Raw genomic sequence first — 228,641 nt, 5'->3', positions numbered from 1 at the left:
TGGTCTCGATGTCGAGCGGGGGAATTCTCGAAACCCGGGGGCGGCTTGATTGCGGCCATTCAGCGAAAATCACCGCGGGCGACACCCTCGGCCGCTGCAATCTTGAGAGCAAGCGTCGTGCCAAACGTCAAGGTCGTTGAATAAGTCGTTGACTCAACAGAATTTACTCCTCGCACACTAACGTGCGCGGAAAAACGTCACGAGGATGGCGTTTGTGCAGTTGATCAGAAAAATGAACGCAATATGTGCATGCAATCGACCGTCTTGGTCTCTTGTCAAGCTGATTGCCAAAGAGAAAGCAGAACTGGCACTTATAGCGGGGAAAATGTTCCCGTTGATACAATTATGCGACTTTCGAAGCACCGAACGAGAACGCCTCCATTGCGGGCAGCGCTCAAGGGCTTGTGGAGGTAGGCGACTCTCGGCCACTGGGTTTGCTCGCGCTGCGTCGTAGTGGACCCATTCGCGACGACTGGGAACGGCAAAGTTCGACCGATCGTCTGCTCGTTTCCAATCGAAAATCTTGCACTGCTAGCCCTGATATCATCGCCGGCGGCCTGTACTTTCGACACGACCCTTCACTGCAAAAGAGACCGGTCTGGAACGCTTCTTGACGCGGACGCCGTATAAGCTACAACTTGTCCTTGCGCAGTGACCATCGCTCCTCCTGAAGCGGGATAATCGTCATGTGTCACAAATCCTTTGGATCGCAGGAGCTGGCAAAAAGCAATGTTGTGGCGCATGCCGTGTCCTGCGCCGCATCGTTGTTCTATCTTGCGCGCCGAGTTTTCACGATGCTTCGCTCGGGCAGAGAAACGCTCGCCGTGGCTCTCCTGCTCGGACTTTGCGCCACCGCGAGGGCCGACGTGCTTTTCGAAAACGTCCGCATCTTCGACGGAAAAGGTGCTGCTCTTTCGGCTCCGTCGAATGTGCTGGTCAAGGGCAATGTGATCGCGGAGATTTCGACAAGCCCCATCGAGGCCGCAGGCGCTGAGCGCATTGCGGGCGGCGGGCGAACGCTGATGCCGGGGCTGATTGATGCTCACTGGCACGCAATGCTGATAGCGTCCACCCCGGTAGAGGCGATGGGCGACGTCGGCTTCGCCAATCTCGCGGACGGCGACGAGGCGACGGATACGCTGATGCGCGGCTTCACCACCGTTCGCGACGTGGGCGGGCCGGCATTCGGCCTCAAGCGCGCGATAGATCAGGGCATCATCGCGGGACCGCGCATCTATCCGTCTGGAGCCATGATCACCGTGACAAGCGGGCATGGGGATTTCCGCCAGCTCAGCGACTTGCCTCGGGCGATAGGCGGCTTGTTCACCCCCATGGAGAGGAACGGCGGCAGCATAGTCGTGGACAGCCCCGATGAGGTGCGTTTGCGTGCCCGCGAGCAGTTCATGCAGGGGGCCGCGCTGCTGAAGTTGACAGGGGGGGCGGCGGCGTGTCGTCGCCCCACAGCCCGCTCGACGTCACCACCTTCACCGAGCCCGAACTGCGGGCCGCCGTTGAAATTGCCGAGAATTGGGGCACCTACGTCGCCGCGCACGCCTTCACCTCGGCTGCGATCCGGAAGGCTATCGCGGCCGGTGTGAAGTGCATCGAACACGGCTTTCTCATGGACGAGGCAACAGCCAGGCTGATCGCCGAAAAGGACGTTTGGCTGAGCTTGCAGCCGCTTCCCGAATTGATGAGGACAGGCCTCCGGGAGGGTTCGGTCGAGCGCGCCAAGGCCGATGAGGTGTGGCCAGGCATCGGCAGGACATACGGACTGGCAAAGAAGTACAAGATCAAGACGGCCTGGGGTACGGACGTCCTGTTCTCCCGTGCGCTGGCGAAGCAGCAGGGGGCAATTCTGGCCTCGCTCGTGCGTTGGTACACGCCTGCCGAAGCACTGGTCATGGCCACCGGGACCAATGCCGAACTGCTGGCGCTGTCGGGCAAGCGCAACCCCTATCCGGGAAAGCTCGGCGTGGTCGAGGAGGGCGCACTCGCGGACCTCCTGCTCGTCGAAGGCAATCCGCTGGAGAACATCGACCTGGTAGCCGATCCTGCCAACAGCTTCAAAATTATCATGAAGGACGGCGTCATCTACAAAAACACGCTGACCCAGTGAGGAACGACTGAGCCGTCTGTCTTCATGGACGCCGCCGATCCCCTGCTGGCCTAGAGCGATGGCATTCCACAGGCGAGCGACAAGCGATGCCGCTTCCCATCTGTGGACGCCCCCTCAAGCGCAAGTGGTTTTTCTGGAAAGGATAAGCACGTAGTCGGATGCTGCCATCTGTCCGGCCTCTGGGTGCAGTGATAAAGCTGCGGGCCTGTATGGGAGTTCGCGGACCGGATCCAAATCACCCAAAGCGTGCTTGAGAGCACGGTGGAAAGCCCTGGTTCTTCCGGTCCCGTCTCGCCGACTGGGTGCCATACCCTCCTTCGATCCTCCTGCGCCTGCGACGACCTCACATCCGCAGCGGCATCACGCCGCCGCGGCCGGAGCCCGATAAATGCCGCCGCTGGCCAACAGCGCCCAGACGATCCTCGCCATCTTGTTGGCCAGCGCCACCGTCACCAGCATGCGCGGCTTGCGCGCCATCATCTGCCCCAGCCATGATCCGGTCGGCGCACCGCGTCTGCCGGCCTGCAGCACGACGGCGCTCGCGCCGATGATCAGCAGCCGTCGCAACGTTCGCTCGCCCATCTTTGAGATGGCACCGAGCTTCTGTTTGCCGCCGCTCGACTTCTGCAACGGGGCAAGGCCGAGCCAGGCTGCAAAGTCGCGGCCCTTGCGGAACATTCCCGCCGGCGGAGCCAGGGCCACGATCGCGGTCGCGGTGATCGGGCCGACGCCGGGGATGGTCATCAACCGCCGGGCAACCGCATCTTCGCGCGAGCGTCGCGCGATCTCGCCATCCAGGCTGGCAATCTGCTCGTCCAGTACCCGCAGGCTATCGATCAGCACCTTCAAGGCCGTACGGGCGCTCTCCGGCAGCGGGCAGGCCGGATCCTCGATCCCCTCGATGAGCACCGCTATGTGAGACGGGCCCTGCGGCACGATCCAGCCATATTCCATCAGATGGCCGCGCAAGGCATTGATGAGCTGCGTGCGCTGACGAACCAGCAGATCGCGGGCGCGGAAAACAATTGCGCTTGCCTGCTGCTCTTCCTCCTTCACGGCCACAAACCGCATACTCGGGCGTTGTGCCGCCTCGCATATCGCCTCGGCATCGGCGGCATCGTTCTTGTGCCGCTTCACGAACGGCTTCACATAGGCTGGCGGGATCAGCCGAACCGTGTGGCCGAGCCTGCCGATCTCGCGCGCCCAGTAATGCGCTCCGCCGCAAGCCTCTATCGCTACGACCCATCGGGGCTGTGAGGCGAAGAAGCCAAGCAGCTTTGCGCGCGCGATCTTCTTGCTGAAAACAGCCGCACCCGACGCATTCGCGCCGTGCGCCTGAAAAACCCGCTTCGCAATGTCCAACCCGATTGTGCTAACCTCAGTCACGGACGCCTCCTCCAAGTGCTGTTCAACACCTCCACTTTGGCACATCGATGCCGTCAGGGGGCGTCCACCCCATCACCCAACTGAGACGGTCGGGAGGCTGCGGGCGCCCGCCCGTGGTGTGGGGCTTGTTTTCCCATCGCCTTGAAGAGATTCGAACCGCAGACCCAGCAATTAAGGCGGCCGCTACCCTCGGGGAAAGCGAATGATATACACGGCGACCGTTTCGCCACAGATTCAGCGACGGGATGCATGAACCTTTTGAGCGACTCAGCTAGACAAAGGGCATGAGCTCCAGCGATTTCATTATCTATGTCGACGAAAGCGGCGACCATAGCCTTACATCTATTGACGAGAATTACCCCGTCTTCGTGCTCTCGTTCTGTATGTTCGAAAAAGCGCAGAATTCTGCCCAAGCGAGTCGGGATCTGCAGGACTTCAAGTTTAGGTGGTTCGGACACGATAGCTTCGTGCTGCATGAAAGCGATATCGTGAAGAGGAGATTCCCGTTCAGTTTCCTACAGTTCGATGACATCCGTGAACGCTTTCTGAACGATCTCTCGGCAGTACTGGAAGCGACACCGATGACCGTGATCGCGGCTGTCATTCGAAAATGACGCATTAAAGCGACGGTATGCAAACCCAGAAAGTCCACACCAGCTGGCACTCCTGTTCTGTTTGGAAAAGGCCAACGAATTTCTACGTTTTCACGACGATAGGGGTGCATGCCATATGGTTTGCGAATCTCGCAGCCCCGTGAAAAACCAGGCCAGGGCAAAGAAGATCTGGAGCTCGAACTAGAGTTCCGCAGAATTGTCGCGGGACATTGCGCCAATGGTCATCTGTTGTGCTGAGTCAATTTAAAATGCGCGGGCATCTTCGCCGCTTTCAAGATGCCGCAGTAGGCTTTGTGCGAGCGGCGTCAGTTCGGCATCGCTGCGGGTGCAGAGCGACAAGCGGCGCACCGCCCAGTCGTCCGACAGTCGTTTGACGGAGATCTGCATCGATTTCCGGCAGCGGCGTGCGGCAGTCTCGGGGATAATGCCTATGCCTACACCGGCGCTTGCCATCCGGCAGATATCGTCGAACCCGCGCAGACGAATGCGCGGCCTGATCCGCAGACCAATCCGCGCGGCCTGCGCGTCAAGGTGATCCTGCAAGGCGCCTTCGCTCAGCGCGATGAAAGGCTGACCGAAGAGATCGGCAAACCGGACTTGTCGCATGGCCGCAAGGGCATGGTCGCGTCCCGCCACCACGACAAGCCGGTCCGTCACGAAGGGGCGCAGCGTCAGCCCGGTCGTCTCGACCAAATCCGAGAGCACGCCGATTTCGGCGAAGCCGAGCGCGATACTGCGGGCGATGTCGGCGCTTTGGCGTTCCTTGACCACAATATCGGCCTGAGGATGGGTCGCGAGCCAGGGCGCGAGCCGCGCTGGCAGGAACTCGGCCATCGCCGCTGTATTGGCCAGGAGGCGGACAGTGCCGCGCACGGCTTTCGCGATCTGCCCTATCTCACCATGCATCCGAGCCATCTGGGACATGATCAGCCGCGCATGGTGCAGGAGCGCCTCGCCGGCTTCGGTCAGCGTCACCCCGCGCCGGTCACGGTCCAGCAGCCTCACCCTTCCCGACGCTTCCATCTCGCGCAAGCGCTCGCTGGCCGCTGGCAGGGACAGACCGGCCTCGGCCGCACCATGTGTGATGCTGCCGGCCTCGGCCACGGCAAGAAACAGGCGAAGGTCGGTCAGATCAAAACGCATGCCGGCAGGATAACCGGGCGCCAGGCTTCGGTCCAGCCGAAGGCTGACTGAGGCACTTCCGCATTGTCTGTGGGGCGCCAGAAGGTATGAAAGGGGCATGACCGATCTGTCCACGCCCATCCTGCTCGCGGCTGCCGCGACTTTCTTCGCCGCCGGCATCGTCAAGGGAGTGACCGGCATGGGGTTGCCGACGGTGGCGATGGGGGTGCTTGGCGCGCTGATCTCGCCCTTGGCGGCGGTCAGCCTGCTGATCGTCCCGTCCTTCGTGACCAATGTCTGGCAGCTTCTGGCCGGACCCACCTTCGGGACGCTTGTTCGCCGACCTTGCTGGTATGTAGCTAGCAGTGCCTCGATTGGGAGACTGGCCGCTAGACGTCTTTCTCACGTTTCGCGGTGCCGTTTTCGTCCGATTGTCTGCGCCAAGCGACAATCAGTTTGTGGACTGCTTATCGCTCCGGCGACGGCACGATCACGGAAACACCTGAACGATGCACATGACAGTCCGGATAGGTTCATGGATCAAGAAAATCGAGAAAACGCAAAGGCGGCTGTGCCGAGGCTCCACCAAGAGCAGGCATTGGACTGGCGCGATCGGCGTAATCATCGGATCCTCGATTGGGTATGAGGAACTCCACTCGGCACCGCGCGGCATTCGAACTGTTTCACCCGGTGGGGGTCCGAACGGTGTGGGATCGCTCTCAAGGTCGGGTCAACGCTTTTCAGAATGTCAATGACGGGCGGCAGACTGTCCTCGACAGTCGACGACAGCGAATAGTGCTGGGCGAAATCGGCATCTCCGGTCTGCATCGAAGCTCCAGACAGCCGCACACCCAAATAATCCGGCATAGGTCTGGAACGCAACCGTGCCGACGAGGAGACCGGCCGCCCTCATGACCTCGACGACGTCTGTGGTGAACCTGTCGGGAGCCGCCAATCCCGCCTCACGTGTTCACGTTGATACCATTTTGGACGACCCGGAATCGCCCCTTGATGCCTTGGAAATCGCTGACTGGTAGCTCGCGGACAGTCGGCCGTCAGCGATCGGATGTGTCTCTTTAATGCTACTCGTTGCTTCTATTCTCTATTTCTTAGCTTGCTTCAAGGAAGATTTCCCGTGAGCACTAATATGTGCCCGACTAGGATACCCAAAAGCTTGGGGGAACGAATGGTCGCATTTCAGATCAGGTCGCATTTCGGTCGCCTTTCGGCCCCGCTGGTCGTCGCGATCGCCATGGCCGGATGCCAATCGGCCGCTCTCGATGACGTGGCGGCATTTGGTGATAGCGCCAAGATCCTGGAGGACGACTCGGCGGTAGCCTTCAACAAGAACGATGAATTGATCACGACGGGGAAGCTGCAGTTTAAGGAAAAGAACTACGGAAAATCTTACGCGATCTACAAACGCGCGGTTGCCGTATTCCCGGAAGATCCGGCCGCCTGGCTGGGCTTTGCCGCCTCCGCCGACATGATCGGCCGGTTCGACAACTCAGATCGCGCCTACCAGCAGCTGGCCAGGATGATCGGCGATAACCCAGTCTACTACAACAATCTCGGTTATTCCCACCTCCTGCGTGGCGATCTGCCGAAGGCACGCCGCTATTTTCTGAAGGCCTACGAACTAGATCCTGCGAACGAGACGACCGCGCGAAATCTCGAGCTCATGAAAAACAGCGTAAAATACGCGCAGCGTTGACAGGTAGTGTGGGGACGCAGCGAGGAGACCCTCGGACGCCCCCGCCTAAACGGACGTGAAGAAGTGAGCCCGCGGAAAGCGGGCTTTGAAAGTTCACGAACGCTTCTGGAGGATGCCGTAGACGATGTTTCGGTTGGCGCCGAACTCCAATCGTGTATCGACCATGTTGCGGTCGACGCTTCCATTGATGATCCTCCACATATCCGCTTCCGAGCGCAGCAACAACGCCCAGTTCATGAACGTCTCCATGTAACCGTCGTCGCTGATATCATCCGCGAAATTGGCGAAGAGGAAGACCCCATTGGGCTTCAGCATCTGCAGGCATCTTTGAGTAAGCTTCACTGCTACCTTGTCGGTAAGATAGTCGTAAAGACCCGCAGCGTAGATAAAGTCGAATTGGCCGAGGTTGTGGGCTTTCGTCAGGAGGCCCCGAACAGAACCGTCGATTGCTTCCACGCAGGTTCCGTTGAAATCGCGCGCAATCGAGCCGACGCTGAGGGGATCTTGGTCTAACGCGACCCAGCGCCTTATCCGTCGCTCCTTAAGGGCGGTGGAGCGATCAGCCTCGCGCAGATGGCCCGCCGCGATCGTCAGGATTTCCGTCTCAGGGCCCCGTTCGGCCGCAATCTCGTCGACATACCGGGTCAGGAGGTCGCGCCGCTCCCGCACGGCGACCGACGACGGCGCATTCTTGGTGTAGTCATAAAGTGCCCGACCAAGCGGAGAGGCTTTTGCGATTTCCTCAGAGACGCTCGGATGACCATAGATGAAGTCGATCAACTGGGCGTCGCCGGAATAGCCGCGTGGTTTCTCGAAAGACCAACGCGTGAATGGATCATGATGAAAAAAGTCCGAAACAGAATGGTTCTGAACCATTGGGATCAGCGCTTGCCAGACGCTTGAATGAAACTTGGCGCGCATCGCATGAAGCGCCCCGATAAGCTGGTGTGTGACCGCAGCCGGATCTTGGCTTTGATCGATTTGTTGCTGCGCAATGGTCAGCACGATGGCGAGTTCGGCCCTGCCTGTCGCCAGTTGCTCATCATGACGATCCGCTTTGGGTGGAGAAAGTTCGGTTGTAATTGCCTGCGGGGTGATAAGGCTTTCGCCGTCGAAAACAAGCTGAATTTGGGTCACTCGAGACTCATCCGTTAATAGATTGTTAACAATATGCCCAGGAATGCTCGGTAGACCAGTGGGTCTTCAAGCTTTCGAAGAATATGGTTAACAAGCACTCTTATTGAGCTATTTCGCTACACTTCTACGCGGTCGTTGATCTTCTTAAATTCAACAAAACTTAATCGGACTGAACTACTGTGCCGGATATTTCTGCCGGTCGTCAGTAGGTATCTATGGGGATGGCGGGCGTGGGAGCCTAAGACAGCGTCAACAATTCGGACGAGAGACTTAAGCTCTCGGCAAGACAGCGCAAAGCAGTGGATCGGTGCATGAAGCACACGTTGGCCGATGTAGTTGAGATCGATCTCCGAAACGAACCGCCGAGACCGGCGCCGGCGGAGCTTCGCATGCTCTATCAGGAAGAAGGCGAGAGCGCGCGAAAGCAGGCAACCAGACACGGGTTTTGGACTGCGGTTGCAGTGTATCTTCTGTTCTCAATAACGGACATTTTGCTGATACCCGACGTCGCGCATTACACGATCGCTGCACGCTTCGCGATTTCCGCTATCGCACTCGTCGTGCTCGAAACGCAGGTCCGCCTGGATGCCAGCGCGAATTCCATCGATTTGACCGCTGCCGCTGCACTCGTAGTCGCGTATGCCGGTTGGCTTTACGCAGCTATGATGACGGCGGATGCTCAGAGCATCTCCCACTACATGGTTTTCGGCGCCATCTTCATGATGAGCGTAAACCTGTTCTTCAGTTTTCAATTTCGTCTTTCCCTGTTTGCCTCCGGCACTATTCTCCTGATTTTCTTTGCCGCTGTGCTTTCTTTTTCTCCCGCCGAAGCCTCCTATCGGCTCGCTTTCGGCACGTTCGACGTCTCGTGCTTCGCCTTTAGCTCCTATGTGAACTGGAAGCTCAACAGGGAACGCTACAATGTCTTTCTCAATGCCTTGGAGGCGAGAATTCAGCAGAAGCAGGCATCGGAACGCGGCAAGGCCCTGCTTAGGCTGTCACACACTGACTCGTTAACGGGTCTCGACAACCGCAGGGCAGTCGATCAGAAACTGCGAGACTACTGGAGTGACTGGCAGAGGCACGGCGTGACCTTCGCCGCGATCCTGATCGACGTGGACTTCTTCAAGAAGTACAACGACTATTACGGCCATCAGGAAGGCGACCGCTGTCTCGTGCTGGTCGCCAATGCGCTGAAGGAGGCTATAGAGGCCTACGACGGCTCGATCGGACGCTACGGTGGCGAAGAGTTCATCGTCGTGGCACGTATGGAAACCGGTGAGCAGGCGGCCGATCTCGCTGAGGCCATCCGCTGCAGCGTAGAAAATCTTGCCCTGAAACACCAGCAGCGACGGGACGGCATCTCTATCGTCACCGTCAGCGTCGGCGCCGGCTTCACCAGGAAGCAGACGGGAGCCAAGCTCGAGAGACTTATCCACGAGGCCGACCGCGCGCTCTACGGCGCGAAGGCGAGCGGCCGAAACTGTGCCCGCCTCTTTGATCCCAACGACCCCCAGAGCAGTGACGAGAGCGAGAACATTGCTGCCTTGCTGAAGATCGCCATCGACCAGCGTCTCGTTTCGCTCGTCTATCAGCCGATTAGAAACGTCGTGTCGGGCCGGCTCGATGCGGTCGAGGCGCTGATGCGGCTGAGGATGCTGGATGGCACTTCCGTTCCGCCGAGTCTCTTCATCCCGATTGCAGAACGCACCGGCGCAATCCTCGAGCTCGGGCGATGGGCAATAAGAACTGCATGCACTGAGCTGCTTATAGATGAGCACGTCCCGGTCGTCAGCGTCAACGTCTCTCCGATTCAATTGAGATCACCGGGCTTCGCCGCGTCCGTCGCCGCTATCTTGGGTGAGACGGGTGTTGCCGGCGGCAGGTTAGCGCTCGAAGTCACCGAAGGGCTTGAGCTGGAGATGCACTCGGATATCCTTCGCTGCATCAACGATCTGAAGACGCTCGGCGTTCGGATATGGCTTGACGACTTCGGAACCGGCTTTGCGGGTTTGTCGTGGCTGCGCCTCATCGATTTTGACACCGTGAAAATCGACCGCTCGTTCCTGCACGACTGCAACGGTCCGAAGGGTAAGGTGATGCTGCGGGACATCATTGGCCTCGTGCGCAACCGCGGACACAAGATCCTGATCGAAGGCGTGGAGACGGAGGAGCAGATGACGCTCATGCGGCAATGTCGCATAGACTACGTCCAGGGCTTCCATGTCGGCCGCCCGGCCCCAGCGCAGACCTTCCGGCTGGCCCCGATGGGAGACGCCCGACCGGCCGCTCTCGCAAAGCCGAACTAAGTGGCCTGCCGAAGATCGCAGCGTTTCAATGGAAGCTCCTCCGAGCGAACGTAGACCTACCGAACTTTGCGAAGGATCAGCTTGCCTTCAGGGGAAACTGATCTTTCGTAACGCGGCAAGTCAGCCAACGAAACACCTTCAGCACCGATCGTAGGTGGGCTGTCCTCCGGCACCTCCCCCGCACCCGAGGCACTGACCGAGGGCTGGAGGCGCTGTGTCACCCCTTTGCCTGGTGCGCTGAGAACCAGAGCACCGCCAGAGCCGAGCATACCGGTACGCAGCCGATCGTCCAAATTCGCGATATCTTTCTGCAGTACTTCCAGACGCTGACGAACGACTGCCATTTCCTCGGTCCTGGCGATATTTCGAGTCTGTTTTTCGATGTGCAGCTTGAGGCCATCGATCGACCGCTTGACGCCGGCGAGCACCTCTCGGCTTTCACGCACATCGGCAGCATTCTTGGCCGTATAAAGGAGAATGCCGGCGTTCAACGGCAGAAAGACAAACGCCAACGCAATGAGTGGTGCACTTCTTGAGCGATTCGGTGTGTTTACCATTCGCTCGCGTCTCACGCCGTCAGGCTCAACGTCGACATTCGCAATGCTAGTCATTGATTTTGCTCCGCCGAAAGTCGGGCCAAGGCCCCGATAATATGCATCCCGACAAAGCCGGGCCGTTGATGACGCGATGCGTCGCCTGCTCTCCGGCGGTCGCCTCTGCAGCAACGGCGGCCGCACTATTCTGGGCAAAATCGACGATCTGCCGGGCCTCTGCATTGTACCTGCGTCGGCTGCTTGTAAAAGCGTCCTATGAACCCGCTCGCCATCAGCCTCACTCCAACTATTTCACAACCACGGTCGCCCCGATCTTCACCCGTTTGTAGAGGTCAATGACGTCGGTATTGCTCATCCGGAAGCAGCCCGAGGATGCAAAGGCGCCGACCGTAGACTGTTCATTTGTCCCGTGGATGCGATAGAGCGTGTCGGCGTCTCCCTGATAAAGATAGATGCCGCGCGCGCCCATCGGGTTGAAGGGGCCAGCCGGCAGGAGCGCGGGCAGCTCCGGTGTCCGCCCCTTCATCTCGGCAGGCGGCCGCCAGTCGGGCCATTCCGCCTTGCGGCCGACGCTCACAACACCTCTCCAGCGGAATCCATCGCGGCCAACGCCGATTGTGTAGCGGATGGCGCGATTACGAGAGAGAACGAGCTCGAGCGTCCGTTGTTTGGTGAGAATGACGATCGTGCCTACTGGATAGGTCTGCGCGGTGGTGATCACCCTGCCGGTTGCCATTCCGAGATCCCGCGGCACCCGCTGGCTCGCCGCTTCGCTGCTCGAAAGGAATGCCAACCCAAGGGAAAGAACACCCGAAACGGTCTGGGCCAACCGACGCCCTATGCCCCGCCCCTCAAGTAGCGCCGACCTGCTGCTGTCGCACTCGCATGCCTTCATCGGACGAATGCTCCGAGTTGGAAAAGCGCGATGCCACGATAGTCGCCCCAGAAGCGGTTCATAGCACTACGCAACATTGGCATGCCCCTCGAATTGCGGCGGTTTCATCCGCCATGACGTGCTGCTATGCGTTCTTTGCGGCGCTCTTTGCCGTTCTTCAATTCACCCCGGCTTACTGAGGTGCGGCTGCATTCGTTCCATTCGGCGGCGTCGCGGTCGGCAAAAGCAGGGCAGTCGGCGGTGGTGGCGCACCGCTCTGGCCGCTGCCCTGGTAGCTACGGATGGCGCGGTCGATCACCTTGCCGTCGCTGGCAATGTGCGTGTTCTGCGCAGCTCTCGGGAAAGCATCCCGTATGTGAATGCCCTTATTAGCTTCGACGGCGTTGCCGAGCCCGAAGGTGATCGAGTCGCGATGATTCATGTAGTCGGCACAGCCCGAGAGCACGCTTGCGCCCACGAGGATCACGAAAGCGCGCTTACTTCTTTGAAACGTCAAGGTCGCCTCCCACATCGAGATCGAGACGGTGGCCATAGGGGCCCTTTACGCCTTCGCCGTCCCGGAACCGCCGAAGCATGTCCTTGTCCACCTCCAGAATGCCAAGCGCGAAAAGCTCGACGTCATTTGACGAGCGCGTCTGATCGAGCGGGCTGTAGAGGTCCTCACTGGGCGACGACGGCCGCACGATATGCGGCGTGACGACGATGACGAGGTCGGATTCCCGCTTCAGGAAGCTCGTCGAGCGGAACAGGGCGCCAATGACGGGAAGCTGGCCCAGCCCCGGCAATTGCTGCACGTCCTTCGCATTCACCGATTGCAGCAGGCCGGCCATGGCAAAGCTCTGGCCGTCGCGCAGCGCCACCGTCGTCCTTGCCGCGCGCGAGATGAAACCGGGATTGCCATTGACATTGATCGAGGTGTCGATCTCCGAGACCTCTGGCTCGATCTTCAGGTTGATCAGCCCGCCGTCGAGCACGACGGGCGTGAAGGTGAGCCTCACGCCGAAGGGTCTATAGTCGGTTTCGGTCGCGACCGTTGCGCCGTTCGCAACTGTTCTCTGGATCGGCACTTCGCCGCCTGCATGGAAGCTCGCCGTCTCGCCGCTCATGGCGATCAGGTTCGGCTGTGCCAAGCGCCGCACCAGGCCCTTTTGCTCGAGTGCGTTAATGACGATGTCGATCTGACCACCGGAAATCTCCAACACCTTGGCGATCAACTGACCGAAGGGCTGCATGCCCGTTGCAGCGCCTGCCGCATCTTCCAGCGTGCGCACGAGCGCGCCGTCATCTACGCCGATGCCCTGGCTAGTTGTCGCCTTGCCGATGCCGTTCCTGCCCCGGCCGGACCAACCGATCCCAAGGTCGCGGCCGGTCTGGCGCGAGGCCTCGATCACCCGAACCTCCAGCATAACCTGCTGGGAATCGCTGACACGCAACTGATTCAGCACCGGTTGTTCGGAGTAGGACTGTGCAATCTCCAGCACGCGCTGCAGTTCGACTGCGTCTCGCACTGTACCCATGAGGCGAATTCGGTCGTTTGAATTGAACACCCTGACCCGCGCGGAGGGCGCGGCGGCGCGGATGGCGCCTGCCACTTCGCTGAAATCGCTGGCGACGCGTACATCGATGACGCCGATCAGCGACCTGTCGTCGTCGTAGACTGAAATATTGGTAGCACCCGTCTGCTTGCCGCGAATGAAAAGGGATTTGTCGGAAAGTGGCACCACGTCGATCAGTTCGGCGCTTCCGATCACCAGATCGCCGAAGGGCCGGCCGGTCCTAATCGTCATCGTATCGTTCGGCGGCAATGTCACCTGCTGAACTGAACCTGTGAGGCTCACGAATTTTTCCTGGGCACCGGCGGGGCCGACAAAACCGAGGCCCCAACAACCATAGGCGATCACTGCCGCGGCTACCGCCGCGAGGGTTCTGGCTCTCGCCGCGCCCTTGTTCATTTCCTTAAACATTCCCGCTATAGCCTCCGCTCCTCGTTCGGCTACTGCGCCTGCGGCCAAGCCGCATCATGATACCACTGTACAACCCGACTCGGTGCTCCTCGCGCTTGTTCCAGACGCCGACGGTCGCCCATTTTGGCTCTACCGGCAATAGCGGTTCTGTTTTTCGTCCTACAATCTGTACCTGTTTTTCCCGCCGGGGCGCCTTCATCTTGTTTTCGACCAAGTCGGTGCGCTTTCCGAAATCGTGCCCGAACCTTGCGCACCAACTGCTCCATCGCTTCAAATCGCCCATCTTCTGTATCAGCGTCTTTGGCGAGTTCGGAGATCGGCCATAGTTAGCCGTCGCGTCTCCTCCACAGAAGCCGATGCAATGTTGTGTAGCGCGAGCGACAGCGCACAATGCCCGCAATGGCCTCAATCGAGCCGTTCACTGCGTATGCCGGTGCTGAGCGCGACGGGTGGGCGGGCGGCCGTTTGTTGAATTCGTCTGTTCCGATCCCATGTTGGTAAACGTGGGGTGGTGATCGCCTACCGGGCACCGCCCTGATAGTGTCCACCAAGTGCTAAGTGGACACTAAGGCGGTATCTGATGTCGGGAATGAGTGAGGCGACGAAGCGCGGCCGACAAATTTGGTCGGTGGAAGACAAAATGGCGAATTGTTGAAGAAGCGCAGTTTCCCGGCAATTCGGTTGCGGAGGTGGCGTGCAGGCGCGGCGTCAACAGCAACCTGCTTTTCCGCTGGATACGAGCAGCCGAGGCCGGGCAGCTCGGTCACCAGCCTGCTTCCCTGGTGCTTTTGCCGGAACCGGCGCTCGCCGAGGAGTTTGGGCATGACCGCAAGCTGCTCGCCGAAGAGTTCATTGCCGGGCGCGAAATCGAATGCAGCGTGCTGGAAGATACGAAAGGCGGCCTCTTCGTCTCCCATCCCAGCGAGGTCGTGCCGGCCGAAAGCCACGGCTTCTACAGCTATAACGCCAAGTATATCGATGAGAACGGAGCGCCGCTGAAAGCGCCGGCGGAGCTTTCCCCGGAGGTCGAAGGCAGGGTTCGCGAGACGGCGGCCCGCGCCTTTACCATCGACCGGCTGGTAGAGCACCCCTTGGCGAGAGCGGCGTCAGAGGGGTGACACAAACGCGGATCATTCCCGCCTGCCAACAAATGTAACGTCCGCAATGGGACGCACCGGAAATTCCGGTCCGTATCCCACGAGCAGCAGCAATGGGTCGATCTTTCCGGTTGCCGTCCGTCGCGTCGGGTGGAGAGGCGATTGCTACTCGAGGTCCTCTTGCGCAAATTTGTCTGTGACATGGAGATCTGTCGTCTCCAGGCGACCGGGACCTAGATTTATGAATTTGTGTGGCGTGTTGGCGGGCCCGAAGACGATTTGCCCCGCAGTGGCTTCTAGCTGCTGGTCTCCAACAGTAAATAAAGCCCGGCCTTGGCGAACGATAAAGACTTCATCATACGGATGCTTGTGGAGTTTAGGGCCGCGGCCGACTTCATCAGTGGTATAGAACATAACTGAGACGTTGGTGCCAAATACGTTTCCCTCAAACTGGCCCTGCCAAACTTCCTCTTTTTCAGCCCATTGCGCGCGGTCAAGGAGTGCCGATCTCCCTTGCATGACATGTTCCTCTTGATATCAGTTGCTGCCACTTCTAGCCCATGGTCTTCGACATCGGCAATGGCTCGAGCTTTCACCTTCCTCGGAGGTCGCAGAAGGATGGTGAGCGGAAGCGGTCATTGGGAGCGGGTGTGCGCGTCGGAACGACGTCAGAGCACACGATCCCGAAGGAGGAGGAAAGTCCTCTCCACGCAAACCGCGGAAATATGCTGAAAAACCTCCTCTTCCGTCAGGGGCGTATAGGACATGGGGGCCAACAGGAGACCATTCGCCCCCGCCTTCCTTGCGTCGCGGGCAAGCGCCTGAGCCTCGTCGGTTGTTAGCGCGCCGACGCCGACGATGACCGGCATCTTGCCGCCAACGCACTCCATGGCCGCCTCGACGGCGCGCTGTCGCTCGTGCCTCGACAGAAAGGCGTAACCGCCTGTGCTCCCGAGCAGTCCGATCGAGTCGGCACCGGCCGCAGATATCCGTTCGAGGAGCCGCGCGAGCGCTCCCGTATCGACATGCCCCGACGCATCCGCAGGCGTGATGGAAAAAGCCGAAAGGCCAGCGAACAATTTCATGGTGCTCCCCTTAGGTCTTATGCGCGCGATAACAGCAGCCGGAGACCGGCAAAGCCAAAACACACGGCCAGAAGCCCCTCGATCCAGCGCCTCACGCGACGGTACAGGCGCACCATGGGTGCGGTCGAGAAGATGATCGCATAACCGCAAAAGATGGTGACGCTCAGCACCGCGCAACCGCCGAGGATCGCAGCAAGCGTATGCCATGACGAGTCCGGCCCAAGTCCAAGCGTTACAAGGGCGATCCAAGCAAGGATCGATTTTGGATTGCTAAGATGCATGAGCAATCCGCGCCGATAGAGATCTGCTCCCGACAATGCGGCACCGTTCGGCCCCGTATGCGCAGCAGCCTGGGCGTCGGAAGCAAGCGCGGCTTTACCAGCCTTGAAGGCGAGATAGAGGAGATAAAGGCCGCCGAAGATTTTGAGAACGATCAGCGCCTCCGCATAACGGGTCAGAACCGCGGAGACACCTGTTGCAGCCATTGCACCCCAGAAAATCGAACCGCTGACGACGCCGGCAGCGAGCATGAGGGCCGCACGTCTTCCGCTATGCATCGCCACCCCCATGATCCGCATATTGCTGGGACCGGGGCTCCCGGCTGCGATCACATAAGCGGTATAGACGATGAGGAGATGGTGGAGTTCGGAGGACAATCTGAGGCCCACTCCTGCTGTTGGTGATTCATGAAGGTCGGTCGAACCATAGCGTACAAACCGGCTCCTGCATCTAGCTCAACAGCTTGAAGGCGATCATCCACATTGTAAGAGCGACAAGGGTCTCCAGAGCGCGCCATGCTGCCGGTTTCAAAAAGATCGGCCGCAACAAGGTCGCGCCGTAACCGAGCGAGAAGAAGAACAGGAACGAGCCCGTCGCGGCTCCGCCCGCAAACGAAACCTCGTGTCCGGTAAACCGCTTCGAGATGGTACCGAGCAGCACAACCGTATCGAGGTAGACGTGCGGATTGAGCCAGGTGAGCGCAAGGCAGGTGATGAGCGTTTTCCGAAGGCTCGATGAGCCCGCCTCCTGCACGGTCAGCGCTCCCGACGAACGGAAGGCGGAATAGAGGCTTTTCGCTCCGTACCAGATCAAGAACGCCGCTCCTCCATAGCGCATGACCGGGTCGAGCCATGGCAGCAATGCGGCAATCTGCCGGAAACCGGTCACGCCGAGCGTGATCAGCACGGCGTCGGACAATCCACATGCGAGGCAGATGGCGAACACATGCTCGTTGCGCAGGCCCTGGCGGAGCACGAACGCATTCTGCGCGCCGATCGCGACGATCAGGCTAAGCCCCATCATCAGGCCTGCGCCATAAATCGGAAAATTCATGCCTGAAAACCGCTCCCGAAATCCCGTGAGCCTTTCCGCTATCGCGTCTCCTGAATTCAGGATAGTTAATGCTGCTAACTCCGATTAAGCAAAGCTAAGCCATGCTCGACTATTCCGCTCTGCGCGCCGTTTCGGCGGTGGTTCAAACAGGCAGCTTCGAAAAGGCCGCATCCCTTCTCAACGTGACGCCCTCGGCCGTGTCGCAGCGCGTCAAACACCTTGAGGAACGCCTCGGCATCGTGCTGATCGCCAGGGGCAATCCCTGCACCGCGACGGAGAAGGGAGAATGGCTCTGCCGGCATATGGAGAATGTCGGCATTCTCGAGGCCGAGCTGTTCGAGCATCTGCCCGCCCTCGTCGATCCGGCGGAACCCGAACCGAGGGTGACGCTCCACATCGCGACGAATGCCGACAGTCTCGGCACCTGGTTCCTGGCGCCCGTATCCAACTTCGCCCGACGTTCCGGGTATCTCTTGAACATCGCGATCGATGACGAGGACCATACCGCCGAATGGTTGCAGCGGGGGCGGGTGATCGCGGCCGTCACCAGCCTGGAAAAGCCGGTTCAGGGCTGCCGGCGCATGTTTCTCGGCGCGCTCCGCTATCATGCGACGGCGAGCCACGATTTCATCGCCCGGCATTTCCCGCAGGGCGTCAGGGCAGAGGCGGTCGGCAATGCGCCCGCCTTGACCTTCAATCAGAAGGACAGGCTCCAGAGCCGGTGGATTCGTCAGGTGTTCGGCGAAGACCTCACCCCGCCGACCCATTGGCTGCCTTCGACGCAAGGTTTCATCGAGGCCAGCCTTTCCGGCATGGGATGGGGCATGAACCCGGCCCTGCTCGTGCGCGAGCACCTGGACTCCGGGCGGCTGGTCGAGCTGATCCCGGGAACGCCACTGGACGTTCCCCTGTATTGGCAGATCAATCGTCTCGCCGCTGACCGGCTGGTTGACCTGACGCGCGAGATCACGACCGCAGCCAGGCATCATCTGTGCTGAGACGAAGCCGAAGGTCAGGAACTTCACCGCCGCGACTGGGACGCGGCGGGAGCAAGTCAACGGCCTCCTTGGGCCTTCGCCGCAGAATTTCAGCCGTCACTGCGGCTCGCCTATCTCCACGATGTGCCGGTCCGGGTCGAAGAATCTGAAAACGCGCTGTCCCCAACTCTCTCGTCTTACCTCGTGGATGAGTTCGACTTTTTCGGCGATGCGCTCGAACGCTGAATCGATGTCTTCGATCTCAAAACAAAGTATAAGGTTTAGCCGTCCGTAGGGGCGGTCTACGTCCGATGCGTTGCCAAACACCGTCTGACGCAGTGACTTTCCATCATGCAGAGCGAAGCCAATATCAAAGCGGACGAAATCACCGTGATCCTCCAAAATCCGAAGGCCCATGACTTCGGAGTAGAATTGTTTTGAGCGAGCCATGTCGCTTACGAAAGGCAGTGGGTTCACGAACTTCATTGAATGGCCACGTGTGTCAGTTCGATCTATACAAACGGATTGTGGGCGAAAAGCAGCGGTCGGACCCGTCGCACTGACGGCAAAAACCCGATGTCGCTAAGGCTTTGCGGCAAACGCCAAATCATGAACCAGCAAGCCGCCTCCAAATCTGCCGAGAAGGCCTTAACCATGGATAACCCAAGCTCCTAGGACAAGCAGGATAAGTGGCGGACCCAGCAGCATGCCGCCGAAGAGCAAAGCAGCATTCTGTACTTCCTTGCCGTTTCGAATTCGCTTCGAAGTCTCGTCTGGCACGACAATGTTCATCCCCCCGGACGCAGCCGCCACTTCCCTCATGGCTGCCACCTCTCGTTCGGCTTTCCAACCGTCAGCGATCACTGCCCAACCCTTCACGAAGACGGAGCCGCCATCTGCCACGTCCCGCCGCCGTCCTTCGATTTCTACGTAGACAACAAGCGTCACCATCCAAAGCAAAGAGGCGATCAGCCACAGTCGAAAAAGGCCGCGTACGAAGTTCATCTTGTGCCCGCCCAATGGGCCTAGAATAGCACAGCGCGGGCAGTTATCGACTGGTCACATCAGTCATGCGTGTTCGCAAAGAGTCGCGCCGGACCGCAACTCCGTCGTCTTGCTTGACGGTGGCCGCTTTGGAAAGGTCCGCTCGCTGTTCTTCTCCTGATTCCGAACCACTGCGGCAAGAGTTACTTCGACTCGATCCGAGGGCCGCACGAAGTCTGCAACGCCGAAATAGCTTCCATGCCCAGGTCAGGCGCGCCTACAACGTCGCGCGCTCGCCCGGTTCGATCGCCTCCATGGCATATGCGTTGGCCGTGTAACGAGCCACTACTCTTCAAGGGCGAGGATTTTCTCGCGCACAGACGTTGATGCTGCGTGAAAGGCGCTCGCCGGCGCGGAGGAAATCGCTTCTCGAAGCCGGGTTCGTGACCAAAGTCTAGTACCAAGGGCGAATTGTCGCGATGAAGGACACATGTGCGAAGATCGGCAACGATGCGACGCTCGCCCGCGCCGAAGGGCTGAACACGCTCGACGCAACCCTGCCACGGTCGAAGACGTCGCAACACTCAAACATCTCGCGAGCGCCCGTAGCATCGACCAGGCAAGTCGCAGCCCCATCAGCGTACAGAAGTGCGTCAAATAAGTTTGAGTTTTGTCGCTGTCGCCGTCGCCTGCGGCAGAGTGCCGGCATCGAGCGCTTTGCGAGCGTTGTTGAGATGAAAGTTCACGTTGAAATAGCTCATGTTCTCGATAGTGGCGATCGCTCGCATGGCTTTGCCCTCGGCCGACCATTTGAGCAGCAAGGCCTGTTTCGCCGTCAAGTTGACGCTCGATTTCGCCGTGGCGTCGATCTCCGCGTGCTCAATTCCTGCGTGGAGCTGGGCGACGGCGGTTGCCGCCATAATCGGATCAATGTCTCTGTCTAACGAAAGGCTCGGCTTGTGCGAGGCAATCGTCAGCATGGACATGCGCCCGAATGCCGTTGCGACCGGAATCGTAATGCCCGATCGGATGCCGAACTCGGCAGCATCCAGATAGAACCGTCGGATACGTTTCGAAGTGTTTCTTCTTGAGTTGTCGGAAGACCAGGTAAAGGTCCTCTTCGTCGATTTGGCAATCGTGACGATGGGATCGAGCTCATCAAACTTCTTCGCAAAATACCTATCCTGCCATTCAGCCGGATAGTTCGACACGGCATATGTTCCTATCGGTTGAAGATTGAGGTAGGCGTAACAATCGAAACCGAGCTCTCCGGTGAGCTCGGCGAGCGCTTCCTCGAACATCTCCCTGGAGCGCGCCAAGGCCGAAATGTTGGTCAACTTCTGAAACCAGATATTCACCTTCTGAAATCCCATTTTGTACCACGTGCATACCGTCAGCGCGTTTCCCGCTCTATCAACGTCCTTGAAGCCGATGACGAACGCACGAAGATATAGTTGCGCTGGTTCCCCTCCACGGCACTTTCGATTCGTCACCCGCCATCCAGCGATTGATGGCGCTTGGGACCACTTTTGTCTGTATGTTTCCCGGCAGCTTTACGTGGTCGCGATGCGGACGCCAGCGAGCGAGCGATTTCAACTATCTCGTCGCGGTTCGCCGTAGGGTCTTCCTTGTTCCAAGCGAGCCCTAATCCGATCGTGAAGTCCATGCCCTCCACCTCACGAAGGAGAAACGATCGATTGGGCAAATCTTTCGTCCATTCCGGAACGAAGCCCACGCCAATTCCCGCAGAGACCAGAGAAACGAGCGATAAAGTGTCGTCGCAGCTGCAGGCGACATTATCGAGCAGCCCATGCTCCCTGAACTTCTCGAAGAAGTACTTTTCCGTGTAGGACAGGTTTGAGCGGGAGAAGGAGATGATCCGTTCCTGTTTCAGGTCTATCATCCTAACCCTTTCTGCTGCCGCCAGCGCGCTGCCCGGCGGCACAGCCAGGAAGTAGCGCTCGTTATCTTCTCGGCCGGGTCACGGCTCGGATACCAGACGAGGGTCAGGTAGAGGTCGTTGCGGAATAGATCCTCGCGCACCATGCGTTCGCGATATTTGGCGTCGAGTGACGCCGCGAACCGGCTTGTGAACGCGCCTTCGGGATATTCGTTGTCGCGGCGGCGGATGATATGTGCCCAGATCGCCAGGCGCTCGTCGGCGATGTTGCGGTAGAGTGTGTTGAGGTCGCGATGAAGACCGTTCAAGTCAAGAACGTCGGCGGTCTCAAACGACACTCCTTCCAAAGCCACCATCGCCATCAGGGCCCGGGAATCCAGCGCGATTATCGTCTCGTCCACATGGCGGACGTACGGGATGAACGTTTCCGGCTCGAGCTCACGAGATTTGATGGCGACAAGGTTAGGCAAGGCCGAGATCCCTTTCATCATAACGTCGGACTAGCTTCAGAGGTGTCAATGTGGCGCCGCCCCAGTGGACACCATTCCGCGAGCGGCCGCGGGTCTCGACCCAGGCAATCAGCACCCGGAACATGTTATGGTCGTGCTTCACGAGGGCACGGAAGAACAAATGAAAGGCAACGCCGACTATCGCGTAGGCCACCGATCCCGCGACTATGTAGAAGATCGTCGTCAGCATCACATTTAGACCCATCGCCTGCAAAGTCACACCTGCGACCATCGCAGGCCGCGTACAGGCGAGGAACAGAGTGTCTTCTTCGAGAGCAATCTCCCCGACCATGCACGTCAAGCCCCGGAAATCGTGCTGACGATCTGCGATGCGCCGAAGATGATGCCTATGCCAAGCACGACATAGGCCGCCTTTCGCAGATCGAGATATCCGAACATCCAGGCAATGCCGACGATAATGACGGCAATCGTCGCCAGGAGCTTGGCGATATTGCCGGTCAGCATGTCGACGATGTTCTGCAGGACGCTTTCAATACCGCCGGTAGCCTGCGCAAAGGCTGGCTCGATCATGCCGATCGAGAAAGCGGCTGCCATGAAAGTGGCGGTGACAAGCGGACACACTCTGACTCTCGACATCATTTGTACTGCTCCTGTTGATCATTTCGATAGACGAGAACGGAAGCTTTCCGTCCCGAAGTGAAGACATCCCAGGGCGACTCGTTTGCCTCATGCTTCTCGGAACGGACCGCGTCGCTTTCCGTGACAGCCGACGCTGCTTGATCACGCTCGGGCGCCTCCTGACGTACCGCCAACGAGGTCAGCTTCGCGGAAAGCCGTTTTGCTTCGCGCCGGACCTGTTCATCGTATTTGACCATCGCACCGACCGAAGCATCGCCTCGCCCATAGAAGGATTGCAGCATGACCCGCTCGACTTCAGCCGACGTCGCGCCGGCACGGAGCGCCAATCGGTAATGGCTATCGAGCAATGTCGCTGTCGCCTTTAGATTCCGGCACGCATCAAAGGCATCAGAGACCGTGAGATCGAGCTTGCTGAGTTCGCTCAATCCCAAACCGCCAAGGCCAAGTTGAATATCTTGATGATCGGCGATTAACACTGTTGCGGCCTCTATCGCTTCAGCCATGGTTTCGGGCTGATCAGCAAGCGGAGGGCCGCTGTTGATGCGGATCGCGAAGGGCTGGAAATTACTCTCCAGGCTGACAACGGCGGCGATGGTTTCGACCGCGAAGTCAGGAGCGCATGTTCGCGCGAGATCTACGAAAGCAACGGGCATGACTAGTACCACACCCTTTGTCTTCCGATTCCATCGATGATCACGTCGACGTAATGGGGTTGCGAGCGTATATGCGGCCGCCGGGTCACGTAACGGCGGCATTGCCGCTCGCTTCCGTTCCAGTACCAGCGGGAAGAAAGGATTCCGCCGGCGCGATCGGAATAGCATTCCCTGTTTGAGACGGTTTGCGATTTCCTTGAGATGCAGCTTGCCTCTCGTCCGCTGTCGCCATATCGCGTTGTGAGCCCGTAACCCTCATCGCAATAGTAAGGCTCATACGCCGGGCTGGATGCCCGGAACCCTACGCCGCTGCAGATCGGAAACGAGTGTCCTTGCGCAAGCTCGCGCCAAAGCTTCTGGATAGGCGGCCGGCATTCCGCGTATTGCAAGGGGCCGCCAGGGCTCGAAAGGCAGAGGATAACCTTGCATCCCCAATCATCAGCCCGCACATTACTCTCTGAAATGAGATAGGATGCTGCGGTACCAACAACAGCAAGCACAGCGCGGACCAAAAGGTTTTTCATGAACCCAAGCCTCCATGATCGCGGTATCAGGGATTTGTCTGCCATGATCGGCGCCGCGAATCTCTTATACAGACTTATATGATGCAGTTAAACAGATGACAAGAGCATTAAACGTTCAATGGCACAGCCTTGCCTTCTCGGGCTTCATCTTCCATGAAATCTTCGACAACCCCTTGGCGGATGAGACGCCTCAGTCGCGGCTCAAGCAGATCGGCATGATGAGCGTGCTCTACATCATGCATCAGGGCCATCAGCCGCTAACGCTTTCAAATATCGTTGAAAATACCGGCCTTACGCGCACCGGTGTGACCGAAACGATAGACCCGTTGGTAGAGCGGGGCCTGTTGACCGAAAGGTTCGTGAAGAACTCGATGGGTCGCGGAAAGGCACGGCAGTTCGAGATTGCGCCGGAACTTCTGGAAAAGATTCGTGCCTTACAGGGAGGAAAGTATCCCAAATGATACTGTCTTGTTCAGGAGGAAGACAAGCGGACAAACACGCACCATTCGGGCTGAGACAGCCTAGGGGAGATGGCGATGCTTCGGGTTGTAGAAGCGTTCGATTTAGTCGAATACATCCTCCTTCGCGTCGCCGTGGGTCCTATAGCGGCGTCGAAGAGCCGAATGATGTAAGAGGCAGGGTTTCTGACGCCAACCCTAGTGATGATCTACGGCCGCGTTTCTCAAAATGGTGCTGTCGAATTGCACTTCTCTCGCTAAAGATGCGTCAACAAAGAATAAGACGTTGTTATATTCTCTTTTGTCTGCAGAAGTGCGAAATCAAGGAAAATGCGAACAAGAGCCAGTGGTTGAGTACGTCATTCCGTTTTCCGACGAGCAGCGTCGTACTGATCGATCTCGAACAACCTTATGAGGTGTGGATAAGCAACGAGCGTCAACTCGCGGCGCTAATGGATCGAACGGTCGGGAAGAGAATATCTTTGTCAGATGATTGATCGCGCGGGGAATGCGTGGGAGACGCTTGAGGGTTGATCCGCTCGTTGGAAGAGGCATGGCGAGATCCGGCTGCGAGTCCACGGGTCCATTTCGCTAGCGGGGTGATCGACATGCATAGAGATCAACCAGCGGATAGGCTACGCGGGGGTCCTGAAACACGCTTAGGGCAGCGAAGCCATCGCCGCTAGTTTCATTAGGTATTGGCCGTAGGAACCTTTCCCCATTGCCCCAGCTAGTCTCTCCAGCTGCTGTGCCGAGATAAAATTCATGTTGAAGGCTATTTCCTCCGGGCATGAAATCTTGAAACCCTGCCGGCGCTCCAGTGTGGCGACAAAATCGCTCGCATCCAAAAGGCTGTCGGGCGTACCTGTATCAAGCCAGGCGTAACCTCTTCCCATCAGCTCTACACTGAGTTTACCCCGTTCCAGATACGCGCGATTGACGTCTGTTATCTCCAACTCGCCGCGTGCCGAGGGCTTCAGGTTGGCGGCAATTTCGATCACATCCGAGTCGTAAAAGTACAGGCCGGTTACAGCCCAGGAGGATTTGGGCCTAGCGGGTTTCTCTTCGATGGAAATCGCTCTCATTGTCGAATCGAACTCAACCACGCCGTACCGCTCGGGATCGGTGACGTGGTAGGCAAAGACTGTAGCCCCCTCCGACCGTTTTGTAGCGGCGCGAAAGAGATCGGTAATCCCGTGCCCATAAAAGATGTTGTCTCCTAGTATGAGGCAGGAACGGCTCGACCCGACAAAATCCGCCCCAATGACATAGGCTTGCGCCAGGCCCTCCGGTGAAGGTTGAACGGCATAGCTCAATTCAATGCCCCAGTTGGTGCCGTCGCCCAAGAGACGCTGGAAGTTTGGCATGTCCTGAGGTGTGGTGATAATCAATATATCTCGGATGCCTGCCAACATCAGAGTTGAGAGCGGATAATAAATCATCGGCTTGTCGTGGACTGGCAACAACTGTTTGGAGGTCACCAACGTCATAGGGTGAAGTCGCGTTCCGCTACCGCCGGCGAGGATGATCCCCTTCATTTCTCAAATACTCCATTTCGATGATATCTGTTCGCATCAGCGATCGACTAACAGTCTTCTCACAATCATTTCCGTGCACTGCTTCCAAAACGGCAACAAGACCCCGTGAGCGGCCTCTAGCTTTGCACAATCGAGCCTTGAGTTTGCGGGACGACGTGCGGGCGTCGGGTACGCCGACGTCGGAATTCTTTGTACCTCCGCGAACGGTCCGCCATAGCGCCTGGACGTCTCAAAGATGTAGGCGGCAAAATCTGCCCAGCTCGCACTTCCGCTGCCGGCAGCGTGAAACACACCACGGAGTTCGGGCGCATCACTCGATATCAAGTTTCTGGCAACTGTCAGTATGCCGTCGGCAAGAGCAAGTGCACATGTCGGATTTCCGATTTGATCGTCGACCACGTTTATCACGTCCCGACCTTCTGCAAGCCGCAGCATCGTCAGCAGAAAATTCTTGCCGAACGGGCTGTAGACCCATGCGGTGCGCAGTATCACATGGTTTGTAGTATGCTCGCGGACAGTTTGTTCGCCGAGCAGTTTTGAATGCCCGTAGACCCCCGCTGGCGCCGTGATGTCACCTTCCGTGTATGCTTCATTCTTTCCACCATCGAACACGTAATCCGTGGAAATGTGCACGAGTGGAATATTAAGATCGGCAGCCACCCTCGCGATCTCTCCAGGGGCGTGGCCATTCACTTTGAACGCCGCTTCGCTATCCTCTTCCGCCTTGTCGACGGATGTGTAGGCTGCAGCGGAAACGATGACATCAGGCTTTTCTGAGATCAGGGACTTAGCGATGCTAGAAAGGTCTGCCAAATCGAGCCGTGGTCGACCTAGCGCAACCAAATCGAGATCCTCTATCGAGCGGGCTCGCTCCAGAAGGCTTCTTGCCACCTGACCTTCGGTTCCGGTGACAACCATCTTCTTCTTTGTGCCGCTCATGCTGCTGAAGTCCGTTCTGCGAGTTCGTCCAGAAGACCGAGCCTGCCGCCCGAGTACCCCTCTCTCAGGGGATTCCACCACCACTCATTTTCGAGGTACCAGAGAACGGTTTTTTCTATGCCGCTGTCGAAGTTTTCGACAGCCTTCCAACCCAATTCTTTCTCCAGTCTCGTTGCGTCGATCGCGTAGCGCGTATCGTGGCCGGGGCGATCTGCGACAAATGAGATAAGTGATTCATGCGGCGAAGGTTGCGGCCGGTGCTTGTCCATCAGCTCGCAAATCCGCTTCACGACCTCGATGTTGCGCCGTTCGTTGCTACCGCCGACGTTGTACGTCTCCCCGATAAGTCCACGCTCCGCGATGAGATCCAGGGCCCGAGCGTGATCCTCAACGTAGAGCCAGTCACGAACGTTCGCACCGGTCCCATATACCGGAAGTGGCCTTCCTTCGAGGGCGTTGATGATGACGAGAGGAATCAGCTTCTCGGGGAAGTGATAGGGGCCATAATTGTTGGAGCAGTTCGAAACTACGACCGGCAGCCCATAAGTTCTTGCCCATGCCTTTGCCAAATGGTCCGAGGAAGCCTTCGAGGCGGAATAGGGCGAACTTGGATCATAAGCGGTCTGCTCGGTAAAGAGGCCCTGATCGCTAAGCGAACCATAGACTTCGTCAGTCGAAACATGGAGGAAGCGAAAGACTTGCCTTTGCTTCGGCTCCAGCGACATCCAGTAGCACCGCGCACATTCCAGCATGTTGAACGTGCCGAAGACATTGGTTTCGATGAACGCTCGTGCACCGGTAATGGAACGATCGACATGGCTTTCCGCAGCAAGGTGCATCACTCGGTCGGGACGGAATGTTTCAAATGCTTCGGTGATCAGCCGTTGGTCGCAGATATCCGCCTTCAGAAACCTGTGATTAGAGTGATCCGCTACGGCCGCGAGTGACGTTTGAGTGCCTGCATAGGTCAACTTGTCGACGGTGAGCACTTCATGGCCCTTTTTAAGGACCAGATGTCGGACCACAGCCGATCCGATAAATCCGGCGCCGCCGGTCACCAAAACACGCATGCCGATTCCTTTTTAGAAGGATCAGGGACTGACCTGAGAAAATAGTCCTTTCCTGCGCCGCCTCTTAGATCTCACCGTAGGTGAAAGCATCCTCCAGCTCAGAAAGACGGGGATGCATCTTGTCCTTTTCTGATAGGATTGCTGCACTTGCGGAGACTGGCCACGCAATGTTCAAGGCCGGATCGTTCCAGAGAAGGCCGCGATCATGAGCGGAACTGTAATAATTGGTCACCTTGTAAACCACTTCAGTATTTGGCTCCAAAGTGCAAAAGCCGTGAGCAAAGCCTGGTGGGACCCAAAGCTGCGAACCGTTTGCCGCTGACAGTTCGCGCGCGACCTGCGTGCCGAAGGTTGGGGATCCTCTGCGGATATCGACCGCCACGTCGAGGATTGCCCCTGCGATGCAGCGCACGAGCTTGCCTTGCGCTGCAGGTGCGAGCTGAAAATGCAGACCGCGGACCACGCCCACATCTTTGGAAAGGGAATGATTATCCTGTACGAAACTGTAATGTCCGATCGCCTCATCGAAGAGGGATTGCCGAAAAGACTCGATGAAGAACCCCCGAGCATCGCAAAACTTTCGCGTGTGAACCAAGAAAACGGTGGGGATCTCAGTCGGCTCAAATTGCATCGGTGTTCTCGCTGTCTGCCGCTCGCAATAGTGTCTCTCATAGCCGAATTGAGACAGGTTCGAAAGTGTGGGAACCTGGTCTTTAAGTGCGCCTTCGTCGCACTTTTCGGTTGACGTAGCACTCACGTCGAATTCGCGGCGCGATTGCCGGCAATCCTTACCTCTGAAATGCAACGGCGTACGAAGTAGGAGGAGGATCAGTTCCAGGCGGTGGCAATGATCCGGACCATGAGACGGAGCGTTCATTCCGGTGCCCCGCCGTCTCGCCGATTTAGGGTTGAGACTATGCCCCTCTATAGGCTCCAGCGTAGGGGAGCTGAGGGCGCCCTTGCGCTCAGCTATCCGTTCGTCTCAACCCGATCTCGTCCTGAGTTTTCTCACCCGGACCATTGTCATGACGCTGTCAGCCACAATCGGAATGGGGGTCCCAGTGATGGTATCCGAGCGCAACAATCCGGCGCTTCAACCTTTCGGTCAAATCTGGAAGAAGCTTCGAAGCTACTTGTATCCGCGCGCTTTTGGACTGGTGACAATGACTGAAGGCGCACTCAACTATTTCCCAGAGCACACGGGGGTGGGTCATCGCCAATGCCGTCAACCTGCCACCGGCCTGGCAAAGGAGGCGCGGAAACAACATTTTGACGGCGGTTGGCCGGCTGACGCATCAGAAAGGTTTCGATCTATTGATTCAGGCATTCTCGTCGATAGCGGCCAAACATCCCGACTGGAAGCTGGTGATTTGGGGCGATGGCGACGAGCGCGGGAAACTGGAGGCGCAGCGCGACGCCCTCGGCCTCGCTGCCCGGGTCGAGATGCCGGGATTGACCTCTCGCCCAGGAGAATGGATCGAGACGGCCGACGCCTTCGTGCTGTCTTCGCGCTTTGAAGGCTGGGGCATTGCCCTGCTTGAGGCAATGGCCGCCGGCCTTCCCGTCGTTGCCTTCGACTGTGAATGGGGACCAGGTGCGATGGTGACGAATGGCAGCGACGGAATTCTCGTGCCGAGAAACGATGTTGATGCACTCGGAGAAGCTTTGGATCTCGTGCTGAGCGACAGTAATCTGAGAGCGAAATTGGCAAGCAATGCACAGGCGACTGCACAAAAATATCGACCAGACCGTATCCTGCAGAATTGGGATGCTGTCGTTTCGGCTGCTGTGCTGCGGGGAAAGCAAGCGCTCTCCGGCCTGCGGGTCGCCCGTGAGCTGGATGGGATAATCGAGGAACGTGGCAAGCCCAGAATGATCGTCAGCGACAACGGCAGCGAATTCACCAGCGACGCCATTCTGCAATGAATTGATCGGGGAAAGTTGGATTGGCACTACATCGCGCCAGGCAAACCGATCCAGAACCCTTCTTCGGAAGCTTCAATAGGCGGCTGCGAGACGCAGCTCTTCTCGTCAAAAAAACCTTCCCTCTCGGCGGCACTGCTGCGGGAGATGTCCTATGTGGTTAGTCCGCAACGGCCGGAGCCTTGGCGCTGGCCATGCCCCTCATAGATAACAGGGGAGCACATCACTCCGCTGCGAGCATCGAATTGCAATTCGGAAAGAAGCGGCGAACTCGTCAACCGCACCGGCGATGCGCTTTTTCAATCGCCCGGAGAGAATGCGATAATCGGTGAAATCGCGTTCCGAAGCATAGACCCTCGTCGGCAAGGTATGAGTGATGAAGAACCCAAAGAGCGGCCGAAGCTGGTGCTCGACCATCAGCGCATGCCCCGCTCTCCACCTCCGGCAGCAGTAAAGAGAACCGGCTTCCCGCGTAAGTCGTTTGGGTCGGGCAGGTCAAATAGATGCTTGAATAAGCCCGGATAACCGCCATTGTAGGTCGGGCAACCGATAACTAAGCGGGTCGGGCGTTAAGAGATCCGTTCCGCTGATCGTCGGAATGGCTTTAGAGAGATCTACCAAGTTGCCCACATGAACTGATATCCGATCATCATCCGCGACGTGATCCGTGAACCGGACCTCTTCGGCCCGGTCTTCATCAGCGCGCGCTGGGCCTCATTCCGCGTTGGATCAAGGGGAAGCCGAACGCCCGCCTCTGGTCAGTGCGCGCTGCGAAGGCATCGGGACCAGCGGCATGTTCAAGGACGCCTGTCGCAGCCGCCGCTGCCTCATCCCGATCGATGGCTTTTTCGAATGGAAGGACATCTACGGCACGGGCAAGAACAAACAGCCCTACGCCATCGCCATGAAATCGGGCGAGCCGTTCGCGCTGGCCGGCATCTGGGAGACCTGGCGCAACCCGGAAACCCGCGAGGATATCCGCACCTTCTGCGTCATCACCTGCCCGCCGAATGAGATGATAGCGGCAATCCACGACCGTATGCAAGTGATCCTGCACCGCGAGGATTATCCGCGCTGGCTTTCGCCGGAGCCAGACCCTTACGACCTGATGAAATCATTCCCGTCCGAGCTGATGACGATGTGGCCGATTGACAGGAAGGTCGGATCACCTAAGAACGACACAGCTGATATCCTCGATCCTGTCGATTCCACCACGTGAACTAATACATTTGCTAGTCACCATGCTTTCTGCCCTTGCCTACCGTCGGGCGAAAAGGAGACCTGGCATGGACAATGGGGGCGAACACTGAAAACACGATCGGTGATCCTTAACTAATCCGACTCCAACAATTCTGCACCTAGCAGGTTGGCACACCTCGCTCCCCGCGACATCAGGTTCCCCAAAACCTGTAACGAGCAGTGTTCGCCCCTCCTCTCCCGCGGGCACTGCTTCCTACTTGACAGTCTGCAAAAACTGGCACTTTTTACTGAATGCGCGTAAAACGCGAGTAATTGCGAGCAATGCAAAGGCACTGTCGTGTACAAGCAAACCCTATTAGCTGGGATCATTGGAGCACTTTCTTGCGTCCCCGCTTTCGGCGACCGAACAATCGCGGGCCGCGCGTCGGTAATCGATGGGGACACAATAGAAATCGAAGGCGAGCGAATCCGCCTGCACGGCATCGACGCGCCGGAAAGCTCTCAGGTATGTTCCGACAGGGCGGGCCAGCCTTATCGTTGCGGGCAGGAAGCCGCCCTTGCTCTTGATACTTTCCTGAAGGCGTCACGCCCGACCCGGTGCGTGCTCCTCGGCCGCGATCATAGAAGATCAGTCGGTGTCTGTTTCCGCGCCGACGGTAAGGACGTCAATCGCTGGCTTGTCGAGTTCGGTCACGCGCTGGATTGGCCGAAATACAGCGGCGGCGGCTACTCGAAATTCCAGAAGTTTGCACAGGCGGCAGGCGTTGGTTTATGGGGCGGTGCGTTCGAGTTGCCATGTAAGATCCGAAACAGAAACAACCCGTCCTGTTGAGCGATGACACCAAGATCATGGATCGGGAAATGCCCGCCGAATGAGATGGTGGCGACAATCCAAGACCCCGGATGCCATTAATCCTGCAGCGCGAGGATTACGCGCGCTGGCTTTCGCCGGAGCCAGACCCCTTCGATCTGATGCAACCCTTCCCGGCCGAACCGATGACGATGTGGGCCATTGACAGGAAGGTCGGATCACCCAAGAACGACATGCCCGATACCTCGATCCGATTGAACCCACTCTATGAAGTTTCTCCGTTGCCTACCTGCTGTCGCGATCCTGCTTCTGGCGATCGTTCCCTCTCATCCTGCGCGTGCTGCCGATCCGATTACCGGCCGCGCGACAGGTCTAGTCCACTGGCTCTAATGGACTGCCCGCATGTCTGGCGTTAAGACCCGCGTTCGATGGCGACGTGTAGTGCAGCCAGAAAAGCCTTCCGCTCTCAGTGGCAGATAGACAGCAGATTGGACAACGTGAATCGCGTGCTACTGAGATCACTGAAACGGCACAATTCCCTCCAATCTTACTGAACCCGTTACGGCAATAGTAGGTACTGGGCCTATCGTCGCTAGCACGATTCGCGTTTTTGGAACCGAAGCAATGGCTTTGAGCTTCGCAATTGGGAATTTCGCATGAGCGGCACCGGTAAGACCCTCAAAACTGTAAACCCGACCGGCAACGACCTGATCGACGGCGCGCTGTCGGGTTCGGCGTGGAACAGCACCATCACCCATGCCTTTCCGACGTCAGGCAGCAGCTACAGCTACGGCGGCGAGCAAGGCAGCGGCTTCAACCCCATATCGGCGGCGCAGCAATACGCAGCGCTTTTCGGCGTGGAGCAGTCCTACGGTTCCGCCGCCAATGACGGTTTTTCCGTCGAGGGCTTCACCAATGCCAACTTCACTTCAGGAAGTGCTGCCACTCCCGAACATGAGTTCGAGGGCGACGGAAGAGTTTCCCGAGCCATTTAGGTCTCTTAATTGCTTGATGTGGATGCGAATGTGCGGGCTGGATTAAGCCCGAAAGGCGAATTGCCTTCAGCTCAGCGGCGTAGTTTGCTTTCTGTAGCCGCCTGTCCCGTCGAGCACGCGCTCAGAGGCCCTCTCGCCACCCGCACTTGGCGGCGGGCCTCGCCCTGCGACCAGTGAGAGAATGGTTTTCACTTCAGCGAAATGGAAAATACTCTTGGCCTATCAGCCACGGATGACGGACTGAGAACATGGACGACCGCGATACCGAAAGCGCCAGCCATACAAAACCGGCTTCTGACCTCTTAGGAATTGCGGCTCAACTCGCTGCCTTGGCCGAGGATATCAAGGTGTTGGCCACAGTGCCGGTTGAGCAGCCGATATCGATTGAGCCTGACGTCAAGCCCGAAGCAAGCTCCGAATAGCAACCGTCGGCCACCTCTCGTAGGCCTGGCTACGGCCTGACCCGTCCCCGCCAGGATCACGGGTCTTTGGTTATCTCGATGAAGGCAAGCAGGATCGCCGCGCCGCGGGTTCCATCTGATTTTCTTTTCTGAAGAAGAAGTGCTCAACCAAAAGCGGTTGAGAGTTCGGACCACATGATGGGCTACGACTGGACCGGCGAGCGACCTCGCCGAATGAAGATGTTGCGGGCCTGCGCCTTTACGTTCCTCGCTGGAGCCGTCACCCTTTTTTGCCGCGGCGATCGTCAGAGGTCGGCTTAATCCTTGCTGATCTGCGTGGTGTCCGTGAATATTACGAGAGCGTGTTGATCGCCAAAAACACTACTCGGCCGCAGTAGTCGTCGGCCACTTGAGTGACGACAGTTCCGCGGACGGCTTCATCAGCCAATGCCGGAAATGCGATAAGAAGAGCTGCGAAGCCCCCCGGAATTAATGATTTCATGACCCGATTTGCCCCTGTCGGCTGATCCGCCTTATCACTGAGGGCACCTTAGCCCAATGAACTAAACGCCAGTGGGGCACTTTCGCGTATAATGCTTTGCACAGGTCTCCGCCGCATAGGTGATGAGCTTCGGTTTGGGAACCTACCCGCTACGTTAGGGAGAGGGTCGCAATGTTCGACCCCCGCGAGAAAATCGCAATTTTCATCGACGGCGCCAATTTCTATGCCACATCAAAGAGTCTTGGCTTCGAGGTCGACTACCGAAAGCTGCTTGAGGCATTTCAGAAGCGCGCCTATCTGCTGAGGGCCTACTATTACACAGCACTGATCGAAGACCAGGAAAGTTCCTCGATCCGCCCACTGATCGACTGGCTCGACTATAATGGCTATCAGGTCGTCACTAAAGCGGCCAGGGAATTCACCGATTCACTCGGGCGACGCAAGATCAAGGCCAATATGGACGTGGAGCTGGCGATCGACGCCATGGAAATGCGCGAAGCCGTCAACCACTTCGTGATTTTCTCGGGCGACGGCAACTTCACGACGCTCGTCGCGGCACTGCAGCGCAAGGGATGCAAAGTTTCTGTGGTTTCGACCATGTCGACCAATCCGCCGATGATTGCAGACGAGCTGCGCCGCGAGGCCGATCACTTCATCGATCTCGTTACGCTTAAGGGCGAGATAAGCCGCGAGCATTCGGAAGGTGCGGCAAGCGACAACGAAAGCGAGCGGTCGACGCATGAAGCGACCTGAAAGCAAACGTAGTCATTGCGGCGATACGACGACAAAGCCAATCCGCTTGGCGCCAAGGGGCTAGGCGAACTCGGCGTCTGCGGCGCAGGCGCCCCATTGCCAACGCCATCTACAACGCGACCGGTGTCCGCGTGCGCGAATTCCCGATCACCTTGGACAAGCTGCTCCCCGGCTTGCCGGTGACTGCCATTTAAGTCTGCCGACCTTTACTCTATTCCTTGGCGTCCCACGAAGCCGCGCATTGGCCTTTGGACACGATAAGGCCAAAGCCCGCCGCCTATCTCTTTTCGGACTCTGGCTCTTTTTGCTTGGGCGTATGACTTCGCGGCACGTCGAGTCCATCGCGAGGATGGCATCCGAGGTGCCATTGTTTGAGGACGAGACCGAACTCTTCGACATCGTGATCTCGGATGGTGACGATCGGCCGCCCCGCCGATCTGCTGAACTTGGGCGCGCCGAATGCATCCGTCTCCTGCGCGCGGCGTGATAGAGCTCGTGCTCGACGAGCGCCACGAACTAGGCGTCTCCGCACTCTCGGCAGTATTCGGCGTCCAGCGTGATGATGAAATCAAGGATGAAGTCGAACCCCTGCTTGATCTGCATCTCTGCCCGGGCGCGGGCTTGGGAACAGTCGGGACGGGCGGGCCTCCCGAGAATTGCACCGTGTCGCCGTCCTGGCCACGCTCCTGTGCTATATCTCAATGAACCGCTAAATTAGAGAGGACGCCCCCTGTTTGGCTCAAATTGCACAACAACAATGGACCGATCTTCATCAACCATGGACCCTGTTACGCACTTCCAGCGGGTAGAGGGACAGCGGCGCACCACTCTCGTCACCCAAGACCGCAAACGATGATAGCGGCAAGTGGGCGATGACGCCGTTCTCTCACATCGTGCAGTTGACAATTTAACACCGCAGCGGATTTGCCGCCATTCTCGGCGCTGTCTCCGTAATCAAGGCGACCACCCTGCCGCATAGATGGCCTTCAACGAATGCTCGCCCGCGCCGTTGCTTTTACTGTTTACTAAGCCTGACAAGGCGAGACAAGTAGACAAGTCGTCACTCCGGTGAATCCAATTGCTCCCGCGAACATGCCCGCGACTGCGCCAAGCCACTCTGCAATCGCAGCCGCCAAAAGGAAGATAGGAACGCAGATCGCGATTATCTTGAATGTGAGCTTTGGATCACCTGTAGACAACATGGCCGCAACTTAACGATCCGCGATGCAGTTGCGCTACCTTCCCGATCTCGTGAGCAATGCCCCGAATTTCTCACATTGCAAAAGCAAATGGGGAATGGACAAAGCTGGCATCGCCTTTCTAGTGCTTGGGGGCGATTGAGGCCAAGTCCCGATGCGAAATCCCAATTGCTCGGGAAGACGGCTCGCCCGTTTGCGAGGCGCCTGCGCCTCCTCCGAACGAAGTGAGGAGGGTATATCTCTGGTCTGGTATCTGAAGAATGCCGTGGCAAACCTCTAGCATTTGCTAGACGTGCTTCTTTATCTTTTAACGCCTTAGCGCTACCACCCTTCGCCCCGGCGTCGGCTCTCGATTGAGATTTTCGCTCGCTTTTTTGCAACTCTTTCGTCAGACGATTATGGGAAATGTCCGAGCCCGTGACGTCGAAGAAGCCGAGAAGATCGCCCTCGATCGACTTCCATTTCTTGACGCTTATCCTGGCGACCCGCGCGAGCTTTGCGTCACCGTTCGGCAGCTTGCCGCCAGCATTCCACATGGCCATGAGCATCAGCATGTAAGCCCCGATCTGCTCGTGCTCAAATGCAAGGTGTCGCCTATGAAGTCGGAGACATAGAGCTGCATGAACGGGCGTTCGCTCATGGCGCCAGAGCCTCCTGTTTCGGTGGCTCAGCACCGGATTCACCACGCGGAACCAAGACCGCGGCCAGCCGTTTACTCGGCACCGGAACCGAACTGCGAGACGAAACGCCATGCATGAGATACCTTGGAGCACACCAGTCCGGCTGCGTTTCGAAGACGGCACCCGCATGTCGATCGATGGCCCGCGAGACGGCCTGAACTGCCTCTTGCAGATGTGGCCCACGGACCATGGCGAGTTCTATGAAAAAGCGAAACGCCAGTGCTACGCTGCGTTGGAGCACGTCAAAACGCCCGACGAAGCGCGCGAGACGTTCATCGCCGCCTCGAAAGAAGCATCGCTGATCGTCCAGTGAGAGATGCTGTGCAATCCCGACAGCGCGAGTGATGAGCTGGTTCACAGGGCCCTCCCTGCATGGAGCATCGGTGCGCGGCAGGCGTGGCGCCTCAATCCAGATGTACCAGGCGCGATCTTCCGTCCCGGTCTCGCCGTTGAAGCCAGCTGATCCAATCGACGAGAACGATCTTTGCGGCGAAGCGATAATTGTCGCGGAATAGATGAGCGCGGGTGCTCCCGGAATCGAACTTTGCGGTCAAAAGCAGCGCGACGAGACCATCGCAGCGCGCGAGCGCCTTCTCCACGAACTTGACGGCTGTCTGGTTCTGGACACCGTACGGCGGATTGAAACGATGCCGTCGGCGTCTGGACCGTCCTGATCATCGGACAAGAAGTCGTAAGGCGCGAAGGTGTGTTCTCGGCCGTAAGTGGCAATGTCCGATATGACGACCGCCGCGCCACGACGATCAGGTGGTTCCCGGCGGCCGGCTCCCAAATCAGCATCCCTTAACCGGGAAGTGACGCAGCAGCGCTTCCGTAGCCCAGGGTTCGGTCTGGTAAAGGTCGTTCTCGATGCGGGCGTATTTGGAGGCGACGACCGTCACGCGCGTTCCTCCGCTCTAGAAGCAGCGGGATAGGAACCAAGGCAAGCGTGTGTGGTTAGGGCAGCATCGAAAGCAGAGAAGATACCATGACCGACGTCTGGGGAGATTGCGTCATCATCCAACTGCCCAACCCAAACGGCGTTGAGATTGTATGGACGCCAGCTCACGCAGCTCGGTTGCTCAGCGAATGTTGGCCCGTCGAATACGGTGCCGCTTACTCCACGGCTCTCAATGTCTGCACCGATGCAATGATGGGCACCTCTCCGCGGGAGCAGGCCCGCGATGCGTTCATCGCTGCAGTCGACGAGGCTAAAATAAAGAAGCTGCGTTGACATCACGCCGCCACCTCGGAATCAGCTTCGGTGGCCAGCAGGTGCTGCTCGCCAATGGCGCATGCCTCATCGTCAGCCTGTGGGCGCTTGCCGGCCTGCTCGGTATCTGCCGCTTCGCATCCGGCGCCGGCATGGCTGGCGGTCCCGTTATTGCCGGTTTCTTGCATGACCTGACGGGCGGCTATGCGCTGGCCATCCTTGCTCGCGATCTTCGCCCTAACGCATTTCCTCAGCTTTCTCGCGGTCACGAACAAGCGGAGAAATTCCATGCTGCGTTTTGTAACAGATTGACCAGGCTTCGCGCCGACATAGGAGTGCTTCTGAGCGTTTCATCCGAAACCAACGCGAGTGCCAGGGCGCCCTGTTCGTCAGGATGGGCACACCTTCGGGAAAAAAGATCGCGAAGACCAGGTTCGCCTCGGATCCTGACGCTCACGCCGACGCCCAACGTTCTGAAAAAATTCCCGGCTGCCCTCGGCGATCGGGCGGTCAGGGCCATTTTCGTCCGGCTGAATCGGCGTGACGTAGCTCCGACTGCTCGTCTTCCCTCCTCCGGCGGCCCTTTCACCAAATTAGAGAGCATCGTCTCGCGGAATGGTTCTGTCTTTGGTCGTTCATGGCCTAAGCTGGATAGCGAGGATAACGTTAGACAAGATGGTCGGGCTTTGCTTGATCGCAAAGGACCGGCGTTGCGCGGGAACGTCGTCGATTTATGTTGTTAGATTTACGCCAGGACGGAGGAAGTTCGGGCGAGGCATCATAAGGGAGGCAGCGTGGTCAAATCGGAGAAAGAGAAGCAAAACGGCGCTCCTCTCACCCATGGTGCCGATGATCTGCCGTCAGTCACAGTCGACGACTACAATATGGAACTGCGCGACGGCGACGGTTTCTTAGGTGACAAGGCAAACAAGTTCGCCTTTCAAGAAAAGCTCGATGCCTGGCGCAAGCGCGTACGAAAGGGTGGCAGCGATCCGCTCGGGAAGACACCAACCAATAAATTGTCTAAAAAGCAGATCGATGCCCTTCTGCGCAGTGAGGACAAGGAGGCAGCCGCCCTGATTATAGGGGCGGTTGACGATTTTGCGGGCGAACTAGCCAATGTTCTCGGCCGGTTCTTGCGCCAGAAAAGCTGGAAGAATACTGAACGTGTCGTGGTTGGCGGCGGCTTTAGAGCGAGCGCTATCGGCGAACTCGCAATTGCCCGTGCGATGGTGCTGCTAAAAGCCGAGGGTTTCAAGATAGAACTCAACCCTATCGTCCACCATCCACATGATGCCGGACTTATCGGAGCCGTCCATCTTGTGCCATCTTGGATGCTGAAGGGTCACAAGGCGATTCTCGCCGTTGATATCGGCGGCACGAATGTTCGCGTCGGAATAGTCGAGCTGCATTTGAAGGAGGACCCGGACCTCTCAAAGGCCAAGGTCTGGAAGTCGGATATCTGGCGACATGCGGACGACGAACCTAATCGCAGCGCCACGATCGAACGTCTCGTCGCGATGATCGAAAAGCTTATTGCCAAAGCGGACAAGGCAGATCTCACGCCGGCACCCGTCATCGGCGTGGCCTGTCCCGGTATCATCAACGCGGATGGGTCGATTGCGCGTGGCGGGCAAAACCTGCCGGGCAGCAATTGGGAGAGCGAACACTTCAATCTGCCCGTCGCCCTCACGAGCGCCATTCCACAAATCGGTGAAGACGAAACCTTGGTGATCATGCACAACGACGCCGTCGTTCAAGGACTGTCGCAAATCCCCTTCATGCAGGACGTATCAGGCTGGGGAGTCCTGACGATCGGCACGGGGCTCGGCAACGCTCACTTCAGCAACAAATGCTAGAGATCAGCAACCGCCGCTTTGGCAGCCGCAACAAGCCTGAGCCGCTGGATTGCACATTGGCTTCCTGCACCACAGTCAGTTCAGCGTCAGCCCCGGCCGCTCGGCAAGCCGCCGCCATAACCGCGCTGCGGCCGCTGCCGCGGCTGACGGTCTTGACTGAGAAATGAGGTATCGCCACGGACACGGCCTCCAGTTGCAAACGAGGTCTTGGCTCTGCGGAGGCACAAACGTGCGCCGCGTCAGCGACGTGTTACTGCCTTGGATCCGCTCCCGCCCGAGCGGCGTGATGATTGTCTGGAGTTTCCGTGCCTTCAACTCGCATTTTTGCAAGTGGCTCTGGGCTGTGTTGAAGACACGATGCTTAAAAATGCTCTGGGGCATCGGTGTATGCGAGCCGAGCTATTTCAGCTCATATATCGTCGCGCCATCCGCCCGCTCCCTAATCCCCTTGAACGACGGATGCCGCAGCTTTCCATCTTCCGTCCAGGCGCGATATTCGACCTCGGCGACGAGCAGCGGTTCGGTGAAGACGGCATTCTTCCGCTTGAGGTTTACGGCCGGAGATTTCGTGACGATGCCTTCGAGCAGCTTGCGGAGCTCCTTCGACATCTCACTGGTCCAGCCGGTACCGCAGCCGCCGACGTAGGCAAGCCCCTCACCTTTCTTTGCCGCCAGCAGCAGGCGCCCAATTGCGCCTGGCACAGTCGACGGCTCGAAGCCGACAATCACGAAGCTATCGGTGCGCACGCATTTGATCTTCTGCCAGTCGCCATAGCGGCCGGATCGATAGGGCTTGTCTTGCCGCTTGCCGACGATGCCTTCAAGGCCATGTTCGCAGGCAACGCGATAGAACTCCTCTCCGTCCGCTTCCACCTCTTCCGACAGCCGGATGGCACCGTCACGACCGGCGACGATCGGATCGAGCAGCCACCTGCGTTCGCGCAGCGGCAGTCGCCGCAGGTCCCAACCGTCGAGATAGAGAAGGTCGAAGGCAAAGAAGATAATTTCGCGGGGATCATGCAGACTAGGTCGCTTGCCGAGGGCGCGCTGAAGCATGCCGAAATCCGACCGGCCCTGATCGTCAAGCACCACTGCCTCACCGTCGAGGATCAAGCTCTTGTGTCCGAGCTCGCGCGCCTCGGCGGCGATCGAGGCAAAGCGGGCCGTCCAGTCGTAGCCGCCGCGTGTGATTATCCGTACCCGGTCCGACTCGACGTGAACGGCCAGCCGGTAGCCGTCCAATTTCACCTCGAAGGCCCAGTCCGGCCCTTTTGGCGGCTTGTCGACGATCATCGCCAAGCATGGATCAACCCGATCCGGCATCGGGTCCGGCGATGAGGTGCCGCGCGGTGTTTTCGACGATGTTTTGGCCATTCGGCTATTAACGCGCAAAACCGCGAAAATGCCCCAACCTTTGATTCGATCCTGCTAATCGGTTTGGCCGCAGGAACGTCAAAGCGGAGGGTTTTATGGATCAAGGCGAGGCTATGCGCTTTTGCTTACGTCCGTGACTGACAGGATGCATCAATCCTTTTTGCCGCCCTTGACGACCCGCAAACCTGCCGCTTTAGGCCGCCCTTGAACGATACCCATGCGTCCGTCAATCCGGTTCATGCTGGCCGCTAAGGCGCGCGCCATGCTCTCACTTAGACCACTGTCGCGGCCACTATGCCAGACAACGGGGCGACCCGTTTCGGTGTCGACGAGGTTCCAGCTACCGTTCTCGTTCTGCTGGATCGTGTAGCGCGGCGTCTCGCTCACAACAGTTGGCCTCGCTCTGGTTTGCCCTTTGCACGCCGGCGTTCGTCTAGCAGGTTGAGCAAGTCGTTTAGATCGTCCGCAGCGTCTAGCTGCAAGCCAGTCTGCAGCACGCCCTCCCAACGTGCGGGCATTCTAGTAAAGCGGTCAATCACGCTCCACAGTCCGTTGCCGTCATCCTTCAATTCATATCGCTGGGCCATTCCGGCATATTACCGCGCCCTTAAATGCCGCGCTAGGGCGCCATGATCTATCGGGAGGGCTTATCGAGCGGGTAGGTATCTTCGATGACGTTTTGCCATGCGCCATTAACGCACGGACTTGCGAAAAGGCCGCAAGGCATCATAGCTCTTTATCAAGATGGCATCAGGTGGGCCGCCATTCTGCGAGAAACACTCAAAGCCGCAGCTTGAGGAGCCGGTATCGGGAAGAAGCAAGAGCCCGCGATATCAGGGAGGGGCCAGCGGGCTCATAGAGTTTAGGCCAATAATCTGGCTATCGTCATTGTGACAGATCCGGCCGATTTGTCGACTAACTCATTGAGACTAGATCGATTTCTCTTCCATCGTACCTAAGCCGCCCCTCGCCGCCTGTCCCCTCAGACGGCGGCATGAACACGACTGTCACCGCCCTCGAATCGCTCCGCGGACAGCCCAGCCTCGACGGGAATTGCGGAGTGAGAAGCTCTCGCGAGATCATCGACGCGTAGGTGGGTGCGGCGCACCAAAATGAGAGTCCTGACCGGTACCGGTCAGGGTTCATTTCATCCAACCCCAAGTCGCACAATATAAATCGCTGACATGGCAATACGATTTCAAGTCGTTCCATGCAAAAATCGCTCAATACTTAAAGGTTGCGCCCGCGCAGAACGGATATTACACCTAAAGCTGGATGAGGCAATGCATTTTTAGGGGTTTCTCGTTGGTATAGTGTAAAGCATTGTAGCGCAAATCGGATTATTAGCTCAGGTCAAAAGTTGTTACGAATATTCAACTTTCCTTCGCCTCGGTGGCTGGTTTTCTTGGACTGCTGCAGCCGCTCCGCGATTTTCCAGATTAATCAACAAAAAGGCCCCCTCCGGTAAGGGAGAGGGCCGAGACTGGAGTATCATGCGAGCTTATACTGGCGCCCTCTTGTTCGTTGTCTAGGTTGTGCGCGTCTTTCGTCTGGTGGCCGCAATGCGAAAAAGATAGAAAAAGGGGATGACGTGCTCGTGCGCGGCGAGGTCATTTGGGTAGACGACAATGGCATCATGCGCGTGCGCTTAAAGGGCTATGGCTACCCAATCACCAGTGATCCAGACGTGGTGGGAGCAGGTCATCAAGTCAACCGCCGGAGCCGAAGCCGAGACGGAAGCCGCTTCGCGATATTCCAGATTAGCAAACAAAAGAAAGGCCCTCTCCGGTTTAGGGGGGCCGAGTCTTATGTGTGCGGGATGCTAATTTAGCGTCTTGTTTGTTACGGCGGGATGACAGTGGCCTTGCGTAAACGCTGCCAGCGCTTCTTCCCCTCACGCAGCCCCTCTCCGCCTGTCGCTGTCCGACGGGGGCATGAAGACGACGGTCACCGACCTTGAACCGCACCGGGGACAGCGAAGACGACTGGCAACGATCGAAAGTGGGAAGTCTCTGCCCCGCGTGGCGACAAGCGTCAGCATATCGAGGTCATAAGTCCAGACGCATTGACGGACAGACTTCATTCCCTCACGATTGCCGTACGCGCATCGCGCCTTAAGTTTCCATCCTAGGCTGAAAGCTTCGCCAATTGTCTCGACCATGGCGGTGCGGTAACGTAAGAACAAACAGAGAACAATGGATCAATGCGCGAACCCCCAAAGATTTGAGAATGAGGGCTTTCCTCGAGGAGTTATCTGTTGAGTGACGAACAAGCGCGAAGCCGCATTTCGAGGCCGGGCCGTATCTTCACTACTGGGAGCACCCCGGATGCAAGAAGTGGGGCGCCTTTGGTTTTGCGACCGGGAAGGCCAAGCCGAACTGGTTCTGTTTCGAGCACCGGCCGGAATGGCGACAGCGGGTGGTCGTCCCAACTATGAGCACTTGCGCAACTGACGCCGGCGGCACCGACTTGTTTGGGTGAGAGAGGGAAAGCTATGTGCGGACGCATCTATATCAAGACCAATCTGGAAGGACTGCTGCGCGAGTTCTCTTTCGCACAGCGCCAAGGCGTCGAGGGTCTGGCAAACCAGTTCCCGCGCTATAACGGCGCACCGTCGCTCGATTATCCGATCATCATCCGCGGCGTGATCCGTGAACCCGACCTCTTCGGCCCGGTCTTCATCAGCGCACGCTGGGGTCTCATTCCGTACTGGATCAAGGAGCAAAAGCCCAGCCGGCCGCCTCCGGTCAATGCCCGCTGCGAAGGCATCGCGACCAGCGGCATGTTCAAGGACGCCTACCGCAGCCGGCGCTGCCTGATTCCGATCGATGGCTTCTTCGAATGGAAGGACATTTACGGCACGGGCAAGAACAAGCAGCCCTACGCCATCGCCATGAAATCGGGCGAGCCGTTTGCGTTGGCCGGCATATGGGACACCTGGCGCAACCCGGAGACGGATGAGGATATCCGCACCTTCTGCGTCATCACCTGCCCGCCGAACGAAATGATGGCGACAATCCACGACCGGATGCCAGTAATCCTGCAGCGCGAGGATTACGCGCGCTGGCTTTCGCCGGAGCCAGACCCCTTCGATCTGATGCAACCCTTCCCGGCCGAACCGATGACGATGTGGGCCATTGACAGGAAGGTCGGATCACCCAAGAACGACATGCCCGATACCTCGATCCGATTGAACCCACTCTATGAAGTTTCTCCGTTGCCTACCTGCTGTCGCGATCCTGCTTCTGGCGATCGTTCCCTCTCATCCTGCGCGTGCTGCCGATCCGATTACCGGCCGCGCGACAGGTCTAGTCCACTGGCTCTAATGGACTGCCCGCATGTCTGGCGTTAAGACCCGCGTTCGATGGCGACGTGTAGTGCAGCCAGAAAAGCCTTCCGCTCTCAGTGGCAGATAGACAGCAGATTGGACAACGTGAATCGCGTGCTACTGAGATCACTGAAACGGCACAATTCCCTCCAATCTTACTGAACCCGTTACGGCAATAGTAGGTACTGGGCCTATCGTCGCTAGCACGATTCGCGTTTTTGGAACCGAAGCAATGGCTTTGAGCTTCGCAATTGGGAATTTCGCATGAGCGGCACCGGTAAGACCCTCAAAACTGTAAACCCGACCGGCAACGACCTGATCGACGGCGCGCTGTCGGGTTCGGCGTGGAACAGCACCATCACCCATGCCTTTCCGACGTCAGGCAGCAGCTACAGCTACGGCGGCGAGCAAGGCAGCGGCTTCAACCCCATATCGGCGGCGCAGCAATACGCAGCGCTTTTCGGCATGGAGCAGTCCTACGGTTCCGTCGCCAATGACGGTTTTTCCATCGAGGGCTTCACCAATGCCAACTTCGCTGCCGGCAACGTCGCCAGTGCGACGGTCCGTTTCGCGCAATCGAATGTCCCGGAGACCGCCTATACCTATATGCCGGGTACCTACGGCCGGGCCACGCCTCGATCAGTGTGCCGTCGACCGAGAAGTGGTCGGTCGACAGACCCTGATGGGCCGTCGGAACGGCACAGCGCCGTTTGACACGTTTTCTTGCTCGGCACCATCGGCGGTAGCCTGGATGTATCCGAAGGTCGGTGCTACGTCCCTTCGCGAATGACTGCTGCTCACCTTACGTTTTACGATTCGCCCCCCTAAAGGCGTAAGAGGCGGAAGCTGCCTTGGCTGTTTCGTTTGATAGGATTTCAGCGGAGCTTGCGATGCTCGCCATCATTCAGGGGGCCGGGATATGAATTTCATTGCCGGAGTGCGAAGTGCATACATGAGAGAAGGGTTCAAGGGGGTTGCCGTTCGAGGATATGGAAGGGTGGCCACGGAACTTAGGACGAGGTTGATCTCGGCTCGTCTTGTCAGAATGCGCGTCGGGGACGAGCTAATGCACATTCATGTCGAAACCGAAACTGCAGAACTCGCGCGTTGGCGGCCTGACTGGAAGACAAAACTCATAAGCGACACGCTGGAGTTGCGAGGCGGAGCGTTCATCGACGTTGGCGCCAACGTCGGGCAAACCTTTCTTGACTATCGCGCGGCCACATCCCGTGTAAAATATATTGGCTTTGAACCAATAACCATTTGCGCGAAACAAGTTTGGCGTTTAATTAATGATAACAATTGTGGGAATTGTTTTATTATACCTGTTGCGTTGTCAAATTCAAATTCAATACTAAAGCTGTACAGAGACGCTAATATTGCTACTGATTCAGGAGCAACACTGATTGCTGATTTCCGTCCCAAAAAACAAAATAAGGTTGATTTCATTCCTGCATATAGATTTGATGATCTTTGGAAAGATGCTGGGTTTAGTGACAAAATAGGAGTAATAAAAATTGATGTAGAAGGGGGTGAATTGATGGTGCTGCAGGGGATGCGTGATTCCATAACTATAAATCGCCCATGGATTATATGTGAAGTTCTTGATAGAGATGTAGCTGCCGACCGAGAATTACATACAAATAGAAATAATGATTTGCTGGATTTTCTTGATAATCTCGCGTACGCCGTTCTACGACTCAAAAAGTCACATGACAAACTAGCGGTCTGTGATCTCATTCCAGTTGGAAGCTTTCCAAGCCGCGCCTATTGCGTAGAAAGTCGCGTTGAGTGTGACTATCTATTTATTCCCCGCGAGGATTTGGATGTACGGGCGCTTCTGGTCAGCCGTTAGGACGAGGAATTATAAAGCAGCTACAATGACATAGCGGTGCCCAGTTTCATTTCGTCCGGCGCGCCATTCTTCTCCCACGGATGCAATTACCACTCCGCGATCACGCGATTTCTCGCGTCGCGTAATGCCGCGGAAGCGTCAGTCCCACGCTGTCGGCAACTCGACCGGTTTGCCCGCTAATAGCTCGGATGGCTGAATCGAGCGACCTGCGCATCCTTCGTCAGGTTGCGGAAATTGGTGCCGCTCATATCCACCAGCGTCCTGTGGTCACCGCCTTCGAAATAGATGTCGCTGGCCTTGTCGAGGCTTTCGTCGAGGATGACCGGTATGCTATAGGCCGATCCGATGGGCGGAACCGCGCCGATGTCGCAATCGGAGAAGAGCGTGCTGACCTCTTCCTCCGAGGCAAGGCCAAGACGCCTGTGCATGACGTCCTGCAAGGTGGAGAGCTCGACCCGGTGCGTGGCCGGCACGACGGCCAGAAAACGTCATTTAAAATCCGGGAAATAAAGGTGGCACCCTTCCTTGCCTGAACGGGGACACCAAGGTAGCTTTTGCGGATTAATCGGTCACAATCGTGTCACACCAAGATAGGTCTTGGCACGATGGTGGAGCAGTGTTCAATCGAAGCGTGACAAGGAAATCAGCGTCTTAAATCGAAGCACCCGTAGCTCAGCTGGATAGAGCACCAGACTATGAGGCTGGCAGCCTTCCAATGCCGCGGCGCTGCGGGCGGACCTTGCCAATCTGGCAATGACGGACCGCGGCGTTGATACGGTTCTCGACCGCATGGCGCGCTCGTCCTCGTCAACGATCACGGTGTATAAAAATGTCCGGGTGGCAAAACTCCGGTGGCGGCCTGTAATCTTTGACGTGTCGAGAAAGCCTGCGTCGTAGCGAAGCTTGGAACTTACATTTCAGCCAGCATGCCGGCCTTCTTGACAAAACGTCGAAAATTCTCGCGCACGGCGCTCAGCGGAAACCGTCCGCCGGCAGAGTCACGGCACGCCTTCAGCAGCGTGTCATATGACAGATCTCGTCGTTCTTTCGGCCAACTTTCTAGATAGTCGAGCACCTCGTCGAGGTCTGTGATTTCGTCGATGAAATGCTTACGCTGAATGTAAACAGCGCGGTCAAAACGAACGTTTGCCATTTTTCCCCTCCCGGGACATTTGGGCCTGAACACTTAGGGAGGGTTCTTGACACCGTCATGACAGGTAGACGAATGAGGCATACCCCTCCAATCGCTACCTAGATTGGGCTACGTCGAAATTCAGAAAAATTTGAAATATCCTCGAACGAGGACGGACCGCCCGGAGTACGGAAAGCGCCCAAGGGGCTCTGTCTAAACCCAATTGGATGAGGAACATGCGTTCTGCTGTGACGGATTGGGAACAGTCAGGGACGGGCGGGCCTCCCGGGAACCCGCATCGTGCACCATAAGGGCTACAGCTAGGAGAATTGCACCGTGCAGCGTGTCGCCGTCCTGGCCGCGCACCTGTGCTATATCTCAATGAACCGCTAATTAGAGAGGACGCCCCTGTGTGGCTCAAATTGCACGACAACAATGGACCGATCTTCATCAACATGGACACTGTTACGCACTTCCAGCGGGTAGAGGGGCAGCGGCGCACCACTCTCGTCACCTTCGCGCCAAATAGCGGGGCCTGCGGGATGCTCAAGGTTCAGGAGCCACCTGACGAGATCATGGAAATGCTTTGGGAAGAGTAACCGCTTAGCCTCTAATATTTCACATTCACATCACCATGATGATCAATGGACAAAGCCGGCATCGCCTTCCTAGTGCTTATCTGCATACTCATCGCTCTCGTGTTGAGTATCCTAGCATTAAGCCCAGGCGATGAGGCGCCACCCATTCCACCGGCGGTGGTTCCTCAGCCCGAGCTAGGACACCGACCATCCGATCAGCCTCGCATGCTCCAACCAGAGGTGGAACTTATCTCCTCCCGCACCGTTTATTTCCGCCAACGAGGGAGGAACATATGCCAGACAACAAGAAATCCGTCGGCCGCGATCGTCAGCGCGTCGCATCTGAGCAGCCGCACGAGCTGAGCTATTTCAAGAGAAAGCACAAGCTCACCGATGACCAGGCACGCAAGATCATCAAGGAAGCGGGCAACTCGCGCGAGAAGGCGAATGCGCTGGCTGAGACGCTGAAGGCGACCTGAGCTTGACTGAAGAAAGGCAGCCGCAGGAGTTTAGTATAGCGCCGCTCGAAAGCGGCGGAATCCGGAACCGCCGCCGGCAAGCTGCTCCGTTTTAGTTCGTGGAGCTCCCCTCACCTGCCCGGTCTCACGAGCGACCGTGCAATGTCAATGATGTCGTCACGGGCTGCAGTCGGGTCCTCCTTGTTCCACGCAACCCCTAGCCCGACCCGGAAATCGACACCCCGCACCCTCCTGAGTTCGAAATTACGGTTCGGCAGGTCCTGCGTCCATTCCGGCGCAAAGCCGATGCCGAGACCGGCGGAGACCAGCGAGACGAGCGAGAAGGTGTCGTCGCAGCTATAGGCGATGTTTTTCGTCAGATCGTGCTCCTCGAACTTCTCGGCAAAGTAGCGCTCGGTGTAGGAGAGGTTGGCCCTGGAGAAGGAGATGATCTTCTGGTCTCTGAGATCGTCAATGCCGATCTCGCTTTGAGCGGCAAGCGCGCTTTGCTTTTCCACCGCCAACAGATAGCGCTCCTGCGCGATCGAGAAGAAGCGTAAGGCGCCGATGTTTTCGACCGGCCGGATGAAGCCGAGATTGATCTGGCCCGTCTCGATACTCCGGATGATGTCGTTGGTCGAGCCGCTCGAGATGTGCAACTGGATCTCCGGATATTTCCTCGCGATCCTTGCCAGAAAGGAAGGCAGCACGCCGATGGTCGCCGGGTAGATGGTGCCGATCTTGATCTTCTTGACGTTCTTGCCGGCGACCGAGCGGGTCGCCTCGGTGGAGAGATCGACATCTCTTAGGATCCTGATGCAGCGATCATGAAACACCTCCCCTGCCCTGGTCAGCGCCACCCGTCTCGTCGTCCGGGTGAGGAGCTGGACGCCGAGTTCCTTCTCCAGCGCCTGCACCTGATTGCTCAACGCCGGCTGGGCGATATGCAGCCGTGCCGCCGCCCGACCGAAATGCAGTTCCTCGGCAACCGCAACGAAATAGCTCAGCTGACGCAGTTCCATGATCGTGTGTCCTCATCGGGGTAATGGGACCAGCCAACCCACTTAAGCCAGCAGTTTTTCCCAGCACCTTAGCGCATATTAAGGGACTGACAGTCCGTCGATTGTCAAGCCGCCAATATCGCATGGTGTCTCATGGACATCAGGCAAACCATCGGCTGGAATCTGCGCAGGCTCCGCGTCAGCAGGGGCCTCTCTCAGGAGCGCCTTGCCTTGGAGGCGAACATCGATCGCTCGTATGTCGGCCGAATTGAGCGCGGCATGGAGAACGTCACCGTTTCCGCGCTCGAGGCACTCGCGCGTGTTATGGACGTAAATGTCTCTGAATTGTTCACCGAAGTGGACGACAAAGCCTCACGTCCTGCACCTCTGCGGTCCGGGAGGAAGCCGAGGAAACTGTAGACGCTCAGGGCTCGAATACGCCTCGCGACATTAGCGGCATCGCTGATATCACGCGAGGGCGAGCCTCAGAACCAGTGCAGTCGATGAGTAACGAGCGGGCAAGTCATTATCTAGCCTCATCTGCCGGTAAGCGATATTGTTCGCGAGATCTCAACAGCGTGATCTTTTACGACAATGCTGAGCGAAAGCGCACCGCGAGCGGAAGCCGAGCCTGACCGCTCCAGGTGTCCAACCAGGTAACGTCATTTTCGCCGTCCCGCATCATGTACTCGAAATGAAGACGTTCAGAGGCAGACGCCGCAGATCGCATCCGTTGAGATAAAGGACATCGAAGACGTAAAGGATGATTTCATCCGGTTCATGCGCGGCAGGCCGGCGACCTAGCATGCCGAAGTCGGAGCGGCCCTGGCTGCCGAGCATTACCGCTTCGCCGTTGAGAATGGCGGTCTTCAGTTTGCCTCGGCCGCGAGGGCGGGGAATTTCGTTGTCCAGTCATAGCCCCCACGAGTAAGTATCCGCACGCGCGATCAGGCTCGATGTGCACCGCGATCCGGTAGGCGTCCCATTTCCCCTCAAAGACCCAGTCCAGCCCTTTTGGCGGCCTGTCGACTAGCATCGCCAATCAAGGATCGACACGACTCGCCATGGGTCGGGCAAAGGCGTTCGGGTGGCTTTCTTCGAGGATGCTTTGGCCAAGCGCCAATAACGCACAAGGCCTGGGAATCGACGCGGACTCCCGCTGTCTTTAATCCGCGTGTCGCCCAGCGCTGCCGCCGGCCTTACGCAGCTTGGAAGACCGGCGGCGCGTCCAAGTTGTCACTGCTGGTGCACTACCCAAGAAACCGCCGTGACGAAGGAAGGTTACACCGGAAACTTGTACGTTTAGTACCGTTAAAAATGGCAGCATTTCGGATTCCGAAAATCGCTGGATTGACGCTCAAGAGCATGAGAACATAATAAGAACATCCATCGGCGATGCGGCGCGCCATTTCCGAAATTCAGGGGCAGGAATACCGCTCATGCGGTTCATAGGGGTGCGCCATGCGAACGCTCGAAGACGAGATCAAAATCCTCATCGCCGTCAGATTAGCTGCGTTGAAGCCAAGTGAACGGCGAGCCTTTGCGGGGCGGGATCAGTACGGACGCACGGTCGAAGTGCGGGGCCCGGAGGAACTTGCGGCAAAAATGGCGGAATCCTTTGCCCCATTCGCCATCTGGGATGGCGATCAGGTCCACCGCTTCCTTGCGATGACCACTTTCGTGCCGCGCGCTCTTTCGGCTGTGCCGATGGAACTGCGCATTGAGGCGTGCGACCGCAGCAGGCTGAAGGCGAAGCCGCACGCAGCCGAATTGCCGCGCAGATTTCGTCGGCATTGCTGTGTCGCTACCGCTTTGAGCGACTGAAACATGTCGGCTCGACGGCCCAACCCAACTGGGAGAGGCAGCCTTCGAAGCGCAATTCGGCAGTGGCGGCAAGAAAGCTGTCGGAGGTTGACGCGGATCCGTTACCACATAGCTTTCGCGATGGAGGACCGAACATGAGTGACGAGAATGGCGCGAGGCCGCATCACGAGGCCGCGCCGTATCTTCACTACGGCGAGCACCCCGGATGCAAGAAGTGGGCCTGTTCGGCTTTGCGGTTGGGACGTCCGAGCCGAACTGGTTCTGTTTCGAACACACGCCGGAATGGAAGTCGCGCCATGAGGCACAACTGCGGAATTCATCTTTTTCGGGAGAGGCGCGCGATCCCGCCGAGCAATATTGGCGACGGGAAAAGGCTCCGTGGAGCGTGAGCCCGCGAGAGCCGTTCCCAATGTCAGCAATCTCCAACTGCCAGTCAATCGGTGAGGACTCAGTCGGCGTCAAACAAACAAACGTCTACGAGTTCGACCGCAGGTTCGCCTATGGCATCGCGCGGGCGAGAATGTGGGTTGCGAAAGATATTGGGTTGCCCGTCAAGGCATATGTCTAGTCCACTGGGTCTAATGGACTGTCCGCATGTCTGGCGTTAAGACCCGCGTTCGATGGCGACGTGTAGTGCAGCCAGAAAAGCCTTCCGCTGCAGATAGACAGCAGATTGGACAACGTGAATCGCGCGCTGCTGAGATCACTGAAACGGCACAATTCCCTCCAATCTTACTGAACCGTTACGGCAATAGTAGGTACTGGGCCCTATCGTCGCTAGCACGATTCGCGTTTTTGGAACCGAAGCAATGGCCTTGAGCTTCGCAATTGGGAATTTCGCATGAGCGGCACCGGTAAGACCCTCAAAACTGTAAACCCGACCGGCAACGACCTGATCGACGGCGTGCTGTCGGGTTTGACCTGGAACAGCACCGTCACCTATGCTTTTCCGACATCGGGCAGCAGCTACAGCTACGGCGGCGAGAAAGACAGCGGTTTCGCCGCGATATCGCAAGCGCAGACAAACGCCGCGCTTTTCGGCGTGGAGCAGTCCTACGGTTCCGCCGCCAATGACGGTTTTTCCGTCGAGGGCTTCACCAATGCCAACTTCACTTCAGGAAGCGCTGCCACCGCGACCATCCGCTTTGCGCAATCGACTGTTCCGAAGACAGCCTACGCCTATATGCCCGGCGCCTATGACCAGGCCGGCGATATCTGGTTCGGCACCGCCTATGCCGGCACCGTCGCAGACTACCGCAAGCCGGCCGCGGGCAACTACGCCTGGCATGCGCTGCTGCACGAGCTCGGCCATGCGCTCGGGCTGAAGCACGGCCATGAGGTAGAGGGCGCCTTCAACGCACTGCCAGCCCAATACGACTCGATCGAATATTCGATCATGACCTATAGGGGCTATGTCGGCGCCAACGGCTATTACTACGAACAATACGGCGCGCCGCAGTCCTTCATGATGGCCGACATCGCCGCGCTCCAGGAAATGTACGGCGCCGACTTCACGACCAACAGCGGCAACTCGGTCTACAAATGGACGCCCAGCAGCGGCGCCACGCTCGTCAATGGCGCGGCCGCCATCTCTCCGGGCGGCAACCGGATCTTCGCCACGATATGGGACGGCGGCGGCAACGATACCTTCGATCTGACGGCTTACACGACCGGACTCAAGATCGATCTCAGGCCGGGTATGGCCTCGACCTTGAGCGTCGACCAGCTCGCCTGGCTCGGCGGCGGCGCCAACAACGGCTTTGCCGCCGGCAACATCTTCAACGCGCTGCTCTATCACGGCGACACGCGCTCGCTGATCGAGAACGTCAATGGAGGCTCGGCCGCAGACACGATCACCGGCAACCAGGCGGCCAACACGCTTTGGGGCAACGACGGCAGCGACGTGCTGAACGGCGATTCCGGCAATGATGCACTGTACGGCGGGCTCGGCAGGGACAAGGTCCGCGGCGGCGACGGAAATGATCGGATACTGGGAGGTGGCGGAGCAGACCACTTGAGCGGCGGAACGGGGGCCGACACGTTTGTGTTCAAGAGGCTGTCCGAGAGCACCGTCGCCTCGACCGGCCGTGACACGATCTACGACTTCCTGCCCTCGCAGTCCGACAAGATCAGTCTCTCCGCGATCGACGCCCAGCTAGGTCGGAGCAATCAGGCCTTTCTCTTCGTCGAAACAGCCGCCTTTAGCGGCAGCAAGGGAGAATTGCGCTATGACCAAGACACTTCCGGAACTTACATCTACGGCGATGTGAACGGCGACAAGAACGCGGATTTCGCCATTTATCTTGACGACGCGATCACGCTGGAAAAGGACCACTTCGTGCTGTAGACGGCTAACCGGCACGCTGGAATACGTCGTGCCGGACCCGCTGTCCGAGGACAAAACTACCCTATTCTCGTCGTGCGCTTCTGCACCTGATTCTCGATGAGGCGATCAACGCGCAGCGTCATACTGTCGACAGCGTCTTTCACGCCACCGATCGCCGCCAAAATCTGCTCGGTGGTTTCGCGAAGCCCCTGCTTAGAGACGTAAACCTTTGCGGTATGAAGTTTATTGGCGGCGAGATCCGTAGACGCCTTTTCGGCTTTATCCTCGGCTGCCTTTATTCGACTCTCTGTGGACTTCTCGCCTTCCTTGACTCGCAGAATGGTGGAGGAAGAAAATGCTATCTCGTTGATGTCCGCGACACGCCTGAGTTTCAGGCCAGCGGCAAAGTGTCCGGAGCTCTACATGTGCCGCGAGGCATGCTGGAGTTCCGAGCGGACGCAGAGACGCCGTACCACGACGAAGCATTTTCGAAAGACCGTCCTATCATCCTCTATTGCGCATCCGATGGCCGTTCCGCGTTGAGCGGAAAGACGCTGAAAGATCTTGGTTATGAGCGGGTCTATAACCCAGGCGCTCTCAAGGACTGGAGCGAGTCAGGGGCGAAGCCCAATCCATCTGATATATGATGGCGTTGGCTCACGCAGCAACTCTTCAATAACGAAGACGCACGGCGTGATGCCATAGTATTTGTTCGGGTCGCCGTTGATATAGCGCAATCGGTGCCATTCGCCGTGACGACGTCGCCGACCGTCGGCTCAATCGCTAGTTCTACCGACGAGATGTAGATCTGCATGTCGCCGGTTTTGATCGTGGTGCCGTCGACGTAGCCGCCTCGTAGGCCATCGGGACGAGAGTTGCCGGACCGGATAGGAGTCGCTACGGGCTCTCCGCCGTAGACCGGATCGGCGGCGTCTCCCGCTTCACTGCTCCGGTCTGACCGTACTTGCCTATGAGGCGCTGCGCTGCCGCCTGAAGGCGGGCATAGATCGGGTTCGCCATCAGACCACTATCGCACCCGCCAGCACGGAACGAGAAACGGCCAGAGCAGCCCCTCGATCGTGGTTACGACCGCCATTGCGAGCGCAACAAGATCATCGGTAGCCGTTGAAGTAGAGGTTGAATGCTCGACCTAAAGCTGTCCGATCTTCACGCGCTTCACCGTTGACGTGCCGGTCACCACTGGCGAAAGCCGCCGGGGTTCGTCCGCTCAAGGAAAGCAGCCTCGTATGAGGCGTGAATGATGACGACCGGGGTCCCATCAGAAGGAATCGCTTCGCCATAATAGGTCGTGGCACCGGTGCGCGGCCATGCACGCTCCTGTGCGAAGCCGCCGGTGCGCTTGCCGCTGAACCGCGGCTCATATCGATCGTTCACCAGAGAGCCGCGTTGAGTCGCGGCGGCAAACTGAGGATCGGTCGTGGCCTCGGGGATGGCATAGCCGGCCGCCGTCGCATGATCCCGGAAGCCCTGATCTGTGTCGTAACCGGCCATGTCTATCTCCGATGCACGTGAAAGCCGCCGGGCTGATTGCAGGGCTTGGTTCCTGATCCTCGGGACGATAGATCTTGACGACAGACATCTCCGGCTTTCCCACCTCGTGCCCAGCGTAAAGCTCTGCCGGTGCGCCCGGTGCGCACGTTCGCGACAAGGTAGCCGTAGACATTCCGCCAGCGGCCGTTTCGCCGGGGTTGGGGAGCATCGTCTTGCGGAATGGTTCCGTCTTTGGTCGTTCATGGCCTAAGCTGGATAGCGAGGATAACGTTAGACAAGATGGTCGGGCTTTGCTTGATCGCAAAGGACCGGCGTAGCGCGGGAACGTCGTCGATTTACGTCAGGACGGAGGAAGTCCGGGCGAGGCATCATAAGGGAGGCAGCGTGGGCAAATCGGAGAAAGAGAAGCAAAACGGCGCTCCTCTCACCCATGGTGCCGGTGATCTGCGGTCAGTCACAGTCGACGACTACAATACGGAACTGCGCGACGGCGACAGTTTCTTAGGCGACAAGGCAAACAAGTTCGCCTTTCAAGAAAAGCTCGATGCCTGGCGCAAGCGCGTACGCAAGGGCGGCAGCGATCCGCTCGGGAAGACACCAACCAATAATTTGTCGAAAAAGCAGATCGATGCCCTTCTACGCAGTGAGGACAAGGAGGCAGCCGCCCTGATTATAGGGGCGGTTGACGATTTCGCGGGCGAACTAGCCAATGTTCTCGGCCGTTTTTTGCGCCAGAAAAGCTGGAAGAATACTGAACGTGTCGTGGTTGGCGGCGGCTTTAGAGCGAGCGCTATCGGCGAACTCGCAATTGCCCGTGCGATGGTGCTGCTAAAAGCCGAGGGTTTCAAGATAGAACTCAACCCTATCGTCCACCATCCACATGATGCCGGACTTATCGGAGCCGTCCATCTTGTGCCATCTTGGATGCTGAAGGGTCACAAGGCGATTCTCGCCGTTGATATCGGCGGCACGAATGTTCGCGTCGGAATAGTCGAGCTGCATTTGAAGGAGGACCCGGACCTCTCAAAGGCCAAGGTCTGGAAGTCGGATATCTGGCGACATGCGGACGACGAACCTAATCGCAGCCACGATCGAACGTCTCGTCGCGATGATCGAAAAGCTTATTGCCAAAGCGGACAAGGCAGATCTCACGCCGGCACCCGTCATCGGCGTGGCCTGTCCCGGTATCATCAACGCGGATGGGTCGATTGCGCGTGGCGGGCAAAACCTGCCGGGCAGCAATTGGGAGAGCGAACACTTCAATCTGCCCGTCGCCCTCACGAGCGCCATTCCACAAATCGGTGAAGACGAAACCTTGGTGATCATGCACAACGACGCCGTCGTTCAAGGACTGTCGCAAATCCCCTTCATGCAGGACGTATCAGGCTGGGGAGTCCTGACGATCGGCACGGGGCTCGGCAACGCTCACTTCAGCAACAAATGCTAGAGATCAGCAACCGCCGCTTTGGCAGCCGCAACAAGCCTGAGCCGCTGATTATCGGCTGTGGCAGTGATTTAAGAAGGGGGCCCTGGTGCGGCTGCTAACGCAACACCTGTCATTGAGTTATTGAGATCGGCTGCTCGTGGCCTCACTTTGTCGATCGAGCGTAGACTGGTAATTTCGGTGGCAGGGCACCGCCCATCCCCTCATTTTCAGGCGGTCAGAAACTGCCGTTTCCGCAGTGGGCGGCGGACCTCACCTGCAACGCGCGACGGAGGCGGAAGTCTCTGTCCTGGGCAAAAAAACCCCGCCGAAGCGGGGCCTAATCTTTGCTGAAGAGTGATCGACTCAGAGTACGAAGTAGCCCTTGTCGAGCGTCATCATTGTGTCGAGAAAGATCGACATGTCGGCCACCGCGTCGCCATTGATGTCGGCATAGATCTCGGTGCCGGACGCCGTTTTCTCGTAACGAAGCTGACCTGGTCGGCCGGTAAATTCGGACTCACCGAGGAAGGTGAAGGTGTTGTTGGTTCTCGTGAGAGCGTTCGCATCCATGGCGGACAGATCGATCCTGTCCTCGCTCGTAAACCCATAGATGTTGTCACGTTCCGAGCTATTGGCACGAGATTCCTTGACCGAGTAGAACATGAAGGTATCGGCTCCAGATCCACCTGTCAGGAAGTCCTGGTCGCGCCCGCCGTGCAGGACGTCGTTGCCGCGTCCGCCAATAAGCGTGTCCCTGCCGTAGTTCCCACTCAGCTTATCGTTGCCGGCCTGGCCGTTAAATGTATCGGAGCCAGAGCCGCCGCTGAAAGTATCATGGCCGGTAAGAGCCCTTGCGATCAGTGCCGCATCATCGTCTATGCCACCCGTGTCGGCCACCGCAACGAACGAGGCTGCGGCAATCGATATTCCCTTGATGCTGATCTCGACATTTCCATTGTATATGAGCGAATAGCTTGTCACCGTGCCGGCAATCGGAACTCCATCGCTGTTGTAGCGAAAGCCGCTGCCCCGGAATTCCTCGGCCTCCCCCGTGTCGTAGGTCGCGCGAAAAACCGTCGAATTCCGGTAATACGACTCTGCATAGTAGATGGAGCTAAAATCAGGAAGATTGGAGTTGAAGTTATAGATCGAGTTGATTGTGATTGTCGCGCCCATAATACCCTCTCTTGTGGACACTCCACCGATAACTCATTCTAAGGTTGCAGGCAATCGCTATCCCTCGAACGCCGGCACTGCTACCGACGGAAACGATCTGCTAATCGCTCTTGGCAAAGCCGATAGCATAAACAAGCACCACATCATGACATTGGCAGGGGTCTGTTAGTCCCGAGCCAAACGTGTCACCAGCAATCAGCGCCAATTAGCTTGTATGCGGTGGTTATCTTCTCTATCTTCACGACCTTGGTATTGAAAGGAACGAAATCGAGTAACAACTATCGCGATAGAAACTTGGCAACGTAGACGCCGAAGGCACGTCCGCAGGCATAGTGGACCGTGGCCGGACGGCGTTATTGGGCGGTCACCGATCGACCGCCCCTGTGATATCGAATTTCAAATATCCGCATCCTTCCGCAAAATTTTCGACCAGAGCTGCGGAAAGCTGGCGCATTCTCGATCCTTTCGGATAACTGACACGTGAGCTATCTATCCACCCATTTTCGCGTCGTCGGCGCGCTTCTCGTGCGGGAGATGTCGACGCGGTTCGGATCCAAGCCCGGCGGCTATATCTGGGCGCTGCTCGATCCGGCTGCCCACATTTTCCTGATGACGTTAGTCTTCGGGGCGATCGCCCGCACGCCGGCGTTGGGCCCAAGCTTTGCACTGTTTTTCGCTACCGGTTACATCGCCTTCCAGTTCTATCAGGCGATGACCTCCTATCTGAACAGCGCCGTCAGGGCCAACAGGGCACTGCTCAGCTATCCCAACGTTGCGCCCATCGATACGATCGTCGCGCGCTTCATCCTGCAGGTCTGCACGACGTCGCTCGTCGCTGTCGTCGTGCTCGGAACCATCATCGCGACAATGCGCGTCGAGACCAGCCTCCATTGGCCGTCGATCCTGGAGGCCGTCTCAATGGCCTGCGTTTTCGGCCTCGGCGTGGCGATGATCAACAGTGTGCTATTCCTGAAATATCCGCTTTACGAGCAGGTCTTCAGCATCGTCAACCGTCCGCTCTTTATGATATCGGGTGTGTTCTTCCTGCCCGATGCGATTCCCGCTCCCTACAACCATCTCGTCCTGCTCAATCCGCTGGTTCACATCATCATGGGCTTTCGCCAGGGGTTTTATCCGGAATATCGGGCGATCGGCCTCGACATGAACTACCTTTACGGAATCGCATTTCTGACATTGTTTGCCGGAATGCTCGTGTTCACTTTTTCATCAAAGACGCTGAGAAACGAATGATCCGGTTCGAGCAGGCTACGAAATATGCCCGCACCAAGGGTATCAAGAAGCCGATCATCGAGGAGGCTTCGCTCACCCTCAACCGCGGCAAGAGCGTCGGGCTGCTCGGCCGCAACGGCGCGGGCAAATCCACGCTTCTGAGGCTCATCGCCGGCGCGATCAAGCTCGACAACGGCCGAATCATCCGCCGCGGCAAGATCTCCTGGCCGCTCGGCTTCGCCGGCAGTTTCCAGGGATCCATGACCGGCGAGCAGAACGTCCGCTTCGTCGCCCGCATCTATGGCGTCGATACCGAGCAGTTGATCGGTTACGTCGAGGATTTCGCCGAGCTCGGCCCCTTCTTCAAAGCCCCGGTCGGCACCTATTCCTCCGGCATGAAGGCGCGGCTAGCCTTTGGCTTGAGTATGGGCGTCAACTTCGACTATTATCTCGTCGACGAAATTACCGCCGTTGGTGACTCAAATTTTAAGAAAAAGTGCCAAGCTGTCTTCGAGACCAAGCTTCAGGATTCCGACGTAGTGATGGTCTCGCACAGCACCAAAACGATCCGCGACTATTGCGACTGCGGCGTCGTGCTGGAAACAGGCAAGCTGATTTATTATGACGATGTCGAGGACGCGATCCGCGCACACGACAAGAACATGAGGGAAAATTAAATGGGGGTCAGTAAAGAGGCGGCAGTGAACAAGCCCGGTTCCGCGCAGACCGCCGACAAAGCGGAAACGACCGCCAAGGCCGCCGCAAAGAACAAGGGCATCGCCGTTCTAGAAGGGCTGCTTGGAAAAGAGAGCGCACCAGTCATCCCGCTGCAGGAGCGGCGCAACAAGATCGAGCCCGCCAAAGAGGCGGACTGGAAGCCCGGATGGCTGAAGAAGCTGCGCTGGCGCCACGCGGTCATCGGCGCCTCGTTCCTCGGACTGGTCGCAGTGCCGGCGACGCTCGCCTCGCTCTACATGGCCTTCATCGCCGCCGACCAATATCACAGCTCGAGTTCCTTTGCCGTCCGGAGCATCGAGGGCGGTGTTTCTTCCGATATCCTCGGCATGTTCACGCAGGCCTCCGGCGGCAGCACCGTCTCGGACAGCTATATCCTCATGGACTATATCCTCAGCGAGAGGATGGTCGAGGCTGCCGATCGCAAGTTCAAGCTTGAGGACGTCTATGCCACCCGCGGCCTCGATTATTTCTACGGCATCGGCTCCGATCTGCCGATTGAGGACAAGCTCGCCTACTGGCGAGATATGGTGACTGTGAATTTCGACCACGCCTCCGGCATCATGCAGGTGACTGTCAAGGCCTTCGATCCGAAGCAGTCGCAGGAGATCGCGCAGTTCATCGTCGATCAGAGCGACAATCTCGTGAACAGCCTTTCGCTCTCGGCACGCAACGACGTGCTGCGCGCCGCGCAGGACGAGGTGCTGGCGGGCGAGGCACGGCTTTCAAAAGCGCGCGCGGCGCTGCGCGACTACCGCGATAAGTCGCAGGAAATCAGCCCGGAAGAAGGGGCGAAGCTGGCGATCCAGCTCATCGGATCGCTGGAGCAGCAGCTGACGCAGTTGAATGCGGACCTTGCGACAGCCAAGAGCCAGATGGGCGAGAATACGCCGCGCACCCGGGTCTTGAAGACACGCATCGAGAGCCTGGAACAGCAGCTGGACGTCGAACGCCAACGACTCGGCACCGGCGAAAGGAACTTTAACTCAAGCGCCGACGCCAACTCGCCAGACGTCGCAGGGCGCATCGCACAGTTCGAGGAACTGGAGACGGAGCGCGAATTCGCCGAGCGCGCCTATACGGCGGCGTTAGGATCTCTCGAGAAAGCGCGTATCGAAGCGAACAATCGCCAGCGCTATCTCGCGCTCTTCATCGAACCGACGCTGTCGCAGCTAGCGCAATATCCGAGCCGGTTGATCAATGCGCTTCTTGTGACACTTGGGCTGCTCTTCGCCTGGGGGATTGGCGTGATGAGCTATTACAATATTCGGGACCGAGCTTAACTCTTCCCAGTCGGAGTTCCGTATACTTGCCTGCCGAGGCATTTGCGCCGTCTTTGTGCGGTGATCTCCTATCCTATGAGTCCACGGTCTTAAAGGCTAAGCACAAAAGAATGCGCGTATGTGATGTCAGTGTAGTTATTCCAACCTATAACCGAGCGTCACTTCTGCGCAGGGCATTGAACTCGGTCGTCCAACAAACAGCGCGCCCCACCGAAGTAATAGTCGTCGACGACTGTTCGGAAGAAAGCATTCTCCAAGACGTGAAATGCATTGTCTCGGATTTTCCCACAGATCTCAACATTAAGCTCATTCTTAACGATAAAAACCTCGGGGCAAACCATGCAAGAAACAAGGGCATCTTCGCTGCGGGTGGTCGTTACATCGCGTTTCTGGACAGTGATGATCTATGGCTTCCAGAAAAACTAAAACAACAGCTCGATGCGATTGAAAAGGCCAAGGCTGCGAACGAAAAACCCGTGCTGTCTGCCACAGGCCGTTATCGCGTTGATGATCGTGGGGAAATCATTGCGAGACAATTCGGCGGGAATGTCCTGAATGATCAAAAGATCAGAAAATCAAACTTTATCGGAACTCTGAGCTCAGTCGTCGTTGAGGCTGGAATTGCTCGCCAGGTTCGCGGCTTTAATGAGACACTCCCAGCATCTCAGGACTGGGACTTTTTCATTAGATTGTCTGACCATGTACAATATGTGGCGATCGCTGAACCGCTTTGCGTTTATGTCGATCATAGTCACGATCGAATAACGCTGAACTACCGGAAGAAACTTTTAGGTCACATCGCCATGTACCGAAATCACATCCGACGCGCCGCAAAAACCGACGAGACAATTAAAGCCGAGTTCCTACAAAACATCACGGAAGACTACCAGGAACTCGGGAACAGATCCAAAGCAGCGTCGTTCTTCGCCAGCTCGATTGCCTTGAAAAGGTGTCCCGCCGGCCCATTTCGAGCGGCAGCCGAGTGCGTACTGCGCGGATATTTCCGCATTTTTCCTCCGCCTTCTCTGCGGCAGAGACGCTATTCTCGCTATCGTTGTGCAATGGATCGGCTGCTGCAGGACGAGAGTATTAGGGCTCAGGTCAGCGAACACCGCGACCTCATTCAGAAGCTCATGGCCTGAGCTGCAGCCCGATCGACCTCATGCCGATTCACACCCCTGGAGATTAGTGTTTTTGCCTTGACCGCTCTGTGGGCTCCATTAAACATGCGCCGCACCGTTATCATTGAGGAAAGATTGAGTGAAGGAATTCAAGAACGCGAAACACATCGCACTCGTGATCCGCCAGCTCGGAGGAAGAAGCGGCGGCGCTGAGCGAATTTACTGCGAACTCGCTAACGTCCTCATCGAGAGTGGCTATCGCGTAACATGTCTACACTTTGACACCAAAGATACGCCACCCTTTTACCCGATCAGTCCGAAGGCGGAGTTGATCAACCTTTATGGAAAAACAAATACCAAAAAGCAGCGGAGGGCAATGCTGACGCAGCGCCTCCCCTTCGTCTCTACCGACGCAAAAAACCGGGCGCTGTGGGATCAGAAAAACGATTTTTTCCTGTCACAGCTGCGGGAATATTTTCTGTTTGCCAAGCCCGTACTAGCGATCAGCCTCATGCCACCGGCAAATACCGTTACGCTCCTAGCTGCGGCGGGAACCTCCGTGAAGGTGGTCGCGACGAATCATAACGTGCCCAAAGAGGACTACGAATCTCCGCATCGCTGGGATCCGAATCCGGTCGACCGTAAGCTTCGCAGGGACGTGCTCGATTATGCTGCCGCCATACATGTCTTGTTTCCTAGCTTCGGGGACTGGTTTCCAGCGCATCTGAAGGAACGAGTCGTTGCCATACCCAACTACGTCTCACCGGAATTCGCGCGGCGGCCAAAAGCAGTACGCGATAAACTGATCCTGGCAGTCGGACGCTTGGCGGAGGTGAAGAACTATACGCAACTCCTGCGGTCGTGGGCGACTCTCGCCAATGATTTCCCAGACTGGAAAGTCATCGTCTATGGGACGGGCCCCCAACAACGTGAGTTGAAGGAAGAAATCGTGAAACTGGGGCTAACGAAGAGCTTCGAGCTCGGTGGACACCGCAGTGATTTGGGGCGCGAATATGATAGAGCCGCAATATTCTGCCACCCCGCCCATTTCGAAGGCTTTGGCCTGTCGCCAGCAGAAGCCCTTCACATGAGCGTCCCCGTGGTGTCCTACGCGGATTGCCCAGGTGTTAACCAGTTCGTCAAGGACGGATACAACGGGTTAGCGGTCGAGCGTAACGGAGGCGACGACGGCCTGGCCAAGGCGCTACGCCGGCTGATGGAAGACCAAACCTTGAGGGAGTCACTCAGCAGAAATGCGCCCGAAAGCGTAAGTGAATTCACGTTGGATCGGTATCGCGCCAACTGGGTGAACCTTATCGAGACGCTCACAGAAAGGGCGAACTGATGGCTACGCTGGACATATTGATCCCACACTACAACGATCCCGAAGCACTCGCCCTGAGTCTGCGATCAATTGCGCGACAGTCTTGGCCGGGAGAGAAACGCATCGTGATTGCGGACGATGGGTCACGTCCGGATCTCCGAAAAGCAGTGGAAGCAATCGCCGAGCATTCTGAGATGAGGATTGACCCGATCTTCAACCAAGTTAATCGGGGCCGACCCTATACGCGAAATGTGCTGTTGGATTCGATCGAAAGTCCATACGTTGCTTGGCTTGACGCGGGTGACGAGTGGTATCCGGACAAGCTGGATCGCCAGTTCGACCATGTTACCCTAGTCGAGTCTGCTCACATGAACAGGCCGTTTTGGGTGACCTGCAACTATGATTGGGCCTGGGCAGGACGAAAGAAGAAGAAAAATACTCAAAGAACCGACCAGGACCAGATGAAGGGCCTGCTTATCGGGTCGACTTTACGAGCTTACCTCTGGACTCTGCTGGGTCCCGCACAATCATTCAAGGATGTAGGCTGGTTCGATGAGCGCCTGCCCCGATTGCAGGACCTTGACTATTTCGTCCGATTTTTGACGCATGGAGGCGTGATAAAGAACGTCCGACACGACGGCGCTCTCTGCGTCTACCACAAGTCGGACATTGGCCGGAATGCCGACGAGATACGGGCCTGCAACGCTCATATCTTCGACAAACATCGAGTTCTTTTCAACCGCTATGGTGAAAGCTTTAGGGCCATGCGGCTTTACAATATGGAGATGCTGTCCGCTCGTTTTGCCCAGAACAATAAGAGCGCAAAACTCACGCGTCAGTACATGTGGAGGGCTCTAAAGGCAAGACCAAAAGCATTTCTCGCTCACACTCTGAAGAATGGATTGAAAGCTTAATGTCCCAGGATTTTGACTCCGGAGCGTATTGGGAGCATCGCTATCAAAAACGAAGGGACTCCGGAGATGGATCTTACGGTCGGCTGGCAGTATACAAAGCTGACTTCATCAATGATTTTGTTGCAGCTCACCAAATTTTTTCCGTAATTGAATTTGGGTGCGGCGACGGGGCGCAACTCGATCTAGCGCGCTATCCTCAGTATATTGGTCTAGACATCGCCCCCGCCGCAGTAGAAGCATGTCAACGATCGTTCGCTGAGGACTATACGAAGTGTTTTATCTGCTACGACCTTCTCAATGGACTTCCACCACAGGAACTAGCTTTGTCACTCGATGTTATCTTCCATTTGGTGGAAGATAACATATTCGAGAAATACATCCGAGATCTATTCGCCTGGGCGACGCGTTACGTGATTATCTATAGCAGCAATGAGGATGACCCATCGCCTGCTCCGCATGTGCGCCATCGGAAATTTACTCGCTGGATAGAGCAAAATGTCGCCGGATGGAGGCTTATTGAACGAGAAGTCAATCACTACCCACATGACATGATGCGTCCACAGGACACTAGCTTCGCTGACTTTTACATATACGAAAAGGAGCATCGCATGTAGTTGCGTTACTACACAGCGGCTCTACGAATGGAGTGTAAATGACGGATACAATCCGAGACGTTTTGAAGAACAAAATTCCAACAGATACCGCCGCTCAGGTGGATGTGTTTAGGATGATCGAGCTAAATAAGCCACAATTTCAGGGGCACGAGAGTCTCCTTGATCTCGGTGCAGGGACGGGGGAGTCTTACGAGAGACTTAGGCAGCAGATGCCAGGAATACACTATGTTGGTCTGGACATAGAAAGTTCCCCGGAGGTCGAAGTCCGCACGCGCAAAGACTTGGAATTTAAAACGTACGACGGGAGAACAATGCCTTTTCCCGATGGCCGCTTTGATGTGGTTTTTTGCAAGCAGGTTCTGGAACACGTTCGCTACCCCGACGATGTAATCGCTGAAGTTGCGCGCGTTCTTAAGAAGGGCGGTATTTTCGTTGGTTCGGTATCTCAGCTGGAGCCATACCATAGCCACAGCATTTTTAACTGGACTGCTTACGGATTAGTGCAGGTTCTTGGATCTCACGGATTATCTGTCACGCAGCTTCGGCCCGGCATTGACGGGATTACTTTGACGATGCGGCGTATCATCAGCAGAGAGAAATTCAGTGAGTTTTTCAGCTTTGAAAGTATTTTTAACCATTTCATTGATGGAAACCTTAGGAGGGCGACGGCTTGGGAGCGTAACTTTACCAAACTGCTTATCGCGGGGCATATCGCATGGATCGCGATCAAGGAGTAAGCAACTGATCGCTGGCTGCGCACACTGGCCGTCATACCGATCCAGATTGGCATGCCTCGGGCCCTAGAACTCTCTGTAACCGTCACGGACCCTGTAAATGGCAATCGCTGACTTGATACAAGAACTACAGAACCTCAAACATGCTAGCCGCGAAGTCGACGTGAAAATCGGTCTCCTTGTGGGTTGGCAAAGGAGGGTCGAATACACACAAGAAAACGGTGAAGCGTCGCGAAACGTCATTTGGTTTTTGCACGGCGAGAAAACTGCACGCCTTCCCCGTTTCACCGAGACCATCGACTCTGCTCTGCAACTGGTGGACCTCGTCGCGCCTCGGTCTACGGGAGGAGTGAGTTGGTCTGACGAGACGGACGGCCACTGCGGTACCGCCGTCATAAACGGAGGTCCTTATTGCCGTGCAGCAACTCCCGCTTTGGCGCTTTGCATCGCAGCGCTTAAGATAAGAGAAGCAGAGGAAGAGGACTGATTCTCATCCCTATGATGCTCGCTTTATGAACAAAAAAGCCGTATGCCCATTGTAGGTAGTTAAAGAGCTTGGAGGAACGGCGGCAGCCGCAAGTTCCCCGTCAGAAATTTTCTCCTTGAGATTAATTCGCTCAAAATCCTTAAACAATCGAAGGCATCTATCTTCGAAGTCTTCCTTTCCAAAAACGCGTAGATGATCGAATTGCAGGAACATAGCCTCTCGCTGTTCACGCGGCATGGACGGGTTCATATCCTCCCGATACCAGCCGCGTTCAATCGGCACTTGAAATAGGTGGAAACCACCTATCACTAAGGCTTCGTTCATTTCACAAATAACTCGCTCAACTGAACCGGGAATGTGTTCGAGAACGTGCGAATGGACCAATCCGTTGAGACCGTTGCGCGGCAAATACTCTAGGGGTCTGCTTAGGTCGACTTTCGTGACAGGAACCTTCGACCACGAATATTCCTCAGGTACATAATCGGCGGGGAAATAATTCTCTCCGTAGGTTTCGATGAGAATATCCGCAATAGCCTCTTCAGGAGCAAAATGAAAAACCGGCTTCCCATTTTTGGCCGGAGCAAATCGACGGATGACGAGGGCCATTAGACGGGCACGTTCCTTGGAACCACATCCCGCGCATCTCGCATTCAATCTGCCCCGGTAGGCGGCAAATGTTGTTCCACTACAAATCGGACACGTCGGCATTTCCGGCTCCCTCGCAATTCGAAGGCATCCTGCATATGGATGCTATATCGTCAAGGCTACATTCGTTTTCTCCAGTGACGATACAAACATCAGCCGAGTGGTGAGTTGTACCGAGGCAACGCGAACCCCAGTCCGTAAAAATGTTAAACGCCCGAAGGTCCGAACAATGCTGATCTCGGCTTTTTTTCAATATTCAGTCGACTGAAGTCGCGTGTCCCGCTGGCGCATATCGCTCAACCGCCGTATGACGCGCTCCAAGTCACTGGGCTCTCCGGTTTCCGGGTCGAAATACCGCGAATGCAGCAGATAAGCAGCGGCGAAGATCTCAACGGGCGAGAGCTGTCTCGTTCGGCGCGGGCTCACTTGCCGGTCGTCGGTCGCGCCCCAGCCCGCATAGAAGGGAAGGCCGATGCAGGTTACGGGTATACCGCGCAGCAATGCTTCAAAACCCATGAGCGACGTGATCGTATAGACGTGGTCGGCTCCGTCGAGCGCGTCGGCGGGCGTCACGTCCTCGTTTAGAATGGTGCAGAGATGCGCCACCTCAGCGGGATCGGATACGCCCGCACGCGTGCCATGCAGAACCTCCGGATGAGGCTTGTAAACGATCTGGGCGTCCGGATTTTCCGATGCCGCAAGTATTACGAGATCGTTGTTGCTAAACGGCCGGTCACAGCCGAAGGCGATTGCGGCGTCCGTCTCGACTTGGCCGATGACGAGGACTCGCCTCTTGGTCTTCGGCCCGAGCATGGTGTCGATGCCAACGCGCTTGCCGAGATTATATTTGCTCACGCGCAGATCGAGCAGCATGCGGATGCATTGGTCGGCACGTACCATCAAAGCCGCGTCCGCAGCAAAATCGTAGGACTGCAGGGTGCTCTCGAGATCTGATGGGTTTTGCGCGTCATAGTGCATCGTCCTTTTGTCTATGATCAGCGAGGCCGGGGCCGCCCTCATCGCACCCAGCGACACCGAACGAACGAACCCGTCTTCTACATGGTAGAAAGGAATGCCGAAGAACCGGCAGAATTTCTTCAGAAATGGCGGATGCTTGAAGCCCCAGACGAATACATCCTGTCTTGGCGATAGAAGCAGCCGAAATGGCCAGCCCCGGAGCAACATCAACTCCGTTTTACGAGTTATGACTTTGCACTTCCGGTCGGGGAACCACCGGGGAATATAGTCCTTCCACGGCTCGAAACCGAAGAAAGCGGCTTGACGTGCCATGAGCCTCTCCATTTGCGCGGAATATATGGCCGATCGGGCGCCAAGTGACAACGCCAAATCAAGGTTCAGCCGGTTGTCGTTAGAGCTTGAATCGCTATAAGGAGATGCAGAGGATCTATTTCCGACTGGGCGCTGACGGACGCGACCCGGAAACAATCAAACGGCAGCGGTTTGAACCGGCGCCAGAATTTGCAAGGCTTTGCTGCGACGGTAGCGCGGTGACATGGATGTTCTTCTTATCTGCCAAAATTACGCCGGCCGCGCGCAAGCCTCCCCTGTTCCTCTTCGGGTTCAGTCGCTGGAAAAACTTCATGCACGACTGGTTCCCGGACGCCGATGTGATTTTCTCAAGGCGAAATCTCCTGCCGTTGGAGTTTGATCTTGTCTGGCAGCGGCGACTTCTGCAGAAGCCCGGCGCGCATGTTCTAGCGTGGCAATACAGGGGGCCGCCGAAACTTAAGGAATTTTGTCTCCGTCATGAGATCCCCTTTCACTACGTGGAGGACGGGTTCCTTCGCTCCGTGGCGCTCGGCGCCTTACGAGTGCCTCCGCTTTCCTTGGCGTTCGACGCGCAGGACATGTACTTCAACTCCAAGGGTCCCACCGATCTCGAAGACATTCTGCAAAACTATGATTTCGAGAGCGACTACGCGCTGATGAAACGGGCAAGGGCCACCCGGGAATGGCTGCTCGCGAGCCGGCTCAGCAAATACAATTCCGGGCATTCGGTCGACATCGCCTCCATCTATGGCGAGAAAAGGGGAAAGCGCATATTGGTGATCGGGCAGGTCGAGCGCGATGCATCGATTGCCTACGGCTGCGCACAGAAGGTCACGAACAACGATCTGGTCAGGCTTGCGAGACACGAGAACCCTGATGCGCAGGTCATCTACAAGCCGCACCCGGAAGTGCTCAAGAGGACGGCCCTGGCAAAGTCAAATCCGAAGCTTGTCCGCGACATTGCGATGATCCTGGATCGGGATATCAGCCTCGCCGATGCCTTCGAAACGGTCGATCACGTCTATACCATCACCTCGCTTTCGGGCTTCGAGGCGTTGCTGCGTGGCATCAAGGTCACGACGATCGGTTCCCCCTTTTATTCCGGATGGGGGCTGACGGACGACCGGCAACCCAATCCGCGTCGCAACCGGAAGCTTACGATCGATCAGGTCTTTGCGGCTGCCTATATTCTTTATCCGAAATATCTCCACCCGATCACCAAGACGCCGATCGAGATCGAGGAGGCGTTGGAGGTGCTCGCCAGGATGCGTTCGGAGCAGATGGCGGCGTAAGACTCCACTTTACTAGCGCCCTAAAGCCGATCCTCGCGGATCTCACGCATCGACGTCGTCAGCAGCAGCAGCCCAAGAACGAAGCAGACGAGCGCGAATTCGATCACGTAGCCCTTGTCCAGCCCGTCGGCACGGTATTCCGGGTACACGCTCTGGCGGAACCACATGATGATATGCACGAGCGGATTATAGAGGATGTAATCCCTGAACGGGTTCGGCAGGTTCTCCGGCAGGAAGAAGACGCCCGATACCATGAACAGCGGTCGGTTGATGATGCCGAAGATCTGCTCGTAAAGCGGGAAACGGGCGAACATGACGATGTTGATCGTGCCTACCCCGAGGCCTAGGACAGCAGCGGCACCGGCGGCCTCGATCATGCCCGCGGTGTTCATCGACGCGGTGGCGCCGCTCATCGCAAGGATCATCATCAGAATGAGAGCGGTGACCAGGGCATCGGTCATGAGCTGCAGGACGAAGCGCGAGATGATCGCATCGAAGGGCGAGACGACCGGATAGGAAAGAAGCGTCTTGTTCGCCTTCATCGTCCCCGCCATGAAGGACGACATGCGCTGGTAAAAGGTGAAGGGCAGATAGCCGCTTGCAAAGAATAGCGGAAAGCTCAAGCCCAGCGCCGGCATGCGGGCAAATGCCTGGAAGATCAGCGTCATCATCGCGACATGCGCCACCGGGTCGAAGATCGCCCAGAGATAGCCGCCGGGCTTGGAACCGTAGCGCGTCGACATCTCGCGAACGATCAAGGCGGCCGTCACTCTGATGTGCTGTTCAATAAGCTTCACGTCTTGCCCCGCGTGATTCCCCTACTGCATGTTTCCTTAAAATCGGAGCCGATTTAAGGGTAAAAACATGCAGCAATTCAAAGTGCTACAGCGATCTTTGTGCGTCTGAAAAGACGCACGGCGCTGTAGACGTGACGCGGGGCTATATCCAAATCACCCCACCCCGCGCCCGCGGCATATTCCACAATCCGCCCTTACTGGCAAAATTTTTGGCGGGGCCGCTTCGAATTTCACCAGTCAGAAGTCAGCCCATGCGCTCGGAGGCGTAGCTGCCGGGGCTCGGCGGGAAGACGACGACGCGGTTGCCGTTGATGAAGCAGCGCTGGTGGATATGGGCGTGCACGGCCTGCGCCAGCACCTGGCTTTCGACGTCGCGGCCGATCGACACATAGTCCTCGGCGCTCTGCGCATGGGTGATGCGGGCGATGTCCTGCTCGATGATCGGGCCCTCATCGAGATCGGCGGTGACGTAGTGCGCCGTTGCGCCGATCAGCTTGACGCCGCGCTCATAGGCCTGCTTGTACGGATTGGCGCCCTTGAAGCTCGGCAGGAAGGAATGGTGGATGTTGATGATCTTCCCCGACATCTTCTTGCAGAGCGGGTCGGACAGCACCTGCATGTAGCGGGCGAGCACGATCAGCTCGGCCTCGCTCTGCTCGACGATCTCCATCAGCCGCGCTTCGGCCTGCGGCTTGTTCTCCTTCGTCACCTTGATGTGGTGGAACGGGATGTCGTGGTTGACGACGACCTTCTGGTAGTCGAAATGGTTGGAGACGACGCCGACGATATCGATCGGCAGCGCACCGATCTTCCAGCGGTAGAGCAGGTCGTTGAGGCAATGGCCGAAGCGCGACACCATCAACAGCACCTTCATGCGCTCATTCGCATCACGCATCTCGGCTTCCATGGCGAATTTCTCGGCGATCGGCGCGAAGCCCTTTTCGAGCGCCTCGCGGCCGGCTCCCTCCTCGGAGATGAAGCTGATGCGCATGAAAAAGCGGCCTGTGCCGAGATCGTCGAACTGCGAGCTGTCGATGATGTTGCAGCCCTGTTCGGCGAGATAGCCGGAAATGGCGGCCACGATCCCGCGCGTCGATTTGCAGGTTACCGTTAAAACGTAAGTGTGCATGATTCGTCCTTATGTCACCTGTTGCAGCGCCGAGCCGCTATTATCACCTTGCGCGAAAAGCAGCCTGTTCCTGCATGTCGATTTGCTTCAGGAAATCCTCTAATTCCCCTGGCGCTATGCCGACCATATGCGCCTTTTCCGGATAGGCGCCGGAGCGGACGTCTTCGGCATATTCGCGGAAGGCTGCGATGCGCTCCTGCTGAAGCCGATCGAATTCGGCGGCAAAGTTGCGGTAGACCTTCGCATGACGCGGATAATGTCCGCGATTTTCACCAAGCACGTCGTCGGCGAAGAGGTATTGCCCATCGCATCCAGTGCCAGCGCCCATGGAGAGCATCAGGAGCGATGTGCGCTTCGAGATGGCGGTCGCCACCTCTCCGGGGACGACTTCGATTTCGGCGGCGAAGGCTCCGGCCTCTTCGAGTGCTTTCGTCTGGCGCCAGACCTCGAGCGCACTATCGGCCGTCTTGCCGACGGCTCGGAAGCCGCCGGTCCAGGTGGCCTTGGACGGGATCAGCCCGACATGTCCGCAGACGGGAATACCTTCGTCGCGCATTCGTCTGACGGTCGAGAGGCTTGCCGCACAATAGACGGCGTCACCGCCTGCCTTAAGTGCCTTGAAGGCCGCGCGGATATAATCGTCGGCGGTGCAGTAGTCGCCATATTCGAGCCCGGGAAAGGCAAAGCAGGTGGGTGCGGCTTCACGAAACTCAGGTCCGAGCAGCGCCGGCGGAACGGAGACGAGATCGATGGCGGCCTTCTCGGCGGCTTCCGCCTCCTCGAGCGTCACGACGCGCAGCATGGTCAGTTGCCTCTTGCCCTTCATCGATAACAGGTCGGCAACTGTCGGACGACGGTTTCTCATCGAAATCTCCAAGGAAAATGCGTAACGCAATGGGTCAAGTTCGCGCGTCCTGGCGGTGCTCAGGCCGCCAGGAGCTTCTTGAGCTTGGTCTCGGGAGAGGCAAGCGCTGCCGGGTCGGGCCGGGCGCCGGCTGCAATCAGGATTTCGGCAAGGCGGATGTCCCGGGCGACGGCATTGCCCGGGCCGATGCCGCTCGCCGCAATCAGCCGGCCGTCAGCGTCCAAGTGGAAGAGAATGAAGGCCCCCTCCTCCATGTCGCGCCTAACCGTTCTTGCCGCACCATCGGCAAGGCCTGCGATCTGCAGGGTGAGCTCATACTGATCCGACCAGAACCAGGGAACGCTTGAGACAGGCTCTGATCCTCCGATCAGATTAGTGGCGACCAATGTCCCCTGATCCTGAGCATTGCGCCAGGCTTCTAGCCGCACCCGGCGGCCGCCATAGTGCGTGAGCGGATAAGAACAGCAGTCGCCGGCGGCATAGATATCAGAATCGGACGTCCGCAGCGTCTCGTCGACAGCGATACCATTTTCGATCGCGAGCCCGGCCGCCTCGGCAAGATCGGCATTGGGGATAGCCCCTATGCCGACGACCACAATATCGGCGGAGATGCTGCCGCCATCGGCAAGCAGTATGAGCGCGCCGTTACCGTTGTCCTCAATTCCTGAAATCGTGGCGCCGCAGATGATTTCGACCCCCTCGCTCCGGTGCCTTTCAGCAATCACCGCCGCGATCTCTTCCGGTACGCCTCGGCTCAAGACCCTCGGCAGGCCCTCGAGGAGCGTGACCCCGGCACCCAGTTTGCGCGCGGTGGCGGCGAGCTCCAGACCAATGAAGCCGCCGCCGATAATCGCGATCCTCCTGCCCGGCTCAAGGGCCGCGCGGATCGCGAGCGCATCGGCATGGGTTCTCAGCATGCGAATATGCGGTGAGCCTTCCGGGACGCCTGGAAAGGCCCGCGGCCGTGCACCGGTTGCCAAGAGCAGCCGATCATATTCGATCGAACGGCCGTCGGAGAGCATCACTGCCTTGCCCCCGCGGTCGATCTTCTCGACGACAGCATCCGTCAGCACGGTTATGCCCGCCTCATCGTAGCGATCGGCGTCCGCCACGTACTTGGGAGGTGCGGCGCTCACAAGCCCATCTTTCGAAAGCGGCGGACGCTCGTAGGGAAGATGCGTTTCGGCGCCGATCAGCGTAATCTCGCCGTCAAAAGCCTTTTCCCGAAGGGCAAAGGCGGCTCTCGCGCCGCATTCGCCGGCGCCAACGATGACAATGTGCATCATGCTTTCCTCCCTTCCCGCGCTCGGACGTTGATCTTCAAGCGATCGCTATGAAGACACTACCGCCCTCGACCTTGACCGGATAGGTCCTGAGGTTGACGCAGACAGGCGCGCCCCTGGCCTGGCCGGTCTTGTAATTAAAGCGGCCATTATGCTTCGGACATTCGATGATATCGTCCATCACCAGGCCGTCGGCCAGATGAATGTGCTCGTGGGTGCAAAGCCCATCGGTCGCAAAATACTCGTCATCGGGGCTGCGATAGACGGCGAAGGTGCGTCCTTCATGGTCGAAGCGGATCACGTCTTCCTCGTCGATTTCGCCGGCCGCACAAACCTCGACCCAGTTCGAGCTCATGGTTTCCTCCATTCATGCGAGTTGTCTTGATTGCCAGGTGCGCGCTACCCGGCGCCTCACTCGGCCGCGATCCGGTCGTTGTGGAACTCTTCGCGATAGGGCCTCGCCGTCGGCGGCAATTCGCGCTTCAGGAAATAATCCTCGTTGCGCAGCTGTCTGAGGAAGGCCGGGATCATTTCACGATAACCGTGAAGCATCGACGGATTGGCTGCCGGCAGATCGTGCTTGATCATTTCATGCAGTTTCGGCAGCGCATGATAGGGCACCATCGGGAACATGTGATGTTCAACGTGGTAATTCATGTTCCAGTAGATGAAGCGGCTGACCGGATTCATATAGACGGTGCGGCTGTTCAGCCGGTGATCGGTGACGTTGTCGGCAAGACCGCCGTGCTGCAACAAACCGGTCAGCACGTGATGCCAGGCGCCATAGAGCCGGGGCAGTCCGATCAGCATCAAAGGCAGGATCGAGCTGAGATAGATCGAAAGGCCGATCGCACCGAGATAGATCGCCAGCCAGATGCGGGCAACGAGGATCGCCTTCGGCCGCTCCATTTCCGGGATGAAGGTCTTCTCGGCGGCGCTGATCACCCGGAAGGCGTTCCGAACCATGTCGATAACGGCATGCCAGACGTCGATGATCCCGAAGAAATTGAGGATGAGACGCAGGAGGTCGGGGGGCCGCATGACGGCGATTTCCGGGTCGCGACCAACAATGACCGTATCGGTGTGGTGACGGGTATGGCTCCAGCGCCAGGTCACCGGATTGCGCATGATCATGAAACAGGCGATCTGGTAGACGGCGTCGTTCATCCACATCGTCTTGAAGGCGGTGCCATGGCCGCATTCATGCCAGCGGCTGTCGGAAGCCGAACCGTATAGGACGCCATAGGCAAGAAAGAACGGGATCGCCCACCAGGTGCCCCAAAAATAGATGCCAAGCCCGCCAAAGAGAGCCAAGCTGGCGAGCCATATGAGAGTATCTCGGATAGCTGGGCCATCCTCGCGCTTCATCAGCTCTTTCATCTGCTTGCGCGGAATATCCGTGTGATACCACTCAGCGGCCGAAAGGCCGTTGGCGACGGCTGCCTCCGCATCGCGACCGAGCAGGCTGTAATCTCGTTTCGTGGGAACCGTCGTCATCCCTGTCTCCCGAAGCGCCCACTCCCGATCGGCGCCTCCATTCGATGAAAACGAGAATATGTTGACTTCTGCGAGTTCTCAATGCAGTCATGATATATTCTCTCAAATACCATCAGGTGGGCCACCTCATGAATGAGGGAATAATGTCAGGGAGGAGAGCGGCCATGAGCAGCAGGCCGACAATCGCGGACCTCGCTCGGGCGGCGGGTGTGAGTGTTGCAACGGTCGACCGTGTGTTGAACGGGCGCCATCCAGTGCGGGAAGAAACGGCGCGGCGGGTCTATGACGCGGCAAAGGCGATCGACTATCACGCGGTCGGTCTTCTTCGGCAGCGTGTATTTGAGGATCTTCCCCAATATCGGCTGGGCTTTCTTCTGCAAAAACCTCAGCAATCTTTCTATCAGTCGGTGGCAAAGGAAATCGAAAACGCAGCGCTGTCACTGCCGAACGTCCGCGCCGTCCCCCAGATTGATTTCCTCGCCAATTCAACGCCTTCAGGCATCACCGAGAAGCTCAAGTCGATGGCGGCGCGCAATCAAGCGATTGCCCTCGTTGCCCCCGACTATCCGGCCGTAGCGGCCGCCGTCGAGGAACTCAAGGAACGCGGCATACCCGTTTTTTCACTCCTTTCCGACTTTGCGGCCGGGGTACGTGAAGGCTATATCGGGCTGAACAACCAGAAGGTTGGAAGGACTGCCGCCTGGATGATCGCCAAGGCGGCAAAAAGGCCAGGAAAGGTCGCAGCCTTCGTCGGCAGTCACCGCTTTCATGGGCATGAACTGCGCGAGATCGGTTTTCGCTCTTATTTTCGTGAAAACGCGCCCGATTTCGAAGTCCTCGACACGATGGTCAACCTGGACACGCCCGAGATCACCCATGAAGCGACGCTCGACCTGTTGCAGCGGCATCCCGACCTCATCGGCTTCTATGTCTGCGGCGGCGGCATGGAGGGCGCGATTTCGGCAATCCGTGAGGAAAAGCTCGAAGGCAAGCTGCTGGTGGTCGTCAATGAACTGACACCGGAGTCACGCGCCGCACTTGCCGATGAGGGAGTGATGATGGCGGTCGCCACACCCGTTTCAGCGCTCGCACGAGAAACGATCAACCTGATGATCGGCTCGATCAATCGGGGGGCGGCCGGCGTTCCGGGACAGACTTTCCTGCCCTTCGACATTTATACTCCTGAGAATATCTGAGCCCGTCTCACCGGCCATTTCTGATGCATCCCCTCGGCCCCGCGATGACGTCGCCCGGCGTTCGCGAGCAAGTCCTTGTGGGAAATCATAAAAAACGCGACGACGCGGGAACCAGACGGCTGCTGCAACCGTTAATGCAGGTTGTATGATCCGGCGGCGGTTCGACTTCTGTTATATGGAACATCGATGGCCGCTTAAATGGTTTTGGGGGACCGACATGAATGCTCCACTGTCCGAAAGTTCGCCCAAAAAATCACATGACTTCTTTCAACGTCTTATCGACGGTATCGCCGAACCCGTGATTATCAAGGACGATACGTCGCGATTTGTTTTCATCAACAGGGCGGCGTGCGACCTCTTAGGCGTAGCTCGGGATGAGCTCATCGGACGGACAGACCATGACATATTGCCAAGGGAGGAAGCCGACAGGATCGTGGCCCTCGACAGGGTCGTACTTTCGACCGGTGAGGATCACCAGCTAGAAGAACAAATTACGGCACCAGACGGTCTCACTCGGACACTCCTGACGAAGAAACGCTGCGTGAAGGTCCCCGTCGGCGCGACGGAGGAGAAATTTCTAATAGCCGTAATCGCGGACATTACTCACCTTCGCGAGACCGAAGAAACGCTCAGAGCAAGTGAAGCGCACTACCGATCTCTCGTCGACCTTCACCCCCAAGTCCCTTGGACTGCAGACGCCTCGGGAGAGGTGTTGGAAGTCGGCCGGCGATGGACTGAGCTCACCGGCTTACCCAAAAGAGAAGCCCTTGGAACCGGATGGTCAAAGGCAGTCCATCCGCAAGACGCCACCGCGTTCCAGGAGCGATGGAGCCGATCGCTCTCCAGTGGCGAGCCCTTGGATCTTGAGTATAGGATTTTGACCACCAATGGGTCCTATCGCTGGTTCCGGGCGCGTGCGGCAGCGCGGCGGGGGCCGGATGGCAGGATCTTGCGATGGTACGGTGTTTTGGAAGATGTCGACGAGCGCCGACGCGCAACTGATGCCTTGCGTGAAAGTGAAGCACGTTTTCGAGCGATCGCCGACGACGCGCCGGTGATGATCTGGGTTGCAGACCCGAACGGCGACACAAGCTTCTTCAGCCGCCTTTGGCTGGACACCACCGGACAGACGGAGGAAGAGGCGCTGGGTTTCGGCTGGGTCGATGTCATCCACCCCGATGACCGAGAGAAGGTGACACAAGCCTTCTTTGAGGCACACACGAGCCAGGAGCCGGTGCGCAGCGAGTACCGATTGCGGCGTGCCGATGGAAGCTGGGCATGGATGCTCGATGTCGGCCAACCGCGGTTTTCCGCCGACGGAACGTTTCTCGGATATGTGGGCTCAGCCCTCGATATAACTGAGCGTCGAGCCGCTGAACTGGCCCAACAGGAATCACAGGCCTTCATCAGAAGCATTTTCGATAGCAGTCCCGACTGCGTGCGCGTTCTCGATATGGAAGGCCGCCCGCTTATTATGAACAAGGCCGGGCGGAGGATCTTCGGCCTGACCGATGACGCCGAGGTTGCAGCACAAACGTGGGATGCTATCGGCAAGCCTTCCGATGCGCATATAGTCGAAGCTGGCTGGGATAAGGTCAGAGAGGGCGAGACGGCTCGTTTCGAGATCACGGTTCGAAATGCCCAGGGCGAAGACCGATGCATGGATGTGATCGCAGCTCCGATCATCGGGCCTGACGGAAAGCCCGCTCGCATGCTGTCGATCTGGCGTGACATCACGCAGGCGAGGCGCGCCAGCGAAGAAATCGCTCAAGCACAAAAGCGGGCCGAAGCTGCCGCCCAGCAACTTTCCGCAGTTCTCGACAGCACAATGGATAGTGTCATGCTGCTCGATGCACGGTGGCGCATTCGCTATCTGAATGAGAATGCCAAGAAACTCCTGCAGATCGGGGATGAAGCGCTTGGAACTGTTCTTTGGAAATTATTCCCCCAGGAAAAAAAAGGAACCTTCGCGAGGCGATGCCGGGATGTCATGGATCGACGCGTCCGTGCAGCCTTCGAGGATTATTTGCCTTCTCTCGACATATGGCTCGAGGCAAACGCCTCGCCCACACAGGAAGGCATTTCCGTTTTCTTCCGAGACATAACCGATCGCCGGCGGGCGGAGGAGGATAGTCTCCTGGCACACAAACAGATGGCGCACATGGCTCGTCACGACATGCTGACCGGGCTTGCGAACCGTATGTTCTTCCGTGAATGCTTTGACAGGGCTTTGAGCAAGGGCGGCGCTTCTCAGCACATGGCGGTGCTCTGTCTCGATCTCGACGGCTTTAAAACCGTCAATGACACGTACGGGCATCCGACCGGCGACGCGCTGCTGCGTCTCGTATCGGCTCGGCTTATCCAGTCTGTTCGGATTATCGACACCGTCGCGCGGCTCGGTGGTGATGAGTTCGCGGTGATACAGCCGCTGGCGAGGGGCCGTGACGATGCTTTTTCCTTGGCACAGCGGATTATCGATACCCTCAGCGAGCCGTTCAATGTCGAGGGCGTCAACATTACGATCGGCGCCAGCGTCGGTCTTGCTTTTGCGCCTGAAGATGGGACTTCCGCAGACGAACTGATCAAGGCTGCGGATATCGCACTATACAGCGCGAAAGCTGGCGGGCGCGGGACCTATAGACGCTTCAATGCCGCAATGCATGCGCAGTTGCAAGCGCATCAGCAAATGAAGCTCACGATGCGTGACGCGCTCGCAAGGGGCCAATTCGAGCTCCATTATCAGCCGTTGGTGAGCCTGCAGACTCGACACGTGACAGGGTGCGAAGCTTTGTTGCGCTGGCGTCATCCCGAAAGAGGCATGATTGCACCCTCGGAGTTCATACCTATTGCCGAAGAGACCGGATTGATCGTGCCGATCGGTGCATGGGTCTTGCAGCAAGTCTGTCTCCAGGCCTCATCCTGGCCGGAGCACGTGAGCGTCGCTGTCAATCTGTCACCGGTTCAGTTCAAGCACCCGAAGCTCGTCAAGGCAGTCGCCGATGCAATCTCGGCTGCTCGTCTGAACCCTGCGCGGCTGCAGTTGGAGATCACAGAGTCGGTTCTGCTCGACGAAAGCGAGCACAATCTTGAGCTCCTTCAGCAATTACGGGAGCTTGGCGTCAAGATCGCCATGGACGATTTCGGCACCGGCTACTCGTCTCTCGGTTATCTCCGTAGTTTTCCCTTTGACAAGATCAAAGTCGATCGCACCTTCGTTCGGGATCTGCCGGAGGGGAAAGAGTCGCTCGCAATCGTCAGGGCCGTTGCGGGTCTTGGACAGAGCCTCGGCATGATGACAACCGTCGAGGGGGTCGAAACTGAGGATCAGCTGAAAACCGTGAACGCCGAAGGTTTCGACGAGGTACAGGGCTATATTTTCTCGCGCCCTTTGCCGGCGTCGGAAATTTCCAAACTGATCGCCGACGGCCCACTGAGAGGAGAAGATTAGATCATCCTATCGGTTTCCCGCTGGTTCGCCGCCACAGGCGGCAGCCTAACCCGTTGGGATTTAAGGGTACACGTTGCCGCACGTGTGTGGCACTATCTCATCACTACCGCGCATTGAGACTGAACGCGAGAATGCATGACGGGAACTCTTGCGAAGACGATCGTTAGTTGTAGGCCGGGCGCCAAGGTTGAAGGTCACGCATAGTGCCAGACGGCCGGCGAGGAGAGTGCAATGGATGCGTTACACGTCGCACTTATTGCCGATGACGATGAATTCTTCAGGATAGCGCTCAGTTTTATCTTGAAGACCAAGCTTGGTTTTACGGATGTGATCGAAGCGAGGTCACTCGATGAAGCCATTGAGCGCCTTTCCGAGCGCGACGACATTTCGCTCGCATTGTTCGACCTCGCGATGCCTGGCATGGAGAGTGCCGCCAGTCTTGCCGCCGTTCGCGACGTCCACCCCGATCTGAAAGTTGCCGTCGTCTCGGCGTCATCACGCCGTTCGGACATCTTGTCTGCCTTGTCTGCGGGCATAAACGGCTATGTGCCGAAAGGGCTCGGCGCAAACGATCTTGCCGAAGCGATCCGCGCCATTTTGAGCGGCGCGATCTATGTACCGCCCTCGTTGGCTGGCCGCACCGCCCCTTCGCAGGAGATGGAGTCGGCTCCGGCCACGAAAGGGCGCCCCGAAGAGCTTGTCCATCGGGCTGTCGAATTCCTCACCCCTAGGCAACGCGAAGTCCTATTGCTTCTCGTCCAGGGCTTCTCGAACAAGGAAATTGCCCGCAAGCTTCGCCTCGGCGAGGGAACCGTAAAGATCCATATGGCGGCGCTCTTCCGCAGCCTTCGGGTGAGAAACCGCCAGGAGGCTGCCGCGGCCGGCGCTCGTCTGTTGCCCATGGCCGAAAGAGGCTCGCGCTAGTCCGGTCGGCTAGGCCGCTTTCTAAGCCATCCGGCCGAATAGCCCGAATCGTTGCGAGGACGTAGTTACGATAGTTGAGCGAAATGGATGTGGAACGAGAATGCGCCAAACCCTTGCAAACGTCAGACCCTGCCGGGCAGTTGCCGCCGCGAATCCCGCATCTACCGGCGGGGGTACGTTGTGAAGGTCAAAAGCGCAAATTCTGTCCAGTTCGCCGTTCTCGTTACCGCGATAGCAGAGAAGCTGGGGCTGAGCCTTTCGCAATCCCGGGAAGAAGCTGCTGGCACGGCAATCCGCCGGGTGATGGCCCGGCGCGGCATCGACGATCTCCGGCTCCTCCTTGAGCAGATCGACACAAACCAGAATTTGACAGACGAGCTCGTGGACGAGGTCACTGTTGGGGAAAGCTATTTCTTCCGCGGTCCTGCCCAGTTTGACTTCGTCAGACGCACGGTTCTTCCGCAATTGCGCCGGAGCCGATCTCAGGGCTTGCCGTTCCGGATGTGGAGCGCCGGCTGCGCGAAAGGGGAAGAACCCTACTCGCTTGCCATTCTCTGCGAAGAAGATGGCCTTACGGAAGATGCGCGGATAGCCGCATCCGATATATCCCGCAACGCGCTCGCCGACGCCATGAAGGGTGATTACAGCGAATGGTCTCTGAGAAATACGGACAAAATTCTGAAGGAAAGGTACTTTTCTAAGCACGGAGCGCGGTTTCGGCTGAAGAGTGATTTGGCGCGTCGGCTGAGCTTCACGCACCACACTCTTGGAGCCGACGCGCTTCCGGCACCTGATAAAGGTCTCTCCGATTTCGACCTGATCCTTTGCCGCAACGTGCTCGTCTATCTTGACGCGGCCGCAGTCCAGCGCATCGCGCTTCAGTTGTATGCCTGCCTGACGAAGGGAGGTTGGCTGCTGACCGCTCCAGCCGATCCCCCGCTTTGGAAGCATGCACCGTTCGAGACTTCGATCACATCTGCAGGCGTGGTTTATCGGCGTCCCTTGGAGGCCCCGCGGCAGGCCAACAACAGCCTCATCGCCGCTACCGGGCCTGTTTCAGCGCGCCGGGCAAAACGTGCGCTAAGCGAGATCCCGCCCACTCCGGGCCACTCCCCTCATGCGCCAGACTCGGCTCATGACGACCGGGCCAACTCGATTGCCCGCAAGATTCGGACCCTTCTGCGCCGGGGCGATATCCGCAGTGCCGCTCAGCTCGCGGAAGAAGCGATCGAAGCCCATCCCCTCTCGGCCGAATTGCACTACCTGCAGGGCCTCTCATTTCTGGGCGAGCGATCGACTGAAGAGGCTGCGGCCGCCTTGCGGCGCGTCATCTATCTGGACACAACGCTCGCGGCACCCCAGTTCTACCTAGGCGTCTGCCTCAAGGAGAGCGATGCGCCGGCAGCGCTGCATGCCTTCGAAACCGCGCTCTCACTTTGTCTTTCCCGACCGCCGCATGAACCCGTTTCGCTGTCCGATGAAGCGTCCGGACATCTTGTGGCGCTCGCCAGGCGGGAGATCGCGGACCTGTGGCGACGTTTGGAGGCGCAATGACCACCCACTCCAAAGCAGCTAACAACGTCATCGACTGGGCGGCCGTCAGGCGACGCATGTCAGCGGCAATCGAACAGACTGAGGCACTTCTGGAATCGGCTGAGCACGACGCTGGTGCAAGCGGCGAGCGGCACCCGTCCTTGCCCGGACCTGAGCCAGCGGCTGGCGAGGGCGAGCGCTTAGCGGGCGTCGTATCCTTCGTCCTTTCGGAGCGCCGATTCGCGGTAGATACACGTTATATTTGCGAGATCATTTCGAAAGCACGTGTCAGCCCACTTCCGGGCATGCCTGCCTATGTCTTCGGCCTTTATGATTTGCGCGGCCAATTGCTTCCAGTATTCGATCTGCGCGGTCTGCTCGAATTGCAACGGGATATTCCGGCGACTGCCGACTGGGCGGTTGTCTGCGGTGAAACGCAGCCCGAGTTCCTAATCCTGTCGGAGAGCATGCCGGAGGTAACGGAGCTCTCGCCGGAGGACATGCTCCCCGCACATGGCGACGGCAGCGACGGCGACTGGGGTCGCGCAATGACGAGCGATGGGACAGTGGTTCTCGACGGTGACCTCTTTCTTAACGACCCAAGGTTCTTTTTGGAGGGCGAGGAGATCGCCGCCGGCGACGCGAGGGAAAAGGATGAGCTTCAATGAGGTTCCCATGGGCGAGAGGCCTCTACGGCAAGCTGGGTTTTGCAATGCTGCTTTTCATGGCGGTATCCGCCCTCGTCGTCGGATCGAGCTTCGTAGCCTTGGAAAGGGTGCGCGCAGACCTCGCTGCCGCCGCCTCGCTCAGCAAGGAGCGCATCTTCTACCAGATGCTTTATCTGGCGGGACGCCTGCCCCGCCCCGAGGACCCGAATTGGGCAGCGGCCGTAGCGGAACTTCGTGACCTGATGCACCGCAATGAGCATATGCTCTCTAGACTGATCGATGGCGACAAATCCCTTGGGCTTCCGCCAGAGACCGACCCGAAAGCTCTTCAGCAGTTGGAGCAACTTCGGCAGCGCTGGCTGCAACAAGTGAGACCCGCTCTTGAGAGAACAACTGCCCAGACGCCGCCAAGCCAAGCCGCGCTCGACGAGCTCGACCGTCAGATCCGCACCTACGCAGCCGAAATCAACGAAAAGATCGACATGATCGAGCAGACGGCTGCGATCAGCCTAAAACGATCCCAGATGCTGCAGTTAGGCTTATCCGGGCTGGCCTTAACCCTGCTTGTTCTCGTCCTTCGGGTCGTCCGTCGTTTTGCCCTCCGCACGCGTGCTCTCGCTGGCGTGGCGGAAAAAGTCAGTGGCGGCGATCTGGCTCAGAAAGCTATCGTGGAGGGCCGCGACGAATTGGCGTTTCTTGGTTCGTCATTCAACGAGATGACGGCGAAGCTCGCCGGCATGATCGAGAACGAAAGGGCAGACCGAAAACACTTGGAGGAACTGCTCGCGACGATCTCGGAAACGGCGCAGCATCTTTCATCCTCGGCAGCCGAGATTCTGGCCGGAACGACGCAGCAGGTCGAGGGAATGCGCGAGCAATCCTCGGCCGTCGCCGAAACCGTAACCAGCGTCGACGAGGTGCTGCAAACGGCGGAACAGGCGGCGCAGCGCGCTCAGCAGGTGGCTGGCTCCTACGACACCGCCGTCAAGGTCAGTAGCGAAGGACGCAAGGCACTCGACGACACGGTCGTGGCAATGAATACGGTCAGCGCACGGACGGAAGCGATCGCCGGCGACATCCTGTCGCTCGTGGAAAACAGTGTGGAAATAGGCGAGATCGTCTCGGTTGTTGCGGAGATCGCCGATCAGACCAACCTCCTGGCGCTGAACGCCGCGATCGAGGCTTCCCGTGCCGGCGACCACGGCAGGGGCTTCAACGTCGTCGCCAGCGAGATCAGAACGCTTGCCGACCAGTCCAAATCCGCCACCACGAGAGTCCGGCGAATTCTGATGGAAATTCAAAAATCGACCAATGCCGCAGTCGTCGGCGCTGAGGAAGGAAATAAGAGCGTCGGCCGCGCCCTCGAGACGGTGAATGAAGCGGGTGAGACGATCCGGCAGTTGGAAGCGATTATCGCGGATTCAGCCCGCTCGGTTGCACAGATCGCAGCCTCGGCCGGCCAGCAGAAGGCAGGCATGAAGCAGATACACGACGCAATGCATTACATCGAACAGACGAGCAGCCAGAATCTCTCGGCGATCAGACAGGCAGAAGAGGCCGCTAAAGACCTCAACGAGCTTGGGTCGAGACTAAAGGAGATGCTCGCCGACCATGGCAATTGAGATGATGAAACCTGAAGAACTCGACCGTCAGCTGCTGGAAATGTTCACTCAAGAAGTGAGCGAACGAGCGTCCGAGATCGAACGTACACTGCTCACCCTCGAAGAGACCACGGTGCCGGACGAGAGGCGCAGTCTACAGGAACAGATCTTAAGGACAGTGCACAGCCTGAAAGGGGCCGCAGGTCTCGTTCAGGTGCGCGGCATCGAAACAATCTGCCACTGGATGGAAGAAGTGCTCTCGCGTGCCGCGAGGGAAGAGCTCGTCCTCGACAGACAGAAGCTCGACCTGCTGCTGGCGGCAACGGACGAGATCGCGGCTGCGGCCCGGCTCCTTTCGAAGGGCGAGATCCCCTCGCCGGCACATGCCGAGGGCGTACTTCTCAAGCTTCAGGCGGCAATTGCTTCGGGTGGTAATTCCGGCGGGGAAGACACGAAGCCGCCTCCCTCCTCGGTGGATCCGGTACCAGTTCGCTCAACTGACCTGGATGGTTCCATGCGGGTGTCCGCCGAACGGCTCGACATCCTATTGTACAGGAGCGGCGAATTGCTCGCTTGTGATGCGGTCGTTCGGCGACACGCCGAACAGGCTTCTTCTCTCAGAGAACAAGCAAGGAGGCTGCGCGCAGCGAAAAACCTATCGGCGGCTCAGGCCGCGAGTATCGAAAGCGGGCTACGCGAACTTGCTGCGTCGCTCCGCCAGGACGGAAGGCTGATGCATAGCGCTGTGTCGGCGCTTGATCAGGAGGTGCGGCGTGCACGCACGCAGCCCTTTTCCGAAGCCTGCAAGGGGCTCGACCGCATCGTCAGGGACATGGCGGCGGCATCGGGCAAGCAAGCAGAGCTTGTGATCAAGGGTGGCGAGATCGAGATCGACCGCTCTATCCTAGCGGGGTTACAGGATTCGCTGCGCCACCTTGTCCGAAACGCCATTGCCCATGGCGTCCAGTCTCCCGAGGAACGGCGGATCGCCGGTAAGCGGGAAAAGGGAAGAATTGTCCTCGCAGCCTCGGTGTCCGGCGATCGAGTGCAGGTCTTGGTTGAGGATGACGGCCGCGGATTGGATACGGCATCCCTATGGAAACTTGCCGACGAGGCCGGGTTATCAGTATGCGAAGACGAAGGGCAGCTTCTTCGAAGGGTCTTTGAGCCGGGCGTCTCCACGTCGACCACGGTCACCAGGCTGTCCGGTCGCGGCATGGGGCTCGATATCGTCAGAAACGCAGTCGAGGAAATGCGTGGTACTGCCGAAGTGGCGCAGGTGCCAGGCGGAGGCGCTGTCTTTACACTTACCTTGCCTCTCACGCTTGCAACCGTTCGCGCTTTGGAAGTGGTTGCCGCTGAACATGTTTTCGCGATTGACACCGCTTCTATTCAGCGCGTGATCCGGGTCTCCACCCAAGACCTTGCTGCATCGGCCGACAGGAGCATGACGACGGGTTCGATGCGCTACATCGACCTTGCCAGCTGGCTTGGACTACGGCCGGCTAGCCGCCGCCCTTCGATGGATGTCGTGCCGGCTGTGGTTATTGGGGCAGGAGAAATTCAAACGGCAGTTATCGTGGATAAAGTCGCGGGCGAACAGGAGCTTCTTGCGCGATCACTGGGGCGACGCCTCGCCAAAGTCCGCCGCTATAGCGGCGGCATGGTCCTGCCTGACGGCCGGATTGCGCTCCTTCTCAATGCCGCGGCCGTGGCGGAGGCCGCCATGGCTCACGGCGCAGAGCCGGAACCCTTTCCCCGACACGCGGGCAAGGCTGAACAGCGCAAAGTGCTCGTCGTCGACGACTCCAAATATATCCGAACGATGGTGAAGTTGATCCTCGAGGGGGCGGGCTACGATGTCGCATTGGCTGCAGACGGTGGCGAGGCGCTTAAGTACCTCTTGAATCATGGCGCCGACATTGTCGTCGCTGATGTCGATATGCCGAGGATGGACGGTTTCGAACTGACGCAGGCGATCAGAGGCTCCGACAGCCTTGCAAGCATGCCCGTGATACTTGTCACTGGGCGGGAAACGCCGGAGGACAAGGTGCGCGGCTTAAAGGCAGGAGCCAGTGCGTACCTGCCAAAAAACCAGTTTGATGCGCATCAGTTTTTGGAAATCATTCGCCAGGTCGCTTGAGGGAGCAATGGTTCGCGTTCTTCTGGTCACATGCAGGATCGATTTTCAGGAGCTCGTCGAAAAGGCAGTTCGTATCGACCCGGCTACGGAGCTCGTGGGCGTGGCAAGATGCGGTACCGAAGCGGTAACGATGGCGCGGGAACTTTCGCCCGATATCCTGACCATGGACCTGGAGCCCGGCGAGGACGACAGCGCCGAAACAATCAGGGAAATCATGATTTCAGCGCCAGTACCTATCGTGATGGTGTCACGGGAGGTGAGTTCAGATCTCGGAGCCGTATCCGCACGAGCTCTGGAAGGCGGCGCCCTGGCCGTCATTCCTGCGCCTCACCCGGTCCACGGGCGCCTTGAGAAGGCGGCGACGGAAAAGTTCCTGTCGACCATTAAAGCCATGGCGCAGGTGAAGGTCGTCAGGCAGTGGCGCAAGAAGGCAGACGCTATTCGCCCCGCCAGCGATAGCGGGCCGGGTCTCATCAACAGCCCGATCGGCATTGTCGGCATTGCTGCTTCGACCGGGGGCCCGGCGGCGATCCGCTCGATCTTGATGAAAGTGTCCGCCACCTTTCCTGCCCCTATTCTTATCGTTCAGCACATGTCCAACGGGTTCATCGACGGTGTTGCCGAGTCACTTGACGCAACACTGCCACTGAAGGTCAAGATCGCTGCGGACGGCGAACGTTTGAGGTCGGGCACCGTCTATCTCGCACCGGATGGACGCCAGCTCGGTGTCTCCGGCCGATCACGTATCCGCGTGGTTGATGACGCGCCCGTTGCCGGTTTCAAGCCGTCTGGATCATACCTATTCGGCTCGATTGGGCGTGCCTTCAAGGGCGAGTCCCTCGCCGTCGTTCTGACGGGCATGGGCGATGACGGAACGGAAGGCCTTCGTTTGCTGCGTGAGGCAGGAGGAAAGGCGATCGCCCAGGATGAGGAAAGTTCGATAGTCTTCGGAATGCCGAAATCCGCGATTGGCGCAGGTCTTATCGATTTCGTATTGCCGCTCGAGAGCATAGCCGAGAAGATCGTCGCCTTGGCAGGGGCCGAATAGAACGGCTCCTTTTCGACGATAAGTTTCAGCGCTTCAACAGCCGGAAATCACGACCACGCTTGTGGCAAGGCCGATCTCGATCGGCATACAGGCCGCGATGCCACCGAAACCGCCGAAGCTTGAAGATCGAAAAACGCCGATCATGCAGGCCATCCCGCATTGCTGGTGGCGTGCTGGGCGAAATCGCATGGCTGGCGCGGAAGTTTCGTTGCGACAGGAGACGGCGATGCCACGCGGGTGCACGAGGTGAGGACCGCTTTGCACCCTTTATGCGTCGGTTGCGGTTCTGCAATCGCTCTGATCGGGGTTTTACCAGCCTATCTTCCGGCCTCCCGACATAACTTGAAGATGGCCCCCATACACGACGCAGGCTGACCTTGTGGGGAAATGAAAAAGCAGTGCCCGCGGGGTTGCGGACACTGCTTGCGTATATTTTGGGGGACAGGGTTGCCCCCGGTGGGTGGGCGAACGTTTATCAATTCACAAAATGCTAAAATGTTCCTTATGCGAACGCTCTAGAGCGCTTTGCTATGCTTAAACGCGAGTTTTCGCTTTCCCTTTTCCGTTATTTCCACCCTTTCCGCCCTTTCCAGCGTTCCCACCCTTACCGCCCTTGCCACTGCCGGATTTTGCGATTGCATCGGATGTAAGGCTGGTTGAGAGCAGCATCGTCACCAAGGGAGGAGTGACCGCTGCGAAACGCCCGCAACTTTTCAGAAACTCACGCCGATCCTCATCGCTCCGCGAGGGCTGCAGCTCTGATTTTTCCTGATCCATAGAATCCTCCTCTGGTTGCCTAGGGCACAAGCTAACCCGATACCTACGTCTAAGTTGGCAACACCCGACGTATAATTTCGCGAGGCGCGGTCTGATGATAGATTTTAATCGCCTCATCTTCCCCTCCCTTTGTGGGTGAGGCGGAGAGCGCTCCAAAGCCAAGCTACCTCGACTTTGGAGCGCTCTCCGAAGTTGCTTCCGCTTTGACCGCCTCGCACCTTGAGGCGGTCCTTTTTTTGTTCCGGTGTGCGGCTGCCATCCAATAGCGTGACGGGTCGGTTGCGCTGCGGCTTTTTTTTCGTTTAGTCGACAAGCAACCGGCCGGCGCGCTGCTGGTGTTGGCGCAGGTGGTAACCGCGCCGGCCATAGGTGACTAGAAACCCAACTTGGCTAAAACTCGTTGCGCAGCCAGGACGCGTAACTCAGCCAGTCACGCTCGCCGCGGGTGTTGTTGCAGCGCTTGCATGGCCAGGTTGGATGGGTGGCCCGTACCGCCATCAGCGCGGCGACGCAGGTGTTCCAGTGTAGCTGTATATGGCCGCGCAGCATCGTATTTGTCGGTACGTCAGTACCACGTACTCGCCGCTAGCAGCAGCGCCCTTGCTGCTGCTAGAACAGAAGCCATTTGAAATACCTTACAGCGCGCGTGTCCATCGCTGCCCCAAATGGTCGCCGCCTTCACGGGGCGGCGCGGCGTTGAGTCAAAGACGCGAGAAAAAATGCAGCCTCTTCCTCGGTCCAGTACCAGCACTCGAGCAGTTTCAAAATATCGCTCCGAGATGGTCATAACGCGCCCTCGCCGTCGCTCCGGGCGCCTCATCAGAGTGTCGCATCGATCATCTGGTGCGCGTGCACGCCGCCGAGTGGGGCGCAGTCTGCTCCAAGAATTTCGATCACGTACTCATCCTCGCAGTCTAACAGCTGCGTGCGGCCCACAATGATGGCCAACTCGTTAGTGCATAGCAGAACAACGCGCTGGCCGATCTCAAATTCAAAGGCGTATTCGTGATTGACGAAGGGGGGAAACCACGTCTGGCGGGGTTGGCGTTCGGCTGCGCTCTGTAGATCGCGCTTGAACTGGCTTGTGGCCGCAGCTACGGCGATCGCAGCCCTGCTTCTATTTTTGCTGATCTCGGGCATTGCCGACATACCCTGCCGTGCTTGAGAGAACGACTGAAAAGCGTTTACCCTGCTGGTAATTTTTTGAAGAGGCGTACCGGAATCACGGAACCAGGCCTTCCTCTCTGATCAAACCGTAGATAACGTCTCTCCGTAGCTCTCTCTGGGCTACGTCTCCGCATCCAACGAAGGCAACTGGATGCGGACTTGCCCCGCCATCTTGCGGGGCTTTTTCGTGCCACCATGTCAGTAACCCTTTTGGGCGACTGCCCTAAGCCTTGACTGCAACGTGCGCTGTGAGACCCTTTAAGCTCCCGGTTGTAGTGCGCAGGGAATCAAATGATCTTCGACCATGATGTTGAGTTGGCGTTTGCTGCCGCCTGCGAAGAACTTGAGATGACGCGAGACGCGCTAATCCGCCTCATCATTCGCGAGTGGCTGGAGGGATACGGTTTTCTGCCTGTCCATGATTTGGATGAGGGCAGCGAAACGGAGGGGAGTGCATAGCGTCCGCCTGCCTGAGCATTTCGGACCCCATCATTAGGCGCATCTTCTCGAGTACAGTTCTTCCTGTGAATAGTTCGTTTATGTGGTCGCCTTCCATTCACTTCCCCAAAAATCGTCATTCGTCCAAAGAATACGGCGCCGCATCATCCGCCTTCTCCCTGATCCTCTTAAAGGACTGATGCCGCGACATTCCGTCCTACGTCCACGCCCATTCCTTGACTCAAACTTTCCCCTAATTTAGGCATTCCTCACATTGAAATGCGACTACGCACAACCAGAGGTATTTCATGGCTGTTGACTGGGCAACGACGCTGCGGGAGCAAAACGAGGTTGCGAGCATGTTCGCTCGGCAGCTTCCACTGATTATCGGCGCGCCCGATTTGACAATTCAGCAGGCTCAATCGCTTTACCAGACGGCTGAGCGGTCAGCCTCGGCAGTCGATCGAACAGTCGCAGAAATGAAAACCGCGAAAGTTGGCGGTGACTTGTTGGAAGCCGCTGAAGCACTCCAGGACTTATGGGCTCAACTGTCCTTAGCCTCATTCGACACCTTGCGGGAGGTGCAGCCTGACGCCCCCTAAATCAGTCAGGGTACTCCAGCTTAAGAATTTGACCGAGACAGCAGGTCGCCTACTTTATGCCGCCGATCGCGTTCCTTGAGCTTCCTGGGCTGTTTCTGCCTCTCTGGCGAGGCGCATGTATCGCCGCACGGTGTCGCAGCCATTCCGACAGGGGTATCGCGCCGCCGGCGTTCTGTAGCACCGCCTCTAGCATCGGCCGCCGCCACCGAGACGGAAGCCGCTTCGCGGCTCTATGTGGTCAACTATATCTGCTGCGGTGACGTCCTCAACCTCAAGGCAAAAGCGACATAGAGGCGAGGTCATCAGTTGCGCTTCGCGGAGACAATTCCATCGGCAGTAACATAGAGCTTGCGGTAGGCGGTTGCCTTGTCGCTGCGACGGTCGATCGTTGCGCCGCCTCCACCTGCCGGGCTTGCGCCTGCGTACTCGTGATACATTGAAGGAGACCGATACTAGAAGGAGCAGAAGCGCATGATTAGACTCGTGATCATCGGCGTCGTCGCAGTCATCGTCCTTATCTTCGCACTGGTATATCTGGTGCCAAAGTCCGAAGAACAAAGGGCCGAAACGCCTCCGGCAACAACAACAGGGCCGGCTCCGGCTGTAACTCCAACCACGCCACCTGCAACGACCGAACCTGCTCAATAACAAAAGAGGCCCGAAAGCAGAACCCCGCATCGCAGGGGAGCTGGGTCACCCTCGAGCAGTCCGGCAAGGAACTCCCTTGCTCACAATTACGTTCTCCATGAAAGATCATGGGAGAGAAAAATATGTTCGGACGCGATGACTACAGTACTCCCGAAAGGCGAGCGTCCACGGCATTCCCCGTCAGCGTTCTGCTCCTCGCGATATGCGCCATCTTCGCATACTTGGCGATCGGCGGCGCACTCTTGGAGGAAGGAGTTGACACGGCTGTCTACATCCCGCAGACGGCGGACACGAGCGGAAGCCGCTAGAGAACCGGAGCGGCCATCAGGATTGCCTGTCACGCTCCCAGCGTCCATGTGTATGGTTGCCGATGCTGCCACTTTCATGCCGTCGGCACGACACCTTATAACGCCCAATCAGCTTAGCTTCCCGGTTTATCGACGGGGCAAAAACAAGAAGCGGCAGGGAGCCGCCGTAGCCGCTCGACCTGCCGCTTGATCGCCGTCGCCGGAGGAGACGGCGTCAGGCAATAAGTAATACTTAGTTTATTTCTTGCTTAATTAGACTTTAGTAGCATAGTCTGACCGTCCACTGCCTGGGAGGAGCAAGATGGAGCATGTCGAAGCCGAAAAGCTTTCGAAGCACACCGTTACCGAGGTTTGGAACGTCCGCGAATTTTGTCAACAACATCAATTGGGTGAGAAAGAAGAGATCCGACTTCGTCGGCTATTCGGCCGGTTCGCCACAGCTTCCGAGCTGCAGCATAATGCCAAACGGCCACCGAGGTGGCGGTATTAGGGTTGGGTGATGAGGTCCCGCGTTCATCGCTGACGCGGGCTCGGTGCCAAATGAAGCTGCGCACCGAAAAAACAGACCCGGCTCTGAGGCCGGGTTAAATTTCTGATCTCTACAACCGTATACGCTATACTGCGCCACGAACGGGCACGGCGGGCTCAACTTTTTTATTGTCGTTCGCGGCCGCTAACGCTTTGGCGGCGTCGATGATCGCTGCCTTGCCGGCTCGATCTGCGTAAGCTTCGCTGTAGCCAAGGCGTAAGCCGATCGACTTCAACGTGCCGCGAGCAGCGACTTCTTCAACGACCGACGCGGCCTCGCCTCGTCGAACTTCCGGCGCTTCCCAGGCCTGCTCGACGCATTCCCGCTCGAGCGTGAAATTCCACCTAGGAAACCCGCCCCCTTCGCGACGGCGTCATCGCCTTTCGTTGCTGACGTTGGCAGCTCGTCGAAAGGTACGGAGCCATCGACGCCCAATTTGCAAAGCAGCTCGCGATTTGCTTCGACGTCGCTTTGCGGATCATACATGGGCGGGAGGACTGGTCTGTCGGACATGTTCCTCGGCAAGCTCGACGCGCGCATCGGCGAAGGCGTCGTCGCTTTTGTTTTCAGGTAGCGGTCAGGGCTGCGGTGCGATAAATTGCTGCATCCGCCAGCTTTGACGCGGTCCACTGGCCGAAGCCTGTGCCCCTGCTTGGTTGATCCCCATTCAACCAACCTACCGTCGCGGAATGTACGAATTAAGTATTTCTCCTTCCCTTGTGGGTTTTTCGGACGGTGCTGAAATAACGCGATGCAACGTCGCGTGGCTGTATGGGTCATTTGTCTTTGTTCATCTCAGACTAAGGTCCGATGAATGGAACCGTTTCGTTTCCCTTTCGTTAGGTGACGAAGCCAACGAAAGGATGAGACTATGAAGAAGCTTCTACTCATCGCGGCAACGGCCGCACTACTGGCCGGCTCCGCGGTCGCTCAGAACAATACCAACGAAGGCAAGGGCGGCACTGCTACCGGTATAGTCGGCGGTGCCGCGACCGGCGCCATTCTCGGCGGCCCGGTTGGCGCTGGAGTTGGCGCTGTGGTCGGTGGCGCACTTGGCGGGGCACTTGCACCGCCGCCTCCCGAGGTGGTCACTTACGTTCAGCAGCAACCGGCACCTCCGTCTGTGGTAGTTCAGCAGCCAGTTGTCGTCGGGAAACCGATTCCAGAGACAGTGGTGCTCACGCCGATTCCTGAATCTCCGAATTACGCATTCGCAGTCGTCAATGAGCAGCGGGTGATTGTTGAGCCTAAATCCCGCACGGTCGTTCAGGTGATTAACTGATCGGGTCCGATGGTAAAGGAAGACCCCGTGGCAACCGCTGCGGGGTTTTTTCGTGCCGCTGTGGCTCGGCGAGCCCTGCTCTGCCCAAAAAGGTTCATGAATTCACCACGTCTGCAAGCAAAGGCGCGAGATAGTAGCAAACCGAAGCCCGGTAGGTAGTCGGCCAATGCTGTGGCATCTCCGCCATGCCATTGCAGCGCCGTGTGCCGGCGTGCTGGTGTCTTTCGAAGGCTGTCATGATAGCCGGGCGATCATGAAGCTGGATCCAGCCGCGGCGAACCGGATCGATCGCCTCGACAGCGTCGTAAAACCTGCTTAGCGCTCGGCGTATCCGCGTCACGTCTTCGGACGTAGCTGCGATGTCGTGTTTTGCTGCAAATGCCTCTGCTTTGGTCATGGTGTTCTCCTCTGTTAATTGCCCAACTCGGTGCGTTCGATCCAATGCCATTCCCAGGTCCTGTGTGTTTCGCACCACACCATCGCGAGTTGTTCGTCACCTGATATTTCGTCGAGCTGGTCGACTTGCGACGTAGGGCGTGCTTGGTCCTTTTTCCGTTTTTCGTTTCGGTGAGTTCGATCGTGATGCTGTCCTCCTTCGCGCGCGTGTGATCGATGTGTGTTTTGGGGTCTCAAAAGACGTCTCGGAGGTATATCCCCACTCAAGTACTACTCGCTCTTATATGTATTATTGTTTTTATTGTATTTTTTAGATGAAAGGGTGGGTGAAAGACTGGGGGGAAGGGTGAGGTAAGGCCGGGGGAGATTTGTCGGTAGTTTTTCGCCTCCGCCGACTTTCCACCTAGTCTTTCCCCGGTCACGCCGCGGGCCTTTCCCCCAGCCCCTCACCCACTCTGTGCGGGATGATGGTGGCTCCGTCGGGCAGCGATTCTGCCGACCAAAACCGCACCCTGGCCTGACCACTATCCATCGTGAGCTTTGCGAGGTGGACTTCCCTCGCCTGCCGCAGCATGGCTAAAATGTCCTCCAGGCGGCGCTTATCGATCGAGCCCCTCAAGTTCTTGACGATGTCGCGCGTCGTTATGCCCGACTGTCCTCGCCGCGTAACCTGCTGACGAACCCGCAGATATTCCGCCGCCCGGTCATTGTCAGCGATATTGTCGTTGGCGCCCCGCAGGATGACCTGCAGACTATGCTCGGCAACCGCGTTGGCCCATGTCTGAATCTCCGAGGTAATAATTGGCTCCTTCGGATCACACCCCACTGCAACAATTAAAGCCAACCTGGCCGCATTTTCGCCGAAGCGATTCAAGATTGGCCGGTACTGTGGGTCGATTGTCTTTCTCATGCCGCGGATGCGATCGTCGAAGTCCTCGAATAGATCGTCGACGCCAGTTGCCCATTCCGCGCTCATAATGGGGCGGCCGTCCTGGGCTTGGATCAACTGCAGATCGAAGATTTGATTTCTGGCGTCACCTCAAGGCTGAACGCGGCTATCGCTCGGAAACCTTGCGGTGAAGCAGGATTGTGAAGGCGTCGCAGGTCTGCCACCTTCATTGACAGGCCCCTTCGACTTTACGAGTCACGGCAGCTAGTTTCTGCCACTGCTCAAAGATGCGGTCGCCTCGGCGGTTTTCCGGAAGATAGGCGTGCCAATCTTCGCCGTCGGGCACTTGCAGATCCGCTCGGATCCCGTCTTCGAACGCAGCTAATCTGGCTGCAGTGCACTCGGATTTGCGCAAAAATCCTCCTCTGCCGGCGCGCGGCCGGTCGTGCTGGTGTTCAACGATGCGTGGTTTAGATCATTAACCGGCGAAGCTCGCCGAGCGTCAAGGAATGACACTATATATAGTGAAAACAAGCGATTTTGGCCACACTCACCTATATATGCTGGTCCGCGGGCAAAACATTAAAGCTCCACACTCGACCAGAGACGCCGCTAAACAAAATCAAAGATTTGAGACAGCTTCGTATCCTTTTCCTCCTTCCGTTTCTCCCTTTGGTTTCAACCATCGGCGTCTCCGCCCTATAATTCAGGAGGATTTCGCGTTTGGAAGTACGTTTTGAACGATTTAGAAGCGCGTATAGCTCTGTTGGGCTATTTTGCCTTCAGCGTCTTGGTGGTAAATTAGTTGTTGCGAATATCTCCATCGCAAGCGGGCAATTGTTGGCAATGTTCAAACGAGATTTGCCCGTATATGTGCGCGTCAGTGCTACGCGCGCATAAAGATAAAATGGAGAGACAAAGAGCGAATGATGTAATTCAAGCTCTAGCCCGAATGACTTGTGATACCGCAAGCAATATGTCGGGTGAATTTTTGCTTTAGTCTTCATAAGTACTCGCGGCGGACGGAAGTCCGCCAATCTGACGATCGTGGGAGACCACGACAAAGCAGGGAGGGCGTAATGGATAGACTAAGACGCATTCTTACTCTTTCGACGGCGCTAGCGTTGATGGCGACATTCGCTGCCCCAATCACGCTAGATATTGCCAAAGCCGATGTCCAACGTGATGACAGTCGCAGTGACCGCGATGGCGACCGTGACCGCGACCGCGACCCTGACCGCGATAATGATCGCGACGATGATGATCGCGACGATGACGACGATGATCGTGATGATCATGATGATCACGATGATGATGATGATGACTAACGGCGATGGCCCCACGTGGTAATAGAAGGGCCTGGTTACCGCGGTGGTGACGCGTGCCTGGTAAGTAAATCCGGCAAAAGCGACGCCGATCGCTAACTTGCAGAACATTCGGGAGGGCGGTCGCTCACAGGAAGACGCCCTCCCGTTTCTCGTTGAACTCAGCTAATCCAATCTTGCCGCCGGCAAGCAGGGTCCCGACCGCAAGCTCGTTTCTAAGCACGAGTCGCTTATTTGATGCGAGTCGCCAGGGTCAGCAGGCAAGGCCCTTGAGGCGATCCGCGAGGCCGGACCAAGCCGCGAGGAGCGATGGAGTACCTTGCGAACAGATGAAAAGCAGTGCCCGCGGGGTTGCGGACACTGCTTGCGTATATTTTGGCGGACAGGGTTGCCCCCGGTGGGCGAACGTTTATCAATTCACAAAATGCTAAAATGTTCCTTATGCGAACGCTCTAGAGCGCTTTGTTATGCTTAAACGCGAGTTTTCGCTTTCCCTTTTCCGTTATTTCCACCCTTTCCGCCCTTTCCAGCGTTCCCACCCTTACCGCCCTTGCCACTGCCGGATTTTGCGATTGCATCGGATGTAAGGCTGGTTGAGAGCAGCATCGTCACCAAGGGAGGAGTGACCGCTGCGAAACGCCCGCAACTTTTCAGAAACTCACGCCGATCCTCATCGCTCCGCGAGGGCTGCAGCTCTGATTTTTCCTGATCCATAGAATCCTCCTCTGCTGCCTGGCATTCTACAGCACAACCTAATATGCCGCCATATACCCTTAGGGCTATGTACCGGCAGCGACGCTCGGCGTCAGCGGCGGTCCGATAACGATGAAGAGAACAGATCTTCTCGCGGTAAGTCGCGACCAAAGAACCCCGGAAAATCCGCTTGAACTGCTTGGTTTCCTGGCGACGGCGATACCCTTGCCAAGCTGGAGGAGGGCCAATGTGCGAGCGTATTTATGTCAAGACCAATTTGGACGGGCTGCTGCGAGAGTCCGCTTTTGCGCAGCGACAAGGCGTCGAGGGGCTGATCCTGTCAGGGCTCGCATTCGCGCCTTTTAAGTTTGCGGCGCCGCGTGTTAGAAATCCACGCGCGGCCCGCGCACCGCGCCAGCTTATTGAACGCCCGCGATCTGAATAGCCGCGGGCGTTATGATCACCGCGAAGAGGACGGGCAGGAAGAACAGGATCATCGGTACGGTCAGCTTGGGTGGGAGGCCAGCTGCCTTCTTCTCCGCCTCGCTCATGCGCATATCGCGGTTCTCTTGCGCCATTACGCGGAGCGCCTGGCCGAGAGGCGTGCCATATTTCTCTGCCTGAATGAGGCTGGTAACGACCGCGCGAACACCCTCGACGCCAGTCCTGCGTCCCAGGTTTTCGTAGGCCTGGCGTCGGTCCTGGAGATAGGAAAGCTCCGCCGTCGTCAGCAGCATTTCCTCCGCGATTTCCGGCGATTGTGCACCAATTTCCTCGCCCACCTTACGGAAGGCACTTTCAATGCCCATGCCGGCCTCGACGGTGATCAACAGAAGGTCCAGCGCCTCCGGCCACGAGCGGCGGATCGCCTTCTGGCGCTTCGTGATTCTGTTCCTGACGAATATCGCCGGTGCAAAATATCCGAGCGAACCAAGCGCGGCTGCAATTGCCGTTACGCCCAACAACGGCGCCTCCGGCCTGACAACGAGCAGAATATAGACCAGACAGGCGACGAAGATCACAAGGGGAGCTATCAGGCGCACCGCGAGAAAGCTCGTCACGGGTGCTTGGCCGCGATAGCCGGCCATCTGCAATTTGTGGATGATTTCGCCGTCCTCGGCCTGCTTGGCGAGGTTGAAGCGATCCACGATCGCCTGGAACAGACGCTTGGGCTCGACGCGGAGCGATACGTTGCGCTTCTCTGCATTGAGTCGGCTGCGCTCGCGCTGGCGAATGCGCTCGCGCTCGGTCTCCACCTTGGCCATGCGCTCCGCCAGCGTGTTGCGGAAGATGTAGGGCCAAGAAACGGCAACGACGGCGGAAAAGACGGCAAAGCCGGCCATCATGGCTGAAAGCTGATCCGCATCAGGAATGTAGGCGCCGAGGTTCATGTTGTTTCTCAGAAATCGAAGTTGATCATTTTGCGCATGATGAACGTGCCGATGCTCATCCATAGGGCGCAGCCGCCAAGAACGATCTTTCCGATCAGCGTCGTGAAGAGAAGCGCAATGTAATCGGGGCTCGTGAGGTACACGGCACCGGCGACAAAGAACGGCAAAGCGCCGATGATGCCAGCGGAGGACTTCGCCTCCGCGCTCATGGCCTTGATCTTGCCCGCCATTTTCTTGCGCTCCCGGAGCACCTTCGACAGATTTCCAAGCGCTTCGGCGAGGCTGCCACCGGTGCGGCTTTGAATTGCGATAACGATGGCGAAGAAATTTGCCTCCGGCAGCGGTATACGTTCACACATGCGCTGCACGGCCTCGTCGACCGGAATGCCCAGCGTCTGGTCCTGAGCAATGGTGACGAACTCGCCTTTGACCGGCTCTTGCGCTTCCGCCGCAATCACCCTCAGGCAATCCGTCATCGGCAAACCTGCCTTGAGCCCTCGTACGATCACATCGACCGCGTTCGGAAACTCGGCGCCGAAGCGCTTGAAGCGTGCCTTGCGCTTCGCGTTCACATAGATATACGGCAGAAGCAATGCGCCCGCGATGGCAAAGCCTAGCGTGGCGAACGTTCCAAGCCCCAGAAGCAGCGTAACGGCGTAGGTTGCCAACCCGGCGCCTGCGCAAGCGAGACAGTAAGTCCGGAGCGACCAGCCGAGGCCGGCCTGACGGAGCCTAACGCTCAGCCGCGGCTTGCTCCCCTGCCGGGTATTTGCCTTTTGCTTGTCTTCTATCTCGCGCAGCGTCTTTTCCACCGAACGACGGCGGTCACGCCCCTCCTCATCACTCTTCGGCTTGCTTTCGGTGCGCGCTGCGACGCGCTCGAACCTTTGCCGGTAGGGGCTGGCTTTGGCAGCTCGTGGATAGAAGACAGCAAGCAGCGCGCCGCCAACTGATGTCGATGCCAGAAGGAACACGAACACGGGAAGCAGTGAAGAACTCAGCATTGCATTCTACCTGTGTCAGGATGCGGCGTGGAGGTCCGGTGATTTCACTTGAAAGCAGGGGTGCGCTAGGCCGCGACCTTTGTCTCCGCGGCGTCAAGAGCGGCAGCCAGCCGCGCTTCTTCGCCGTAGTAGCGCGCGCGGTCCCAAAAGGCCGGGCGACCAATGCCGGTGGAACGATGTCGTCCGATGATGTTGCCCTTCGAATCCTCTCCGAGGAGGTCGTAGACGAAGAGATCCTGTGTCGTCACGACATCACCTTCCATACCGAGGACTTCAGTGATGTGAGTGATGCGGCGAGAACCATCGCGCAGGCGCGCCGCCTGAACGATCACGTCGACCGATGAAACGAGCATCTCGCGGATAGCCTTGCCCGGCAGCGAATGCCCGCCCATCGTGATCATCGCCTCAATGCGCGAGATCGCCTCGCGCGGCGAGTTGGCGTGGAGCGTCCCCATCGAACCGTCATGGCCAGTGTTCATCGCCTGCAGCAAGTCGAAGGCCTCCGGCCCACGCACCTCGCCGACGATGATCCGCTCCGGCCGCATGCGCAGGCAGTTCTTGACCAAGCTGCGCATTGTGATTTCACCTTGCCCTTCGATATTCGGCGGCCGGGTCTCGAGGCGTACGACATGCGGCTGTTGCAGCTGAAGCTCTGCGGCGTCTTCGCAGGTGATGATGCGCTCGCCGTGGTCGATATATCCCGTGAGGCAGTTCAATAGCGTCGTTTTGCCGGAGCCCGTGCCGCCTGAAATGAGTACATTGCAGCGTACGCGGCCAATGATCTTGAGGATCTCGGCACCCTCCGGCGAAATCGAGCCGAACCGCACCAGCTGATCGAGGTTCAGCTTCTCCTTCTTGAACTTGCGGATCGTCAGGCTAGGCCCGTCGATCGCCAGCGGAGGCGCGATGACGTTGACACGCGAGCCATCGGCCAGGCGGGCGTCACAAATCGGGCTCGATTCATCGACGCGCCGGCCGACCTGGCTGACGATGCGTTGGCAGATGTTCAAGAGCTGCTCGTTGTCACGGAAGCGGACTCCCGTTTCCTGCACTTTTCCGCCCACCTCGATGAAGACGTGGTTTGCGCCATTCACCATGATGTCGGCGATGTCGTCGCGGGCAAGCAGGGGTTCGAGAGGGCCATAACCTAGAATGTCGTTGCAGATGTCGGAGAGAAGGTCGTTCTGCTCGGCCATGGAAATGCCGGCCTTCTTGGCCGCGACGATATCGTTGATGATCGCACCAATTTCCTTGCGCGCCTGCTCGCCGTCCATGATCGAGAGTGCGGCAACGTCGATGGTGGCGATGAGCGCGCTGAAGATTTCCTTCTTCAGGCTGTAATATTGCTCTGCCCTTTCAGGCTTTGCGGCCGTTGACACTTCGGCAATCTTCTGCGGCTGGATCACTACGGGGGCGGTTTTCGGCTCCATTGCCGGCTGCGGCTCGGCAGCAGTTTCAAGAGGCTTTTCTTCCAATATGGATTTCTTGCCGAACATCGACTTCACCTTGCCTACCGTATGTCAGGCTACTTTCCGGGCGGCGAATAAGATTGCGGAGGGGATCCTCCGCAATCTTGCAGCGGATTAGACAGCCAACTTTAGCTTCGCAGAGATTCTTCCGAACAGGCCGGAAATATCGGTACCGACAGCGCCCGCAGCCGTAATGATGCCAACTGCGATCAAACCGGCGATCAGGCTGTATTCGATGGCGGTTGCACCGGATTCGTTGCGGAAAAAGCGGGTAACAAGATTTTTCATGGTTTCGATCCTTTGGGTTCAGGTTATGCCGACACCAAGCAGGATCGGCATCACAGGCGGGTCGGTGTGTTGCTCGCTTCCCGTGTGCTGTGTGGCCTTCATATAGACTTTATTAACCCTTTTGATCCATTCAGCCTGATGGCCGATACCCCTTCCGGATAGGATTAGCCTGTTGGCCTAGTCCGATCGTCCACGCCGCGACTTGTGGTATGCTCTTGTTGATTAACCGGAACGGATGAGACACGCCGTCCGTACACACTGGATCCGCAACAACTCGGAGTGGTCGAATGCGCATCGGCGTCAAAGGGGCAGTTCTCGCCTTGGCGGTGTGCGCCGCCGTCAGTGCGGTTCGAGCTGAGGAAAATGCCCCAGGCTTCGCGATTGCACAGGGCCCGGCGCGCCAAAGAGAAGGCGTGGTCAACGTCATCGTCGACTTTGCAAGACCGCTGATCCTTCCTCGACCTGCGAACACAGTCATTGTCGGTAACGCGGCAATCGCTCAGGCGACGCTCAGCGACGACAAAACGGTTATTCTGACCGGCAAGACGCCAGGATCCACGAACCTGATCGTGATGGACGCTGAAGGCGCCGAGATCGCCAATGTTGTCCTCGAGGTGCTCGCCGCTGGCGGCCGTTTGATCACCGTGCATCAGAGCAATGGACGTGCGACCTATAGCTGCTCTAGGAGCTGCGATCCGATAGCGTCCGGGGAAGAAAATCTGCGTCCACCGGCGGCCCCGCCGCAAGCCAGCGAAGGCGATAGTTCAACGGGCGGTGGCGAGCCATGACCATCTTGGCAAAAAAGCATCATCCGATCGGGATTCGCCGCGACAGTTCGAGGCTGATCGGGCCTTCCGCTAGTCCGGGGATGAAAAAAGTGAACGGATAGCGGACTGACAGCACGCGAAACGGAATCCCGTCCACCATTTCCTTTGCGACAGAAATTTGGAGCAGCAGCCGATCACCGCTGTCGAAATTGTCGCGTACGGCACTTTCCAGCTTTGCTTGCGCTTCGCTGTCGGGGGCGTCACGCGCGATTTGCCCTATAAGGACCTTTCGAGCGGCTATGTCGGCTGCGTAAGATAAGTCGTTTTGCACATAAAGGGCGCGACCGAACTCGATGATCCCGAGAACGAGCAGGAGCAAGGGAAAACATACGAGTGCGAATTCAGTCGCCGTTGCGCCCGACTGGCTGCGCCAGTACCGACGGAAGCCGCGGAGCAAAACCGTCATCGGACCTGCACCTGTATCGCGGAACTGAGCTGAAAGGCCGGAAGCACCTCCGGCAGCGACATTGGCTGATAGGATTTCACGGCCGCCAGGCGATAATATACCAATTGCGGGGCCGCACTCGCGCAGGGCGTCGTTCCGCATGTGGGTGCTGCGTCAGGCTTGACATCGGCATTTTCCGGACAGGCGCAGTAGCGCGTGACCGGCGCCAGCGTGACATTGGCCGGTCTTGCGCTTTGAGCGAGCGTCGACTGCAGCACCTTATCAATCTGTGTCGGGCCGGGATCAGCCATGGCGGCCTGTGCGCCGGCCCGAAGGACATGGTCGATCGTCATCCGCTCGTAGATCGCCAGGCCGACATCTGCCATAGCCACGAGACTAAGAGCGAGCACCGGAGCAATCAGCGCAAATTCCACGGCAGAAACGCCAGCTTCGGAATTCTTCAGCTCGCTCACCTTCTTTTGGAGGCCTGACGGAGCCTTGGGCTTCCCGACCTTCAAGAGCTTCTGCGCCCATGCCCGGAAGCCTTTTTGCCGGATTCGTCTCTCCCTCGTTCCGCCAACCCGCCATGCAAGCGAAACCATGGCCTTGCCCGCCGGTGAATCCGGAGCCGTTTCGATGACGAGTTGCCCGTTGTTGGCGGCTTTTCCAAACAGTTGCGGATCGAAGGAAATTGTTACGTTCTCTTCGAGTCCGACTGCCGCTACGAAATCCTTTGCCTTGATCTCTGAGAGTTTCGGGGTCCCGACCTTGTTCAGCACAAGTCGTGGCGGCGGGTCGTTCGGTCTTGCCTTTTTCAAGAAGTCGATGAGGTTCTTCGCATTGCGCATGCTTGCAAGATCCGGCGTCGCGGTTACCACGATCTCGTCGGCTTCGAGCAGCATCTTCTTCGTCCACGGCGTCCAAATGTGAGGCAAATCGACCACGATATGCCAGGAACTCGAGCGGGCGACATCCAGGAGATGATCGACATGTTCTTCCCTCAGATTGTAAAAACGGTCGAGGTCGGCGGTCGCCGGTAGAAGATGCAGCCGTTCCGTGTAGGGCACAGCCAAACGCCGCAAGAGCACGTCGTCGAGGCGATCCGGGCTATCGAGCACGGCCGATATGCCTTGCGGCCCTTCCACGTCGAAATTCAGGCCTAGTGTTCCGTACTGAAGGTCAAGGTCGGCCACCAACACATCGGCATCGACGCGCTTTGACATCGCCAGCGCCACATTGTGCGCGAGCGTCGAGGAGCCAGTTCCGCCCTTGGCGCCGACGAAGGCGACGATGCGTCCAAGCTTCTCTTCCGTCGAATCCCGGAAGCAGCGATGCACGGCAGCGACGAAATCCATCGGCTCGAGCGGCCTGACGAGATAATCACTCACGCCGGCGTCCAGAAGCTTTTTGTAGAGCCCAACGTCGTTTGAACAGCCGATGACGATGACTTTGGTGCCCGTGACACACTCAATCGCCAGCGCCTCGAGCGCGCTCATCAGGCGAACCTCATCGTCGCTGTTCTCCACCACGACGAGGTTCGGCGAGGTGACGCCGCCGTAAAGCGAAGTCGCTTCCTTTATTCCACCCGCCTTCACCGTCACTGTCGCTCGCGACATGCGACGATCGATCGCCGCAGTTCGAATGGCCTCCCCCACCTCCTCTGAATTGCAGAAGACGGCGATGTCGACCTTCGGGATCGGCAAAAGCGGCGGTGCGACCGTTGCCTTTGATGCGTCTTGTTTTTCGTTGCCGAGCTGTTTCATTTATCTGATATTTCCGTAAAATCGATCAACTGCCATCGGAGCGGGACGGGACTTCGACCGTCGACAAGCGCCCACCACTGACAATGCGTACGACGCCCCTCCGGTTTCCCTCGTGTTCGACAACCGGTGCTTCATGGTTGTCCGCGACCGCACGAAGCGCGAGTGAAACGGTACCGGAGGCCTCCGCAGCGGCAATGATTGCGATCTGTTCCGGATCCGCCTCGAGTGTCGCGGTTTTTCCAACGACAGAGGTGCCATCAGCTCCTTCCGACACCGTCTGATCGACCGCGAGCACCCGAATGTTGGAGAGGATCGCGCGGCTTAAGACCTTGCCCTCCTTGCCCGAGGAGTCCGGGCGGGCAACGGTGTGGATGACGTCGACATGGTCATTGGGCAGAATGAAACCTCCGGCCGTGCTTTCCGCCGTCACGCGAACCGCGATCGCCCGTTTCCCGGAAGGCAGCATACTGGAGAGAAAACCGGCACCACGCTGTGCAAGCTTGTCTTCACGGATCGGTTCTCCCGCGACGAACCTGCTTTGGGCGAGCATGCCTTTGAGTGCCGCGATCGCGTCCGGCCGCGATCCACGGCTGATGAACACAGGGGGAATGTCGCCTTCCCATGGCTGCCAGCGCATGTGCGCTTCCTCGAGAACAGATCCACGGGCAAGCTCGGAAGCAGCAATGAGCACCTCATGTGCGGGCGCCTTCTGAACTTCCGCGGCCGCGACAGTCGGCTCGTCGGAGGAGCCGAGCGCCAGCCAGGAGGCGGCGCCGCCGGATGCAAGCGCGAGCAAGAGAATAATGACGCGGATCATGACTTACCTCGTGGTGTTGTCTTAGGTGTTGGCGGCATCAGATGAGGGCGGAGAACCAGTGGCTCTCCGGGAGCAGCAGCAGTGCCGCCGGCGCCATCGCCGCGCCGTACGGAATGCCCGTCTCGGGTGCATACAGCCGGTTGGACCAGGCGGTTCTTTTCAGGACGATCGGCAGAGGGATCTTGCGAAACTGGAGCAGCGCAAGCGTCAGGGCCGCGCCGAACACGGAAGCGTAGATGACGAAATGGAGAGCAAGGTCAGCTCCGAGCCAGAGCACTGCCACAGGAAGCAGCTTTGCGTCACCGCCACCTATCCAGCCGAAGGCGAAAAACGTGAAGGTGCAGACCAGCACGGCGGAGGCAATGAGAATGCTCGACGAGATCGTTACGAGATCGGCACCGGCAACAGGCGCAAGGATCGCATAGGCGATCGCCAGTGCGCCCACCAGGCGGTTCGGTATCGTCATCGTCGCCACGTCCCTGATGCCCGCAAAAGTCATCATTCCGGCAAATAGGAAGAATGCGAGCCAAGCGGCAGATGTCGAAATCATCTCTGGTGCCTTTCGAGGAGGCCCTGCGGGGGCGGTTTTATTCCGCCCAAATGTGCCGTCTCAACCGCGAAATCGCCATTCGACCTGATGGCCTAGACGAGCGGATGAGACTCGCTGCCTGGACTAGGCCACCCGGCCGAATCGCAAGCCTCATAGAGCCGGGATATATCGTGCGGGCTGAAACATAGGATTCAGGACATCCGAATGAGCGAAACTCCCGGCGCCCAAAAACCATCTCCCCGGCAACGCGGTCTACCGCGTCGAATGCTTCAGGACGAGCGTGGCGCTGTGGCCGTGATCGCCGCGATCATCTTCCCCGTCCTGGTTGGCGCTTTGGGTCTCGGCGCTGAAACGGGCTACTGGTATCTGAAACAGCGTAAGCTGCAACATGCGGCGGACGTCTCCGCACATGCGGCCGCCGTGCGCCATCGCGCGGGTGATCAGCAGTCTGCTCTAGAGACCACGGCGGGTAGGATTGCGGGCGCTTCTGGTTATTCGCCCGGCAGCTTGACCGTCAGCACCCAGTCCGGCGCGGCGGGAAGTTCAAAGATAACCGTCCAACTGAGCGAGACGCATCAGCGCCTGTTTTCGTCCATTTTTTCCAGCGAGCCCATGGTGCTCGGGGCACGTGCAGTTGCCGAGGTCAAGGGGGGCTCCAAAGCCTGCGTGCTTGCTCTGTCGAGTTCGGCATCCGGCGCCGTGACTGTGACCGGCTCGACAGAAGTTCGTTTGTCAGGCTGCAGCGTGGTCTCGAATTCAAGCGCGGCGGACGCCTTTTTGATGAAGAACGGCAGCGCTATGATGTCGACCGATTGCGTCTACACGGTCGGCGAAGCCGTCACGACGACAGGGCTCACGCTTACCGGGTGCACTGAGCCTGTCGAACGCGCGCCGCCGACAGCGGATCCTTTCGCATCCGTCGCCGAGCCAGAGAAGCTGCACATTCAACAGCTTCCCTGCCGGACACTCGACTATGTCTCGAATTCTACCTATTCGTTCGACCGGCTCGCGAACGGGCTTGAGGCAATCCGGTTCTGCGGCGGGCTTGAGATCAAGGGAATGATTGTTTTGAAGCCGGGGCTCTACATCATTGACGGCGGCGATTTCACGGTGACCGCAGGGGCAAAGCTCTCGGGTGAAGGAGTCACTTTCTTTTTTGCCAATTCGGCGGCAGCGAAATTGCTCGGCAACGGCAACATCGATCTAACCGCGCCGACCAGCGGTCCATATGCCGGCCTGCTCTTCTTCGGCAGCCGGCATGATACGGGTGTGGTCCATCAGGTGACGGGCAACTCGGAGTCGAGATTGGAGGGAAGCCTCTACGTGCCGACAGGACGCGTCGACTTTACCGGAAACTCCACGGTCAGTGGCGGGTGCACGCAAATTGTTGCGGACCAGGTCACATTCACCGGCAACGCGACCATGGAAACCTGCGCCTCGCCGACGGACGAGATCGTCGTCGGCCGGACAGTGTCCCTCATCGAATAGCGCAGACGGTGTATTCATTGGCGGAACATTGGTGGGCAATGTCGTGATTTTTTTGGCACGATGGTCGCGATCGCCACAAACCGGGGCCCCCCGCTCGGCACTCCTTCGTCTGGTCATCCCGGTGTGTACTTGGCCGCCAGTTTGGCAGCAGGGACGCGGTTAGAATAGCGTTCGCGTCGGAGTGACTTCCATTGCGAGTTCACGCCCTGGCCTATCATCACGCTCATCGTGCTGGGGATTGCCTGGGTCCGAGCAGGAGCTGGAAGGTGGTGTTGAGCTGCCTTGTGACCCTGCTGGCCATTGGGTAGCTCGGCATGTGAGACGAGACGATGCGGACGGTCCCGAGAATCTTCGTCTGCACCATTCTGTCAATCGCGATCGGTATTCCGATCGGAATCCTGATGTGCCGTTCCGACCGACTGCAGCGGCTGGTGAACCCGGTGCCTAATGTACAAGGGCCCCCTCACGGTGGTATTTCGAAGGTCCATCGATGGTTGGGGAACTACGCGAGATTTACGCGATGGCTGCGCGCTGTGACGGGCGTACCGATAGGCAACACATGGTCGGGTCAGCCGGCCTGAAGGCTGTCGGCTCGCAAAAGTAGCAGTGAGCAGTCGGAAGCGTTTACCTGCTCTCGCAGGCTGCTTCACAGTTCCACCGGTACAAGCGGTTTTCGCGCTGGGCCATGTATCACCGCCCCATTGGACGCAAAGATCGAACCATGGCAGGGGCAATCCCAGGTGCAATCGGCATTGTTCCACGTGACTGTGCAGCCCTTATGGGTGCAGGTCGCGGAAACGGCATGCAGTGTCCCATCGGTATCCCGACAGACGGCGATCCTCTCGTCGCCTCTTGAAATCACCCCACCCTCGCCGGGCCGGATGTCGTTCGTGCTCCGGACGATCGATTGGCTGTCGCCATTCTTGTGAAATTCCTTCGGATAGGACCGCGTCGGGTCATAAAGGCTCCGCCATGGACTGGGCCGACCCTGGATCATGTCCGCGATCATCATGCCAGCCGCGGTCCCGTTGCTGATGCCCCACGCGTTGAATCCGGTGGCGATGTAAAAGCCCGGAGCCTTATCGGTATCGGGTTCGCCGACATAGGGTATGCGATCCGCCGTGTCGTAGTCCTCGTTGCACCACCGCCAGGCGACGTTCCCGACGGGCAGGTTTCTCCGTGCCCATTCCTCCAACTCGACGAACCGCGCCGCGACGTTCCCATCTTGGCCGGTGTTGAATTTCGGACCCAGTGTGACAAGCAGCGGACCCGTGTTATCCCGGCCCGTTCTTATCGAGTGCATCGGATCGTCGGTGCTGATGAACATGCCGTCGACGACCAGCGGATCATCGACGCGGAAGGCCAGTGCGGTATGGCATCGCGGCTGTGTGCGGTTCGCCATCCCGACTGGACTCTTGACCGTTATGTTGGTCGCCACAACCACGTTTTCCGCGTGAACTGTCCCACCAGCGGTAACGACGCGCCACCGGCCCGCCTCGCCTATCAGGACCGCGCGGCTTTTTTCGAATATGCGCCCGCCGCGATCCGCTACGGCGCGCGCCAGCCCGACAAGATATTTCGCCGGATTGAATTGCGCCTGGTCGGCAAAGCATAGCGCGCCTGTCGTCTCGAAGGGAAGCGGCGCGCGATCGAGCACCTCCGCCTGCAACCTCGCTTCGCGCGCAGCTTTTGCCTCGGCCACAATCTTATCGCGTCCTTCCGCGCTCGTGGCGTAGGTATATGCATCCTTGCGTTCCAGATCGCAGGCGATCGCATATTCCCGCGTCCAATCCTTGATCAGCGCGGGAATTGCCGAATTCGCCTCGGCATAGCTGCGCGCCGTCGGGAGACCGCAGGTGTCGATCAGATGGCGATAGATCAACGCGTGCTGGGTCGTGATTTTCGCCGTCGAGCGGCCGGTCACCTGTCGGCCAATCTCAAGCGCCTCGACAAGGATAACCGGACGTCCGGTCTCGCGAAGGCGGAGTGCCGTGGTAAGCCCGACAATGCCGCCTCCGACAACGACCGTTTCGGCGTGGATGGAGGCGTCGAGCGGGGTATACCCAGTCGGATCGGCGGAGGCCACCCAGCAGCTTCCGCAATTTCCTGGTAAGTTGACCATTCTAGCGGCGTTCTTCGCGTCCATGTGATTTCGATAACCACAGCGGTTCGGGAATGTTCCGGCCTGGGCGCCCCCTTCGCAGGGGAAGCCCAGGCGCGACGTCCGAGCCTCGTCAGCCTCCGTACATCACCCTGCGCACAGATCTTCAAACAACGTCCTGGAGGCCAGTCGGATTCGCTCCATCTTGGTGTTGACGTTCACGTCGAACATGATGGCAAGGACGGCTGCCATATCCGATATCGCCGCCTGGGATGTCGATGATATAGATTCCGGCTCCCAAGCGCTCGTGCTGGCGCTTGGCGAGGAACAGTAAAATCAGATGCGGCCGAGTTTGCCCTGACTACAACAGGCCCATCTCCCGACGCTTTATCGGCCATCAGGCTGCATCAAGTGAGCTCATGAAGTCAGGATGAAGCTATCGACGAAAACAGCAGCGTCATGCATCTCGTTCGCGTGCCGGAAGGGATTTGCGATGTCATCGACCGAGTTTCATCTTGTTACGAAATGGACCATCGACGCCTCGGTTCAGGATGTCTGGCGGGAGCTGAGCACGCCCGAGACCTGGCCGGACTGGTGGCCCTCGGTAAAGCAGGTTACGCTTGTGCGCGAAGGCGACGAGTTCGGCATCGGCGCCGTCCGCTGGATGAAATGGTCCACTGCCTTACCCTATGACTTGGCTTTCGAAATGGAAACGATCAGGATAGAACCGCGGTCCATCATCGAGGGGAGAGCTTGCGGCGAGCTCGAGGGCGTCGGTCGATGGACGTTGCAACCTGAGGGTTTGAAATGCAATGTGCGCTACGACTAGATCGTCAAGGTCACGAAGCCTTGGATGATCAGACTTTCATTCATCCTAAAGCCTCTCTTCAGTTGGAACCATGCAGTTGTCATGGAACGCGGTCGGCGAGGTCTTGTGCATCGCTTGGCCCGTGACACCTGAAGAATGTCGCCTCAATGTTTGCTTCGATGCGCTTAAACTCGCTCGTGGCGGCCCCGTATCGAGCACCACCAACACATAGCAGCTCGAGCGAATTGACCCCCATAACAAGAATTCGTCAATCTTCCCATCTGCGGAAGATTCGTTAGACATATCCATATCCACCTCTCGCTGTGACGGCGGCGCCGGTTTCCGGCTCATCTGGGTATACCCCAGTCGGCCCCGGCTCGGAATACGCGGAGCCGGATGGCTCGATAGGCTGGTGCAAAATCGGATCACTTGTGCGCTCGGAGGAGTGACGTCCTCAACGCCATCGCATTAAAGCACGGGCTTCGATGGCAGCTGTTAGCCCGAAACGGCTGTCCGCTTGACGCTGCGAAAGGTGGCGAGGAGACGTTCGGCGCATAAGTGCCGTGCAGCGGCTTTGCACCAAAGAGCGGACATAGCCAATTACCAGGCGCAAAGTGACCGCGACGCCGGTGTTAAGTGTACCACCTCGCTTCCGCGACAATCGCCGGAAAACGACCGCTCCAGTCAGCCTCCGCGTGTGATGACCCGCACGCGGCCTGGCTCCACATGCATGGCAAGATGGTAGCCATGCCATTTTACCTCAAAGGCCCAATCGGGACCCTTCGGTGGTTTGTCTACGAGCATGGCATCGGAGGGCTCGATGCGGCTCGGCATCGGGCCGGTCGACTGAGTATTAGGCGGCATTTTCGAGGATGCTCTGGCCATCGGCCTATCAACGCATGGTCCGCGAAAATGCCCTATCCGCGCTCGTCAGATCCTTCTCACGACATGCGGGATGCGGCATGTTTCTCGGAGCAACAACAACAACAACAACAACAAGATGCATCCGGAACATTTTAGCATCTCATGAATTAACATGCGTCGCTCCACCCGGGGCGGCACCTATGTCCCCCAACCGACGCAGCAGTGCCCGCTATATGGCGGGCACTGTGATGGTAGCGATGGCAATGTCCTTAATGCGCAATGGTAGAGCCCGGCTTGCACTTGCCCTGCCACATCACAGGGAACAGCTTCGCATCGCTAAATCTCTTGAATTGGACGCGCTTTGCGAGACTTACGCAGTCGTGGCTATGAAGCTTGAAGCGCTGCGGAAAGAAAACCCACCTCGGGAGGATCTATTGCTTGAATACCAAGGTCTGTGCCTGGACTTGCAAGCCGAGGCGGTCGAGCTGCTGGAAAGGCACAGACGTAGACTTGTGGAGATCCCTTGAGATCCCGCCAAAGCGGGACTTCATGTGCGTATTCCGGTGATCACCAGTCCCAGGACTGTCGGCCGTACCACTCATCGATATCGCGCCGGACGCGATCCTTCTCGATGCCGTAGCGTTCCTGAATTTTTCCTTCGAGCTGGTCGCGGTTGCCGGCGATCTCATCAAGGTCATCGTCAGTGAGCTTGCCCCACTGCTCCTTAATTTTGCCCTTGGCCTGCTTCCAGTTCCCTTCGATGCGATTCCAATCCATTGCGTTTCCTCCTGGGGTTCAACGCTCTGTAACCTCAACTCGTGACGGCGCATTTGGTTCACTTTTTCCTCGTAAGTGGTTGCTCTACAGCATTTTTATCATTTTTTTGGAACGTTTTCTGAAGAGTGCCGTTCGGCTCGCCAAATAATGCGGGCGATGGACATGGATGTGAGGAAAGCAGGAAAGGCGAGATTGCTGTTGGCGATCCCTGAGCTGCGTCACAGCCCTTGGATGATGCGCGACCTTGTCTTCATGAAGCTATGCGAGGCTTACGAACTCGCATGCCTGGACCGTGACGCTCTTCGTTGTTCCGCACAGAAAGAGGACCAAGCCCTCCTAAGATCCGAGGAAGAATGCCAGGAGATCGAGGCTACCGCGGTCGCATACATCAGAGAGCAGCAAGTGTTTCCCGGTGCCGTTTGAACCGAACGTGTCGTGTCTTTATCAGCCGATCCCGCGGACTAACACGATGCGCCCCCGTGGCCCGCAAAGAGGCAAGCGAGCGTTCCCTCGCGGTCACCTTGGTGTTGAAGCGACAGGCGCCTCAGAGGCTCACCATTATTTCTACGCCCCACAAGAGCAATCCGGCCGCCATCGTCTCATGCGTCGCCGTGGAATTGATATGGAGATACCGGGCGATCGAGCGCAGCTACGCGACGATCTCCAGCTTGAGGAAATCGCGGTACCCGGTAGGGCATCCGAAGGTACAGTGAAACACCGGACCAAGGCGAGAGCCTTCTCCCTGAATGTTGTTGCTTGAAACACATCGTGAGCCTATCGTGAAGCTATGTTCTCTGGGGAGTGAGGATCATGGCAAACAGACGATCTTACTTCCTCCCAGAGGACATTGCATTCATGCGCGACGCCCTCCGCGAGTGGTGCGTTATTCAGCATGTCGAACGAGACAGCCCCGAAGCCACCATGGCTGCGATCACACTGGTTGGCTTGATGGAAGAAGGCTTAGCCAGAGCTGAAGTGCTAGAGGCCCTCACTAAGAAGTCGGCGATGGGATTCAGACGCTGTGCCTAGCGTTCCTTCGGGGGCGAACCGAAGATGCTCATCCGATATATTGGGATTTACGTCTTCATCTGCCGCAACGTAAGAACCCTGTCCCGTGCCGAGAGGGGATGGTCATCTCTAATGCTCGCGACATAAACGCGACGCATTCCTACGTGTCAACCGGTCAATCGCAGCAAAGGTCGATGGCGTCTAGTCGTTGCCAGACCCTCCCCGCTTCTCCAGCCGGTCGAGCACGTCTTCCGGAGTGACTTCCGTTGCGAGTTCGCTGACTTCGGAGTCGACCGCCGTCTTTACGTGCAGACGATCTGCTATCGCGGAGACCAGCGTTAGGAGCTGCGTCGCCTCCTGCTCCGCGAGAAGCGATATTTGCAGGTTGAGATCCGCGCGCTTGTCGGCATTCTCCGCCATCCGATTTTGGCTGATGAGAACGAAGGTGGAGATGAAGATCGCCTCTACCGAGGCAACCATGGCGAGGATCACAAAGCTTGGATCGAAAATCGGCACGCCGGGGATCCAACCGATGTTTGCTGCAATCCAGAAGCCGACCGCCGCCAGATGTAGATAGATGAACGTCATCGAGCCGGCAAAATGGGTAATGGCGTCCGCAATCCTGTCGTGAAGCGTTCTTTCTCGTTCCGCCTCCTCGCGCCGTTTCAAAATAGCGTTGATGTTGCGGTCGAGCCTGCGTGAGCCGCCAAGTGGCCGGGCCGAGTGTTCCTCATTGTGTGGCATTCTCGAGACTTGCATACAGCGCTTCCAGGATCGGTTCAGCGACTGGAATTTTCTTGTTTACACCTCGCGTGCAAACACGCCAAGACTTACAAAGTTCCGGTCAGGAATTTAGGACTTGCGTCCGGTGCGCAGCGGCGGCTCAGCGATATGGCGCCTCATGAAATTCAATCTCGAGCTCTTGCGCACGAGCGAAGACACTGCTCAGTCGCGCACGTTCTTTCGCCGTCAACGTCTCGCCTGCCCCGTCCAACTGGTCTCTCAGCCACATGGCCTGGGCGGCGAAATCCTCATGTGTATGCATATCCACCCATTCTCGAAGCAGCGGGTCGCTGATCGCAGAGGCTTTAGCCTGTTTCGACCAGGTCCAGTACATCCACTCGGCCGCAAACATGGCGGCGACGATGTCGAGGAAGGTGCCTTCGCGCGCAATCTCTAGCATGCCGGTTCGGAACGCCTCGACCTCGGGCAGTTGCAGGTCGAAGGCAGAAGGGTTGATGCCGCGCAAGGCGAAAGTCTTCTCGAAATAGGCAATCTGCTGATTGGCAAGGGCGTCAAGCACGCCAACCAACCATCGCTTCTGTTCGACCGTCTCGGCCTTGGCCACGCCATAAGCGAAGATTGAGATAGCAGTATCGACGAAAGCGCCCTCGTAGACGAGATAGCGTTCGAAAGTCTCATTGCTCAAGCCGTTCCGCTTGACATCCTCTACGAAGCGATGGTTCACCATGGCTTCGAAAACGGAGGCATTTTCGCGGAGGATCTGGTCGGAAAGAGTCTCTGTCTCCACGGTTCATGCCTCCAGGACAGGTGCGGCGGCAGCGCGCAGGGCGCGGACCCGCTCGATATCGACGGCGTTCCACCAGACACCACCGTGCTTCAGCGAAGAGGCGACGATGACGCCGTTCGTGCGCTGGAGAATCTCGAGGATGTTGTCCTTCGTGACGCCCGAGCCAACCAGGAGGGGCAGATGGGTGGCCGAACGGATTTCCTCAATCTCCTCGATGGTGGCGGCGTTACCGGTTCGTTGCCCGGTGGCGATCACGCCGTCGGCATCGAAAAACGCAAGGTCTCGGGTCAGTTCCTGGATCGACCGGTCAGCGACGATCGCGTGACTACCGTGTTTGACGTGACTATCGGCAAAGATCTTGATGTGTTCACCCCGCAGCATCGACCGGTATCGCATTGCCTCACCGGCGCGGCCTTCCATAAGGCCTTCATTGGCGACATAGGCATTTGCCCACTGATTGACGCGTATGAATTTGGCACCGCCGGCCATGGCGATTGCAAGGGCCGGAATTGGTGCGTTGGCAAGCACGTTGATACCAAGCGGGACACCGGTGGCGCGAGCGATGCGATCGGTCACCACGGACATGAACGCTGCCGTTTCGTGGCCAATGTCTTCCGGCTTGGAAAAGGGCAGATCGCCATGGTTCTCGATGATGAGGCCGTGCATGCCGCCTTCGATCAGAGCTTCGGCGTCGCGCATGCAAGCGTCATAAATCGTCGACATGTCCGCAGCGCGATAACGCGGGGCCCCGGGAAAAGCCGGGCAATGAATCATGCCGATCAGAACCTTGTCAGTCCCGAATATTTCCCTTATGGCGCTTGAAGGTTTTTCGGATATTTCCGGCATTTCTTTCCCTTTCGAAAGTATGTCCATGCACGCTTACGTAATCGGTAATGTCACCATCGACGAGACCATTGCCGTGTCGGAAATGCCGGTTGCGGGAGCATCCGTGCTCGGCCGGCAGCAATCCCGTGACCTTGGTGGCAAGGGAGCGAACCAGGCTGTCGTCATGGCGCGCTGCGGACTTCCAACCAGCCTCATTGCGGCCATCGGTGAAGGTTTTCGCGCAAACATAATCCGCGAGCATCTCGCCGAGGAACCGGTGGTAAGCCATCTCGTTCCGCTTACAGGCAGATCGAGCGATTTCTCGATCGTGCTGACGACACCCGACGGTGAGAACCTGAACGTCACGACGACGGACGCCGCCCAGAACCTCCCGCTTGCCGATGCCGTGGCGGCGCTTGCCGATGCGGCAGCAGGCGACCTCGCAATTCTGCAAGGCAATCTCACGGACAAAACGACCCGTGGCGTCCTTGAAGCGGCCCGTGCGCGCAGCATGGTGACGGCCTTCAATCCCTCTCCCCTTCGTTCCTTCTTCGCCAGTCTCTGGCCGCTCATCGACATCGCCTTTCTCAACGAGGGAGAGGCCTTGGCGCTGACCGGAACGAGTGGCGAAAGTGCAGCTCGCACCTTGCTTTCGGCCGGGCTTCGCGAAGTCGTTCTCACGTTCGGCAGCCACGGCGCGATGCTCGTGACGGACGAAGGCGTCGTTCGCGTTCCTGCAGCCGCCTGCGAGACCGTGGACACGACCGGCGCCGGCGACACCTTCATGGCAGTCGCCCTTGCCTCGGCGAAACTGCGGGCGACCCGCCTCGACCGCACTGCAGTCGAGCATGCGACCCGCGCCGCCGCGATCACCGTAAGCCGTCCCGGCACGCGCTCGGCTTTTCCAACCGCGAGCGAGCTTGCGAAGATTCTCGCCTCGCGTTGAGCGAGGACCAACTCGGGGCTGCTCGCTCAGCGGGCGCTTTCAGTCATCCAACCGAGAATGTTCTTCCAGAGCCTGCCATAGCCTTCCCATGCGCAGAATGCCGGCGACAGCCAGTGAGGTCCGATATCGGAGGTCCAGGCGGCGGTGCGGCCCTTACCATAGTTGCCAAGAACAAGCAGCGGATGACCTCCCTGGTCCGCTGGAAGTCGGGCGATGACATCGGCGTCGTCGCGCGCTTCCACCTCGTTGACGCCGAGAAGCACCGGCCACTCGCCGCCAAGTCCAGCCATTACGGGGTGATCCGGCTTTACGATATCGGCAACGGCGCCCTCGGGAATTTCCACCCGGTCGTCATAGGGAAGGCAAGTCACCGGGAGCGTCTCTTCAACGGGCGTGCGCCGCCAGCGAGCCTTGCCGTCAATGCCCTGGAAGGAAAAGTAGCCGCCGACCATCAGCAGAGCGCCCCCCTTGTCCACCCAGGCCCTGATAAGCTTTAGCCGGTTCGCCACGGTGCGGGAATGGAGCCATACGTCCGGCGGCAACAGCAGCGAGTTCGCACCTATGTCGGACAGAATTATCGCATCGAAATCATCGAGGCCCGCCATCTCATAGGGGAATTTATCGACCGCTTCATGCGCCGTCATGTAGGTCAGCTCGAACTCGCTGCCTTCGAGCGCCTTGACAAGCGGCTCGGCGCCGAGATGAAAGGTGACGCTGCCGAACTGGTCGAAGCCCTTGTAATGGGTGGCGGAGCTGACCCAGCTTTCACCAACGAGAAGTACTTTCTTTGTCATCGCTTATCCGTCTGTCTTGAACTTATGCATTAAGGGGCGGATCATGCCCCGGCTTGGAATACCGAACAGGGATTTCCCCGCATCATTCGATCGAGGACCGGCTCCTCGAGCCCATGACGTTTCAGACGCGGCAGGAAATGACGCAGCACATAGGCGTAGCCGTTACCGCCGTAATGCGTCAGCATCATCTTCAAGAACACGTCGTGCGACAGCAGTATCCGTTCGAGATGGCCGGCCTCGACCAGCCTGACGATGGCTCGCGCGGCTTCTTCGTCGCTTGGGCACTGGACCTGCTGATCGGCATAGAAGAAATCCATGCCGATCATGTCGTATTCGATGAACGCACCGCGCGAAGCCAATTCACTCTGATAGGCGAAATCGTCGTGGGACGGGTTCATATGGCAGAGCACAGTGTGGCGCAGATCAGCACCTTCCGCAGCGACCATGTCGAGCACACGGTGGCCGAGGCGGAACCAGCCAGGCAGATGGACCATCAACGGCAATCCGGTTCTGACCTGGGCTCGCGCCGCGCCGCGCAGCGACTTCTCCTCGTCCGCGGTAAAGTCGGCGGAAACCCCGATCTCGCCGATTAGACCAATTTTGACGTCGCTACCGTCAACGCCTTCGATGGCCTCACAAACGATCTCGTTGGCAATCTCGTCGACGGTCATTTTGGCGACCTTGGCCGGATGGGAAGAGCCAAGGTAGTAGCCGGCGCCCATCACGATGTTGAGGCCGGTCTCTTCCGAAATGCGTCGCAACGCCAGCGGATTGCGCCCGATCCCCCTGCAGGTCGGCTCAACGACGGTCCGGCCTCCCTCCGAGGCGAAGGCCTTGAGTTCGGCGATTGCCAACGACTCGTCATCAAGGGTGATGTTGTGCTTGTTGACGAACGGGTCCTGCCGAAGTTCGCAAAGAATTTCCATGCAGACGAAACCCTCGGCGAGGTATTGCCGTTCCTTGGCCTTAGGCGGATGCCACCAGCAGCGGCAATCATTGAGAATATGCTCATGCATCAGTGTGACGCCGAGCTCTTCGGCAGCTACGGGTCCAGTCACCGTCATCACCTGACCGGAACGTACATGAGCTTCAGACAGGTCGTTGCCCATGATCTTACTTCTTCATTCCTGCGCCAAACCGAAAGTTGGTGGTGAAGATGCGAGTGTTCAGCCAAATCGCGATGAGGATGATGGCGCCGGTGACGATCTGGGTGAAGAAGGGCGAGATGTGCATCAGGATCAGACCGTTGCCAATGACGGCGATCGTGAGCGTGCCGAGTACGGTCCCCAAGATGGTCCCGCGTCCGCCCATCAACGAGGTGCCGCCCAAGACGACTGCCGCGATCACCTGCAGTTCGAAACCGACCGCAGCATTCGACGAGCCGGAGCCGAGGCGCGCGGCAATCAACAGCCCGGCGAGCGCGCTTGCGATCCCGGAAATCAGGTAGACCGAGGCGATGATCCATTTCGCCGGCATGCCGACGCGCCGTGCGGCTTCCATGTTAGAGCCTACAGCGACCACCTGCCGACCGTATTTGGTCGACTTGATCACCACGTAGCCGAAAACGGCGACGAGGACTGCGATCAGCGCCGGCACCGGGACACCGAGCAATTCGCCGCGACCGAGCGCAAAGAAGCCCGGAGCGTCCTTGATCGGAATGGAATAGCCCTGGGTCAGATAGAGCGCAAAACCGCGCAGGATCGAAAGACCGGCAAGCGTCACGATGAAGGCAGGGATTCCCTGATAGGCGGTAAACCAGCCCTGGACGAGGCCGAGGAAGGCGCCGAAGGCAAGCATGGCAAGGACAACAACCGGCCATGGGTAGCCCATGGCGAGAATGATCGCGGCCACCGCATTGACGAGAGCGACCTGAGAACCGACTGAAAGATCTATGCCGCCGGTGATGATGACGAAGGTCATGGCGACGGCAACGATCAGGATTGGAGCCGCCTGGCGGATGACGTTTAGAATATTGCCGAGCGTCATGAACGTATCGGTCATGACGGAGAAAAACACGACGCAGGCAAGAAAGAAGAAGGTGATCGAGAGGACCTGCGCATGTTCGGTAAAGAAATCGGCGGCCGGCGAGCCTTTCGCACGTTCGGTATAGGTCGTCATTGCTTGGCTCCCTCCCCGACAATCAATTTGACGAGGTCTTCCAAGTTGGTGTTACCGATGTCGCGTTCGGCGACTTTCGTGCCTTCGTACATGACGGCGACCCGATCGCAGACGCGAAAGAGATCCTGCAGCCTATGCGTGATCAGGATCACCGAGACGCCTTTGGCCTTGACCCGGTTAATCAGCGAAAGGACCGCCTCCACTTCTGCCACGGCCAGCGCGGAAGTCGGCTCGTCCATGATCAGGGTCTTGGGATTGAACGACGCGGCACGGGCAATGGCGATGGCCTGGCGCTGGCCGCCGGAGAGCTGCGCGACCTTGGCGGTCAGCCGCGGAATGCGGATTTCAAGCGCATCGAGCATTTTGCGGGCTTCCGCCAGCATCGTCCTGGTGTCGAGAAACGGACCCTTGCTGATCTCACGTCCGAGAAAGAGATTGCCAACGACATCGACGTGGTCACAGAGGCTGAGATCCTGGAAGACCATCTCGATATTGCGATTGCGCGCGTCGGCGGGACCGGAAAACCGCACCTCTTCGCCTTCGAGCGTGATTGTTCCACCATCGGCGATATAGGTCCCGGAAATGATCTTCGTGAGCGTCGACTTGCCTGCCGCATTGTCTCCGACGAGACCAAGGCATTCGCCCGGATAGACATCGAGATCCACACCACGCAGCGCCTGATGCGAGCCGAAGCTCTTGCGAATTCCTCTCAAGGAAACGCGCGGGCTGTTTCCAGCGCGGGAGGGCGAAGCCCCCCCGACACCGGCAACAGCCTCAAAATGCTGTCTATCTGCCACCATCACTTGAATACCGTGCGATAGGGTTCGACATTGTCCTTAGTGACGATGGTCACCGGAACGGCGATGTTCTTCTCAACGCTTCCACCTTCAGAAACCTTCTTCAGCGCATCGATGGCAGCGGCTCCCATGGCGGCGGGATCCTGCTGGATAACTGCTGCCACATAGCCCGCATCGATGCCGGCAATTGCCTGGGCGGTCAGGTCCCAACCAAAGACCTTGATGCTGTCCTGCTTGCCCTGGCTTTCAACTGCGGCGATAGCGCCCATCAATGCCGGTTCGCCCGTTGCGTAGATGGCGGTGAGGTCCGGATTACCGGTGATGAGGTTTTCGGCCGCGGCAAGGGCGTTGTCCTGAATGTTCTGGCCGTCGACGACGCCTGCGATGGTGACGCCGTCGACGCCCTTCAGGGTCTTTTCGAAGCCTTCCTGGCGCACGTTCTGAATGAAGGAGTTGAGCGCTCCGACAATGCCAAGTTTGGCTTTGCCGTCGGCATTCGCCTTGATGTAGTCGAGGAAGAATTTGCCCATATCCGCGCCGGCCTTGGCATTATCGACGCCGATCTGCGCCTTTTGCGGCCCCTCCGGCAGGATCGCATCGATTGCAACGACGGGAATGCCCGCCTCAGAGGCTTGCGTGACAGCCGGCATGATGCCGTTCACGTCGATGGCTGCGACCGCGATCCCGTCGACCTTTTGCTGAATATAGGTCTCGATTGCGCTGTTTTGAGCAGCCGGATCATTGTTGGCATTGAAAATCACCAGCTTCACGCCCGCCGCATCGGCCGCTTTCTGTGCGCCTTCGTTCATCTGATTGAAGAAGAGCGCCTGCTGATTGATCTGCACGAGCGCGAAAGTTTTCTCCGCAGCGAATGCTGGAGAGAAAGCGGCGCCGAGGGACGCTAGCGCGGTAAGGCCGGCGAGAAGAGTTCTGCGTTTCAAATTCCAGGTCATGTTCCTTATCCTCTGACGGTTTTGCGTTGCGGTTTATTATCTCGCGGGCGGTGCAACGGATTTCCGCACGACGATTTCGACCGGTAGGAGCGTTTCTCGAAAAGAGCCTGGGCTCTCCTGCCAATTCGTTTCAAGGAGCAGAGCGACGGCGCGCTGTCCGATCGATCTGACCGGCTGACGGATAGCCGTCACCGGAGGGGCAAAGAGATGGAGTGGCCCGACATCGTCGAAACCGACGAGTGAAACGTCCTCGGGTATCGAAACACCTTGCGCGCGCAAGACCTCGATCAAACCGATCGCAATCTCATCCGAACTCGCAAAGATCGCGGTCGGCGGCCTTCCCTCCGCCAGGAAACGTCGTCCGGCTTCTCGTCCGAATTCAATTGTGTATTCGCCGTGATATTTCGAGATGTTCGCCGAACCGTCGGCTGCCTCTCGCATCGCCCGTTCCAAGCCCGCCAAGCGCCGGCGTGAGCTGATCATAGCTTCAGCCCCCCCGATGAAGAGGACGTTCCGGTGCCCGTGTTCGGCGAGATGCTTTCCGGCAAGATAACCACCGCGCTCGTTGTCGGAAAAGAGCTTCGGGGCGTTCGCGTCCGGAACGTCTTCATCGGCAACGACGACCTTGCCGGTGCGGTTGATGAGCTCGGCCAATTGCCCGTTGTCCGGATGGTTGGTGACGAAGATCAATCCGTCGACATGATTTCGTTCGATGAGTTGCAGGTAAGCAACCTCGCGTCCCTGGCGGTTCAGCGTCGCATAGAGCGACACGGCGAGCCCGAGCTTGTCGGCTTCCGCCTCGACTGCTGCGACGAGCGTTGCAAAGAAGGGGTTTGCGATATCCGGCACGACAAGGCCGATCGTATCAGACCGTCCTCGGCTCAACCGACGCGCATGCGGGTTCGGATGGTAATTGAGGTCAAGGATCGCATCCTCAATTCGTTTCTTCGTCTCGGCAGGCAGATCGAGAGATCCATTCAGAAGCCGCGATACGGTGGAGATGGAGACCCCGGCGGCGGCCGCCACATCCTTGAGACTTGTTGCTCGTTCCCGCGCCACCAGCTCCCCCAATTATTGTAAAGCGGTTTAGTAAAGCGGTTTACAAAGGAAAATACGGCCACTGGCGTTTGTCAAGTAAACCTTGCGCCACAATCTGCCTTTTTTCAAAGATGGCCAAACCACGCGAAAACTAGAGAATTATCGAGCCCGATCAGACCCACAATGCCCAGCTGAACACGGTCGGTAAGATCGGCCAGTTGGCGCTTCTCCCGACGGCGAAAGGCCGCAGGTTCTTCGCATTGATCACGATATGAGAACCTCTGATGAGCAATTTCGGGCTCTGGCTCTTCCTTCCCGGCGAGTTCATGCGCCAACCCGCAACGGCCTGGCTTTCGTGCCTTCGCAGGATATGATAAAGAGGCGGTGGTTCGCGGTGAAAGGATAATGATCCTTGGTCCGCACCCTCCCCCTCGCAACGTGCCAGCTGCCGGGCCTGGGAGAGAGTGTTACTACCATCAACTAATTTAGTTAATTGCAATCTTCTTCAGGTTGAGCCTTAAATACTCTCTGTTTTATGAAAAGTTCGTAGTGCTGAAGTCGCTGCGCTTTCAATGAGTTCCAGTCTAGTACCGGGCTAAGGCGTCCGGTTCCTCACGCCGTCGTATACTTTGAACGGTATTGGAGAGTGTTTCATGTGTGGAATTGCCGGACTAATAAATTATACGAGGCGAGATCGCGGGGAATCCGCCGCAACGTTAAGGCAGATGGCGGGAGCACTCGCACATCGGGGGCCGGATGACGAAGGCATCTGGCTTGACCCAGATGGCCGGGTCGGCCTTTGCCACCGCCGTCTCGCGATAATCGATCTGTCGCCGACCGGCGCGCAGCCGATGCACTCGGCCAGCGGCCGATATTCGATTGTCTACAACGGCGAGATTTACGGTTTCCGCGAGCTGCGGGACGAGCTGGAGGCAAACGGCTCGCGATTCTTGGGCCACTCCGATACTGAAGTCCTTTTGGAGGCATTCGAGGCTTATGGGCTTGAAGGCGCCCTGCAGCGCTGCAACGGAATGTTCGCCTTCGCACTTTACGACAGAGTGGCGAAAAAAATCCTGTTCGCCCGCGATCGGATCGGCAAGAAACCACTTTATATCGGCATATCTCCGAATGCAGTCGCTTTTGGGTCCGAGCTGAAGAGCATTAGGACGCACCCTGCCTTTCGGTCTGCGGAGATAGACCGCGACGCGCTTACGCTCTACATGCGGCATGGCTATGTGCCGACGCCCTATTCGATTTATCGGGACATATTCAAGCTCCCGCATGGTTCGTGGCTAAGCATTTCACTCGATCAGCCGCCTGTCTCGGCAACGGCTGCCATAGATGCGGTGAAACCCTATTGGAGCGCTTTCGAGGCGGCTGAGCGGGGATACGCTCAGCGCGTGGAGAGCGCCGACGAAGCCTTGCATCTCCTGGATGACACGCTGAAGCGGGCGGTCAGTGAACGGATCGTCTCAGACGTTCCCGTCGGAGTGCTCCTTTCCAGTGGCATCGACTCGTCTCTTGTGACGGCCGTCATGCAAGAGGTCTCTCCATCGCGGGTGAAGACTTACACGGTGCGCTTTATCGAGGAGCAATATAATGAGGCTGACGTGGCCTCAGCGATCGCTCGGCACCTGAACACCGACCACACGGAGATTACGGCCGAGCCCGACATCGCTTTGGGCATGATCGCCGATCTACCGGACGTCTATGACGAGCCGTTTGCCGATCCGTCGCAGCTCCCGACACTGCTGGTCTCGAAGCTGGCGCGAAGAACAGTGACGGTGGCGCTGTCGGGCGATGGGGGCGATGAGTTCTTCGGTGGCTATAATCGTTATCGCCAAATGACCGTTTTCGATCGCCTTGCCAAAAGGGCGCCCGGCTTTGCGCTTCAGGCGGCAATGCATGCCCCACGCTGGGCGCTCGAAATTGCTGCGTCGGGAGTGCGCCGTGTAGCTCACGGGTCTCTGCAAGATGAGGTGACTGGCAATCGACTAAGAAGGCTTGCCGAACTGCTCGAAATCCGCGATCCCGACACCCGCTATCTGGACTTTCTCTCAGTTTGGTCACATCCGACTGAAATCGTGCCAGGCGGACGCGAGCTGCCCACCGCAATGACATCGAAACGAATCCCGGCGTGTCTCAGTGCGGTCGACCGAATGATGTATAGCGATATGATCGCTTATCTTCCGGATGACATTCTCGTAAAAGTCGACCGTGCTTCGATGGCCGTTGGTCTGGAGATGCGTGCTCCATTGCTCGACTATCGCTTTATCGAACAGGCCTGGCGTGCCCCGAGAGCACTGTGCTTTGGCAAAACCGCTTTGCGCCATCTGCTTTCACGACGATTACCAGAGGAATTCATGAGCCTTCCGAAACGCGGATTTGGCGCACCAATCGCTGCTTGGCTCCGAGGGCCGCTGCGCCCCTGGGCCGAAGACATGCTTTCGCCATCGCGGTTGCGACGCGACGGGATCTTCCGAGTAGAACCGATCGTGGAGCGCTGGAAGGCGCATCTTGCCGGGCACCGCGACTGTGCACCGCAACTCTGGACGGTGTTGATGTTCAACGCCTGGCATGATCGCTGGGGAGGAGCTATTAATCAGCGAGGAAATGCGACGGTGGTCGAGCCAAGACTCCACGACCAAGTCGCCCGCCTCGGCTGATAGAGCGAAGAGTCGGATCCCCGTTACTTCGGGTGACCGTGAAGTCGCACCTGCTTCATGCTTAAATGCGGGCGGACGGCAAGCCGAGACGAACCTCGCGATCCTCGAAATTGCCAAACCAAGGTACGCCGGCACACTGTTGAAGTGTGGCCGGGGATCTCGACATAACAGCTGGTGGTTAGGATAAAGCAGAAGTTCTGAACAGGTAATCGCCGTCCCTTGTTATGGCTAGAATTTGCGCAGCCGGTTTCCTTGACACCTTTTTAGGCGACCCATATGGTTTTTAAACCAATTGGTAAAAAAGAGGGGAACATGACGAAGCAATTTATCCTTTCGCGGCGAGCGATCCTCGCCTCGGGGTTGGCTCTCGGCGCAAACGCCCTGGCACCAGCCGTACGCGCTCAAGAGAAGATGAAAGTCGCCGGCATCCATGCCTCGCCGGTCGAAAACGCCTGGAATTCCTGTCTTCATAAGGCCCTTCAGGACGCTGCTTCAGAGGGCGCGATCGAGTATGTATTTTCGGAAGGCGTATCAGGCACCGACTATCCACGGGCCATGCGCGAATATGCCGAGCAAGGCTGTAAGCTTATTGTCGGCGAGGCTTATGCCGTCGAGCGCGAGGCGCGCCAGGTCGCAGCCGATTATCCAGATACGGCATTCTTGCTTGGATCGAGCGGCGAGGCCACGGGTTCCAATTTTGGTGTCTTCGGCACCTGGAACCATGACGGGGCTTATCTCGCCGGCATGCTGGCCGGGGCTATGACGAAGTCCGGCATAGTTGGTTCGGTCGGCGCTCTTCCCATTCCCGAGGTCAACATGCTGATCAATGCGTTTGGCGCAGGCGTCAAGGAAGTGCGCCCGGACGCCAAACACCTCGTCTCCTTCATCGGAACCTTCTTTGATCCGCCCAAGGCACGCGAAGCCGGACTTGCTCAGATCGATGCCGGGGCGGACATTCTCTTCGGCGAGCGCATCGGCACCGCGGACGCGGCGAAGGAGCGTGGCATCAAGTCCATCGGTTCGCTGATCGACTATACGCCGCGCTACCCCGATACGGTCTTCGCGAACGCAATGTGGTATTTCCGACCAATCCTCAATGCTGCGATCGCAGACGTGAAGGCTGGCAAGCCGACCGGCAACAACTACACTGCCTATGGGCTGATGAAGCAAGGCGGCAGCGATATTGTCTATGTTAGGGGTGTCGCCCCTGCCGCTGCTGAGGCGGCCATGGAGGCCAAACGCTCCGCGATCAAAGCTGGAACCTTTGAGGTCCCGATAATGATGGATGCACCTCAGTAAACAGGCATTTGCATGAGCCGGAGCGAAGGGGCGGGATTTACGGTCGCAGGCGGCGACGCGACGGCGCTCGCCGATCAGATTTCTGCCGGGGCGATGACATGCGCGGAGGCAATGGCGGCGGCAATTGCTGCCGCTTGCGACCGCGAAAGCTATGGAGCCATCTGCCAGCTTGAGGCCGAGTTGGGGATGGCGGCCGCCAGTGCGTTGGACAAGGAACGTAGAGACGATCCCAATCGGTTCGCTGTCCGACCGTTTGCGGGCGTGCCCACACTTGCCAAAGACCTCGGAGGTCCTTTCAAGGGTTTTCCAGTGAGAGCCGGCTCCCGGCTAATTGACCGACCTGATCCGAGCGCTGATTCCGATCTGGCCGAGCGCTTCCGCAACGCCGGCTTCAATCTTTTCGGCCTGACCACAAGCCCTGAATTCGGCCTTTCTCTGTCGAGCGAGCCGGCGCGCGGACCATTGTGCCGCAATCCACTCGATCCCTCCCGCACTGCCGGCGGGTCCTCGGGTGGCGCCGCCTGCGCCGTCGCACTGGGGATCGTCGCCTTGGCTCATGCAACAGATGCAGGCGGCTCCATTCGGGTGCCTGCCGCCTGCTGCGGATTGGTGGGCCTGAAGCCGACGCGCGGGACCATTCCGGCCGGACCAGGCTTTGCAAATCACCTCGGCGGTATCGCGAGCGAACTCGCCGTCTGCCGTTCGGTCCGTGACGTATCTCAGCTATTCGATCAGCTGCGGGGTCGGGCGAAGGGGCCTTATGCCGACCCCAGCCGGGAGGATCGACCCAAGCGCCGGTTGCGCATCGGGGTACTGAGCGATACCGGCACACTTTATCCGACGGAGAGCGGCAGGCTTGAGGCCGTCGTATCGGCAGTGCGGGTCGCCGAGGCAGATGGCCACGAAGTCGTGCCTATCGAGTGGAGTGCGCTCGAGGCAAGCGTCGCAAGCAGCAGCCGCGTTTTCGCCGACATTGTCTCCGTCAATCTGGCATCGCTCGCAGACACTCTGAAGCTCGACCTCAGGCAGGCTGAGCCGCTTTCCTTAGCCTTTGCGGAGCGTGGACGCGCGCTTTCGGCCCCGGAATTGTGGCAGACATTGAGTGCCGACGTGCACATCAGTCGCAATTTATGGACACTCTTCGAAAGCATCGACTGTCTGCTGACGCCTATGCTCGCCTGCGCGCCGCCACCGCTCGGCTCGTTTTCGACCGATCACAGCGACACGGAACTTCATCTCCAAAAAATGGCAGCCTTTGCGCCGCTTGCGAGCCTTGCCAATGTTTCCGGCTTTCCGGCGCTCACTCTTCCCTTTGGGTGCGACCGCGATGGTCTGCCGCTGCCCATACAGATATTTGCCCGAATGGGTGAAGAGACAACATTATTCCGGCTTGCCTCGCGGTTGGAGGCCGAGGATCGCTGGAGACATCCCTATGCCGTCGCGGGACTTGCGGCATGACTTCCGCTCCTGTTCTTCAACTCAACGGCATCAGCAAGCGCTTCGGCGCCATCAAGGCGAACGATGATATCTCCTTGACCCTCGGCAAGGGAGAGGTGCTGGCGCTGCTTGGAGAGAATGGTGCCGGCAAGACGACCTTGATGAGCATCCTCTTCGGCCATCATGTGCCTGATTGCGGCAGCGTGCTGGTCGACGGCGCCGAACTGCCGCACGGTCGGCCTCGCGCGGCAATCCGCGCCGGGATCGGGATGGTACATCAGCATTTCTCGCTCGCTCCGAACCTAACGGTCATCGAAAACGTCATGGCCGGGACGGAGAAGCTTTGGTCGCTGAGGTCGGATGTTGCGGCGGCCAAGAGAAGATTGCTCGCGATCGCCGATCGATTTGGCCTCAAGGTGGATCCCGGCGCACGCCTCGGCGATCTCTCGGTCGGCGAGCAGCAGCGCGTGGAAATTCTGAAAGCCCTCTACAACGACGCCCGTATTCTCATCTTGGACGAACCGACGGCGGTCCTCACAAATTTGGAAGCCGAGCGGCTCTTCCGGACCCTGCGGGAAATGGCACGCCAGGGCCTGTCGCTGATCTTCATCTCCCATAAGCTGGACGAAGTCATGAGCGCTGCCGATCGCGTGGTGGTGCTGCGCGGCGGCAAGGTCGTCGCCGAACGCCACACGCACGAAACCAACAAGTCCGAGCTTGCCGAGCTCATGGTCGGGCATCGTGTCACGCGCCCGGTGCGCGAGGCCTTGCCCCCGGGCGAGATTGCTTTCGAAGCTGTCCGCATCACGGTGAACGAAGGTGGCGTCGATCGCCTGAAGGATGTGAGCTTCCGTCTTCATGCCGGTGAGACACTTGGCATTATCGGCGTCTCCGGCAACGGTCAGGCGACCCTCGCCCGTGTCGTCTGCGGCCTTGCGTCGTGGAGCGCCGGCGACATTGTGCTCTTTAATGAAATGGTGGATGCGCTCAACGTTCGAAGCTTGATCGAGGCTGGCGTCGGGCGCGTCCCGGAAGACCGGAACAAGGAGGGTGCTATCGGCGAGATGGCCGTCTGGGAGAACGCCGTCCTCGAGCAGATTACGGCGCCTTCTTTCTCAAGATACGGATTGGTCAACCGAAGAGCGGCTATTGCCTTCGCGAAAAACATCATTCGAGATTTCGACGTGCGTGGCGGTGGGCCCGTGACCCCGACGCGGCTTCTCTCCGGCGGCAACATGCAAAAGCTTATCCTCGGCCGCAACCTTTGCAATCGCCCGCGCATTCTTGTTGCCTCGCAACCGACCCGCGGCCTTGATGAAGGCGCCGTAGCCGCCATTCACGCCCGCATACTCAAGGCGCGCGAGGAAAAAACGGCCGTGCTGCTGATCTCGGAGGACCTCGACGAGGTGATCGGCCTTGCCGACCGCATCCAGGCAATCGTCAAGGGTCGGCTCTCACAGCCCATATCCGCCGAGGAGGCAAATCCCCGAAAGCTCGGACTGATGATGGCTGGCGAATGGCATGTAACGAGCGAGGCCGGTCATGCGTCTTGAGCGCCGCGATCATCGTCCGATCGCACTCATTATCGCCGCTGCCCTGATGGCGGTCCTAGCCGCCCTTGCCATGGCAGGGATCTTGATCGGCCTTGCCGGTGCACCCGTTCTCAAAGCTTACTGGCTGATTGTCAGCGGCGCCTTCGGCACGCGGCTCGCAGCAACCGAGACACTGACACGCGCGACGCCATTGATCTTGACCGGCCTTGCGGCCGCGGTCGCCTTTCGGGCGCGGCTCTGGAACATCGGCGCCGAGGGACAGTTCTATCTCGGCGCAATCATCGTCGCAGCTCTCGGGTCGGATTTTCTTTCCGCCTTGCCTGCACCGTTGCTCATCCCGGCATTGCTGACAGCTGGCGCCATCGCCGGAATGGTGCTCATCCTTGTGCCGCTCTGGTTGCGCCTTCGCTTTTCAGTCGATGAAGTCGTGACCAGCCTGCTGCTCAATTTCGTCAGTTTGCTGTTCGTGTCGATGCTCATCGACGGCGTCTTGAAGGATCCGCTCGCCTTCGGATGGCCGCAATCCACGCCGGTCAGCGATCACGCGCTGCTGCCGAAGCTTATCGAGCGGTCTCGCCTGCACATCGGCTTGGCATTCGCGGTCGTGATCGCTGTTGTTGTACATTTCGCGCAATCGCGCACCGTTTTCGGCATGCAGTCACGAGCAGCCGGTCTTAATCCGGCGGCTGCAATCTTTGCCGGCGTTCCCCTCAAGCTGACCTTAGTCAAGGTCGCCTGTCTTTCGGGAGGACTGGCGGGCCTCGCCGGAGCGATCGAGGTGATGGGTGTGAAGGGCTATGTAACGACCGATCTTTCGCCAGGCTTCGGCTATTCGGGCATTATTGTCGCCATGCTCGCAAACCTGCATCCGATCGGTGTAGTGCTTACCGCCCTTTTCACCGCCACGATGTTTGTCGGCGCCGATGGAATGAGCCGCGCGCTTAGCATTCCAACCTATATTGCCGATGTCACGGTAGCGCTCTCTCTGCTCACCATGCTTGTTGCTTTGTTCTTCACCCAGTACAGGATCCGCAGATGATGGCACTTGTCGACATCGTATCATCGGCCGGTTTGTGGGCGGCGGTCCTGCGCATCGCCACCCCGCTCCTCTTTGGCACACTGGGCGCGCTTTTATGCGAACGTTCCGGGGTGCTCAATCTTGGCATCGAGGGCATCATGACCTTCGGCGCGATGGTCGGATGGCTCGCTGTTTTTCACGGGGCCGATTTATGGTCGGGGCTCATCGTCGCCGCCGTTGCCGGTGCGATTTTTGGTCTACTGCACGGCGTTCTGACAGTGACGCTTGGCCTTTCTCAGCATGTGACCGGGCTTGGCATTACACTTTTTGCCTCCAGTCTCAGTTATTTCATATTCCGCCTGGTCGTACCACTTGCCAGTACCCCGCCGACGATCGCGCCGTTTCAGCCCGTTGATGTCCCGGTCCTCTCGGAGCTGCCGTTTTTCGGCCAAGCCTTCTTCTCTCAGACGCCGCCGACCTATCTTGCCATCCTATTGGCGCTCTCCATGGCCTATCTTCTCTTCCGCACGCCGCTTGGCCTTGCAATCCGGATGACGGGGGAAAATCCGCATGCGGCCGAGGCCCAAGGGATTAATCCGGTGATGATCCGCTATGGCGCCATCCTCACCGGCAGCGCGCTAATGGCCATGGGCGGCGCTTTTCTGACGCTATCGGCGTTCAACAGCTTCTTTCCGACGATGGTGCAGGGACGTGGCTGGATTTGCATCGCGCTCGTGATCTTTGCGTCCTGGCGTCCTGGCCGTGCCTTTCTAGGTGCGCTGCTTTTTGCCTTCTTCGATGCATTTCAGCTTAGGCTACAAACCGTCATTGGCGGGTTGGTGCCTTACCAGATTTTCCTGATGACGCCTTATCTTCTCTCGATCGCAGCGCTTGCTGTGATGGCCCGCCGTGCTAGGGTTCCGCAAAGTCTGATGCAGCCCTATCGTCGCGGCGAGCGATGACGCTCTCATGCCTGTCCCTTCTCACATCGGTGCTGTCATGTTCGATCTGATCATACGAAACGCAAATCTTCCCGATGGTCGCGTCGGTATCGATATCGGCGCCAAAGGCGGCAAGATCGCAGAGCTCGGGCAAAGGATCGAAGCCGCAGCCATCGAGGAGATCGACGCCACGGGTCGCCTCGTTTCACCGCCCTTCGTCGATCCGCATTTCCATATGGACGCCACCTTGTCGCTCGGGCTGCCGCGCATGAATCGCTCCGGTACATTGCTTGAAGGTATCGCCCTTTGGGGGGAGCTCAGACCGACGTTGACGCGCGAAGCGCTGGTGGAGCGGGCGTTGCGCTACTGCGACCTTGCCGTTTCGCAGGGCCTTCTTTTCATTCGGAGCCATGTCGATACAAGCGATCCGAGGCTAGTTACGGCCGAGGCGCTGCTCGAGGTTCGCGAGAGGGTCGCACCATACATCGATCTGCAGCTCGTAGCCTTCCCCCAGGACGGCTATTATCGTTCGCCGGTCGGCGTCGATGCCCTGGAAAGAGCGCTTGATATGGGCCTCGACGTTGTCGGCGGCATTCCACATTTCGAGCGCACGATGAGCGATGGGGCTGCTTCCGTCGAGGCCCTGTGCCGAATAGCCGCTGATCGAGGCCTTGCGGTCGACATGCATTGCGACGAGACCGATGATCCGATGTCACGCCACATTGAAAGCCTGGCGGCAGAGACGATCCGTTTCGGGCTTCAGGGCCGCGTCGCCGGCTCCCACCTCACCTCGATGCACTCGATGGATAATTATTATGTCTCGAAGCTCATCCCGCTAATGGCGGAAGCTCAAATCAACGTCATACCCAATCCGCTGATCAACATCATGCTGCAAGGCCGCCACGATACCTATCCGAAGCGGCGTGGCATGACGCGTGTGCGTGAGTTGATGGAAGCTGGTCTCAACGTCTCCTTTGGTCATGATTGCGTGATGGACCCTTGGTATTCGATGGGCTCGGCGGACATGCTGGAGGTCGGCCACATGGCGATCCATGTTGCCCAGATGGCCGCGATCGAGGACAAGAAGAAGATATTCGATGCCCTTACCGTCAATTCGGCCAAGACGATGAGCCTTGAAGGCTACGGTCTTGAGCAAGGCTGCAATGCCGATCTCATCATTCTTCAGGCTCGCGATCCGCTGGAGGCATTGCGGTTGAAGCCCAACCGCCTGGCCGTCATCCGACGTGGCAAGGTCATTGCTCGCTCGCCAGCGCGCATCAGCGAACTGCTCATCGAAGGTCGCCCTTCGAGGGTAGATGGTTCCGAATATGCACCGATATTGCCGGAAGCGACGGCATACGGGATCACGCGTTATTGAAGATTGCGATGGTTATGGAAGCGCGGGAGGAATGCCTCGTCCCCAATTCACCCGAAAACAGCGCTTGCTTCTTCGCATCACTACAACAAAGCACAGTTTGAAATTCGCCACTTCTGACGCTATATTGCGTCATGTTCACTGGCAGGAAGGGAGATATCTCGATGGGGCTTGCTCTATATGCAGACAATGGAATTTTTGCTCCGCGCAAGATAGCCAGCGCCTTCCGCACGACGACCGAGGAGGTTGCCCGAACGGCCGGCCTTGGAAAGGACGCGGTTCAGCGCAAGGACCGTGTGCAGTCGGACAAAACACAGCGGCGCCTTCGCGAAATGGTCGAAATCGTCAACAAGGCGGAACCGCGTTTCGGCTCTGCGCTGATCGCCTATGCATGGTACAGGTCCGAACCGCTTCCTGGCTTTTCTGGCCAGACGGCCATGCAGCTTGTGCGCAGCGGGCGTGCCGATGACGTTCTCGACTATATCGATGCAGTCGACGCCGGCATCCACGCCTGACGTTGTCGATGCGCTATCACGGCAAGCTCTATCGTGCACTCAATCCTATATACGCGCGTGAGCCGCTGTCCGGCCGAGGGGCCGAACTTTATGGCGGACGGTTCAATCCCAAGGGGGTGCCGGCCCTCTATTCGTCTCTGTCGGTGATGACCGCATTGAGGGAGGCAAACCAGGTGGGCAGTTTGCAGCCGACCACGCTCGTCTCCTATGACGCCGAGATAGAACGCGTCTTCGATACCCGGGACGAAGAAGCCCTTGCGGCTGAGCACATGGATGCCGTGGCGCTTGCGGACTCCACCTGGCGCGATCAGATGAAGGCGAACGGAGAAGCAAGAACGCAAGCTTTTGCACGCCGGCTGATCGCCGGCGGCTACCACGCCCTGCTTGTCAGAAGCTTCGCTCCCGGGGCAACGGCGGAGGATCTTAATCTCGTACTCTGGACGTGGGGCGGTGCAGCACCGTCGCGTCTTGTTTTGATCGACGACGAGGGCCGGTTGTCAAAATAGCGGCCGCGGACCGGCACATCGGAACGACAGCGATGTTGCGGCGGCCTCGTCAGATTGGACACATGATAGCCAGCCATCGGAACCTATAGCACGCCGGCATCGATACTGCCGAACACGATGACTTTGCGAATAGCCAGTGAAGGATTCTCTCTGAGACGAGCGAGGAGGAGCCACTCAGATGAGCCGACCGGCGTCCTGAAGCTTGCATCGCCACCTCTTCACACGCAGAGCCGGGTGCTCCTCCGACCACTTGGCGATGTAGATGACGGACTGGAACATGCACTGTGTCAGGGAACTGTGGCCTTGAAATTGCAGGTTCTCCTCTCGGCACCTTTCAGGCGCCGAGATAAGGCAAACAGTCAGTACGAGCGTCACCAGCCCCATGGTGTTCTTCCAGTTCCCCGGCCGAGTTTTCCCATGTGGCGACATAAGCGTCAATCAACCGAAGGTCACACCGCATCACCATAATTGGGGTCGTTTTCATGTCCTGGCGCTTCAAAGCCCGAGGATGCCACGTCAGTATCGCGATGGCCACGCAACTTTTCCGGAAAATGCAAGCGCGGTTACGAGCGCCGCATTGCTGCAATCGACTTGCCGCCACTCTGCTGATGGCAAACGGATAACCAGGGGTTTCGCAGTGAGCGACACCTGGCGCAGGCAACGCGAACGAAGCAACGGTCGCAAAAATGCCGGCTGACACAAGCACGCCCCATTGTTTCCGCCCTTCCCGTTCCGAGTTTGCGGAGATGACGCTCAGCAAGATCACGCCAATGAAGCATGCCGCAGCAAGACCAAAGGAGCTACGCGGCGGCTGGATGCCTTGGGGACGCCGCGACCAGCCGCGCATAGGCGATTGCCGAAAGCATGTTGACGTGGTTCGCTTTGCCGGTGCCGGCAATGTCGAAGGCCGTCCCATGATCGACCGATACACGATCGATCGGCAATCCGAGCGACACATTGACTGCCGTGTCGAAGGCCACGAGCTTGATCGGGATATGTCCCTGGTCGTGGTACTGGGCAACAACCAGATCGAAAGCTCCAGTATGGGCGCGGGCGAAAACTGTGTCGGCCGAGATCGGACCTGAAACATCGATACCCTTGGCCTTTGCCAGTTCGACGGCGGGGGCCAGAAAACGCATGTCCTCGTCGCCAAAAAGGCCGTTTTCGCCGCAGTGCGGGTTGAGGCCCGCGACAGCGATACGCGGGTGCCTGCCGAGCCGCATGAAATGCGCGTGTCCGGCCCCAATCGTTGCAAGCACGCGTTCCACCGTCGCCCGCTCGATCGCGCCGCGAAGGGACACATGGGTCGAGACATGGATAGTATTCAGCCTTTCGGAGGCAAGCAGCATGAACGAGCTCTTCGACCCGGTCAGATGGGCAAGCAGACCGGTATGACCGTCGAAATGATGGCCGGCGAGATTCATCGCCTCCTTGTTGATCGGGGCGGTGACGATGCAATCGGCTTCGCCTGCGAGCGCCAGGTCGACCGCGCGGCGAATATAGCGCACCGAGGCTTCGCCTGCCGCAGCGCTGACTTTTCCGATCTCCGGCAATGGTGCGTCGAGCGGCACTTCATCGACCAGCACGGCGCCATCGGTTGGCACCGTCTCGAAATTGACCGATACGGACGTCACTCGCTTGGCGCGTTCCAGCGCTTCAAGATTGCCGACCACAACGAAGTTCGCGAGCGCTTTTCGCGGCAATGTTGCGAGCGCTTTGACGATGACCTCCGGTCCCACGCCCGCCGGATCCCCGAGTGTTATTGCGACACGCGTCTCGTTTCTCATGATCTCTCTTGCCTCCTGCGGAATATGCGACCCTCTATCCTACGGTCTGAGGGGTGCCAGCCCCAGGTCAAGACGCGGCCGATTATAATGTACTGCGCTCGGCACTCCGGGGGATGGCCGCTCGCATAGTTTGCGTCGCCTAATAGGCTGCCTCGTAGATCGACAAAATGTCAGCGCGGGAAAGTTCGCGCGGATTGTTGTCGAGCAGACGCCTGATGGCGAAGGCGTCGTCGGCCATCGTGCCGAGGTCATCGGCCGCGACACCCAGTTCAGACAGTTGCATCTCTATGCCGAGTGAGGCGCAGAATTCGTGCGCTGCTTCGAAGACCGAACCGATATCGTCTGACGGCGCAAGTCCCAGTGCCTCGAGGATCGCCTTCGTCTTTTCAAGGACAGCCGGCGTATTGAAGGCAAGAACATGCGGAAAGATCAGCGCGTTGGCGGCACCATGCGCGACGTGCCAGCGTGTACCGAGTGGATAGGCAAGGGCATGGCCTCCCGCCGTGTTCACTGGTCCGAGACAATAGCCGCCGTAAAGCGACGCCAAAGAAAGGCCGGCGCGCGCTTCCACGTCTTGTCCGTCACGCACGGCGCGCGCGAGATACCGCCCGACCAGACGAACGCCTTCGAGCGCGTAGATGTCAATCGCGGGGTGGGACTTGCGATTGGTGAAGGCCTCGACGCAATGGGCCATTGCATCTATTCCCGTTGCAGCCGTTACCTTCGGCGGTACCGAGAATGTCAGCGACGGATCAATCACGGCGATATCGGCAAGCATATGAATGCTCTCGACAGCGAGCTTCGCCTTGGTCTGCGGATCGGTCACCAAGGCGCGGATACCGGCCTCACTCCCTGTGCCCGAGGTCGTCGGGACTTGCGCAAGCGCCACGGTGCGCGGCTCGGCGACCTTTCCGGCGCCGACGACATCCGGCAGCCGCTGCGACGAGCTGGCAAGAACCGCCGCGAACTTGGCAAGATCCATGGCACTACCGCCGCCGAAGCCGACGATCAGGTCGGCGTTGGCACCGTTTGCAGCGTGGAGGACGCGATCAAGATCGGCCGTATCCGGTTCGCCTTTGACGTCACCAAACACCACGACCTCGCCGTTAAGCCCAAGGACGTCAATACGTTCTGCGTTGAAGGCGTCCGAAATAACGAGGACGCGACGGACGTCCTTGCCTTCGGCCCAAGTTCCAAGCCGCTTCGCCACGCCCATGCCGAATTCAATCTGGCCCGGCCTCACCATGGAAATCGGCGTCTCCAGCTTGCTCATCGGATCAATCCTCCCTGGCAGATGGCGGCAGCAGCGTAGATGTAAAGTTGTTACCTCTATTATCAGTCTGTGGCAAGGGCCGGAAGTCTAGCTTTGTCATTCAGTTGCACTCGATTCCCGCAGGTCGGCTCGCCAGATCTCGAATATGCCATTGTAAATGCGGCATACTTTGTCACAACCGTTTGCTTGAGGTGACGGCCCACTGAGACGCATATGGCGGCAGACAGCAGCCAAGAATCAGTCCATGATATTTGTCAACTTGCTTAGCACGCTCGACACCAACCGCATATCACCTGCCTTTCCCGACTTCCGGTTCCAGTCGGACATATTTGATAGCCCGGCGGAAATAGGTGTAGGCGACATGCAGCCTCCCTTCCTCGTCCTCGACGATCGAAGGATAGGAGAATTCGCGATTGAGCGAATCCCTCGAGTTGTTGCTGAGACAGAAACCATCGCCAGTGTCGAGATCAATCCGACGCGGGAAAGTCAGCCCGCCATCTGTCGAGAATGCGAGGCTGAGTGGGGCGCGCGGAACACCCCATATGGCTGGGCGGAGCGGTTGAGTGGACGCATCGAGAGCTTTCTCCTCCCCGCCTTCACCTTCGATTTCATCATAGAGCGAGTGACGCCGGGCATCCGACATCGATGCATTGGAATGGTTGTAAACCATTGCAATCATGCCGTTTTTCATGCGTATCGCTTGTATCGACGAGTTGTTGTTCGGCAAGTCCACCGGTTGTGGTGCTGTCCAATGGCGCCCCGCATCCTCAGAGTGGCTGCGAAGAACATTTGTCGCGAAGCGATTCCTGTAGAAGGCCACCATCTGATTGTCGCCGCTAGGCAATATATTCATGTGCACGGCGCCGATGCTTTCCGGCACCTCCTGCATGGCCCAGTTCCGACCTTGATCGCGCGAAACCAGCACGGCTGCACGGTCGATGTCACCGGTCCAGCGGCGGCCGGGCCCGCCTATACAGCGAAAGACCGGCAGCAGCCACTCACCCGCGTCGGTTGGCGCACAAAGGTGCCGGGAATGGGACAGAGAACTTCCGCCGGCCCGAAAGACCTGCCTCCATCGCTGGAAATGCGTCTTTTGACCACCGCTCCGTCCTGATTGCCTGAGGTCTGGGACGTAAACAGCAGCCACACGCGTCCGTCGGGCGCGGTGAAGACAAGGGGATTCTGCTCCGATTTGTCAGGATCGTTCGACATTTTACGCGGATCGGACCAGCACCGCCCGCCAGGCTCGAGGCGCGACATGTAAACGGAGATGTCGCCCATGCCTTCCATGGTCCCGCCAAACCAGACGCAACTCAGTGCACCATCGGGAAGGAAGGCGAGATTGGCGGCATGATTTTGCACGCAAGGCGACGGCAGAAAGGCCTCGTATCGATCGGTTTCGCCGAGGCTGCGCACAATCTCGCCAGTCATCCGGGGAGGAATCTCGTGCGGCTCGAGAGCAGTGTAGACCATCCGACCCCTCCTTTACGCCAAAGCAGCAAATTTGGTTGCGAGATCCGCCTGTTCGGCCTCTGTCAGCGCAATGAGGGGCGCCCGTGTCCTTATCCAGGCGCCCTCGCCTGTTTTGAGCCCGATCATCGCTTTGACCGTGGGGATCTGCACGTAGGAACTTGAGAGCGTTCGAAACGCGTTTATGCGCGCTTGCGCTGCTTCGATCTCGGCTGATTTTTCGGCATCCGATACGTGGTCGAAGATGAATCTTAAGGAATCGGCAATGAGATTGGAGGTCGCCGTGATGCACCCCGCACCGCCTGCCTGCAACAGCGGTAGAAGCAAGGGGTCCGCCCCGGCGAGTACAGAGAAATTCGGCAGTTCGGCGATGATCGCCTGCATATTGTTAAAGTCGCCTGCGGAATCCTTTATGCCGACGACCGTATCTGGAAAGGCTGCCGCAAGCCGCTTGATCAGCGGTATCGACAGCGGTATGCCCGAAACCTGCGGAATGTGGTACAGGATGATCTTCAGACGATTATCCTTTATCTTTTCAATTATTTGCGAGTAGGCAGCGTAAAGGCCCTCATCGCTGACACCCTTATAGTAGAAGGGCGGCAGCATGACGACCCTGCTCACGCCAAGTGAGAGCGCATGCTTCGTCAGCGCCACAGTGTCCGGTATCGCGGCGACACCCGTTCCGGGCATCAGCCGATCCGGCGCAATTCCCGCCGCAAGGGCGCTCTCCACGATCAGCCGACGCTCACCTTCCGAAAAAGAATTCGCCTCGCCCGTCGTGCCAAGCAGTGCCAGCCCATGACATCCCTCGTCGAGCAACCGCTTGCAATGAACCGAGAAAAGCGAGAGGTCCGGATCGCCGTTCTCTCGCAACGGTGTCGCGACGGCACAATAGACGCCGGTTACTGCGGGACTGGTGTTCATGACTATCTCCTCCGCTGGCTCGGCAGCCACCGCTTGTCGGCGGCGAGCAACTCGCGAAATAAGCCGTCCGCTCCACCGCGAGCCCATGTTGTAGGTTTTTGTGGTCAACAGCGACAAAGTTGTCAACACGAAATTCTGGGATCAAAATATCCACGAGCAGCAATCATTTGATTCCATTGCCTAAATGTGGCTCGTAAATATTTGAAGTTTCTCGTCCGGCGTTTTTTGTTGACATATTTACAATATCGGATGAGTGTTAGCACAATTAGGAGCGCCCAATCCGAGGAGAGCGGAGGCGCCCAATTTCACGCATGGGAGGAAGGAATGACCAGACGGAATGATTTGGAGTCTTCGGCGGTAACGGGCATCTCGCGTCGTGAGGCCCTGAAGCTGGGTTTGGGTGCTAGTGTTGCACTGACGATTGCCGGCATGAACGCGCGGATCGTCCTCGCTCAGGAAGGCCAGGTGCTGAAAGTCGCCAATCCGGCCTTCAATCAGGATTGGTCACCGCTGCGCGGCGGCGGCGTCCCCTACCGCTGGAACTCGGCCTGGTGGGCTTCGCCCATGTACTTCGACAGTGAGGGCAAGATCCATCCTTATGTCTTTGCAAGCTGGGAATCGTCCGAAGGCAACAAGGTCTGGACGTTCAAGATCGATCCGAAGGCAACCTTCTCCGACGGCAGCAAGATCACGGCCGAGGACGTCAAGGGTTCGTGGAACGTCTCGGCGATGCCGAACACCAAGAACCAGCGCGCCGACCAGGTGCTAAGCAAGGTTGCAGGCTATGCGGACGTGAGCGGCGGCAGCGCCAAGGAAATTTCCGGCATTGCGACCCCGGACGAAGGCACCGTCGTCGTGACGCTCAGCGAACCGGATCCCATCTATTTCATGCGTGTCGCCAACCACATCGCCCCGATTACCAAGGCCTCGCAGTCGCGAGGCGAAGACGGCGAGGAGATTGCCGACTGGTACATGCCCGATAACGGTGCCGTCTACTCCGGACCCTTTAAATTGACTGCGATCGATATCGACGCCGGGACCTTGACCTTCGAGCCGAACGAGAACTTCTTCGGCCCCAAGCCGAAGCTTGATCGGATCGAGATCAGTTCGATCGAGGATAACGTCACCGCAACCTCGCTCTTGAAATCCGGCGAATTCAACGCCCATACCGAACTTGTGACCTCCACGATCATCCAGGACCTCGGCCCCGAGTTCGCCGCCGGCCCGATCATCCCGACCAGCCAGCACTTCTGGTTCAACACGGCCCGCGCGCCGATGGACGATCCGAAGGTGCGCGAGGCGCTGATCCGCGCCGTTGATCGCGAAGGGCTGATGCGCGCTTCCTTCCCGGATGGTCCGCACAAGAAGACGGACGAGATCCTCAATTCCGTGCCGGGCGCGGACAATTCCGGCTTCGAGCCCTACCCTTACGATCCCGAAGGCGCCAAGAAGCTGCTTGCCGAGTCGACTTACGGCGGGCCCGAGAAATTGCCGAAGCTTCTTTTCGTCGGCATCTCTGGCCCGGCGATAGAGGCGGCTGCCCAGTTCATCGCCGAGCAATGGCGGCAGAACCTCGGCATCTCCGCAGTCGACATGAAGCCGCAGCAGGATGCCTATGCCGGTCCCGACCAGAACGCGGTGCAGATCTTCCGCGACGATGTCGGAACACGCGTGCCCGACGCCGCTTCCTACCTGCAGGGCTCGATCGCCTCGACCTCCTCGAACGCCCAGAACAAGCTCGGCGGCTACAAGAATGAGAAGGTCGACAGCCTGCTGAAGGAAGCCTCGATGAAGGGCGTCGATGATCCGCAGCGCGTAGCACTTGCGCAAGAGGCGCAGAAGGCGTTCCGCGAAGATTGGGCGTTCATTCCCTGGTATGCTCAGGCCATGTCGCGCTGGGCAACCGCCGAGGTGAAGGGCATCGAAAAGAACCTCGACTGGCAGGTCGCCAAACCGTGGGAGATTTCGATTGGCTGATGCACCCGGCACGGTCGGCCTATTTGCCGCCCGGGTGTCCAAAATTTGACCTCGTGCAGGGGCCAAAGCGCTCTCGCACGAGGTTCACTGCACGGAGTCCCGGATAGGCAACGACGGGTCCCTGCATCGAAATGGCCTCGGCTTGTGACGTGCTAAGGGCACGACAGGCCGGCCGAACAACAAATGCATGGCGTCCCGGACCATCAAAAATGCCGATCCGCAACGCCGTGCGGAAGGATTTGCGGCATGCTGCGTTATATCGCGACACGATTTGCCATCTGGGTACCGTCGGTTCTTCTGGTGATGATGGCGGTCTATGCGCTGGCCTTTTACGGGGCCGGTGACCCGATCAAGCTGATCTTTCTGCGCGCGCCCGGTGACGTTGCCTACAATCCCGAACGCATTGAGGCGATCAGGGAAAGCGCCGGTTTGAATAAACCCTTCTTCGAACAGTTTGGCTACTATGTCTGGAATCTTGTCCAGGGCAAATTCGGCAATTCGCTGAGCTCCGGGCGCTCAGTCTGGGCGATGATCTCGGCTGCCGCACCGGTCTCTTTCAAGCTGGCGCTCTGTGCTATCATTCTGACGGCGCTGGTCGCCATTCCACTCGGCCTGATTTCGGCACTCAATCAAAACCGGCGTCTCGACTATATCATCCTCGGGTCCGCGCTCTTTCTTTGGGCAATTCCGGCCTATGTTGCCGGACCCTTGCTCATGGTGGCTCTGATCGTCGCCTTGCCTGGCATCAACGTTCCCTACGGCTGGGGCGGCGTGTTCGATGTGCGCATCATCCTGCCCCTGATCGTTCTCTCCTTCCAACCGATTGCCCTCATCATTCGCCAAACGCGCGCAGCGGTCATTGAAGTGCTGTCAGAAGATTTCGTGCGGACTGCCCGGGCAAAGGGCGTGCCCGAAGTCGTCGTGGCGCTGCGTCACATATTGAGGCCGGTGCTGACACCGGTCGTGACGCAATTGGGTCTCATCATGATCACGATCGTCAATGGCGCTATTTTCGTTGAGCTCGTCTTCGGTCTTCCGGGGCTCGGCCGTCTGACCGTGCAGGCGCTCACCAATTCCGACTATCCGGTCATCCTGGCGATCACGCTCATCGGCTCGTTCCTGGTGATGCTCTCGAACCTGCTTGTCGACATTCTTTATCCGTTGCTCGATCCGCGCGCCGCCGATACGAGAAGGAGCCGCTGATGTCCGTCACTCGAGCCCATTCCGCAATGACCCCGGACGAAGCACCTGTCAGTCTTTGGCGTGACGCGTGGTACCGACTGAGTAGGAACCGTCTGGCGATCTTCGGCCTCTGCGTTATTGCCCTGCTCGCCTTCGTCGCCCTGTTCGGCCCTTACCTCACGCCTTACGATTTCCTGAGCCAGGATCTCGAGGCGCGCAACCAGGCACCGTCGCTCGCGCATCTTTTCGGTACCGATGATCTTGGACGCGACGTCTTCAGCCGCGTCGTATACGGGACGAGAACCGCATTCCTGGTTGCCATCGTCGTCACGGCCATTGCGCTTGTCCTCGGCACTGTGCTCGGGGCGGTTGCCGGCTTCTTCGGCAATCCGTTCGACCGCGTCATTATGTGGCTGACCGATGTCACCATGTCGGTGCCGAACCTCCTTCTCGTCGTCGTGATCAACGCCTCTTTGAAGACGCCGATCGCGCAGTGGATGGAGGCACGGTATCTGGAGACACTCAATCCGTTTTACCGCGAGACCGTCTGGATTGATTTCTTCTTGGTCTTCGGCTCCATGGCGCTGATCTCCTGGCCGCCTTATGCGCGTCTCGTGCGTGCCCAAGTGCTCTCGATCCGGGGGCGGCCCTATATCACCGCCGCGCAAGCGCTCGGGCTCTCCAATCGCATCATCCTCATGCGCTATGTGGTGCCGAATGCGCTGGGACCGCTCATTGTTGCCGTCAGCGCCGGTCTTGGCACGGCAATGGTATTGGAAAGCGCTTTCTCCTTCCTCGGAGTGGGCGTCAATCCGCCGACACCGAGCTGGGGAAACATGATCTCTGACGGGCTTCGCGTCTGGCAGCACTATCCGCATCTGCTTGCAGCGCCTGCTGCCGTTCTCGGCCTCGCGTCGGTTGCCTTCAGCTTCCTCGGCGACGGCCTAAACGACGCTCTTAATCCACGAGGCAACAAATGAGCGCTACAGCGACCAAGAACCGCCTGCTCGACGTCAAAGGACTGACGATCGAAATCGAGACACGCCGCGGCCCCTCGGTTGTCGTCGACGGCATCGACCTTCACGTCGACAAGGGCGAGACGCTCGGCGTCGTCGGAGAATCTGGATGCGGCAAGAGCCTCACCATGCTGAGCCTCATGCGTCTCCTGCCCAATAAAATCCGTGTCACGAACGGTGAAGCGCATTTCGACGGCCGTGACCTCCAAAAGATGTCGAACAGGGAACTCAGGAAAGTTCGTGGAGGCGACATCGGCTTCGTCTTCCAGGATCCGATGACCTCGCTTAATCCGGTGATGCGGATCGGGGACCAGCTTGCCGAACCACTGATCTACCACCGCGGCATGAGCAGACAAGAGGCGCGCGAGCGCGCGGTCGAACTCCTGCGCCTCGTGGGCATTCCAGGTCCCGAGCAGCGCATTCGAGCCTATGCCCACGAATTGTCGGGCGGCATGCGGCAGCGCGTGATGATCGCAATCGGTCTTGCCTGCGAGCCGAAGCTACTCATTGCTGACGAGCCGACGACGGCGCTCGATGTAACGATCCAGGCGCAGATCGTCGATCTGGTGAAGGGCTTGCGGGAAAAGCTTGGCATGTCGGTGGTGTGGATCACCCATGATCTGGCGCTGATCGCCGGCCTCGTCGACCGCGTTGTCGTGCTTTATGCCGGCACCGTGGTCGAGGACGCTCCGGTCGACGAGCTCTATGCCAATCCTCGCCACCCCTATACGCACGGCCTGCTCGCATCGATCCCGAAGCTCTCGGACGCTCCGGCGTCACGCCTGAATTCTATCGGCGGAACGCCGCCGGAGCCTGGCCGCAGGCCGCAGGGTTGCCCTTTCGCGCCGCGTTGCCCCTTGGCGATGGACACCTGTCGCACGCATGTGCCGAAGCTCGAGCCCGTTTCCGCCGCAGGCAGCCACCGCGCCGCCTGCTTCGCCGTCGAAAAAGCGCGGGAGGCCGCTTGATGGATGCTGGACCTCTCCTGAAGATCGAAAATCTCGTCAAGCATTTCCACGTCCGGCTCGGCGCCTTCGGCGAGCGGTCGGCGACCGTGCACGCGCTCGACGATGTTAGCCTCGATATCGTCGAGGGCGAGACCCTGAGCCTCGTCGGGGAATCAGGCTGCGGCAAGTCGACGACCGGGTTCACCATTTTGAACCTGCATCGGGCGACCTCCGGTAAGGTTCTCTACAAGGGCGAGGACCTGACCGCGCTTGACGAGAAGCGGATGCGTCCCTTCCGGCGCGATCTGCAGATCGTTTTTCAGGACCCCTATTCCACGCTCAATCCGCGGATGACGGTCGGCGAAGCAATCGGCGAGCCGATCCTCTTCCATAAGCTCGCCACCAAGGCGGAACTCAACGGCAAGGTCGCCGCGCTGCTCACTGATGTGGGCTTACCGCCGCGCTTTGCCTCGCGCTATCCGCACGAGCTTTCGGGCGGCCAGCGCCAGCGCGTGGTGATCGCACGCGCGCTTGCCTGCCAACCGAAGTTCATCGTTTGCGACGAGGCGATTTCCGCGCTCGACGTCTCGATCCAGGCGCAGATCATCAATCTCTTGCTCGACCTGCAGGAAAAATACGGCCTCACCTATCTCTTCATTGCCCATGACCTTGCCGTGGTGCGCCACATCTCCACCCGGGTCGGCGTCATGTATCTTGGCCGTCTGGCAGAGCTCGCCAGCCGCGACGCAGTTTTCCAGTCGCCGCTCCACCCCTATACCAAGGCGCTGCTTTCGGCAGTCCCGGAGACGGACCCAGAGCACGAACGCAACCGCAAGCGGCAGATTCTTCAGGGCGATGTACCGAGCCCGCTCGATCCGCCCACCGGCTGCCGCTTCCACACGCGTTGCCCCATCGCCATGGAAGTCTGCCGCAAAAAGATCCCCGTGTGGAAGGAGGCGCGGCCCGGTCACCTCGTTGCCTGCCATGCGGTCAATGGTGAATAGCTGTTATGACTATCAAAGTCGCCATCGTCGCCGATGACTTGACCGGTGCCCTCGATACCGGAACGCCATTCGTCAGCGCGGGCCTAAGCGTTGCCGTTGCGTTGGACGTCGAAGCAGTCGAAACGGCGATCGCGACGGGTGCGGAGGTCGTCGTCGTTAACACGCAGTCGCGCGCGCTCGACCCGGTTCGGGCGGTCGAGCGTATAAAGCAAGCCGCAACCGCGCTCAAGCGCACCTCACCGGCATTCGTCTTCAAGAAGATCGACTCGCGGCTCAAGGGCAATGTCGCGGTGGAAAGCGAAGCGCTCGCCGCTGCGTTCGGCCGCCTGGAGATGCTTGTTGCACCGGCTGTTCCCGATCAGCAGCGTCATACAAGCCAGGGGCATGTCGTCGGGTTTGGCATCGCCGACCCGTTGCCGATCATGCCCCTTTTTGCCGTCTGCGCGCCCGATGTGAGGGTTGCCGACGCATCGACCGACGACGATCTTGACGGAATTATCGAGGGACTGGACGGTTTAACGACGCTCGCGGTCGGCGCGCGCGGCCTCGGTTTGGCGCTGGCCCGCCAATTGGCGCTATCGCCCTCGCGAACGCCTTACAGCACTTCAGCGCGGACCCTCCTTGCCTTTGGCTCCCGCGACCCGATTACAAACTCGCAAATGGCGATGCTTCTGGAAAGCGGTTTGCTCGCAAGCCACCGCGACGCACCTCACGGCGTGGTCTCGGTCGATAATGAACCTCCAGGCTTACCAATGCTGCTGCGGTGCTCTGGCGATCTGACGGATCGACCAAAGGAGGTGGCGGACCGCTTCGCCGCCGGCGTCTCGAAAGTTGTGGCCGCGACCAGCCCCGACATACTGATAATGGGAGGAGGCGACACGGCCTATGCTATTCTCCACGTTTTGGGCGCGCGCGTGCTTTCGCCGAAGGGCGAGATCGAGGCGGGAATACCTTGGTTTGAAGCACAACTTCCCGGCCGCGGGCAAATGCGTTGCGCCGTCAAGTCGGGGGGCTTTGGCAATTCGCAATCTCTGATAAAGGTCTTGCAGGATGAGCCGGAGGTACGACAACTCGGGCAATGTCAAGAATGGTGGATAGAATGACAGACAGGGCCGAGATAGGCCAAGGGGTTGCAGCCGAAGGGAAAGCGGAGCGCGGCAGATCGGTGAAGCTCGTCGACCGCGTCTTCGATCAGCTGCATGAGCGTATCCGCACCGGCAACTATGCGCCGGACTCGCGACTGCCCGGCGAGCATGAACTTGCGTCCATGCTGGGCGTCTCCCGCCCGGTGGTGCGTGACGCGCTTGGGCGCCTGCGTGAGCAGGGCATGATTTATTCTCGCCAGGGCGCCGGCACCTTCGTTAGCGCACAGGTCTCGGCCGCCGCACATCTCGCCTATTCGCCGGTGAAATCGATCGCCGACATTCAGCGTTGCTATGAATTCCGCCTGACGATCGAACCTGCTGCCGCCTTCTTTGCCGCGCAGCGGCGCGACAAGGCGGCGATTGCCAAGATCGCTGCCGCGCTTGCAGAACTGCGCGAGGCGACCAGCCATCAGCTTCACCGCACCGACGCGGACTTTCTCTTTCACAAGGCGGTAGCGGAAGCGGCGAACAATCACTACTACACCGCCTCCCTTGAAGCCCTGAGAGCGCACATTGCAGTCGGCATGCATCTTCATGGGCTTTCACTTATGGGGCCGCGCCCGGGCCTCGAGCAGGTCTATGAAGAACACCACGCGATCTATCGCGCCGTCGCCGAGGGCCGCGCGGAAGATGCGCGCGATCTCATGCAAAAGCACCTCGAGGGCTCCCGCGACCGGCTTTTCGAAGGCAAGGTGCTGGACCTGTCTTTTTAGAGCCGGTCAGGCGAGGAAGACCGGCCGCAGCACGACCGTCTTTGTTGGTCGGCTCGAAGGCAAAAAAATCCGGCCGTCGGGGCCGGGCAGTCAACAGGGTTTTGGCTGTCCCTCCGAGAAGCGTGAAACTTTACGCTGTGCTGGGCGTGATCCCGGCCGCCTGCTGGAACCATCCAGCTGGTCCGGCGGCCGCCGCTTGTGCCAATGGCTGACCTTGGTCCAGCAGCAGGCTACCTCGGAAGGAGTAGAACTCACTCGACGCCCGGCGCATCGTAGAAGTTCTCCCCTCATAGAAGTAGTCGTCCGCCTCCACCGCTCCGGTAGCGATTACGACCGTTGTTGCATCAGGGACAACGAATATGGAAGTTCTCCCAAAGGATGATCTGATGCAGAATAGGCCATTGAAATCATTCTGAATTCTGGGAGAACGGCGATGACAAGCGGAGGGCGCGGGCAGATAGACCAGGCGAGGCGTCACTTCCTTGGCCTAACCGCTGCAGCGGGGGCCAGGATTGCCGCAATCAGTGCACTCGCGGCCACGATCCTCCTCCCATCGTCGATGGCCGAAGCGGCTTGGTGGAAAGAGGGTCACCCCGGACAGGGGAATGGTAACGGCCGTGACGGCTCGCGTGGCGGACCCATGTGCCTTCTCCGCGGCACCTCCATCACGACCCCTATGGGCGAGGTACGCATTGAAGATCTTCGTATCGGCGATCTCGTCCAAACAGTGCGCGGCAAAGCCATGCCGGTCAAATGGATCGGTCGCCACATCTACAGGCGAAGCGGCCCGACCTGGACCGAGAGAGTAATGCCGATCCGCATTGCCCGCTTCGCCCTCAATCAGCATACGCCAAGCAAGGATCTTTATCTCTCTGCCGGCCACGCTCTGCTGATTGACGGCATGCTCATCAGGGCGGCGGACCTTGTCAACGCCACCTCAATTTCTCCGGCCGTCCCTGCCGACCGCGACATAATCGAATACTTCCAGATCGTGCTCCATACGCATGAAGTGGTTCTCGCCGAGGGCGTTCCCGTCGAGACTTTCCTACTCGGAGACCATAACTACGAGGGATTCACGAATTTCGCTGAATTCGCGCGCCTCTATCCTGCTGACCAACATGCCACCATGACGCCTTTCGCGCCGTTCGCGTGCTATGGCGGCAGAGAACATCTGAAGGGGCTCTTACGCCTCGGGGCGGCGCGCCTCATTCCGGTGCATTCGCCGCTCCAGGACGCCTGCGACAGGATTGCGGCGCGCTCCAGGGAATTGATCGGCTGACCACCACAGATGCGAATCCACGTCTGATGACAACCACCCCTCGCCGTGCATCCACGACGCGTCCCAATCCCGCAACTCCCTCCCGAGCGGTACCGCTCTGGAGCTCCATCCCCGGTCCATGCCAGCAACCGACGAAAGCAGTGCCGGCTATCCAACGCGTCCTGCTTTTTCATTTCTTCGACGGGTACTTCATCACCTGCTCTTGGTTCGGTCGGGCTCACAGATCACCTCGCGCCCTTGCCCGCTGACCTTGCCGGTACGCGTGCTCTTGCGTCGAAACGAGCGTGCGATCGCGGCCCCGCTTCTGTCGCGGAAGTGCTGCAGCTTGATTCGCCGGCCACGCATTCGCCGACTTGCGGCCGGCGTTCGTACCGTGTGTCAGGCCGGGCAACCGATGGCATGCGATGACCTGCCTCGCCCGCATTCGCCTATATCATGCCTAATCAATGCCTAATCAATGCCTGACCTTGTGCCGCGCGGGAACGCGGCTTCGCTCGTTGAAAACTGAAATGGAGAAATCTCAAAGGCCGTCGTTGGGGCGTATTCTCCGTGCGACAAGTTGCACGACATCCAAGTTACTTCTAAGCCACTATAGACTAGATCAAACTGTTTATAGACGATTTATTGATGCCACGAGATTTCACTGCTTAGTATGGCAGTGCACAAGCGATGGATCGACGAGTATTTTTGCGTAACATCTGCGACAAGCTCCAAATCAATGTGATAAACATACTTTGGTTTGTGGTTTAATTTCTACGCTTGTGCCAATTCCACCATCTCTCGTGGAGGGCGCAATGTCGGGAGATCTCAAACCATTCGCTGAATGGCTTGCCCCAAAGTTTGCTTCGGGCGGCTCAATGGTACGGTCGCGGTCAACCTATGAGACCGGCAAACGTGCTTTCGATGTTTTCGCAACGTTGCTGATTGGGCCATTTGCCCTGGTGGTGGTTTGCATCCTGGCACTGGTCATCTGCCTTGATGGCGAGAGCGCCTTCTTCGGTCAGCCCCGGCTCGGGAAAGATGGCAAGGTGTTCAATCTCTGGAAGCTCCGTACCATGGTTCCGGACGCGGAGCGAAAGCTCCAAGCCTATCTGGAGGCGGATCCCGCGGCCCGGGCCGAATGGGAGCGAACTCAGAAACTCCAGCACGATCCTCGCGTGACGGCAGTGGGCAAGTATCTGCGCAGATTTTCTGCCGATGAATTGCCTCAGCTATTGAATATATTCCTAGGTCATATGAGTTTTGTTGGTCCGCGCCCGATGCTCCCGGAACAGCGGCCACTTTATCCTGGCACTGCGTACTTCGCCATGCGCCCAGGGCTTACAGGGCTCTGGCAGATAAGCGAGCGCAATGCATGTACGTTCGCAGAACGCGCCCTATACGATACACGCTACGCCGGCATTATGTCCTTCAGCACAGATTTGTGGATCCTGCTGCAGACTCCAGCTGTAGTCTTCCGCGGAACTGGAGTCTGACATCCGGGTAACGGCCGCGGTCCCCGGTGATCCATTAACTTTCGGAGGCAGGATAGGATCGACGCGACCTTTCAGAATTCTGATCTGCTTATGCTGGCAGCCGACGAATCGCCGAAGAGATCATTTATCTTATAAGCAACCTCAGTCCTGTTGGTCGCTTTGACCTTCTTCATGATGTTTCGGATGTGCACCTTGACCGTGCTTTCACGCAGGTTAAGCTCATACGCAATGATCTTGTTGGCCTTTCCCCGCCGTAACGCCTCAACGACTTCCGCCTGGCGCGCGGTAAACACACCATCCAGGGGGCGCGTGGCTGTGCTGCCCGTTTCGAGCACCCGGCGCATAGCGAATACACTGCTGGCAGGGACGAATATTCCGCCTGCGAGCGCAAGTGATATCGCCTCAACGCAGACATCAATGCTGACGGAGGAGGGAATGTAGCCTTTAGCACCGTACTCGAGCGCCTTCATTATCTGGGCCAGGTCGTCCGTATCAGCCAAGACGATAATGGGTGTCGGTTCGAATTCTGCTGATAGGCTCCTGATCTCCCCGGCAACAGTTGGTTCCACGATCCTCCTCCCTCCAACATTCAATACGACTGCTGCGAGTGGAGGGTGTTCTTTTTCCCTCTGCCTCCACTCTTCTATCGATCCGAATGCCAGGACCCGCATATCCAGTTTATGGGCGTTGATCGTCTGCGCAAGGCATTGACCGTCAAGCGCACGACTGTCGATTATCACAAGTGAACGTTCTGGCAGCAGTGACTGTTCGTCGTATGCCCTTGAAGGATCACCATGCTCCATCGCGGAGAGGTGAGAACTGTTATTTGAAACGTTTCCGTCATTCAGTATAGATGGTGAGGCCATTGTAACGCCCTCCCCTAAAAAGGTACTGTTTTTACGCCCCAATGCCTTGGGGCATCCAATTCGCGTGTTCCGCGCCCTAGATTTCTTCACATGTTATAGTTGAAAACCAGAGATACTGCGCTTGTGAGACACTATACGCTACATTCGAGAATTACTAGCCGACAACGTCTACTAAGGGGGCGCGGCCGGTTGGATTGTCCCGTACCCGATCCGATACCCAGTGTGCCGCATTTTTGTGCAGGTTAAAGACCTATGAAATTTTATAGTAGACGTACCTCTTTCGAAGTAACTGCGCGAAGCATACGCGCCGAACCTACCTTGTATTTTCTGACGGAAAGTTGGGAGGCTTGCGGGAGGAGGCCAAATCGACCTGGCCTGGCGTCCCTACTTGAAGCTCAGCAAGCGCTCCGCATGCTAAAGTCGCAACGCCCACGAATTGGGCCTCAGGTTTCCGATCTCTTACGAACTTTGCTGTGACGTCGAAAGGTGGCTCGATTGCGGGTTTAGCGCGCACACCAACCGGGACCCGGCCCTTAGTCGCCAGCCGCGACCGCGATGCCGTGGCGCATTCGGGCAAGAAACAAAGGTATGAGCGGCACCGACGAGGTAAGTACGATCATCTACCATCGAGCATGTAGCATCGATCAGCACTTAGCGGGCTTAACCGACAACGTGAGGGCGGCGCGCAAAGCGGCGCGGTGCCCCGGCCCCCCTGGCGCTCGGATGGTCTTCCCGACGATGATGCCGAGACGGAACAGCATTGTCGTTGCCGCCCCATGGTGCCGGCGATAGTAACGGATGCGATTAAGTGTGAGCAGTGCGGACAGGTAGGTGTTGCGTTGATATTCGCCGCCGATGTGAACGGCGCGCGCATTCGGGTCGTAGAGCACCAAAAATCCCGACCGGCGAACCCTTCGAAGGTAGTCGACTTCCTCGCTATAGAGGAAGAACGACTCGTCCCAGTCACCGACCATCTGGCGCGCGCGAGCGGAGATTGCGAGGATCGCGCCTGTCGCCCATTCGACCACGCCGCCGCGTCCATACAAGGCCGGGTCGGCGAGGGTCTCACCCCATCCCATGCAGGCGGCCAACGTCCCGCCGACGAGTGATTCCGCCCAGACGGTCTTCAACGAAGGCTCGCGCCGCAGAGAGTGGCAAACCTCACCATCGATGTCGAGGATCTGGGGTACGGCGACGCCAACGGAGGCATCCAAAAGGCGAGTGCTTAAACGCCGCGCCGCTCCGGGATAAAGCCGAATGTCCGGGTTCAGGATGAGAAGATCCGCATCAGCCCCGATTGTTGCGCTTGCGGCATTTATACCGGCTGCGTACCCGGCGTTACGCTTCATCCTGATGACCCTTGTGACCATAGAATGAGCGAGCGCCAGATCGCCCGAACCATCATGGGATGCGTTGTCGACGAGAACGACTTCGTAGGCCCTAACTCCCTCAAGACCTGCAGGCAAGGAGTCAAGCAGTCCCGGCAAGACGGCCGCGCTGTTGTAAGTGACGATCACCACTGCCAGCTTGCGAGTTTCCTGGGAACCCGTAAACGTCCGATCCTGGTCTCGCGTCCGTTTCGCAAATGCGTCCATCCGGTACCCCCGATCGATGCCCGCGCATGTTAGGGCTCACAAATCTTGCAGAAGGATCGCCGGGGACGAAAGACTGTCGAGAGAGGTAGCCCAGGCTTAGTTAGAAGCATGCGCTAATCCAAAAAGCCGACAGGCGCTGGAGGTCGCGACTATCCCGTCGGCGTAAGGCCGCATCGTCGTCGCGTATGCGCGAGCGTCATGATAAGACTTTGTGCGCAGTGGATTATCTTGCCAGATTTTCTAGCATGTTCTTGGTTTTTTTCGGCGATCAATTCAGTCTTCAACGATCTACTTGCGCCGGTGCCTGTGGCTTTCGGCCTTGTCCGTGGAAGCCGGCGAGGTTTGGGGAAGACGATCATGTCCATCGGAACAGATCCTTCGCTGCCCTCGAAAGCGGAAGACGGATTGGGCGACCGCGAGTTGATTCCCCATCTCGTTGACCGTATCACCGCGTGTCGGCTGAACAGGCTGCGAGTGCTTGAGGGAATGTCGGCTGACGCCCGTATCCTATTGGACGAACTGATAGTATTGGCAACGCGTGGTCTGCCCCGAATGCACAGCCAGGGGATGTTTGCGCACACGCTCCGTAGCGTGAGAACCGCAGAAGGCACCTCCGAGCAGCTCGAAGGCGAAAGCCTGCGTTATACCGCCATAGCTTCGCTCGGGTTGTCATGTCTGGCGGACGCGGTACAGTGCAGAATCTTGGCCGGCAGCACTGCGGCCGATCTCGCCCAATCGTGCGCGAAGCGCGCCGAAACGACTGACGACCCAGGGGCTGTCGCATTGGCGGCCTGGGCGGCTGCCGAGGCTGGAAAATTTTTTGCCTCGAAGCTCTTCCGCCGGTTAAGCGCGCTGCTTGCTACGGCCTCGCCGGTTACTACAGTGGATTGTGCGTGGGCCCTGACCGCGGCGATTGGCGGACAATTATTTGAGGATACATCGGACCTACGGACTCTTGCCGCCAACCGGCTCCTCGCTGGCCAGGCGGCATCAGGACTCTTTCCGCATATGCTCCCGAGTTCGGCCAGCGGCAGGTTGCGCGCCCATATCGGGTGCTTCGCCGACCAGGTGTATCCGATACAGGCTCTCTCTCGGTTGCATGCTGCGTCGGGCAATCCCTTCGCGATCAGGGCCGCCGAGGCGGCGGCGGGGCGAATCTGTGCGCTTCAGGGACCTGCCGGGCAGTGGTGGTGGCATTACGACACCCGCAACGGCGGGGTCGTCGAAGGTTATCCGGTATACAGCGTTCATCAGCACGCGATTGCCCCAATGGCTTTGCTCGACCTGCGCGAAGCCGGCGGCAGCGATCACTGGCAAGCCATCATAAGGGGACTGGAATGGCTCAACCAGCCTCCCGAGACCCCAGCGCCACTCGTTTCTCCCGAGAAGAATGTGGTCTGGCGCAAGGTCGCGCGCCGTGAGCCCAACAAGGCGGCAAGAGCGCTCGCCGCAATGGCGACGGCTCTAACGTCAGGAGCGCGCTTGCGGTGGCTGGACATTGTTTTTCCGCCGAACCGGGTGGACCGCGAATGCCGCCCCTACGAGTTCGGCTGGCTCCTCTACACATGGCTCGCGGGAGGCCCGGTGGCGAGACTCACGCCCGGCCGAGTTGACAATCAAAGCTCAGCCAGTGGGGGAGGTGCCGCATGAATCATCACCGCCAACTGTTGTTCGGTATGTATTTGGACGCCCTGAGAATGAATGACGTGGTCGAAGCGTGTCGTGCTGCGCTCATGACCCGCAACCGGCTTCTGCTCGGCGTGCTTAATGCCGCCAAGATTGTAAAATTGCGCAAGGATGCCCTGTTGCGCCGTTCGTTGATTGAATGCGATCTTTTGCTGGCGGATGGTCAATCAGTCGTGTGGGCCAGCAAGTTGCTTGGGCGGCCGTTGCCGGAGCGTATCGCGGGTGTCGACGTTTTCCACCAGCTGTTGTTACTCGCCCATAGAGAGGGACACGCCATTGCGCTTCTCGGTGCCAAGCCAGATATATTGGGTAGACTTCAGGAAGAGCTTCGAGCCCGCTTTCCCGGGCTCACGATCGTCTATAGCCATCACGGCTATTTCCAGGATAGCGAAGCGGCCGCAATTGCAGAAGACATCCGGCAGTCTGGCGCCGACATGCTCTTCCTGGGGATGACCTCACCCAAGAAAGAGATTTTCCTCGGCACCTATGGAGCATCCCTCGACGTACCGGTGCTGCACGGGGTCGGCGGTTCATTCGACATTCTGGCAGGCATCACAAAACGGGCGCCGCTGGCCTGGCAACGAGCAGGAATGGAGTGGGCCTATCGCGCGCTGCAGGAGCCGCGCCGGCTCTGGTGGCGCTATCTGACCACAAATACGAGTTTCATTCGGCTCACGATCGGCGAGTTGATCCATCCTGCCCGCGCCTTTGCGTCGGATCATGATGGGCCTGCAGCGTCCGCAACTCCGTTGCTCACGGGCGCAGCGTCGCGGAGCCCCTACGATGAGTGAGCTGTTCAAGGGCCGCATCGCGGTACTCGGGATGGGATATGTTGGGCTGCCGACAGCCGTGGCAATCGCGACGCGTGGCATCGACGTGGTCGGAGTCGACATAAATCCAGCGACAGTAGCCGCCGTTTCGCGCGGCGAGGTGCCATTCATCGAACCGGACCTCGCGGTGGCAGTCAGCGGCGCAGTTGCAATGGGACGGCTTACCGCTGCGTCGGAGCCGCCCGACGCGGATGCCTTCATTATAGCGGTCCCGACTCCCTTCCATGAAGACCGAACGGCGGACTTATCATGTGTGCGTGCCGCGGCAGAACAAATTGCGCCCAGGCTGCGGCCGGGCAATATCGTGGTGCTCGAGTCCACGTCGCCCCCCGGCACGACAGAAAGGGTGAGTGGCTGGATTGGCGCCTTGCGACCGGATATCAGGATGCCGCATGACGGTGACTCCAGTTCCGACATTTTCGTCGCCCATTGCCCCGAACGGGTTCTCCCCGGCCGCACCATGATCGAAATCGTCACCAACGACCGCGTCGTGGGTGGCCTTACGCAGCAATGCGCTGAAAAGGCCGCGTCGATCTACCGGCTGTTCGCGCAAGGCGAGATCCTGCTCACCGACGCCGCGAGCGCGGAAATGGCGAAACTCGTCGAGAACGCCTACCGCGACGTCAATATCGCCTTCGCCAACGAGCTCTCGATGATCACCGAGGCGCTCCATATAGACGTGTGGGAAGTCATCAGGCTGGCGAACAGGCATCCCCGGGTAAATATTCTCAGCCCCGGACCCGGCGTCGGCGGACACTGCATTCCCGTAGATCCGTGGTTCATCGTTTCGGCCGCGCCCGAACTGGCGCGGCTCATCCGCACGGCGCGCGAGGTGAACGACCGGCGGCCCCATTATGTGGCCGAGCAGGTGGTGGCGAAGGCCAAGCGCTTTCGGTCGCCGACGATCGCCTGCCTGGGCCTGACCTTCAAGGCAAACGTGGACGACGTTCGGGAGAGCCCGGCGATTGAAGTCGTCTCGCTCATTGCGGACGCTCTGGCAGACACGGAAATCTTGATTTCGGATCCGTTCGTAGACGCGCTGCCGACGCAGCTGTCAGGCTATTCCAACTTGCACCTTGAAAATGCCTACCAGGCCGTGGAGCGTGCCGATATCGTCGTGCTCCTGGTGGAGCACGAGCCGTTCAGGGCAATCTGGCACAACCGGCTAGGCGGCAAAGTCGTCTACGACACGCGCGGCGCCTGGCGCTGACTGTGCGGCCGGCAAGCGCAATCCGGTGTCGAATTCGCTCGGAAGACTTCCCACGCCGAAGAAATGCTCGATCGCCCGGACCGACCGGACGGCGGCCTGCCCGTCCCCATAGGGATTTACTGCGCGCGCCATCGCCCGATAGGCCTTCCGGTCCGTCAACAGCCGGCTAACCTCATCGACGATTAGCGCCTCGTCGGTACCGACGAGCCTGACGGTGCCTGCGGCAACCGCCTCGGGGCGATCCGTCGTTTCGCGCATGACGAGGACCGGTTTCCCGAATGTTGGAGCCTCTTCCTGGACGCCGCCGCTATCCGTCAACACGATCGAGCAGTCGCGCATGGCGCGGACGAAATCACCGTAATCGAGGGGTTGCGTTATCAGCACGTTCTGAAGCCCAGCCAAAGGTGGGAGCAGGACGTCGCGCACGACCGGGTTAAGGTGCGCCGGAAGCAGAAAGACAATCTCCGGAAACGCTTTCGACAGCCGCGAAATAGCGCGGGCCGCCCTGCCCATCGGTTCGCCCCAGGACTCCCGCCGGTGCGCTGTGATCAGGATGCTCCTCTTACCGGCAATCTTTCTGAGGTCCGGGTTGGTGGTCCTGCCGCGGTGCGCAGCGGCGTGAAGCAGGGCGTCGATCACCGTATTGCCGGTGACGACGATCCCACGCTCGTCGACGCCGTCATGCAGCAGGTTCGCTTTCGACGTCTGCGTCGGCGCCAGATGCAACGCCGCTATCTGCGTCGTCAGCCGCCGGTTGACTTCCTCGGGAAAGGGGTTGTTACGGTCTCCGGTTCTAAGCCCCGCCTCCAGGTGAATGAGCGGCACCTTGCGATAGAAAGCGGAAAGAGCGGCGGCAAAGCATGTCGTGGTGTCGCCCTGCACGAGCACCGCATCGGGTTCCTCGATCTGAATGACATGCGCAACGCCCTCGAGAACGCGACTGGTGACGTCCTCGAGCCTCTGGCGCTCCCTAATGACGTTGAGGTCGTGGGCGGGTCGAATTCCGAAGAACTTGTTGACCTGATCGAGCATCTCGCGGTGCTGGCCAGTGACGGCGACCACAGACGTGCAATGGAGGGAACGGTCGATTCCGCGGATGAGCGGCGCTACCTTGATCGCCTCCGGACGCGTGCCATACACAATCAGGACCTTGCGCATACCGGAATCCTTCCGATTGCTGTTGGTATTCATGCAGCCTTCAAACATGCTCGCGACGGGGCCGGCCGATCGGAAAGGACCGCCGACGCTTCAGTAGCCACATTTTTCGGGGCCAAATCGGCACTTGTTCAGGACGACACCGAGAACGTTTGTCATTTCAGAAAGCTCCTGCTCGCAGATATCAACTTCAGCGAGAGTGCTGTGCTCCGCCGCCGCAACGAGGATCACGCAGTCCACGTTCGGCAGAAATGCAATGACATCGTCGTTGGAAAGCATGGCAGGCATGTCGAACAAGATGACATCCGGCCTCATGCTTTGCCGCAGTTCCTCAAGAACCCTTGCCGTCTCGCGGCTTTGCAAGAGCTCCGCCGGAAACGCCGCGACCTGTTGGTTCGCCGCGATTGCGAGATTGTCGTTGTGGCGCAGAAAGACGTCCTCGATTTCGCTTTCGCCTTTCAGGAAATTCTCGATCGAAGTCGGGGCCTGGATGCCAAGCATCTCGCCGACCTGTGGTCGTTTCAGATCCAGGTCGAGCAGTAGGGTGCGACACTCTTTCTGGTTGGACAGGCTGAACGCCAGGTTCAATGCGACAAAGGTCTTTCCGCAGCCGGGCGTTGGGGAGGTGATCGCAACGGACGTCCAATTGTTTTGCTGCAGCTGCTGCAAGAGCTTTGTCCGCATGATGTCGAACGGTGCGTGCGCCGGATTGAGCCGGCTTGCGGTGATGATCCGGCTGCGGGCGATCACCCGCGGATCGGTTTGCAGCGGGGGCAGGCGCTCCCAGACCACTTCGCTTTCGACCCGCGCACAGGACGGGATCGTCTGTTCCGCCAGTCGTTTTGATCCGCGAATTTCCTGCAGGGATGCTTTAGGCTGTTCCATGTCTCGCGCGCCTCAAGTTCATACAAACGGCACAGCTTGTCTCGACTCCGTTCGTTCACGAACCAAGTGCAACAAGCCACGAATGGGTATTCGGAAATACAACTGAAAGTTGCATAAAAAGATAGAGTACGAGAATCAGCGATATCGGAACGGCCGCGGCGGAAAATACCGCCATAACGGTTCGCCAGGTGCGGATCCGCATCTCGTCAGCCGTCGCGATATAAGGGATGGTGGCGAGCGGCTGGTGGCCAAGCATTCGCACGAGCTCGACCGGCCTCCGTATCGTTCCACTTAGAACTTCGAGCAACAGCATGAATGCGACGGCCAATGCCACGCCGCCCACCGCGCCGCCGAGAGCAATAAGGCGACGCTTGGGGCCTACCGGAGACTCAGGTGGGGTCGCGGGTTCGAGGAGGGTGAAGCGGCCTCCGTCGGAACGTCTCTCAATCTGTTCTCCGATTAAAGCCTCAGCACGTCTCGCGATCGCAGTGTTGTATTGCGTCTGAAGATTTGTTCGGTTCCGCTCGAGCGAATATAGAACGGTTTCGCTGGCAGGCGTCGCCGTGATCGATGTCGTCAGCGCGACGATGCGCTGCGTGATCACTGCCTTTTCCCGACCGATCGTGCGCAAGCGCTCATCGATATAGGAGAGCGGAGAGTCGAGCGCGGAAAGCCGTCTCTTGTCGCTGGCCGATGAGGTTTCCGTGGAGGGTCTCGAGCGCGGCGCATCCTGCAACGAGGCGATCCGCGCACGAAGGGCCACGATGTTTGGACTGGTTTCCGAAAAGATCGCGAGCTGCTCGGCAAGCGCCCGGTTCAGGTCCAGCAGCATCTGCTGTTCCGGCGTCGCCCCGTTGGCGTCGACGATCTGCCCGGTAAGGGCGTAACTCTCGACTAGATTGCTGCGCCTGGCGCGCAGATCTGACTCTTCGCGCTCGAGCGAGATGAGTCTCTCCTGCTGGCTTATTTGCTGGCTGCGCCGGAAATCGCGACTTTCGGGAAGAGTGTTAGCGTTCTCGTTCTTGAATCTCAGGATCTCGGTCTCGATCCGCTTCAAATCCGACCCAAGTCTCGTGACCTCCTGATTGAAGAACTGCAATGTTTCGACGGCGCGCGCAGTTCGTTGCTGCTGCTGCTTGAGCAGCATCAGTTCGACGACCTCGTTGACGACCGTTGCCGCCAGATGGGGCTCATCCGCCGTGAAGGCGACGCTGAACACCAAGGTGCCAGGGCCACCGTGAGACGAACCCAAATCAGTCTCTTCGAATGTGATGCGGGATCGCATGTCGTCGACGACATCCTGGTCGGACGGCTTGTTCTTCCCGTAGATGTCGAGCTTGCCGGCGAGCCGGATGAGATCGTCGCGCGTCGTGATCTCCTGTCGAATGACCTGCAGTTGCTGGTTGGCCTGCATCGGCACGGTCGATCGCGCCAGATCCGCGGGGATCTGCGGTGCCTCCACCAGGATCTTGGCGCTGGCGCGATAAACCGGCGGCAGCACATAGGCTACGGTCACGGCGACCCCCAGCGCAACGGTGACTATCGCCACCAGGTAAGGCAACCTTCTGAAAAGGATCGAAGTATAGAAGCGTGCATCCGCGCTATTCATCTCGAACACACCTGAAGCTGAAAACCTGACGAGTATTGCCGAGTGTTGATTTTCAGGCGGTTTCGTATCGGGCGATAGTTCGTCAATGGTGGATGCCTGCATCCGGTCCTTGCCGGAGCTAGTTCTTTTGGCTAGTCCGCACCTACCGAGTCGAGATCTCTGTCCCTGATGGTTCCATGTGTCCGTCAATCTGTTGCTCGCTCTTGCTCGCCGCTGCGCATGCGAGGCGGATCTCGTCGGGAGAGCTGCGAGCATCCGGTTATGGCGGTGCCATGGCCAGATCGAACCAGCCGCGTGGGCGAGGTAAGCGAAATCTCGTCGTCACCACCTGCATCGAACGTAGTATGCCGTTGTCTGACGATTAAGCCGCGGTCCTGAATTCGTTCAGGGAGGATTAGGCTGCCTTCCCCCATCGCGGCATCTTCCAATCCTCGGCAGGCGCAGCCATGCTGCGTCCTTGGGCTTCGGCAGCATCAGCCGGGCGGCGACTGGATTGTCGCGGCCCGTTACAAAAAGCGCCTTGCTCGTGGTTCTCTGCCTTCGATATCTCAGGTGAGATCTGTCAATGAGCGCGTCACCGCAACTCAGTGTCGTCATTCCGCATCTCAACGAGCTCGACAATCTGCATCGATGCTTGGCCGCTCTCGATGCTCAGCGCGCCGAAGGCATTCCGTTCGAGATTATAGTGGTGGACAACGGCTCGACCGTTGATCCGGAGCCAGTTTGTTCGCGTTTCGAGGGTGTGCGGTTGGAGCGTGAGCCCGTTGCCGGTCCGGGTCCGGCGCGCAACCGTGGTGCCGGCGTGGCCCAGGCGGAGCTGCTGGCCTTCATCGATGCCGATTGCGTGGTGCAGCCTGGCTGGCTTCGCGCCATTATCAATCTGATGGACAAAAGGCCCGAGATCGACCTGCTCGCCGGCGACATCGGAATCCTGATGACCGATCCCGCCCGGCCGAGCGCGATCGAAGCCTACGAGAGCATCTACAGCTACCGCGCTCGTCTCTACGTTGAGCGCCATGGATTTGCGGCGACCGGTAACATGGCGGTCCGTACGCGGGTCTTCCGTTCGGTCGGCCCCTTCGGCGGCATTTCCACGATGGAGGACACCGAATGGGGCAGAGGCGCAACCGCGAAGGGCCATCGACTTGTCTATTTGGCGGAAGCCCAGGTCCTCACGCCCTCGTGCAAAACTTTCGGCGAATTGGCGCGTCGGTGGGACCGGCACGTCGCCCACGAATATTGTAAGGTCGGCGCTGATCCTTTGGCACGTCTCCGATGGCTGGTCGTCTCGGCGATGATCTGCATTTCGCCGCTGGCCGAGAGCCTGGCGGTCCTGCGGACGGACCGGGTGTCGGGTTACCGGAGCCGGTCGCTCGCGCTCATATGCCTGACCCGGGTGCGTTTCTATCGCGCTCGGCGGATGCTTGGTCTGGCGCTACATTGGAATAGCGCGGCATTGCTCGCCACCTGGAACCGGAAGTCCTGAGATGACTCCCCGTCGACCTGCCGTATTATGTATGTATGTATGTCGCCCAAGGGTATGCAGCGGTTTTTTGCCATGCGTGAAAAGACGGTTTAAAGGCATCCGCGTGAACTCCTTTGCGGTTTCGATATCTCCTCGTCAGATTGATCCTCGCACCATTTGCCCTGGTCATCGTCGCCGTCATTGCGTTGCTCATTGGCATGGATGGGGTCTTCAACCGCTTGGAAAGGATGGGAGGACGTTTCGGCTTTGAAGCTTCGAACGATATTCCAGAACCGAACAGCGATTGCAGGCATATTTCGAAGCGAATCCAGAGGCACGAGGAGATTGGGGTTGCACCCAGAAACTGCGCCATGATCCGCGTCTTACGGTCCTGGGGAAGTACCTGCGCAAATATTCTGTCGACGAATTGCCGCAGCTCTAGAACGTGTTTGTTGGCGATATGAGTCTCGTGCGGCCACGACGATGATTCCAGAACAGCGCGTGCACTATTCCGGCACCGCCTACTTCACCGTGCGCCCCCGAATGACCGGGCTCTGGCAAATCAGTGACCGCAACGCCTGCATGTTGCCGAGCGGGCGATGCATGACAACCGCTATGCGAGAACGATGTCCTTCGCCGTTGATCTTTGAACCCTGGTAAAAAACGGTGCTGTGAGGCGGGGTACCCTCTCTCGAGACTTACTTATTATTCCGTACGCTCCACTCCCTACTACGCCTTGCGGCTGAGTTTTTCAGCGTCTGGACAATTGCTATTCTCCACGTACCGACAATCCTCGTTCGATGGTCCTCAATATGAACGCGGTCCTGGCATTTCTCCGAACGGCGGCCAATTTTCGTGACAAGCTACTGTGGGGGCGACGAGCGGTGGGTGTAGGCGCCGCCGCGAGAGGCGCGGTGAGAATAGGCTATTTATACGTTCGCCGGCCGAGCAGAAGCGAAATAAAATTGCGGTGCGGACCGGTTCTCGAATTCGGCTTCCCGAGCCAGGTTCCGCATGTCCTTCTGGCCTTTGGGGATTTCATCGATCCGGAATACGCATTTCTCCGCAAGATCTATCGCCCAGGGTGGATCGTCGCAGACGTTGGCGCTGCCATTGGGCAGTTTTCTGTATTTGCTGCCACATTGCCCGCTGCCAAGGTCCACGCCTTCGAGCCGAGTTCTGCAAACGTCGCAGCTTTGTCGAGAAACATCGTCCGCAACGGGGTAAGCGATAGGGTAGAGGTCCATAGGATCGCTTTCTCAAACGCCGAATTCGAAGCGAATTTCGAGACCAGGGCAAATGCCTGGTTGAGCGGCATCAGCGAAACCGGGACAGAACTCGTGTCCGTTCGCACATTGACCGCTGACTTTCGAAGACTGGGATTGGATCACGTCTCGGTCCTCAAGATCAATGTCGCTGGATATGAGCCCCAGGTCATTGAAGGGGCCGACGCTTTTCTGGCCAAAGGCGGGGCCGACATATTGATACTTTTGCTCGGGCTGGCATCCCTGCCGTGGTATGCGAGGCTTGCCGCAAACGGCTACCGGTTCTTCTATTTCCATCCGAATGAGAATGCGCTCTATGAGGTCACTGCTTTCGATGCGGATTCAGTACTGGCGCACCGCCCCTGGCCCGCCCGCAACATCATTGCCATTCACCAGTCGGCTATGGAATCGCGCCTCGACATGTGGCTTCCGGTTCGCAGGATCTAAAACCAACGCGCTCGCGTAAAACACGATGTCCCCCCCCGAGGGCCGGTTCCTGACGCCGGTTGACCTTGCTAAACACAAGCTTCAAGTTCGGAGCTAAAACTCGGTCAGGCCGAGCCCAGTCGGTGCCCGATCAATCGGAGTGTTCAACGCGCCGACGCCATGGCCGCCGGGCACCGATCCGCACGAGTCGACGTTGCGCGTAGGAATGATGTCGGCTTTTCCATTGCCCAGCCTTTGGCGCTCGTCTGGCCGACGACGCTATGGCCGAGGCTGGAGTGATAGCTCTATCTTCTGGAGAAAAAGCCGCATCCAGCAGATCGTGACCGGCCGCGCGACGACTATGCAGGACGTGGCCGTAACCTGGTCGGCGTTGCCGACGACCTCCCTTATGAAGTAGTCGAAATCGATCCGACGAAAGAGCTTCAGACGCCTCCTAACGCCTTCGCCTCACGAAGCCGTTTCGCTACACCTGGGGTCACCGCGCCCGAGCGGGGATTTGCTGCGACTTCGCAATCACAGACTCGATCGACGCCTCACGACGAATCGTAGTCGCAACTTCAGGTTGCGAGTATCCAAAAAACTGTGGCCCCGCCATCGCGTGACGGAGTCGAAAAAATTTTCTTCCCTCGATAAAAAACACAGGTGAACCCTCCTCAAGCGCCATGATTGGTTCGTCAATCACATGCGCTCACCTGCCGAATCTTTCAAGAATATTACAGGCTTAACATGGCGGCGGGGTAATTTGTGGCGAAAATTGGGACCGTCGGAATCGGCCCTTTCTTATTAGTATGCTTAATTTTCTCTTGCCCCAGACACGCCATGATCGGTGGCTAGGGGGCAGTCCGGCACGGCAAGCAGGCATGAGCCGAACTCGCACAGAAGTAGTGCAAGAACCAATGGGTTCAGGGGTAGGGAAAGAAAGGCAAGTGAAGAGTGACAACAACATTTCCTGATGCTTCCAATACTGGCGTTCCGCAGGGGACAAATCTGACCCGACATACAGGGACACTTCACATCACGACTGACAATGCGGTGATCGAAAATCTGGAGATCGATGGCAACATCATTATCGATGCCAAGAACGTCACCCTCAAGAACATCAAACTCACCACCGACGACTTCAATGGAATTGAAGTCATGGGCGGTGCCACCGGGTTCACGCTGATGGACAGCGAAATTGATGGCGGCGGCACGGCGCATAACGGTCTCATGGCTCAGGGAACGATCCTGCGCACCAACATCCATGGCGTGGAGAACGGCATGACCCTCTATGGGCCATCGGAGATCCGCGACAACTACATTCATGGTCTGGCGGGTGACGCTAGCTCGCACTTCGACGGTATCGAAATTAACGGCGGCCATGATATCCAGATACTGCACAACACCGTTATCAACCCACACGACCAAACAGCGGCGATCATGCTGGACAATTGGGCCGCGGGTCTCTCGAACATCAAGGTCGACGGCAATTATCTGGAAGGGGGCGGCTACACCCTCTATCTCGATGATAACTTCAGCGGCGGTCCCGTCGACGACGCCTCGATCAGCATCACCAACAACCAGGTCGGCGGTGGCCACTGGGGCGACTTCGCGCTCTTTGGCAACACCCCGGTCATGTCCGGCAATGTCGGCCTCGGCGCCTCGCCGGGCACACCAACCACACCCACCACACCAACAACACCAACAACACCCATCACATACACTGGCACCCAGGGCGACGACGTCCTGCCCCTCGCAGGCGAACCGAGCGACGGGAACGAGACCTATAGTGGACTGGGTGGTAATGATGTGCTGAAAGGCGGCGCCGGGGCCGATACCCTCGACGGCGGTGCCGACGCCGACACGGCAAGCTACGACGGTTCAACGGCTGTGGATGTCAATCTCGCGACCGGCGCTGCAACCGGAGGCGATGCGGCAGGCGATAAGTTCGCCGCCATCGAGAACCTGAGGGGCTCCAGTAATGCCGACACACTCGGCGGCAATGCCGGGAACAACGTACTTAACGGCAGCGGCGGTTCCGACAAAATGGCTGGCCTGGCAGGCAACGACACCTATATCGTGGCCGATGCCGGCGATGTCGTCACGGAAAGCACCGGCGGCGGCATGGACTTCGTAAAGGCCGGTGTCAGCTTCGCGCTCGGGGCCAATGTAGAGAACTTGACGCTGACCGGCAGCGCAAACCTGAACGGCACCGGCAATGCCCTGAAGAACACAATCGCAGGCAATGCCGGCAGCAACCGTCTCAATGGCGGGGCTGGCGATGACGAGATCTCCGGAGGCGCAGGCAACGACACGATCGATGCGGCGTCGGGCGCGGACCGGGTGGCCGGCGGTGCCGGCGCTGACAAGTTCGTGTTCCGCCAAAGTCTCGTCAAGACCTCTGGCGCCGATCACATCACGGACTTCGACTCGTCCGACTTCATCTATTTCGATGCGAGTTCGGGGCCGACCGGAGCTCTTAATTCTGGGGCATTCGGGCTCAGTGCGAACGCGCTCGATGGCACCGACCGCTTCATGTATGACGCTCCCAACAAAGCCCTCTATTACGATAGCGACGGCAATGGCGGCGCGGCAAAGGTATTGCTTGCCACCTTCGACAACGGCTACACGCCATCGGCGAGCGATTTCCTGCTTTATTGAGGCCCGAAAGGGGGGCGGCGAGCCCCTCGCCTTGCGCCCGAAGGCGTTTCAACGGCTTCGGGCGATTCTCGTGACCATTCCGTCGGGCCCGCCGGCCTGCGGGCGGTTTCGAGGAGGTGGACGGGCTTTCAATCGCCTTGCAGGGAGTGAGGGGCGAGTGTCGGTCGAGTCACGTCCAGTGGGATTGACGTCCAAAAGCCATAACCCGCTGCCCAGCAGGAAGAGAAACAGGACATAGGTTGCACTCCAGAAATGCACCGTCCATCCAACCAGGAAAAAACCCGTCATCGCAATGACGTATCCTGCCCTGTATTGCTCCAGCCTGTCATTCAAGCCCTTGAGAAGGCCGATGCTCAGGAGTGGGAGCAGGAGGGTCAAAAGCATGAGTATCGCCGCAGGTATCCCATAGAGGACAGCGTGTATCAGCCAAAACATGTCGATGCTCGGCGGCATCCAACTGGGACGGTCCCAACTGTTCAGACCAACGCCAAAAAACGGGTGATTGAGCACAGACTCAGTCCCGAATGTCCATATCAGGATGCGAAAATAGGCCGAGCTCTCGTCGAAGGAAAAATAGCTGAGATAGAGATTTGGCACCGACCGGTTTGCTACCAGGGAAATGCATCCCCACATCGTCGACACCATGGCCAAAAGCAGCCGCCAACGATACGCGTATTCACGTAGAAACCAGTTCCAGCATAAGAGCAGCGCCTGCGCCGCCAGCGCGGTGATCGGTCCCGCTGACAAACTCAGGAACGCCGTAGCGCCAACGATGCCGGTTCTGAACCATCGCCTGCCGGCTTTCTCGCCACAGCCCAGCACAAGATGCGCCAGCGCAAAGATACTTCCGCAGACGACGCCGAACAGAATAGGATGTTCGACGACTGACCGCACGCGCGCCAAGCCCCAACGCAACGCGTTGTCGGTCGTTGGAAGCACGGGAAGGTTGTCGGTCGTTGGAAGCACGGGAAGAATGAGGGAACAGAACTCGAGCAGCACGTTGCGTCTCGTGACGGCTTCCAGCACCGCGAATGGAAGTAGGATCACAACGATCAAGAACAGCAGCCTGATCATGTCACGAAAGTTGTCCGCATTGCGAATGTAATACCGAGCGATTAAATATGCCCCGGCTGTTTCGACAAAGAGAATACCTGCCGGCTGAAGGCTGGCCTCGTAGCCGTGATTGACCAGCAGGCTGATCGAGCACCAAAGGCAGTACAGGAGAAGCGTGACGTCGGCGCTCCTGATTCGGCCGGTCCGACCTGTAATCCAGAAAAAAAGACATGGCACGACCATGGTCAGAAGCACGAGCCGATATGGTGAAAGTGCAAGCGGTCCGAAATGCCACGTCCAAGGCATGAACAGCGATATGAGCAGAAGACGAACCGGCCAGGCAAGCCTTGCTTTTTCGGTGAGCCCGTTTTCCTCAGCAAGTCGGGATCGCCTCCCTACCCGGCCTGACGCGCGGCGCGTCCTTGATCTCGCGACTGTGCGGATTGCAGCTTCGTTCACGACGCCACGCCCATCCTAAAGGATAGGACGACGCCTGCTTTGGCGTGGCTTCCCATGCGGTACCTTTCTGCTTACTGTTTTACATGGACAGAAGACTTTGCAACGGCCTGAACGCTGTCGGCTTCGTCTGGTGAATTTTCATTCGGTGCCGAGATCTCAAGGTACAAGGGTGTGGGTCGAGCCGGAAGTTAACTTTTTCGTCATGGCTCATGGGGTTTTCAATGAAGGCCAGCGTTTCCCTCATCCTCCGAAAGTTCAATCGAATTCGCAGGCTGGCATGCCGCAACGATGAGCGTCTTCACCCATTGTATGAATACGTTAAGCTCATCGTGGTAGACGACGGTTCCGTCGAAGACGTAGAGAATCCGGTTCGGGCATCCACGACGAACGCGCGAAGGATACCCGACGGCCCGGTGATGGTGGTGCCGCCGCGGGGCGCAACACAGCCCCCGCCTGCGCGAATGGCAACTATACTGCATTCCAGGGCGGCCACGGCCTTTGATTGCCGGGCAAGCTAACAGGCAGCTTCCGCTGTTTTCGACGTTCCAGCGGATGTTGGAGTGGTCGGGGTGCCAAGATTTCCAGTTCTGAAAACGCAGTTCGCCTCAATAGCTTCTAAGGTCCAGCAGGCGGACAGAAGAAGCATACCTCGTTGAAGGTGGTTGAAGAAATTCGAAGCTGTACTTGTATTTGAGTTCACGGGAGCGATGGAGATGAGACGCAGCGAGAGCGCCCTTGTGTTTGCTTCGGTAGTCGTATGTATCCTGTCGCCTACGAGCCTTACTGACGGCAACGCCGCGGATGCCCGCGACATCGGTCCCGTGACGCAAAGAATTGCGTTATCGCAGCATCAGCGCGCTCATGTTGAGAATGTTAATGCAGTGTTCCCTGATGCTTCCAATACTGGCGTTCCGCAGGGGACAAATCTGACCCGACATACAGGGACACTTCACATCACGACTGACAATGCGGTGATCGAAAATCTGGAGATCGATGGCAACATCATTATCGATGCCAAGAACGTCACCCTCAAGAACATCAAACTCACCACCGACGACTTCAATGGAATTGAAGTCATGGGCGGTGCCACCGGGTTCACGCTGATGGACAGCGAAATTGATGGCGGCGGCACGGCGCATAACGGTCTCATGGCTCAGGGAACGATCCTGCGCACCAACATCCATGGCGTGGAGAACGGCATGACCCTCTATGGGCCATCGGAGATCCGCGACAACTACATTCATGGTCTGGCGGGTGACGCTAGCTCGCACTTCGACGGTATCGAAATTAACGGCGGCCATGATATCCAGATACTGCACAACACCGTTATCAACCCACACGACCAAACAGCGGCGATCATGCTGGACAATTGGGCCGCGGGTCTCTCGAACATCAAGGTCGACGGCAATTATCTGGAAGGGGGCGGCTACACCCTCTATCTCGATGATAACTTCAGCGGCGGTCCCGTCGACGACGCCTCGATCAGCATCACCAACAACCAGGTCGGCGGTGGCCACTGGGGCGACTTCGCGCTCTTTGGCAACACCCCGGTTATGTCCGGCAATGTCGACGTCAGTACCGGCAGGAACAATGCTAGAGGTGCAGGAAGATAACCAGCGCGGCATTCGCCCTTCGACAACCTGCCAATTCTCTTGCGCCGCCCATTGCCGATGACTTTTCCCCAGACGCAACGCCGATGCCCCCACAGCGGATGAAGCGGCAGTGTCGTCATCCCCCGTTTCTTTCGTCGGGCGAGCGCCCTACCCGCTTTTGTGTGTCGCGCATCCGAGCGGGTCCCCGTTGCAAGGGCTTCAGATTCTGCTGTAGGAGGCGCTTCGCGGAACTGAGCACACGCCAGTTGGCAGGGCCGATAGTTAGCTTGAAGGCAAGTTTGGCCCAAGGTAGCGACTGCTTGCACCCGGGCGAGAGTGCGACGGCGTATTCTAGTATTTCGCGACAAAGGGTAAGGTTGCCGTGGTTGAAAGCCGTGTTTGCCTCGCGTATCGCCTTAAGTGCAAGGTCGTTGAGCAGATAGGATTGGATAGCGTCTGCAGTACCGGCAGGTAAGCCGCTAAATGCAGCATCGAGTGCTTTCTCCCGCTGACAAAGGTCCCGCAGAATATATTCGCCGTAGTAGCCCCGAGACATGTTGAGGCCGTGTTGTCTGTACACGGCTTGATAGGCACAAACGAACCCCACCGGTGCCTGGGCGGCCAGTCTCATCCACATTTCCATATCTGCGCTATGTGGCAGGTCATGACGATACCCGCCAACATGCTTCTGCAACTCCGTGCGTACCACGGCGGTAGCAGTTGGAACGATATTCGTCGCCCGGCTGCGAGCAATAAAGGCTATGCCTTCCATAGTTAACCGTCTAGAATTCATGACCGCAGGACCGAGTGGATGCATTGGCTCGGTTGAACCGTCCTCGTGCAATACGATTGCGGCGCCGAAGGCGAATCCCAGCTCAGAAGATTCCGTCAAGACGCGCACAGCGCGGTCAAGGGCGCCAGGCAATAAATAGTCATCGGCAGAGAGCAGCAAAAGGAACTCTGCCGCAGCCCATTCAATTCCCTCATTGTAAGTCGTGATGTGTCCTCTGTTGGCTTTATGTCGATGGAATACGATGCTTTTGTCACGCAACGCTAGCTCGGATGCCACCTCTGCAGTATTGTCGGTTGATGCATCATCAATAATTAGTACTCTGACTTGGACGTTTTGCTGCGATAGGGCACTCTTTACGCATTCATTTAAAAAGCCCCCGTATTGATAACATGGTACAATAATGTCGACCGTATGCATCGTTTCCACCTTATGTGTACATGAATACATAAATGCATTTCGAACATACGCCCGCAAAAATAAAGACGAAATTCTCGTAGATAGGAGGCTTTATGCGTGTGCATTTCCGAAAGAGGAGTATCGATTATGCGGCATTCATCCGGTATCTTCAACTCAGAAAACGGGTGCGAATGCTGGCGTCGCTCGTAATCTCATCCATCCAGAAAAAGTGGATGGACTATACATACTTTGACTATGTTGAAAATATCTGTTCGATTATATTCAATTCCGAAAAAGTGCGCCAGTACACGGAGGAACGAAGGTGTACCGGATCGGAATCGTTTATCCCAGCAGGGATCCCATCTCTCCCGCCAACTGGTCTGGTACGCCTCGCGGCCTGAGCGAAGGGCTCAGATCGTTAGGCCTCATGGTTGTTCCAATAGGATGTACACTGCCGCTTCGGCAAAAAATGGCGGCGGCGCTTCACTCTCGATTGCCTGGTTCAAGGGTAACGGCGCATCGCACTCCAGCCGTTATGAAGGCTCGGTCGCTAAGAATCGCAACGGCCATAGAAAATGCGGGAAATCTGGATGGCATTATTGCAATGGGCACAGATACCTACGACCTTGCAGCGGCAATGCGGGGACGGCACACGCCGATCGCCACATACGATGACGGAACATTTGCACTGTTCCTGCGATATCCCGATTCGGACCTAAGCAGCCTCGGCCTTCCGTCCTCAAAGGTCGATGCCTGGGTGAGGTTACAAGAAACCGCGTGTCGCAGAGCCACGATAGCGTGTGTGAGCACTGAATGGGCAAGGAAATCAGTGGTCCAGGACTTTGGGGTTCCGCCCGAGCGAGTTCGGGTGGTTGGGATGGGGCATAGGCCTCGATCGAACCCCGAGATTAAGCGCAGCTTTGAAAACCCCCGTTTTTTATTCGTGGGCGTTGATTGGAAGCGCAAGAATGGTGCTGCGGTTCTAGATGCGTTCGCAAGGGTCCATGAAAAGTTTCCGCGGGCCACCCTCGCAGTTGTGGGAAAACATCCACCGTTGAGACAAGCTGGAGTGACAGGGTATGGTTTTCTCGCGCGGGAGGATCCAAGGGGGCAGAAAATACTCGACCAATTGTTTGCTCAGTCAACAGCTTTCGTCCTACCCAGCCTTTTCGATCCTTCCCCGATCGCCTATCTCGAGGCTGCATCCTGTGGATTACCTGTAATAGCTACAACACGTGGGGGGGGCGGTGAGCTGTTATGCGACGGTTCAATACGCGTTGATCCTTACGACCGTGATTCATTGGTCGAGGCAATGCTTCGGCTCTGCGATGGAGAGGAAGCAAGTTCAATGGGAGCGAGAGCTCTGGCTCGGTCGGCGACGTCAAGGTGGCAAGATGTTTGCAGGCGCATTGTAGATGGTTTGATGGGCGCAGACGAACAGTCGAATAGTGCCGCGCGTATCGAAACCCGATAATACCTAGTCGCTCGCCTTAAGTAATCGTGCATAAATCTGCTTCACTTCTTCGCGCTCGCGTTTAAGAGAATATTCTGAAAGAATGAACTTGGATGCCCTGTCGCCGCGGGTTTGGCACCAGCCCGGATGTGCGTTCTCGTGCGCTATTGCGTATTCGATTGCTTGTGCGAATCCTAGGATGTCACCCGTCTCGACGATCCCACTGAAATCCGAGCGAAAGAATTCTTTCCCCCCAAAACCATGGTAACCGACCACATAGTTCCCGCAGGCCATCGCTTCGGCGGGTGGGAGTCCAAGACCCTCCTGGTATGATAAGGCTAGGAAAATTTTCGTAGTCCGCAATTGCGCGGCAACTTCAGCCTGGGGAATTCGATCTAGCCGCACTATGTCCCAACCCTCTAGCAAGCCGCGCCCCCGAATAAGTTCTAATACTCTGTTCGCATCCTCCGGCATCTTTCGCGGCATATATGCGATGCGGTTTGGTCGAGGGCCCTCGACCGAGTGAAATATACCGGAGTCGATGCCGACGTGCACTCTGCAAACATCAACATGCCCAAAGGCATAGCGGAGCGCATGTTGATTGTGTTCAGAGACTGCGATGATGCCCATCAAACCGCCGCCTGGCGCGTAATGCCGTGCAATGTCGTGCGACGCTGTCCAGGTCAAGTGCACATTCTGGTTGAATATTATGAATTCGGTGCCTGGGGAGAGATGGTCCAGGATGTCGACGCACACCTCCGGGATGACGAGAAAATCTCCCCGCAGCACCCTCGTATCTCCGACATGTGCAATACGCGTTTGATTTTCGAACCACGTACACCGGAACCCTCGGCGCTGATGCAGCACAAACGCGTTCGTCCCCGCGGAATTCAGTATATCGACATGACGGTATATTACCCTGATACCACCGGAGGGCTCTTGGAAGTCAGGAGTGAGAAAGTAGATGGCTGGTCTTGCCGAAGGCTCTTGCCCGATGGTGACGCGCATCCGGCTCTTCCAAGCTCTTTTTGCAGCCATGAGTTGCCGCAGCGCGGTTGCGCGCACTGCAGATAAGCCAAACGCCGCCCGATACATCATTTCAGCTCGCGTCTTTTCGTCCCAATTGCGATAGCCAGTGTATTCGGCGATCTGTGCCCGAGCCACATACCTAAATGTCGGAGCTGCTGCGCCGACGAATGAAGGAGATTTGCTACTCCGAATACCCCCGACTGCCTCGGAGTCTGCTATAGGCGGGCGTCTGCGTCGGCGCCTGCCGGTTATGCACCGGGCAAAAGAGTTACGTCCGTGTGGCGAACGTAAGTGGCTACGATGGGCTAGAGCCAAGCTCTAATCCGGCGCGACGAACGGGGTTGCAGCGCAAATCATCATTCCTGCGCAGCCGGATACCTCTTTCGATCGCTTAAATACTTAATATTGTTTTCTTTACTGCACGATTGAAAAGGAATTCCTTTGAGCTTGGAACGCTCGGCATTTTGCCCCGATGAGAAGACGAAGGGGTGCCGATCAGGTTCATTCGAGTTCAGCCGCCGCTACGAAGAAGATAGGGGCTTGCCGGCATGATTGCGTCCGATGTCACGCTGCATGAAGGAGTCGTTGTCCATCATCCGGACCTCGTCAATCTTTATGGTTGCACGCTCGGCGCCGGCACGCGCATCGGAACCTTTGTCGAAATTCAGAAGAACGTCGCGGTCGGAAGAAACTGCAAGATTTCCAGCCATTCCTTCATCTGCGAGGGCGTGACGCTCGAGGATGGCGTCTTCCTCGGACATGGCGTCATGTTCACCAACGATATCTATCCGCGGGCGGTCAATCCTGTCGGAGGGCTTCAGTCGGAAGTCGATTGGAAGGTCGTCCCGACACTGGTCAAGTGTCGGGCCTCCATAGGCAGCAACGCCACCATTCTCGCGGGCGTCACGATCGGAGAGGCCGCGCAAGTCGGCGCCGGCGCGGTGGTGACCAAGGACGTGCCAAGCTATGCGATCGTTGCCGGTGTACCAGCCAGGATCATCGGACGCGTCACGGATGGGGCATTCGGAGTTATTTCAGCGGGGGCGTAAAATGATCGGTGTCGCAGTCGTCGGTTATGGTTACTGGGGCCCAAACCTCGTCCGCAACTTCTGGGAGACGCCGGGTGCGCGCCTCATCTCCGTCTGCGACCTGCGCAAGGATCGTCTGACGGCAGTCCAGAGCCGCTACCCGGCGGTCCAGATTACCGACGAGTTCGAAGAGGTTCTTCGCGATTCGCGCGTCGATGCCGTCGCGATCGCGACCCCCCCTGCCGCGCACTTCAAGCTTGCGATGAAGGCGCTGATGGCTGGAAAGCATGTGCTCGTCGAAAAGCCGATGGCGGCGACGTCGGACGAGGCACGGCGTATGGTCGAAGAAGCGGCGCGGCGACGTCTCGTGCTCGCGGTCGACCATACGTTCGTGCACACGGGCGCCGTCCGGAAGATGCGGGACCTCGTCGAAAACGGTCTTGGCGATGTCTATTACTACGACTCGGTCCGGGTCAATCTTGGCCTTTTCCAGCACGACGTCAGCGTCATCTGGGATCTTGCCGTGCACGACCTGTCGATTATGGACTACGTGTTGCCGGAACGGCCGGTAGCCGTCTCCGCCACGGGCATGAGTCATATCACCGGCGAGCCGGAAAACATCGCCTATCTCAATCTCTTCTTCGACAGCAGGCTGATTGCCCACATTCATGTCAACTGGCTCGCTCCGGTCAAGGTGCGCCGTACGCTCATCGGCGGCAGCAGAACGATGATCCTCTACGATGATCTGGAGCCCAGCGAGAAGATCAAGGTCTATGACAAGGGGATAACGCTGAACGGCGATCCACAGCGGAACGGCGAAAAGGTCTACCAGATGCTGGTGGGCTATCGCACCGGCGATATGTATGCGCCTCATCTCGATGTGACCGAAGCATTGGCCCGTGAATTGCGCCAATTCGTCGACTGTATCGAACGAAGTGAGCAGCCTATTGCCGACGGTCACGCCGGTTTGCGCGTCGTTCGGATCCTCGAAGCCGCGTCCCAGGCCCTCGCCCAGCGGGGGCGTGTCATCGAGTTGGAACAGGCGAGGCGGATCGCATGATTCCCTTCCTCGACTTGAAGGCGCAATATCACTCGATCAAGGATGAGATCAATGCGGCCGCATTGGGCGTGCTCGCTTCAGGGCAATACGTCCTGGGTGATGAAGTTGCGCGCCTGGAACAGGAATTTGCGGCCTATTGCAGCGTGAAGCACGCGATCGCCGTCAACACGGGCACAAGTGCCCTCCATTTGGCGCTGCTTGCGGCGGGCGTCGGCCCAGGAGATGAAGTCATCACCGTTCCTTTCACCTTCGTCGCCACCACATCGGCAATCTGTTACACCGGCGCGCGGCCGGTCTTCGTCGACGTCGAGCCAGTGACGCTGACCATGGATGCCACGAAGCTCGAGGCTGCGATCACGCCACGCACCAAGGCGATGGTGCCAGTCCATCTTTATGGGCAAATGGCCGACATGGACGCGATCAAGGTCATTGCCGATCGGTACGGCGTGCCGATCATTGAGGATGCCTGTCAGGCGCATGGCGCCGAATACAAGGGTCGCCGCGCCGGGAGCATCGGCGTATCGGGCTGTTTTAGCTTCTATCCGGGAAAGAACCTCGGCGGTTGCGGCGAGGGAGGCGTTGTCGTCACCAGCAATAATGATCATGCCAGAACGATGCGCATGTTGCGTGACTGGGGCCAAGAGCAGCGATATCACCATGTGCTCAAAGGCTTCAACTATCGGATGGATGGCATCCAGGGTGCGATTCTGCGCGTGAAGCTCAGGCATCTCGAAGCCTGGACTGAGACGCGACGGGCTCGTGCTAGCCGTTATACTTCCCGGCTCGCCGGATTGTCACACGTGAAGACGCCCGTCGAAGTCGCCGAGCGGCGTCACGTTTATCACATCTACGCTCTTAGGTGCCGTGATCGTGACGGACTGCAGCGTGCGCTCTCCACTGAAAGCATTCAGTGGGGTCTGCATTATCCTATTCCGGTACATTTGCAAAAGGCACACTCCGACCTCGGCTATAAAGTCGGCGATTTCCCGAGATCGGAAGCGGCTGCCCGATCGGTTCTTTCGCTCCCCATTTATCCGGAGATGAGCACGAGACAGGTCGAGCAGGTAGTTTCTGCAGTGGAGCAGGACGCCTATGTCAACTGACCGCGCACCGACTGACCGGGTCGTACAAGCGGTGCACGGTCGCGGCGACACACCCGCCGATCCGAGCTATGTGCGCGACCTGGTCACGGAGCTCAGACGATTATACGGCGCCGCGGCCTTGATCGAGCTCTATGGTCGCTTTTCGAGTGGAGACGGGTTCGTCGACGCAATGATGCGCAAGGTAATCTGGCAATGTGTCGCGCGCGCTTGCGGGTGTGGCTTGCAAGTGGGAAGCGGAGCCGGCTTCAAGCACCCGGAAACGTTCGAGATCGGCAACGGGGTGTTCATCGGTGCTCAGGCCTACATCCAAGGCCGCTACGACGGGACCTGCGTGATCGGCGATAATGTCTGGATCGGACCGCAAGCCTATTTCGATGCGCGTGACCTGGTGATCGAGGATTTCGTAGGCTGGGGTCCAGGCGCCAAGGTTCTCGGCTCGTATCACACCGGCGTACCGGTCGATGTGCCGATCATCAGTACCGACCTCAAAATCAAGCCGGTACGCGTCGGCGCATGGGCCGATATCGGAACCAATGCGACCGTCCTGCCCGGCGTGACGATCGGCAAGGGTGCGCTCGTCGGCGCGGGCGCGGTCGTCGTCTCCGATGTCGAATCGTTCGCGGTCGTTGCGGGCGTGCCCGCGAAATTCCTGCGCTGGCGAACGGAATCGCCGGCCCGGCAAAACCCTGAACAATGAGGCGGGCGATGAAGAACAAGCGAATTCTGATCACAGGCGGGGCCGGTCTCATCGGCTCGCACATTGCCGATCTCGTGGCCCTCGAACGGCCTCGGGAAATCGTGGTGCTCGACAATTTCGTACGGGGAAGCAAGGAGAACCTAAGCCAGGCGGCGAACGTCGGACCGCTCACGATTATTGAAGGCGACATCAGGAATCGCGCGCTGCTGGCGAAATCTCTTGAAGGTGTCGACATCGTATTCCACCAGGCGGCCATCCGCATCACGCAATGCGCAGAGGAGCCGAGGCTAGCGTTCGACGTCCTCGCGGGCGGCACGTTCAATGTTCTCGAAACGGCGGTCAAGGCGGGGGTTCGCAAGGTGATTGCCGCTTCCTCTGCCTCGGTGCTGGGGCTTGCCGAAAGCTTTCCGACGAGCGAGGACCATCATCCCTACAACAACCGGACGATTTATGGAGCCGCCAAGACGTTCAATGAGGGACTGCTGCGTAGCTTCGCCGAAATGCACGGCCTCAACTATGTCGCGCTCCGCTATTTCAACGTCTACGGCCCGCGCATGGACGTTCACGGTCTCTATACGGAGGTACTGATCCGATGGATGGAACGCATCGCGGCCGGCCTACCGCCGATCATCTATGGCGATGACAGGCAGACGCTAGACTTCGTGCATGTTCACGATATCGCCCGGGCAAATGTGCTGGCGGCTAAGTCTACTGTCACGGACGAGGTGTTCAACATCGCAAGCGGCACAGAGACGAGCCTGCGCGATCTTGCATACCTGCTGGCCCGGATCATGGGGACTTCGCTCGAGCCACAACTCGAGCCGGCACGGAAAGTGAACGCTGTGACTCGACGGCTGGCCGACATGAGCAAGGCCGAACGGCTGCTGGGCTTCAGGACCGAGATCACGCTCGAGGAGGGCCTCCGCGATCTGGTCGTGTGGTGGCGGCGCGAGCGCGCCGTATCAGGGGGGGAAGCGGCATGAGCGAGATGTCTCGCCAGATCCCGGTTGCCAAACCCGTTCTCGACGAATTGGAAGTGGAGGCGGTTCGGCGCGTGGTTCTCTCAGGCTGGGTCACGCAAGGGCCGGAGGTGGCAGCCTTCGAAAAGGAATTCGCCGAATTCGTCGGTGCTTCTCACGCCTGCGCCGTTTCTAACTGCACGACGGCGCTTCACTTGGCACTGAAGGCAGTCGGAGTGAGCGCTGGCGACGAAGTGATCACGGTCAGCCATTCCTTTATCGCCACGGCGAACGCAATCCGCTACTGCGGAGCGCTGCCCGCCTTCATCGATATCGAGGCCGGCGGCTACAACATGAACCCCGATCTGATAGAGGCTGCGATCACGCCGCGCACGAAGGCAATCCTCTGTGTGCATCAGCTCGGCATGCCCTGCGATCTCCGCCGCATCGTCGAGATCGGCAGATGTCACTCGATCCCTGTCATCGAGGATGCAGCCTGTGCTGCCGGAAGCGAGATCCTTGGAGAAGGTCAATGGCAACGGATCGGCAGGCCGCATGGCGATATTGCGTGCTTCTCATTTCACCCGCGCAAGGTCGTCACCACCGGCGACGGCGGCATGCTGACGACGGCCAGCGACGAATACGACCAGAAATTCCGGTTGTGGCGACAGCACGGCATGAGTATTCCGGACACTGTGCGGCACGGCTCGAAACAGGTGATCTACGAGGACTATCCGGAGCTCGGCTATAACTACCGCATGACCGATCTACAGGCGGCGATCGGCCGGGAACAGTTGAAGCGACTTCCGGGGCTCGTCACCCGGCGAAGAGAAGTTGCACGACAATACACCGATCGCCTTTCCGGGATTCCCGGACTGACTACGCCCGTTGAGCCGGATTGGTCACGGAGTAATTGGCAGAGCTATTGCGTCGCCTTGCCCGACTGGATCGACCAGCGGGAGACGATGCAGACCTTGCTCGACCGCGGCATCTCGACCCGCCGGGGCATCATGAACATCCATCTGGAACAAGCTTACTCCGACAAGGCCACGCATCGGGCGGCGACCAGCCTCGCGCGGAGCGTCGAGGCGCAGCAGGGATCAGTAATCCTGCCTTTGTATGCGCAGATGACGGACTTCGATGTGGTGCTGGTCGTCGAGGAGCTTCTGTCCATTCCCGCGTTCGCCGAACCCACGGCACTGCGCGCGATCTGAAGCCCCCTCACACTTTTCCCTGTGCATTGCAGCTGCAGCCGCAGTTATCGACTATGCCGACTTTGAGCGCCAGGTCCGGAGTGTTGCGGTCAGTGGCACGAGTGTCATGAGCATGCGCAGCGAATAGACCCCGCTCAGCATCGCGGCCAAGAGACCAAGCGCCGTTGCCTGCCAGAATGGCAGCACGAGAAGGGCAGCAAAGACGGCCCCTGATGTGGGCAGAAAGATCAGCCCGAGCTTGCGGTTGGCCGTGGACCAGCGAAAGTCCGAGAGCCGCCGTGCGATCGCGTAGATCCATATGCTGTGCCAGACATAAAGACCGAAAAACGCAGCGCCCGCACCGAGCGAGCCGAATTTACCGACAAAGAGCCATGCCAGGCCGACATGGACCAGGGTTGCCGCAACTTCCGTCCAGAAGAAGGCGCTCTTTGCACCCTTGGCGAGAACGACGAACCCCATTGGCCATGCGATGACACGGAGCATCATTCCTAGGCAGATCCAGCGAAGAAGGTCCACTGCGGCATAGAACTCAGGAGAATAAAACAGTCTCATCACCAGCGGCGCAGCGGTCAATGTGGCAATGAGACCGGGCCCGGCAATGAGTATGCTGATCTGCGCCTGCTCGTTGACGAGGCGGTTGCATTCAGCATTGTTGCCTGCGACTGCTGTCAAACGCGGATAGAAATCAGTGCCCATCGACTGCAGGATGAAGCTGGCATAGAACCCGCCAACCGTCCAGGCCGCCTGGTAGAACCCAGCTGCGGTGATGCCTTCCGCTCTGAAGACGATGATGCGAATCGCATAGGCTGCCCCCAGCGTCAGGAACCCACTCGCCATGAAGACTAGGCCCAGTTTCAAGAGCGAAGCGGTCTCCTGCCGAACCTGCTGGGTTGACATCGGCGGTGTGCTTACGCGTATCCGCCTGCCGTACCACCAGCAGGTCGCAAGCGTGACCGCCGCGACGGCCACCAGAGAGGCCACAATCCCAGATGTGCCGAAGAGATAAATCAGGGGAATGGTGATCACCGTGCCGAAGAACGCCCCTACGACGTTGATACGGACGAGACTGGCAATGTCCCGCATGCCCTGGATCAGGGCGATTTGCCCGTCGGCCAGCAGGCGGAAAAGGATTGCCGCCGACAGCAGGGCGACGCCGGCGGCATGTCCGTTCTCGCCAAAGGTGAAATCTGCGACCGGAAACGCGAGCGCCGCGAGAAAAAGTGCCCCGACAACACCGAGGATGACGGATGTACGCCTCAGGACGTTCGCCGTGCGGGCGATCCTTTCCGTGTCACCGGTGCCCACCGCCGCCGCGATCTGGCGCACGCCGCTTGCCTGGATTCCGAAACCCGCCACCGCGTATGCAACGTCAGCTATGGAACTGTAAAGACCCATCAACCCCACCCCCGCCGGACCGAGGAGCAGGGCAATCGTCTTGTTGCGGGTGATGGCAAAGGCCACATTGATGAGCGACGAGCCGCCGATCAGAGTCGTCGACTTGAGGATCTGGGTATAGGTCTGCTCACCGCCGGAGCTTGCGCGCGAATCCATTAGACGTCACCTAGCCTTGACGCTATGGCGGCGCTCCGGCAAAGTTGTTGATTGATCCTGGTGGAGAATGCGCTGGACCACCGTTTCGGTGCTGATTTGCCAGGCGGGGAGATGCCAACCAAATGTCTTCTCGAACTTTTCGGTGCAAAGGCGCGAGTCCTGCGGGCACCGAGCTTTCGTCGGGTAATCGGCGCTGGCAATGTCGCGCACGTCTGCGAACGGGCCGCCATGCCTGCGGCTGGCGGCAAGGATCTGCCTAGCGAAACCGGACCGATTGCTCTCGCCCGCTCCGGCGAGGTGATAGACGCCGAAGCGATCTCTTATCGGTTGCGTAGCGATTATGAGTATTGCGGCCGCGAGATCGAGCGCCGAAGTCGGACAGCCGTATTGGTCGGAGACGACCGACAGTGTCTCTCGGCTTTCGGCAAGCCTCAGCATCGTCTTGACGAAGTTACCACCGAAGGGGCTATAGACCCAGCTTGTCCGCAGGATGATGTGATGCGGCGTAAGGCTCGCGATCGCGCGCTCGCCTTCGAGCTTGGTGGAGCCATAAACGCTGTGCGGCCTAGTCTCGTCATCTTCCCGGCGAGGGCCTCGACCCTCGCCTGAGAACACGTAATCCGTCGATAGATGAATGATAGGCACACGGAGACTTGCCGCTGCCTCGGCGACGCTCGCCGCTCCAACTACATTGACGGCGTAAGCCAAGTCGGGCTCGTCCTCAGCTCGATCGACGGCAGTGTAGGCAGCCGCCGAAATCACGATGTCGGGTTTCGCCGCTACGATCGCTTCTTTGATCGCAAGAGGCTCGGTAAGGTCGAATTCAGGTCGACCGAGGGTGATCAATTCGGCACCCCGCAGCCGTGCCGCGGCCTCGACGACGCTCGTAACGACCTGACCTTTCGTGCCGGTAACCAAGATTTTCATTGCGCTGCCACCGGCCTGCCGAGGCGCTCGCCCCAATAACTGCGATCACGGATCGGCTGCCACCACCAGTCGTTTTCTAGATACCAGTCGATCGTCTTGGCCAGTCCGGTCTCGAAACTTTCCTGCGGTTGCCAGTCTAGCTCGCGTTTTATCTTGGACGTGTCCATAGCGTAGCGCCGGTCGTGACCCGGCCGATCGGCAACGAAGGTGATGAGATTGCGGTAGCTTCCATCTTTGCAGCGTGGCCTCTTGTGGTCGAGAATATCGCAGATTGTCTCCACTACGCAGAGATTGCTGCGTTCCGAGTCTCCTCCGATATTGTAGCTCTCGCCGTTCTTACCCCTAGCAGCGACCAGTTCCAGTGCCCGCGCATGATCGTCGACATAGAGCCAGTCACGGACATTTGCTCCGTTGCCGTAGATCGGCAGGGGCTTGTCCCCTAGGGCATTCAGGATGACCAGAGGCACCAGCTTCTCGGGAAAGTGAAACGGACCATAGTTGTTCGAACAATTGGACAGAACGACAGGCAGCCCGAACGTATGATGCCAGGCGCGGACGAGGTGATCGGAAGCCGCTTTTGAAGCGGAATAGGGCGAAGACGGGGCATAGGGGCTGCGTTCGTTGAACATGCTCCCATCGAAAGCAAGGTCGCCAAATACTTCGTCGGTGGAGACATGGTGAAAGCGGAAGTTCTGAGCCTCTGGTTTCGACAGCCCGCGCCAATATTTCAAGGCAGCCTGGAGCAGCCGAAACGTGCCAAGAATGTTGCTTTCAATAAACGTCGTCGGTCCGTCGATCGATCGATCCACATGCGTCTCTGCCGCCAGATGCATGATGCGGTTGATATTTTCCGCACGCAGGAGATCTGCGACGAGTGCCTCATCGCATACGTCACCTTTGACGAAGCGGTAGTTAGGCAAATCCTCAATCTCCCAAAGCGACGCCTGATTCCCGGCATAGGTCAGCTTGTCGAGGTTGATAACCCTGTTTTCCGGGACCACCGCGAGATGTCGGCAAAGGGCAGAGCCGATGAAACCGGCGCCGCCGGTCACGAGAATGTTCATCCGCGGCCCCCTCCTTCCGGGAAGTCGAAGACCTCGGCCTCTTCCAAAGATGGTGCGCTCCGGTCCTTTTCTGATAGCTGGAGATCGGATGCGGGCAAAGTCCATATGATGCCAATGTAAGGGTCGTCGAAACGGATCGAACGATCGTGCGCGGCCGAGTAGTGGTTCGTGACCTTATAGATTACTTCGGTGTCGGGCTGCAGGGTTACGAAACCATGCGCGAATCCCCTGGGTACCAGGACTTGATTCCATCTTTCCGCGGAAATCTCGATCGCGATCCATTTCGCGAAACTTGGCGAGCCTCTGCGGATGTCGACCGCGACGTCGAGAATGGCGCCCTTCGCGACTCTTACCAACTTGTCCTGCGCGTAGGGCGGCAGTTGGTAATGCAGTCCGCGCAACACACCTTTGGTGCGCGAATAGGAGTGATTGTCCTGGACGAAATTCAACGTCACACCCAGTTCGGCAAGCTTTTGTGCATTCCATGTCTCGGAGAAAAAGCCGCGTTCGTCGCCAATCCTCTGGGGCAAAATTTCCAGAACCCCGTCCAACCCAAGCGGTTTGATCTCAAGGCTCATCCGACGTACTCCTCCACGCGGCGACGGAGATATGCGGCGTAGGCGGTCTTGCCGAGTGTACAGGCCCGCTTCAACACCTCCTCTGGTCCGAGCCAGCCCATGTCCAAGGCGATCTCTTCGGGGCAGGCTATCTGAACACCCTGGCGGCGTTCGACCGTCCGCACGAAAGACGAGGCGTCGTGCAAACTGTCATAGGTGCCGGTGTCCAGCCACGCATAGCCCCGGCCAAGCTGGCACACGTGCAACTCGTCGCGCGCGAGATAGATATTGTTGATCGTGGTGATCTCGAGCTCGCCGCGTGCCGAAGGTTCGATCGAAGAGGCGATGTCTGCCACGTCATTGTCGTAGAAATAGAGACCAGTCACCGCCCAGTTGGACTTCGGGATCGCCGGCTTCTCTTCGATAGTCGTCGCCTTACCGGTCGACTTGTCGAACGTGACTATGCCGTAGCGCTCCGGATCATCTACGCGATAAGCGAATACGGAAGCGCCTCGTTGCCGGGAAGCGGCCTCGCGGCAGACAGCCGGTAATCCGTTACCGAAGAAGATATTATCCCCCAATATCATCGCGACGTTGCCGCCGCCAACGAAGTCGCGGCCGATGATGAAGGCTTCGGCCAATCCATTCGGGTGCGGCTGCTCGGCGTAAGACAAGCTGAGACCAAGATCGGATCCGTCGCCAAGAAGCGCTTCGAAGCAGGGCAGATCGCGCGGCGTCGAGATTATGAGAATCTCACGGATTCCGGTGAGCATCAGAACGCTTAGAGGATAGTAAACCATTGGCTTGTCGTAGATCGGCAGGATCTGCTTCGACACGGCAATAGTGAGCGGGTACAGCCGGGTACCATTTCCTCCCGCAAGTATTATCCCTTTCATTTTCCCTCCCCCATACTTGCTTCGGCGGGCCGAAAACTCTGGCAATGACGACGGCATGTTGAGTGACGCACCGTCGACGCGAGTCATTGGCTGGGTCGCTCGGATCGTGGGTCGGCTAAACGAGACGAGCCCAGGGGCGCCGGAGACAAATCAGTGTTATGTGAAGCGCGACGAGCGATTCTGACGACGTCTCCAGGCATCAGTGCCGTCGCCTGAGACGCAGGAAGCTCGATAATTTTTCCGCCTCCTCTCCGCGTGATGATGAAGGTAACCGACCCGTCTTCTTCGTCGCGCTGCACCGAACCCTCAGCCGCAGAGAGCGTGTCAATCAGCAGTTTTTCCTTGGTCGCGCGCTGCAGTTTGAGCTGTTCAAGCGTCGCCTGTTCCGCCTGCAGTTCGGTCGCGATATCCGACTGATGCTTGTCAATGAGACCCTCGAGATTGCGCGTCGTTTCACTGATGTTCTGCCGGGCCCGCATGATGGCGGTCACGAAGTCCAGGCGATCGGCGCGATAGCCGGCGAGTTCGCGCTCCAGGTCCGACTGGCGCGATGAGACGGTGACGCCCCGTTCGACAAGGGTCTTCACGCCCTTGAGCTGTTGCTCGGCCACTACTATGCTGACCTCCGCACCGTCGACCTTTTCTTCGAGGACCCGGATTTCCTGCGTAAGGAGATTGCGCAGCTCGGAAAATGACTTCGATTGCCGCGCAAGCACGTTTGCACGTGCCGAAAAAATAATTCTTTCCTGGTTGTGGATTGCCGCGGCAAGCGTGCTATCGGCGCCAAAGGGCTGCGGAAATTGTATTTCCTTCGCTCCCGCCATCTCCGCTTGCAGCCTTGCTATCCTCGCATGGCTTCGCAGCAGCGCCAGGTCGGTTCCCTGCAATTCGCCGATGAGCTCTATTTTGTCTCGCGGCCCGGAATTTGTCTCGCGAAACTCGCCGCCGCTCATTGCCAGCGCCTGCAATGCGGTCAACCCGGGGCGGAACTTGTATTCCCCGGGACTTGCCACGTCTCCCACGACATACACCGGCGGGTATTCTAAGATTTCAACGGTCGTCTCGGGCACTTCGACTAAACCGATTTTGGCTTGCAGACGCTTGGCTATTTCTGTTGCAAGTCCTGGTGGGTCGAAATTGCCGACGGCAATCATTCCTAAGACTGGGAGTGAAATCGTACCCGCCTCGGAAACGATGAGTTCCCCGCCGAGCGCCTCCCATTGTTGGTATTCGCCCTTAGTGGGCATCCACTGGACAATCGTCAGGCGAAGTTTTGTTTGCGGGCCAAGCTGAGAGACATCAGCGAAGGCTGGGGTCGATATCCCGCTAAAGACGGCGAGTGCCCCCAAAATAAAGACCTTATGGAGCAAGGCGTGATAAGCACGGCGGGATCCGTTCATGTCTTTCCCCAGTCTCCGGGATCCGTTCATGTCTTTCCCCAGTCTCAATGCCGTTGCGTCGATCGCTCTGACGCCATGCGGATCAGTGTGCAAATTATCGGAATGTTGAGAAGGGGAAGGCAGGCGGTTCCGCTTCATCAATATTGATAAAGGCAGAAAAGAAGGCGCCGACCCACTACCCAACAGTATTGATATCTTCGGCTCCTGACCCTCGTTTGGTCGATCAAGGCAAGGCAGCGAGAGAATTAAATCTTGTGAGGCATCAGGTGGTGGGTAGCCCGTCGGGCAGACCTAATTCGTTCGGATAAAGTGCGGCGGATAAGCCAATTATTGCTCGCTACGCTTTTGCCCCATCCCTCAGCCCTTTTGAGCCGTCGCGATCGGCTGCGACCTGGGGTAAAGTCCCGAGAATGGAGCTGAAGCGCAGTCTGTGCTTTCAGCACAAGCCCGAGCCTGATGGGTGAACGGTGAGGTCATGGAGCTGCTGAACGGGCACGACTACGAGGATGCGGGATGTACTAGGCGGGCGGGTGCCGAGCCGCGACGTACTATCTTGATTGTAACAGACATCGGGACAGTTTCGGAAAGGCTGATCCATGCGATAGAGCGGGAATTCCCCTGGATTGTCGTTGAACAAGTCGAGCAGATCAGCGCGGCCTGCAATGCTTTTTCTCATCCGGTGGCGTTAATTCTCGTCGATGCGGCATTGATAAAAGAAAATGAAGATGAGGCGGCCGAGCTCCTGCGCATGCATCCCCATGCTCACACGGCCGCCATCGAGCCTCAAAACCGAGGTTTACCGGCGCGCCTAGCGACTGTCCTCGAATCCCCTCTCGCTCGGAGCGTCCTGCCAATGAACCTCCGGCTTGATGTATGGCTGGCGGTAATTAGGCTCATGCTTTGCGGTGGCGAATATCTCCCCCCCGGCCTGTTTCTGGATGCGAGGAGAAATGGACGCGCCTCAACACTTCCGTTCGGGACCGGTGCTATGACCGGCCCGATTCACAACAACGAGGCCAATATCGCGGAACTCACTGCTCGCGAACTGCAAATTCTCGAAAGGGTCTCCCGCGGCCTGCAGAACAAGCTGATTGCTGCCGAATTCCGGCTGTCGGAAAATACTGTGAAAATCCATCTGCACCACATCATAAGGAAACTGGGTGCGCACAACCGAACCGAGGCGGCCGCGCGCTTCCGCAGCTTCCAGGAGCGCGTCAGCCATCGATGAGCTCCGTCACACGTCTTGAGGACCTCGGTCGAAACGCGTTCGCGTAGGTCAGTACCGTCGCGTCTAGCCGGCGGTCCGAACAGGGGAAATGGGAGAGAAAAGGAGGCTGATAAAACGCATGACGAAGAGCGTAAACCGGAGCGAGGCCTGGCGCCCCAGACGCCAGGCCTCTAACCGCCGCCTTCCCCCCCGAAAAGCCGGCTGGGCTTCTGCTAACATGACGTTCAGCCTGCCTCCATTCACCTAGACGAATTACTCCCCTCCAACTACTGCAGCGCAGGCGCCGGCCTGGCGGTTCGGCTGGTAAGCGGAACAAAGGTAAGGCAGAGTGCGCGACCAGAAAGAAGGCACTTTGAAATCGCCGAAGCACTGCAAAGAAGCCTACAACGTGCTGCAGTGGGACACTAGCGAGGTCGGCAAGGGTCACGAGATCAGCCATGCGAACCGCGCCGATCGGTTCGGCGCAGACGAGCGAGGGCCGAGGATTCCCTGCCATCTTCCGCAACGAACGACTTCGATCCTATGTTGCCTTCATCCCGGCAAAGCGGATCGAAAGCCGCCTATAGAATTCTGACGAAGCTGGATAAGTTGATTAAACCGCAGACCGGCCGTTGATTTCACCAGACTGTAATCCTACCCGGAATCCACCCGCTCCATTCACCGCCAATCTCTACCAGCATTGTCAGGTGTTCATTGGCTCCTGAGGAGCTGGAGGGGAAGCGGGACCAAGAGACCCCACGCATCATCCCTGCGACTATGCTGTGCGTGTACGCCCGAAGGCGCGCAGCAACAGATTGATCGAGACAGCGACCTTGTCGATGTCGGGAACATCCTGGGAATAGCGTCCGGTATAAAGCTTGACGATCATCTTGTCGCGCTCGGAACCGCGCAGGTCGAAATGGAGATGGAGGTAATAGATCCGTTCGTCGCCAGGGCGGCTGATGCCCCTTCGCCGCTGGGTCACCTGTTTGAGCTCCGACTGAAGTGGCTGAAAGCCTGGAAAGACGAGCCTCACCTGCGTGGATTGGAAGCGCGTTTGGGTTGAAACCGCGACCACCGCCTTCTCGAGGGAAAGGCTCACCAGACGCCCCCTGACTCCATCGACACCAGCGGGCTCGTCGACCTTGAAAGCCTGGAAAAGGCGCCGCGGTTTTTCAAAGCATATCAGCGAGGCGATGACGAGCACGACGATATTGATGCCCGCCCAGAACGCGGCGATCACCGAAAATGCCCCCTCGATATGCGCCGTTTCCGGAACGATGTTGATCACCAGGCCGAGTGCAGTGACGATGATGAAAGCGGCAATCCAGGTGAAAGTATAGGCATCAAAGGCGTTCGCCTCATTGGCGCTGCCCTTGGGCGTCACCTTGAACGGTTTGCCAAAGGGCCGCACCAGACTGGAGAGGACCGTGGGCAGCATGCGGAAGGTCGCGAATGTGCCGACGGCGCTGGAAATCAACGGTAGATATCGCGTCGGCGTGATCCAGACCATCAGCAGGAAATAGGCCGTCAAGAGCGGCACCTGATGGGAGACATAGTCGGAAATATCGGTGAAATCGAGCGGCAGGGCTCCGAACCAGAGATAGACGATCGGAACCATGAGCACCATGAATCGGACCAGATATTGCACCAGCCACGACATCGGCAGGAACATGACCCGCTGAAAGAGAGAAAGTCCCGGCCCGCGCAAGGGACCATTGTGCAGGTAGAGCGTCTGAATTCCGCCCTGGCACCAGCGCTCGCGCTGAACGAAATAGCCGGTCAAATTTTCGGCCGCCAGTCCCATCGACAGTCGCTCGTTCAAATAACGGGTCTTGTAGCCCTTGTTGAGCATCGAGAGCGTGGTCAGCAGATCTTCGGTGATCGACTCGGTCGGGAAGCCGCCGATCGCATCGACTGCTTTGCGACGGGCAATCGAGCACGAACCGCAGCAGAAGCTCACGTCCCAGACATCGCGGCTCGGCGCAATCTCGTCGAAGAACAGGCGCTGCTCGTCCGGCCAGATACTCTCGAGGCCAAGATTGGACTGCACCGGATCGACGTTGAAGAAATGCTGCGGGGTTTGCACGATGCCAATGGTCTCGTCGGAAAAGAACGGCAAAGTCCGCCTGAGAAAATGCCGGTAAGGCACGAAATCGGCATCGAAAATGGCAACGAAGTCGCCGGAACTGAAGCGCAGCCCGTTGTTCATGTTGCCGGCTTTGGCGTGAGCGTTGTCGCTCCGCGTCACATGGATAGCGCCGCGCCCATCGCAAAAGGTCTTGAGCCAGTCGCGGCGACCGTCGTCGAGCACATAGACCTTCAGCTTGTCCTTGGGATAGTCGAGCGCCAGCGCTCCAATGATCGTCCGTTCCAGCACATCGAGCGGTTCGTTGTAGGTCGGAATGAAGACGTCGACCGTCGGCAGTTCAGCTTGCTCACCGGCGAAAAACGCCCGCGCGAGCCGGTCAGCTTCGGCGCTGCGGTCGACGTAGCGACTCATCAGGATCAGAAACAGCACCACCTCGGAAAAGGCGAGAACCTCGACGAAGAACAGAAACCAGACCCAATAGAAGTTGGCGCCGTCGTATGGATAGGGAAGAACGGTCTCAATGAAACGCCAGATCATGTAACGCAGAGCAACGGCGGCTACGAAGGCACAGGTGATCGCCCGCGCCCAGGTCTGATGGCGCGACCAGTTGGATGGTCCGATAAGGAAGAAGGCGATTACCAACAAGGTCGGCGCCAGCGCTAGAAGAGATTGAACCACAGGCTTTCAATCCACTGCGTGAGCCGAGGCCCGCCTTTTGAAAAACGCACCTGTACCGTGCGACCGGTCTGGCAGAAATTGGCGAAGTCGGTGTTGAGCGCCGAGGGCGCGAGCGAGACCCGGATACGCGCATTGCGGTCGTCGGCCTCCGGTTCGTTCGCGGCAAGCCCGTCCTTCTCGGAGGTTGCGAGGCTCCCCCTCACGGATCGCACTATGCCTTTAAAAACATCGCTTCCCCCGAAAAGCCGTACCTCGGCGTCCCGTCCGGGAAAAATTTCGTCGAAATTGACCTCAGGCACGAGAATATCGACGAACAAGTCGCTGCAATCCAGAAGGCTTATCAACTCGTTGTTGAGGACGACGTTGGAGCGGTTCACGATATTGCGGCTCCAAACGACACCATTGAAAGGCGCTGAGACGATCGCAGATTCAAGGCTGCGAACGCGCTCCCTCTCCTCGATCAGTTGCTTTTCGGCCTCAGCGGCACGTGTCTCGTTTTCCGCTATGCGTGTGTTGAGGTCGTTGATGCGGACGATGACTTCGTCCTGGCGCTGGCGCGAATAGGGCACATCGTTTTGGCCGTCGCCAATAACGAATATACCTTGCCGGACCGCCTCCAGCCTGTGCTGCAATTGCTCGACCGTCAGATTGCTGATCTCCACCTCTCCGCCCGCGGCGGCCCCCGCGGCTTGAGCCGTCTCCACCATCTTCCTGGTGAAAATGCCTTTCGATTCGAGCGCCAGCCGCCGCTCGAGATCGACTTGCGCGACAACGTCCTGCGCCTGGGAAACCGCGACCCTTTTGCGCAGAATCTCGACTTCCCGCTCAAGGCTGGCCACGGTTGCCTTCCTGTAAATGTCCAATCTAGCCGACAATTGGTCCCGAAGTTGCGCCAGTTCGTCCCTTTCCCGCTGAAGCGCCCCAACGCGATCCAAGGCAGTGGTGTGCTCGGCCTGGAGCGAGGCAAGTATTGCCCGGTTCACGCGAGTGTTTTTGATCGTCGCCAGAGGCTGCCCCTCAATGACCGGCGTTCCGACTTTGACCGCAACGTCTGCGATGGTTCCGTCGATCGGCGCATTCAGAACGGCAAGCCGTGCATTGACTGTCCCATCCAGGCTTGTGAAGCCAGTCAGGTTCGGCAACAGGAGGATAACGGCAAGTATCAGCAGGAGTATGCCGACGGTAACACGCGTGATGCGGTGGTTCAGGATCATCCTAGACGTCTGCACCCCCTTACCCTGCCCTAAAGGCAGACACGGATTAATATCGTATCAACCGACACGACCAACTTTTGCCGAGACCAGTTGGTTGGAACAACCGTCGCGTTTCGGATTTCAAAACGGCATTGCTCCTTCACACCATCTAGCGAGATTCTGCGTCGGACAATCCTAAAAATTGTGTGCTTTACTGGCAAATTCCACGGGTACTGGCGCTAGAGTCCGCGGCTCGCGGAAATTAAACTGCCATTGGCGTCTAGGAAATACAGGCAGTTTCACAAATTGATATTTCCCTTTGGTCGAGCGGCATTGACCACAACACTTTCTGCGATAACTTTGAACGGACTTGGCCCGGAACTACATTAACGTGGTCGAGTGTGATTCGGTCGCCAAGCGGCACGTAACGGAAGGGAAAGGCAGGGATGCCGGACGCTGATATGACGCCGTTTGTTTCATCCTCCGTCGAAAGCTACTCTCTCGCCAACACCGATGAGCTCGTTTCTCTGTATGACGAGAGCTTTCACCTCATCGACTGCACGGGCAAGCACAGAGAAACATATGCGGTCGACACTTTGGTCGAAGCGACCCTGTGGCACATCTATCCGGAACTGTTAGCTCCCAAATCCAAATCCGCCGTCGAATTCGTTGTTACAAGCGGTCTGCCGCGGAGCATCGAAATCGCAGACACCACAACGGGAGATCGTCGGACCCTGCTCATTTTTCGCGCGTCCAACGGTATCGGCGTCGTTGAAGCGGAGAGCAGTTCTACCCGCCGTGAGACCTCGAGCCAGAGCGAGAACGACCGCGCCCTCCTCCTGTATCATGCGACCCACGATGTCTTGACAGGGTTGCCAAACCGGCGACAGTTCAGCGACCAGTTGAAGGCCGCCCTTCCGGTACCCACAGGCGTCAGACTGGCGCTGATGCAAATCGATCTCGACGATTTCAAGCCGATCAATGACACGCTGGGCCACGGCGCCGGCGACACCGTTTTAAAGATGGCAGCCGAACGAATAAGGAGCGTGCTTGGAGATCGCGAGCTTGCTTATCGGCTGGCGGGCGACGAATTCGCGGTCATTCAGTGGAAGGTCGATCAGCCGAGTGAGGCCGAGCGTCTGGCGGATGCCATCGTTAATGCTTTCAAGGAGCCCTTCACTGTCGAGGACATCAATGTTTTCGTCGGAGCAAGTGTGGGAATCGCCGTTGCACCCGCAGACGGAAACGAAATCGAGCAGTTGATGAAGGCAGCAGACATTGCGCTTTATGCAGCAAAGACCGAGGGCCGTGGGCGCGGGCGGACTTTCAGCCGCTCTATGCTCATCGTGCTCGAACAACGGGAGATGTTGCGGCGCAGCTTGCGTACCGCTCTACAAGAAAACCAGCTCTTTATCGAGTACCAGCCGCTCGTGAACTCAAAATCGGCAATCGTCGGCTTCGAAGCACTCGTGCGGTGGCGCCACCCTTTCGGGGGCATCATCCCACCGAGCGTCTTCATTCCCATGGCTGAGTCCGACGGTCTCATGAGCGAAATCGGTCAGTGGGTCCTGGGGCAGGCCTGTCGCGCGGCAATGAACTGGCCGTCCCATTTCACCCTAGCAGTCAACCTTTCGCCGGCGGAGTTCCTGCGCGAGGGTATTACCGATCGCGTGGCTCAGACGATAGACGCGGTCGGGATCCGCCCTGAACGGCTTGAACTGGAAGTCACCGAGTCCGTGCTGCTGGAGCGAACGACGAATAATCTCGATACGCTCAACACGTTGAACGTGCTTGGCGTCCAGATCTCGCTCGATGATTTTGGCACCTTCTACTCTTCTCTCAGCTATCTGAAAAACTTCCCTTTCGACACGATCAAAATCGACAAATACTTCATCAAGGATCTTGAGAGCGACGAGAAGAGCCAGACGATCGTCCGATTTATTATCGCGCTCGCCCATGGACTTGGAATGAGCGTCACCGCGGAGGGCGTGGAGACGAGGGGTCAGGCAGCTTGGCTCTTTAAAGAAGGATGTGACCGGCTGCAGGGGTATTTTCTGGGTGCCCCGATGCCTGCCGCAGCGATTCAAGATTTCCTTCGCCGAGCGTCGTTCGCGATCCTTTAGGGTTTCTCAGGGCCCCGGTTTAGGGCCAAAAAGGTGGTCCGCATGGTTCTGGTGGGTCGGGATGAAGGAGATCAAGTCTGCGGAACTGCAGGCGAAATAGCAGCGTATTTTTCGTGGAGGTCGAGGAAGCATGGACGTATCCGAGAAAGAAACAGCGGAAGCAGCTTTCGAACCCCTGCTTCAATTCGAGATGGAGATGGGAACCTTCCTTTCCGACTGGAACCACTGCGACCACTTATCGTCCTACGTGGCACGAATGATCAGCCACAACCGAACGGATCCCATTCGCCACTCGAACTTCTTTTCTTCCGCGCTGAACGAGCTTTTGGAAGTGACATTTCGCGGCGGTTCTCCTGATGGCCTGATGGGCTGTGCGGTCTACCGAAATGGTCCAATGGAACGGGTGAAACTTACATTTCCATGCCCGCCTGGCCAGAGGCAGTTCTATCACGAAGCGGTTTCGAGAACCCGTCAGGCTGACGCCTACGCCCGCTATCTGAGTTCGATCTCAACCGATCTGTCACCAAGTCGGGAGATCATTCTTCTTGACCTGGCGATCAACTTCGACGCTCAGGTTCGATTGGAAGAAACTGATCCACCATCGGTAACGCTTGTTATCGATCTGCCTCTTGAAGGAGCTGTGAGTTGAGTCAGGCGGACCTTTCCACATCTTTCAGGGCGGAGTTTGACGCCAACAGCCAGGAGTTTTGTCTTGCCGGGGTGATCCGCCCCCGCTCGATCGAGGAGATCGCACCGGGCGTGTCGATGCTTAAGGAAGCGATCGACGAGGTGCGGGGCGTGCTTTACATCAATGTGAGGCGCCTCGTTCAGATGAACAACACGGCTTTTCATGCCTTCGTACGGGTGGTTCTCGACGCCTGCCGAACGAGGTCCGATCTTCGCTTCGTCGTCGTGACATCGAGTGTTGTCGGCTGGACCACCCGGATGTTTGGACATCTGAACAGGATCGAACCGCAGATAACCGTCGAGGTCTACGACTCCACCTTCTATCCCGGCCAGAGTTTCGTGGAGAACACGAGCTTCATTCCGATACTGCGCACGCAAACCAAGATGACCTGGCGTCACGAGCGCACGATCCTTCCTCGCCATGGCATGCGCGCTGGCATAGCAATGGCGGACATTTGTTGCGGCATCGGTGATTTCGCAGTGCTGGTCCAAAAGGAGTTCCAGCCCGCGCGGATCGTCGCACTCGACCATTCGAAGGCAAGTCTTGCCTATGCGCGCGACGTCGCCGCCGGTTTCGGCATCACCGATATCGAATATACCTACGGCGACGCATCCGAAATGTTGCTCGACGACAATCAGTTCGACTTCGTAAGCTGCCGCCACTCCCTGCAGATATTCAACAGGTCGGACATGCTTTTGGCGGAGCTTTACCGGATCTGCAAACCCGGAGGGCGGGTGTACATTACCAACGAGAAGAATTCGCATTGCCTCGGTGAACCTCGCTCCCAGAGCATTCAATGGACGTACAACGAGGTGGCGAAGCTGTTCAGTCATTTCGAGATGGACGTGGAGCTGGGTCCGAAGAGCCGCCGGTATCTCGCCGATGCCGGCTTTGACGATATCGTCGTCGAGTCGTTTATGGTGACTAATCTCGACGGGGATCCGCAGGATTTCGCCGATGTCATTACCGCGTGGGAAAAGGTCTATGCCGGCGAAATGGCCGTGAAGCGTGGCGATTCTCCCGAATTCATTCAACGCTTCCGTCAGGGCTTCAAAGACCACATCTTCGCTGCTCTCCATCCGAAGGGTTACGCCGGCTGGCCGATCTGGGTGGCATCCGGACGCAAACCTCTATGAGCGTAGATCAGCAACACACCTCCCGCTTCGGCTTGCGCTCATTCCGGGCCAAGTTCGTCCTCGTCGTGGGGGGCGCGGTACTCTTCGACCTGCTCGTCAGCGGCGGCCTTGCGCTCTGGAACGTTCAGAGGCTTTCGCGCGATGCGACCGAACAGGTGGGGCAAGGTTTGGAGCGGGCCAATCAGGACTATATCCGCTCCTATGCCGAAGCGACGGCCGCTCGCGTCAATCTGCTGCTCGGTCAAGTCCATACTGACGTCGGCACCCTCGCCGGCGTACTTCAGGCGCAGATCGATCGTCCCGTGAGAAAATCCCAGATCGGCGAGGCGATGGGCCGCGGCGCTCCCGGATCGGTCAGCGTCGTCTACGATGAAAAGGGCGGCTGGGCTCAGAACCTGCCCGGCCCCCTCTCCGTCGTCAGCGTCTGGGGATACCTTCTGGATCCAAGTCATAAGCCGCTTCCCGAAGTCCAGACAGAAATCGAAAACAGTGCAGTGCTGGACCTGGTCGCTCCGAGCTTGCTGGCAAACGGCCAGTCGAAGCTGCAAATGTATTATATCGGCCCCAAGGAGCGCCCGATCTTTAGAACCGCACCCTATACGGATCAGGCTCAGACCTTCGATAGGCTGTATCCGGGTCATAACACGGCGGACTTCTGGACTTTCTTTTTCCCGGGACTTTACGAGTCATGGCAGCAATGGGTGCAGGACCCGGGTCTGCGCCCGGTTCCAGACGATATCACCCAGACAGCACCCTACACCGACGCGATCACCGGTAAGCTGATCGTCAGCTTCTTCCAGCCTCTCTGGTCACGCGACCGCAGAGCAGTGGCTGGAGCCGCAGGAGCGGATATCACGCTCGATCAACTGGCCGAGATCGTGGAAAACGTCAAAGTGGCCGACCACGGCTTCGGCTTCCTGACGATGTCCGACGGTAACGTCGTGGCCATCAACCCGGTGGGGGAAAAGGTCATAGGCCTTCGATCATCCAGCGACACGGGCAGCCAGGGCGTGACGGGCCTTGACCGCTCTCTGCGCAGAAGCGCACAGCCGGAAATCGCGCAGTTGCCGCTCGATCGGGACGGTTTGCTTCAACACGTCATGCTTAACGAAAACGGCGAGGAAGTGCCCTATCTCGTTGTCTTGAAGCACCTGCAGCCGACGAACCTGTGGGTATCCGGCCCCGTTCAGCGGGAGGTCATGTCGCTTGGCATCGTCGTGCCCGAGCGCGAGATCTATGCTTCGTTGTTTGCCGCGCAGGCGGGAATCTCGGAAGCGACAAACAGAATCCTGATCTATCAGATCCTGGCGCTCCTCGTATCCCTGCTTTTCGTGATCGCGGCGGTGTTTGCGATATCGAAGCGCATAACCGGCGGCATCAGCGCGCTCGCCGGTGCTGCCAAGCGCATCCAGGCCATGGACTATTCCGTCAGGGTCGACATTCCAACGCGCGACGAGGTCGGCGAAGCAGGCGCCGCCTTCAACCGCATGGCGGAGCAGATCAGTTTTCACACCGAAAATCTTGAACAGCTTGTTGAGGATCGAACGAAGGAGATCGAAGAGGCGAACCTGCAGATCTCCGCTTTGAACAAACAATTACGTAGCGAGAATTTGCGCCTCGGCGCTGAGCTGGCCGTCGCCCGCCGGATCCAGATGATGGTTCTGCCAAGAGCGGGCGAACTGGAGGATATCAAGGAGCTTGAGATTGCCGCTTACATGCGGCCCGCCGATGAGGTCGGCGGTGACTATTACGATGTTCTAAGAGACGGTCAGCGGCTGAAAATCGGGATCGGCGATGTAACCGGCCATGGCCTGGAGAGCGGCGTCCTGATGCTGATGGTCCAGTCGGTGGCACGGGCCTTGCAGGAAGCGGGCGCTATGGATCCGTCGCAATTCCTCAATCGGGTGAATCGTGCCATCTACAAGAATATCGTTAGAACCAGCACGAACAAGCATCTCTCGCTGGCGTTCCTAGACTATGAGGAAGGACGCCTAACACTTTCGGGTCAGCACGAGGAGCTGATTGTCGTTCGCAATCTCGCAGAGGTCGAGCGAATTGATACGCTTGATCTCGGTTTGCCGATTGGGTTGGAGCCGGATATCTCGCGGTTCGTGGCGACTCGGGAGATTTCATTCGATCATGGCGACATGATCATTCTCCACACCGACGGCGTGACCGAGGCCGAGGGCCGCAATGGCGAGCTTTTTGGCATAGAGAGGCTCTGCGAGAGCGCTCGTCAGCTCTACGGGCGAAGCGCGGAAGAGGTCAAATCAGGCATTATCGAGGATCTGATGACGCATATCGGCACACAGAAGATCCACGACGACATCACGCTCGTCGTTATGAGGCATAGGTGAGGCGAATGACGGCTTTATATGGAGTGGCAGACCTCGCAATCGGAACAGGCGAAAGCGTTGCGCGACTTCGCCTATTCGACGGGCCCCTGGATCTCAGTTGGAAGCACTGCGCAATCACTTCGGATTTCGTCGCCGAGCTCGTAGCGCTGCGCTATCGCGTATCGCGCAACACCTATAAGGAGGTGCGGCACAATGTAGGTTATCTTACCAATGAGCTGGTAGAGAACGCCGTAAAGTTCCGCGTCGCAGGCGAAATCATCGTGGAAGCCTCGCTCGAAGCAAACACGTTCCGCGCGAAAGTTTCCAACTTTATCGACAAGGAAACGGCCACGCAGTTCCAGGGCTTGCTTTCGGAGATTTCCACAGGCGATCCTGGCGAACTCCTCATCGAGCGGATCGAGGCAAATGCGATTGGGGGCGAAAGCGGCTCCGGGCTTGGTCTTCTGACGCTTATGAGCGATTATGGCGTTCATTTCGCCTGGGTTTTCGGATCCGCCGAACAAACTGGAGCAATCGCGCTGGAGACTTACGCTTCTATTGCAGTTCCCGATATGTCGAATTAATGGGGAGAACATGGAAATTAAAGAAGAAGAATACCGCATCTGGTCTGAGGGCAGCGAAATCTATTTCGACGGCACCATGCGCTTGCCCGGCAGCGAGGCCTATGCCCCAATCTTCTCCCTTGTCATGAGCGTTCTTGAAACCGAACCCGCCCGCCTCACGCTCGACCTGACGGGATTGCAGTTTCTCAACTCTTCCGGAATCAACCTCCTTGCGAAACTTACGATCGAGGCCCGTAACAGGCCAAATGTCCATCTGACGGTACGTGGGACGTCGGAATTTCCCTGGCAGTCGAAGTCGCTTCCAAATCTCAAAAAACTCTACCCGGCCGTCGATCTGCGTCTAGGCTGAAAAAGATCGCGCGGGTTTTGCTGTGCCAGATGACAACGCACGAAGAAGACGGCCGAAATAGCTACTGAGGCCGCTTCCAATCTCATAGTCCGAGTGTCGTGAGCCAGTCAGCAAATGTGCTGCCAATGGGCCGCGCAACTTGGGGAGCACTCGGCACTGGGCGTTCCGCTATGGCTGCTTTTCGGACTTCACGCGGGCTGCAACCAAACTCGTGGCTGAACGCGCGGGTGAAATTGGCGGCCAGGTCGAAACCCGCAGCTTCCGCTATTTCCGAGATCGGCCGATTGTTGGTCGGATCACTGAGATCCGCATAGGCAGCCAGAAGCCGCCGTTTCCGGATATAGTTGAGGACACCGCCACTTGCCCCGAAAAGCTGATAGAGACGCGTCCGGGAGATACCGAGCGCGCGGCTCACAGCTTCCGGAGTGAGATCAGGCGAGTGGAGATTACGATGAATATAGCGGTGCGCTCGCTCCATCATTCCCCTATTCGTCGGCGTTCCGATTGAACTCGGCCCCGCCGCTGCTGAGGCGCATGCGACCACCATGTCACGTATCGTGTGGACGATCTTCGGCAGTTCTTCTGCTGTGAGCACGTCGAGATTCGCTTCGGTGCCGCTCACATAGTTGATAAGCAAATTCGCCAGGTTGCCGGATAGAACCGAATTGTTGGCCGCCTCAAGCACCGCGGCGTCATCGGCCAGCAGGTCGTAAGGCATGAAAAGCAGGATAGCGTCTAAATCTGTCGCACGACCGCGAGACGGATAGCCGAGCGATCGGAAAACGAGCTTGCCCGGTTCGTTTTCAGCGACATGACGATCAACTTCCGTCCAGGTCCGGCCGCTGCGAATCAACTCCACGTACCAATGATCGATCGGACTCAAACGCAACATCGCCTGCGAGCGTATGTAGCTATGAGCTGGCGTGCGTTGTTGAACGATGAGGAGGTTCCCGAGATGCCACGCCGTGTGATGGGCGGGGAAGCCGTCATCCGGCGACTTGCCCTCCGGCAAAATGACGTCAACCAAGGGGGCTATATGGCTCCGCCAGGCTTCAAACTGCTCCGCTGGTGCACGCTCATGTGTCGAGAAACGCAAAGGTGCGAGCGCAGGTGAGGAGGCGGTATGCGGTGCTGGCTGACCCCCTGGCTGACGTGGCCACCGTCGGCGTTCCAGGTGTGGCGGCCTTTCTGACGGCGGTCCTTCCGTCGGATCGTCGCCTTGGTCGGACTCGGTTGAACGATCACTCATACAACTCCTCCAGAACACGATCGCCTGAATCCAAGGCGCAGGCGATCACTCGTTATGGCGTCGCCGCGCGCCGATCTAAGCCGTTCGGCGCATAGCAGGGTCTAGTTGTACGCCATCCTGAGTAGAAATGCACTGCGCGATAACTATCAGGATGCGCGGATAACGACAAGCGCGCTCGGTTTCTGTATCAAATAGAAACTGTTAATGCGAAATATTATTGAAGAACATTTGAAGTCTTTTGAACATTGTTCAATTTCAATACGTATTAATTTAGTCCGCCCTGGGCGGAAAAAACCGCATCCATAAGATCTGTTGGAGGTAGTCGTGAACTATCGGCGTAACACTTATTTCAATTCTTCCTTAAAGATATCCAAAAGCGACGATAGCGTGTCGCAGCTTCGAGAAGAACAGAAGCGAATTCTTGTTACCGGTGGGGCGGGTTTTCTCGGATCACATCTGTGCGAGCTTCTTCTTGGCGCGGGGCATCAGGTCATCTGCGTCGACAACTTCTCGACGGGAGTGAGGCGCAACGTCGATCACCTGAAGCGCTTTGACGCCTTCAGTGTCATTGCCCACGACATCGTGCAGCCGATCGACCTCGAAGTCGACGAGATCTACAATCTTGCCTGCCCGGCGTCGCCGCCGCATTATCAAGCTGACCCGATCCATACCACAAAAACCTGTGTGCTGGGGTCGCTCAAGCTGCTGGAGCTCGCCGCCCGCTATGGCGCACGCATCTTCCAGGCGTCCACATCGGAAGTTTACGGTGATGCAAACATCCACCCGCAAGTGGAAAGCTACTGGGGCAATGTCAATCCGTTTGGCCCGCGCTCCTGCTATGACGAAGGCAAGCGCTGCGCAGAAACGCTGTTTTTCGACTTCCACAAGAGACACGACGTCGAAATCAAGGTCGTCCGTATTTTCAACACCTACGGACCGCGGATGCGCCCGGACGATGGCCGCGTCGTATCGAACTTCATCGTGCAGGCTTTGAAGGGCGATGACATCACCATCTATGGCGATGGCTCCCAGACCCGCTCCTTCTGCTTCGTCAACGACCTGGTCGACGGCTTTGTCCGCTTGATGGCATCGGCGCCTTCGGTGACCGGTCCGGTCAATCTCGGCAATCCCGATGAATTTTCGATCGGGGAACTCGCCGAACAGGTGATCGGGCTGACCGGTTCGCGGTCGAAAATCGTCTATCGCCCTTTGCCCACAGATGACCCGCGCCAGCGTCGCCCCGACATCACGCTTGCCACACGAGAGCTCGGCTGGCGCCCGAACGTGAGCTTGTCCGAGGGCCTTAAAGAGACGATCCGCTATTTCGATGGCCTTCTCACCCGATCGGCTGGGCAAGTCCTGGAGGTTGCGTGATGGCCCTTCAACGCATCCTCGTGACGGGTGGCGCCGGCTATATCGGCAGTCACACCGCAAAACGTCTGCGCTCGGAAGGCATTGAGCCCGTTGTCTACGATAATCTGACGACCGGCAACCGCTCGTCGGTTCGTTGGGGACCATTCGTTAACGGCGACATCCTCGACTCCAACCGCCTGGCCGAGACGATCGACCGGTACGAACCGGATGCTGTCATACACTTTGCCGCGTCCGCCTATGTCGGCGAATCCGTGACCGACCCTGCAAAATACTACCAAAACAATGTCGGCGGGACGCTGTCTCTTGTCGATACCTGCCGCCGGGCTAGCGTCGACAAGATCATCTTTTCATCGAGTTGCGCCACCTATGGCGTGCCGGACATGCTGCCGATCGACGAGGCGTCACCACAGGTTCCAATCAATCCTTACGGCAAGACAAAACTGATTGCTGAACACATGCTCGCCGATTACGCCGCGGCTTTCGGCCTACGCTACGTGGCGCTGCGTTATTTCAACGCTTGCGGTGCTGATCCGGAGGGCGACCTCGGTGAATGGCACGATCCCGAAACTCACCTGATCCCGCGTGCGCTCATGGCCGCTGCAGGCAGGATTCCAAGCTTGGAGATATTCGGCGACGACTACGACACGACCGATGGAACCTCAGTTCGCGACTATATCCATGTCGCCGATCTCGCGCAGGCTCACGTTCTCGCATACAGGCATCTCGTAAAAGGCGGAGAGAATGTCGCCCTTAATTTGGGAACTGGGCGTGGAGCTTCCATCAAGGAAGTCCTGAGAACCATCGCCGAGGTGACAGGGCGAAGCGTCCCTGTCGCGATACGCCCGCGCCGGGCAGGCGATCCGCCGGCCCTTTATGCGGACGCGAGCCTTGCCCATCAGTTGCTTGGCTTCTCAACGCGATATTCCGACCTTCAGACCATCGTGCGGACCGCGGCGCCCTTCTTCGGATTGGAGGTGCGATCATGAGCCGCGAGACGTGCGAGCCTGCTCTCGTGCCCGTGCTTACCGGAGTTCGGCGGATAGAATATCTGGGCGGGGTCGCCGTCTGGGTTGGGGCCCTTGTCTACTTCTGGACCTGGTGGCTGAAGCCGGACCACCACATCAGTCTCGTCGGAACCATTATCGTAACGGCGGTGCTTGTCTGGGTGACCCTGCTGCCGGGCTATTTCATGGCGATCTTCTATCGCGCCTTGAAGCCAAGCGGTCCCTTGCGCCTGCTGCCGAACAGCCGCGTCGCCATGGTCGTGACAAAGGCGCCATCCGAACCCTTTTCCGTCGTGTCGGAGACGCTAACGGCGATGCTTGCTCAAGATGTGCCGCATGATACCTGGCTTGCGGACGAGGATCCCTCACCCGAAACCCTGGACTGGTGCCGCAGGCATGGCGTGTTGGTCTCGACGCGCAAAGGGCGGGCCGATTACCACCGCACGTCCTGGCCGAGGCGCACGCGCTGCAAGGAAGGTAACCTTGCCTTCTTCTATGACCACTATGGTTATGACCGCTATGACTTCGTAGCTCAGCTCGACGCCGATCATGTTCCCGAGCGTGGCTACCTTTTCCAAATGCTCAGACCTTTCGCCGACCCCGCCGTCGGCTACGTCTCGGCGCCGAGCTTATGCGACAGGAATGCCAAAGACAGTTGGTCGGCGCGTGGAAGGCTCTATGCAGAGGCAAGCATGCATGGTTCGCTTCAGGCCGGCTACAATGGTGGACTGGCGCCGCTCTGCATAGGATCCCACTATGCGGTGCGCACCTCAGCGCTAAAAGAGATCGGCGGGCTCGGTCCCGAGCTTGCGGAAGATCATTCGACCACATTGATGATGAACGCCTATGGTTGGCGCGGCGTGCATGCGCTCGATGCAATCGCGCATGGTGACGGGCCGCGTACCTTCTCCGATCTCGTGACGCAGGAGTTCCAGTGGTCGCGTAGCCTTATGATGCTGCTCCTGCAATACTCCCCGCGCCTGATCGGCCGGCTTCCCCTGCGTTTGAAATTTCAGTTCCTGTTCTCGCAGCTCTGGTATCCGCTCTTCGCGTTTTTCATGGCACTGATGTTCGCCATGCCGGTCATCGCGTTGCTGCGCGGCGAGAATTTCGTGGCGGTAACCTATCCCAGCTTTGTGGCGCATTTCGCTCCGCTGTCCATCGTTCTGATGCTGCTGGCATATCGTTGGCGGGCAAGTGGTACTTTCCGTCCGTTCCACGCAAAAATCCTTACCTGGGAATGCGTCCTGTTTCTCTTTGCACGCTGGCCCTGGGCACTGGCGGGAACGCTTGCCGCTGCGCGCGACTGGATCGCGGGATCCTTCGTCGATTTTCGGGTGACGCCGAAGGGTGGATCCGAGGTCGATCCAGTCCCGTTGCGCGTGCTTTCACCTTACGCCTTGTTGGTCCTTTGGGCTCTGTTGCCAGTCCTCTTCGTTGATGATGCCGGAGAAACCAAGGGCTTCTACCTTTTTTCGATCCTGAACGCCGCGATCTATGCCGCGCTCTTGCTGGTCATCGTCATCCAACACTCTCGCGAGAACACGGTGAGAGCTGCAACGCGTCTGTATCGGCCGGCAATGGCGGCCGGGCTACTTTCGCTCATCGTCTTGCCCGGCGTCGCTACCGCAGAGCACGGCAAAGACGGATTGGAGGCGCTTGCCTGGGGTGCCGGTAGCTTCCGTCTCTTTGAGGAACGCTATGCAGTCGCAGGCGCCGGGAACGACGGTACCGCCTTGCGCAGGATCGTCTTCAATCCGCGATGGATCGCCGCTCCGCAAGCAACATGGGACAGCGCGCAAGGGGAAAGACCATGACAGGAAAAATCTTCATTGATCGAAAAATACCTCGCAGCCGCACGCCTCTTCGAACCCTTGGCTTTGGTCTTGCGGCAATTGCCGCAGTGACTGTCCAATCGCCAGCCTCCGCCGAAGACGTAATGCCGAAAGACACCCGCCCCATGACCGGCGCAGAGGTCTACATGATCTTTCGCGGCAAGAGCTGGAAATGGGCGAACGGCGCTGGCCGGATGCAGGACGAAGGCCGCCGTTTCACGGCCTGGACGCAATCGGACACCGACGCCAGTTGGGCCGAAGGTCGATGGATCCTGACCGATAGCGGCCAGCTTTGCCTGAAGGCGGATTGGCATAGCCAGACCGCGACGTCGCGCGACAAGACGTGCTTCAGCCACCGGATTCTCGGCAGCACCATCTATCAAAAGCGGGAGCCCGCCGGCGAATGGTACGTCTTCAAACACTCGAAGCCGGCGCAGTCGGACGAGTTCAACAAACTCGTCAAAGAAGACCTCGTCGAAGCCAAGCTTCCGATCATTCAGAACTTCATCGCATCCCAGCCGGTACAGCCGGAGCAAAGCCAACCGAAAGCGCGAACGGTTCGTCCCGAGCACCGGCACGAACAGACTGGAGAAGCACAATGAACCGAACGTCAAAGGCAATTGCCCTCTCATTTGCCGGTCTGTTGCTGTCAGGAGCAGTCCTGGCCGCCAACATGCCCCGGGGACTTCCCGATGCGAATTCAACGACGGCGGCGACGTCGTCGGACAAGAGACCCGTCCTCACCAAGGAATCGATCGACTTCGGCGCCTATGATCCGCATGGCGATTTCGGCGCGCCATCAAGCTCCAAGATCGAACATCTATTTCTTCCCTGGGAAGACGTGGAACTTTCCACGCTCGCACTTGCGGACGACTACGCAAAGGCGCGCGGGCGTTCCCTGATGATCACGATCGAACCCTGGTCCTGGTCACCAGACTGGCGGCTCTCGGCGGAAGAGCTGCTCAGCAGCATTCTCAGTGGCGAGCGCGACAAGAACATGGCCGCCGTCTGTTCGACCGCCGCCACCCTGAAAAGCCCTATTATCATCAGGTGGGGCCAGGAAATGGACGAAACCGACAATCAATTTTCCTGGGCGCACTGGCGGCCGCAGGACTTCGCGGCGGCCTTCCGCCGGATGGTGAACGTCTGCAAGATGCATCTCAAGAACGCAAAATACGTGTGGTCACCCAAGGGGAACGAGGGGCTGGAGGCCTTTTACCCCGGTGACGATGTCGTAGATATCGTGGGGCTTTCGGTCTTCGGTCTTCAGAAATACGACCATGACAAAGTTGGCCGCGACCAGACGTTCTCCGAACGCCTGACGCCCGGATATAACCGCGTTCAAGGTTTTGGCAAGCCGATCATGGTCGCCGAACTCGGGTATGAAGGCGACGCCTCCTACGTGCGCAACTGGGCCGAAACCGTAACGAAGCCGCATGCCGAGTTCCCCGCTTTGACCGCCGTCGTCTACTTCAACGACCGCGAGATCTACGAGTGGCCCGAAGGCTACGGACGCCCCGACTGGCGGGTCGTCAGAGAAGCTGTCAACTGACCGGCGGGACCGGAGAAGGAGCACAACATGTCGAAACTGCGCAAAATACTCTTGATTGCCGCTTTCGTCGGTGGCCTCGGAGCGACTACACCGGCCGAAGCTGCCGCAGGGCGTCCGGTCGCGAAGAACGCAACAGCGTTGACTCATGCGGAGATCCACAGCCTCTACGGTCAGAAGTCCTGGATATGGAAAGATGGCGCAGGCTATTTTTCGGTCCGGGAACGCCGCTTCACTGCCTGGTCGAAGGAAAACGGATCGCCCTCATACGGGGTCGGCAGGTGGTTCATCACGGGACCGGGAAAACTCTGCTTCAAGGCCGATTGGCATGCCAAAAGCGGCTCGGCACCCGCGACCACCTGCTTCAGCCACCGAAAGGTGCGCGGCGTCATCTATCAAAAGCGCGAACCGGATGGACAATGGTACGTCTTCCGAAACGCCCCGGCACAGGAGAGCGATGAATTCGCCAAGCTGCGCCGCGGCAATTACGTCAGCGCCCGAGTCGGTAAGATCGAGTCGCGGATTCAGCGGGCTAATTGACCTTCCCCCGGAAGGAGTTGCGCAGGGGAACCGACGCTAGAGCATAATTCGGCTCCGCAGATGAGCCCGGCGTCGGCGCGCAACTCCGCCTTTATCGCATGAAGCAACGCGATGTGCTCCCAAATCCGCTTGGCGTGCAGATATAGGGTGCTCGGCCGAGATAATTTACGCTGGCAAGCTTGATGGCTCTGTGCGTTGCGGCTTGTTTAACTTTTGTGCTTTTTTTGTTTTGTATTGGTGAGCTGATTTCTTTAGTCAGCGACGACGTTACAATAGTCTGATCAGGCGTTGATGAGCACGCCACATGCGTAGCTGCAAGCAAAGTTACCAATACGCAACGGGCTATCTTCGCGTGGCCGTCGGATATACCTGATATGACTTTCGAATTCGTTTTCACAGGTTTATTCCCCGTTCCTGAACTTGTGCAAGAACGCTACCGGTGAGGAATTAAGTCGCTGTGGAGGAAAACGTTACAATTTGCGGCATCTGCAAATTAGGGCCGCATGCCCCCACGCCGTCCAGACGCGAAGATCAAAACGCACCAGCTTAATCTAACATATCTCAAGGCCGGCCGGAATTGCGGGCTGATCTCATCCGGGGCGAAGATGCGATCTTCAGCGAAGCTGGCGCCGCCTTAGAGGCCGGCGCGCCTTCGCCGGTCCGATGAACCATCGTTGGGGTCAGGCAAAACTCAATTGTACCTTCATCGCGCGGGTGCGATCGCCAGCCGTTTCGAAGGCGAGCACCGCTTGCTCCAGCGGAAATATATCCGTGAGCAGCGGCATGACGTTAACGACACGCCTATTGATGAGATCGACTGCGAGGGCGAATTCCTCATGGAAACGGAAAGAGCCCCGCATGTCGATTTCCTTGGAAACGATCATGTTGAGCGGGACGGAGACGTCGCCGCCGAGACCGAGTTGCATCAAGATGCCGCGCGGGCGCAGCGTCTCGATGCCGGCGCGCAAGGCCCGCTCGTTTCCCGACGCTTCGAACATCACGTCGAACGAACCTTTACCGGTTGAATACGCCGAGAGATCCTGCGGGCGCTCGGCGACATTGATGGTTCGCTCCGCGCCGACCACACGGGCTTTTTCCAGCACCGAGTCTATTACGTCGGTCGCGACGATCTCCTGCGCCCCATGAGCGCGCGCGGCAAGAATGGCAAGCGTTCCGATCGGCCCGCAGCCTGTCACCAGAACGCGCTTGCCGATGAGGGCGCCCGCTCGTTTGACAGCGTGGAGCGTCACGGCAAAGGGCTCGGCAAATGCAGCTTCGTTAATGGAGACGCCGTCGGCGACCTTGTGGCACTGCCAGCCGTCGGCGACAAGGAGCTGACGGAAGCCTCCCTGAATATGAGGCACGGGCATGGCGCTACCATAGAAGCGCATGTGCGTGCAGTGATTCTGCAGCCCGCGCAGGCAATATTCGCATGCATTGCATGGCCTGCTCGGCGAGACCGCAACACGATCGCCAACGGACAAGCCGCTAACCCGGGAGCCGAGCGCACTGATCGTTCCGGCGATTTCATGACCGAGAATCATCGGCTCGCGCAATCGTATCGCGCCAAAACCCCCGTGGTTATAATAATGGAGATCCGAGCCACAAACACCGCCCGCCTGAATGGCGATTTCCACCTGGCCGGGACCTACTGCCTCGGCGGCGCGATCTTCGATACGCAGGTCTTTCGCCGCGTGAATGACAACGGATTTCATGAGCTTTCCTCCCGCTGGAGCTTGATTATGTTATCGATAACATTTATGTCAAGCGGAAGATGGCGGCGAGGACGCCATTCGAATGGAAGCATGCACTTCGAAGGGGGCAAGAATGCGATTTAAGCTTTTTGATCTTTCGGGCCGCCTGGCACTCGTAACAGGTTCCAGCCAAGGGATTGGATTTGCGCTTGCGCGCGGGCTCGCAGAGCACGGCGCCGCGGTTGTCATCAATGGCCGCGACGAAACGCGAATAGCTGACGCGGTCAATGTCCTTCGAACCGAGGGCCATGTCGCCCAGCCTTCGAGTTTTGACGTCACCGACCAGATATCAGTCCAGGCTGGCATCGAACGGATTGAGACGGAAATCGGCGCGATCGACATTCTCGTCAACAACGCCGGAATGCAGTTCCGCTCACCTCTTGAGGATTTTCCGGCCGACAAGTGGCAAATGCTGCTGCAAACGAATGTTTCCAGCGCCTTCTATGCTGGACAGGCCGTGGCCCGCCATATGATCGCCCGCCGCGCAGGCAAGATCATCAATATTGCCTCGGTCCAGAGCGAACTGGCTCGCCCCTCGATCGCGCCCTATACCGCGACGAAAGGCGCGATCCGCAACTTGACGCGCGGCATGGCGACCGACTGGGCGAAATACGGGCTGCAGATCAACGCCATCGCCCCCGGCTATTTCAAGACGCCTCTCAATCAGGCACTCGTGGACAATCCGGAATTTTCCGCGTGGCTGGAGAAGCGCACGCCGGCCGGACGCTGGGGCAATGTCGAGGAACTCGTTGGAGCCGCCGTTTTCCTTGCGGGCGAGGCCTCCTCCTTCGTCAACGGACAGACGCTGTTCGTCGACGGGGGCATGACAGCGAGCGTTTGAACCAATGATCCGTCTGATCGTCATGGGCGTCTCAGGGTCGGGAAAATCCTCTGTCGGCGAAGCGATCGCGAACAGACTTTCCCTACAATTCATCGAAGGCGACGCGCTCCATCCGGAAAGCAATGTCCGCAAGATGTCTGCAGGCATCACCCTGACTGACGAGGATCGATGGCCCTGGCTGGACAGCATCGGCGGAACACTTGCGCAGGCACAAGGCGGCCTAGTCGTTTCCTGCTCCGCGCTGAAAAAGATCTATCGCGAGCGTTTGCGCCATATGGCCGATGGTCCGCTCGCCTTTGTTTTCTTGGAAGGTAGCGGCGATATTCTCGCGCAACACATGAGCGCGCGCACGGGGCATTTCATGCCCATATCGATGCTTGAGAGCCAACTGGACACATTGGAGCCGCCAACCGACGAGCCTCTCGTCTTGACGCAGAATGTCGAAAACTCGGTTTCGGAGATCGTTAGGCAGAGTGTCGCATGGGTATCGCACATGCGCGCTGGGGATGCGTTCAAGGGAGGAAGGTAATCATGGCAGGAGAGAGCATCGCCGTTATCGGCGCCGGCATCATGGGAACGGCGATTGCGACACGCCTGATCGAGACCGGCAATAAGCTCACCATTTTCGACATTGACGCCGGCAAGGCGGCAGCATTGGCGCGAGAGGGCGCCACGGCAGCAGCAACCATAGCGCAAGCCACTGCCGTGAGCGACTACGTTATCCTGAGCCTCAACCACGCGGATGTCGTTCGCGCCGCCGTCTTCGGCCCGGCTGGCGTTGCCGAGGCCGGAACAGGGGATAAGCTCCTGGTCGACATGTCCTCGATCGACCCGAAGGAAACGGCAGCAATGGCGGCTGATCTTGCTGGAAGCACCGGGATGCGATGGCTGGACTGTCCGCTTTCCGGCGGCGGACCAGGCGCGCGCTCCGGGCGCCTTACCGTGATGGCAGGGGGTGAACAGGGTGACTTTGAGCGCGCCCGCGCGGTCATGCGACATCTCTGTGCCAATTACACGCTCATGGGACCTTCGGGCGCCGGCCAGACAACCAAACTCATCAATCAGCTTTTCTGCGCAGTCGCTTTTCAGGCTGTCGCCGAGGCGGTGAAGCTCGCGGAAGCAGGCGGCGTCGACCCGACGATCATCCCGCAGGCACTGGCCGGCGGACGCGCTGACAATCGGATCATGCAGGAATTCATGGCGAAGTTTGCCGCGCGCGACTATACGCCGACCGGCCGTATCGACAACATGTTGAAGGACCTCGATGCGCTGCAGGCTTTCGCTCTCAAGACCAAGACGCCACTGCCGATGACCGGCCAGGTTGTCGAGATTCATCGGTTACTTTGTGCAGCGGGCCTTGGACCAAAGGATTCAGCCGAGATGATGCGACTTCTCGACGGTCTCGCCTCGTAAGCCGCCGCCAAAATGCCTGATCGCGGAGGCGAATGTTGCCTCCGCTTGTAAGGCGGCGGGAATGATACCGGTATCAACCTATACCACTGGCGTCGGCAACGGCATTCCGGCGAAATGTGCGTCGAGATTTGCGAGAACCAGATCCGCCATCGCGCGGCGTGTTTCACGCGTTGCGCTGCCGATATGCGGCGCAAGGACCACATTTTGCATGTCGAACAGAGCCGAGGGAACACGCGGCTCGTCCTCAAAGACGTCAAGGGCAGCAGCGCCTAGGCGACCGTCAAGAAGCGCTGTCACAAGCGCCGGCTCGTCAATAAGTGAGCCCCGCGCAACATTGACCAGCGTGCCTCGCGGCCCAAGCGCATCGAGCACCTCGGCATTTACGATATGACGGGTCTCGGAGGAAGCGGCGGCAGCGATGATCAGCACGTCGCATTCCGCCGCGAGTTCGCAAATCGTCTCGCAAAAGAGATAAGGGACATCGCGTTTCGAACGAGCCGAATAGGAGATGTGGGCGCTGAAACCTTCAAGCCGCCGGGCGATCGCCTGACCAATGCGCCCCAGCCCGAATATTCCATAGCGGCGTCCCGAGACCCGGGTCGCCAAGCCGAAATCACCTGAAGGCCAATTGCCTGAGCGTACGAAGGCGTCAGCGCGCGGCAGTTCACGGGCGAGTGCGAGGATGAGGCCGATGGCAAGGTCTGCCACGTCGTCCGTCAACACATCCGGCGTATTCGAGACGCGAACATTTCTGCGCTTCGCCTGCTCGAGATCGACCTTGTCGTAGCCGACTCCGTTCACCGCGACGATCTCCAGGTTCGGAAGGGCGTTTGCCAGATCGGTGGGAAGGCCAATATGCCCGCCGGTAACAACGCCTCGAATTTTTTCAGCTCCTATAGCGGCCAGGGCCGATTTTTCCTGTCGATCAAAATGTCGGTGGACCCGGTACCGCCTGGCCAGCTCTGCTTCGAGGAACGGCGTCAGCGGGCAAAGCTGCAAAATATCTATCGTCATGATCAACTCGGGTTTGCGGCCGTATCGCCGGCCGGAGGTGGCAATCTTCTCGGGGAGAAACGGAGGCGCCGGCGTTTCACGACTTTCGCCGGCCCTACAGCGCCGTGCGTCTTTTCAAACGCACAAAGGTCGCTGTAGCACTTTGAATTGCTGCATGTTTTTTCCTTGAATCGGTTCCGATTTAAGGAAACATGCAGTAGCGGCGTCATTTCACATCGGACTTCACGAACTGGCGCAGTTCCGGCGTTCGCGGGTTGGCGAAAAGCCCCTTAGAGGGCCCCTCCTCCCAGATCGTGCCCTTGTGCATGAAGACGGTTTTCGTTGCGACGCGGCGCGCAAAGCCCATCTCGTGGGTCACGAGGATCATCGTCATTCCGTCGCTCGCCAATTGCTCCATCACCATCAGCACCTCCTCGGTCAGTTCGGGATCGAGCGCAGAGGTGACCTCGTCGAACAGCATCACTTTCGGCCGCATTGCCAGCGATCGGGCAATCGCTACGCGCTGCTGCTGGCCACCCGAAAGCTGGTCTGGATAGAAATCGAATTTCTCCGACAGGCCGACGAGCTGCAGCACTTCGCGGGCAATGGCCTGCGTTTCGGCCTTGGTCACGTCTTTCACGATACGGGGGGCCAGCATGATGTTTTCGCCAACGGTCAAGTGCGGAAAGAGGTTGTAGCTCTGGAAAACGATCCCGACGTCGGTTCGCAGCCTCCGCAGCGCCTTGGGGTCCGCCTCGAGCCTATGGCCGGCGATTTCGATCCTGCCCGAATTGACCTTCTCCAGCCCGTTCATGCAGCGAAGCAAAGTACTCTTTCCCGAGCCGGAGCGGCCGATCAAAGCGAACACCTCACCGCGTTCGACGGTCAACGAGACACCCTTGAGCACCTCCAGTGCGCCGAAGCTCTTGTGTACATTTTCAACGACTACTTCCGACATGAAGTCTCCTTTCCAGCAAGCGCGAGAGCTGGGACAATGGGTAGCAGACAACGAAATAAAGGACCGCGACAGCAACGAAGACGCGGAACGGCTGAAACGTCGCGTTGTTGATGAGCTGCCCGGCGCGGGCGAGTTCGACGAAACCGATGATCGAGGTGATCGAGGTGTTCTTAACGACCTGTACGGCGAAGCCAACGGTCGGCGGCAGCGAAACGCGCAACGCCTGTGGCAGGATGACATAGCGATATTGCTGCAGCCGGGTCATAGCGAGCGATTCCGACGCTTCCCATTGCTGCTTCGGAACGGCCTGAATACAACCTCGCCAGATTTCCGCGAGATAACCGGACGCGTAGATCGTCATGGACGCTCCAGCGGCAACGAGCGGCGGCAGTTCGAGGCCGGCAAGACTGAGGCCGTAATAGGACAGGAACAGGATCATCAGCACTGGAATGCCCTGAATGACCTGGATGTAAGTACCGGCGGCAACACGGATGGCCCGAAGCTGCGACGTGCGGGCAAGCGCCAGGCCAAAGCCGAGGAGCCCACCGCCGATAAGAGCGATGATCGTGAGAATGACCGTCCACTGCAGCGCTTGCAGCAAAAAGCCGAATTCATTGAGCCCGAATGTTCTAAGCGTCATGCGCTGACCTCCGAAACTGCCGAGACCGGCTTGGTCGCGAGCGTCCTGCGGGCGACGCGTCGTCCGAACAGCCAAAGGCCCACAAGCGCAAGCACGGCACGCAGCGCGAGCGCCAGCACGAGATAGATGAGTGTCACGACGATGTAGACTTCGAAGGACCGGTAGGTCTGCGATTCCACAAAAGCTGCCGAGGCCGCCAGCTCGTGAGTGGAGATGGCAGAGCATATGCTCGACGCCAGCATCATCAGCACGAATTGGCTGCATAGTGCCGGATAGACCTTGGTAATCGCAGGCACGATGATGACATGCCGATAGATCTGGAAGCGTGTGAAGCCCAGCGCTTCGCCGGCCTCGATCTGCGATTTGTGCACTGCCTCAATGCCGGCTCGAATGATCTCGGTCGAATAGGCGGCAAGATTGATGGTCATGCCGATCAGTGCTGCGGTATCCGCGCTCACGCGAATACCAAGACCGGGCATGCCGAAGTAGACAATGAAGAGCTGAATGAGAAAAGGCGTGTTGCGGATGATCTCGACATAGGCATCGACCAGGAAGCGAACGGTCCCGCCGTTGATCGACCTTACCGAGGCAAGCAGGGTGCCGGCAAGCGAGCCGAACAGGATCGACAACACCGAAAGCTTGATCGTCAGCCAGATACCGCTCATGAGTTCGTGCTGATATTGCGCAAGCGCGCCAAATTGAAATGTATAGGCCATGCCCGTCTCCGATCATGTCTTTCAGCCCGTCGATGACCACCGGCGGGCTGGCACGAATTCGACCTTAGAAGGACGGCAGTTGCGGCATGGGACGCCCGGTCCATTTCATGGCAATCTTGTCGAGATCACCGGAGATCTTCATCAGATAGATCGCGGTATTCAGCCACTGGCGCAGCTCGAAATCCTCCATCTTCGTCGCCATGGAATTGCCCTGCTGAAAGAAAGTGAAGCCGACCTGCAGGCCCGCATCCGGTCGCTGCTTGATGATTGCTTCGCCAACCGTCGAAGGTAGCGCCACCGCATCGGCCTGGCCGGCGATCAATGCCTGAGCACTCGTGGAATCGTCCTCATAAACGACGATCTCCAACCCCGGCACCGCCGCTTTGCGCAGAGCCGTCTCCTGCGATGAACCACGGTTCACTGCCACCCGCTTGCCCTCAAGGTCCGAAAGTTTCGCAAACTTCTGATCGGGGCCGGAAATGATGTCCATGTTGAAGGCGCTATAGGGCTGAGTGAACATGACGGTCTTCGCCCGTTCGCCCGTGGGTGCCAGCGTCGCGACGAGGAAATCCACCTTGCCGGTTTGAAGCGCGGGAATGCGCGCCGGCGGCGTCAAGGGAACGAGTTCCACTGGAAGCGACAGATACCCGGCGATGAGATTGGCGACGTCGACGTCGTAGCCCGTCGGATTGCCCTTCTCGTCGACCATTCCCATAGGCGGCGCACCCGTCAGCACGCCGATACGTACGGTTCCGCGGGAAATAATATCGTTGAGCGAGGCGGCATGCACCTCTACCGACGACAGCAGGCAGGCCGCGGCAAACCCGACGGCCGTTGCCATCGTGCGCAGGGACTTCGAAATGCTCATTGCTTCTCCTCCATCTTGTGACTACCGTTTCCTCCGCTGTCGCTCCTCATGGACATTTTCGCGGATGAAAAATCCCAACTGTTCTCGGTAACATGCCTGCGGTGCTAAGCCTTGAGTGTGTTGCGGCAAGCCTCCAGCGCCGCCGATATCAGCTATCCTTTACTGAATGAGCCCGTCTTTCTGCCCTTCTGCGACTCCCTGCCTCGCTCACGTTTTCCGATTTGTTAAACGCAATAATGCATGTTATCGGTATCATTGCAAGCCGACAAAATGGTTCGGCGGAATTGAAGCGGTCTGAAGGGGGAGGCTCATGTTCACACGCTCTGCGATTTTCGAGGGTAAAATTCATGCTGGACGCGAGGAGGAATTCTTTCGAATTGTCGAGGAGCGGCTGATGCCCGTCTGGAAGCGTATGCCGAATGCGCAGGCCATTCGCGTGATGAAGACGGTGGAGAGCGATGCCGAGGCTGCGCCCATTATTATGGTGCAGGAAATTGACTACCCATCGATCGAGGCCGTAGAGGAAGCGCTTGCCTCTCCGGTGAGGTTGGAGGGACGTGCAATCACCGACGAGATGATGACGATGTGCGATGGGCGCTTCTACCATCTGGTCTATAGCCGCGTTGCACGAAGCTAGGAGCCCGAGACCGGTGGCACCGCCTTCAGAATCATCCCGAAAAGCAACAATGAGCGATGTTTCGCGCCTTGCGGGCGTCTCGAAAATGACCGTTTCCCGTGTGCTTGCGGATCCCGAGCTGGTATCGGAAGCCACACGCACGCGAGTGATGAAAGCCATCGACCAGCTGGGCTATGTGCCGGACCGGATTGCAGGATCCCTGTCCTCGCGCCGCACGAACTTCGTTACCGCGATCTTGCCAACGCTGACGAACGCCAACTTTGCCGACACCGCGCAGGGACTGGCGGGGGCGCTGCGCGCGGCTGATTACCAGCTCTTGATCGGCTACACCATGTACAGCCTGAAGGAAGAAGAGCTGATCGTCCGCGCGATGCTGGCGCGGCGGCCGGATGCGATCGTGATCGCCGGGACAGTGCACACCAAGGCCGCCAACGAGATGCTGTTGCGCGCCGGCATTCCGATCGTCGAGATCTGGGACGTGCCGGAACACCCGATCGATCATGCTGTAGGCTTTTCCAACTACGAAGTCGGACGGCTCGCTGCCCGCCACCTCATTTCGCTCGGGCACCGCCGCATTGCAGCCCTGGGATCGCGCATCGATGGCGATGCGATGGACCTGCGTGGCGAGGCGCGACTTCAGGGTTTTGCGGCCGTCTTGAGGGAGGCAGGAATTGCGGACGATTTGGTGATACGTGAGGGTTCAGCGCCTGTTTCCTATGACCACGGCGCTCGCACCCTCGCCACGCTGCTTCAGCGCGCGCCCGACGTCGAGGCCGTTTTTGCGGTCTCCGACATTTCTGCTGTCGGGGCGTTAATGGAGTGCCATCGGCGCGGCATAAAGGTGCCGGAGGCCCTTTCTTTGATCGGCTTTGGCGACTTCGACATTGCCCGCCAATGCGTGCCGGCTATTTCAACGATCCGCGTTGATGCCGCGATGATTGGACGAAAGACCGGGGAACTGCTCCTGTCGATCCTGGAACGAGACAACGCCAGCGCTCCCATCACCCAATCTCGGATCGATATCGGGTTCGATTTGCTCATACGCGAAACGACCGCCCCGCGGGAACCCGGCTAATCACGATCAGACCCCACGCATAGGCTCGTTCTGCGCGACTCGAACACGGCTTATCGGCTTTGCGTGTCCTTAGCACCTGAAGGCGCACGAGAACTGAAGAAGGCTCCGCTGCTGGTTGGGAGCTGGCTGAACTCGTCAACTTCGCTGGCGAGGGTTTGCCCCTGTACATTTGGGAGGGACTTGCAAAGGACGGTCAGGATCCTTGGGAGGTTGGTCGCGCTCGGCAAGTAGAAAAGGTGCGCGAAGGCCAAATCGTGGTTGTGGACTTTGGAGACGGTGCCGTAGCAAGTCTGACCGGATACACAATCGGCTCGGAGCCCAAGCCAATTGGCGATGACTTCCCTGCCCTGTTTCGGCCACTTCAAGAACTAGAGAACAAGGCACTCGAAAACTGGTATGTCAATGTCCTGGCCTGCTATCCCGGATACCGAGGGAAAGGGCTTGGTTCACGGCTACTTAATCTTGCAGAACAAATAGCGCGGGAAGAGGCGCTTCGTCGGATGAGTGTCATCGTCGCCAACAACAATGCAGGTGCAAGACGGCTATATGAGCGGCATGGCTACGAATAAGCTGCAACACTCCCCTGTGTGAAGGAAGGGCTGGGACACCTATACAGAGCACCGGGTGCTTCTGATCAAATCGCTCCGGCCAGTGGAAGACTGCTAAGTCTGCAACCACGCCGTTCCGGCAGATGAGGCGAAGGGCAAAGTCCGACCCGTTGCTGCCGCTGCTCGTTGTCAACCTGAATGCCGCGACTGTGTTGAAAAAGCGGTCATTGAAGCCGCGCAGAATTCGTTTGGAGTTGTTGAACTATCAGGAGCGCCATAGAAACGTCTCTGCCACTTTCAGATAAAAACTAAGAAGAGAGGTGCATGGACAATGGAGCGGGTCGTAGATTGAGCCAAAGCGACCTTTTAGCCGAATTCGATTGTCATCGGTTATCTACCGGCCCTGGCTCTCGTCGTCAGATGCCCTGCTTCACTGCAAGAACGAAAAGATGATCGGTCGGCGGATGCTTCAGCCTCTTCCCTATCCAGCGGCCGATCCTGCTGTCGATCCTTTTCGCTACGCGCAGGGGGCGCGGTAGGCGGCGGGTCGGCATCAGCCCGATGACAGCGCCAAGTCCGTGCGGCACGTAAAGGAGATCGGGCAGATCGTCCTTCGACTGCGGGCTGAGAAAGTCTATGGCATAGAACGGGCTTGCCACCGCATGACCGAAAAACTCGTGCGAGGGGTCAGTGTCGAGTCGAGTGATTTTGTAACCGGACTGTCTCAGGAGGCGGCTCATCGAAGTCTCGGTAAACAGGCTGACATGACTCGGACCTGTGAAGTGCCCGGAGTATCGCGGGAACAGGTGCGAAGGCAAGTTGCGAACCGAATCGGTTGTTACAAGCAGTGTGCCACCCGGCTTTAGGAAGCTCGAAACGACGTCGATGAACTCGCGCGGGCGCGGAACGTGCTCGATGACCTCGACCAGGAAGATCAGATCATACTGACGTTCGCGAAGCTGATCCAGCGCGGAGGCGATTTCTAGCCCGTAGCGGCTACGTGCGACGGCGACACTCTGCTGGTTGAGTTCCAGCCCCTCGACATTAGTGTAGCCACGCTCGTCCCGCATGAGAGCAACCAGGCTGCCGGGCCCACATCCGAAATCCAGTATCCTTGCGGATCGATCTATCTGGACAAGGTCGGCAACGCGGCAGACATCCGAGAAGCTCGCACTGTAATACCGGTCACTAGGGATTCGCTCGGCTTCCAGGCTTCTGTAATTGTTATAGAAGTCTGAGTTGTAGAATCGTTCGAGGAAGGCGTTGCTCGGAATCGGATTCGCAAAGGTGAAACCGCAATCCCTGCAGCGTGAATAGCCGATGTGGCGCAGCTTCGGCAGACGCGATAGTGAACACGACAGGCAGACCGGACAAGCACTGACCTCTTCCCAGTCATACTTCACGGCTGTCGCGTTCTTCTCGGCCAAGCTTGGCGAGGGGCGGTACGGCCCGACGCCGGCAGTTTCAACGGTAGCGGCCATTGCATGCTCCTTATCCGAGAACTCATAGAACTTAACCGATTTCAACTCGGTGCCCCTATTCGAACAATAGCGGTAGGAGCGTCAGCTATGCGGGCGGGGCTTGCCATTGTCTGGGCAAACGTCAATGCCGTTTTCGCGCAACAAAATGGCTTCAGGACGGAGTGGACGAAGGCCCTCGCGATCCAGTCGTTGCCAATAAGCTTCACCGGCGACCGCCTTCCGCCGACTCGGAAGTTGGCAGGAGAACAATCAAATGTCGGGAATGCGGAAGTCGTAGCAGTTGAACGGTAGTCTCTTCTGGACAACACTCGCTCTTGAAAGCCAAGGCGCTGACACAGAAAATCCACGCAGGTTCAATTGGGACAGGCTGCCAGGGCGTTAGACCAGATGAGCGATTTACGGCGGCAAAGCCGCTAGGTTTTCCTTGTCAAACGGATTGGTTTGGAAAGGAAGAAGCTTATGGAAAGAATGGTTTATGTCGGCCTTGATGTTCATGCTGAGACGATTGCCGTTGCGACAGCGGATGAGCCAGCAGGATGTCGATATCGGTCGTGATCTTCGCTCCGTTCCGCGAAGGGGTCTTGCTCTTGCCGAGCGAGCAGAAGCCCCGCTCCTGCTCCCGCCGCGTCGCAAGTAAGACCGGGTGTGCAAGCGGAGGGCAGATTCGCGAGTGAGTGGTGCGGGCGCATAAGCGCAGCGCGGAGCGACGGTCTCCGCTAATCTGCTTGTAGTGCGTTGAGGGCTGGCCAGCGGCCACAGTCTTGCCTTTGAGTGATCCGTGACGTTCACATCCGCAGTAGACGACGGCCCCAGGTATCCTCGATTTGAATCTATCGCTGCGCAGGCGTTGAGAACAGCACCAATTGGTGTTATTTCTGATGCAATGCGAAAGGAGGCGCACATGCGGTCAACCATCAACATAGACGACAGCCTCATGGAAAAGGCGAAGGCCCTGACCGGCACGAAAGAAACGGCGGCGGTCGTCCGTCAGGCGCTGGAAACGCTGGTTCGCATGGAAGCAGGCAAGCGTCTGATCGCCTTGGGCGGCACGATGCCCGACGCGGAGGCTGGTCCGCGGAGGCGGGCCGAAAAGTGAGGCTGGCCGACACGGGAATCTGGATCGACCACTTCCGCCTAGCTGATCCGCAGCTAATCCAAACGATCGAAAACGATATGCTGCTCTGCCATCCCGCCATCGTTGGCGAACTTGCGTTGGGCAGCTTGCACAATCGTCTGGTCACGCTCGGGTTCTTGGCGGTCCAACGGGAGGTCATCATCGCCACGCACGATGAAGTCATGGCAATGATCGACGAGCACCAACTTTACAGCATGGGCATAGGCTACACGGACGCCCATCTGCTCGCGTCAACTTTAATCGACAGCCGAGCCGAGTTGTGGACGCGAGACAAGCGGCTGCGCAGGGCGGCAGAAAAAGCGCGCGCGCGGGTGGTTTCTGACGGTACTGTGCCCAACTAGGGCCGGGAAATAGGAAGAGCAGCATAGCCCCCAATGCTCCCCGGAGTCGCACGTCAAGGTAGAGCGCACCGACTGTCAGCGAGACGTCGCGAGCTATTTGCGGCCCGATAGCGGCATAACGCCGAAGGAGGTCATCAACCTGCTTCTCGATCGGCTGGACGGACCACAGACGAAGGAAGCTCTAGGTGGAAGCTTCAGATCATGTCCGCCTTTGTCGGAAGAGATCACACGTCTGATCCGCGGCCGAAGGTAGGCCGTATGGCCGCTGACGGGGAGATTCGACACGACCGCATTTGACCGAGTGCCGTCGTCGAACCGATCACGCTGGAGATCAGTGCGCCGGCTGCGGCCATAACGACCAAGACCGCCTTGCTCCCCCAGTGGTCCGCAGCCATTCCACAGGCCAGCGTCGACACGGCGCCGGAAAGATGGAGTGCCTCAGCGCACTCGTGAAGTCGATACAATTGTGTACGATTGATACAAATCGCCCGCAAAGTGCCGCGATCCATCCATGAGGGGGCGCGAGATATGGCTCGCGATATCGCCAAGACGGAAGCCTACGTGACCTCGAGGCGACAGAGAGAAGATCGAGATGCTGTTTGCCCATTTTCAAACGGATTCTCAGGCTGGATCGGTTGCGATTGCGAGGACCGAACGGCGCGAGGGATGAATTCCATCTCGGAGCCACAGCCCAAAACCTCTGAAAGCTCTGCAAGCTGATCCCGATGCCGGCACCCAAACCCGTATAGCCGGCACGAACCACCGCAAATTCCGCTTGATCGTTTATCGCCTCAAGACGCCGGCCGAGATCATGCAGGCTTTTGTAAACGGAATCAGGCCCTATCCGGACATTCGTCCGCCCCTGGGACCTGCGGGCCAACTTTGCGGCTGCAGCAAGCAGGTGCGCCAGTGCGGCACCTCGGGTCTAGTTCAACACACGGTCAGCACCAACGTCGGTCAGCGCGTGAACAGCGATACTGTTGACCGGAGCGCGGACCGCTCCGGCAGAAAGAAGCCTATGCCTCTTCAGGAATGCGAGCGATGACCTTGATCTCGAAATCGAAACCGGCGAGCCAGTTCACACCGATTGCGGTCCAGTTGGGATAGGGCGGACTGCTGAAGATCTGATTCTTGACGGCCATGATGGTCTCGAACTGGTTTTCCGGATCGGTGTGGAACGTGGTCACATCAACGATATCGTCGAAGGTGCAGCCCGCCGCTTTCATCGTTGCCCCGAGGTTGTCGAAGGCCAGTTGCACCTGACGCCCGAAATCAGGTTCGGGCGTCCCATCGGAACGGGCCTCGTAAAGTGCATGCCTATTGGCAGGAAAAATTGCGTCGCGCTGCGTCATCTTTTAATCCCTCTTCATCGTTGCTGGGTGGCACTCAACGAGCGGAATGCTAAGCTTCGGGAGCTTCACACGCTGCCGCATCATTTGATATACGCCATGTATGTGAAGCATCGAGCATACGCGGCGTATATCAACCCATATACGCCACCTATGTGAAAGGCAGGCGTCACGATGATGACAAAGCGACGCGTCGAGATGATGGAGGAGAACCGCGAAAACCTAATCGTGGGCCGCGCGAAAGGCCTTTGCTGCTGGCCGAGGGTGCGGCCTATATCGAAATGGCGCTCGCTCCCGAAGTACAGCGTATCGTTCTGCTCGACGGGCCTGCGGTCCTCGGAGATCCGTCGGGTGGCGTAACACCGGACTTGCGCCGTCTACGAATTTTATCAGAAGAACTTTGATGACGGCCGCGGACAATACTCTGGACCTAGCTCAGATCAGATCAGATCAGAGTAAGCCCGCTGCCTTTCAAGGAAGGCATCCGCAAGTTCAAATGCGGAGAGTCTGAAATTGACTTGCTGCTCCAAAGCGGAAGGTCTCTTTTCCGGTCTAGTCCGGCCGCCCGTCGCGGATCATCGAGAAGTAGTCGTCGAGGCCGACCTGCCCGCCCTTCAACGCCACCTCAATACGGTCGACACGCGGATCTGCGCTGTGAACGGTGCAAAGAGGAGAACCGGGTGACTGTGGCAAGGGCAGCCGCAAGGTCAGCGCATCGACGGAAAGCTGGGTCAAGGCATGGCTCGATGTATCGCCGCCGGCGATGACGGCTCGACTAAGTCCGGCGCTTGTCACCAGTTCCCGCAGAAGCATGCCGAGTCGCTCACCGATCCTGTGGCGCGAGCCATCCTCCAGAGGTATGGCATCGCCTCGGTCAGCCGAGGGTCCTAAAGCCGTGTAGAGGATCACGCTCCGGCCGGCGGCAAGACTCGAAAGGCCACGCGCGAGTGCGTCCTCGAGCGCGGCGCCCCCGTCTGGCGCAGCAAATGCGATCGCATCGAGCGCTATGCCATCAAAGCCGTTCTCGATAGCATGCCGAATCTGCCGTTCGGTCGTGGGCGACACGCTTCCGGAAACGACGGCGATCCGGTCGACAGGGCCAGGTGCGGTGTAGACGGGCGCTTCGGCAATGAGCCCGAGCCGGTGCCACTCGCGAACCAGCGCATATTCCAGGCCTGACGAGCCGCAGGCAAACTGCCCGTCCGCAGCGCGCTTGCGCCAAATCTGCCGGCCGACGGCCGCCTGGCTCTCCCCATGGGCGACATCGAGGAGGACGATGCCATTTCCGTTAGCGAAGGTGCGATCGGTAATTGCATCCGCATCGGGCGAGCCGAGTTGCGCGATGTCGACCAGCCCCGTGCGCAATGACGTCTGGCGCGACAGGTGCAGGCGAATATCCGCCTCGTCCATAGGCGTGACCGGATGGCGGCTCATGACCGGATGCCGGTCGATACGATAAGTTTCGCCGCGAAAGGCGGCGAAGAGATTGCCGAAGGCAGTGTAACGACGGATCTGTGGAGCGCCGACGACGAGCGGCACCGGCGCATCACCAAAAACATCGCGGCCGATCTCGATCGCCTTGCCGATATTGCCGACAGCGGGGCTGGAATCGAAGGTCGAGCAGACCTTGTAGTGCGTGATCGCGGCGTCCAGCGACTTCAGCCAGGTGAAAGCTGGCAGGAGGTGCTCAGCCATCCAGGCCGGCGTCTGGCTGCGGCTCGTGCCCGCGAGACCGAAGGCGCTGCAATTGGCAAAACGTTGAAGAAGCGCGGCATCGGGGATCTTGAGGAACAGTGCCGTGTTGACGCCCTGCGAGGAGAGCGCCTCCATCACATCGGTGGAGCCGGTCAGGTCGTCGCCGTAATAGCTCAGCAATGGTCTCTGCATTCAAAATCTTCCGTGCTGCTGAATTGAGGTCGATCAGGCGCCTTTGCCGGCGGCGAATTTCTCAAGCGATTGGGCGAGTTCCGGGTGGTCCTTGGCATAGTCCGCAAGCGGAATGCCCGCAACCGCGGCCTCCCAGGCTTGGCGAACGGCCTTGACGCCCGCCCCCGCCCCACCAGGGTGGCTGACGATCCCGCCGCCGCACAGATAAAGCAGATCGGTCGACTGCCCGGTACGGGCGTATGTCTCGGGCGCCTGCCCACCCCACTGACCGGAACCGACAACTGGCAGAGGGCAATCGTTCTCTGAAAAAAGCGGCGTGCTGATCGCCTTGAACGATTTCACGAAGCTCTCGTCCGGTTCCCAATATTTGACGCGGATGCCGTTGATTTGGAACTGGTCCACCCCGATGAGCCGCCAGAACTGCTGCCAGACGGAGAACTCCATTCCGAGACCACCGTGGCGCGTGAGGATATCCCAGCCGTTGCGATGAGCATGAAGAACGATCCCGGAGCGCTTGCGCAGGAAGGCGAAGCTGCCCATGCCGATCGAATTGATGTTGACGACCCCCGCATTGCCGCCTGCCGCAACCACCAGGTCGTGATTGCGCATCATTTCATCCGGATCGGTGTGGGATATGCCGAAGGCGTACATGACTTTCTTGCCGGTCTTCTGCTCGTGATCGAGGATCTTTGGCATGATAGCGGCGATCCGATCCTTGAGGGGCGAATAGGCGGGGCTCATGAGCTTTTCATCGTCCTTGATGAAATCCACGCCGGAGGAAAGCAGGTCGTTCACGAGTTCCGCCGTCTCCACGGGCCTCAAGCCCAGCGCGGGCTTCACGATCGTGCCGATGATCGGGCGGCCCTGAACGCCCGTCAGGCGACGGCTTCCGGCAATGCCGAACTCCGGACCGGGATAGGCTGCAGCGAACTCGGGCGGCAGCTTCATATCGACGACGCGGATACCCGTCATTCCCTTTATGGAATAGACGCCGCCGATGGCGATGGTCATCAGTGCGGAGAGATCGGTGCCCACGGCGTCGAGGGGGAAACAAATATCGGCTTCAGCCCGATTGAAGCGTCGCGCGTCCCCCGCCTCGTCCGGCAATGAGGGTCTGTCGGTCGGCTCCAGGTGCCGAATGGCAACGACACGCGCCGCAACCCGAGCCTTCAGCTCTTCCGTTTCGCCGGGTATGGGCACGAAAGTCCCGGTCGATTGGTCGCTTGCGATCTTTGCCGCCAGCGCCTCGACGTCGCCGGGGCTTTCGATGCGGTAGGTAATGCGTATCACGGGCGAATTCGCCTTTACGGAATGAGTAGCTTCTTTTGATCAACTGGTATAATGAGTATCTCAGTTGCGCAAGAGGAAATCGCGACTGCGCGGCCGCAGGTGGTGCGTGATTTCCTCTCTACCGAAAACGTGCATATAGAGGATCGACGCAACAGCCGTGGAGTTCACATGGTCATTCAATCGGAACCGATCGTTCGCCGGAAGCTTTCCGATGAGGTCTTCGCGCGGCTGAAAGCGCTGATCGAGAGCGGTGAATTGCAGCCCGGCGACGAGATGCCATCGGAACGGATGCTGATGGAGCGCTTCCAGGTGGGGCGCCCCGCCATTCGTGAAGCGATGCAGGCGCTGGCCAATATGGGCCTCGTCGAGATTTCGCACGGCGAGCGTGCGAGGGTCCTGAAGCTCACCGCGAAATCACTGCTCCGGCAGGTGGACGTTGCCGCCAAGATCATGCTTTCGGCCTCCTCGGACTCGCTTGAGCATTTGAAGAGCGCGCGCATCTTCTTCGAGCGCGGCATGGTACGCGAGGCGGCAAGCCGGGCGGGGCCTGCGGATATCGCCGCGCTTGAGGAAACGCTGAAGCGCCAGCGCGCCGTACTTGGCGATTCCGAAGCCTTTATCGCGGCCGATATGGCCTTTCACACCCGCATTGCGCAGATTTCCGGCAATCCGATCTTCACCGCCGTCAGCGAAGCCATGCTCGGCTGGCTTAAGGAATACCACACGGAGATGCTGATCTGGACCGGCCGGGAGAATGTGACGCTTTCCGAGCACGAGGAGATCATCGACTGCATCCGGCGCGGAAACCCCGATGAGGCCGAACAGGCGATGATCAAGCACCTCGAACGCTCGCGTGCGCTCTACGCACCCAAAGGAAAGCCTGAGGGCCAAAACGCGTAGCGGACCCGCGGTCACGCGACGCCTTAACGCACAACACCGCGATCAGCGAATATCGACGCGGGCGACCGCGTACGCGGAGAGCGCAAGGCTTTCCCCCTGCTGCGTTCTCGCCTCCGGCTCCTTCGCACCTTCCCGAAACCAGGCTTCGTCGAGAACAGCCCTGCGCGCGCCCGCCCAGTTTTCAGAGAGCTTCACCTCCTGAAGATCAGGCGTAAGGTTGGCAAGCAGTAAGGTGGTCCCGCCAAGCTCCGCCCCTAGCCCGACAACCCTATCGGGTGCAGAGGTCTTAACCGCGATCCGCCTGCCGTGTGATAGTTGCGCGAGCCAGCTCAGAACATGGAACAGCGGCCGTGGGCTGCCCGCTTCGACCGGCTCGCCGGCGCCGGCAACCAGTCCGAAGGAACCGGCAAGTGTCGAGAGCGTGAGCACCTCGGGTTCCGCGTCCGCCACGGTCGCCGCATAGGCAAGCGTCCAGGCCGCGCCGAAGAGCGAATTGTGCCGCGGATCTCTGTTCGCCATGGCGATGCGTTTGCCGAACGGATTGTCCTTCGTGGCGCTCCCGTAGGGGTTCTGGCGCATGGCAATGGTGGAAGGGCCAATGCGATAGGGCTTATCTCCATAGATCGCACGGACGGAGCGTGTCATGTCGCGCAAAGCCTCGAAAGTCTGCATCACGCTCAGATCGTCGGCGGCGTGGACGATCGGGTTGGTGCAGTGGGTCACATAAGAGAGCCGGTCGGCCGGCACGCGCTTGCGGTTGAGCTCGGTGAAATAGCTGAACATGCCGCCCCCGAGAGGCACGTCCGGGAATGCCTTCTGCGCCGCCGAATAGATGTCTTCAAGCGGCGGGCAGTCCGGCCAAACGCTGCCTGGCGGCGTCGACTGCCGGTCGACCGACGGCGAGACGGCGAGGCTTGCAAGCTTGAGGCCGCTGTCGCGAACCATCATGGCCAATTCGCCGAGTTCTTCGGTCAATGCACGCTTGCAGGGCACGAAGCATTCGAGCGTGACCGCACATCCCGACGCATCCGCCATTTGCCGGAAGTGCCTGAGGACCTCCGCGCCATGGCCGGCATCCGGATCGAAGTGGCAGACGAGGTGCCCCACGCCCAGCCGAGCAAGAAGACCTGCATGATCGAGCTCATCTCTGGCCTCTTCCGGCCTGAGTCCGATGCCAATTGCCGGCAATGTGCCCGCGTTACGTCGCAGCGAAATCTCTATCCGGGCTGGCGACTGCGTTTCCTTACTGGCGGGCCCATCCGCCCGGATTGCAAGCCGTACGCTCTGCTGAACTGTCTCGCCTGCCTTGAGCACATAGGGCCAAGGCAGCGCCAGCGGTCGGACATAGGTCTTGTAGGAGCCGTCGGTCCAATTTCGCTGGTCCTCCATTTCAAAAACATCGCCCGTCATCCGACATTCGGCTTCTACACTAGGCAGCACTTCATGCGTGATTGCGGCGATGTCCTTGAAAGGCTGCCAGGGCTCAATGAGGTCGGGAAAGACCGACCGCTCGATCGACCCGTCGCCATGCTCGACCAGGACCGGCCGCCCGGCGACGCCGACGATTGGATGCAGGATCGCAAAGCCGGCGCGCGCGGTCTCGAAATCGCGATCCGCCGTAAAACGCGCATCGAAGACCAGAACATCGGCGCTAACTTCGATCGTCGAGTGACAAAGGAGCAGCGCCCCGATGGTCGATTGGAAGCGGGCGGTATATCGGATGAGGGTTTCAGCCGGACGTTCCTCGACGGTCAACTCGCTGATTGTGGGCTCGCACGTTCCCCAGTCCCGGTCCCGCACGAGAAAGGAAATCGCCCGCAGTACCTCTTTGCCGGCGAAGCGGATCGTGCGCAAATTGCCGTCGACAAGGTCGGCGCTGAGGCGACCCACCTCGATCCGCCGCGCTTCCGGCTGGCTCTCGTCGGTGCCGAAGAGGAGAAAGGGGCATATGCCGCTCACTCGAGGAACTCCTTTAATCGCACCGTTCGAGCCTCGGCGGCACTCCGATACGAGGCTTCCACCAAGGCGAAGGTCTGCAGATTGTCCCGGCCGGACGTATCTGGCTCGCGACCGGAGCGCAGGCAATCAATCCAATGTTGCTGGATGAGGCTCACGCTTTCCTGAATGTTGTGCCAGGGGAGCGATGCCCAGGGCAGCAGGCGCGGCTCCACGTCGGTAACCTCCATGCGGTCCGGTGAATGGATACAAAGGTGATAGCCTTGCGATAGCCGCAGTGTGCCCTTGCTGCCGTCCACCTCCAGCAAGGTTTCGGGAAAGGGCTCGATCGGCAGCTTGGTGGCGTAGCTGCAATCGACGACGGAGGTGATCCCGCCCTGATGATCGAGCAGCATCGTCGCAACATCTTCGCCAGCTATGTCGGGGTTGACCCGGCGGGTGCGTGCGGTCACCGCCATCGCATCGCCGAAAAGAAAGCGCGCGATGTCGAGCGCATGAATGCAGAGGTCTTCGATGATGAAGCGCTTGCCGGTCGCGAGATAGGGCTGGCCGGAAAAGACGTCATAGGCGGAACGGAAGCTCACCCTGCCCCAGAAAACCTCACCTATGGCGCCGCTGTCTATCGCGGCCTTTGCCGCGCGGATCGGCGACTGCCATCGGAAGTTTTCGTGGATCATCAGCGGAACGTTCGCCCTGGCGCAGGCGGCGACCATCGCTTTGGCGTCGTCCATCGTCGGCGCGAAGGGCTTTTGGCAGATCGTCGGAATGCCATGGCGTGCCGCCAGTTCGACCAGCGGCCGATGGCTTGCGACCGTCGTCGCGATATCGACGAAATCGAAGCCGCCGTCGGCGAAAAGATCTTCCGCTGAAGTATAGCGGCGAGCGACACCGAATTCGTCGCCAACGACCTTCAGCCGCTTTGGATCGCGATCGCAGATGGCGACGACGCGCGCACCCTCGGCGTCACGCCAGCCATGCATCTGATTGACCGCGAAGAAGCCACAGCCGATCAGCGCACCTTTCAAGTCGGACATGCTCTCAACCCTTCCTTGCGAGTTGCATCAGTGTCACCTGCTGCTGCAGCCGGCGCTGCGCCTGGTCCACGACAACCGCGACGATAATCACGATGCCCTTGATTACCATCTGCCAGAAGGACGAGATTCCCATCATGACGAGGCCGTCCGATAGAATGCCGATGACGAAGGCCCCGACGATGGTGCCGCCGATCGTGCCGCGACCACCGGACATGGACGTGCCGCCAAGAACGGCCGCCGCAATGGCATTGAGCTCGAACGAATTTCCTGTCGCCGGATGCGAAGCCATCAGTTCCGAGGAGATGACCAAACCGACGATCGCCGCGCAGAAGCCGGAAAACATGTAAACAAACATTTTCACTCGGCCGACGCGGATACCGGATATGCGAGCCGCGCGTTCGTTACCGCCGACGGCGAAGATATGGCGGCCGATCGGCGTATATTTCGCGACGTAGGCGGCGGCGAGCGCAACGACGATGAGAATCCAGATGGACACCGGCAGTCCGAGAAGACGACCGGAGCCCAGAAAGGCGAAACCTGTCGTCGACAGTTCAGGCTTGCCGACGAGGTTCGGAAAGGTCTGGCCGTCGGACGACAACAGGGCAAAGCCGCGTGCGACGTAGAGCGTGCCGAGCGTGGCGATGAACGGCGCAACGTTCAACTTCGTGATCAGAAGCCCGTTGATCGCGCCGATGACCACGCCGACGGCAAGCGTGATCAAACACACCTCCACCACATTGAAATAGATCGTATAGCCGAACTGCAGATCGATGCCGTGAAGGATGAGACCGCCGGCGACCATGCCGCAGAGCCCAACGATCGAACCGACGGAAAGATCGATACCGCCGGTGATGATCACGAAGGTCATGCCCATGGCGAGGAAGGCGTTCAGCGCCACGTGCTTCGACATCAGGATGATGTTTGCGGTGGAAAGGAAGTTTGGTGCGAAGATCGAGAAGAAGGCGATTACCGCAAATAGGGCAATGAATGTCCTGAGCTTCATCAGTGTGAGCAGGACCGAACCGCTGGAGGCATCTGCGGCGCTCGTCGTCGTGGTTGCCGTCGTCATCAGGCGTGTTCCCTTGTCGTTTTGTGGCCTTCGGCCGAAGCCTTCACGATCATTTCTTCCGTCGCCTCAGCGCGATCGAGGACGGTGACCAATCGGCCATTGCTCATGACAGCGATCCGGTCGGAAAGCGCCATGACCTCTTCGAGGTCGGAGGTGGAAAAGAGGATCGCCAGCCCCTCGCCCGCCAAGCGCCGCATGGTGCGGAAAACATCCGCCTTGGCGCCGACGTCGATACCGCGGCTGGGCTCATCCATCAGTAGAACCTTAGGCTTGGTCATCAACGCCTTGCCGATGACGACCTTCTGCTGATTGCCGCCTGACATCGATGCCACTTCGAAGTCCGGATTCGACGCCTTGATGGAAAGATCGCGGATCGCCGACTTGATGGCCGACTGCTCTTGCTCGCCGGCGATATGGAAGCCGAAGCGCAAGAAGCGATCGAGACTGGCAAGCGTCAGGTTGCTGGCGATCGAGAGGGCCTGTACCAAACCTTCCCGCTGGCGATCTTCCGGGATCAACGCCAGTCCCTCACGGATTCGGCTCGAGGTATCGCGCGCGACGACCTCGTTGCCACCGACATATATGCGGCCAGTCGAATGGGCATGCTGGCCGATCACGCATTCGAAGAACTCGCTCCGCCCTGCTCCCATAAGACCATAGATACCGAGGACTTCTCCGGCCCTCACGGAGATAGAGACATGATCGACCGCAAGGCCGCCCGTCCTGCGCGGCAAGCAGATCTCTTCCGCCCGGAAGACCTCTTCCCCCAGGCGATGCTCGATGGACTTGGCGAAATCCTTCGCATCCGAGCCGATCATCGAACGCACGATCCACTTGGTGTCTATATCCCGGACCAACGCGTGACCGGTGATCTGCCCGTCCCGCAGCACCGTGATATAGTCGCCGATCCGCATCAATTCTTCGAGGCGATGGGAGATATAGACGATCGCCACACCTTGCGCCTTGAGCTCTCGGATGACCTTGAAGAGCACGTCGACTTCCGCCGCCGACAACGCCGAGGTTGGTTCATCGAGAATGAGGATGCGGGTGTCGAGCGAGATTGCCTTGGCGATCTCCACCAGTTGCTGCTGGCCGATCGGCAGGTCCTCGACAAGCGTCTCGGCGTCGATGCCGGCGTCGAGCCTGTCCAGAAAATGCGTGGCTTTCTCGACCTGCGCGCGGTGGTCGATACCGCGCAGGCCTCGAGTTACTTCGCGCGTTGCGAATATGTTCTCGGCGACGGAGAGATTGCCGAAAAGATTGAGCTCCTGGAAAACCATGCCGATGCCGTTGCGCTGCGCATCGGAGGGCGAATGAAACTCGACCTCCTTGCCGTCGAGCAGGATACGGCCGAGCGAAGGCCTCTCGACGCCGGCGATGATGCGCATCAGCGTCGACTTGCCGGCGCCATTTTCGCCGACAAGCACGTTGACCGCGCCGCGCCTGAGGGCGAGGTTCGCATGGCGAACCGCGACGATGCCCGAATAGACCTTGGTCACATCCTCCAGGCGCAGCACGCAATTGTCATTGTCATCAGGCTGCATAATCACCCGTCCACCGTCAGTCGAGCAGGTACGAACAGCGGCAATTGCCCCTTGGCCGGCAGCGGATAGGCGCCGACGGCTTCCAATTTCTTGCCGACAAGCCCATTGCGGGAGAGCTTTTCGAGCACCAAGCCGTTCACGTGGGTATTGAACGCCTTGCCGTATTGGGCCCATTCGATCTGGTTCTTGAATTCATTGAAATTCACGAAGTCGAGGCTGTCGCGGATCGCGGTGCCGCGGATGGCTGGACCGATCTGAACACGCGCATCCGCCTTGCTGTCACCATCCGCATCGACCTCGACATAGGCAGAGCGCGACTTGGTCTCGGCCTTAACGATAGTGCCGGAGAGGCGCGCGGCAAATGTCCAGGGTGCGCTGCCCTGCTTCTCCTTGTGTCCGTATTTTGCGCCGGCCGTTTCGGGATTATTGGCAGCGAGCGCGGCGACTTCAGAAAACGGACCGGCTTTCCTGTCGAGATAGGGAATGACCTTGCTGTCCCAGATCTCGGCGACCATGCGGTCGGGATTGAAGCCGCCGGAGGCGGCTTCTGCTGCCTCCTCAGCGCTTGGCGTCTTGACGATCTTGCAGCCCGCGAGCGCCATCACGCCCGCAAGAAAAAGGGCGGCCGTGATCTTCGAATTCGGCATCGCATACTCCATAACAGGATACGGGCACGGGGCGGCCGGCGGCCGCCTCCGCGCGCTATTACGGCGATCAGTTGGTGAGTGCGAAAGTCTCGAGCTGGTCGGCGTTTTCGCTGGTGATCAGCACGCAATCCATGAGTTGCTTTTCTTCCGCCGGTTTCTTGCCGGTGGTGATAAATTCGTGAGCCTGCTGCACGGCCATCTGCGCCTGGGCATAGGCCGGCTGCAGCACGGTCGCCTTAATGCCGCCGGACTTGATCGAGTCGCGCACGTCGTTGGACCCGTCGAAGCCGACGACGATGACGTCCTTGCGGCCGGCGGCCTGCAACGCCGCAATCGCACCCATGGCCATCGTGTCGTTACCGGAGATTACGCCCTTGATGTCGGGATTGGCCTGAAGGATGGTTTCCATCTTGCTGTAGCCCTCGGTCTGGCTCCAGTTAGCCGACTGCTGCGCCACCATCTTCATCTCCGGATATTCGTCGATGACGTCGTGATAGCCCTTCGAGCGAATGCCGGCGTTGAGATCGGCTTCGCGACCGAGCAGTTCGACGTAGTTTCCGGATTCGCCCATTAAGCGGACGAATTCCTCGGCGCCGAGCTGGGCACCCTGGTAGTTGTTGGACACGATCTGTGAGACCGCAACTCCGGTGGCGTTAATTTCACGGTCGATGAGGAACGAAGGCACGCCGGCATCTTTCGCCTTCTGCACTGCGGCGATCGAGGCCTCCGAGCCGGCATTGTCGAGGATGATTGCCTTGGCGCCCCGACCGATCGCCGTGTCGACCAGTTGCGACTGCTTGTTGGCGTCGTCGTCATGGACGAGGACAAGCGTTTCGTAGCCG

General features: G+C 58.5%; 202 protein-coding genes and 27 pseudogenes (1 of these 229 running past the window's edge). 118 read left to right on the top strand and 111 right to left on the bottom strand.

Annotation, left to right across the window (positions count from 1 at the left end):
* Positions 1-794: 794 nt before the first annotated feature.
* Positions 795-2,119: pseudogene (locus PYH37_RS02490) on the top strand (metal-dependent hydrolase family protein).
* 360 nt (positions 2,120-2,479) lie between these two features.
* Here the strand turns inward: PYH37_RS02490 and PYH37_RS02485 are convergent.
* Positions 2,480-3,505, bottom strand: a complete 1,026-nt coding sequence (locus PYH37_RS02485; protein WP_280731868.1) for an IS110 family RNA-guided transposase — start codon at positions 3,503-3,505, stop codon at positions 2,480-2,482.
* A 284-nt stretch (positions 3,506-3,789) separates the two neighbouring features.
* On the opposite strand from PYH37_RS02485, the gene PYH37_RS02480 reads away from it, so the two are divergent.
* Positions 3,790-4,119, top strand: coding sequence for a DUF3800 domain-containing protein (locus PYH37_RS02480; RefSeq protein WP_280731867.1), 330 nt, complete (start codon positions 3,790-3,792; stop codon positions 4,117-4,119).
* Between the two features lie 243 nt (positions 4,120-4,362).
* Here the strand turns inward: PYH37_RS02480 and PYH37_RS02475 are convergent, their stop codons facing one another.
* Complete coding sequence (locus tag PYH37_RS02475; protein ID WP_280731866.1) at positions 4,363-5,262, bottom strand: LysR substrate-binding domain-containing protein; 900 nt, start codon at positions 5,260-5,262, stop codon at positions 4,363-4,365.
* A 97-nt stretch (positions 5,263-5,359) separates the two neighbouring features.
* On the opposite strand from PYH37_RS02475, the pseudogene PYH37_RS32165 reads away from it, so the two are divergent.
* Positions 5,360-5,629, top strand: a pseudogene (locus PYH37_RS32165) (sulfite exporter TauE/SafE family protein); the annotation flags it as partial.
* Between the two features lie 145 nt (positions 5,630-5,774).
* Here the strand turns inward: PYH37_RS32165 and PYH37_RS02465 are convergent.
* Positions 5,775-6,069, bottom strand: a pseudogene (locus PYH37_RS02465) (GSU2403 family nucleotidyltransferase fold protein).
* Positions 6,070-6,493: 424 nt separating this feature from the next.
* On the opposite strand from PYH37_RS02465, the gene PYH37_RS02460 reads away from it, so the two are divergent.
* The gene (locus PYH37_RS02460) at positions 6,494-6,955 is read left to right on the top strand and encodes a tetratricopeptide repeat protein (RefSeq protein WP_280732506.1); all 462 of its coding nucleotides are present in this window, start codon (positions 6,494-6,496) and stop codon (positions 6,953-6,955) included.
* Positions 6,956-7,048: 93 nt separating this feature from the next.
* On the opposite strand, the gene PYH37_RS02455 is transcribed toward PYH37_RS02460, so the two are convergent.
* Entirely contained in the window at positions 7,049-8,092 is a 1,044-nt protein-coding gene (locus PYH37_RS02455; protein WP_280731864.1) for a class I SAM-dependent methyltransferase, read from the bottom strand.
* Positions 8,093-8,403: 311 nt separating this feature from the next.
* On the opposite strand from PYH37_RS02455, the gene PYH37_RS02450 reads away from it, so the two are divergent.
* Complete coding sequence (locus tag PYH37_RS02450) at positions 8,404-10,401, top strand: putative bifunctional diguanylate cyclase/phosphodiesterase (protein WP_280731863.1); 1,998 nt, start codon at positions 8,404-8,406, stop codon at positions 10,399-10,401.
* Positions 10,402-10,457: 56 nt separating this feature from the next.
* On the opposite strand, the gene PYH37_RS02445 is transcribed toward PYH37_RS02450, so the two are convergent.
* The 5 genes and pseudogenes from PYH37_RS02445 to PYH37_RS32355 all read right to left on the bottom strand — a co-directional run.
* Positions 10,458-11,012: a hypothetical protein gene (locus tag PYH37_RS02445; protein ID WP_280736683.1), complete on the bottom strand. Its 555-nt coding sequence runs from the start codon at positions 11,010-11,012 to the stop codon at positions 10,458-10,460.
* Between the two features lie 229 nt (positions 11,013-11,241).
* Positions 11,242-11,850, bottom strand: a complete 609-nt coding sequence (locus PYH37_RS02440) for a L,D-transpeptidase (protein WP_280731861.1) — start codon at positions 11,848-11,850, stop codon at positions 11,242-11,244.
* A 172-nt stretch (positions 11,851-12,022) separates the two neighbouring features.
* Entirely contained in the window at positions 12,023-12,346 is a 324-nt protein-coding gene (locus PYH37_RS02435; protein WP_280731860.1) for a pilus assembly protein, read from the bottom strand.
* Entirely contained in the window at positions 12,327-13,802 is a 1,476-nt protein-coding gene (locus PYH37_RS02430; RefSeq protein ID WP_280732505.1) for a type II and III secretion system protein family protein, read from the bottom strand. Before PYH37_RS02430 ends, PYH37_RS02435 begins: the two co-directional genes overlap by 20 nt.
* Positions 13,803-13,878: 76 nt before the next feature.
* A pseudogene (locus tag PYH37_RS32355) lies at positions 13,879-14,016 on the bottom strand (Flp pilus assembly protein CpaB); the annotation flags it as partial.
* A gap of 391 nt (positions 14,017-14,407) precedes the next feature.
* On the opposite strand from PYH37_RS32355, the pseudogene PYH37_RS02425 reads away from it, so the two are divergent.
* Together PYH37_RS02425 and PYH37_RS02420 are read left to right on the top strand one after the other, a co-directional pair.
* Positions 14,408-14,542 (top strand): annotated as a pseudogene (locus PYH37_RS02425) (transposase); the annotation flags it as partial.
* Between the two features lie 69 nt (positions 14,543-14,611).
* A pseudogene (locus PYH37_RS02420) lies at positions 14,612-14,878 on the top strand (D-alanine--D-alanine ligase A); the annotation flags it as partial.
* Between the two features lie 198 nt (positions 14,879-15,076).
* Here PYH37_RS02420 and PYH37_RS02415 read toward each other — a convergent pair.
* From PYH37_RS02415 to PYH37_RS02400, 4 genes and pseudogenes are all read right to left on the bottom strand, one after another.
* The gene (locus PYH37_RS02415; RefSeq protein WP_280731859.1) at positions 15,077-15,430 is read right to left on the bottom strand and encodes a cupin domain-containing protein; all 354 of its coding nucleotides are present in this window, start codon (positions 15,428-15,430) and stop codon (positions 15,077-15,079) included.
* Between the two features lie 194 nt (positions 15,431-15,624).
* Positions 15,625-15,996 (bottom strand): annotated as a pseudogene (locus tag PYH37_RS02410) (dihydrodipicolinate synthase family protein); the annotation flags it as partial.
* A 17-nt stretch (positions 15,997-16,013) separates the two neighbouring features.
* Positions 16,014-16,652 (bottom strand): LysE family translocator, encoded by a 639-nt coding sequence (locus PYH37_RS02405; RefSeq protein WP_280731858.1) that lies wholly within the window; start codon positions 16,650-16,652, stop codon positions 16,014-16,016.
* 73 nt (positions 16,653-16,725) lie between these two features.
* Positions 16,726-17,328 (bottom strand): LysE/ArgO family amino acid transporter, encoded by a 603-nt coding sequence (locus tag PYH37_RS02400; RefSeq protein ID WP_280731857.1) that lies wholly within the window; start codon positions 17,326-17,328, stop codon positions 16,726-16,728.
* Between the two features lie 101 nt (positions 17,329-17,429).
* Here PYH37_RS02400 and PYH37_RS02395 point away from each other — a divergent pair, with 101 nt between their 5' ends.
* Positions 17,430-18,326, top strand: coding sequence for a LysR family transcriptional regulator ArgP (locus tag PYH37_RS02395; RefSeq protein WP_280731856.1), 897 nt, complete (start codon positions 17,430-17,432; stop codon positions 18,324-18,326).
* A gap of 96 nt (positions 18,327-18,422) precedes the next feature.
* Here PYH37_RS02395 and PYH37_RS02390 read toward each other — a convergent pair whose 3' ends face one another.
* The 9 genes and pseudogenes from PYH37_RS02390 to PYH37_RS02350 form a co-directional block, all read right to left on the bottom strand.
* Entirely contained in the window at positions 18,423-18,791 is a 369-nt protein-coding gene (locus PYH37_RS02390; protein WP_280731855.1) for a VOC family protein, read from the bottom strand.
* A 162-nt stretch (positions 18,792-18,953) separates the two neighbouring features.
* A complete protein-coding gene (locus PYH37_RS02385) occupies positions 18,954-19,310 on the bottom strand; it encodes a hypothetical protein (protein ID WP_280731854.1) in 357 nt (118 codons plus the stop codon).
* Positions 19,311-19,942: 632 nt separating this feature from the next.
* A complete protein-coding gene (gene traR, locus PYH37_RS02380; protein ID WP_280731853.1) occupies positions 19,943-20,647 on the bottom strand; it encodes an autoinducer-binding transcriptional regulator TraR in 705 nt (234 codons plus the stop codon).
* 131 nt (positions 20,648-20,778) lie between these two features.
* Positions 20,779-21,255: pseudogene (locus PYH37_RS02375) on the bottom strand (LysR family substrate-binding domain-containing protein); the annotation flags it as partial.
* A pseudogene (locus PYH37_RS02370) lies at positions 21,216-21,677 on the bottom strand (transporter); the annotation flags it as partial. The pseudogenes PYH37_RS02370 and PYH37_RS02375, both read right to left, overlap by 40 nt.
* A complete protein-coding gene (locus tag PYH37_RS02365; protein ID WP_280731852.1) occupies positions 21,652-21,990 on the bottom strand; it encodes a VirB3 family type IV secretion system protein in 339 nt (112 codons plus the stop codon). The gene PYH37_RS02365 and the pseudogene PYH37_RS02370, both read right to left, overlap by 26 nt.
* Positions 21,991-21,995: 5 nt before the next feature.
* The gene (locus tag PYH37_RS02360; protein ID WP_280731851.1) at positions 21,996-22,298 is read right to left on the bottom strand and encodes a TrbC/VirB2 family protein; all 303 of its coding nucleotides are present in this window, start codon (positions 22,296-22,298) and stop codon (positions 21,996-21,998) included.
* A complete protein-coding gene (locus tag PYH37_RS02355) occupies positions 22,295-22,951 on the bottom strand; it encodes a lysozyme family protein (RefSeq protein ID WP_280732504.1) in 657 nt (218 codons plus the stop codon). Before PYH37_RS02355 ends, PYH37_RS02360 begins: the two co-directional genes overlap by 4 nt.
* Before the next feature lie 2 nt (positions 22,952-22,953).
* Positions 22,954-23,475: a hypothetical protein gene (locus PYH37_RS02350; RefSeq protein ID WP_280731850.1), complete on the bottom strand. Its 522-nt coding sequence runs from the start codon at positions 23,473-23,475 to the stop codon at positions 22,954-22,956.
* 95 nt (positions 23,476-23,570) lie between these two features.
* Here PYH37_RS02350 and PYH37_RS02345 point away from each other — a divergent pair, with 95 nt between their 5' ends.
* A complete protein-coding gene (locus PYH37_RS02345) occupies positions 23,571-23,936 on the top strand; it encodes a MarR family transcriptional regulator (protein WP_280731849.1) in 366 nt (121 codons plus the stop codon).
* 656 nt (positions 23,937-24,592) lie between these two features.
* Here the strand turns inward: PYH37_RS02345 and rfbA (PYH37_RS02340) are convergent.
* The 4 genes from rfbA (PYH37_RS02340) to rfbC (PYH37_RS02325) all read right to left on the bottom strand — a co-directional run bounded on the left by rfbA (PYH37_RS02340) (position 24,593) and on the right by rfbC (PYH37_RS02325) (position 28,357).
* Positions 24,593-25,471 carry a glucose-1-phosphate thymidylyltransferase RfbA gene (rfbA, locus tag PYH37_RS02340; protein WP_280731848.1) on the bottom strand — a complete coding sequence of 293 codons (879 nt, stop codon included), beginning with the start codon at positions 25,469-25,471 and terminating at the stop codon, positions 24,593-24,595.
* A gap of 36 nt (positions 25,472-25,507) precedes the next feature.
* Positions 25,508-26,410 (bottom strand): dTDP-4-dehydrorhamnose reductase, encoded by a 903-nt coding sequence (rfbD, locus tag PYH37_RS02335; protein ID WP_280731847.1) that lies wholly within the window; start codon positions 26,408-26,410, stop codon positions 25,508-25,510.
* Positions 26,407-27,480: a dTDP-glucose 4,6-dehydratase gene (gene rfbB / locus PYH37_RS02330; RefSeq protein WP_280731845.1), complete on the bottom strand. Its 1,074-nt coding sequence runs from the start codon at positions 27,478-27,480 to the stop codon at positions 26,407-26,409. The genes rfbD (PYH37_RS02335) and rfbB (PYH37_RS02330) overlap by 4 nt, the downstream gene beginning before the upstream one ends.
* A gap of 64 nt (positions 27,481-27,544) precedes the next feature.
* The gene (rfbC, locus tag PYH37_RS02325; RefSeq protein ID WP_342394633.1) at positions 27,545-28,357 is read right to left on the bottom strand and encodes a dTDP-4-dehydrorhamnose 3,5-epimerase; all 813 of its coding nucleotides are present in this window, start codon (positions 28,355-28,357) and stop codon (positions 27,545-27,547) included.
* A gap of 82 nt (positions 28,358-28,439) precedes the next feature.
* Between rfbC (PYH37_RS02325) and PYH37_RS02320 the strand changes: the two are divergent.
* Positions 28,440-29,271 (top strand): annotated as a pseudogene (locus PYH37_RS02320) (glycosyltransferase family 4 protein); the annotation flags it as partial.
* A 15-nt stretch (positions 29,272-29,286) separates the two neighbouring features.
* Positions 29,287-29,507: pseudogene (locus tag PYH37_RS32350) on the top strand (integrase core domain-containing protein); the annotation flags it as partial.
* A 97-nt stretch (positions 29,508-29,604) separates the two neighbouring features.
* On the opposite strand, the pseudogene PYH37_RS02310 reads toward PYH37_RS32350, so the two are convergent.
* Positions 29,605-29,960: pseudogene (locus PYH37_RS02310) on the bottom strand (NAD(P)H-dependent oxidoreductase); the annotation flags it as partial.
* 82 nt (positions 29,961-30,042) lie between these two features.
* Between PYH37_RS02310 and PYH37_RS02305 the strand changes: the two are divergent.
* The 6 genes and pseudogenes from PYH37_RS02305 to PYH37_RS02280 form a co-directional block, all read left to right on the top strand.
* Positions 30,043-30,622: pseudogene (locus tag PYH37_RS02305) on the top strand (SOS response-associated peptidase); the annotation flags it as partial.
* A gap of 318 nt (positions 30,623-30,940) precedes the next feature.
* Entirely contained in the window at positions 30,941-31,435 is a 495-nt protein-coding gene (locus PYH37_RS02300) for a thermonuclease family protein (protein ID WP_425336068.1), read from the top strand.
* Between the two features lie 30 nt (positions 31,436-31,465).
* Positions 31,466-31,685: pseudogene (locus PYH37_RS02295) on the top strand (SOS response-associated peptidase family protein); the annotation flags it as partial.
* Positions 31,686-32,070: 385 nt separating this feature from the next.
* On the top strand, positions 32,071-32,409 hold the full coding sequence (locus tag PYH37_RS02290) for a hypothetical protein (RefSeq protein WP_425336067.1): 339 nt from the start codon (positions 32,071-32,073) through the stop codon (positions 32,407-32,409).
* A gap of 248 nt (positions 32,410-32,657) precedes the next feature.
* Positions 32,658-32,831 carry a hypothetical protein gene (locus tag PYH37_RS02285; protein WP_280731844.1) on the top strand — a complete coding sequence of 58 codons (174 nt, stop codon included), beginning with the start codon at positions 32,658-32,660 and terminating at the stop codon, positions 32,829-32,831.
* Positions 32,832-33,483: 652 nt separating this feature from the next.
* The gene (locus PYH37_RS02280; protein WP_280731843.1) at positions 33,484-34,065 is read left to right on the top strand and encodes a LabA-like NYN domain-containing protein; all 582 of its coding nucleotides are present in this window, start codon (positions 33,484-33,486) and stop codon (positions 34,063-34,065) included.
* Between the two features lie 277 nt (positions 34,066-34,342).
* Here the strand turns inward: PYH37_RS02280 and PYH37_RS32720 are convergent, their stop codons facing one another.
* Together PYH37_RS32720 and PYH37_RS02270 are read right to left on the bottom strand one after the other, a co-directional pair.
* Complete coding sequence (locus tag PYH37_RS32720; RefSeq protein WP_280731842.1) at positions 34,343-34,597, bottom strand: putative metallopeptidase; 255 nt, start codon at positions 34,595-34,597, stop codon at positions 34,343-34,345.
* A 630-nt stretch (positions 34,598-35,227) separates the two neighbouring features.
* Entirely contained in the window at positions 35,228-35,800 is a 573-nt protein-coding gene (locus tag PYH37_RS02270) for a hypothetical protein (protein WP_280732501.1), read from the bottom strand.
* A gap of 214 nt (positions 35,801-36,014) precedes the next feature.
* Between PYH37_RS02270 and PYH37_RS02265 the strand changes: the two genes are divergently transcribed.
* Both PYH37_RS02265 and PYH37_RS02260 read left to right on the top strand, forming a co-directional pair.
* The gene (locus PYH37_RS02265) at positions 36,015-36,257 is read left to right on the top strand and encodes a DUF982 domain-containing protein (protein ID WP_280731841.1); all 243 of its coding nucleotides are present in this window, start codon (positions 36,015-36,017) and stop codon (positions 36,255-36,257) included.
* Between the two features lie 672 nt (positions 36,258-36,929).
* Positions 36,930-37,175: a DUF982 domain-containing protein gene (locus PYH37_RS02260; protein WP_280731840.1), complete on the top strand. Its 246-nt coding sequence runs from the start codon at positions 36,930-36,932 to the stop codon at positions 37,173-37,175.
* Positions 37,176-37,177: 2 nt separating this feature from the next.
* Here the strand turns inward: PYH37_RS02260 and PYH37_RS02255 are convergent, their stop codons facing one another.
* On the bottom strand, positions 37,178-37,429 hold the full coding sequence (locus PYH37_RS02255) for a hypothetical protein (RefSeq protein ID WP_280731839.1): 252 nt from the start codon (positions 37,427-37,429) through the stop codon (positions 37,178-37,180).
* 519 nt (positions 37,430-37,948) lie between these two features.
* Between PYH37_RS02255 and PYH37_RS02250 the strand changes: the two genes are divergently transcribed.
* Positions 37,949-39,013, top strand: a complete 1,065-nt coding sequence (locus PYH37_RS02250; protein WP_280731838.1) for an ROK family protein — start codon at positions 37,949-37,951, stop codon at positions 39,011-39,013.
* A 399-nt stretch (positions 39,014-39,412) separates the two neighbouring features.
* Here PYH37_RS02250 and ligD read toward each other — a convergent pair whose 3' ends face one another.
* Positions 39,413-40,387 carry a non-homologous end-joining DNA ligase gene (gene ligD, locus PYH37_RS02245; protein WP_280731837.1) on the bottom strand — a complete coding sequence of 325 codons (975 nt, stop codon included), beginning with the start codon at positions 40,385-40,387 and terminating at the stop codon, positions 39,413-39,415.
* A gap of 150 nt (positions 40,388-40,537) precedes the next feature.
* Positions 40,538-40,774 carry a hypothetical protein gene (locus PYH37_RS02240; RefSeq protein WP_280731836.1) on the bottom strand — a complete coding sequence of 79 codons (237 nt, stop codon included), beginning with the start codon at positions 40,772-40,774 and terminating at the stop codon, positions 40,538-40,540.
* A gap of 1,968 nt (positions 40,775-42,742) precedes the next feature.
* On the opposite strand from PYH37_RS02240, the pseudogene PYH37_RS32345 reads away from it, so the two are divergent.
* The 4 genes and pseudogenes from PYH37_RS32345 to PYH37_RS02220 all read left to right on the top strand — a co-directional run.
* A pseudogene (locus PYH37_RS32345) lies at positions 42,743-42,868 on the top strand (hypothetical protein); the annotation flags it as partial.
* 13 nt (positions 42,869-42,881) lie between these two features.
* Positions 42,882-43,594, top strand: a pseudogene (locus PYH37_RS02230) (SOS response-associated peptidase).
* Between the two features lie 385 nt (positions 43,595-43,979).
* The gene (locus tag PYH37_RS02225) at positions 43,980-44,429 is read left to right on the top strand and encodes a hypothetical protein (RefSeq protein WP_342394631.1); all 450 of its coding nucleotides are present in this window, start codon (positions 43,980-43,982) and stop codon (positions 44,427-44,429) included.
* Positions 44,430-44,781: 352 nt separating this feature from the next.
* Entirely contained in the window at positions 44,782-45,570 is a 789-nt protein-coding gene (locus PYH37_RS02220) for an FkbM family methyltransferase (protein WP_280731835.1), read from the top strand.
* Positions 45,571-45,746: 176 nt separating this feature from the next.
* Here PYH37_RS02220 and PYH37_RS02215 read toward each other — a convergent pair.
* Both PYH37_RS02215 and PYH37_RS02210 read right to left on the bottom strand, forming a co-directional pair.
* A pseudogene (locus PYH37_RS02215) lies at positions 45,747-46,052 on the bottom strand (aminoacyl-tRNA deacylase); the annotation flags it as partial.
* Positions 46,053-46,480: 428 nt separating this feature from the next.
* Positions 46,481-46,723, bottom strand: coding sequence for a DUF982 domain-containing protein (locus PYH37_RS02210; RefSeq protein ID WP_280731834.1), 243 nt, complete (start codon positions 46,721-46,723; stop codon positions 46,481-46,483).
* 389 nt (positions 46,724-47,112) lie between these two features.
* Here PYH37_RS02210 and PYH37_RS02205 point away from each other — a divergent pair, with 389 nt between their 5' ends.
* The gene (locus PYH37_RS02205; RefSeq protein WP_280731833.1) at positions 47,113-47,301 is read left to right on the top strand and encodes a hypothetical protein; all 189 of its coding nucleotides are present in this window, start codon (positions 47,113-47,115) and stop codon (positions 47,299-47,301) included.
* A gap of 272 nt (positions 47,302-47,573) precedes the next feature.
* On the top strand, positions 47,574-47,759 hold the full coding sequence (locus tag PYH37_RS02200; protein ID WP_280731832.1) for a DUF3606 domain-containing protein: 186 nt from the start codon (positions 47,574-47,576) through the stop codon (positions 47,757-47,759).
* Positions 47,760-47,869: 110 nt separating this feature from the next.
* Here PYH37_RS02200 and PYH37_RS02195 read toward each other — a convergent pair whose 3' ends face one another.
* Positions 47,870-48,760: a LysR family transcriptional regulator gene (locus PYH37_RS02195; protein ID WP_280731831.1), complete on the bottom strand. Its 891-nt coding sequence runs from the start codon at positions 48,758-48,760 to the stop codon at positions 47,870-47,872.
* 132 nt (positions 48,761-48,892) lie between these two features.
* Here PYH37_RS02195 and PYH37_RS02190 point away from each other — a divergent pair, with 132 nt between their 5' ends.
* A complete protein-coding gene (locus tag PYH37_RS02190; protein WP_280731830.1) occupies positions 48,893-49,159 on the top strand; it encodes a helix-turn-helix domain-containing protein in 267 nt (88 codons plus the stop codon).
* A 285-nt stretch (positions 49,160-49,444) separates the two neighbouring features.
* Here PYH37_RS02190 and PYH37_RS02185 read toward each other — a convergent pair.
* Positions 49,445-49,855: pseudogene (locus PYH37_RS02185) on the bottom strand (ATP-dependent DNA ligase); the annotation flags it as partial.
* A gap of 345 nt (positions 49,856-50,200) precedes the next feature.
* Here PYH37_RS02185 and PYH37_RS02180 point away from each other — a divergent pair.
* The 4 genes and pseudogenes from PYH37_RS02180 to PYH37_RS02165 all read left to right on the top strand — a co-directional run bounded on the left by PYH37_RS02180 (position 50,201) and on the right by PYH37_RS02165 (position 53,536).
* Positions 50,201-50,563, top strand: coding sequence for a hypothetical protein (locus tag PYH37_RS02180; protein WP_280731829.1), 363 nt, complete (start codon positions 50,201-50,203; stop codon positions 50,561-50,563).
* Between the two features lie 134 nt (positions 50,564-50,697).
* Positions 50,698-50,879: pseudogene (locus PYH37_RS02175) on the top strand (hypothetical protein); the annotation flags it as partial.
* Between the two features lie 525 nt (positions 50,880-51,404).
* Complete coding sequence (locus PYH37_RS02170) at positions 51,405-52,910, top strand: M10 family metallopeptidase (RefSeq protein ID WP_280731827.1); 1,506 nt, start codon at positions 51,405-51,407, stop codon at positions 52,908-52,910.
* Between the two features lie 215 nt (positions 52,911-53,125).
* A complete protein-coding gene (locus PYH37_RS02165) occupies positions 53,126-53,536 on the top strand; it encodes a rhodanese-like domain-containing protein (protein WP_280731826.1) in 411 nt (136 codons plus the stop codon).
* Here the strand turns inward: PYH37_RS02165 and PYH37_RS02160 are convergent.
* A pseudogene (locus PYH37_RS02160) lies at positions 53,504-53,909 on the bottom strand (hypothetical protein). The gene PYH37_RS02165 and the pseudogene PYH37_RS02160 overlap by 33 nt on opposite strands.
* Positions 53,909-54,401, bottom strand: a pseudogene (locus PYH37_RS32155) (DnaT-like ssDNA-binding protein). The pseudogenes PYH37_RS02160 and PYH37_RS32155 overlap by 1 nt, the downstream one beginning before the upstream one ends.
* 384 nt (positions 54,402-54,785) lie before the next feature.
* Here PYH37_RS32155 and PYH37_RS02150 point away from each other — a divergent pair.
* A pseudogene (locus PYH37_RS02150) lies at positions 54,786-55,848 on the top strand (ROK family protein).
* 342 nt (positions 55,849-56,190) lie between these two features.
* Here the strand turns inward: PYH37_RS02150 and PYH37_RS02145 are convergent.
* Entirely contained in the window at positions 56,191-57,003 is an 813-nt protein-coding gene (locus PYH37_RS02145; RefSeq protein WP_280731824.1) for a M10 family metallopeptidase C-terminal domain-containing protein, read from the bottom strand.
* Between the two features lie 480 nt (positions 57,004-57,483).
* On the opposite strand from PYH37_RS02145, the gene PYH37_RS02140 reads away from it, so the two are divergent.
* The 9 genes from PYH37_RS02140 (at position 57,484) to PYH37_RS02100 (ending at position 65,445) form a co-directional block, all read left to right on the top strand.
* Positions 57,484-58,254 carry an ABC transporter permease gene (locus PYH37_RS02140; RefSeq protein ID WP_280731823.1) on the top strand — a complete coding sequence of 257 codons (771 nt, stop codon included), beginning with the start codon at positions 57,484-57,486 and terminating at the stop codon, positions 58,252-58,254.
* Complete coding sequence (locus PYH37_RS02135; RefSeq protein WP_280731822.1) at positions 58,251-58,910, top strand: ABC transporter ATP-binding protein; 660 nt, start codon at positions 58,251-58,253, stop codon at positions 58,908-58,910. Before PYH37_RS02140 ends, PYH37_RS02135 begins: the two co-directional genes overlap by 4 nt.
* A complete protein-coding gene (locus PYH37_RS02130; RefSeq protein WP_280731821.1) occupies positions 58,911-60,251 on the top strand; it encodes a KpsE/RkpR family capsule polysaccharide export protein in 1,341 nt (446 codons plus the stop codon).
* A 26-nt stretch (positions 60,252-60,277) separates the two neighbouring features.
* Positions 60,278-61,393, top strand: a complete 1,116-nt coding sequence (locus PYH37_RS02125) for a glycosyltransferase family 2 protein (protein ID WP_280731820.1) — start codon at positions 60,278-60,280, stop codon at positions 61,391-61,393.
* Between the two features lie 118 nt (positions 61,394-61,511).
* Positions 61,512-62,717 (top strand): glycosyltransferase, encoded by a 1,206-nt coding sequence (locus tag PYH37_RS02120; protein WP_280731819.1) that lies wholly within the window; start codon positions 61,512-61,514, stop codon positions 62,715-62,717.
* Complete coding sequence (locus PYH37_RS02115) at positions 62,717-63,610, top strand: glycosyltransferase family 2 protein (protein ID WP_280731818.1); 894 nt, start codon at positions 62,717-62,719, stop codon at positions 63,608-63,610. Before PYH37_RS02120 ends, PYH37_RS02115 begins: the two co-directional genes overlap by 1 nt.
* Positions 63,610-64,224 carry a class I SAM-dependent methyltransferase gene (locus PYH37_RS02110; RefSeq protein ID WP_280731817.1) on the top strand — a complete coding sequence of 205 codons (615 nt, stop codon included), beginning with the start codon at positions 63,610-63,612 and terminating at the stop codon, positions 64,222-64,224. The genes PYH37_RS02115 and PYH37_RS02110 overlap by 1 nt, the downstream gene beginning before the upstream one ends.
* Before the next feature lie 38 nt (positions 64,225-64,262).
* Positions 64,263-64,961 carry a class I SAM-dependent methyltransferase gene (locus PYH37_RS02105; protein WP_280731816.1) on the top strand — a complete coding sequence of 233 codons (699 nt, stop codon included), beginning with the start codon at positions 64,263-64,265 and terminating at the stop codon, positions 64,959-64,961.
* Positions 64,962-65,058: 97 nt separating this feature from the next.
* Positions 65,059-65,445: a hypothetical protein gene (locus PYH37_RS02100; RefSeq protein WP_280731815.1), complete on the top strand. Its 387-nt coding sequence runs from the start codon at positions 65,059-65,061 to the stop codon at positions 65,443-65,445.
* Between the two features lie 9 nt (positions 65,446-65,454).
* Here the strand turns inward: PYH37_RS02100 and PYH37_RS02095 are convergent, their stop codons facing one another.
* Positions 65,455-66,051, bottom strand: a complete 597-nt coding sequence (locus PYH37_RS02095; protein WP_280731814.1) for a hypothetical protein — start codon at positions 66,049-66,051, stop codon at positions 65,455-65,457.
* Between the two features lie 288 nt (positions 66,052-66,339).
* Positions 66,340-67,380 (bottom strand): capsular polysaccharide export protein, LipB/KpsS family, encoded by a 1,041-nt coding sequence (locus PYH37_RS02090; RefSeq protein WP_280731813.1) that lies wholly within the window; start codon positions 67,378-67,380, stop codon positions 66,340-66,342.
* Between the two features lie 311 nt (positions 67,381-67,691).
* Here PYH37_RS02090 and PYH37_RS02085 point away from each other — a divergent pair, with 311 nt between their 5' ends.
* Positions 67,692-68,672 (top strand): capsular polysaccharide export protein, LipB/KpsS family, encoded by a 981-nt coding sequence (locus PYH37_RS02085; RefSeq protein WP_280731812.1) that lies wholly within the window; start codon positions 67,692-67,694, stop codon positions 68,670-68,672.
* 20 nt (positions 68,673-68,692) lie between these two features.
* On the opposite strand, the gene PYH37_RS02080 is transcribed toward PYH37_RS02085, so the two are convergent.
* From PYH37_RS02080 to PYH37_RS02055, 6 genes are all read right to left on the bottom strand, one after another.
* On the bottom strand, positions 68,693-69,469 hold the full coding sequence (locus PYH37_RS02080) for an ABC transporter permease (RefSeq protein ID WP_280731811.1): 777 nt from the start codon (positions 69,467-69,469) through the stop codon (positions 68,693-68,695).
* Positions 69,470-69,713: 244 nt separating this feature from the next.
* Positions 69,714-70,598 carry a formyltetrahydrofolate deformylase gene (purU, locus tag PYH37_RS02075; protein ID WP_280731810.1) on the bottom strand — a complete coding sequence of 295 codons (885 nt, stop codon included), beginning with the start codon at positions 70,596-70,598 and terminating at the stop codon, positions 69,714-69,716.
* Positions 70,599-70,641: 43 nt separating this feature from the next.
* Positions 70,642-71,463 (bottom strand): 3-methyl-2-oxobutanoate hydroxymethyltransferase, encoded by an 822-nt coding sequence (locus PYH37_RS02070; RefSeq protein WP_280731809.1) that lies wholly within the window; start codon positions 71,461-71,463, stop codon positions 70,642-70,644.
* Between the two features lie 59 nt (positions 71,464-71,522).
* The gene (locus PYH37_RS02065; protein ID WP_280731808.1) at positions 71,523-72,749 is read right to left on the bottom strand and encodes an NAD(P)/FAD-dependent oxidoreductase; all 1,227 of its coding nucleotides are present in this window, start codon (positions 72,747-72,749) and stop codon (positions 71,523-71,525) included.
* A 34-nt stretch (positions 72,750-72,783) separates the two neighbouring features.
* On the bottom strand, positions 72,784-73,101 hold the full coding sequence (locus tag PYH37_RS02060; protein ID WP_280731807.1) for a MocE family 2Fe-2S type ferredoxin: 318 nt from the start codon (positions 73,099-73,101) through the stop codon (positions 72,784-72,786).
* 56 nt (positions 73,102-73,157) lie between these two features.
* Complete coding sequence (locus tag PYH37_RS02055; protein WP_280731806.1) at positions 73,158-74,243, bottom strand: fatty acid desaturase family protein; 1,086 nt, start codon at positions 74,241-74,243, stop codon at positions 73,158-73,160.
* 164 nt (positions 74,244-74,407) lie between these two features.
* On the opposite strand from PYH37_RS02055, the gene PYH37_RS02050 reads away from it, so the two are divergent.
* The 8 genes from PYH37_RS02050 to PYH37_RS02015 all read left to right on the top strand — a co-directional run bounded on the left by PYH37_RS02050 (position 74,408) and on the right by PYH37_RS02015 (position 86,804).
* Positions 74,408-75,439 (top strand): LacI family DNA-binding transcriptional regulator, encoded by a 1,032-nt coding sequence (locus tag PYH37_RS02050; protein ID WP_280731805.1) that lies wholly within the window; start codon positions 74,408-74,410, stop codon positions 75,437-75,439.
* Positions 75,440-75,656: 217 nt separating this feature from the next.
* The gene (locus PYH37_RS02045; RefSeq protein WP_280731804.1) at positions 75,657-78,887 is read left to right on the top strand and encodes a bifunctional diguanylate cyclase/phosphodiesterase; all 3,231 of its coding nucleotides are present in this window, start codon (positions 75,657-75,659) and stop codon (positions 78,885-78,887) included.
* Between the two features lie 231 nt (positions 78,888-79,118).
* Complete coding sequence (locus PYH37_RS02040; RefSeq protein ID WP_280731803.1) at positions 79,119-79,811, top strand: response regulator; 693 nt, start codon at positions 79,119-79,121, stop codon at positions 79,809-79,811.
* A gap of 180 nt (positions 79,812-79,991) precedes the next feature.
* Positions 79,992-81,365, top strand: coding sequence for a CheR family methyltransferase (locus PYH37_RS02035; RefSeq protein WP_280731802.1), 1,374 nt, complete (start codon positions 79,992-79,994; stop codon positions 81,363-81,365).
* Positions 81,362-82,012: a chemotaxis protein CheW gene (locus PYH37_RS02030; RefSeq protein ID WP_280731801.1), complete on the top strand. Its 651-nt coding sequence runs from the start codon at positions 81,362-81,364 to the stop codon at positions 82,010-82,012. Before PYH37_RS02035 ends, PYH37_RS02030 begins: the two co-directional genes overlap by 4 nt.
* Complete coding sequence (locus PYH37_RS02025; protein WP_280731800.1) at positions 82,009-83,634, top strand: HAMP domain-containing methyl-accepting chemotaxis protein; 1,626 nt, start codon at positions 82,009-82,011, stop codon at positions 83,632-83,634. Before PYH37_RS02030 ends, PYH37_RS02025 begins: the two co-directional genes overlap by 4 nt.
* 1 nt (position 83,635) lies before the next feature.
* Positions 83,636-85,756: a hybrid sensor histidine kinase/response regulator gene (locus PYH37_RS02020; protein WP_280732500.1), complete on the top strand. Its 2,121-nt coding sequence runs from the start codon at positions 83,636-83,638 to the stop codon at positions 85,754-85,756.
* 7 nt (positions 85,757-85,763) lie between these two features.
* Positions 85,764-86,804: a chemotaxis protein CheB gene (locus PYH37_RS02015; protein ID WP_280731799.1), complete on the top strand. Its 1,041-nt coding sequence runs from the start codon at positions 85,764-85,766 to the stop codon at positions 86,802-86,804.
* Positions 86,805-87,338: 534 nt separating this feature from the next.
* On the opposite strand, the gene PYH37_RS02010 is transcribed toward PYH37_RS02015, so the two are convergent.
* Complete coding sequence (locus PYH37_RS02010) at positions 87,339-87,581, bottom strand: hypothetical protein (RefSeq protein WP_280731788.1); 243 nt, start codon at positions 87,579-87,581, stop codon at positions 87,339-87,341.
* Between the two features lie 819 nt (positions 87,582-88,400).
* On the bottom strand, positions 88,401-88,721 hold the full coding sequence (locus PYH37_RS02005) for a hypothetical protein (protein WP_280731798.1): 321 nt from the start codon (positions 88,719-88,721) through the stop codon (positions 88,401-88,403).
* A gap of 318 nt (positions 88,722-89,039) precedes the next feature.
* Between PYH37_RS02005 and PYH37_RS02000 the strand changes: the two genes are divergently transcribed.
* The 5 genes from PYH37_RS02000 (at position 89,040) to PYH37_RS01980 (ending at position 92,555) form a co-directional block, all read left to right on the top strand.
* Positions 89,040-89,207, top strand: coding sequence for a hypothetical protein (locus PYH37_RS02000; RefSeq protein ID WP_280731797.1), 168 nt, complete (start codon positions 89,040-89,042; stop codon positions 89,205-89,207).
* A gap of 287 nt (positions 89,208-89,494) precedes the next feature.
* Positions 89,495-89,788 carry a hypothetical protein gene (locus PYH37_RS01995; RefSeq protein WP_280731796.1) on the top strand — a complete coding sequence of 98 codons (294 nt, stop codon included), beginning with the start codon at positions 89,495-89,497 and terminating at the stop codon, positions 89,786-89,788.
* Positions 89,789-90,558: 770 nt separating this feature from the next.
* Positions 90,559-90,744, top strand: coding sequence for a hypothetical protein (locus PYH37_RS01990; protein WP_280731795.1), 186 nt, complete (start codon positions 90,559-90,561; stop codon positions 90,742-90,744).
* Positions 90,745-91,045: 301 nt separating this feature from the next.
* Entirely contained in the window at positions 91,046-91,234 is a 189-nt protein-coding gene (locus tag PYH37_RS01985) for a hypothetical protein (RefSeq protein ID WP_280731794.1), read from the top strand.
* Positions 91,235-92,144: 910 nt separating this feature from the next.
* A complete protein-coding gene (locus PYH37_RS01980; protein WP_280731793.1) occupies positions 92,145-92,555 on the top strand; it encodes a DUF1236 domain-containing protein in 411 nt (136 codons plus the stop codon).
* A 94-nt stretch (positions 92,556-92,649) separates the two neighbouring features.
* Here PYH37_RS01980 and PYH37_RS01975 read toward each other — a convergent pair whose 3' ends face one another.
* The 8 genes from PYH37_RS01975 to PYH37_RS01940 form a co-directional block, all read right to left on the bottom strand.
* Positions 92,650-92,952 (bottom strand): hypothetical protein, encoded by a 303-nt coding sequence (locus PYH37_RS01975; protein ID WP_280731792.1) that lies wholly within the window; start codon positions 92,950-92,952, stop codon positions 92,650-92,652.
* A gap of 417 nt (positions 92,953-93,369) precedes the next feature.
* Entirely contained in the window at positions 93,370-93,927 is a 558-nt protein-coding gene (locus PYH37_RS01970) for a hypothetical protein (RefSeq protein ID WP_280731790.1), read from the bottom strand.
* Between the two features lie 1,067 nt (positions 93,928-94,994).
* Positions 94,995-95,276 carry a hypothetical protein gene (locus PYH37_RS01965; RefSeq protein ID WP_280731789.1) on the bottom strand — a complete coding sequence of 94 codons (282 nt, stop codon included), beginning with the start codon at positions 95,274-95,276 and terminating at the stop codon, positions 94,995-94,997.
* Positions 95,277-95,636: 360 nt separating this feature from the next.
* Positions 95,637-95,879 (bottom strand): hypothetical protein, encoded by a 243-nt coding sequence (locus PYH37_RS01960; RefSeq protein WP_280731788.1) that lies wholly within the window; start codon positions 95,877-95,879, stop codon positions 95,637-95,639.
* A 398-nt stretch (positions 95,880-96,277) separates the two neighbouring features.
* Complete coding sequence (locus PYH37_RS01955; RefSeq protein WP_280731787.1) at positions 96,278-97,249, bottom strand: type II secretion system F family protein; 972 nt, start codon at positions 97,247-97,249, stop codon at positions 96,278-96,280.
* A gap of 8 nt (positions 97,250-97,257) precedes the next feature.
* A complete protein-coding gene (locus PYH37_RS01950; RefSeq protein WP_280731786.1) occupies positions 97,258-98,253 on the bottom strand; it encodes a type II secretion system F family protein in 996 nt (331 codons plus the stop codon).
* 65 nt (positions 98,254-98,318) lie between these two features.
* The gene (locus PYH37_RS01945; RefSeq protein ID WP_280731785.1) at positions 98,319-99,749 is read right to left on the bottom strand and encodes a TadA family conjugal transfer-associated ATPase; all 1,431 of its coding nucleotides are present in this window, start codon (positions 99,747-99,749) and stop codon (positions 98,319-98,321) included.
* A gap of 87 nt (positions 99,750-99,836) precedes the next feature.
* Positions 99,837-100,010, bottom strand: coding sequence for a Flp family type IVb pilin (locus PYH37_RS01940; protein WP_280731784.1), 174 nt, complete (start codon positions 100,008-100,010; stop codon positions 99,837-99,839).
* 287 nt (positions 100,011-100,297) lie between these two features.
* Between PYH37_RS01940 and PYH37_RS01935 the strand changes: the two genes are divergently transcribed.
* Positions 100,298-100,798 carry a pilus assembly protein N-terminal domain-containing protein gene (locus PYH37_RS01935; protein WP_280731782.1) on the top strand — a complete coding sequence of 167 codons (501 nt, stop codon included), beginning with the start codon at positions 100,298-100,300 and terminating at the stop codon, positions 100,796-100,798.
* A gap of 19 nt (positions 100,799-100,817) precedes the next feature.
* Here PYH37_RS01935 and PYH37_RS01930 read toward each other — a convergent pair whose 3' ends face one another.
* Genes PYH37_RS01930 through PYH37_RS01915 form a run of 4 tightly spaced genes read right to left on the bottom strand, consistent with a single transcriptional unit; the run spans position 100,818 to position 104,352 of the window.
* Positions 100,818-101,243: a TadE/TadG family type IV pilus assembly protein gene (locus tag PYH37_RS01930; RefSeq protein ID WP_280731781.1), complete on the bottom strand. Its 426-nt coding sequence runs from the start codon at positions 101,241-101,243 to the stop codon at positions 100,818-100,820.
* Positions 101,240-102,985, bottom strand: coding sequence for a TadE/TadG family type IV pilus assembly protein (locus PYH37_RS01925; protein ID WP_280731780.1), 1,746 nt, complete (start codon positions 102,983-102,985; stop codon positions 101,240-101,242). The genes PYH37_RS01930 and PYH37_RS01925 overlap by 4 nt, the downstream gene beginning before the upstream one ends.
* Positions 102,986-103,010: 25 nt before the next feature.
* A complete protein-coding gene (gene cpaB, locus PYH37_RS01920) occupies positions 103,011-103,802 on the bottom strand; it encodes a Flp pilus assembly protein CpaB (RefSeq protein WP_280731779.1) in 792 nt (263 codons plus the stop codon).
* Positions 103,803-103,839: 37 nt separating this feature from the next.
* Complete coding sequence (locus tag PYH37_RS01915; RefSeq protein ID WP_280731778.1) at positions 103,840-104,352, bottom strand: A24 family peptidase; 513 nt, start codon at positions 104,350-104,352, stop codon at positions 103,840-103,842.
* Between the two features lie 204 nt (positions 104,353-104,556).
* Here PYH37_RS01915 and PYH37_RS01910 point away from each other — a divergent pair, with 204 nt between their 5' ends.
* Positions 104,557-105,840, top strand: a complete 1,284-nt coding sequence (locus tag PYH37_RS01910) for a pilus assembly protein TadG-related protein (protein WP_280731777.1) — start codon at positions 104,557-104,559, stop codon at positions 105,838-105,840.
* A gap of 201 nt (positions 105,841-106,041) precedes the next feature.
* Positions 106,042-106,292: pseudogene (locus PYH37_RS01905) on the top strand (proline/glycine betaine ABC transporter permease); the annotation flags it as partial.
* Between the two features lie 194 nt (positions 106,293-106,486).
* Here the strand turns inward: PYH37_RS01905 and PYH37_RS01900 are convergent.
* Positions 106,487-107,962, bottom strand: a complete 1,476-nt coding sequence (locus tag PYH37_RS01900; RefSeq protein WP_425336066.1) for an FAD-dependent oxidoreductase — start codon at positions 107,960-107,962, stop codon at positions 106,487-106,489.
* 184 nt (positions 107,963-108,146) lie between these two features.
* Between PYH37_RS01900 and PYH37_RS01895 the strand changes: the two genes are divergently transcribed.
* Positions 108,147-108,275: a hypothetical protein gene (locus tag PYH37_RS01895; protein ID WP_280731775.1), complete on the top strand. Its 129-nt coding sequence runs from the start codon at positions 108,147-108,149 to the stop codon at positions 108,273-108,275.
* A gap of 159 nt (positions 108,276-108,434) precedes the next feature.
* Positions 108,435-108,770 (top strand): SRPBCC family protein, encoded by a 336-nt coding sequence (locus PYH37_RS01890; RefSeq protein WP_280731774.1) that lies wholly within the window; start codon positions 108,435-108,437, stop codon positions 108,768-108,770.
* Positions 108,771-109,393: 623 nt separating this feature from the next.
* On the opposite strand, the pseudogene PYH37_RS01885 reads toward PYH37_RS01890, so the two are convergent.
* From PYH37_RS01885 to PYH37_RS01860, 5 genes and pseudogenes are all read right to left on the bottom strand, one after another.
* A pseudogene (locus PYH37_RS01885) lies at positions 109,394-109,634 on the bottom strand (non-homologous end-joining DNA ligase); the annotation flags it as partial.
* A 546-nt stretch (positions 109,635-110,180) separates the two neighbouring features.
* Complete coding sequence (locus tag PYH37_RS01880) at positions 110,181-110,390, bottom strand: CsbD family protein (protein WP_280731773.1); 210 nt, start codon at positions 110,388-110,390, stop codon at positions 110,181-110,183.
* A 1,209-nt stretch (positions 110,391-111,599) separates the two neighbouring features.
* On the bottom strand, positions 111,600-112,142 hold the full coding sequence (locus PYH37_RS01870; protein ID WP_280732498.1) for a DUF1003 domain-containing protein: 543 nt from the start codon (positions 112,140-112,142) through the stop codon (positions 111,600-111,602).
* Between the two features lie 139 nt (positions 112,143-112,281).
* Positions 112,282-112,929 (bottom strand): TenA family protein, encoded by a 648-nt coding sequence (locus PYH37_RS01865; RefSeq protein ID WP_280731771.1) that lies wholly within the window; start codon positions 112,927-112,929, stop codon positions 112,282-112,284.
* Positions 112,930-112,932: 3 nt separating this feature from the next.
* The gene (locus tag PYH37_RS01860; protein WP_280731769.1) at positions 112,933-113,775 is read right to left on the bottom strand and encodes a BtpA/SgcQ family protein; all 843 of its coding nucleotides are present in this window, start codon (positions 113,773-113,775) and stop codon (positions 112,933-112,935) included.
* A gap of 25 nt (positions 113,776-113,800) precedes the next feature.
* Here PYH37_RS01860 and PYH37_RS01855 point away from each other — a divergent pair, with 25 nt between their 5' ends.
* Entirely contained in the window at positions 113,801-114,700 is a 900-nt protein-coding gene (locus PYH37_RS01855; protein ID WP_280731768.1) for a ribokinase, read from the top strand.
* A gap of 26 nt (positions 114,701-114,726) precedes the next feature.
* Here PYH37_RS01855 and PYH37_RS01850 read toward each other — a convergent pair whose 3' ends face one another.
* From PYH37_RS01850 to PYH37_RS01825, 6 genes are read right to left on the bottom strand one after another with little or no spacing between them, the layout of a single operon-like run.
* Positions 114,727-115,494, bottom strand: a complete 768-nt coding sequence (locus PYH37_RS01850) for a glutamine amidotransferase (RefSeq protein ID WP_280731767.1) — start codon at positions 115,492-115,494, stop codon at positions 114,727-114,729.
* A 41-nt stretch (positions 115,495-115,535) separates the two neighbouring features.
* Positions 115,536-116,603 (bottom strand): phosphotriesterase family protein, encoded by a 1,068-nt coding sequence (locus tag PYH37_RS01845; protein ID WP_280731766.1) that lies wholly within the window; start codon positions 116,601-116,603, stop codon positions 115,536-115,538.
* A 4-nt stretch (positions 116,604-116,607) separates the two neighbouring features.
* Complete coding sequence (locus PYH37_RS01840) at positions 116,608-117,612, bottom strand: ABC transporter permease (RefSeq protein ID WP_280731765.1); 1,005 nt, start codon at positions 117,610-117,612, stop codon at positions 116,608-116,610.
* Positions 117,609-118,412 (bottom strand): ATP-binding cassette domain-containing protein, encoded by an 804-nt coding sequence (locus PYH37_RS01835; protein WP_280731764.1) that lies wholly within the window; start codon positions 118,410-118,412, stop codon positions 117,609-117,611. Before PYH37_RS01835 ends, PYH37_RS01840 begins: the two co-directional genes overlap by 4 nt.
* A complete protein-coding gene (locus PYH37_RS01830) occupies positions 118,412-119,362 on the bottom strand; it encodes an ABC transporter substrate-binding protein (protein ID WP_280731763.1) in 951 nt (316 codons plus the stop codon). Before PYH37_RS01830 ends, PYH37_RS01835 begins: the two co-directional genes overlap by 1 nt.
* A 36-nt stretch (positions 119,363-119,398) precedes the next feature.
* Positions 119,399-120,421, bottom strand: coding sequence for a LacI family DNA-binding transcriptional regulator (locus tag PYH37_RS01825; protein ID WP_280731762.1), 1,023 nt, complete (start codon positions 120,419-120,421; stop codon positions 119,399-119,401).
* Positions 120,422-121,053: 632 nt separating this feature from the next.
* On the opposite strand from PYH37_RS01825, the gene asnB reads away from it, so the two are divergent.
* From asnB to PYH37_RS01780, 9 genes are all read left to right on the top strand, one after another.
* A complete protein-coding gene (gene asnB / locus PYH37_RS01820; protein WP_280731761.1) occupies positions 121,054-123,066 on the top strand; it encodes an asparagine synthase (glutamine-hydrolyzing) in 2,013 nt (670 codons plus the stop codon).
* A 312-nt stretch (positions 123,067-123,378) separates the two neighbouring features.
* Positions 123,379-124,365, top strand: coding sequence for a BMP family protein (locus tag PYH37_RS01815; RefSeq protein WP_280731760.1), 987 nt, complete (start codon positions 123,379-123,381; stop codon positions 124,363-124,365).
* A 12-nt stretch (positions 124,366-124,377) separates the two neighbouring features.
* Positions 124,378-125,823, top strand: a complete 1,446-nt coding sequence (locus PYH37_RS01810) for an amidase (RefSeq protein ID WP_280731759.1) — start codon at positions 124,378-124,380, stop codon at positions 125,821-125,823.
* The gene (locus PYH37_RS01805; protein ID WP_280731758.1) at positions 125,820-127,355 is read left to right on the top strand and encodes an ABC transporter ATP-binding protein; all 1,536 of its coding nucleotides are present in this window, start codon (positions 125,820-125,822) and stop codon (positions 127,353-127,355) included. The genes PYH37_RS01810 and PYH37_RS01805 overlap by 4 nt, the downstream gene beginning before the upstream one ends.
* Entirely contained in the window at positions 127,345-128,394 is a 1,050-nt protein-coding gene (locus PYH37_RS01800) for an ABC transporter permease (RefSeq protein WP_280731757.1), read from the top strand. The genes PYH37_RS01805 and PYH37_RS01800 overlap by 11 nt, the downstream gene beginning before the upstream one ends.
* Entirely contained in the window at positions 128,391-129,335 is a 945-nt protein-coding gene (locus tag PYH37_RS01795) for an ABC transporter permease (protein WP_280731756.1), read from the top strand. Before PYH37_RS01800 ends, PYH37_RS01795 begins: the two co-directional genes overlap by 4 nt.
* Positions 129,336-129,372: 37 nt before the next feature.
* A complete protein-coding gene (locus tag PYH37_RS01790; protein ID WP_280731755.1) occupies positions 129,373-130,692 on the top strand; it encodes an amidohydrolase family protein in 1,320 nt (439 codons plus the stop codon).
* Between the two features lie 161 nt (positions 130,693-130,853).
* The gene (locus tag PYH37_RS01785; protein ID WP_280731754.1) at positions 130,854-131,204 is read left to right on the top strand and encodes an MbcA/ParS/Xre antitoxin family protein; all 351 of its coding nucleotides are present in this window, start codon (positions 130,854-130,856) and stop codon (positions 131,202-131,204) included.
* A gap of 8 nt (positions 131,205-131,212) precedes the next feature.
* A complete protein-coding gene (locus PYH37_RS01780; RefSeq protein ID WP_280731753.1) occupies positions 131,213-131,710 on the top strand; it encodes an RES family NAD+ phosphorylase in 498 nt (165 codons plus the stop codon).
* Positions 131,711-131,884: 174 nt separating this feature from the next.
* Here PYH37_RS01780 and PYH37_RS01775 read toward each other — a convergent pair whose 3' ends face one another.
* From PYH37_RS01775 to PYH37_RS01755, 5 genes and pseudogenes are all read right to left on the bottom strand, one after another.
* Positions 131,885-132,094 carry a hypothetical protein gene (locus tag PYH37_RS01775; protein WP_280731752.1) on the bottom strand — a complete coding sequence of 70 codons (210 nt, stop codon included), beginning with the start codon at positions 132,092-132,094 and terminating at the stop codon, positions 131,885-131,887.
* A gap of 416 nt (positions 132,095-132,510) precedes the next feature.
* Complete coding sequence (gene pdxA / locus PYH37_RS01770; protein ID WP_280731751.1) at positions 132,511-133,497, bottom strand: 4-hydroxythreonine-4-phosphate dehydrogenase PdxA; 987 nt, start codon at positions 133,495-133,497, stop codon at positions 132,511-132,513.
* Positions 133,498-133,636: 139 nt separating this feature from the next.
* The gene (locus tag PYH37_RS01765) at positions 133,637-134,770 is read right to left on the bottom strand and encodes an iron-containing alcohol dehydrogenase (protein WP_280731750.1); all 1,134 of its coding nucleotides are present in this window, start codon (positions 134,768-134,770) and stop codon (positions 133,637-133,639) included.
* 289 nt (positions 134,771-135,059) lie between these two features.
* Positions 135,060-136,243: pseudogene (locus PYH37_RS01760) on the bottom strand (sialidase family protein).
* 12 nt (positions 136,244-136,255) lie between these two features.
* Positions 136,256-137,164, bottom strand: coding sequence for a dihydrodipicolinate synthase family protein (locus PYH37_RS01755; protein ID WP_280731749.1), 909 nt, complete (start codon positions 137,162-137,164; stop codon positions 136,256-136,258).
* A 324-nt stretch (positions 137,165-137,488) separates the two neighbouring features.
* Between PYH37_RS01755 and PYH37_RS01750 the strand changes: the two genes are divergently transcribed.
* The 9 genes from PYH37_RS01750 (at position 137,489) to PYH37_RS01710 (ending at position 147,902) form a co-directional block, all read left to right on the top strand.
* Positions 137,489-139,141, top strand: coding sequence for an ABC transporter substrate-binding protein (locus PYH37_RS01750; RefSeq protein ID WP_280731748.1), 1,653 nt, complete (start codon positions 137,489-137,491; stop codon positions 139,139-139,141).
* Between the two features lie 246 nt (positions 139,142-139,387).
* Positions 139,388-140,344, top strand: coding sequence for an ABC transporter permease (locus PYH37_RS01745; protein ID WP_280731746.1), 957 nt, complete (start codon positions 139,388-139,390; stop codon positions 140,342-140,344).
* The gene (locus PYH37_RS01740; protein WP_280731745.1) at positions 140,344-141,303 is read left to right on the top strand and encodes an ABC transporter permease; all 960 of its coding nucleotides are present in this window, start codon (positions 140,344-140,346) and stop codon (positions 141,301-141,303) included. Before PYH37_RS01745 ends, PYH37_RS01740 begins: the two co-directional genes overlap by 1 nt.
* A complete protein-coding gene (locus tag PYH37_RS01735; protein WP_280731744.1) occupies positions 141,300-142,307 on the top strand; it encodes an ABC transporter ATP-binding protein in 1,008 nt (335 codons plus the stop codon). Before PYH37_RS01740 ends, PYH37_RS01735 begins: the two co-directional genes overlap by 4 nt.
* Complete coding sequence (locus PYH37_RS01730; RefSeq protein ID WP_280731742.1) at positions 142,307-143,290, top strand: ABC transporter ATP-binding protein; 984 nt, start codon at positions 142,307-142,309, stop codon at positions 143,288-143,290. The genes PYH37_RS01735 and PYH37_RS01730 overlap by 1 nt, the downstream gene beginning before the upstream one ends.
* A 5-nt stretch (positions 143,291-143,295) precedes the next feature.
* Positions 143,296-144,393, top strand: coding sequence for a four-carbon acid sugar kinase family protein (locus PYH37_RS01725; RefSeq protein WP_280731741.1), 1,098 nt, complete (start codon positions 143,296-143,298; stop codon positions 144,391-144,393).
* Positions 144,390-145,148, top strand: coding sequence for a FadR/GntR family transcriptional regulator (locus tag PYH37_RS01720; RefSeq protein ID WP_280731740.1), 759 nt, complete (start codon positions 144,390-144,392; stop codon positions 145,146-145,148). Before PYH37_RS01725 ends, PYH37_RS01720 begins: the two co-directional genes overlap by 4 nt.
* Positions 145,149-145,581: 433 nt before the next feature.
* Positions 145,582-146,427 (top strand): Hint domain-containing protein, encoded by an 846-nt coding sequence (locus PYH37_RS01715; RefSeq protein WP_280731739.1) that lies wholly within the window; start codon positions 145,582-145,584, stop codon positions 146,425-146,427.
* A gap of 794 nt (positions 146,428-147,221) precedes the next feature.
* Entirely contained in the window at positions 147,222-147,902 is a 681-nt protein-coding gene (locus tag PYH37_RS01710) for a sugar transferase (protein WP_280731738.1), read from the top strand.
* 71 nt (positions 147,903-147,973) lie between these two features.
* Here PYH37_RS01710 and PYH37_RS01705 read toward each other — a convergent pair whose 3' ends face one another.
* Together PYH37_RS01705 and PYH37_RS01700 are read right to left on the bottom strand one after the other, a co-directional pair.
* Positions 147,974-148,705: a response regulator transcription factor gene (locus tag PYH37_RS01705; RefSeq protein WP_280732497.1), complete on the bottom strand. Its 732-nt coding sequence runs from the start codon at positions 148,703-148,705 to the stop codon at positions 147,974-147,976.
* A gap of 707 nt (positions 148,706-149,412) precedes the next feature.
* Entirely contained in the window at positions 149,413-150,363 is a 951-nt protein-coding gene (locus PYH37_RS01700; protein WP_280731737.1) for a glycosyltransferase family 2 protein, read from the bottom strand.
* 342 nt (positions 150,364-150,705) lie between these two features.
* On the opposite strand from PYH37_RS01700, the gene PYH37_RS01695 reads away from it, so the two are divergent.
* From PYH37_RS01695 to wecC, 3 genes are read left to right on the top strand one after another with little or no spacing between them, the layout of a single operon-like run.
* Positions 150,706-152,013 carry a hypothetical protein gene (locus PYH37_RS01695; RefSeq protein ID WP_280731736.1) on the top strand — a complete coding sequence of 436 codons (1,308 nt, stop codon included), beginning with the start codon at positions 150,706-150,708 and terminating at the stop codon, positions 152,011-152,013.
* Positions 152,010-152,840 (top strand): WecB/TagA/CpsF family glycosyltransferase, encoded by an 831-nt coding sequence (locus PYH37_RS01690; RefSeq protein WP_280731735.1) that lies wholly within the window; start codon positions 152,010-152,012, stop codon positions 152,838-152,840. The genes PYH37_RS01695 and PYH37_RS01690 overlap by 4 nt, the downstream gene beginning before the upstream one ends.
* On the top strand, positions 152,833-154,089 hold the full coding sequence (wecC, locus tag PYH37_RS01685) for a UDP-N-acetyl-D-mannosamine dehydrogenase (RefSeq protein ID WP_280731734.1): 1,257 nt from the start codon (positions 152,833-152,835) through the stop codon (positions 154,087-154,089). The genes PYH37_RS01690 and wecC overlap by 8 nt, the downstream gene beginning before the upstream one ends.
* On the opposite strand, the gene wecB is transcribed toward wecC, so the two are convergent.
* Genes wecB through PYH37_RS01670 form a run of 3 tightly spaced genes read right to left on the bottom strand, consistent with a single transcriptional unit; the run spans position 154,045 to position 157,738 of the window.
* A complete protein-coding gene (gene wecB / locus PYH37_RS01680) occupies positions 154,045-155,280 on the bottom strand; it encodes a non-hydrolyzing UDP-N-acetylglucosamine 2-epimerase (RefSeq protein WP_280731733.1) in 1,236 nt (411 codons plus the stop codon). The two genes, wecC and wecB, sit on opposite strands and share 45 nt — an antisense overlap.
* Positions 155,281-155,337: 57 nt before the next feature.
* A complete protein-coding gene (locus tag PYH37_RS01675) occupies positions 155,338-156,129 on the bottom strand; it encodes a CpsD/CapB family tyrosine-protein kinase (RefSeq protein WP_280731732.1) in 792 nt (263 codons plus the stop codon).
* Positions 156,130-156,184: 55 nt separating this feature from the next.
* The gene (locus PYH37_RS01670; RefSeq protein WP_280731731.1) at positions 156,185-157,738 is read right to left on the bottom strand and encodes a GumC family protein; all 1,554 of its coding nucleotides are present in this window, start codon (positions 157,736-157,738) and stop codon (positions 156,185-156,187) included.
* A 565-nt stretch (positions 157,739-158,303) separates the two neighbouring features.
* On the opposite strand from PYH37_RS01670, the gene PYH37_RS01665 reads away from it, so the two are divergent.
* The 4 genes from PYH37_RS01665 (at position 158,304) to PYH37_RS01650 (ending at position 163,555) form a co-directional block, all read left to right on the top strand.
* Entirely contained in the window at positions 158,304-159,224 is a 921-nt protein-coding gene (locus tag PYH37_RS01665; RefSeq protein WP_280731730.1) for a glycosyltransferase family 2 protein, read from the top strand.
* 283 nt (positions 159,225-159,507) lie between these two features.
* Positions 159,508-159,645: a sugar transferase gene (locus PYH37_RS01660; RefSeq protein ID WP_280731729.1), complete on the top strand. Its 138-nt coding sequence runs from the start codon at positions 159,508-159,510 to the stop codon at positions 159,643-159,645.
* A gap of 523 nt (positions 159,646-160,168) precedes the next feature.
* Positions 160,169-160,915 (top strand): FkbM family methyltransferase, encoded by a 747-nt coding sequence (locus PYH37_RS01655; protein WP_280731728.1) that lies wholly within the window; start codon positions 160,169-160,171, stop codon positions 160,913-160,915.
* 1,032 nt (positions 160,916-161,947) lie between these two features.
* Complete coding sequence (locus PYH37_RS01650; RefSeq protein WP_280731727.1) at positions 161,948-163,555, top strand: calcium-binding protein; 1,608 nt, start codon at positions 161,948-161,950, stop codon at positions 163,553-163,555.
* A gap of 48 nt (positions 163,556-163,603) precedes the next feature.
* Here the strand turns inward: PYH37_RS01650 and PYH37_RS01645 are convergent, their stop codons facing one another.
* Positions 163,604-165,067 (bottom strand): O-antigen ligase domain-containing protein, encoded by a 1,464-nt coding sequence (locus PYH37_RS01645; protein ID WP_280731726.1) that lies wholly within the window; start codon positions 165,065-165,067, stop codon positions 163,604-163,606.
* Between the two features lie 662 nt (positions 165,068-165,729).
* On the opposite strand from PYH37_RS01645, the gene PYH37_RS01640 reads away from it, so the two are divergent.
* The gene (locus PYH37_RS01640; RefSeq protein WP_280731724.1) at positions 165,730-166,680 is read left to right on the top strand and encodes a hypothetical protein; all 951 of its coding nucleotides are present in this window, start codon (positions 165,730-165,732) and stop codon (positions 166,678-166,680) included.
* A 115-nt stretch (positions 166,681-166,795) separates the two neighbouring features.
* On the opposite strand, the gene PYH37_RS01635 is transcribed toward PYH37_RS01640, so the two are convergent.
* Positions 166,796-167,869, bottom strand: coding sequence for a glycosyltransferase family 2 protein (locus PYH37_RS01635; RefSeq protein WP_280731723.1), 1,074 nt, complete (start codon positions 167,867-167,869; stop codon positions 166,796-166,798).
* Positions 167,870-168,275: 406 nt separating this feature from the next.
* On the opposite strand from PYH37_RS01635, the gene PYH37_RS32340 reads away from it, so the two are divergent.
* Complete coding sequence (locus tag PYH37_RS32340) at positions 168,276-169,322, top strand: glycosyltransferase family 4 protein (protein WP_425336065.1); 1,047 nt, start codon at positions 168,276-168,278, stop codon at positions 169,320-169,322.
* Between the two features lie 3 nt (positions 169,323-169,325).
* Here the strand turns inward: PYH37_RS32340 and PYH37_RS01630 are convergent, their stop codons facing one another.
* Positions 169,326-170,399, bottom strand: coding sequence for a glycosyltransferase (locus PYH37_RS01630; protein ID WP_280731721.1), 1,074 nt, complete (start codon positions 170,397-170,399; stop codon positions 169,326-169,328).
* A 479-nt stretch (positions 170,400-170,878) separates the two neighbouring features.
* Between PYH37_RS01630 and PYH37_RS01625 the strand changes: the two genes are divergently transcribed.
* Genes PYH37_RS01625 through PYH37_RS01600 form a run of 6 tightly spaced genes read left to right on the top strand, consistent with a single transcriptional unit; the run spans position 170,879 to position 176,391 of the window.
* Positions 170,879-171,379 carry an acyltransferase gene (locus PYH37_RS01625; RefSeq protein WP_280731720.1) on the top strand — a complete coding sequence of 167 codons (501 nt, stop codon included), beginning with the start codon at positions 170,879-170,881 and terminating at the stop codon, positions 171,377-171,379.
* 1 nt (position 171,380) lies between these two features.
* Positions 171,381-172,418 (top strand): Gfo/Idh/MocA family protein, encoded by a 1,038-nt coding sequence (locus PYH37_RS01620; RefSeq protein ID WP_280731718.1) that lies wholly within the window; start codon positions 171,381-171,383, stop codon positions 172,416-172,418.
* A complete protein-coding gene (locus tag PYH37_RS01615; protein WP_280731717.1) occupies positions 172,415-173,521 on the top strand; it encodes a DegT/DnrJ/EryC1/StrS family aminotransferase in 1,107 nt (368 codons plus the stop codon). The genes PYH37_RS01620 and PYH37_RS01615 overlap by 4 nt, the downstream gene beginning before the upstream one ends.
* Positions 173,511-174,218 (top strand): acyltransferase, encoded by a 708-nt coding sequence (locus PYH37_RS01610; protein ID WP_280731716.1) that lies wholly within the window; start codon positions 173,511-173,513, stop codon positions 174,216-174,218. The genes PYH37_RS01615 and PYH37_RS01610 overlap by 11 nt, the downstream gene beginning before the upstream one ends.
* Before the next feature lie 8 nt (positions 174,219-174,226).
* Positions 174,227-175,201 carry an NAD-dependent epimerase/dehydratase family protein gene (locus tag PYH37_RS01605; RefSeq protein WP_280731715.1) on the top strand — a complete coding sequence of 325 codons (975 nt, stop codon included), beginning with the start codon at positions 174,227-174,229 and terminating at the stop codon, positions 175,199-175,201.
* Entirely contained in the window at positions 175,198-176,391 is a 1,194-nt protein-coding gene (locus tag PYH37_RS01600; RefSeq protein WP_280731714.1) for a DegT/DnrJ/EryC1/StrS family aminotransferase, read from the top strand. Before PYH37_RS01605 ends, PYH37_RS01600 begins: the two co-directional genes overlap by 4 nt.
* Before the next feature lie 51 nt (positions 176,392-176,442).
* On the opposite strand, the gene PYH37_RS01595 is transcribed toward PYH37_RS01600, so the two are convergent.
* The 6 genes from PYH37_RS01595 to PYH37_RS01570 form a co-directional block, all read right to left on the bottom strand.
* Positions 176,443-177,942 carry an O-antigen translocase gene (locus PYH37_RS01595; RefSeq protein WP_280731713.1) on the bottom strand — a complete coding sequence of 500 codons (1,500 nt, stop codon included), beginning with the start codon at positions 177,940-177,942 and terminating at the stop codon, positions 176,443-176,445.
* A 6-nt stretch (positions 177,943-177,948) separates the two neighbouring features.
* Positions 177,949-178,869: a dTDP-4-dehydrorhamnose reductase gene (gene rfbD, locus PYH37_RS01590; protein WP_280731712.1), complete on the bottom strand. Its 921-nt coding sequence runs from the start codon at positions 178,867-178,869 to the stop codon at positions 177,949-177,951.
* On the bottom strand, positions 178,866-179,933 hold the full coding sequence (gene rfbB, locus PYH37_RS01585; RefSeq protein ID WP_280731711.1) for a dTDP-glucose 4,6-dehydratase: 1,068 nt from the start codon (positions 179,931-179,933) through the stop codon (positions 178,866-178,868). Before rfbB (PYH37_RS01585) ends, rfbD (PYH37_RS01590) begins: the two co-directional genes overlap by 4 nt.
* Positions 179,930-180,511, bottom strand: a complete 582-nt coding sequence (gene rfbC, locus PYH37_RS01580; protein ID WP_280731710.1) for a dTDP-4-dehydrorhamnose 3,5-epimerase — start codon at positions 180,509-180,511, stop codon at positions 179,930-179,932. The genes rfbB (PYH37_RS01585) and rfbC (PYH37_RS01580) overlap by 4 nt, the downstream gene beginning before the upstream one ends.
* Positions 180,508-181,386, bottom strand: a complete 879-nt coding sequence (rfbA, locus tag PYH37_RS01575; protein ID WP_280731709.1) for a glucose-1-phosphate thymidylyltransferase RfbA — start codon at positions 181,384-181,386, stop codon at positions 180,508-180,510. Before rfbA (PYH37_RS01575) ends, rfbC (PYH37_RS01580) begins: the two co-directional genes overlap by 4 nt.
* Positions 181,387-181,469: 83 nt before the next feature.
* A complete protein-coding gene (locus tag PYH37_RS01570) occupies positions 181,470-182,786 on the bottom strand; it encodes a polysaccharide biosynthesis/export family protein (RefSeq protein ID WP_280731708.1) in 1,317 nt (438 codons plus the stop codon).
* A 475-nt stretch (positions 182,787-183,261) separates the two neighbouring features.
* On the opposite strand from PYH37_RS01570, the gene PYH37_RS01565 reads away from it, so the two are divergent.
* Positions 183,262-184,014 carry a helix-turn-helix transcriptional regulator gene (locus PYH37_RS01565; protein ID WP_280731707.1) on the top strand — a complete coding sequence of 251 codons (753 nt, stop codon included), beginning with the start codon at positions 183,262-183,264 and terminating at the stop codon, positions 184,012-184,014.
* 754 nt (positions 184,015-184,768) lie between these two features.
* On the opposite strand, the gene PYH37_RS01560 is transcribed toward PYH37_RS01565, so the two are convergent.
* Together PYH37_RS01560 and PYH37_RS01555 are read right to left on the bottom strand one after the other, a co-directional pair.
* The gene (locus PYH37_RS01560; RefSeq protein WP_280731706.1) at positions 184,769-186,763 is read right to left on the bottom strand and encodes a glycosyltransferase; all 1,995 of its coding nucleotides are present in this window, start codon (positions 186,761-186,763) and stop codon (positions 184,769-184,771) included.
* A complete protein-coding gene (locus PYH37_RS01555) occupies positions 186,745-187,977 on the bottom strand; it encodes an HlyD family secretion protein (RefSeq protein ID WP_280731705.1) in 1,233 nt (410 codons plus the stop codon). The genes PYH37_RS01560 and PYH37_RS01555 overlap by 19 nt, the downstream gene beginning before the upstream one ends.
* A 425-nt stretch (positions 187,978-188,402) precedes the next feature.
* Between PYH37_RS01555 and PYH37_RS01550 the strand changes: the two genes are divergently transcribed.
* The 6 genes from PYH37_RS01550 to PYH37_RS01525 all read left to right on the top strand — a co-directional run bounded on the left by PYH37_RS01550 (position 188,403) and on the right by PYH37_RS01525 (position 195,172).
* Positions 188,403-190,079: a putative bifunctional diguanylate cyclase/phosphodiesterase gene (locus PYH37_RS01550; protein ID WP_280731704.1), complete on the top strand. Its 1,677-nt coding sequence runs from the start codon at positions 188,403-188,405 to the stop codon at positions 190,077-190,079.
* A gap of 130 nt (positions 190,080-190,209) precedes the next feature.
* Positions 190,210-190,728 carry a ubiquinone biosynthesis methyltransferase UbiE gene (locus tag PYH37_RS01545; protein WP_280731703.1) on the top strand — a complete coding sequence of 173 codons (519 nt, stop codon included), beginning with the start codon at positions 190,210-190,212 and terminating at the stop codon, positions 190,726-190,728.
* A complete protein-coding gene (locus tag PYH37_RS01540) occupies positions 190,725-191,903 on the top strand; it encodes a class I SAM-dependent methyltransferase (protein WP_280731702.1) in 1,179 nt (392 codons plus the stop codon). The genes PYH37_RS01545 and PYH37_RS01540 overlap by 4 nt, the downstream gene beginning before the upstream one ends.
* A complete protein-coding gene (locus PYH37_RS01535; protein WP_280731701.1) occupies positions 191,900-194,260 on the top strand; it encodes a PP2C family protein-serine/threonine phosphatase in 2,361 nt (786 codons plus the stop codon). Before PYH37_RS01540 ends, PYH37_RS01535 begins: the two co-directional genes overlap by 4 nt.
* Positions 194,261-194,265: 5 nt before the next feature.
* On the top strand, positions 194,266-194,823 hold the full coding sequence (locus tag PYH37_RS01530; RefSeq protein ID WP_280731700.1) for a slr1658 superfamily regulator: 558 nt from the start codon (positions 194,266-194,268) through the stop codon (positions 194,821-194,823).
* Positions 194,824-194,833: 10 nt separating this feature from the next.
* Positions 194,834-195,172: a slr1659 superfamily regulator gene (locus PYH37_RS01525; protein ID WP_280731699.1), complete on the top strand. Its 339-nt coding sequence runs from the start codon at positions 194,834-194,836 to the stop codon at positions 195,170-195,172.
* Positions 195,173-195,254: 82 nt separating this feature from the next.
* Here PYH37_RS01525 and PYH37_RS01520 read toward each other — a convergent pair whose 3' ends face one another.
* Positions 195,255-196,421, bottom strand: a complete 1,167-nt coding sequence (locus PYH37_RS01520; protein WP_280731698.1) for a helix-turn-helix transcriptional regulator — start codon at positions 196,419-196,421, stop codon at positions 195,255-195,257.
* Positions 196,422-196,787: 366 nt separating this feature from the next.
* On the opposite strand from PYH37_RS01520, the gene PYH37_RS01515 reads away from it, so the two are divergent.
* The 6 genes from PYH37_RS01515 to PYH37_RS01490 are packed head-to-tail and all read left to right on the top strand — an operon-like array spanning position 196,788 to position 202,723.
* Positions 196,788-197,795 (top strand): UDP-glucuronic acid decarboxylase family protein, encoded by a 1,008-nt coding sequence (locus PYH37_RS01515; RefSeq protein ID WP_280732496.1) that lies wholly within the window; start codon positions 196,788-196,790, stop codon positions 197,793-197,795.
* On the top strand, positions 197,795-198,781 hold the full coding sequence (gene galE / locus PYH37_RS01510; protein WP_280731697.1) for a UDP-glucose 4-epimerase GalE: 987 nt from the start codon (positions 197,795-197,797) through the stop codon (positions 198,779-198,781). Before PYH37_RS01515 ends, galE begins: the two co-directional genes overlap by 1 nt.
* The gene (locus PYH37_RS01505; protein ID WP_280731696.1) at positions 198,778-200,616 is read left to right on the top strand and encodes a glycosyltransferase; all 1,839 of its coding nucleotides are present in this window, start codon (positions 198,778-198,780) and stop codon (positions 200,614-200,616) included. Before galE ends, PYH37_RS01505 begins: the two co-directional genes overlap by 4 nt.
* The gene (locus tag PYH37_RS01500) at positions 200,613-201,236 is read left to right on the top strand and encodes a DUF995 domain-containing protein (RefSeq protein ID WP_280731695.1); all 624 of its coding nucleotides are present in this window, start codon (positions 200,613-200,615) and stop codon (positions 201,234-201,236) included. Before PYH37_RS01505 ends, PYH37_RS01500 begins: the two co-directional genes overlap by 4 nt.
* Complete coding sequence (locus PYH37_RS01495) at positions 201,233-202,186, top strand: glycoside hydrolase family 26 protein (protein ID WP_280731694.1); 954 nt, start codon at positions 201,233-201,235, stop codon at positions 202,184-202,186. The genes PYH37_RS01500 and PYH37_RS01495 overlap by 4 nt, the downstream gene beginning before the upstream one ends.
* 27 nt (positions 202,187-202,213) lie before the next feature.
* Positions 202,214-202,723: a DUF995 domain-containing protein gene (locus PYH37_RS01490; RefSeq protein ID WP_280731693.1), complete on the top strand. Its 510-nt coding sequence runs from the start codon at positions 202,214-202,216 to the stop codon at positions 202,721-202,723.
* Positions 202,724-203,403: 680 nt separating this feature from the next.
* Here the strand turns inward: PYH37_RS01490 and PYH37_RS01485 are convergent.
* Positions 203,404-204,438, bottom strand: a complete 1,035-nt coding sequence (locus PYH37_RS01485; RefSeq protein WP_280731692.1) for an L-idonate 5-dehydrogenase — start codon at positions 204,436-204,438, stop codon at positions 203,404-203,406.
* 112 nt (positions 204,439-204,550) lie between these two features.
* Between PYH37_RS01485 and PYH37_RS01480 the strand changes: the two genes are divergently transcribed.
* The 3 genes from PYH37_RS01480 to PYH37_RS01470 are packed head-to-tail and all read left to right on the top strand — an operon-like array spanning position 204,551 to position 206,731.
* Positions 204,551-205,318: an SDR family oxidoreductase gene (locus PYH37_RS01480; protein WP_280731691.1), complete on the top strand. Its 768-nt coding sequence runs from the start codon at positions 204,551-204,553 to the stop codon at positions 205,316-205,318.
* A 4-nt stretch (positions 205,319-205,322) separates the two neighbouring features.
* Positions 205,323-205,847: a gluconokinase gene (locus PYH37_RS01475; protein ID WP_280731690.1), complete on the top strand. Its 525-nt coding sequence runs from the start codon at positions 205,323-205,325 to the stop codon at positions 205,845-205,847.
* A 2-nt stretch (positions 205,848-205,849) separates the two neighbouring features.
* On the top strand, positions 205,850-206,731 hold the full coding sequence (locus PYH37_RS01470; RefSeq protein ID WP_280731689.1) for an NAD(P)-dependent oxidoreductase: 882 nt from the start codon (positions 205,850-205,852) through the stop codon (positions 206,729-206,731).
* A 78-nt stretch (positions 206,732-206,809) separates the two neighbouring features.
* Here the strand turns inward: PYH37_RS01470 and PYH37_RS01465 are convergent, their stop codons facing one another.
* The 5 genes from PYH37_RS01465 to PYH37_RS01445 all read right to left on the bottom strand — a co-directional run bounded on the left by PYH37_RS01465 (position 206,810) and on the right by PYH37_RS01445 (position 210,906).
* Positions 206,810-207,745: a 2-hydroxyacid dehydrogenase gene (locus tag PYH37_RS01465; protein ID WP_280731688.1), complete on the bottom strand. Its 936-nt coding sequence runs from the start codon at positions 207,743-207,745 to the stop codon at positions 206,810-206,812.
* Positions 207,746-207,950: 205 nt separating this feature from the next.
* Positions 207,951-208,682: an amino acid ABC transporter ATP-binding protein gene (locus tag PYH37_RS01460; RefSeq protein WP_280731687.1), complete on the bottom strand. Its 732-nt coding sequence runs from the start codon at positions 208,680-208,682 to the stop codon at positions 207,951-207,953.
* Positions 208,663-209,322 carry an amino acid ABC transporter permease gene (locus tag PYH37_RS01455; protein ID WP_280731686.1) on the bottom strand — a complete coding sequence of 220 codons (660 nt, stop codon included), beginning with the start codon at positions 209,320-209,322 and terminating at the stop codon, positions 208,663-208,665. The genes PYH37_RS01460 and PYH37_RS01455 overlap by 20 nt, the downstream gene beginning before the upstream one ends.
* Positions 209,319-210,038 carry an amino acid ABC transporter permease gene (locus PYH37_RS01450; RefSeq protein WP_280731685.1) on the bottom strand — a complete coding sequence of 240 codons (720 nt, stop codon included), beginning with the start codon at positions 210,036-210,038 and terminating at the stop codon, positions 209,319-209,321. Before PYH37_RS01450 ends, PYH37_RS01455 begins: the two co-directional genes overlap by 4 nt.
* Before the next feature lie 64 nt (positions 210,039-210,102).
* Positions 210,103-210,906 (bottom strand): transporter substrate-binding domain-containing protein, encoded by an 804-nt coding sequence (locus PYH37_RS01445; protein ID WP_280731684.1) that lies wholly within the window; start codon positions 210,904-210,906, stop codon positions 210,103-210,105.
* A gap of 310 nt (positions 210,907-211,216) precedes the next feature.
* Between PYH37_RS01445 and PYH37_RS01440 the strand changes: the two genes are divergently transcribed.
* The 3 genes from PYH37_RS01440 (at position 211,217) to PYH37_RS01430 (ending at position 213,187) form a co-directional block, all read left to right on the top strand.
* The gene (locus PYH37_RS01440; RefSeq protein WP_280731683.1) at positions 211,217-211,543 is read left to right on the top strand and encodes an EthD domain-containing protein; all 327 of its coding nucleotides are present in this window, start codon (positions 211,217-211,219) and stop codon (positions 211,541-211,543) included.
* 49 nt (positions 211,544-211,592) lie between these two features.
* Positions 211,593-212,618, top strand: a complete 1,026-nt coding sequence (locus tag PYH37_RS01435) for a LacI family DNA-binding transcriptional regulator (RefSeq protein WP_280731682.1) — start codon at positions 211,593-211,595, stop codon at positions 212,616-212,618.
* Positions 212,619-212,773: 155 nt separating this feature from the next.
* On the top strand, positions 212,774-213,187 hold the full coding sequence (locus PYH37_RS01430) for a GNAT family N-acetyltransferase (protein ID WP_280731681.1): 414 nt from the start codon (positions 212,774-212,776) through the stop codon (positions 213,185-213,187).
* Positions 213,188-213,582: 395 nt separating this feature from the next.
* Here PYH37_RS01430 and PYH37_RS01425 read toward each other — a convergent pair whose 3' ends face one another.
* Positions 213,583-214,647, bottom strand: a complete 1,065-nt coding sequence (locus tag PYH37_RS01425) for a class I SAM-dependent methyltransferase (protein ID WP_280731680.1) — start codon at positions 214,645-214,647, stop codon at positions 213,583-213,585.
* A 901-nt stretch (positions 214,648-215,548) separates the two neighbouring features.
* Between PYH37_RS01425 and PYH37_RS01420 the strand changes: the two genes are divergently transcribed.
* The 3 genes and pseudogenes from PYH37_RS01420 to PYH37_RS01410 form a co-directional block, all read left to right on the top strand.
* Complete coding sequence (locus tag PYH37_RS01420; RefSeq protein ID WP_280731679.1) at positions 215,549-215,743, top strand: type II toxin-antitoxin system VapB family antitoxin; 195 nt, start codon at positions 215,549-215,551, stop codon at positions 215,741-215,743.
* Positions 215,740-216,123 (top strand): type II toxin-antitoxin system VapC family toxin, encoded by a 384-nt coding sequence (locus PYH37_RS01415; RefSeq protein ID WP_280731678.1) that lies wholly within the window; start codon positions 215,740-215,742, stop codon positions 216,121-216,123. The genes PYH37_RS01420 and PYH37_RS01415 overlap by 4 nt, the downstream gene beginning before the upstream one ends.
* A 489-nt stretch (positions 216,124-216,612) precedes the next feature.
* A pseudogene (locus PYH37_RS01410) lies at positions 216,613-216,827 on the top strand (transposase); the annotation flags it as partial.
* 312 nt (positions 216,828-217,139) lie between these two features.
* Here PYH37_RS01410 and PYH37_RS01405 read toward each other — a convergent pair.
* Positions 217,140-217,475: a RidA family protein gene (locus tag PYH37_RS01405; RefSeq protein WP_280731677.1), complete on the bottom strand. Its 336-nt coding sequence runs from the start codon at positions 217,473-217,475 to the stop codon at positions 217,140-217,142.
* A gap of 248 nt (positions 217,476-217,723) precedes the next feature.
* On the opposite strand from PYH37_RS01405, the pseudogene PYH37_RS01400 reads away from it, so the two are divergent.
* Positions 217,724-217,822, top strand: a pseudogene (locus tag PYH37_RS01400) (TetR/AcrR family transcriptional regulator); the annotation flags it as partial.
* 202 nt (positions 217,823-218,024) lie between these two features.
* Here the strand turns inward: PYH37_RS01400 and PYH37_RS01395 are convergent.
* Both PYH37_RS01395 and oiaX read right to left on the bottom strand, forming a co-directional pair.
* On the bottom strand, positions 218,025-219,359 hold the full coding sequence (locus PYH37_RS01395) for a four-carbon acid sugar kinase family protein (protein WP_280731676.1): 1,335 nt from the start codon (positions 219,357-219,359) through the stop codon (positions 218,025-218,027).
* 33 nt (positions 219,360-219,392) lie between these two features.
* A complete protein-coding gene (gene oiaX / locus PYH37_RS01390; RefSeq protein ID WP_280731674.1) occupies positions 219,393-220,649 on the bottom strand; it encodes a 3-oxo-isoapionate-4-phosphate decarboxylase OiaX in 1,257 nt (418 codons plus the stop codon).
* A 168-nt stretch (positions 220,650-220,817) separates the two neighbouring features.
* On the opposite strand from oiaX, the gene PYH37_RS01385 reads away from it, so the two are divergent.
* On the top strand, positions 220,818-221,549 hold the full coding sequence (locus tag PYH37_RS01385) for a transcriptional regulator NanR (RefSeq protein WP_280731673.1): 732 nt from the start codon (positions 220,818-220,820) through the stop codon (positions 221,547-221,549).
* A gap of 42 nt (positions 221,550-221,591) precedes the next feature.
* On the opposite strand, the gene apnL is transcribed toward PYH37_RS01385, so the two are convergent.
* The 6 genes from apnL to PYH37_RS01355 all read right to left on the bottom strand — a co-directional run.
* Complete coding sequence (apnL, locus tag PYH37_RS01380; RefSeq protein WP_280731672.1) at positions 221,592-223,508, bottom strand: D-apionate lactonase; 1,917 nt, start codon at positions 223,506-223,508, stop codon at positions 221,592-221,594.
* Complete coding sequence (locus tag PYH37_RS01375) at positions 223,505-224,539, bottom strand: Gfo/Idh/MocA family protein (RefSeq protein WP_280731671.1); 1,035 nt, start codon at positions 224,537-224,539, stop codon at positions 223,505-223,507. The genes apnL and PYH37_RS01375 overlap by 4 nt, the downstream gene beginning before the upstream one ends.
* A gap of 4 nt (positions 224,540-224,543) precedes the next feature.
* Positions 224,544-225,608 carry an ABC transporter permease gene (locus PYH37_RS01370; RefSeq protein ID WP_280731670.1) on the bottom strand — a complete coding sequence of 355 codons (1,065 nt, stop codon included), beginning with the start codon at positions 225,606-225,608 and terminating at the stop codon, positions 224,544-224,546.
* On the bottom strand, positions 225,608-227,152 hold the full coding sequence (locus tag PYH37_RS01365) for a sugar ABC transporter ATP-binding protein (protein WP_280731669.1): 1,545 nt from the start codon (positions 227,150-227,152) through the stop codon (positions 225,608-225,610). The genes PYH37_RS01370 and PYH37_RS01365 overlap by 1 nt, the downstream gene beginning before the upstream one ends.
* A gap of 2 nt (positions 227,153-227,154) precedes the next feature.
* On the bottom strand, positions 227,155-227,799 hold the full coding sequence (locus PYH37_RS01360; protein WP_280731668.1) for a DUF2291 family protein: 645 nt from the start codon (positions 227,797-227,799) through the stop codon (positions 227,155-227,157).
* A 67-nt stretch (positions 227,800-227,866) separates the two neighbouring features.
* On the bottom strand, positions 227,867-228,641 hold the 3' portion of the coding sequence (locus tag PYH37_RS01355; RefSeq protein WP_280731667.1) for a D-ribose ABC transporter substrate-binding protein. 167 nt of this gene lie beyond the right edge of the window; only the last 775 of its 942 coding nucleotides appear in the window; its start codon lies beyond the right edge, outside the window; its stop codon occupies positions 227,867-227,869.

The organism is Sinorhizobium numidicum, assembly GCF_029892045.1.
In the GTDB taxonomy this organism is placed as follows: Bacteria; Pseudomonadota; Alphaproteobacteria; order Rhizobiales; family Rhizobiaceae; genus Sinorhizobium; species Sinorhizobium numidicum.
The sequence above is the reverse complement of the archived record's forward strand: the minus strand, read 5'-3'. Positions and strand labels throughout refer to the sequence as shown.

What these genes read in the sequence shown, in the direction of transcription:
- PYH37_RS02010 (WP_280731788.1), bottom strand. Translation starts at nt 87,581, where the DNA reads ATGGATCAGGAAAAATCAGAGCTGCAGCCCTCGCGGAGCGATGAGGAT.
- PYH37_RS01700 (WP_280731737.1), bottom strand. Translation starts at nt 150,363, where the DNA reads ATGGACGCATTTGCGAAACGGACGCGAGACCAGGATCGGACGTTTACG.
- PYH37_RS01720 (WP_280731740.1), top strand. Translation starts at nt 144,390, where the DNA reads ATGACAGACAGGGCCGAGATAGGCCAAGGGGTTGCAGCCGAAGGGAAA.
- PYH37_RS02210 (WP_280731834.1), bottom strand. Translation starts at nt 46,723, where the DNA reads ATGGCAAACGTTCGTTTTGACCGCGCTGTTTACATTCAGCGTAAGCAT.
- PYH37_RS01550 (WP_280731704.1), top strand. Translation starts at nt 188,403, where the DNA reads ATGCCGGACGCTGATATGACGCCGTTTGTTTCATCCTCCGTCGAAAGC.
- PYH37_RS01545 (WP_280731703.1), top strand. Translation starts at nt 190,210, where the DNA reads ATGGACGTATCCGAGAAAGAAACAGCGGAAGCAGCTTTCGAACCCCTG.
- PYH37_RS01735 (WP_280731744.1), top strand. Translation starts at nt 141,300, where the DNA reads ATGAGCGCTACAGCGACCAAGAACCGCCTGCTCGACGTCAAAGGACTG.
- PYH37_RS02005 (WP_280731798.1), bottom strand. Translation starts at nt 88,721, where the DNA reads ATGCCCGAGATCAGCAAAAATAGAAGCAGGGCTGCGATCGCCGTAGCT.
- PYH37_RS01840 (WP_280731765.1), bottom strand. Translation starts at nt 117,612, where the DNA reads ATGACGACCTATACCGAACGTGCGAAAGGCTCGCCGGCCGCCGATTTC.
- PYH37_RS02020 (WP_280732500.1), top strand. Translation starts at nt 83,636, where the DNA reads ATGATGAAACCTGAAGAACTCGACCGTCAGCTGCTGGAAATGTTCACT.
- PYH37_RS01730 (WP_280731742.1), top strand. Translation starts at nt 142,307, where the DNA reads ATGGATGCTGGACCTCTCCTGAAGATCGAAAATCTCGTCAAGCATTTC.
- PYH37_RS01870 (WP_280732498.1), bottom strand. Translation starts at nt 112,142, where the DNA reads ATGCCACACAATGAGGAACACTCGGCCCGGCCACTTGGCGGCTCACGC.
- PYH37_RS01395 (WP_280731676.1), bottom strand. Translation starts at nt 219,359, where the DNA reads ATGCAGAGACCATTGCTGAGCTATTACGGCGACGACCTGACCGGCTCC.
- asnB (WP_280731761.1), top strand. Translation starts at nt 121,054, where the DNA reads ATGTGTGGAATTGCCGGACTAATAAATTATACGAGGCGAGATCGCGGG.
- PYH37_RS01455 (WP_280731686.1), bottom strand. Translation starts at nt 209,322, where the DNA reads ATGACGCTTAGAACATTCGGGCTCAATGAATTCGGCTTTTTGCTGCAA.
- PYH37_RS01960 (WP_280731788.1), bottom strand. Translation starts at nt 95,879, where the DNA reads ATGGATCAGGAAAAATCAGAGCTGCAGCCCTCGCGGAGCGATGAGGAT.
- PYH37_RS01445 (WP_280731684.1), bottom strand. Translation starts at nt 210,906, where the DNA reads ATGAGCATTTCGAAGTCCCTGCGCACGATGGCAACGGCCGTCGGGTTT.
- PYH37_RS01625 (WP_280731720.1), top strand. Translation starts at nt 170,879, where the DNA reads ATGATTGCGTCCGATGTCACGCTGCATGAAGGAGTCGTTGTCCATCAT.
- PYH37_RS02095 (WP_280731814.1), bottom strand. Translation starts at nt 66,051, where the DNA reads ATGGCCCTCGTCATCCGTCGATTTGCTCCGGCCAAAAATGGGAAGCCG.
- pdxA (WP_280731751.1), bottom strand. Translation starts at nt 133,497, where the DNA reads ATGAGAAACGAGACGCGTGTCGCAATAACACTCGGGGATCCGGCGGGC.
- PYH37_RS01450 (WP_280731685.1), bottom strand. Translation starts at nt 210,038, where the DNA reads ATGGCCTATACATTTCAATTTGGCGCGCTTGCGCAATATCAGCACGAA.
- PYH37_RS02050 (WP_280731805.1), top strand. Translation starts at nt 74,408, where the DNA reads ATGAGCAGCAGGCCGACAATCGCGGACCTCGCTCGGGCGGCGGGTGTG.
- PYH37_RS01505 (WP_280731696.1), top strand. Translation starts at nt 198,778, where the DNA reads ATGAGCCGCGAGACGTGCGAGCCTGCTCTCGTGCCCGTGCTTACCGGA.
- PYH37_RS02115 (WP_280731818.1), top strand. Translation starts at nt 62,717, where the DNA reads ATGGCTACGCTGGACATATTGATCCCACACTACAACGATCCCGAAGCA.
- PYH37_RS01555 (WP_280731705.1), bottom strand. Translation starts at nt 187,977, where the DNA reads ATGATCCTGAACCACCGCATCACGCGTGTTACCGTCGGCATACTCCTG.
- PYH37_RS01810 (WP_280731759.1), top strand. Translation starts at nt 124,378, where the DNA reads ATGAGCCGGAGCGAAGGGGCGGGATTTACGGTCGCAGGCGGCGACGCG.
- PYH37_RS01790 (WP_280731755.1), top strand. Translation starts at nt 129,373, where the DNA reads ATGTTCGATCTGATCATACGAAACGCAAATCTTCCCGATGGTCGCGTC.
- PYH37_RS01925 (WP_280731780.1), bottom strand. Translation starts at nt 102,985, where the DNA reads ATGAAACAGCTCGGCAACGAAAAACAAGACGCATCAAAGGCAACGGTC.
- PYH37_RS01360 (WP_280731668.1), bottom strand. Translation starts at nt 227,799, where the DNA reads ATGCCGAATTCGAAGATCACGGCCGCCCTTTTTCTTGCGGGCGTGATG.
- PYH37_RS01835 (WP_280731764.1), bottom strand. Translation starts at nt 118,412, where the DNA reads ATGGTGGCAGATAGACAGCATTTTGAGGCTGTTGCCGGTGTCGGGGGG.
- PYH37_RS02060 (WP_280731807.1), bottom strand. Translation starts at nt 73,101, where the DNA reads ATGAGCTCGAACTGGGTCGAGGTTTGTGCGGCCGGCGAAATCGACGAG.
- PYH37_RS01915 (WP_280731778.1), bottom strand. Translation starts at nt 104,352, where the DNA reads ATGATTTCGACATCTGCCGCTTGGCTCGCATTCTTCCTATTTGCCGGA.
- PYH37_RS01535 (WP_280731701.1), top strand. Translation starts at nt 191,900, where the DNA reads ATGAGCGTAGATCAGCAACACACCTCCCGCTTCGGCTTGCGCTCATTC.
- PYH37_RS02360 (WP_280731851.1), bottom strand. Translation starts at nt 22,298, where the DNA reads ATGATGTCGAGAGTCAGAGTGTGTCCGCTTGTCACCGCCACTTTCATG.
- PYH37_RS01525 (WP_280731699.1), top strand. Translation starts at nt 194,834, where the DNA reads ATGGAAATTAAAGAAGAAGAATACCGCATCTGGTCTGAGGGCAGCGAA.
- PYH37_RS01465 (WP_280731688.1), bottom strand. Translation starts at nt 207,745, where the DNA reads ATGACGATAGATATTTTGCAGCTTTGCCCGCTGACGCCGTTCCTCGAA.
- PYH37_RS01370 (WP_280731670.1), bottom strand. Translation starts at nt 225,608, where the DNA reads ATGACGACGGCAACCACGACGACGAGCGCCGCAGATGCCTCCAGCGGT.
- PYH37_RS01615 (WP_280731717.1), top strand. Translation starts at nt 172,415, where the DNA reads ATGATTCCCTTCCTCGACTTGAAGGCGCAATATCACTCGATCAAGGAT.
- PYH37_RS01785 (WP_280731754.1), top strand. Translation starts at nt 130,854, where the DNA reads ATGGGGCTTGCTCTATATGCAGACAATGGAATTTTTGCTCCGCGCAAG.
- PYH37_RS01475 (WP_280731690.1), top strand. Translation starts at nt 205,323, where the DNA reads ATGATCCGTCTGATCGTCATGGGCGTCTCAGGGTCGGGAAAATCCTCT.
- PYH37_RS02460 (WP_280732506.1), top strand. Translation starts at nt 6,494, where the DNA reads ATGGCCGGATGCCAATCGGCCGCTCTCGATGACGTGGCGGCATTTGGT.
- PYH37_RS01845 (WP_280731766.1), bottom strand. Translation starts at nt 116,603, where the DNA reads ATGGGCAACGACCTGTCTGAAGCTCATGTACGTTCCGGTCAGGTGATG.
- PYH37_RS01910 (WP_280731777.1), top strand. Translation starts at nt 104,557, where the DNA reads ATGAGCGAAACTCCCGGCGCCCAAAAACCATCTCCCCGGCAACGCGGT.
- PYH37_RS01940 (WP_280731784.1), bottom strand. Translation starts at nt 100,010, where the DNA reads ATGAAAAATCTTGTTACCCGCTTTTTCCGCAACGAATCCGGTGCAACC.
- PYH37_RS01690 (WP_280731735.1), top strand. Translation starts at nt 152,010, where the DNA reads ATGAATCATCACCGCCAACTGTTGTTCGGTATGTATTTGGACGCCCTG.
- PYH37_RS02480 (WP_280731867.1), top strand. Translation starts at nt 3,790, where the DNA reads ATGAGCTCCAGCGATTTCATTATCTATGTCGACGAAAGCGGCGACCAT.
- PYH37_RS01635 (WP_280731723.1), bottom strand. Translation starts at nt 167,869, where the DNA reads ATGCATACGGTCGACATTATTGTACCATGTTATCAATACGGGGGCTTT.
- PYH37_RS01725 (WP_280731741.1), top strand. Translation starts at nt 143,296, where the DNA reads ATGACTATCAAAGTCGCCATCGTCGCCGATGACTTGACCGGTGCCCTC.
- PYH37_RS02195 (WP_280731831.1), bottom strand. Translation starts at nt 48,760, where the DNA reads ATGGAACTGCGTCAGCTGAGCTATTTCGTTGCGGTTGCCGAGGAACTG.
- PYH37_RS01970 (WP_280731790.1), bottom strand. Translation starts at nt 93,927, where the DNA reads ATGAGCGCGGAATGGGCAACTGGCGTCGACGATCTATTCGAGGACTTC.
- PYH37_RS02170 (WP_280731827.1), top strand. Translation starts at nt 51,405, where the DNA reads ATGAGCGGCACCGGTAAGACCCTCAAAACTGTAAACCCGACCGGCAAC.
- PYH37_RS01985 (WP_280731794.1), top strand. Translation starts at nt 91,046, where the DNA reads ATGGAGCATGTCGAAGCCGAAAAGCTTTCGAAGCACACCGTTACCGAG.
- PYH37_RS02085 (WP_280731812.1), top strand. Translation starts at nt 67,692, where the DNA reads ATGCACGACTGGTTCCCGGACGCCGATGTGATTTTCTCAAGGCGAAAT.
- PYH37_RS01470 (WP_280731689.1), top strand. Translation starts at nt 205,850, where the DNA reads ATGGCAGGAGAGAGCATCGCCGTTATCGGCGCCGGCATCATGGGAACG.
- PYH37_RS02220 (WP_280731835.1), top strand. Translation starts at nt 44,782, where the DNA reads ATGCACATTCATGTCGAAACCGAAACTGCAGAACTCGCGCGTTGGCGG.
- PYH37_RS02145 (WP_280731824.1), bottom strand. Translation starts at nt 57,003, where the DNA reads ATGGGCGCGACAATCACAATCAACTCGATCTATAACTTCAACTCCAAT.
- PYH37_RS02015 (WP_280731799.1), top strand. Translation starts at nt 85,764, where the DNA reads ATGGTTCGCGTTCTTCTGGTCACATGCAGGATCGATTTTCAGGAGCTC.
- PYH37_RS01980 (WP_280731793.1), top strand. Translation starts at nt 92,145, where the DNA reads ATGAAGAAGCTTCTACTCATCGCGGCAACGGCCGCACTACTGGCCGGC.
- PYH37_RS01815 (WP_280731760.1), top strand. Translation starts at nt 123,379, where the DNA reads ATGACGAAGCAATTTATCCTTTCGCGGCGAGCGATCCTCGCCTCGGGG.
- rfbD (WP_280731847.1), bottom strand. Translation starts at nt 26,410, where the DNA reads ATGAGCGGCACAAAGAAGAAGATGGTTGTCACCGGAACCGAAGGTCAG.
- PYH37_RS01740 (WP_280731745.1), top strand. Translation starts at nt 140,344, where the DNA reads ATGTCCGTCACTCGAGCCCATTCCGCAATGACCCCGGACGAAGCACCT.
- PYH37_RS01500 (WP_280731695.1), top strand. Translation starts at nt 200,613, where the DNA reads ATGACAGGAAAAATCTTCATTGATCGAAAAATACCTCGCAGCCGCACG.
- PYH37_RS01570 (WP_280731708.1), bottom strand. Translation starts at nt 182,786, where the DNA reads ATGAACGGATCCCGCCGTGCTTATCACGCCTTGCTCCATAAGGTCTTT.
- PYH37_RS02345 (WP_280731849.1), top strand. Translation starts at nt 23,571, where the DNA reads ATGACAAGAGCATTAAACGTTCAATGGCACAGCCTTGCCTTCTCGGGC.
- PYH37_RS01975 (WP_280731792.1), bottom strand. Translation starts at nt 92,952, where the DNA reads ATGACCAAAGCAGAGGCATTTGCAGCAAAACACGACATCGCAGCTACG.
- rfbC (WP_342394633.1), bottom strand. Translation starts at nt 28,357, where the DNA reads ATGAACGCTCCGTCTCATGGTCCGGATCATTGCCACCGCCTGGAACTG.
- PYH37_RS02430 (WP_280732505.1), bottom strand. Translation starts at nt 13,802, where the DNA reads ATGAACAAGGGCGCGGCGAGAGCCAGAACCCTCGCGGCGGTAGCCGCG.
- PYH37_RS01520 (WP_280731698.1), bottom strand. Translation starts at nt 196,421, where the DNA reads ATGAGTGATCGTTCAACCGAGTCCGACCAAGGCGACGATCCGACGGAA.
- PYH37_RS01890 (WP_280731774.1), top strand. Translation starts at nt 108,435, where the DNA reads ATGTCATCGACCGAGTTTCATCTTGTTACGAAATGGACCATCGACGCC.
- PYH37_RS02025 (WP_280731800.1), top strand. Translation starts at nt 82,009, where the DNA reads ATGAGGTTCCCATGGGCGAGAGGCCTCTACGGCAAGCTGGGTTTTGCA.
- PYH37_RS01805 (WP_280731758.1), top strand. Translation starts at nt 125,820, where the DNA reads ATGACTTCCGCTCCTGTTCTTCAACTCAACGGCATCAGCAAGCGCTTC.
- PYH37_RS01945 (WP_280731785.1), bottom strand. Translation starts at nt 99,749, where the DNA reads ATGTTCGGCAAGAAATCCATATTGGAAGAAAAGCCTCTTGAAACTGCT.
- PYH37_RS01780 (WP_280731753.1), top strand. Translation starts at nt 131,213, where the DNA reads ATGCGCTATCACGGCAAGCTCTATCGTGCACTCAATCCTATATACGCG.
- PYH37_RS01795 (WP_280731756.1), top strand. Translation starts at nt 128,391, where the DNA reads ATGATGGCACTTGTCGACATCGTATCATCGGCCGGTTTGTGGGCGGCG.
- PYH37_RS01480 (WP_280731691.1), top strand. Translation starts at nt 204,551, where the DNA reads ATGCGATTTAAGCTTTTTGATCTTTCGGGCCGCCTGGCACTCGTAACA.
- PYH37_RS01880 (WP_280731773.1), bottom strand. Translation starts at nt 110,390, where the DNA reads ATGGATTGGAATCGCATCGAAGGGAACTGGAAGCAGGCCAAGGGCAAA.
- PYH37_RS02000 (WP_280731797.1), top strand. Translation starts at nt 89,040, where the DNA reads ATGATCTTCGACCATGATGTTGAGTTGGCGTTTGCTGCCGCCTGCGAA.
- PYH37_RS02225 (WP_342394631.1), top strand. Translation starts at nt 43,980, where the DNA reads ATGAGCGGCACCGGTAAGACCCTCAAAACTGTAAACCCGACCGGCAAC.
- PYH37_RS01860 (WP_280731769.1), bottom strand. Translation starts at nt 113,775, where the DNA reads ATGCCGGAAATATCCGAAAAACCTTCAAGCGCCATAAGGGAAATATTC.
- PYH37_RS01710 (WP_280731738.1), top strand. Translation starts at nt 147,222, where the DNA reads ATGTCGGGAGATCTCAAACCATTCGCTGAATGGCTTGCCCCAAAGTTT.
- PYH37_RS01435 (WP_280731682.1), top strand. Translation starts at nt 211,593, where the DNA reads ATGAGCGATGTTTCGCGCCTTGCGGGCGTCTCGAAAATGACCGTTTCC.
- PYH37_RS01385 (WP_280731673.1), top strand. Translation starts at nt 220,818, where the DNA reads ATGGTCATTCAATCGGAACCGATCGTTCGCCGGAAGCTTTCCGATGAG.
- PYH37_RS01630 (WP_280731721.1), bottom strand. Translation starts at nt 170,399, where the DNA reads ATGATGTATCGGGCGGCGTTTGGCTTATCTGCAGTGCGCGCAACCGCG.
- PYH37_RS01715 (WP_280731739.1), top strand. Translation starts at nt 145,582, where the DNA reads ATGACAAGCGGAGGGCGCGGGCAGATAGACCAGGCGAGGCGTCACTTC.
- cpaB (WP_280731779.1), bottom strand. Translation starts at nt 103,802, where the DNA reads ATGATCCGCGTCATTATTCTCTTGCTCGCGCTTGCATCCGGCGGCGCC.
- PYH37_RS01420 (WP_280731679.1), top strand. Translation starts at nt 215,549, where the DNA reads ATGCGGTCAACCATCAACATAGACGACAGCCTCATGGAAAAGGCGAAG.
- PYH37_RS02265 (WP_280731841.1), top strand. Translation starts at nt 36,015, where the DNA reads ATGCATGAGATACCTTGGAGCACACCAGTCCGGCTGCGTTTCGAAGAC.
- PYH37_RS02390 (WP_280731855.1), bottom strand. Translation starts at nt 18,791, where the DNA reads ATGAAGTTCGTGAACCCACTGCCTTTCGTAAGCGACATGGCTCGCTCA.
- PYH37_RS01900 (WP_425336066.1), bottom strand. Translation starts at nt 107,962, where the DNA reads ATGGTCAACTTACCAGGAAATTGCGGAAGCTGCTGGGTGGCCTCCGCC.
- PYH37_RS01705 (WP_280732497.1), bottom strand. Translation starts at nt 148,705, where the DNA reads ATGGAGCATGGTGATCCTTCAAGGGCATACGACGAACAGTCACTGCTG.
- PYH37_RS01460 (WP_280731687.1), bottom strand. Translation starts at nt 208,682, where the DNA reads ATGTCGGAAGTAGTCGTTGAAAATGTACACAAGAGCTTCGGCGCACTG.
- PYH37_RS02290 (WP_425336067.1), top strand. Translation starts at nt 32,071, where the DNA reads ATGAGCGGCACCGGTAAGACCCTCAAAACTGTAAACCCGACCGGCAAC.
- rfbC (WP_280731710.1), bottom strand. Translation starts at nt 180,511, where the DNA reads ATGAGCCTTGAGATCAAACCGCTTGGGTTGGACGGGGTTCTGGAAATT.
- rfbB (WP_280731711.1), bottom strand. Translation starts at nt 179,933, where the DNA reads ATGAACATTCTCGTGACCGGCGGCGCCGGTTTCATCGGCTCTGCCCTT.
- PYH37_RS01755 (WP_280731749.1), bottom strand. Translation starts at nt 137,164, where the DNA reads ATGAACACCAGTCCCGCAGTAACCGGCGTCTATTGTGCCGTCGCGACA.
- PYH37_RS02100 (WP_280731815.1), top strand. Translation starts at nt 65,059, where the DNA reads ATGGCAATCGCTGACTTGATACAAGAACTACAGAACCTCAAACATGCT.
- PYH37_RS01990 (WP_280731795.1), top strand. Translation starts at nt 90,559, where the DNA reads ATGTTCGGACGCGATGACTACAGTACTCCCGAAAGGCGAGCGTCCACG.
- PYH37_RS02135 (WP_280731822.1), top strand. Translation starts at nt 58,251, where the DNA reads ATGATCCGGTTCGAGCAGGCTACGAAATATGCCCGCACCAAGGGTATC.
- PYH37_RS01365 (WP_280731669.1), bottom strand. Translation starts at nt 227,152, where the DNA reads ATGCAGCCTGATGACAATGACAATTGCGTGCTGCGCCTGGAGGATGTG.
- PYH37_RS01775 (WP_280731752.1), bottom strand. Translation starts at nt 132,094, where the DNA reads ATGGGGCTGGTGACGCTCGTACTGACTGTTTGCCTTATCTCGGCGCCT.
- PYH37_RS02280 (WP_280731843.1), top strand. Translation starts at nt 33,484, where the DNA reads ATGTTCGACCCCCGCGAGAAAATCGCAATTTTCATCGACGGCGCCAAT.
- PYH37_RS01490 (WP_280731693.1), top strand. Translation starts at nt 202,214, where the DNA reads ATGTCGAAACTGCGCAAAATACTCTTGATTGCCGCTTTCGTCGGTGGC.
- PYH37_RS01600 (WP_280731714.1), top strand. Translation starts at nt 175,198, where the DNA reads ATGAGCGAGATGTCTCGCCAGATCCCGGTTGCCAAACCCGTTCTCGAC.
- PYH37_RS01935 (WP_280731782.1), top strand. Translation starts at nt 100,298, where the DNA reads ATGCGCATCGGCGTCAAAGGGGCAGTTCTCGCCTTGGCGGTGTGCGCC.
- PYH37_RS02090 (WP_280731813.1), bottom strand. Translation starts at nt 67,380, where the DNA reads ATGGCACGTCAAGCCGCTTTCTTCGGTTTCGAGCCGTGGAAGGACTAT.
- PYH37_RS01750 (WP_280731748.1), top strand. Translation starts at nt 137,489, where the DNA reads ATGACCAGACGGAATGATTTGGAGTCTTCGGCGGTAACGGGCATCTCG.
- PYH37_RS01485 (WP_280731692.1), bottom strand. Translation starts at nt 204,438, where the DNA reads ATGAAATCCGTTGTCATTCACGCGGCGAAAGACCTGCGTATCGAAGAT.
- galE (WP_280731697.1), top strand. Translation starts at nt 197,795, where the DNA reads ATGGCCCTTCAACGCATCCTCGTGACGGGTGGCGCCGGCTATATCGGC.
- PYH37_RS02040 (WP_280731803.1), top strand. Translation starts at nt 79,119, where the DNA reads ATGGATGCGTTACACGTCGCACTTATTGCCGATGACGATGAATTCTTC.
- PYH37_RS01375 (WP_280731671.1), bottom strand. Translation starts at nt 224,539, where the DNA reads ATGTCCGACTTGAAAGGTGCGCTGATCGGCTGTGGCTTCTTCGCGGTC.
- rfbA (WP_280731709.1), bottom strand. Translation starts at nt 181,386, where the DNA reads ATGAAAGGGATAATACTTGCGGGAGGAAATGGTACCCGGCTGTACCCG.
- PYH37_RS02355 (WP_280732504.1), bottom strand. Translation starts at nt 22,951, where the DNA reads ATGCCCGTTGCTTTCGTAGATCTCGCGCGAACATGCGCTCCTGACTTC.
- PYH37_RS01440 (WP_280731683.1), top strand. Translation starts at nt 211,217, where the DNA reads ATGTTCACACGCTCTGCGATTTTCGAGGGTAAAATTCATGCTGGACGC.
- PYH37_RS02395 (WP_280731856.1), top strand. Translation starts at nt 17,430, where the DNA reads ATGCTCGACTATTCCGCTCTGCGCGCCGTTTCGGCGGTGGTTCAAACA.
- PYH37_RS01670 (WP_280731731.1), bottom strand. Translation starts at nt 157,738, where the DNA reads ATGAATAGCGCGGATGCACGCTTCTATACTTCGATCCTTTTCAGAAGG.
- PYH37_RS02415 (WP_280731859.1), bottom strand. Translation starts at nt 15,430, where the DNA reads ATGCAAGGGAGATCGGCACTCCTTGACCGCGCGCAATGGGCTGAAAAA.
- wecB (WP_280731733.1), bottom strand. Translation starts at nt 155,280, where the DNA reads ATGAATACCAACAGCAATCGGAAGGATTCCGGTATGCGCAAGGTCCTG.
- PYH37_RS01950 (WP_280731786.1), bottom strand. Translation starts at nt 98,253, where the DNA reads ATGCTGAGTTCTTCACTGCTTCCCGTGTTCGTGTTCCTTCTGGCATCG.
- PYH37_RS02285 (WP_280731844.1), top strand. Translation starts at nt 32,658, where the DNA reads ATGGACGACCGCGATACCGAAAGCGCCAGCCATACAAAACCGGCTTCT.
- PYH37_RS01850 (WP_280731767.1), bottom strand. Translation starts at nt 115,494, where the DNA reads ATGACAAAGAAAGTACTTCTCGTTGGTGAAAGCTGGGTCAGCTCCGCC.
- PYH37_RS01800 (WP_280731757.1), top strand. Translation starts at nt 127,345, where the DNA reads ATGCGTCTTGAGCGCCGCGATCATCGTCCGATCGCACTCATTATCGCC.
- PYH37_RS01425 (WP_280731680.1), bottom strand. Translation starts at nt 214,647, where the DNA reads ATGGCCGCTACCGTTGAAACTGCCGGCGTCGGGCCGTACCGCCCCTCG.
- PYH37_RS01665 (WP_280731730.1), top strand. Translation starts at nt 158,304, where the DNA reads ATGAGCGCGTCACCGCAACTCAGTGTCGTCATTCCGCATCTCAACGAG.
- PYH37_RS01675 (WP_280731732.1), bottom strand. Translation starts at nt 156,129, where the DNA reads ATGGAACAGCCTAAAGCATCCCTGCAGGAAATTCGCGGATCAAAACGA.
- PYH37_RS02350 (WP_280731850.1), bottom strand. Translation starts at nt 23,475, where the DNA reads ATGAAAAACCTTTTGGTCCGCGCTGTGCTTGCTGTTGTTGGTACCGCA.
- PYH37_RS02110 (WP_280731817.1), top strand. Translation starts at nt 63,610, where the DNA reads ATGTCCCAGGATTTTGACTCCGGAGCGTATTGGGAGCATCGCTATCAA.
- PYH37_RS01965 (WP_280731789.1), bottom strand. Translation starts at nt 95,276, where the DNA reads ATGTTCTGCAAGTTAGCGATCGGCGTCGCTTTTGCCGGATTTACTTAC.
- PYH37_RS02365 (WP_280731852.1), bottom strand. Translation starts at nt 21,990, where the DNA reads ATGGTCGGGGAGATTGCTCTCGAAGAAGACACTCTGTTCCTCGCCTGT.
- PYH37_RS02105 (WP_280731816.1), top strand. Translation starts at nt 64,263, where the DNA reads ATGACGGATACAATCCGAGACGTTTTGAAGAACAAAATTCCAACAGAT.
- PYH37_RS02400 (WP_280731857.1), bottom strand. Translation starts at nt 17,328, where the DNA reads ATGAATTTTCCGATTTATGGCGCAGGCCTGATGATGGGGCTTAGCCTG.
- PYH37_RS01595 (WP_280731713.1), bottom strand. Translation starts at nt 177,942, where the DNA reads ATGGATTCGCGCGCAAGCTCCGGCGGTGAGCAGACCTATACCCAGATC.
- wecC (WP_280731734.1), top strand. Translation starts at nt 152,833, where the DNA reads ATGAGTGAGCTGTTCAAGGGCCGCATCGCGGTACTCGGGATGGGATAT.
- PYH37_RS02200 (WP_280731832.1), top strand. Translation starts at nt 47,574, where the DNA reads ATGCCAGACAACAAGAAATCCGTCGGCCGCGATCGTCAGCGCGTCGCA.
- rfbD (WP_280731712.1), bottom strand. Translation starts at nt 178,869, where the DNA reads ATGAAAATCTTGGTTACCGGCACGAAAGGTCAGGTCGTTACGAGCGTC.
- PYH37_RS01745 (WP_280731746.1), top strand. Translation starts at nt 139,388, where the DNA reads ATGCTGCGTTATATCGCGACACGATTTGCCATCTGGGTACCGTCGGTT.
- PYH37_RS02260 (WP_280731840.1), top strand. Translation starts at nt 36,930, where the DNA reads ATGACCGACGTCTGGGGAGATTGCGTCATCATCCAACTGCCCAACCCA.
- PYH37_RS01765 (WP_280731750.1), bottom strand. Translation starts at nt 134,770, where the DNA reads ATGAGCAAGCTGGAGACGCCGATTTCCATGGTGAGGCCGGGCCAGATT.
- PYH37_RS02165 (WP_280731826.1), top strand. Translation starts at nt 53,126, where the DNA reads ATGAAGTTTATTGGCGGCGAGATCCGTAGACGCCTTTTCGGCTTTATC.
- purU (WP_280731810.1), bottom strand. Translation starts at nt 70,598, where the DNA reads ATGCACACTTACGTTTTAACGGTAACCTGCAAATCGACGCGCGGGATC.
- PYH37_RS01565 (WP_280731707.1), top strand. Translation starts at nt 183,262, where the DNA reads ATGGAGCTGCTGAACGGGCACGACTACGAGGATGCGGGATGTACTAGG.
- PYH37_RS01495 (WP_280731694.1), top strand. Translation starts at nt 201,233, where the DNA reads ATGAACCGAACGTCAAAGGCAATTGCCCTCTCATTTGCCGGTCTGTTG.
- PYH37_RS01605 (WP_280731715.1), top strand. Translation starts at nt 174,227, where the DNA reads ATGAAGAACAAGCGAATTCTGATCACAGGCGGGGCCGGTCTCATCGGC.
- PYH37_RS02270 (WP_280732501.1), bottom strand. Translation starts at nt 35,800, where the DNA reads ATGTGGAATGCTGGCGGCAAGCTGCCGAACGGTGACGCAAAGCTCGCG.
- PYH37_RS02445 (WP_280736683.1), bottom strand. Translation starts at nt 11,012, where the DNA reads ATGACTAGCATTGCGAATGTCGACGTTGAGCCTGACGGCGTGAGACGC.
- PYH37_RS02030 (WP_280731801.1), top strand. Translation starts at nt 81,362, where the DNA reads ATGACCACCCACTCCAAAGCAGCTAACAACGTCATCGACTGGGCGGCC.
- PYH37_RS01610 (WP_280731716.1), top strand. Translation starts at nt 173,511, where the DNA reads ATGTCAACTGACCGCGCACCGACTGACCGGGTCGTACAAGCGGTGCAC.
- PYH37_RS02440 (WP_280731861.1), bottom strand. Translation starts at nt 11,850, where the DNA reads ATGAAGGCATGCGAGTGCGACAGCAGCAGGTCGGCGCTACTTGAGGGG.
- PYH37_RS02070 (WP_280731809.1), bottom strand. Translation starts at nt 71,463, where the DNA reads ATGAGAAACCGTCGTCCGACAGTTGCCGACCTGTTATCGATGAAGGGC.
- PYH37_RS02065 (WP_280731808.1), bottom strand. Translation starts at nt 72,749, where the DNA reads ATGATGCACATTGTCATCGTTGGCGCCGGCGAATGCGGCGCGAGAGCC.
- rfbB (WP_280731845.1), bottom strand. Translation starts at nt 27,480, where the DNA reads ATGCGTGTTTTGGTGACCGGCGGCGCCGGATTTATCGGATCGGCTGTG.
- PYH37_RS01930 (WP_280731781.1), bottom strand. Translation starts at nt 101,243, where the DNA reads ATGACGGTTTTGCTCCGCGGCTTCCGTCGGTACTGGCGCAGCCAGTCG.
- ligD (WP_280731837.1), bottom strand. Translation starts at nt 40,387, where the DNA reads ATGGCCAAAACATCGTCGAAAACACCGCGCGGCACCTCATCGCCGGAC.
- PYH37_RS01530 (WP_280731700.1), top strand. Translation starts at nt 194,266, where the DNA reads ATGACGGCTTTATATGGAGTGGCAGACCTCGCAATCGGAACAGGCGAA.
- PYH37_RS01995 (WP_280731796.1), top strand. Translation starts at nt 89,495, where the DNA reads ATGGCTGTTGACTGGGCAACGACGCTGCGGGAGCAAAACGAGGTTGCG.
- PYH37_RS01405 (WP_280731677.1), bottom strand. Translation starts at nt 217,475, where the DNA reads ATGACGCAGCGCGACGCAATTTTTCCTGCCAATAGGCATGCACTTTAC.
- PYH37_RS02190 (WP_280731830.1), top strand. Translation starts at nt 48,893, where the DNA reads ATGGACATCAGGCAAACCATCGGCTGGAATCTGCGCAGGCTCCGCGTC.
- PYH37_RS32340 (WP_425336065.1), top strand. Translation starts at nt 168,276, where the DNA reads ATGGTTGTTCCAATAGGATGTACACTGCCGCTTCGGCAAAAAATGGCG.
- PYH37_RS01955 (WP_280731787.1), bottom strand. Translation starts at nt 97,249, where the DNA reads ATGAACCTCGGCGCCTACATTCCTGATGCGGATCAGCTTTCAGCCATG.
- PYH37_RS02045 (WP_280731804.1), top strand. Translation starts at nt 75,657, where the DNA reads ATGAATGCTCCACTGTCCGAAAGTTCGCCCAAAAAATCACATGACTTC.
- PYH37_RS02385 (WP_280731854.1), bottom strand. Translation starts at nt 19,310, where the DNA reads ATGAACTTCGTACGCGGCCTTTTTCGACTGTGGCTGATCGCCTCTTTG.
- PYH37_RS02055 (WP_280731806.1), bottom strand. Translation starts at nt 74,243, where the DNA reads ATGACGACGGTTCCCACGAAACGAGATTACAGCCTGCTCGGTCGCGAT.
- rfbA (WP_280731848.1), bottom strand. Translation starts at nt 25,471, where the DNA reads ATGAAGGGGATCATCCTCGCCGGCGGTAGCGGAACGCGACTTCACCCT.
- PYH37_RS02180 (WP_280731829.1), top strand. Translation starts at nt 50,201, where the DNA reads ATGCGAACGCTCGAAGACGAGATCAAAATCCTCATCGCCGTCAGATTA.
- PYH37_RS02450 (WP_280731863.1), top strand. Translation starts at nt 8,404, where the DNA reads ATGAAGCACACGTTGGCCGATGTAGTTGAGATCGATCTCCGAAACGAA.
- PYH37_RS02475 (WP_280731866.1), bottom strand. Translation starts at nt 5,262, where the DNA reads ATGCGTTTTGATCTGACCGACCTTCGCCTGTTTCTTGCCGTGGCCGAG.
- PYH37_RS02130 (WP_280731821.1), top strand. Translation starts at nt 58,911, where the DNA reads ATGGGGGTCAGTAAAGAGGCGGCAGTGAACAAGCCCGGTTCCGCGCAG.
- PYH37_RS01855 (WP_280731768.1), top strand. Translation starts at nt 113,801, where the DNA reads ATGCACGCTTACGTAATCGGTAATGTCACCATCGACGAGACCATTGCC.
- PYH37_RS01620 (WP_280731718.1), top strand. Translation starts at nt 171,381, where the DNA reads ATGATCGGTGTCGCAGTCGTCGGTTATGGTTACTGGGGCCCAAACCTC.
- PYH37_RS01830 (WP_280731763.1), bottom strand. Translation starts at nt 119,362, where the DNA reads ATGACCTGGAATTTGAAACGCAGAACTCTTCTCGCCGGCCTTACCGCG.